Here is a 230,686-nt window from a genome sequence, read left to right as displayed (position 1 = left end):
GCTGTACGCCGGCCTCTCGCAGACCTGTGAAGATATGGTCGTCAGTATCGATGCGGACCTGCAGGATGGGCCGGAAAACATCGCCGTTATGGTGGATGCCTATCGCACCGGCTTTGAAGTTGTTTACGGTGTACGTGAGGAGCGGGAGAGTGATACCCGGTTCAAGCGCATGACCGCGGAAGGGTATTACCGCCTGATGCAGCTTCTCGGTGTGGACTTGGTGTTCAATCACGCGGACTTTCGTCTGATGTCGCGGCGCGCGGTGGATACCCTGCTGCAGTATCCGGAAACCAACCTTTTTCTGCGCGGCATGGTGCGTGAGCTCGGTTTCCGCTCCACCTCTGTGGCCTACGCGCGGAGGCCGCGATTGGCGGGTGAGAGTAAATATCCGTTGCGGCGAATGCTGTCGCTGGCGTGGAAGGGGGTTACCGCATTTTCCATTGCGCCACTCAGAGCCATCACCGTGCTCGGTCTGGTTTCTGGTGGGTTGGCACTGGGGCTGATCGCCTGGGTTTTGTCGGTGAAACTTTTCTCCAACTCCGTGGTGCCGGGCTGGGCATCAATCATGGTTCCGGTGCTGTTTATTGGCAGTGTGCAGCTGTTGTGCCTGGGAGTGATAGGGGAATACCTGGGGAAAATTTACGAAGAAGTGAAGCGCCGACCCCGGTTCCACCTGCGGGAGGTGGTCGGCGCGGAGCCGGTGTTGGCTGCGGATGTCGAGTCCCGGGGGGCGAGTATCCGCAGCCTGAACACTCAGGTGTACGACAACGTATCGGACTGACCGCCGGAGAAACACTTGCGGCCCAGTCTGACCATTGGCGGCAGCACCTCTAGGGCCTGTTTATTCAGACAGTAAGCGCAGGGACAGGTCGGTGGCGCGCAGGTGCTTGGTCAGGCTGCCGGACGAAATGTAATCCACCGCCAGCCCGGACAGCTGCTGCAGACGTGCTGCATTGACGCTCCCGGAAATTTCTATTTTTGCGCGGCCGTGGGCGAGTTGCAGGGCTTGCTCGGTCATCGCATCGGTAAACTCGTCGAGCATGATGACATCGGCACCGGCGTCGAGTGCTTGCTGAAGCTCCTCCAGGCTTTCCACCTCCACTTCCACCAGCGCACCGGGTTTGATCCGGTGTGCCTGCTGAATGGCCTTGTCGATCCCGCCGGCGGCGGCGATGTGGTTTTCCTTGATCAGGAATGCGTCGTAGAGGCCTATGCGGTGATTGTGACAGCCGCCGCAGAGCACGGCGTATTTCTGCGCCGTGCGCAAGCCCGGGATGGTCTTACGGGTATCGAGGATTCGGATTTCGGTTCCGGCGGCGAGTGCCGCATACTCGGCGGCGGTGGTGGCGGTGCCGGAGAGCGTCTGTACAAAGTTGAGCGCACAGCGCTCTCCTGTGAGAATCGAGCGCGCATTGCCGCTTAATTCAAACAGGGTGCTGTTGGCGGCAACTCTGTCTCCATCTTCCACATGCCAGTGCAGTTGGAGGGCTGGATCCAGTTGCTGAAACACCTCTTCCACCCAGGCTTTCCCACAGAACACGCAATCCTCACGGGTGATCACCCGCGCACGGGCCCGGCGATCCGCGGGGATCAGTTGAGCGGTGATGTCACCATCGCCAATATCTTCGGCCAGTGCATGCCTCACGGTGCGTTGAATATCCTGCAGCAGGTGGGGAATGGCGGCGTCGGCGGGAGTCATGGAAACCTCGGTCTATAGAAAGCTTCGCCCCGGCGGGGCGGGTGTCGTGGCTGGCAATACTAGCAAATTCGCGAGGTGGGCCTGAAGATGCGTCTAGTGTTCAATGCTGGGCGTCGCCAGTAGCGGCTTCCGAAAGTTTCCTGCGATCGGGCTGTGACTATCGTCGCAAAAACGCCCGTGCCAATTATGAGATGGTTGTGCTATAAGCGGATGAGTCCGTAGAATCGACAGTCGGTCAGGATAGGCCGCTACGCGCTGTTGTTCCGTTCATGGGGTGGCGCGCGACAAGTAGACACCAGGTTCGCAGATGGTTTCCCAGAACCCCTGCGGTTGCATCACCCGGTTTGCCCGAAGGGCTACCGGCCGAGGCTATGTGGCAATGAAAGATTCCAACAACGTGGTATCCATGCAGGGTTTGCAGCGGGAACAGCGCGAAAGTAAAAAAAGCGCCAGCCTCCCGGCCCCCGTGATGGCCGTGCGGGATAAGGCCCGAACGCTCTTCGCGGAGCAGGCGAAGCAGGTGTTTGCCAAGGTGGATGACTCGCTATTTGCCATGGCGGAGAAAGCCCACGGACAGGAGGAGCAGGACGGCCTGTTCCAGGCGCTGCGACTGCTGCGGGTGGAGCGGCGCAAGGTGGTGGAGCAATTTGCGGACAATGTCGCGGGCGCTTTCCTGGTGCGCGAGGCCTCCGATAACAAATCCGAAGATATTTATTCCGCAGACAACCTGTCGTTAGTGCACAACGATGAACTTGAGCAGCTGGTGGCAGTGGACACCATGGTTGCCAATGCCAAGCGGGACTTCGCTGAACCTCTCACCGAAATTTCTCTGCGCCTCAATACCCTGTTGTCCGTCAAGATCTACGACAAAAATAACCCTGTTGGCCCTGACGCAATCTGCGATGCCTTTGTCGAGGCCTCTCGCCCGTTGAATTTGCACATTCGCGCACGCCTGACGTTGCTGAAAAAGTTTGAGCAGATCGTCATGGTGAACCTGGGTTCCATTTACGACCAGTGTAATGAACTGTTCGTTGAGCTCGGGGTATTGCCCTCGCTCAGGCAGCAACGCCGGGCCGCTCGTCATCAACAGCGCCCGACGGGTCGTGGCCACGCCCCCCAGCCGGGGCAGGATGCGGCGGGCTCTACGTCGATGGGGGCCAATGTCACCGCTGCTGGGTATGGCCTGCTGCCCGTAAACTCGGGTGTCGCACCGATGGCGGCCCAGGATCTGCTCTCTCACCTGGGAGCTCTGCAAAGTCATCTGCCCGTTAGTTACGATGATGGCGGTATTCAGCTGTTGAATATCAACAGCCTGCTGCAGGAGCGCCTGGTCGATGTGCGCCAGTCTGCGGCGCTGACCAAAGTAGACAGCGATATCATCAAGCTGGTGGAGATGCTGTTTTCGTTCATTCTCGAAGACCGCAACCTCGCCGAACCGATCAAGTCCCAGTTGGGGCGTCTGCAGCTGCCATTGCTCAAGGTGGCCATCGCCGATAAGTCATTCTTCAGCAAGGGCGGCCATCCTGCGCGAAAATTGCTCAATGCGCTGGCGGATGCCAGTACTGGCTGGCAGGCAAAAGACAACTATGAATCCGACCCTCTGTACCGGAAGGTCAGTGATGTCGTCGCGCAGGTGCTGTCGGAGTTTGATCAGGATATCAATATCTTCTCGGTACTGCTGGAATCCTTCCAGGAGTTCATAGAGCGTGAGCGCAAGCGCGCGCAGAAGCTGGAACAGCGTATCGTCGATGAGGCCGATGGTCGCGCCAAGACTCAGGCTGCGCGTGCGCGCGTAGCGGCGGTAATGGACGCACTGGTGGCAGAGCGGGATCTGCCGCCGGTGGTGACCGAATGGCTGGAAAAAGTCTGGGCCAATATGTTGTTCCTGAGCTGTATTAAAGAGGGAACGGACAGCGAGAGCTGGAGCCGCGATGTGCGCACGGCAAGGGATCTTGTGTGGAGCGTCCACGCACCGATGCCCGACAGTCGCAAGCAGTTACTGGGCTTGTTGCCGGCGTTGCAGGAGCGTCTGAAGGCCGGAGTGGAAGCGGTTTCACTTAATTCTTTTGATGCGCGCCGTATGTTTGCCGGCCTCAAGGAGGTTTATCGTGAACGCTTTGCGCTTGCCCAGCGTATTGCCGAAGAGCGAAGCCGCCGTGCGCGTGATGAGGTGAGGGAGCAGCTGCGGGATGAGGTGCGTGAAGAAGTGCGTGCCGCCTCTCAGGTTTCCGCGGTGGCGGATGCTGAGGAGAACATCGTCGAGCTGCCACAGATGGAAGAACTCGAGCAGGTGGTCGCCGCGGTCGAACGCCAAGTGCAGCACGTGGACGTTGAGGAACCCTCGGAAAATGACTCCTATTGGCAGCAGACGTTCCGCCTGGCACAGGGCAGTTGGTTTGAGCTGAAGCGCGGAGATGAAGAGCAGTTCCGCTGCCGTCTGGCGGCGGTGATCAAGGATATTGACCAGTTTATTTTCGTCAATCGCAATGGTGCCAAAGTGGCGGAGTTCACTCGCCGGGAACTGGCCCAGGCGCTGCGTGCCGCGCAACTGATGCCGCTGGATGACGGTATGCTGTTTGAGCGTGCGCTGCAGTCGGTCATCGGGACGGTACGTAAGTCCCGTGGAGAAATGCACTGAGCAGGATCTATTCCTGCTCTGTGCCCCCTTTTTTGTCATAAAACTGTCACGTTTTCGCTCTGTACCCTAACTACGTGACGAAACGTGTATTTCGTCGACCTCGTTGTACCTCCCTCGCTGTGACTCTCCTGACTTGTCGTTAATATCCAACTTTATACCGGAAAAATGACGAAAAAAGGCCCTTTTAGGGTCTTGTGTGTCGTTTAGGATTGCTGGATATTGAGAGAAAATTCCGTTTTCTATTGATGGCTCTCATCGGTAACACATGCTGAGTGTGCTGATTTTTTACCGGTTCGCGGGTAGCTGAAAGATAAAGCCGTCGTCATATCTGTGTGATTCGTCCGAATCAGATATAAATCATTGATCTGCTGCAGGGTATGGAGAGATGTCACATAGGTTCCTGCGGTCTGTACACTCAAAACCATTGCCAGGAGGGCAACTGGAATGAGCACGGATGATATGGAAAGAAATAATAAAGAACTGTTTGTCATAACCGGCGGTGTCTTGAGCGGGGGCAAGAGAGAACGCGGTGGTCATAAAAAGGATCGCGCGAGCACCCGAGGTTCCGCACCACAGAAGTTGTCCAGAAATGTGAATCTCGTCAGTCAGAAAGCCACACAGTGGTTGCGGGCCCGGGCGGAGGAAGTACTCGCCCAAGTAGATGATTCACTGTTTGCCATGGCGGAAAAAGCGCATCAGCAAGATGAGCAGGATCGGCTGTTCCATGCCATCCGCGCAATCCGTGTAGCGCACGGCAAGTTGCTGGACGGTTTTTGCGGTGGGGTGGCAGCGTATTTCCACACGCCGCGCGGTGACATTCTTGAGGAGGCCTCCCCCTTCGAGGTATCTCCTGCGCGCGCGAATCTCTCATTGCTCCACAATGATGATCTGGAGCAGCAGGTGCTCATTCGCACCATGGTTTCGAATGTCAAACGGGATTGCGCTGCACCCATCGCTGCACTTTCTCTACGTCTGGACACGCTGCTGTCGAGCAAAATCTACGACGACAATATGCCGCTGGGGCCAGCGGCTATCTGCGCGGCGTTTGCCGGCACGCTGGGTGATGTTGAAATGGCTCTGCGTGCGCGTATGACGGTGCTAAAAAAGTTTGAGTTGCAGCTGATCAATCGCCTGGCGGAATTGTATGACGCCTGTAACCAGTTACTAGTCGAGCAGGGCGTACTACCGGCGATAGAGGACCCTTTACTGCACCGGAATCGTCAACAGGTTCACCCCCCGCGTCGATCCGAGCACCGTTCCGATGCAATACCGAATGCCGATGCAATGCCGAATGTCGGGACGCGGGAAGCAGGAGATGTAGTACTGCAACCGCGTGGCGTAGACAGCGTTGCGCCCACTGGTGCGGTCCCTGGAGTGGGACATGACGGTGGGGGAGCTGGGAGTGCAGGGCATTTTTCCCCGGGGTTGATTCCCCCGGGCTCTGGTGTTGCGCCTATGGCGACACCGACGCTGCTGCAGCATCTGGGGCGATTTCAGATGGCCATGTCTCCGCAGTCTGGCGCTACGGGGCGACTGGTCAATGTCTCCGAGTTATTGCAGCAACAACTCGTTGCCAGCAAGCAGAGCGCATCGCTGCACGAGCTGGATAGCGAAGTGATTCGCCTGGTGGACATGCTGTTTTCTTTCATGCTTGAAGACCGCAATCTTGCCGAGCCCATCAAAGTTCAGTTGATACGGCTGCAGTTGCCCATGCTCAAACTGGCGGTTGCTGACAAAGCGTTTTTCAGTAAGAGCGGACATCCGGCACGTCGCCTTTTGAATGAGCTCGCTGATACAGCGATTGGCTGGCAGCCGGGCGAGAACTATCTGAACGACCCTTTGTATCGTGAAATTTGTGCGATTGTCGACGATGTGCTGAAGGAGTATGACCAGGACGAACAGGTATTCCAGCGTCTGCTGGAGTCCTTCCGGGAATTTTCTCAGCGTGAGCGCAAACGCGCAGCGGTTATGGAACGGCGTACCATTGACGAAGCTCAAGGTACCGCCAGAGTGGAGGCGGCCAAGGCGCGAGTAGCCGCGGTGTTTGATGCGCTCACCGCAGAGCGCAAACTGCCGAACGTTGTACACGAATGGTTGAATCGCGTGTGGAGCAGTGTGCTGTTCCGTACCTGCCTGAAAGAGGGGACTGACAGCGGTTCTTGGCGTCAGCATGTGCTGACCGCCCGTGACCTGATTTGGAGCGTCGTGGCTCCCATGCCGGAAAGCAGTATCAAAATGCGTCAATTGCTGCCGGATTTGAAGAAGCGGCTGGAAGAGGGGGCACAATCCCTCTCTCTGAGTGGTGGGGAGCAGTTGCGTTTGCTGGGCGGTCTCGATGCGTTTTACCGCGAGCGGCAGAAGCTTGGTGAGCGTGTGGAATCCGAACGCGAGCGCCGTATTCGCGAACGCCTGGTGCAGGAGCTACGGCGGGAAGCGGACAGCGTTTTGTCGATCCCTGAGGAGTCTGAAAGTGAGGTACTGGACGATATACGGGAACTTCCATCGACGCATCAGGCCTTGCCTGAAGTGGACGAGCTGCAAAAGGTGGTAACCGAGGCGGCGATCGCTACTCCCTCCGACCTCAAAGCGTTGCCGCAGAATGATGATCATTGGTTGCTTACATATCATCTAAAAGACAGTTGGTTCCTGTTGCGACAGGAGGAAAAATTACCGGCACGCTGCCGTTTGGCCGCCATCATCAGTGATCTGGACCAGTTTATGTTCGTCAATCGGCAGGGGATCAAGGTCGGTGTGTACTCTCGCCTGGAGCTCGCGCATGCGTTGCGCAACGAGGAACTGCTGCCGCTCGAGCAGGGGCCTCTGTTCGAGCGCGCGTTACAGTATGTGGTGGGCAACTGCGGTGAAAGCAAACTACCGATCAGTGTCTGATAGGACGATACTGTCCCAATAGATGTGATATAGAGAGAAAAGGCCGGAGTCACTCCGGCCTTTTCTTTTCCCTCCGTTCATCGATACATGGTCCATGCTTGATGTTCTCGGATGACGTATCGCTATTGGCAGTTGGATCATTGCTTCCATAAAATGTCCTCTGCTCAATTGCCACGGGGGCGTGTTTGTGAAATATGAGGTCCAGTCAGGCTGGCTATCCGGTGCGCGTCGCGTGCCGAGCCCGCATTGCAACAGCCGTCCGGGTGATACAGACGTGGATTTGCTGGTCATCCACAGCATCAGTTTGCCGCCGGGGCAGTATGGTGGGGCTTACATTGACGAGTTCTTTCTCGGCCACCTGGATATCGACGCGCACCCCTACTTCTCCGAAATTGCCAATCTGCAGGTATCGGCCCATTTTCTTATCGATCGAAATGGACGGGTTACCCAGTATGTCCCGCTCTCCGCGCGTGCCTGGCATGCGGGGCAATCGGCATTTTGCGGGCGGGAAAACTGCAATGATTTCTCCATTGGCATTGAGCTCGAGGGGCTTGATACAGACATCTTCACCCTGGCCCAGTACGAGTCCCTGGCGGAGGTGACACTAGCCATCATGCAGGCCTATCCGATGATCGATAAGTCGCGTATTACCGGGCACTCGGATATCGCACCGGGGCGGAAGCTGGACCCCGGCCCGGGATTCGACTGGGTACTCTATTTTGAGAAGCTGGATCAGTTGAGTGGTCAGTGACATGACCTTGAACTGCGGATATGGCGTACATAACGACACGGCCCATGAGTCGGCCACAACGATAAATTAGTGATTGAATTTGGGGGGAGCAATGGCGCTTTTGATCGTGCTGTTGGCATTGGGGCTGGTGCAGATATGGGGCTCCGGCGGACCACTGCACCGGGATGGCTGGTTTTCGGACTGGCGGCAGTTTATATACCGACGTGCCCTGATACGTGGCAGGCCGGGTATTGGATTTGGTTTGCAGGTACTCGCACCTGTGCTGTTGGTAGCCCTGTTGCTGGCACTGGCAGAATCGGCAGCCGGTGGTTTCGGTGTTTTACTGGTAAGTGTACCGGCGCTGCTGTACAGCTTTGGTCGCGGTAACTTCAATGAGGCAATGTCGGGATACCTGCGCGCCTGGTATCAGGGCGACATGAAGGCCGCCATCGCCGCTGCTGAACCATTACTGGACACTGAAGACCGTGCGGCAGCCTCCGCATTGACCGACCCGCAGGCAATACACCAATTGGTGTTTCGCGCGGCCGCGTATCGAGCGTTTGAGCGACTGTTCGCGGTTCTGTTCTGGTTCCTGCTGTTGGGGGTGCCGGGAGCGGTACTTTATCGTCTGAGTCAACTCGCCGCCAAAACCCCGACACAGGGTGAGCACATGGAGGCGGCGGATCGTGATCTCGCCGCACGCTGGCTGTGGCTGGTCGAGTGGCTGCCCGTGCGGGCGGTAGGCTTTACCTTGGCAATCGTTGGTAATTTTGCCGGATGTTACCGGGTCTGGCGGGAGCATCTCACCTGTCGGGAAAGCCGCACGGAAGACATCATGGCGAACAATCTCGAGGGGGCGCTCGGTGGAATCGACAGCAGTGAATGTAGCGCCGGCGCAATGGTGAGCGAGGGGCAGCGCCTGTGTGGCGCGGAGCTGGAAGCCATGCAGGGGGTGCTGTCCCGCGCGCTACTGATGTGGCTGACGGTCATGGCGTTGTATGTATTGTTTGGAAGCTAAGCTCACAAGACCAACAATGTTTTTCTGATTTCCCTGAAAACCGATCACTGAGGAATACGTGACCGACTTGAACATTCAGATTCCGGATTTACCTACGGCTGCGGATGTATTTGCCGCCGCCGAGCGCCTTCATGGCAGGATTCACCGCACACCGCTGATGACATCATCAGGCCTGAATGAGTGGCTGGGGGCTGAGATCTATTTCAAATGTGAACACCTGCAAAAGGTGGGGGCCTTCAAGGCTCGGGGCGCAGCCAACGCGGTGCTGCAACTACCGCCGGGAACTGACATGGTGGCCACTCATTCCTCTGGAAACCATGGTGCGGCGTTGGCGTGGGCCGCGGCAGAACGGGGGCTCCGCTGCACCGTGGTGATGCCGGATAATGCGCCTCTTGCCAAGAAAACTGCGGTGGCCGCCTACGGGGCAGAAATCCGGTATTGCGCGCCCACACTGGCGGCGCGGGAAGCTACCCTGGCCGAGCTCGTGGATCAGACCGGCGCCCATGTGGTGCCCCCGTTTGACGACGCGCGCATCATCGCCGGGCAGGGTACGGTGGCGCAGGAGATCGTCGGTCAGTGCCGTGAGCGGGGATTCAGCCCAGACCTTGTGGTTGCGCCGGTGGGGGGCGGAGGGTTGTTGGCGGGTATTGGCCTGGCCATGTGCGCGTTGGCGCCTGAGGTAACGGTACTCGGTGCCGAACCTGCGGGTGCGGACGATGCTCAGCGGTCGTTCCGCAGCGGTGTGCGGGTAACGGACCAGGTGCCAGATACCATCGCCGATGGCTTGCGCACTACCCTGGGGCTGCGCAACTTCGCTGTAATTCGTGAGCGGGTGAGCGATATCGTCACGGTGTCGGAGGAGGGAATCCTTTTGGCACTGCAGCTGCTCTGGGGCCGAACCAAACAGATGGTGGAGCCCTCGGCTGCCGTAGGACTCGCTGCGGTAATGGAGCATGGCTCGCGCTTTCGCAACAAGCGTGTGGTGGTTGTGCTGAGCGGGGGCAATATGGACTTTGCCGTGGTCGCGGGTTTACTGGCCGAACGGTGACACGGGCGGCCAGTCAGTAGTTGCTCGGAGCGTCGTATGCAATACCCTAACGTGTTTTCAATTGTCTCGCAGACATGGCCTTCCTACACCCTATGGTTGAAGAAGTCTGCTGCTACACTGTTGGCAGTTTCGTCCCGTCGCTTGATATGGCTGTGGTTGCTGTCTCTGATGGCGCTGCCAGCCGGGCTGGCAAATGCGGAAGTATTTACTCTCGCATCCGGTAGCGTCGGCGAAGGCGACAGGATATCGCCAGCGCGGTTGTATAAGGGTTCTGCGTGCAGTGGTGAGAATGTCTCTCCAGAGCTGCACTGGCGGGGTGCTCCTGAGGGGACGCGCAGTTTTGCACTGACAATGATCGAGCCGGATGTGCTTTCCGGAAATAGCCGCTGGCACTGGGTCTTGTTTAATATTCCCTCGGATTTGACTTCGTTGCCGGAGGGCGCGGGAGATCCGAAGTCCGGGTTGATACCTGAAGCGATCCAGAGCCGTACCGATTACCGCGGCCACGGATATACGGGCGCATGTCCCCCGGAAGGGCGCGACGATCAACAGTATCAATTCAGGATATTCGCGCTCAAGGTAGACATGCTGCCGCTGGATGAAAGCAGTCCTGCGGCGAAAGTGCTAGAACAGATCGAAGCCAATACGTTGGCGGAAGCTCAGTTGGATGTTATTTACGGTCGTTGAACCGAGTCCGATAGCCGCCGAATCGGCTCTGGCTGTATGCCATAAACAAGAAGGACGCAGAGCTCGCCCATGCAGCAAAATAAAATGACCTGGGGAGAAGCACTCAAGGTGTACTCACGGCCAAAAGTCCTGGCCATGTTTTTCCTGGGTATATCCGCCGGCCTTCCGCTCCTGCTGGTATTTTCCACTCTTACGGCGTGGCTGAGAGATTACGGCGTCAGCCGCACAACCATTGGCTTTGCGGCCTGGATTGGCATCACGTTTTCCATCAAGTTCGTATGGGCGCCGATTATCGACTCGCTGCGTATCCCGTTCCTGACCAACCTTATGGGCAAACGGCGCAGTTGGATGCTGGTATCACAGATCGGCGTTGCTGCCGGGTTGTTCGCCATGAGCCGAATCAATCCACAATTAGGGCTGCCGGCGATTTTCGGTTTTGGCGTACTGGTGGCCTTCTGCTCGGCGTCGCAGGATGTGGTGATCGATGCATACCGAATCGAGGCGGTAGATACGCAGTATCAGGGCGCCATGGCGGCAATGTACGTATTTGGTTATCGGGTCGCGTTGCTGATCGCCGGCGCGGGCGCACTGTTTATCGCCGAATATACCAGCTGGAGTATCAGCTATATGTCGATGGCGGCACTGATGGTGGTGGGGATCATTACCACGCTGCTGGTCTCTGAGCCTGACCATCAAAAGGCGCGTGCCCAAGGGAACGAGTTCCAGCACGAGTGGGTAGACAGAGTGCTAGGCAGTGGCAGGCACAGCAGGATCAGCGAGTGGTTCGTACGTTCCGTTGCTTGCCCATTTATCGAGTTTTTCGAGCGAAACGGGCGATTTGCTATCGTACTTCTGCTGTTTATCGGTATCTATCGGGTGAGTGACATTGCCATGGGGGTCATGGCCAATCCGTTTTATCTCGACCTGGGTTTCAGCAAAGATGACATCGCTCAGATCGGCAAGCTGTTCGGTTTCGTCTGTACCATGATCGGTGCGTTTCTCGGGGGCGCGATGGTGGTGCGGTTCGGTATACTGCGCCCACTGATTCTCGGTGCGGTGATGGTCGCTTCAACCAATCTGCTGTTTGCGCATCTGGCCACGTTAGGTGCGGATAAAACCTGGCTGGCCATTGCAATCAGCGCGGACAATATCAGTGCTGGAATTTCCAACTCTGTATTTATTGCGTTCCTTTCAAGCCTGGTCAATCAGTCCTATACGGCAACGCAGTATGCTCTGTTCAGTTCTTTGATGACTCTGCCCGGCAAATTCATCAGTGGTTTTTCTGGAATTGTTGTCGATGCCGAAGGGTATCCGTTTTTCTTTATTCTGGTGGCGATCCTCGGAATCCCTGCAGTATTGCTCGCAATTTATATTTGGTACCGCAACAGGGATGAGGAAGCGGCCGGTGTTTCTGAAAAGGGGGAGAGAGTACAGAGTTGATGGTGACCGGAAGACTGGTCTTGACTAGAGTTCCCCGGGTTTGGGCCACAGATAAAGCCCCAAATCCACCTTGCCATTGATCAAGGTAATACCCTCAGCTTCCAGCCGTTTTTTCTGCCTCTGCGCACCGGGCTCCGGCAGCGATATTTTACCTAGAGCATTCAGTACCCGATGCCAAGGCAGCCGTGTGTCTTTTGGTAGTTTGCGCAGCGTTTGCCCGACAAGACGTGCTGCTCTCGGCAATCCAGCCAGTTGTGCCAGACTGCCATAAGTGACTACCCGTCCAAATGGGACTTGCGCAAGTGCAAGGCAGATGCGAGTTGTGGCATCATTGGGCTCATTTTTGATTTTCCGCGTTTCGCTGGTTCCTGAAGTTTTACTATTTTCATTTCCAGATTTATTGCGCACTTTCAGCTAATAACTCCAGGCTATCTAAAGGTTGTTTCGTGCATTCTGCTGTTTCCAGAACTTTACACTTTTTTTCCTCGATTTCCCGCCCATTTTGTACCGGGACAGCCATGACCCTGTCGCTGGTCGCCGCCCCCAGTGTCAGCGCCGGCGTGCTGAGCCTGGCCAATGGAGACCGGATTTATGGCGAACTCGTAGTGGTTGAGCGTGACCATGTGGTGTGGAAATCGGAGACCTTCGGCGACATCACCGTGGAAAAGGAAAAAATCCTGTCACTGGAGACCGACAAGGATCTCAAGATCGCCGGTCGCGATGAACCCTGCGCGCTGGCGGGTCACCGTCGTGAACAGTGGGAGCTGTATTGCGACGAGGGTGATGGTTGGGTGATGGACTTTCCCGCGATCGACCACGCCGAGCCGTATATCAATTTCGTAGGTGATCCGATCATTTTCCGCGGAAACGTGGCGGCATCCGGTGTGTTCGAGGACGGTAACCGCGAGCGCGAGGACTGGGATATCAATGCCAACTTCGATATCCGTAATGGCGACTTCCACCACCTGCTTGGTACCCAGTACCAAAATCAGAACAGCACCGAAGTCGAGAATCTGGAGAAGTACCGTCTCAATTACGACCTGCGTTGGATTTTCTCGGAGAAGTGGTTTGCCGCAGGCAACAGTGCGTTTCTACATGAAGAGGCGCGCAACCTGGATCTCAGCACCACGGTCGGTCTCGGTCTTGGTTACCTGTTTTTTGATACGGACAAGTCTGCGTTTTCCATTCAGGGCGGTATGAGCAGTGTGAGAGACGACTTCATCGATTCCTCGCTGAGCGGAACGGCCGATAAGCGTTATGCGGCGGGTCGTACTGCCTGGGATTTTCGCTACAAATTCGAGCTGGGACCTGAAGTTTATTACAACCAGGAACTACTGCAGTCGCTGGATCGGAGCGAGGATTACCAGAGTAATGCGGAAATCGGCGTGCGCACTCCGCTGGTTAAGGGCATTCTGATGGAACTGAAATACGCCTGGCAGTACGACAACACCCCGTCGCTGGACAGTGCGAAAGAAGACACAAAAATGACCGTTGGTGTTGGGTATTCCTGGTAGCCCATCAAAGGGGAAGCCGGTTATCCACCGAATATTAAATTCAGAGGTACCTATGCAGGTTTCAGAAAGTGTTGTCGCCATTACCGGTGCTGGTCAGGGCCTCGGTCGCTCTATGGCTGTTTATCTCGCGGAGCGAGGCGCGCGACTGGCGTTGTTGGATGTTAACCAGACAGGTCTAGATGAAAGTGTCGCTGCCTGTACGGCATTGGGAGCCGAGGCGCGCAGTTACGTTGTGAACGTGGCCAGTGAGGAGGCTGTAGATAGCACTTTTGCCGCGATTGTTCAGGATTTTGATGGTCTTGATGTGCTGGTAAACAACGCCGGCATTATGCGCGATGGCATGTTGCTCAAGGTCAAGGATGGCAAGGTTGCGGAGAGAATGTCTCTGGCGCAGTGGCAGTCGGTGATCGATGTAAATCTGACGGGAGTTTTTCTCTGTACTCGTGCAGCCGCTGCGAGTATGGCCGAGCGGGGTAAAGGTGGCGTGATCGTCAATATTTCCAGTGTTTCGCGTGCTGGTAATATGGGGCAGACCAATTACTCCGCGTCCAAGGCGGGTGTTGCCACCATGACCGTGACCTGGGCTCGCGAGCTCGCCCGCTACGGCATTCGGGTTGCTGCCATTGCCCCCGGATTTATCGGCACCGATATGGTGGCTCAGATGCGTCCGGAAATTCTCGACAGCCTGGTGAAACAGGTCCCATTGCGCCGCATCGGTGAACCAGCGGAAATCGCAAGCACCCTGGCCTTTATTATCGACAACGATTATGTCAGCGGTCGTGTTATCGAGGTGGACGGCGGCGCGAGAATGTAACACCCGGGAGTTGGAGTCCGCGACAGGCGGGCTTCAACTCACTCTGGTGACGCCCCCGTCGCGAAAGTCAGAAAGTACCCACTGCCATAACTGGATGTGGCGGGCGCGAAAGGCTCCGGCGCAAGAAAGCAAGTAGTAGCGCCACATGCGGTAAAATTCCTGCCCGAAATGGTCGGCAAAGTCTTCCCAGGATTTTTCAAAATTTTCGTGCCAGGCCATCAGCGTCCGATCGTAGTCAGAACCGAAGTTGTGCAGGTCCTCTATCAATAATTGCTTTTCCGCGGCATTGCAGATCTGGCTATTCGAGGGTAGATCTCCGTTGGGAAAAATGTATTTTTCAATCCAGGGATCGGTGGTGGAATGGCGTCGATTTTTGCCAATGGTGTGCAACAGTAGCAGACCATTCGGTTTGAGGCAGCGCTTTGCCACTTGCATGAATGTGCGGTGGTTGCGTCGTCCCACATGTTCGAACATCCCGACGCTGGCGATGCGGTCGAATTTACCTGTGAGCTTGCGATAGTCCATCAGCTCAACCTGAATGGGGCGGGCGGCGTAGTGCTCGTCTACAAACTGTTTCTGCTCGCGGGAGACAGTAACCCCGACACACTCAACACCGTAGTGCTCCGCCGCGTAGCCAACGAGGCTTCCCCAACCGCAACCGATGTCCAGTAGGCGCATGCCTGGCTGCAGTTCGAGCTTGCGGCAGATCAGATCGAGTTTGGCTGCCTGTGCCTGTTCCAGATTATCGGCGTCCTTCCAGTAACCACAGCTGTAGGTCATCCGCCGGTCCAGCATGGCGCGGTAAAAATCGTTGCCGAGATCATAGTGGTGTTCGCCGACCTGGAATGCCCGGCGTGGACTCTGCAGGTTGACCACGAAGCTGCGAGTGATTCGCCAAAGGTCGCGAAATGGCTTTATCTGGTTCTGCAGATTGGCGCGCAACAGCCGGTAGAAAAACTGGTCCAGAGCCATACAGCTCCAGTCACCGCGCATATAGCTTTCACCCAGGCCAAGGCTGTGGCGGGCGACTATTTCATCCAGTGCCTGGGCGCGGTGCAGTTGCATGTCCCATGGTCGGTCGCCATTGATTTGGATATCGGCGGTTCGCAACAGCTCTACCAGCAGGTGGGGAGCGGTGGTTGCTGTATTGGTCTTCCCAGTATTGTTGCTCGGATCGTTGGTAACGGTGTCGCTTTCCATTTTGCCTGGTATTCCTTCGCCGTACGGATCTGTCGTCTGCAGATTCGTGTTGCCATGGAAAAGGGCTCAGTAGCGCGTATTTGCGCGTCACATAGGGGAGTGGCTACACTGCGAACCCGATAAGCTGCGCGCTCCCATTTGGGATTTCTGCGCTGATTCCTGTTAAGCATATTAGATATGCCAGATTCTGTTGGCTTGCAAACTATACACCGGCCCGTATCTCGCGGAACTGTTCCGCCGTGGAGTCCAAAACCATGCGTCCATTCCTGATTCTTTTTATTGTCCTGCCGATTCTCGAGATGTGGCTGCTGATCTCGGTCGGCGAAAAAATCGGCGCACTGCCCACCATTGGCCTGGTGCTGCTCACGGCAATGGTGGGGGTGGCGTTGCTGCGGCACCAGGGTATTTCCACCCTGATGCGTGCCCAGGAAAAAATGCGCGTGGGGGAGGTTCCGGCCCGGGAGATGGCGGAGGGGGTTTTCCTCGCGGTCGGCGGTGCTCTGCTGCTTACTCCGGGATTCATCACTGACACCTTGGGCTTCATCTGCCTGATACCCGGCTTGCGCCAACTGGTGCTCGGCAAGTTCCTGAGCCGCATGGTGATTGTTCAGCCGGGTTATACGCCCGGCGCGGACGGCCAGGAACCCGATGGCGGCCGAATCATTGAGGGAGACTATCAGCGAGAAGGTGAGGATAAAAAGTCGCGTAGTCAACCTCACAACAAGTCTGCGGAAGATAATCCCCATCTCTGAGCTCTGCCTGTTTTTTGACCTTGCACGCTGCTGGCACCACATTTTTTCCCAGTTTTTTTCCTGCCGCTGTTGAAATCCCTCTGCCCGCCCTTAGATAGGCTGCACCTCAAGTTTTTGCTCCGTTGCAGTCTTCGCAGCGGGGCTGGCCCCACGGTCAGAGAGAGCGTGGGTCACTTGGTATTGCAACCCCAAATAACTCAATGGAGAGCCAATCCATGAAAATTCGTCCTTTACACGACCGCGTCGTAGTACGCCGTAAGGAAGAAGAAGCCAAATCCGCCGGTGGTATCGTTCTGCCGGGCGCTGCCAAAGAAAAGCCGAATCAGGGCGAAGTGGTTGCCGTAGGCGAAGGCAAGCTGCTGGACAACGGCGACGTGCGCGCGCTGTCCGTAAAAGTAGGTGACACCGTAGTGTTCGGCCGTTATGCCGACAGCAACACCCTCAAGGTGGATGGCGAAGAGCTGATCATCATGAGCGAAAGCGACATCTACGGCGTTCTGGAAGGGTGATAAGCCCCCCGAACCTCCATCGCACACAGAATTGAGGAAATAAAATCATGGCAGCTAAAGACGTAAAATTTGGTGATGACGCCCGTCAGAAAATGCTGAACGGCGTAAACATTCTGGCCAACGCCGTAAAAACCACTCTGGGCCCGAAAGGCCGCAACGTGGTACTCGACAAATCCTTCGGCGCGCCGACCGTTACCAAAGACGGTGTTTCCGTAGCCAAGGAAATCGAACTGAAAGACAAGTTCGAGAACATGGGCGCACAGATGGTGAAAGAAGTGGCCTCCAAGGCTTCCGACACCGCTGGTGACGGCACCACTACCGCCACCGTACTGGCCCAGGCCATCGTGACCGAAGGTCTCAAGTCCGTAGCCGCAGGCTTCAACCCGATGGATCTGAAGCGCGGTATCGACAAAGCCGTTGCAGCAGCGGTCGAGCATATCGCCAGCCTGGCGACTCCCTGTGAAGACAGCAAATCCATCGCCCAGGTAGGCACCATCTCCGCCAACAGCGACGAGCATGTGGGCACTATCATCGCGGAAGCGATGGAGAAAGTGGGTAAAGAAGGCGTAATCACCGTTGAGGAAGGTTCCGGTCTCGAGAACGAGCTGGACGTGGTTGAAGGTATGCAGTTCGACCGCGGCTACCTGTCCCCGTACTTCATCACCAATCAGGAAAACATGACTGCCGAGCTGGATAATCCGTTCATCCTGCTGGTAGACAAGAAAATCTCCAACATCCGCGATCTGCTGCCACTGCTGGAGCAGGTAGCCAAGGCGTCCAAACCGCTGCTGATCATCGCGGAAGACGTGGAAGGTGAAGCGCTGGCCACCCTGGTTGTGAACAGCATGCGCGGTATCGTGAAAGTGGCTGCCGCCAAAGCACCGGGCTTCGGCGATCGTCGCAAGGCCATGCTGCAGGATATCGCTATCCTGACCGGCGGTACCGTGATCTCCGAAGAAGTTGGTCTGGAGCTGGAAAGCGCTACCCTGGAGCACCTGGGTACCGCCAAGCGCGTAACCCTGTCCAAGGAAAACACCGTGATCGTTGACGGTGCCGGCAATGTCTCTGACATCGAAGCACGCGTTAAGCAGATCCGTGCCCAGATCGAAGAGTCCTCTTCCGACTACGACAAAGAAAAACTGCAAGAGCGCGTAGCCAAACTGGCTGGCGGTGTTGCCGTGATCAAGGTTGGCGCTGCCACCGAAGTCGAAATGAAAGAGAAGAAGGCTCGTGTTGAAGACGCCCTGCACGCAACCCGTGCAGCGGTGGAAGAGGGTGTAGTACCTGGCGGTGGTACCGCGCTGGTTCGCGCAACCCAGGCGATCAAGGTTGTTGGTGACAACGAAGATCAGAACCACGGTATTGCCGCCGCTCTGCGCGCGATGGAAATGCCGCTGCGTCAGATCGTTGCCAACGCCGGTGAAGAAGCTTCCGTTGTTGTAGACAAAGTGAAGCAGGGTGAAGGTAACTTCGGTTACAACGCCGCTACCGGTGTTTACGGCGATATGCTGGAAATGGGTATCCTGGACCCGGCCAAAGTAACCCGCTCCGCATTGCAGGCTGCCGCATCCATCGCCGGCCTGATGATCACCACCGAAGCCATGGTTGCAGACATCCCGGAAGACAAGCCCGCAATGCCTGATATGGGCGGCATGGGTGGAATGGGTGGTATGGGCGGCATGATGTAAGCCGGCTTCCAGCCAAACCCATAAAAAAACCCCGCATTGCGGGGTTTTTTTATTTTCACCATAGGTCGCGATCGTTCTCGACTTAACTTGCCGCGAGATAAAGAATTTCAGGCTCTGAAACCTGAGTATTTGTTATCAACGGCAAGCGATCCATTGGGCTCAATACGCCCTTATCACCACGATTGATCACATGGGTGTAGATCTCGGTGGTGCTGATATCCGAGTGCCCCAACAGCTCTTGGATCGTGCGCAGATCGTACCCGGCTTCCAGCAGATGGGTAGCGAAACTGTGGCGAAAGGCATGGGCTTTGGCTGGCTTGAGCACTCGCGCCTGCTTCACCGCAAGTCGAATCTGGCGGGACAGGGTGGAGGGATGCATATGATGGCGGCGCTCGACACCGGTGCGAGGATCTACCCCGATATTGCTGGATGGAAATAGATACTGCCAGGTAAGCTGGCGTGCCGCATTTGGATACTTTCGCTCGAGCGCGTCTGGCAAATACACCTCACCGAAGCCATCCTCTAAATCGCGCTGGTGCAACCTCGCCACTTTTCGAATCTGTGCTTGTAATTCAACCTTCAGATCCTGCGGCAAAATCGTTGTCCGGTCTTTATTGCCCTTGCCACCACGTACAACGATATTGTTACTACCAAAATCAATGTCCTTAACCCGTAAAGACAGCAGTTCAGCAATTCTCAAACCCGTGCCATACATCAAAGCAACCTGGAGCCGGTAAACCCCATCCAGCTGTGCGAGGATCCTGGCAACTTCTTCGCGGCTGTACACAACAGGTAGCTTGCGCGGTTGCTTGGCAGTCTTGAAGTCGAGATCATCGGTATCCCTGTCGAAAAATCGCTTGTATAAATAAACCAGCGCATTCAATACAACACGTTGCGTATTTATGGCGCAGCGTCGGTTGATCGAAATATGGTTCAGGTACGACTGGATTTCACTGCGGCCCAAATTCTTGGGATGCTTGAGGCCATGAAAGTGGATAAACCTCTTGATCCAATGTATGTAGGTTTGCTCTGTTCGATACGACAGTCCATTTTGGCGCATATGCTGACGAAGTTGATCGATAAAACGAACCGGAGTAGCCGGAATACTGTGGCGAATATCGTCCATTTCACACTCCAGACTGGATTTATGTACAGTATTTTTCCTGGGGTGGCGTGTGTCAATATCCAGATCAGTAGCGGTTGTTCAAAAAGTGGTCAGATTTTCACAAGCTATTGATATTCATGCGTTTTATTTTGGCGTATTTCCAGTCTTTCAGAGATATATTGATCGTGTGCCATATATCAGGTTTACTTCAACTTGTGGGGGCTTTCTGTATCTATTTGATTTGGATAGGAATTTTGTTTCCGGATGGCTTTTAGTGGTCCGCAAATAGCTGGATCAGTGATATAGAGACTGGGCTTTTGAATAAACTGTTATGCATCGGTGTAGTACATGTATCAACCATCAAAACCAGAGAAGATTGCCAGAGGAATTATGCTGGGGTTTGTTCCAGTAACGTTTCTGATTTTTATCTATGTGGTCATCTTCGCATTTGCGGCTAGAGGCTCAAGCCACAAAGAAGAGGTTGGTAATTTTTTCTTTGCCAGCCACGAAACAATATTTTTGTACGTGCTGGTCTTTGTATATATTTTGTCCGCGATCTTTGGCTACTTCAAAGGCTGGGAAGGTTATACCAAAGCATTTTCGTTTCTTGATAAGTGGCTAGATAATACTGGCGGTATAAAAGTAGATCCTGGAGCCAGAGTCCTCACTCCGAAAGATCGCGCTCGGAACATGCATAACAAAGCCAGGCAGTAAAGCTACGGGCCTTTGGCCCTCCGCGGGACAGCTTACCTTGTGCACCTTTTGCGCGGGTCGCTTCGCTCCCATTTTTGCGCAAAATGCGCACAAGGTAAGCTGCCCCTGCTGGCGGCGTTACCTAGCGCTAGATAGAGATTGGCTTTCTTGCCAAGAGGATTTCTGAAAGTTCATCGCATGGCCAGTACTTGGTAATCTGTTTTTGGCGTTGCGAGTCGTGGCTGTTGGAAAGCTAGGGGCATAAAGGGGGTAGCAAGTTCTGTGTCGCGTCAGCAAACCGCTTCGCGGATTGCAGTTTGTGTAAAGTGGTTGTCTGCCCGCCAAGCTTCATTGGCAAAAGGCGCCAATCAACCTTGGCTTATTCCTTCCAAGGAATTAGCGCGAGGCAGTCGGTTAGCAGTATAAAGTACGGAGTTTGGCGCACAACTTGAACGGTTTGTTGCCGCACAGAGCCTGTAGTACTTGGCAGCATTTTTAGAGCGTCATGTTCATTTAGGTAACAAGGCGCTGCAGAGCGACGGCCAACTTTGTGCACTTTATGCGCGGTCGCTTTGCTCCCATTATTGCGCATAAAGCGCACAAACTTGTCCGCGCCTGAGCGCGGCGTTAATGTTCAGGTTCAACATGCCGGCGCCTTCGAGAGTTCGGGGGCAGTTTACTAGCGATTCGGCGGATTCCGGCCTTGTAGAAACGCAATCGCTAGCAGGATTTTACGGTTGGTTTTAATAGGCGGCAGTGGTTTCCATTCTTTTGGTTTGGTGGTGGCGCCGGAAGAAGTGTAGTGGGGGAGTCCCGTTTGGCTTTTTAGCCGCTCCAGGGAAAGCGTGGCACGGTACAGCCAATCGTGCCGCTAGTCGTTTGTTAGTTATTGGTGGCTTCAGGTTTGCTGGTCTTAAACGTACCAAGTAGCTTTTAGTGCCCCAACATTAACAATCACGGGCAGTGATGCTCCGGCCCTTCGGGCCTCCGCGGGACGGCTTACCTTATGCACGTTTCACGCGGGTCGCTTCGCTCCCATTTTCGCGCAAAACGCGCATAAGGTAAGCCGCCCCTGCCGTGGGCGTTATAAACCCAAGTAACGAGAATAAAGTAGCACCCCATGAATATACCTTTGACAGTAATCGGACAGTTCATAATCATCTTTGCAGTAGTTATTGCGACTGTCAGCTATTACCTTGGTAGAAGAAAAACAGAAACGCCTGCATTGGCTGCCGTACTTGGGGCGGTATTTTCTATCGTGCCTATTTTTGGCCTTATTTATGTTGTAGTTTTAATGTTTAAGCGCGATCTGGTAAAAGAGGCTGAGTCCCGAGCGTAATTCGGTTTATAACAAGGCCGGGCAATTCGCTCCAGGCCTTCGGCCCTCCGCGGGACAGCTTACCTTGTGCACCTTTTGCGCAGGTCGCTTCGCTCCCAGTTTTGCGCAAAACGCGCACAAGGTAAGCTGCCCCTGCCGGCGGCGTTAGTGTTTTTGACAGCGGTGGTATTTTGTGGTTTTGGCTTTCGGAAAGTCCGGTACAACAAACGGTGGTTCCGGCACCTGGTGTGGCCAGAATTGGCAACGTGAAATAGTGGTTCCACTATTCAGCATTGGCAATTCGGCTTCAGCACAGTTTCCGGCAACTCTATTTGTGCCGTGCCGCAAAAGGCTAAACGTCGGCTTCGCCCACGATTTTGGTAGAGCCCGAAAGTGTGTGCCAAGTTAGCGGCACCGCACCGGGGTATTTTCAGGTATTGTAGGGGCTAAACCGTTCGTTCTTGTCAGTGGTTGCTTCGAACTAGGGTGCACGAAATATAGTCAGGCAGAGGCCCGAAACACTAACAAGCAGCGGCAGAGCGACAGCCAACACTACGCGCCTTTTGTGTTACTCGCTGTCGCTCAAACATTAACACAAAAGGCGCTCCGCGTTGGCTGCGCCTGCGCTGGGCGTTATGCATAGTTTCTGGTAGATCCACTCTTAATGCTTAAAACATGAATATTTGTATAAAAATTGTGGTTTTCCTACTTTCAGCGATGAGTATTGGTTGCGCTCAAACGCAGAATGAGTCGGAAGCTATCGATTATTCAAAATCTGTACACTCCGACGAGCAAATTAGTAAAAACATTACTGATATAGCTGTTGAGATAAAAAAGAAAATTGAAAGTAACTGGGTGCAGCCTGAATCTGCCACTAATGGCATGGTGGTCAAGATGAACTTAAGGTTTAATTCTGATGGCAGCGTGAGACAATCTAAAGTGACTGAAACAAGTGGACTTGAAGAGCTTGATAACTCCGCATTAGCTGCGGTAAAAATTTCTCAGCCGTTCAAAGAAATTAAAGATCTTTCATCGGAAGATTTTGATAGATACTTCTCAATCATAAGCTTCCATTTCATGGTGGTTGGGAAGCAGTAAGTGCATAACAATCAGCGGCAGAGCGACAGCCAACGCTACGCACCTTTTGCGTTACTCGCTGTCGCTCAAACATTAACACAAAAGGCGCTCCGCGCTGGCTGCGCCTGCGCTGGGCGTTATGCATCAGGAGAGAATTGCATGATTGAAGAGGTTTTTCCTCACGTTGGCGAAATATTACTTGAGAGAATTTTTAACGAAGATAAGTCTCTTCTCGCCAACTTTCTAGAGATTGAAGAGAGCAATATTCAGTCTGTTCACAGACAGTTGCCATTGGAGTTCGTCGGTAGCCCAGTAATTTTTGACGGATTTTCCACTTTGGATCTGGGCGTACTCCTAAAGAATAATAAAGTTCTTCCTATCGAAGTAAAACTAGGTCGTTTTGGACTAGCTAAAGCATCAGTTAATAAAATGCTTAATCCGTGTTCAATTTCAGCACATACGTCTGAATACCGAGTTTCAGGTAAGCTTTTTGCAATTCTCAATCGGAATTACGATTCTGAATTAGCTAAAATTGTCGGCAATACTGAACTTTGCACAAGAATTAATGGAGAAACCCATCCAATATCGGATGTATGGGGCGTTATTGCAAGAGATAGCGTTATTTCATCTTGGAAAAAAATGCCACCAGACTTCAATGGAAAGCAAAAAATAATTAGCATTGAATCGGTTTGCTCAAGCTATGGTGAGCACGAATTTAACAACTTAGTAGGTGGTATTTTTTCCGGGGTAAATTTTTACAACACATGGTTCCCCCAAAATGCATAACAAACTGCGGCAGAGCGACAGTCAACACTACGCGCCTTTTGTGTTACTCGCTGTCGCTCAAACATTAACACAAAAGGCGCTCCGCGTTGGCTGCGCCTGCGCAGGGCGTTATGCGGTGAGATGAATGAGCATCGTAGATAAAATAAAGGAAATTTTAAGGCCAGCTCCTCAAGAGCCGGACTTAGTTCACCCAGTATTTGGTGAAATGGATGCAGAGGTCTGTGGAGATGAAGACGATTTTTGGCAAGCTAATATTATTTTTAAGCCGCTAAATAAAGAAATAGCGGTAAACGTTTTGGCTGGTGCGGAAGGGCCATCTCAAAGTCAGGTGGAATTCTACAAATCCTTTGAATCTAGCTATATCAATGATTTCAATCTTGTAGCTCCAAGCTTAATCAAAGAGGCTGAAAATTGGTCGATAAAAGTCGAGGATTTTCAAAGTAGTTTCTTATTCGTTTCACTCACAATACCAAAACTTGGAAAAAGAGATGGTAAGTGGGAGTTATCATTTGAATGCCTTGAAGATGCCAACCTCCATATGTTTACAGCTGAAATAGAAAATAGCTCTGTAGTAAACGTTAGAATCGACGGGTAGCGCGCATAACAATGCAATGCAGCCGACATCTTACTTTGTGCATTTTTTGCACGGTCGCTACGCTCCCATTTTCGTGCAAAAAGCACACAAAGTAAGCTGCGGCTGATCGCGGCGTTAAATTACGAGTCAGCCATGCGAAAGCTTGTATTCACAACAATTATTTCTTTTTTTTCATCGCTTGGTATTGCGGAGGAGTTTCAACCAAATACAAAGGGAAACAGAGATGTATTAAATTCTTTGCAAAAGGCTGGTTCAAATCTAAGCAAGTTACATCCGGTCGAACATCATTTCTATTGCTATACCTATGATTGTCTGGCCTATATAGCAGGAACAGGTAAAACTCTGGGGTATGAAATTAGAAATGTTGGAAAAGGTGAACATCAAGGAGTCGAGTACTTCTACGGTGATCTCGTTAAAGAAACTCTACTGAGTTTAGAAAAAATTGACCAAGAAAATGTAATCATGCTCAAAATCGCCGAAGATGCCGGAGCAGAGTACGATGGGTGGGGAACCCCAGTAGTCAAATAATTTAACAAAGCCGGGCAATTTGCTCGGAACCTAACCCGCTTTTGCACACACCTCCATCTAACTGAGTTGGAGGTGTCAAATGGCACGCAGAAAGCACTACAACCGCTACGACGATGATTTCAAAGCAACAGCAGTCTCGCTAACCGAGATTCCTGGTGTGCTAGCCAGACATGTGGCTGAAGCGCTCGATATCCATGAAGTGATGCTTTATCGTTGGCGTATGGAGATGCGACGGGGGCAGATCATGGCCAAGAAGAAAAACATACAGATTGATCCTGAGGTGAAATCAGAGCTGAAGCGGCTGAGAAAGCTGGAGCGGGCACATAACCTACTCCAGGAAGAGCATGCCCTTTTAAAAAAAGCCATCCAATTCTCTTTACAGCAAAAAGGGAAATCTTCGAATTCATAGATCAGCACCGGGTAAAGCACAGTATCGCTATGATGTGCAGGCTCTATGGTGTTACCCGGGATGGATATAACTCCTGGCGCCGGCGGGGTACTTCTGACCGTGAGCAGGAAGACAGCGAGCTTTTCGAGCATATTAGATCGATCTTCAATCGGCATGATGGCTGCTATGGCAGCCCGAAAATCACCCAAGAGCTTAAGAAAACAGGTATAAATGTCGGTCAAAAGCGAGTTGCTAGAATCATGCGAAAGCACGGCCTTCTGGCCGTAAAGTCGAAGATCTATACAGCTCGGCCGGGCACGTACAAGCATGTCTACGGGATCAAGTGCAAAATAGAGGGCATCGAACTGACGCGTCCGAATCAGCTTTGGGTGGGTGATGTTACTTATATAAAGCTGAGTGATGGTAGCTGGCAGTATCTATCGGTAGTCATGGATCGCTACAGTAGGAAAGTGGTCTCCTGGTCGCTGAGTGCTCGCAGAGATGTTTCTCTGACTCTGGCCAGCATAGATAGGGCGGTACGCAACCGCGGGCATCACCCGGAGCTGATCTTCCACTCTGACCGTGGTAGCGAGTATCTGTCAGGCCAATATCGTGAGCGACTACGTCGGTATGGGATCAGTCAGAGCATGAATCGGGTGAAGAACATGAATGACAATGCATTCATGGAGTCGTTTTTTCACCAATTTAAAACAGAGCGTATTAAGCGCCAGGTCTTCGATTCTGATAAACAGTTAAGATCGACAGTGACCGAATATATGCGCTACTACAACAATCAGAGATCACATTCGTCTATTGGGTATGTTTCACCTCAAGAATTCGAGTGTAAAATCAGTTGCTAACAACTAGGTGTGTGCAAAAGCGGGTTAAGTTCCCTCCGGCCCATCGGGCCTCCGCGGGACGCCCAACGCTATGCACATTTTGTGCGGGTCGCTGCGCTCCCAGTTTTGCACAAAACGTGCATAGCATTGGTCGCCCCTGTTGCGGGCGTTAGTTGCAACCAGGAATCTAAAGCGTGGTTGAAATCAAAGGAAGTAAAGATTGCGGAAATTCTCCCAAGAATCAGTTTGTTGAGAAGATAGTCATTGCTTTAGAAACTGGCGATTTTGGGTTTCTTGATGAGGTTCTATCTGAAAGCGCTGTCTGGGAGCTCGCGGATAGAAGTGTAACGGAAGGAGATAACCTCCGAGCTCATATTCAAAGTTGTGGAAAGTACGTTACTCTAGTAAAAATTGACCACGTAATTTCACATGGAAAATCTGGCTCAGTAAATGGGTATGTCCAAGATAAGAAAGGCAAAGTATTTCATTTTTGCCACTTCACTGAATTTAGAAGTGCAAAATGTGTAAAAGTCAACAGAGTTTGCAGCTACGGAAAGTCCTAGGCCACGAAGCAACTAACAAGGTGCTGCAGCCGACGTCTTACTTTATGCACCTTTCGCGCGGTCGCTGCGCTCCCATTTTCGCGCAAAAGGCGCATAAAGTAAGCCGTCGCTGAGCACGGCGTTATGCGTAATGTGAGATTCATCGTAATTTTTCTTTTAGCGCTGTTTTTATCTGGCTGCTCAAATAAGCCTGAATTGAGCCAGATACTGGATCAAGCGCTGGGGTATGCCCCGCTAAAGCCATATACGCTTGTCCAGCATAAGCGATCTCCTAAATTCTTGGATATTTGGCAAGGATACAATGAAAGTTTTTTGCTGGAGCTAGATGCGGTGGATTACAAAAACCTTTTAGAGATTGTAAATTCTAAGTGGAAGCTACAGTCTAAGAAAATGGGGAGTGCAGAGAAATGGGAGAGAATCTCGGTAATTCGAAAATTTGGAGTTACCTCAGTTTCGTCTGTCCGTTCAGATGGTAGGTACGTTTTCATACATGTATCGCAGTAAGCGCATAACAATGCGCTGCAAAGGGGCGGCGTTATGTGTAGACCAGTATGAAATTAATCTTTTCCGCCATAGTCTTCGTTTCAATGTAAGGTTTTTTAGTATGCCGTATGTAAACTTACAAATTACAAAAGGTGCAAGCAGGGATCAGAAAAGGAGATTGGTAGAAGATATCACTGCTTCCCTAGTCAGGAATCTTGGTAAAAAGCCCGAGCATATTCATATCGTGCTTCAGGAAATCGCAGAGGAGGATTGGGGCTATGCAGGTATGCTAACTGATGACTGGAAAGAGCAGCAAAATAAGTAGCGCCAGGTATAGCGGTTTTAGTTGTGGCCAAAACACATACAAGGCCAGACAGCCAGGCTACGGGCCATAGGCCCTTCGCGGGGCAGCGGTGTACGCAAATTAAGCTTTGAGAGAGTGGTAGGTACCTGAAAAATGGAAGTTATAAAGAGCAAGAATTTCACCGCGGATCGTGCGTGGGGAGCAAGGCAAATCGCAAACATGCAAGGAATCACCACTAAACTACACTGGACGGATAAGCCATACAAATGGCACATAAACGATGGAGAGGAAGTCTTTGTAGTTTTAGATGGTGTAGTAGATATGCACTATCGCTTAAATGGCGCTGAAGAAGTGGCTGTTCTGGAGGCGGGGGATATATTTTTTGCCTCGGTCGGCACAGAGCATGTGGCTCATCCAAGAGGAGAGGTGCGTGTGCTCGTGGTTGAAAGTGAGGGCAGCGTGTAACAGGGGGGGGCGTAAATCAGAGTGTGATGTTGTAGTCACCTGGGGTGCTCAATGAATGGGTGTGAGGTAGCCCGAGAGATGAGTACTTGTCATCTCTCCGCTGCCGCTCAATCGCGAGGTAAGCCTGGACGTTAGTCACATACCTGTACCCGCATCAGCACAATAGTTGTAAGTGGCCTGCAATCTCTGAAGAGAATTTAACGTATTGCCCGGCAGCAGTCGGTCGCACAGGCGGGGATTGCTGCTCCCATTAACAGGTCTTTGGGGGCGCGACTTGGTTATGGGGAGGCGTTAAAGCAAAAAAGCCCGACTCTTGCGAATCGGGCTTTTTAATTTGGCGCACTCGGGAGGATTCGAACCTCCGACCGCTCGGTTCGTAGCCGAGTACTCTATCCAGCTGAGCTACGAGTGCGTCGTTGTGGTTGCGAACTATAGTGACTTGCCTGGGCTTCGTCAACTGTTTTTTAAAGATTTCTTGGAAAAACTCTTTAAAAATCCGCAGGTTACCGAGCTTTCTGTCAGGCCGGAAAGGTCTGCTTCAGCTCGTTAGGGCGCGCATTCTGCCGTGAGGTTGGCGCCTTTGCAAGCACTTTTTTGAGGTCGCTTCCCTGTCTGTCCAGTTGCGTAACCCTGCATGTTGTCAGGCTGCTGTGGGCTCGTTGTGCAACTGCCGGTTATTGCAATGGGTGACTGCAAAAGGTTTGTGGTCCTGGGTATCGGCGTCATTGGGCTGTAGGTGTTGCATGAAGGCGCTCTCCAGCATTTCCGGCTCCCGATGGCGTTTAATCTGTTCAAAAAACACGTTTGCCTGGGGGTAGCTGAGTTTCAAGTAGGCCAACCATTGCTTGATCCTGTTGCCCAGGTATTTGGCGGGGTACTCGGCCTTGGTGGCACTGTAGTAGCTGTAGAGGTGGGCAACGATCTGGTGCCATTGCAGCGGGCGATACTCCCGCCCTTCGCACAAGGCGCGAATCTGCAGGCCGATATCCGGGCGTGCCAGAAGGCTGCGTCCAAACATGAAGGCGTCACAGCCGGTCACATCACGGCAACGCTGGAACTCGGTCATCGTCCAGAGATCACCGTTGGCGACGACGGGAATACCAATCTGCTGACGGATTTCCCCTATGTATTCCCAGTAAGCGGGCGGGCGATAGCCGTCCACTTTCGAGCGGGCGTGTACGACGAGTTCCGATGCGCCGCCAGCCTCCGCAGCACGGGCATTATCGAGATAGCTGCTGCGATCTTCATAGCCCAGGCGGATTTTTGCGGATACCGGGATTTCTTTGGGCAGGGCTTTTCGCACCGCGGCGATGATGCCCTCCACTCGAGCAGGAGACTGCAGCAGGCAGGCGCCGCCGTCACTGTTGTTTACCGATTTGGCGGGGCAGCCGAAGTTCAGGTCGATGGCGCGGGCCCCGGCTTCCACCGCGCGGGCGGCGTTATATGCCATGGTTTCCGGGTTTCCTCCCAGCAGCTGCAGTTTTACTGGCGTACCGCTCGGAGTTGTCGCTCCCTGTTCCAGTTCCGGGCAAAAGCGGGCGAATACCTTGCGTGGAAGCCTGGTATGGGTAACTCGTACAAACTCGGTCACGCAGACATCAATGCCGCCAATGGCGGAGAGCAGGGCGCGCACGTGGTGGTCGATGACCCCTTCCATCGGTGCCTGATAGATTTTGGGCGCCGGAGAGCGGACGGGCGTCCGATTGGTGGTGGCAGTCGCGGGTTGATGGTGGGGCATGACGGAGTTGCGGCCTGCTATGAAAATGGTGTGGGCGCGTATTGTACGTAATCCGTACTTGGTTTGCGCCATTTGCCGGCAGTTCCTGACGGATAGCGGGCCTTTAGTCACCTGGTCGAAGCTGGTATTGAAAATGAGCGAAAATACCGGCTTTATGCTGAATCTTGGTTGCTTCTGTAACTAATAAGTGTTTGATTTCTAAGGGATCTTGTACCGATAATGTGGCCCGCTTGATTCACCGTATAGCAATAACAAGCCGATTTATAAGCAAAGACGCGAGAGGGGAACGTGCAGCAATCACTGTTACAGCAAGGCCTTGATATCACGCTGTTCGGCATGGGAATCGTTTTCACATTTCTGCTGCTGCTTGTGATTTGTACCTCCATCATGTCCCGCGCAATAACGCGTTTTTTCCCCGAGCCTGAACCTGTGACCACGCCGGTCAGTGGAGCATCCCCCGATGATCCCTCCACGGATAAGCGCCTCAGAAAAATCATTGAAGCGGCGATAGCACAGCACCGCAACAAACGCCGCTGAGAAGCGGGGCTTTGTCGCAGGACGAATACATCATTGATGTCGTGAACGCGCCGCCGTTCAGGTTTCCAATTTGCCAAGATCAATTTTCCGAGAGAGACGACCCATGACTGAGGTTAAAAAGCCACTGGGGATTACCGATGTAGTCCTGCGCGACGCCCACCAGTCGCTATTCGCCACCCGCCTGCGCCTGGATGACATGCTGCCCATCGCGGAGAAGCTGGATAAAGTCGGTTTCTGGTCTCTGGAATCCTGGGGTGGAGCCACGTTTGATGCGTGTATTCGCTATCTGGGGGAAGACCCCTGGGAGCGCATTCGTGAGCTTAAAAAGGCCATGCCGAATACGCCGCAACAGATGCTGTTCCGCGGCCAGAATATTCTCGGCTATCGCCATTACGCGGACGACGTCGTAGAAAAATTTGTGGAGCGTGCCGCTAGCAACGGTGTGGATGTTTTCCGCGTGTTCGATGCCATGAACGATATGCGAAATCTGAAGACGGCACTGGCGGCGGTAAAGAAACAGGGCAAACACGCGCAAGGCACCATTTCCTATACCGTGAGTCCGGTACACACCATGGATATGTGGGTGGACCTCGGGCGCCAGATCGAGGACATGGGGGCGGACTCCATCGCGATCAAGGATATGGCCGGTTTGTTACGCCCCTATGAGGGCTACGAACTGGTGAGCAAACTCAAGGCCGCCGTGGATATCCCCATTCACATGCAATGCCATGCCACCACAGGGCTCTCCACGGCCACTGCGTTGAAGTGTGTGGAGGCGGGCATCGACAATATCGACACCGCGATCTCTTCGATGTCCATGACCTACGGCCACAGCCCCACCGAGGCCGTGGTGGCGATTCTCGAAGGAACCGAGCGCGATACCGGGCTAGACATTCATCTGCTGGAAGAAATTGCCGCGTATTTCCGTGGCGTGCGTAAGAAATACGCGAAGTTTGAAGGTTCGTTGCGGGGGGTGGACTCCCGTATCCTGGTGGCCCAGGTACCGGGCGGCATGCTTACCAATATGGAAAACCAGTTGCGGGAGCAGGGGGCGGGTGATCGTCTCGATGAAGTACTGGAGGAAATCCCCCGCGTGCGCCTGGACCTGGGGTTTATTCCGCTGGTGACCCCCACCTCGCAGATCGTGGGCACGCAGGCGGTACTCAACGTGCTTACCGGGGAGCGCTACAAGTCCATTTCCAAGGAGACCGCGGCGGTGCTCAAGGGGGAGTATGGTGCGACCCCGGCGGAGGTGAATAAAGAACTTCAGGACCGAGTGCTAGAGGGGGCAGACCCCGTGACCTGCCGTCCGGCAGACTTACTGTCTCCAGAGCTGGACAATCTCGCGGCGGAGCTGCAGCAGAGGGCGGCGGAAGATTCTATCGCATTGGCCCGCGGCGAAGGCGAGATCGATGACGTATTAACCTACGCCCTGTTTCCGCAGATCGGTCTCAAATTCCTGAAAAATCGTGGTAATGCGTCGGCATTCGAGCCTGTACCCACAGGCAGAGAAGGCGACGAAGTGAAGAGCGATCAAGGCGAGAGCGTGTACACGGTTTCCGTTGAGGGTGAGAGCTACACCGTTACCGTGAGCGACGGAGGTGATCTCACCGGCATGGTGCGCCTTGATGGTGGTACTGCTGCTGGCGTCAGTGCGCCGGCACCTTCCGCCGCCGGCACCGGTTCTCCGGTCAAGGCTCCACTTGCCGGCAACATTTTCAAGGTTCTGGTAAAACCCGGTGATCGGGTAACGGAAGGGCAGAACATCGTGATTCTGGAAGCCATGAAAATGGAAACCGCAATCAGTGCCCCTCGGACTGGCAGTGTTACCAGTGTCAGCATCAAGGAAGGTGATTCCGTAGCTGTGGGCGATGCCCTCCTGACCATCGCATAACGGGGGCCGAAGTGGATAATCTCGCCAACCTCTGGTTCTCGTCCGGGGCCTATCAGGTGACTTCCGGGCAGTTCATCATGATTCTTGTGTGCCTCGGGCTGCTGTTCCTTGCTATCCGCAAGAATTTCGAGCCACTGCTGCTGGTACCTATCGGTTTTGGTGGCATTCTCGCGAACATTCCCGGTGCCCATTTGGCCGCGCCCGCGGTAGAGGCTGCAATTTATGCGGGCGACGCCGGCGTACTGACGCAACTGGCGCAGGCCGTCGGACTTACCGGGTTCGAATCGATTGAAGGGCTGAAAGCGGCGCTGGATCACGCACCGGCCGCAGCTCATGAACGCGCTGCGCAGGTGGCCGCGGACGCTGGCTTCTCCAATGGCATGCTGTACAACTTTTACAGTGTTGCCATCGCCTCCGGAGTGGCGCCGTTGGTGATTTTTATGGGTGTGGGGGCCATGACGGATTTCGGTCCGCTGCTGGCGAATCCCCGCACTCTGTTTCTGGGCGCCGCGGCCCAGTTCGGTATTTTTGCCACCGTGCTGGGTGCGGTTGGCATGTCTGCTGCTGGCCTTATGGATTTCTCCATCGCCGATGCCGCGGCCATTGGTATCATTGGCGGTGCCGATGGTCCCACCGCCATTTACGTTTCCAGCCTGCTGGCGCCAGACCTGCTCGGAGCCATTGCCGTGGCCGCCTATTCCTACATGGCGCTGGTACCGCTGATCCAGCCGCCGATCATGCGTGCGTTGACCACGGAGCAGGAGCGGCGGATCGAGATGGTGCAGCTGCGCCCTGTGAGCAAGCGCGAGAAGATCGTATTCCCGCTGGTTCTGTTGATCCTGGTGGCACTGTTCCTGCCGGATGCGGCGCCGCTGCTCGGTATGTTCTGCTTCGGTAACCTGATGCGTGAGTGTGGGGTCGTCAATCGCCTGTCGGATACCGCGCAGAATGCGCTGATCAATATCACCACCATTTTCCTGGGGCTCTCCGTGGGCTCGAAGCTCGCAGCGGACAAGTTTCTTGATCCGAAGACGCTGGGCATCCTGGCGCTGGGTATCGCCGCTTTTGCCATTGGCACCGCGGCCGGGGTACTGATGGCAAAACTTCTGAACACCTTCAGCAAGAACAAAATCAACCCGTTGATCGGTTCCGCCGGGGTCTCCGCTGTGCCTATGGCTGCGCGGGTATCCAACAAACTGGGGCTTGAGGCAAACCCGCACAATTTCCTGCTGATGCATGCCATGGGGCCGAATGTCGCAGGGGTTATTGGCTCTGCGGTGGCGGCGGGGGTGATGATCACGATGGTGCGTACCATGACGGGCTGATCACTCTTCGATTCGCGTGGATCACCCCGCTACGGCGGGGTTTTTCATGTCTGGTTATTGCGAAGAGACCGACTGGTCATCAAGGGGGCAGGGCAATTGCAGGAGGCGTGCTAAGATGTCAGCCATTTTTTAGTCCGTTTGATGGCACCAGCTGGGTGTTGGAAGGAGAGGTTATGTCTTGGTTGGGTGCAGGTATCGGCGCCGGTATCGGCATGATGTTTGGTGGCCCCATTGGCGCGGCGTTGGGTGCTTGGGTCGGCAGCTCCTTTGGTTCTGGTCTGAAAAAACTGAGTGAGGCCGGGATAGCGCTTAACCGCGATGGTGCGCAGACGGTCTTTATCGTTGCGCTGTTTTCCATGTTGGCCAAAATGGCCAAGGCGGACGGCCAGGTTTCCAAGGCGGAAATCCAACTGGTCGATGACTTCATCAACAACAATCTGCGTCTCAGCGCGGAAGATCGTCAACAGGCGATCAAGATATTCCGGAATGCCAAAGACGATCAGTTCAGCATTTACGATTACGCCAATCAGTACCGTCAGTTGATCCGCAACCAGGCGATGCGGGAAATGGTGTATCGGCTGTTGTTTGCTGTGGCCTTTGCCGATGGCGAACTGCACCCGGCGGAAGAGCAGATATTGCGGCGAATTCCTGAAACGCTTGGTTTACATGCATCCATTTTTAACGCGATGTTCAATGAGTTTGCACATGGGGGCACTGCTGGTCGCGGGGATTCCTTGCAGGCCCATTACGATGTGTTGGGTTGTAACGCTGATGTCAGCGATCGCGAGCTGAAGCTGGCGTACCGTCGCAAGGCGGCGGAGTTCCACCCGGACAAGATCGCCGCGAAGGGTTTGCCAGAGGAGTTTATGCGTCACGCTGAAGACCAGATGAAGAGTATCACCGTGGCTTACGACACTATTGTTGCTGCGCGCAAGCGTCAGGCGACGGTGGATCAGGTGTAATTGATTCAGGAGACTCGAAATGACACTGACGCAGCAGATTCAGGGAAAACTGAGCGAGGCATTCTCCCCGTCCCATATCGACGTCGAATGCGAAAGCCACATGCACAACGTACCCGCGGGAGCAGAAATGCACTTCCGTGTGGTGCTGGTCAGCGATGCCTTCTCCGGAGTACGCAAGGTACAGCGACATCAGAGGGTATACGCGGTACTGGCAGATGAAATGGCCGGTCCTATCCACGCGCTCGCGCTCCACTTGTACACTGTGGATGAGTGGGCGGGGCAAGCACCAGCCAGCCCGCAGTGCCTGGGCGGCAGCAAAGTCTGATACCACCTTCCGTTGATGGTGTGCGAGCCGGTGCACGGCTCGCGTCTTCTTCCCGGGAAAAAAGCGTTTTCCTGAAAGTAAAAATTTCTGTCTTTTATCCAGAGACAACACTTCTTTACCATTCTTCTCCGGCGGAATTTGCGACCTGAATGTCGTCTGAACGGCTGACGGAAATTTTCCTATTTTTTCCCGCCATGCATTTCTGCATCTCGAGTTCTGGCGCTAAAAACATGTCGACACCATCGATTTGGCGTTTAAGCACTCTTTTTTGGCGCTAATTCTTGCTTCGGATTGTTCTCTGATTCTGTCGACGCTTTTTGCGTCTGGCGTTTACTTCTTTCATTAAAAATAAAATGGCGACGTGATCGCGCAAAAGTTCCACAGAGCAAGATTTTTTTTGGTTGTTTTTTCTACACCCCGTTGGTTCCGTGTCTAGACTGACAAGTGATTGGGTTAATTGCTGTTTAATTTGCCGAATACGATGGAGTTCTCAATGAAAATGACACGCGTTCTGACACCGCTTGCAATCGCCGTAGCTGCAATGGTTAGCGCCCAACAGGCTTCCGCAGATTGGCTGAGTGATGGTGACTTTATTGTCCGTGTTGGCGCCAGCTGGATTGATCCGGATGACAGCCATAACGACCTTCGTTTTAACGAAAACTTCTTCCACGAAGATTTCGATATTGATACCGACGCAACCTGGAATATTTCTGCCGCCTGGCTGCCCGTAGAGCACTGGGGTGTGGAGCTGATGTACATCGGTTCTACCGGCCACGATTTGGATCTGGATCGCGTGGGGTATGACAACTTCTATATCGACGTCGATGGCTATGAAGTCGGTAAGTTTGATGCGAGCTATGCCAATGCGTACCTGAACTGGTATCCGCTGAGCCGTGATTGCATGGTCCAGCCCTATGTCGGCATCGGCGTTAACTACACCGACTTCAGTGACGAGAAGTATTCCCGTCAGTTCCGGGACGATCTGAACTACGGCCTTGACCTCATTGATGTCGACTACAGCCTCGACCATTCCTGGGGATTCACTGGTCAAATTGGTGTGGACTTCAAGTTTGGTCGTGACAGCGCGTTTCTGATAAACGCAGCGGTTCTGTATATTGATGCAGACACTGACTATCGCGTTACCTATACCGACAACCTGTTGCTTCCGCCGGTTCGTTTCACTGATGAAATTACCGATGTGGACTATAGCCCCTGGGTATTCAATCTGGGTGTTGGCTACGCTTTCTGATTCACTGATCTGATTGGTGATGAAAGAGTAGTGTTCATGGAAGAACGAAAAAGGCACCTGCGGGTGCCTTTTTTTATCTGTCGGGAATTTGAGAAAGCGTAACAACTGGGAAGCGGCTGTTTCTGTATGGAATATCGCGATTACTACAAAATCCTCGGAGTAGAGCGCAGTGCTACCCAGGATGACATCAAGCGTTCCTATCGCAAGCTCGCCCGCAAGTATCATCCGGATGTAAGCAAGGAAAATGACGCGGAAGAACGCTTCAAAGAAGTGAATGAAGCGTACGAAGTGTTGAAGGATCCAGAAAAACGCGCGGCGTACGACCAGCTGGGTAAGAGCTGGGACAGCGGGCAGGAATTCAGGCCACCACCGAACTGGGACCAGGGCTTTGAGTTTCACGGCGGTGGCTACACCGAAGCAGACCCGGAAGCCTTCAGTGATTTTTTCGAGAGTCTGTTCGGTCGCGGCGGATTTCGGCGCGGTGGCTTTCACGGCGGCGGACGCCCATTTCGCGCCCGGGGGGATAATACCCACGCCCGTATCGCGATAGATATTGAAGACAGTTACGCTGGAAGCAAGCGCCAGATTACGCTTAAACACTCGGAGCTGGGGGGGGACGGTCGTCCGGTGATAAAGGAGCGCAAGCTGAACGTTACCATCCCAAAAGGTGTGATGGAGGGGCAGCAGATTCGCCTCTCAGGGCAGGGAGAACCGGGGCTGGGCGGCGGTGAGCCGGGTGATTTGTATCTGGAAATTGTTTTCAACCCCCATCCCCGTTTTAACGTTGAAGGGAAAACGGTTTATCTTGATCTGCCGGTTGCACCTTGGGAGGCCGCACTCGGTGGCAAGGTGACGGTCCGTACACCGGATGGCAAGGTAAATCTGACACTACCTCCCAACAGTAAAAATGGCAGCAAGTTGCGTTTGAAGGGTAGAGGATTACCGGCAAAGGAGCCGGGTGATCTCTATGTTGTTCTCGATATCGTAACGCCGCCAGCACACACCGAGGATGAGCTGGCGGCCTATCAGAATTTTCGCGCAGCCTTTCAATTTGATCCACGTGCTGGCGAAAAGTAGAGGACTGTTTCAATGGTCAATCAGTTTGATGCCTCATCGGCAGCCGCGGTAGTTCTCGATGAAGACAGTCGGGTGACCTTGCGTGAACTGTGTAATGCATGTGCGCTGACCGCGGAGCAGGTGATGATGCTTGTGGATGAGGGTGTTATCGATGCTCAGTCGACATCGGGGACACTGGTGTTCAGCGGCATCAGTGTGTGCAGGGTTCGAAAGGTTGTAAGAATGGAGCGGGATCTCGGCGTCAATCACGCGGGAGCGGCACTGGCGCTGGAGCTGCTGGAAGAAATTGAGCAGCTCCGGGCGCGGATTCGGCGCCTGGAGCGTCACTAGGGTAGAGCCGGAGATTGAAATCCGGTGGCCGAACTCACTTCGCCGCTAGGCTTTGCTGGTAATCTCATAGATAAGGTAAGCAGTGTAAGCGATGTAGGCGGCCAGCAACGCGGCCCCCTCAAACCGGTTGATACGTCCCTGGCGGTTGCGAAAACCGTAACCAAAGATAAACAGGGCAACGGTGAGCCCCAATACCATCGGCCAGTCGCGGGTGATTAACTCGTGGGGCACTTCGGGCATGGGGGCAATGGCGCCGGCGATGCCCACCACAGCCAACAGATTAAACATGTTCGAGCCGACCACGTTGCCGATGGCGATATCGTGTTCTCCCTTGCGTGCAGCGACGATGGTGGCTGCGAGTTCGGGAAGGGATGTGCCCAGTGCGACGATGGTCAGGCCGATGATCAGATCACTCACGCCCAGCTGGTGAGCAATTGTCACCGCGCCCCAGACGAGTAAACGAGAGCTGACAATCAACAGCGTGAGTCCGGCGACCACCCAGAACAGGGCCTTGTTGAGTGGCATATCATGCTCTTCAAGATGGTTTTCCAGTTCGCCTTCAATCATGTCTCCCTTGCCACGCAGTGCGGAGAAAATTGACCAGCCTATCAGCGCGAAAAAGCCTGCAATCAGAATGAGTGACTCCGCGCGGCTCAATCCACCGTTCCAGAAAAATGCAGCCGTAACGCAGGTAATCACAAGCAACAGCGGCAGTTCCTTGTGAATGATTTTGCTGTTCACCGACAGCGGGATCACTATGGCGGTCGCGCCGAGAATGAGTCCTGTATTGGCGATGTTGGAACCATAGGCGTTACCGAGGGCGAGCCCAGGGCTGCCGTCCAGCGCGGCCATGGCGGACACCACCATTTCCGGTGCCGATGTACCGAATCCCACGATCACCATCCCGATCAGTAGCGAAGGCATGCCGGCATGTTTGGCGGTGGCAGCGGCACCATCCACAAACCGGTCGGCACTCCACATCAGCAGGGCAAATCCGGCGACGATCGCGAGCAGGGCAAGAATCATGAGGTTCCTTAATCAATCATTGTCTCGGAGCAGAGAACAGGCAGTTCGGTGGGCGATTGTAGCGGCTCCGCCCGAACCTTGCAGTGAAGATTGGCCGATATGTCATTGGTGGCATAGGTCGGCCGACCCTAAAGTTTGCTCTGATCTGATCGTGGCGGAGGGTGTGGTCCATGAACAAAAAGTTGCTTCTGGGTGCGCTGATCGGCGCTGGTATGTCGATGCTGAACAGGAAAATGCGCCAGCAATCGGCACCCGGTGGTGTCAGTGTCGGTCATCCGGAAACCGGCGGCCCCGACTTTAGCAAGGTGCCCCCGCCCACCCAGTCCGGCAATAGCGACATGCCAAGCCTCGACGATATTCTTGCCCGTGTGGGCAAACCGGGCAGCCTCAACTCCGACAGTCCGTCGCCGGGGGGCGATATCTTTGGCGGCGCCATTCCCGCGGGCGCCGGTGCTGGCGGCGCGGCGGTGCTGATGGAAGTCGCGCGCCGGATCTTCGCGCAGATGCAGCAATCCGGTGGTTTGCCGGGGCAGGCTCCCGGGGGCGGTGGCAGTGGGCAGGCAGCCGGTGGCGGTGGTCTTGGGGATATTCTCGGTCAGATCTTCGGTCGCGCCAGTGGCAAATTTGGCCAACAGAGCCCACAGGGACCGCAGACAAGCCCCGGCAACTGGCAGAACATGTCCCCGCGGGGTGAGGGTGGTCTGTTTGGGTTCGTGAATACGGTGGATGCGCCCGATGAGCCTGGTGGCGAGAATCAGGCTGATGCCATGTTGAAGGCGATGGTCGCGGCCGCCCAGGCAGACGGGCGCATCGATGAGGCGGAACAGCACAATATCTTGCAAGCGGTAAATGGGCAGTTGGACTCGTCCGACCTGGATGAATTCCGAGAGTTTCTGACTACGCCAATCAGTATGGATGAAGTGGTGGCTGCGGCCGACAATCCGGCGACGGCATTCAACCTTTACCTTGTGTCGGCGATGACCGCCAACCCGGATAATGCTCAGGAGCGCCAGTACCTTGATGCGTTGGCGGAGAAGCTGGGTATTTCCGAGCAGGCGGCGCGGGTGATTGAGCAGCAGCTACCCCGATAGTTCCATGGGCGGCATGTGCTTGTTACTCAAGCGCATAAATCGCCGGGAATTCTCCGGTAATCCGGTCGAATTTACCGGCGACGTCGCCTAAAATGCGGCGGCAAACATGCCGGAAGCACAGGCCATGCCGCTGATCGACAGCCACTGTCATTTCGACTTCGACGCCTTCGCCGTGGATCGCGAACAGGTGTGGCAGCGTTGTATCGCGCGCGAGATACAGGCTCTGATCATTCCCGGGATCAGTATTCCCCAGTGGCGTCGGCTGTTTGCGCTGGTGAATACGCAACCCGGTTGGTTCGGTGCGGCGGGTGTACACCCCTGGTGGGTAGCGGAGCTTGCTGTTGAGCCCGCGCAGGTGCAGCGGGCTCTTGAGGAACGTGTCACCCGTGAACGCGGCGGTGGCAATCGCTGTGTCGCCGTCGGTGAATGTGGGCTGGATGCAAACATCAGTACGCCGATGGAGGTCCAGCTCGCCGTGTTTGAAGCTCAGCTGCGCGCGGCTCAATCTCTGGACTTACCGCTCATCGTGCACTGCGTGCGTGCCCACAACGAGGTTATCCGCCTGCTGAAAGCCGTGCGTCCGCGGAAAGGCGGTGTGATCCATGCCTTTAGCGGCAGTCGGGAAATCGCCGATGAATATTGGCGGCTGGGATTTTACCTTGGTGCCGGCGGCACCATTACCTATCCTCGGGCCGTCAAAACCCGTGCAACCTTCTCCTCCGTGCCACTTGAATCGGTGCTGTTGGAATCCGACGCTCCAGATATGCCCCATGCGGGCCGGCAGGGTGAGCGCAACAGCCCGGAATATCTGCCGGCAGTGGCGGAAACTCTTGCCGAACTGCGCGGTATCCGTGTTGAAGAGGTCATCGCCCAGACTGGGAAAAATACCCGTGCGCTGTTCAATGTATGAATGCCCAGTTGTGAATATCTAGTTATGCGTTTTACCGCCGAGTCCTTCAAAAGCCAGTTCCCCCTGTTTGCCCAGCCCGGAAACCGAGAACTTGTGTATCTGGATAACGCCGCCACCACGCAAAAGCCAGCGTGTGTGATCGACGCTATCGCCGATTTCTATCGCCACAGCAACGCCAATACACACAGGTCCAGCCACCGTCTCGCGCGCCGTGCGACCGATATGGTGGAGCAGGTGCGCCTGCGCGCGGCGGGATTTCTGGGGGCGGCCAGTGCCAAGGAAATTGTGTTCACTCGCGGAGCCACCGAAGGACTTAACCTGCTGGCCCACAGCCTTTGCTCGCGGTTGCAGCCGGGCGATGAGATTCTCCTTACTACTGCCGAGCACCACGCCAATCTTGTGCCCTGGCAGATGATGGCCGAGCGCTACCGGCTGGCTCTGCGCTATGTGCCGGACGAGATCGGTGTGCCTCAGTTTGATCGCTTGGCGGAAGCGCTCACACCGCGTACCAGAATTGTCTCCCTTACCGCCGGCTCCAATGCTGTCGGCTTTCGCGCTGACCTGGGCCAAGTGCGTGCGGCGCTTGCGGGGAAAAATATTCAGTGGATCGTGGATGGTGCTCAGTTGGTAGCGCACGAACCGGTCGATGTACATTCCATCGGGTGTGATTTTTTTGTGTGCTCCGCGCACAAGTTTTACGGACCCACGGGGGTTGGTTTGCTCTACGGTCGCGAGTCGCTGCTGCGGGCGATGCCGCCCTGGCAGGGTGGCGGAGAGATGATTGCGGATGTGGATCTCTATTCCAGCCGCTACGCGGATCTTCCCCATCGGTTTGAAGCGGGTACTTCATCGCTCGCTGCCATCGCTGGTCTCGGGGCCTGTCTGCAGTTTCTTGATTCGCAGGACCGGTTGGCGATGGCGCGGCATGAGCAACAGCTGATGCATGCTTTGCACGAACGTCTGAGCCAGGTTTCCGAGCTGAATCTGCTTAGTACCGCGACTAATAATCTCGGTATTGTCGCTTTCACCCATCCCCGTTTTGCGGCCATCGACATGATGCAATGGTTGGACGGGCGCGATATCGCCGTACGTGTCGGGCACCATTGTGCCCAGCCTCTGATTCGCGCCACTGGCCACAGTGCCACAGTGCGTATATCGGTAGCGGCGTACAATACGCATGATGACGTGGAGCGACTGATCGCCGCGGTGGAGGAGTTTGTCAGACATGTCGGCGATGACAATGACGTGCAAGTGGGCGTACATTCAGGTGGCGCCGCGGTCGACTGGGTGGCGGACTGTTTGGACGCGGTGGATATCGAGACACTGCGCGCCCAGCGTAGCTGGCAGGACCGCTACCGCATCCTGATGGGTTGGGCAAAATCCATCTCCCGCAAGGAGAGTATTCGGCGCAGCGAGAATCTGGTCCGCGGCTGTGAGTCGAGCGCCTGGTTGGCCCACCATTGCGAGAACGGTGTGCACCGCTTTGCGCTCGACAGTGACAGCCGTATTGTCAAAGGGCTGGGGGCCCTGCTGTTGTCGCAGTTGAATGGGCAGGTGGGTGGCGCGGTGGCGCGTGCGGATCTGGAACAACTGTTTGTGGAACTTGGCCTGGCACAGCAACTGAGTGAGTCGCGAGCCAACGGCTTTCGAGCACTGTTGGATCGCGCTTTTACGTTGATGGAGCGTGGCCCGGGCTAATTCCGGCGGTCTCCGGTCATTTTACCCTTCGCGCTTTCAGTATGCGCTCCACGGTTTTACTGGCGGCCATAAATCCGAAAGTGCCGGTCACCATGGTGGCGGCGCCGAAGCCGCCGCTGCAATCCAGTTTTACACCATTTTGCATGCCGCTTTTCTGTTGGCACACCTGGCCATCCGGCTGTGGATATACCATCGGTTCGGTGGAGTAGATGGCGTCGATACCGAACAGACGCTTGCTGGATTTCTGGAAATTGTGGAAGCGGTACAGGTGCTGGCGTACCTTGGCCAGCATGGGGTCACTCACGGTACGGCCCAGGTCGGCGCAGTCTATGGCTGCTGGATTGGTCTTGCCGCCAGCGGAACCCACGGTAATCAGGCGAAGTTTGCGTGCCTTGCAATAGGCGATCAGTGCGGCCTTGACGCGCGCGTTGTCGAACGCGTCCACGACGACATCAATAGGTGACGTATCGGGATCGAGCAGTTCGGCAAAATTGTCGCTGGCGACAAAGTCCTCGTGGATCTGTACGGATATTTCCGGGTTGATCGCCCTCAATCGCTCCGCCATGACCCCAACCTTGATATCACCAACCGTATCTACCAGTGCGTGAATCTGGCGATTGGTATTCGTGATACAGATATCGTCCAGATCGATCAGGGTAATTGCACCCACACCGCTGCGTGCCAGCGCTTCCGCAGTCCAGCTGCCGACACCACCGATACCGATTACCACTACATGTGCCTCTTGCAGCGCCTGGAGAGCGCTGGTGCCGTAGAGTCGGGCGATACCGCCAAATCGTTGCAGATAGGAGTCGCTTACAGGCATTGGATCATCCGGGCCATCTTTGCGGGAGTGGATGCTTGGGAGCTTACGTCAGCAGGTGGGGAACGAAACATTCATCGGAAGGAACATTGCGGGGCGCCGAATGCGCCCCGCAATCATTGGATCGCTCAGTGCACGTGGCCGTGGTCGATCTCTTCCGGCGTCGCTTCACGCACGGAAACGACTTCGATATCAAAGTGCAGCTCAACACCCGCGAGCGGGTGGTTGCCGTTGATGGTCACCTGGTCGCCATCGATGTCAATGATTTCCACTTCAATCGGGTGGCCCTCGGTGCTCTGTGCGCGGAAGGCCATACCCACCTGCAGCTCCTCAACACCGCCAAAGGCGTCTTTTGGCAGGGTCTGGATCAGCTCCGGGTTCTGCGGACCATAACCATCTTCCGGCGCCACCACCACGGTGAATTTGTCACCGGCACTCTTGTCCAGCATTTCCTTTTCCAGCCCGGAAATGATGTTGCCTACACCCTGCAGGTACTTCAGCGGTTGGCCACCTTCGGAAGTGTCGATCACGGTGCCTTCGGCGTCTTTCAGGGTGTAGTTGATCTCCACAACGCTGTGGTTAGCAATTTTCATGGGCAGTCTCTTGTGTCTTGAGCGTGAGTTGTAGCGCTTACCGCTTACGGGAGGAAAGGCAAACGGGGGTTATAAGGCTGAATGAGCGTGCATTGTATGGGGGGGGCTCGGTACTCGCAACCGAGTGGGGGGCGTGTGATTCTGTAGAACGTGTGAAACCGGGGTAAACGTGGCCCACCGGGTGGAGCCACGTGGATGAAGGTGAGGGGTCAACAGGCGATGGACATGGGGTCGTCGCAGCGATCGAAAAGCGTGCTGACGGTGCGTACCAGTTGGTCACAAATGGTGCTGGAACAACCCAGTTCCAGCAGACGCGCCTCAAGATATTCCAGAAGAGCCTCAAACAGTGCCGGGTTCAAGCCGCGTGCCAGAAAGCTGGCGCGTGCGCTATAAGTGGGCTCGGACTCCTCAGCAAGCGCGTGGTGAAGGAACTGGGCCTGGCGGCTGCGCTGCTTGTCGTGCTCAACACAATCTTCGCTTGCCATGTACTTGCCGACAGCCTGGTAGAACTCGCCGACAGTCTGGCTGAGGAACTGGCGGCCGCCCAGGTGAGAGATGATTCCCTGGGGGCATGCGTTGGAGTCTTCAGTGGACACGGCAGTGGCCGCCGCCATACCGAAGGCGGGTGCGTCTACGGGTGCGAGAGCTGGCGCAACACTTGGCATTGGTGGATTCCCCCAGTGAGATGGTAATCAGTGTGTCGCGACGGTGTCCGGATGGCCTCGATTTGTCGACGATACTCCAAGGAAATGTTACCCGCCATTGGGTGTTTCCTGAGAGGGGCTGGGACTGCCTGTCGCGATATGGGCGGCAAGATTACGGGATGGAAATACCTCTGCCAACGAAACAGCGCGAAATTGTCACGGCCTTCCACGGGTTGTTCGGCACATGTTTAATTTGGTGCAAAATCCCGGCGTGCATTGCCCCCGATGGCTGTTTTTGACGCATTTTGGTGCCTGCGCGGGATGTCGCAGTGGCTCGAAAGGGCTATAAGGCCCTTTCCTGTGGCGCGGGTCAAAGTGGCACTGATAGACTTCCCGGTCTACATCTGCCCTCGGCGTTGGCGGGGTACTGTTTTGTTCGTTTTTTAGTCGCTCTGGGGGCCATGGTGTGGTCTCCGGGGCAAATCAGTGAGGCACGAGATGGCAAGCATTTTCACCCGCATTATCGATGGCGAGCTGCCGGGGCACTTCGTATGGCGCGACGAGGTCGCCGTGGCGATCATGACCATTGCTCCGATCAAGCCCGGCCACTGTTTGGTCATCCCGGTCGAGGAGGTTGATCACTGGGATGATGTGCCTCAGGAAATTACCGCACACCTTCTGGATGTGGCCGCCAAGGTGGCCAAGGCACAGAAGGCGGTCTATTCGCCACAGCGGGTGGGGGTGATGGTGGCGGGCCTCGAAGTGCCACACACGCACTATCACCTGGTGCCGATTGATCAGATCGCGGACCTGAATTTCGCATTGCAGCAGCCTGCAGAGCCGGAAATGCTGGCCGCGGAGGCGGCGAAACTGCGGGCGGCACTGGTCGAGCTCGGATATCGCGACACCGCGGATTGATTCACGGAACGGATTCGGAAAACTTTGGCCGCTGCTGCATCCAAATCGGGGGCGGCTGCGTCTCAGTGACAGTCAACAAAAACAGGTTACCTGCTCATGATGTCCAGAATGTCGATTTTTGCCTCGCTGCTGCTACTGGCCCTGGGTGCCAGCGCGGTACAGGCCCAAGGCTCCAGCAAGTCGTTCCCCCTCGATGGTTTTTCGGCCATTGCGCTGAAGGGAAGCTCCAATCTCAAGGTGGTGCAGGGGAATACGTTCTCCGTGAGTGCGCATGGTGAGGAAAAAGATCTGACCTATGCCCGCGCCGAGGTGGATAATGATGGCACCCTGTCTCTGTGGGTGGAGACCGACAGCAAGAGTCTGTTTGGGGTTGTTACGGTCACAACCGAGCCGGAAATTGAATTCCAGGTCACTTTGCCTGCGATCAATGCCCTCCGTGTGACTGGTTCGGGAGATGCCGTGGCGGACACCCTGGAGAGTGAGAAGCTCGACCTGCGCGTTACTGGTTCCGGCCTGATCAAGGTGGAAAAGGTGGCCGCGGAGGCACTCAATACGGGTGTTACCGGCTCCGGAGACCTGATTCTCGGTACCGTACTGGCGGTGCATGGCTCTGCGGGCATCACCGGCTCCGGCGATATCCGCATGGATAATTTCATTGGTGAGGATTTCACCGCCCAGATCAAGGGGTCTGGTGATATGGCCATTGGCGGTAAGGTGGTGAGCCTGAATGTAACGGTAATGGGTAGCGGCGACTTTATGGGGCGAAGCCTGATTGCCACCAATGCCGGCGGAGCGGTAATGGGCTCCGGTGACATAGTGCTGAAGCGTCCCGTGAACGAATCCTTCTCCGTGATGGGGTCTGGCGACGTCGCTCTGGTGGAGTGATCTGGCTTTTCAGACTCGAACTTCGCAAAGCGCGGCTCAGGCCGTGTTTTTGCTGTGTGCCTGAACATATAGACTTCAGGGGTTGAAACGGTCACGTGGGGCTCCATTGCTGAATCATCGGCGACGCGGCTTTGGTGCCGTTCCTTTCACCCCTCGGCACAGGGGGATAAACGTGCAGACTCGGTGTGCAAAAAGGAGTTGTCCATGAGTTCAGCTGACGATCAATCGGACGCAAAAGGCCGGTTGCGCGCCTTTAAACAACAGTTTCGACGGCTGCGTAAAGAAGCGTTAGAAAAGTCCCATTGGGCTGCCGAGAGACTTTTGGACCGACGGGTCTGTATCGGTATCACGGGGCTTAGCGGCGCTGGCAAATCCACATTGATTACCAGTCTGATCTACCAGCTCAGCCATCCCGATCGCGCGCAATTACCGGGTTTTTCCCCGGCCTTGAACGGACGCCTGCTGGGTGCTGACCTGTACCCGGCACTCGATACCGGATTGCCTCTTTTCGAGTACGAGCGATGCCTCAGTGCCTTAACCGCCAATCCGCCGCGCTGGCCGGAATCCACCCGCGACCTCTCTGCTCTGGAGCTGCACGTGCACCTTCAGGGGCGCCGTCTGGGGCGTAGTTATCGGCAAAAACTGATCCTTGAATTCCGCGACTATCCCGGTGAATGGCTGATGGATCTGCCGCTACTGCGGATGGACTTTGCCACCTGGTGTCGCCAGCAGGCGGACCTGCTGGGCGCGGAACCCCGGGCGGGGTTGGCTCCGGAATTGCTGTCGCACCTGCGAGGACTGACACCGGAGGCTCCGGCCGACCTGCAGCAGATCGACAGTTTGTGGCAGAACTATCGGCAGTTTCTGCGGGATTGCCGCAGCGCGCGCAAACTTAGCTATCTGCAGCCGGGGCGCGCATTGCTCGACAGCGAGGAGTATGGATTTTTTCCGCTGCCGGGAATCGGTCACCGCACGCAGTCCGAGCTGGATGCTCTGGCGGAGGACAGTGTGTACAAAGTATTGGAAGCCCGCTACCGACGGTATGTCGATGAACGGGTGGCGCCCTTTGTGGATAGTCACTTCCGTCACCTGGATCGGCAATTGGTGCTGGTGGATCTGATCAGCACCCTGTTTGCCGGGGAAGAGTCTCTCGAAGATATGCGTTTGGCATTCGGGCACATTGCCGATACCTTTCGCTACGGGAGCAACGGCCTTTTGCGGAAACTCTGGCATCCGCGGATTGATCGGTTGGTGTTTGCCGCCACCAAGGTCGACCAGGTTCTGGCGGCGGATCACGATGCTCTGCGTCAGTTATTGGGGCAGCAGCTACAACAGGTGTTTTCCGGCGCCCGGCATCGCGGGTTACCTCTCTATTGCGAAGCGATTGCCGCCGTACGCTGCTCTAATGAAAGCGTTCGCGATGGCCGTCGGCTACTGGTCGGCCACGCTATGGATGGCAGTTATCTCGGCTTTGAAAATGCCGAAATTCTTGCGCATCTGCCTCAAGAAGGGGAGTGGCAACACTACACTGGCGGCCAGCCTCCGCAATTGCGGCCACCAATGGGAATCGGGCGGGAAGGTTACATGCCGCATATTCGGATGGACGCGCTATTGAATCTGTTGCTGGGAGATAAGGTCTGATGACTGGTTCTGATACCCGTTTCTCGAATGACGAAATACCGCGCAGCAATGACGGTGCGGAGCGCACGCGAGAGGTCCCCCGCCGCCAGACGCGTATCGAAAACCTCGACGCGGAAGAGGGGGCGCCCCGGGCTCGCGCGAGTACCCGTGTTGAGTCTCTCGAGGAAGAGTCTGCGCAGTTGCCTCGCTCCATCACCACCGGAGAGTCGCTGCCGGACAAAATTTCGTTCTCCGAGCTGCGCCTGCCTGTATTCCGGCTTCGCCTGTGGAAGCCGGCGCTGTTGGCGGCACTCGCGCTCACATTTGGCGCCGTGTTCTGGGAGCTGCGGCAGTTTTTTAACTGGGCGGCGGATATGCACTGGACTCTCGGAGTCCTGGCTGGTGTGGTGATCGGTGCGCTCGTGCTCACCATGGCGAGCGCCGTATGGGAGTATTTCCGTGCCGGCCGACCGCTGCGCAAGCTGCAGAAAACTCAGGAGCTGGCGGCTCAGGTTCGCGATAGTCGAGCGACCGATGCGGTGGCGCCGCTGAATCAGCAGCTGAGTGAACTCTTCGCCGGCAAGCCTCAAGGCGCGCTGCTGGCAAGGGTGCAGGATGAGATGCCGGATTACTATGACAACAGTGAATTGTTGCGGCACCTCGAGTTGAATTTCTTCGAGGCGCTGGATCAGGAGGCGTTGAGGCGTATCGTCAGACACGCTACAACCACGGGGGCGCTGGTGGGGCTCAGTCCTTTTACCACCCTGGACGTGCTGGTCGCTCTGCGGCAGTCCATGCGCTTGATCGATGATGTCGCGCAAATCTATGGGGTGCGGCCATCGGTGGTGGTCCGCTGGCGTCTGTTCAAGAAAGTATTGGCATTGATCGCCTATAGCGGCGCCAGTGAATATGCGGTCAGTGAACTTTGGCCCGAGTTGGTAGGGGACAGTATGTTGAGTACCGTTTCTGCGCGTCTGGGGCAGGGTATGGGAGCGAGCTTGTTTATGGCGAGAATCGGGCTTGCCACGGTACACAGTTGCCGTCCGATCCCGTTTTCGGAGAAGCAGCGCCCCCGCCTCGGTACGCTTACCCGGCGGATTGCGGCCAGCCTGAAAGAACGCCTGTTGGGGCGAGATCGTGCCACCTGGCCTGGAGCTGCTTCGGGCAATGACGATGCTGAGAGAGCTATCCGGGATGACATGGTGGAGCGCGAGCAATCGCGTAGACCCTAGTGGCCCATGCGGAAAGCTGTGTAACGGTTCGCTTTGCCAAAGCCTCCAGTTCCGTGTTGGGAACGGTTGGTCTGAATGCGTCGGCGCTGCGCCTTTGTTATCGAACTTTCCTCATAAACCACCGGTGAAAGGCGATTAGTGAAAATCGGCGGGGAGCCCGTGAGAAAATCGGAGTGAGCGACTGGGCGCGGAGGCCGGTATACCCGGCCCCACGGCCAACCACTCTGTTCGTTTGATACCGTTTACCGGAACTGTTTCTTCATCAGAATCCGGGTGTGGTGCTGGTCTACGAGTTTTGCAAGAGTGTCAAAGCGGCTCTTGATGAACGGACGTGGATTGTTGTTACCGGCCGCATCGGGATATTCCACTCCTTCTCTAACCAGTTGCAGTTCTTTGGCCAGTGCGTCCATGGCTTCAAAAATGGCTTTGGTGTTTTTTTCGTCATAAAAGACGCGGCTACTTGCGGTATCGCTCAGATACGCGTCGCACTCACCCAGCCATTCTGCGCGTTGGTTGAGAAAGTTGATGGTGTTGCGAATACCGCCCTTGTACTCGGGCTTAAAGTTTTCGTTGATATATTTCCCCAGGCTGCGCATCCCGGAATCTACGAACTGCTCTACCAGGCTTTCACAATAGGCGTCGTTGAGATAAGCGGGGTGTGAGCTGGTCGCACTGGCATTGCCGGCCGCGAAGACGCAGGTAATTACTGCCGTAATCAACGGTACCAGCTTGCGAGCATGGGAGAACTTGGAAAATGAACGTGTTGCTGAGGCGTCTGGCGTTTTCATCTGTGAATGCCCTACTGTTGTTTTAGCTATCAGGCTTGTTATTGTGATAAGCATCACATGAATATCGAAACGCCAGTCTTATGTCAACGAGTTTTAAGTATGATTTGTCACTTATGTTCCAATTGTGGAGCAGTGCGCGTTTCCATATGCTGACCAGGTGTATTTAACCTGACAATAGTGCGAGTGCGCAGTGCTAATTCCCCCGGCAGCTGATTGCCGGCGCGGAGCGAAGGAGAGAGTTTTGTCAGAATTTGATTTTGATCTGTTTGTAATCGGGGCCGGTTCCGGTGGCGTGCGCGCAGCTCGCATGGCGGCTGCCGACGGCATGCGCGTGGCTGTTGCTGAAGAGCGCTATATGGGCGGAACCTGCGTGAATGTGGGCTGTGTGCCCAAGAAGCTTTTCGTTTACGCCAGTGCTTATCGTGAGTCGTTCGAGGATGCGGAGGCGTATGGCTGGGAAGGGCAGGCGGGTGCGCACTTTGTCTGGCCTACTCTGAGAGACAACAATGCCAAGGAAGTTGCTCGTCTCAACGGGATTTACCGAAACCTGCTTGCCAATTCCGGTGTGCGGATCATTGATGGGCGGGCTCGAATCACCGGTCGCCAGCAGGTGGCTGTCGGCGAAAACCGGTTCACCGCGGAGCGCATTCTGGTGGCCACTGGTGGTTGGCCATATGTGCCGGAATTTCCCGGCAGTGAATATGTCATTACCTCTAACGAAGTGTTTTCGTTGGAGGTATTTCCCCGTCGGGTGCTTGTGGTCGGCGGTGGTTATATTGCAGTGGAGTTCGCGGGTATCTTTGCCGGGTTGGGGGCAGAAACGCACCTGTCATACCGCAGAGATCTGTTTTTGCGAGGATTCGATAAGGATGTACGGACATTCGTCCGTGACGAGGTGGGAAAAAAGGGAGTCCACCTCCACTTCAGCCACCAGGTTAAGTCCATCGAAAAGCTCGAAGGGGGTGAGTTGCGGGTAACCGGGAGTGATGGTGATACTCTGGATGTGGATGCTGTGCTCTATGCGACAGGCCGTAAACCAAACACCCGTGGATTGGGTCTCGACAAGCTAGGTGTCGTCATTCACAAGGATGGCACCATCGGAGTGGATGATAATTTCCGCAGCAGTGTCACATCTATTTATGCGTTAGGGGATGTAACCGGTGGCCCGGAGCTTACGCCGGTTGCCCTGGCCGAGGCAATGGCGCTGGTGAAGCACTGGCGCACAGGAAAAACAGCGGAAATTGATTACAACAACATTCCCACGGCCGTGTTCTGTCAACCGAATATTGGCACCGTGGGACTGAGCGAGGAGGAGGCCCGCCAGGCGGGGGTATCTGTCGCAATTTATCAATCGACGTTCAGGGCTATGCGCCACTCGGTTAGTGGGCGTGATGAGCGGACTCTGATGAAACTCGTTGTCGACAAGGAGAGCGACAAAGTGGTTGGCGTGCATATGGTGGGGCCGGACGCGGGGGAAATCATCCAGGGAATGGCGGTGGCCATGAAGGCGGGTGCTACCAAGGCGATATTTGATCAGACTATCGGTATTCATCCGACAGCCGCCGAGGAATTCGTTACCATGCGTACCGCTGTATCGGAGTGAGTTGGCGCTGATCTCTGTGGTGCGGTGGATTGAATCGTCCGCGCGCTCAGTATTAAAAAGGGGTGCCGAAGATTGCTTCGGCACCCCTTTTTCATGTCGTTTGCTCCTTGCCCAAGCGGGCCAGTGAGTCGATATTAGGCACTTCAATCTTCCTGCCAGACTGGACCATCATAGGCGCAACAATTTAGGGCAGCATGCGCGAAGTGCCATCTGGTAAATTCTGGGGTCCCCCTGAGATTCGGGTTTCGTAAATTACGGGATCACTCCGCGGCGATGTCTGTATCAGACACAGGCAGCTGGTGACGGCGGGTTTTGCGGCGGTCTCCGCGTTCCTTCAGGCAGCGCTCGGCGGAATCAAAGGCACCGTTGACTGCGCGGTGAATGGAGTCGCTTTCATTGGTGATGGTGACCGGGTTACCGCTCAGAGCAAGCTCAACGGAAGCGCGGTATTGCTTGCCTTTGTGTTTGTGATGATGGGGAGCTTCTAGGACCACACGACTACGTATGATGTCGCCACAATAACGTTCCAGCTTGTGCAACTTTTTGGATACGGTGTCTGCCAGGGCGGCGGACTTGTCGATATCGCGGAACACAATGTTATCGTAAGGCGCTGATTTCATGGGCACATACCTCCGGTTATAAAGGACCTATGCAGGCCGCTTGCGCGGTTTGCTGAAAGAAGGTAGGGCGCCCTGTAGGGAGTCTGAACAGTGTGAAAATCGGACGCCGGAGTTCGCAGTTCAGTCGTTGCCTGGTTGGCAATATCAAGGTGTTTTGCGCTCGGGCCGGTTTTCATACCGAATCAGGATTATCTCCCTGTAGGTCATAATGCGATTCTCAAAAAAAAAATCAAGCTCCTGAATCAAGAAAATGTCACAAATATTTGTTAGTCCGAGGGAACTTTTCCAGTCATCAAAAATGTTGCGTTTTTGCGGCACAAGTCACTGCATGTAAAGGAATCCTGTTGGCATGGTCATTGCTGCGTATAACCGTCTGGGGTACATTGTCGGGTCTCGCGAGAGGCACAATTGCACACTAGGCGTTCCGGGGGAGTTATCCGCTTCTCCAGGCGGATCCGGACGCTTCCCGCGAAATACGCAATTTCGCTTCGGCGTATCCTGAAGTAAAAATTCAAACAACGGACTTTTGACTATGGCGGTAAACCGTGGTTGCTCGCTGGTTTTTGCGAGTGTGGTGGGGGTATTGGGTTGGTGCGCGATGGTGCAAGGGGAATCCTCTCTGACTGTCGAGCAGAACAGACTTGCGCGAATGGAGCAGTCTCTGGAAAACCGGTTGGTGGAGCTGGAAGACGTCGAGAATGAAATGCTCGGCTACGAGTACAAGCTGAAGCGCGCACAGGAGTCTCTGAGCCAGGCCCGCACCCATTACGAGCAGAGCCTGAAAGAACTCAAGGCGGCGGAGCGCGAGCATAAGCAGGCGCCCAGCAGTGACACAGAGCGCGCGCTGAACAAAGCCCGTCATGCCTACTCCATGGCTGAACGGGGGGTGGACAGCCGCAATCGCCGGGTTGAGTTCATCCAGTCCACCTTTGGTGACCTCGAGGTGCGCCTGAAATCCTCCCAGGCGTCGGTGGCGGACAGCAAGGCGCGCCTGACCCAGCAACAGTCCCTCGTCGATAGATTGGTGCAGACCATGCTGGTGCAGGCGGAGAACCAGAGCAGGGCGAAGGGGGCTGCCGCGCAGGCTGCTCCGGTCGGTAAACCTGAAATGCCAGAGCCCGGTGTCGCGTCTCTGGTTCCGGCAGAGCCGAATATTGAACCCCCAGTGGCGGCCTCTTCTGAGGAGCCAGAGGTGCCGGCAGCGGAGGCGCGCGAGAGGGATCCGGAGTTGATCGCTTACGTGCGCGGTGAACAGGAGCGTCTCGATAAGCTGCTGAACGGGCTTGAGGACGACGAAGACAGCGATAAGCAGACGTTCCGGAACCTGTCCCTGCGACCATCTGGCGGTGAGGCGTTGGAGTTTGAATTCCTCGGGAGGAATCAGTATCGCCTGGTTGCGCCGGTGAGTGCGGGTCGCCAGACGTACAAGATCAATTCCTGGCGGTTCCGTCGCACCATCCCGGCTGAGGATGAAGGTGTGCGCTATGTCTTTATCTTCGATGCGCGACGTCTTTCGCGTCCGCGACTGGTAATGTACCCGGAGTATGTCCTGTCGCAACTGGACTGACTGGTCGCATTTCTCCCGGCGTATCTGGAAAGAAACAAAAGAGCCCGCAAGATGCGGGCTCTTTTGTTTTTTGAGTCCGCGCAGTCAGTCCAGTGGATGACCTTCGAGCGGGATGGACAATATTCGGTGGTACTGGCTGCCGCCCGGGGCGAGATGGCTTTGGTAGAGAGTAAGGTTGTCCAGCGTACAGGTAAACGCTGTGGCAATCGGGTGCGGGTGCGTAAACCCCTGCCTGCTTCTGGCCAGGGTGAAATGCGGACGGAAAGTTTTCCGCTCGGGTTGTTTGCCGATGTCGCGCATCAATGCGCAGCACTGTTGATGCAGTTTCGCCAGTAGCGGATTGGGTAAGAGTTCCGCCGCCAGCATTTTCGCGTGTACCTTGGGAAAAGGGTGGGTACTCACAATCTCTCCATGACAGAAAGGGAGTGTTGCGGCAATTTTCCTTAGGCCATCTTCAATGGCCTCCAGATGAATCGCGTCCGTTTCACCCAGGAAGGCTAGGGTGAGATGGCGGTTGGGCTGAGTGATCCAGCGGCAATCTCGCGGCAGGCCAAGGCGCTCGAGATGTTGGCATGTGATATCGAGAAAGTGCTGCGTTGCACGATCTGGCGCTACACCGATAAACAGTCTCAAATGTTGCTCTTTCCTGTGGCAGAGTGCATTGGCGGGGGATGTCGATGTGTTTTTTTGCATTTCGTACGTTTGTCCCCTTGAAGCCGTGGTGGAAGACCATATATCTGAAAGCAAGGGTGGCAGGCTCGACAGAGGTGCCTCCCGGGCCCGCAACCTGTCGAATACGTTTCGACATTGCTGAAGGTTGCGGAAATGGCCGCCTGGTACCCATGGTGCGGGCGCTTTCTCTGGAGTTCGCCGCGCTGTTCGCGTTGTGCAGCTCTGAATATTGCTCTGAATTGAGGATATGACAATGCGTAATTTAGATCTTTCCCCTCTGTATCGTTCTGCTATCGGTTTCGATCGCCTGGCTTCATTGCTGGATTCGATGTCGGCCACGGAGCAGAATCAACCGGCTTACCCCCCATACAATATTGAATTGACTGGGGAGAATGCCTATCGAATTTCCATGGCGGTTGCGGGCTTTGATCAGTCCGAGCTGGATATCCAGATGGAGCAGAATCGCCTGACGGTAAGCGGCAAAAAAGCCACTGAAGAGTCCGGTCGCAACTTTCTGCACCGAGGAATTGCAGCGCGCAACTTCGAGCGCCGCTTTCAGCTTGCTGACCATGTACGGGTGACTGGCGCGCAGCTGGCGAACGGACTGTTGCATGTAGATCTGGTGCGGGAAATTCCCGAGGCAATGAAGCCACGCAAGATCGAAATTTCCAGCGGAAATCTACTGCAATCGGAAAAGGCCGCGAACGTGGACGTTTCCGAGCCATCTGTTTCGAGTGACTCACAGGATGAGCAAGCTGCCTGACAGTGATTAATGCCCTTAGCGGTGGCGGCGGGCCAGAGCCCGCCCCATCCTGTCCGCTGTGCCGTCAACCGGCGGCACACCTTTATCATCGCGACAAGTTCCGTGAATATAACCGGTGTGTTGAATGCGCACTGGTTTTCGTTCCGTCACAATATCACCTGTCCAGCGACGCGGAAAAAGCCTACTACGATCTTCACGAAAACGACCTGCATGATGAAGGTTACGAGCGCTTTTTGAGTCGCTGCGCGAAACCTTTGCTGGAGCGGTTGCCCAATACCGCCAGTGGTCTGGATTTCGGTTGCGGCCCGGCGCCACTGCTCGCGCATCTGTTGGGGCGGGCGGGGCACCGGATGGCCACCTATGACCTGTACTACCAGCCGGACTCATCAGTGCTGCACCAGTCATTCGATTTTATTGTCAGCACGGAAGTGGTGGAGCACCTGGCAGATCCCCGGCAGGTGTTGCTGGATTTGTGGCTGAGTATTAGGCCTGGCGGGCTGTTGGCGCTGATGACCAAGCTGGTCGTTGATCGAGAGCGGTTTGCCAGCTGGCATTATATTCGCGACCCCACCCATATTGTGTTTTTCAGCAAGGAAACCTTTAGCTGGCTGGCGCAGTATTTAAACGCTGAGCTGGAGATCTGCGGGTCAGATGTGATTTTCCTGAAAAAGCCTTAATTGTCGGAGCTGGGGTGCAGGTCAGGTATTCACCCGGAACAGTTTCGCGCGCACTGTGGTGCGGTATTCACTCGGCGTCGTGGAAAGAAATTTTTTGAACAGGGCGGTGAAATGGCCCATATCCTGATACCCGACTTTTTCCGCAATTTCATTGACGGACAGATTGGTGGACTGGAGAAGTTCCCGTGCCATGTCCACTCGCACGTTCTGCAAATACTGTAGCGGTGTTTGCCCAGTCGCGAGTTTAAAACGACGGTTGAATGACCTCACGCTCATGTCGAAGGTTTTTGCTACTTCACTCAATTTAACGTCTTCGCTGCAATGCTGTTTCAGCCAGGTCTGTGCCTGCACGATATCTTCATCGGGGTGCAGGTGCACCGCACCTTCCGAGTAGGCGATTTCCTCGAACGGGCGACGGATCTCGTGGGAGAAGTTGCGCTCGACGTGGCTGGCAATGGCGGGCCCATAGAGTTGGCGGATCAGATGCACAGTCACATCGGCCAGTGCGTTGACACTGGCGGCGCAGAAGAGTTTGTCCGCCTGGGTGATGAAGTATTGTCGCTTGAGTTTTACTTCGGGGTAGCTCGCCGCGAACTGTTCGAAGTAATGCCAGTGGGTCGTCGCGGGTTTGCCATCGAGTAACCCGGCTTCGGCAAGAAAGCACACGCCCGTACCCACGGCACTGATTGCGGCGCCGCGTTCGGCCTGCTGTTGCAACCAGGCGATAAGTGGCCCGCTGCGGCGAAGCGCTGGTCGCGGATTTCGCCACAGTGCTGGCAGATAAACGATATCGCTATCCGGGGCGTCGGTGAGTGGGATATCCGGCGCCAACTGAAACCCGGAGCTGGTTTTGACCGGTTTGCCATCGATACTTGCTGTGATCAGTTTCAGGGAATTCTTTTCACCTTCAACTCGCGCGCGACTGTCGGCGCCTCGCAACATCTCCAGAGGCAGCATGGTACCGGTGGAGAGCATCTGGTCGACAAGTATGAAGGTAACGATGGGCATGGGTAACTCTCTACAGCGGGATCATCCGCGGTGCGGTTTCGCGACTGGTATTCGGCGTTTCGTGACGTCCGTGGCTGGTTGGCCAGATGCTCAAAATTGCTGGCCAGTATGCCCATAACGAGGCCGAATCGCCAGCCCCTAAACTGATCCACCATCGAATCTGCTGGGGCAGTTTCGACCCATTTGTTCGATTCAGGCAGGAGGTCAGGATGCAGCGCCTACCCGTAATTACCGCCTTCGGGGGTTTTAACCCCGCTGGTCGCAGTTCGTTCCACCGTGGCTACAAGCGTATGGTGCTGGACCGTCTCGGGGCAGCGGAACGTACGGATATCCTGTCTGATCTCGCCGCGCTCATGGGGCTGCGTACAGGAGACGCCGCCGGCGGTCCACTCGACGCGACGCTGGAGCAGGCGGTGCTTCAGGGAACCCTGGTGCGCGAGCTGGAGTCGCGCTTTTACGATTATCGCCACTGTCATTTTCACCAGCCGGCGGAGTTGCGCAGCGATGGCGGCTTTACTTTTGAGATGTCTGCGCGCCAATTGCCATCACCCCTGCCGGAAGGCTGGCGTGTTGAACCGCTCGACAACGGCAGGGTGCGGATTCGCGCGGCGGAACTTTCCGTCATGCTCGATAGCTACCGCGAAATCGCGGTCGCGTCTGCCGGCCAGTTGCCCACCGGATTTGAGCCGGGAGATCAGTACAATTCCCGTTTCCATCCGCGCGGTCTGCAGCTTGCTATTCTCGGTGCCTCCGATGCGGTCCGGGCGCTGGGTATCGACTGGGATCTGGTGGCTGCGAAAGCGGGTCCGGACAAGGTTTCCGTCTATGCCAGTTCCGCGATGAGTCAACTCGACCCTAACGGTAATGGTGGATTGCTCCAGTCACGCCTGCGCGGCGGGCGCGTCAGTTCCAAGCAGCTGGCCTTGGGGCTCACCAGTATGCCGGCGGATTTCGTCAACGCCTATGTACTTGGCAGTGTCGGTACCACGGGTGCAGTGGCCGGTGCCTGCGCTACCTACCTGTACAACCTGCGTGCCGCAGTAGAGGATATCCGCTGTGGCCGCGCGCGGGTTGCAGTGGTGGGTGCTGCGGAAGCGCCGCTGGTGCCCGAGGTAGTGGACGGTTACGCCACCATGGGGGCATTGGCCAACCTGGATGGCCTGCGCAAGATCTTCGGTGACGATATTGATTTTCGTCGCGCCAGCCGCCCCTTTGGCGACAACTGCGGCTTCACTCTGGGAGAGGGAAGCCAGTGGGCGGTCCTGATGGACGACGAGCTGGCGCTGGAGCTGGGGGCGCCGATTCACGGTGCCGTGGCCAATGTGTTCGTCAATGCGGACGGCCCCAAAAAATCCATTTCCGCTCCTGGCCCGGGCAACTACCTGACCGTGGCGCGAGCCATGTCGGAAGTGCGCGCAATTCTCGGTGAAGAGAGCCTGCGCCACCGCAGTTTTGTACAGGCGCACGGTTCCAGCACGCCTCAAAACCGGGTGACGGAATCCGCAATTTTTGATCGCCTCGCCGGTGCGTTCGGCATTGAGCATTGGCCGGTTTGCGCGGTGAAAGCGTTTGTCGGTCACACCGTTGCCGCCGCCAGCGGCGACCAGTTAATCTCCAGCCTCGGAATTTTCAATCGCGGTATTCTTCCGGGGATTACCACAATTGACCGTGTGGCGGATGACGTGTACCACGAGCATCTCTCCCTTTCTCTGACCCATGTCGAGCGCGATCCCATGTCGCTCGACGTAGCGTTTCTCAACTCCAAAGGGTTTGGTGGTAATAACGCCACGGCCAGTGTACTGGCGCCGCACATTGTTGAGAAAATGCTGGGTAAGCGATACGGCGAGCACACCCTCACCGACTACCGGAAGCGCAACGAAGCCGTTGCCGAGCGCGCCGCCGCTTACGACGCGCGCGCCAGTCGTGGCGACCTGGATGCGATTTACCGGTTTGGTGAAGGGCTGATTGACGAGGAAGGCATTTCCCTGGAAGGTAGTTCACTGAAATTGCCCGGTATCGCGGGTGAAGTAATTCTTCCGGTAGAGAATCCCTTCTCTGATATGGTTTGATGCCACCTGTCGTATTCAACCGGAGCCCGCTGCACGGTGGGCTCAAGGTTTTCCCGCAGGGCTCACCTGCACTCCCTCCGAGTTTCTACACTTGTCCGGCCAGCGGCGATTGTTGGCCTTTCTTGCGACGGTTTGGTCGGATTTTGATCGAAAGTGACCGTTGCCGGTGGTTCTCGCATTAATCAGGCCAGTGGATATGGCGGAAATGGTATTCAAACGGACGTTTGAATCTGGCTATACTTGGTCGCGTCGACTGATATAGAGACTAGCGTCATCGGTTGGTTATGGTGATGCCGTATTCTCGACGGACGGCAAGTCCGGAATCAGTCTTGCACAACCCCGACCCCCGGACCGGCTCATCCAACCGGGTGAAAATTCGGTCACCAATCAATGAGGTCAATAATGTTATTTAGTGGCAAAGCGCTATCCGTGCAGATGTTGGACAACGGCATCGCGGAACTGAAGTTCGATCTGGAAGGCGAATCCGTCAACAAGTTCAATCGTCTCACCGTGGCGGAGTTTTCCGACGCGCTGGACGCGATTGAAAAGGCGGGCGATATCAAAGGTCTGTTGCTGACCAGCGGCAAGGGTGTATTTATCGTCGGTGCAGATATTACCGAGTTTGGTGGTGCATTCTCCGCTGGCGCGGAAGGTATCGCCGATCTGATGAACAAGAACAACGACAACATCAACCGCCTGGAAGATCTGCCATTCCCCACTGCCGTCGCGATCAACGGCTTCGCGCTGGGTGGTGGCTTCGAGGTTTGCCTGGGTTGCGATTTCCGGGTAATGGGTGAGCAGGCAAAAGTCGGTCTGCCGGAAGTGAAGCTGGGTCTGATCCCCGGCTGGGGCGGTACCGTACGTCTGCCGCGAGTTGTTGGCGTGGATGTGGCTGCAGAGTGGATCGCTGCCGGCAAAGAGCAGCGCCCGGACGCGGCACTGGCCGCTCACGCGGTAGACGCTGTGGTTCCGACCGAGAAGCTGAAGGATGCGGCATTGAAGCTGCTGGCGCGCGCCATTGCCGGCGAACTCGATTACACAGCGCGTCGCGAAATCAAGAAATCCCCGATCCCTCTGAACGACACCGAAGCGTTGATGGCCTTCTTTACCACCAAGGCATTCGTGGGCCAGCAGGCGGGGCGCAACTACCCCTCACCGGTCAATGCGGTGACTTCTATTGAGCAGGGCTACAAGTTGGGGCGCGACGAAGCGCTCAAGATTGAGCAGCAGCAGTTCATTGCCAGTGCGCAAACCGAAACCGCCAAATCGCTGGTTGGTCTTTTCCTGAAAGATCAGCTGGTCGGCAAGGTCGCCAAGGGTTGGGAAAAGAAAGCCGACAAGAAAATCGAGCGTGCCGCCGTGTTGGGTGCGGGTATCATGGGTGGCGGTATCGCCTACCAGTCCGCCTATAAAGGCACCGCCATCAAGATGAAGGATATCAATCAGGCCGGTATCGACCTGGGTCTGAAGGAGGCCAACAAGCTTCTGTCCAAAATGGTTGAGCGCGGTCGCATGAGTGCGAGCGAAATGGGTGAAGTGCTCAATCGCATCGAGCCGACGCTGAGCTACGACGGTTTCGGCAATGTCGACGTGGTGGTCGAAGCCGTGGTGGAAAATCCCAAGGTAAAACATGCGGTCTTGAAAGAGGTGGAAGGTAAGGTATCCGAGGACACTGTCATCGCCTCCAATACCTCCACCATTTCCATCGACAGCCTGGCGGAGCCGCTGTCGCGCCCGGAAAACTTCCTTGGTATGCACTTCTTCAACCCTGTGCACAAAATGCCGCTGGTGGAAGTGATTCGCGGTGAGAAGACCTCGGAGAAAGCGGTTGCGCGCGTCGTGGCCTATGCGAACAAGATGGGCAAAAAGGCCATCGTGGTGCGCGATTGCCCAGGGTTCCTGGTGAACCGTGTGCTGTTCCCGTATTTTGCCGGTTTCGCCATGCTGGTGCGCGACGGCGCTGACTTCCAGCAGGTCGATAAGGTGATGGAGCGCTGGGGTTGGCCCATGGGCCCGGCTTACCTGATGGATGTGGTTGGTATCGATACCGGCGTTCATGCGGAAAAAGTCATGGCGGAGGGTTTCCCTGAGCGCATGGGTAAAACCTTTACCGCTGCCTCCGATGTTATGTATGAAGCCGGACGCTATGGCCAGAAAAATGGCAAGGGTTTCTACGTTTACGAGGAAGACAAGAAGGGCCGCCCGAAGAAAGTCGCTACTGAGGAGGCTTACGAACTGCTCAAGCCGCACGTAGCTGATCGTCGTGAATTTGAAAACGATGAGATTATTGCGCGGATGATGGTGCCGATGGCCACCGAGCTGGCGCGCTGTCTGGAAGAGGGTATTGTCGATTCCCCGGCCGAAGCGGATATGGCGCTGATCTACGGTATTGGCTTCCCGCCCTTCCGCGGCGGCATTTTTGCCTGGCTGGACAGTATCGGTCTGGATAACTTTGTGAAGATGGCCGAGAAATACAGCGACCTGGGTGAGCTGTACAAGCCTACCGAAGGTATGCGTGAAATGGCCGCAAACGGCAAAACCTACTACGGCGACAAGTAAGGAGAGTTTCCATGAGTCTGAATCCTAGAGATGCCGTAATTGTCGACTATGCGCGTACTGCCATGGGCCGATCCAAAAACGGTGTGTACCGCAACGTGCGCGCCGACGATATGTCGGCCGAGCTGCTGAGAAAGTTTCTGCAGCGTAACGACAAGCTCGATCCGAAAGAAATTGACGATGTGATTTGGGGCTGCGTCATGCAGCGCGATGAGCAGGGCTTTAACGTGGCGCGTATGATCGTGCTGCGTGCAGGTCTTCCGCACACCGTGCCGGCACAAACGGTCAACCGCCTGTGCGGCTCCTCGATGTCCTCTCTGCACACTGCGGCCGCCAACATCCAGGCTGGTGTTGGTGACGTGTATGTTGTGGGTGGCGTCGAGCACATGGGTCACCTGAATATGATGGAGCATGTGAGTCCCAACCCGATGCTGGGTCGGTATATGGCGAAGGCCGCCGGTTCAATGGGGATGACCGCCGAGTATCTGGCCATGATGCACGGCATCCAGCGCCAGCAGATGGATGAATTCGGTGCGCGCTCGCATCAGCGTGCCGCGAAGGCGACGGAGGAGGGCAAGTTCGCCCGCGAAATCATTGCCATCGAAGGTCATGATGACGATGGCGTGCCTGTGCTGGTGGACAAAGACCAGACTATTCGACCGGAAACCACTGTTGAAGCGCTCGCGCAGCTGAGGCCGGCGTTTGATCCCAAGCACGGCCAGGTTACTGCGGGCACATCTTCGCAGATCACAGACGGTGCCTCCGTAATGCTGGTAATGTCCGCTGAGCGCGCCCAGGTGCTGGGGCTGACTCCGATCGCCAAAGTACGTGAGATGGCGCTTGCTGGTGTCGATCCATCCATCATGGGTTATGGTCCGGTGCCTTCCACCCAGAAAGCGCTCGCGCGCGCGGGTCTCACCATCGAAGACATCGACAAGGTGGAGTTGAATGAAGCCTTCGCGGCGCAGGCGCTTCCGGTACTGAAGGATCTCAAGCTGCTGGATGCCATGGATGAGAAGGTAAATCTGTATGGTGGTGCCATCGCTCTGGGGCATCCCTTTGGCTGTTCCGGTGTGCGCATCACTGGCACACTGCTGACGGTCATGCAGAACGAGGGCGGCAGTCTCGGCGTTTCGACCATGTGTATCGGTCTCGGGCAGGGGATAACCACTATTGTGGAAAGGGTCTGATTCCCTCCCGGCAAGCAAAATAAACGGGGCGCCAGTTGGCGCCCCGTTTAATTGAACGAAGATAAAGTGTCGCAGGTGGCAGTCTGCCCCGCGCATTTTGCCAGTTCGCCCCGGTCAGGTCGCAAATACGACTGAAACGGTGACTTGTAACGGGCATCTGTTGAAGCCCTGTGTCCGCTGTGGCACAATCTGCTCCCCTTGTCGCGAGCCAGTTGGGTTTTTTGCCAAAAACTCATGTAAATCAAGCGGTTAGCGGCGGGGTAAAGTTGGGGACGTGGTGGAATTGGTAGACACGCCAGGTTTAGGTTCTGGTGCCGCAAGGTGTGGGAGTTCAAGTCTCCCCGTCCCCACCAACAGGATTAATACAGTCCGTGCCGAAAACGCTGCTCTCCCTCTCCAGGGGAACGTAGTGATGGCGCGGGCTGCTTGTATTTGGCGGCCGGATTATCGGCGCTGCGCTAATCGCTGGTGCTGGGAAAAGCTCCCTTTGGCCCGGCATCTGTGAAGAGAAGAGTCTCACGAGGAATAACATGCAGGTTTCCATCGAAACAACTTCCGGCCTGGAACGTCGCTTAACGGTCAACTTGCCGGCAGAGGTCGTTGATAAGGAAGTGGACAAGCGCCTTCAGCAGGCCGCCAAAACCGTTCGGATTAACGGTTTCCGCAAGGGTAAAGTACCGCTGAATGTTGTGCGTCAGCGTTTTGGTGACGGTGTTCGCCAGGAAGTCCTGGGTGAGGTTATGAGCCGCTCCTTCTACGAGGCGGTACAGAAAGAGCAGGTTAAACCCGCTGGCCAGCCGAGCATTGAAGCCAAGAACATCGCGCCCGGTGAGAACCTTGAGTACATTGCAACTTTTGAGGTTTACCCGGAAGTAGCGCTGGCGGACCTGTCTGAGGTATCTGTAGAGCGTCCGGTTGCTGAAGTGACCGACGCTGACGTAGACAACATGATCGACGTCCTGCGCAAGCAGCAGTCCAGCTGGAAAGAAACCAAGCGCAAAGCCCAGAAGGGTGATCGTGTCACCATCGACTTCGTTGGCCGCAAAGACGGTGAAGAGTTCGAAGGTGGCAAGGCTGAAGGTCAGCGCCTGGTTCTCGGTTCCGGCAATATGATTCCGGGCTTTGAAGACGGCATCATCGGTATGAAGCCCGGCGAAGAGAAAGACGTAGAAGTGACCTTCCCGGAAGATTATCAGGCGGAAAATCTGCGCGGCGCCAAAGCGGTATTTACCATCAAGGTAACCAACTCCGAGAAGCCGGAGCTGCCAGAGCTGAATGATGAATTCTTTGCCGCGTACGGTGTGGATGCCGGTGGTGAAGAAAAATTCCGTGAAGAAGTGCGTAGCAACATGCAGCGCGAACTGAAAAATGCGGCGCTAAACAAGGTCAAGACCCAGGTCATGGACCAGTTGTTCGCCAAGCATCAGGTGGAAATCCCCGCGGCCCTGGTCAAGAGTGAGGTCAACACTCTGCGCGGGCAGATGATCCAGCAGTTCGGTGGTCAAATCAAACCGCAAGACGCGGCGAGAATGTTGCCGGACACCATGTTTGAAGATCAGGCCAAGCGCCGTGTGGTTCTGGGGCTGGTGGTTGGTGAAATCGTCAAGCAGAACAAAATCTCTGTAGACGGCGATCGCGTAAAAGCAAAGGTCGAAGAGCTGGCCTCCACCTATCAGCAACCGGAAGAGGTGGTGGATTACTACTTCAATAACCGAGAGCTGCTCGCCGGTGTGGAATCTGTGGTGCTGGAAGATCAAGTTGTTGATTTTGTGCTGGATAAAGCCAAGGTCAGCGAAGTGAAGAGCACCTACGATGACGTGATCAAGCCGCAGAAGCAGGCATAAGTTTGCTGAAAACGGCCACCAATCGGTGGCCGTTTTTTCTTCTGAGGCTTTTTGTTGCGAGGCGGCTGCTCAGTAATCGTCTTTCGGTATTTCAATTCTGCATCCGCCGCTACATCTTGTACCTCGGGAAGGCGCTGATTTTGCCCTTCACCTCAACTGGCTTTATCCCCTCCGAGCAGTTAAGCTCAGTTTGATCTGTTTTCCTGAAGGTTGTGCCTTTATTGAGCAGGCACACTTTCGGTCCGCCTAATACGCCCAAAAAGGAAGCATCGTATCCATGGCCTATTTTGATTACCCCACGAAATCCAATGACATTATGGCTGCCAGCGGCCTCGTACCAATTGTTGTGGAGCAGACTGCGCGAGGTGAACGTTCGTTCGATATTTATTCCCGTCTGCTGAAGGAGCGGGTGATTTTCCTGGTGGGGCCAGTCGAGGACCATATGGCCAACCTGGTGGTGGCGCAGCTGTTGTTCCTGGAGGCGGAAAACCCCGACAAGGACATCCATCTGTATATCAACTCCCCCGGCGGATCAGTAACCGCGGGTATGTCCATTTACGACACTATGCAGTTCATCAAGCCGGATGTAAGCACCATGTGTATCGGCCAGGCCTGCAGTATGGGAGCTTTTCTGCTTACCGCCGGAGCGCAAGGCAAACGCTTCGCTACCCCTAACTCCCGCGTCATGATTCACCAGCCCAGTGGTGGTGCCCAGGGGCAGGCTTCGGATATCCACATCCATGCTCAGGAAATCCTCAAAATCCGTAAGCGTCTGAACGAGCTGATGGCGCACCATGCAGATCGCAGTGTGGCGGATATCGAGCGGGATACGGAACGTGACCATTTCATGAGTGCAGACGAGGCCAAAGAGTACGGTTTGGTAGACGAGGTGCTTTCTCGTCGTCAGATGCCTCTGAAGTAGCGCCACCACCCACTTTAGCGGATCTTAGATACCTGAAAACCGCTGGGGCGGCGCAGTGTCGTCCTACCGGTATTGTCTGCTTTAGAACATTCTCCGCGTCCAACGGTCGGGCGTTCAGGAGAGGATAAAAAGCTTGAAAATCCTGCCAAAAGGCCGCATCTTGGTTACGAACCCTACTTGCCACCGCATTTCGGCTGGCTGCCCTGACCACGGAGTACATAGATGACTGAAAAGAACAGCGGAGACGAAAACGGCAAACTCCTTTACTGTTCCTTCTGTGGCAAAAGCCAGCAGGAAGTACGCAAGCTTATCGCGGGTCCTTCTGTTTATATTTGCGATGAGTGTGTCGAACTTTGCACGGATATCATTCGTGAAGAAGTGCAGGAGGCCGTGGATGGCGACGATTCCCGTCTGCCTACGCCTCAGGAAATTACCGAAATTCTCGATCAGTATGTGATCGGGCAAGTCCGCGCCAAAAAGGTGCTGGCCGTTGCCGTCTACAACCACTACAAGCGTCTGCGCACTACCAAGAGTGTGAAGGGCAAGGAAGAGGTTGAGCTGGGCAAGTCCAATATCCTGTTGGTGGGCCCTACCGGAAGCGGTAAAACCCTGCTCGCAGAGACCTTGGCTCGCCTGCTGAATGTGCCGTTCACCATCGCCGATGCTACCACTCTGACGGAAGCAGGCTATGTGGGTGAAGACGTTGAGAATATCATCCAGAAACTGCTGCAGAAGTGTGACTACGATGTGGAGAAAGCCCAGCAAGGTATTGTCTACATCGACGAAATCGACAAGATTTCACGCAAGTCCGACAACCCCTCCATCACCCGGGATGTTTCCGGTGAGGGGGTCCAGCAGGCGTTGCTTAAACTGATCGAAGGTACGGTTGCATCCGTTCCCCCACAAGGTGGACGCAAGCATCCGCAACAGGAATTCCTGCAGGTAGATACGTCCAATATTTTGTTTATCTGTGGCGGTGCCTTTGCCGGTCTCGATAAAGTGATTCGCGATCGTTCTGAAAAGGGCGGCATCGGTTTCTCTGCGGAAGTGAAATCCAAAGACAGCAAAAGCAACTTTGGCCAGGTGTTGTTGGATCTGGAGCCGGAAGATTTGGTGCGTTACGGTCTGATCCCCGAGTTTGTCGGCCGTCTGCCGGTGACGGCTACCCTGGAGGAGCTGGATCGCGCAGCACTGGTCCAGATTTTAACGGAACCTCGCAATGCACTGACCAAGCAGTATGCCAAGCTGTTTGAGATGGAGGGGGTGGAGCTCGATTTCCGCGCCGACGCTCTGGATGCCGTGGCATCTAAGGCGATGGAGCGAAAAACTGGCGCCCGCGGGCTGCGCTCCATTATGGAATCCGTTCTGCTGGAAACCATGTATGACATTCCGTCCATGGACAACGTGGCCAAGGTGGTGATCGACGAAGCCGTGATCAAGGGGGAATCTACACCGCTGCTGGTTTATCAGCAGGCCGAAGCGCAGAAGGCCGCACCGGAAGACTGAGTTCCGGTCGGTTCGCCTATTCAGACACAAAAAAGCCCCGAGTCGGGGCTTTTTTGTGTCTGAAATTTGCTGCTCGTGCATGCAGATACGTTTCGTGCCAGCGTTTTTCTGTGCTATGAAAGGAGAGGTAGAGGAATTTCTGGTCTCCACCAACTGCCAGGAACTGCTGTGAATTAAACTTATTTTGCTGCGCCGGTGGGGTTGGCCTTGTTATTCTGAGGGCCGCCCCCAATTTAGGTTGCAGACTGGCGCGCAACCGGGACCCTTGTTCATATGCCCGGTGATGGATAAGTCGCCAAGATGGGGTGGCAAGCCGCCATCCCCAGGCCGAGAGGAGTTATATGGACCAGCCATCCGAGAACGTGAACGAATACCCCCTGCTGCCGCTCCGCGACGTAGTGGTTTATCCCCATATGGTGATCCCGCTGTTCGTGGGACGCGAAAAGTCCATTGATGCGCTGGAACAGGCCATGCGCAGCGATAAGCAGGTATTGCTGGTGGCGCAACGGCAGGCGTCGGAGGATGATCCCGGTGCCGATGACGTCTATCGGGTGGGTACCGTCGCCAGTGTACTGCAATTGCTGAAGCTCCCGGACGGCACCGTTAAGGTTCTGGTCGAAGGCGGGCATCGCGTTAAAGTGGAAGAGATCACGGAAGGCGATGGTCACTATCGTGCCACCGTGTCTACACTGGAATCCGAAGAGCTGCCGGAAGCGGAGGCAGAGGCATTGGTGCGCTCCGCCATGTCTCAATTCGAACAGTATGTCACTGTCAGCAAGAAGGTTCCCAATGAGGTAATGACTTCCCTGTCTGGCATTGATGAGCCTGGACGTCTGGCGGATACCATTGCCGCGCATATGTCACTGGATCTGCCGCAGAAGCAGGAGCTGCTGGAGACCATCAGCGTTAAAGAGCGTCTGGAGCATCTGCTTGGATTGATGGATTCGGAAATTGACCTTATCCAGGTAGAGAAGCGTATTCGCGGGCGCGTGAAGAAGCAAATGGAGAAGAGCCAGCGCGAGTACTACCTGAACGAGCAGATGAAGGCCATTCAGAAGGAGTTGGGCGAAATCACCGAAGAGCCCAATGAAGTTGAAGAGCTGGAAAGAAAAATTGCCGATTCCGGAATGTCCGCGGAAGCGGAAAAAAAGACGCGTGCAGAACTCGGCAAACTGAAAATGATGTCGCCGATGTCCGCCGAGGCTTCGGTGCTGCGGAGCTATATTGACTGGATGCTCAGTGTGCCCTGGAAGAAAGCGAGCCGGGTACGTCATGATCTGGTAAAGGCGGAAGAGATTCTGAACAAGGATCACTATGGCCTGGAAGAAGTCAAAGAGCGGATTCTTGAATACCTCGCGGTGCAAAAGCGGGTTAAAAAAGTCAAAGGACCTATTCTGTGTCTGGTTGGCCCTCCCGGTGTGGGCAAGACTTCCCTGGGGGAGTCCATTGCGCGTGCAACCAATCGTAAATATGTCCGTATGGCTTTGGGCGGCGTACGCGATGAAGCGGAAATTCGCGGGCATCGTCGTACATATATCGGTTCGTTGCCCGGTAAGTTAGTGCAAAAAATTGCCAAGGTGGGAGTCAAGAACCCTCTCTTCCTGCTCGATGAAGTGGACAAAATGGGGATGGATCATCGCGGTGATCCTGCATCGGCACTGCTGGAAGTCCTTGATCCGGAGCAGAACAAGTCGTTTAACGACCACTACTTGGAAGTAGATTACGATCTGTCCGACGTAATGTTCGTTTGCACATCCAATTCCATGAATATTCCCGGGCCTCTGCTGGATCGGATGGAAGTCATCCGTATTCCCGGTTATACCGAGGATGAAAAGCTGAACATCGCCCAGCGCTACCTGATACCGAAGCAGCGCAACGCAGCGGGACTGAAGGCCGAAGAGCTTGATATAACCGATGAAGCCGTACGCGATGTGGTGCGCTACTACACTCGTGAAGCCGGAGTGCGCGGGCTCGATCGGGAGATGGCCAAAATCTGCCGCAAGGTGGTTACCGAACATGTGCGCAAGGGTACAACCAGTAAGGTGGTGGTCAAGTCGGAACAACTGGAAGAGTTGCTCGGTGTTCGCAAGTTCGATTACGGGCGTGCGGAAGAGGAAAACAAGATCGGACAGGTGACCGGGCTTGCCTGGACCGAAGTTGGGGGCGAACTGCTCACCATTGAAGCGTCCGCTGTCGCAGGCAAGGGGCGTGTCATCAAGACCGGCTCACTCGGTGATGTGATGCAGGAGTCCATTCAGGCGGCGTTGACGGTGGTCCGTGCCCGTGCCCAGGCTCTGGGTGTTGCACCGGACTTTCATGAGACGCGGGATATTCATATCCACGTACCGGAAGGGGCGACACCAAAAGATGGTCCGTCTGCGGGTATCGCCATGTGTACCGTGTTGGCCTCTGTGCTGACGAACATTCCTGTGCGCGCAGATGTTGCCATGACCGGTGAAATTACTTTGCGCGGTGAGGTATTGCGTATCGGTGGTCTCAAGGAGAAGTTACTAGCGGCTCATCGCGGTGGTATCAAGACGGTTCTGATTCCGGCGGACAACGAGCGGGATTTGAAAGATATTCCTGACAATATCCAGCAGGATCTGGTGATCAAGCCAGTGAAGTGGATTGATCAAGTCTTCGAGTACGCACTGGAAAAAATGCCGAGCCCCTTGAGTGATGAAGAGTATTCCGCCTTGCAGAAACAGGCTGAGGAGCGTTCTCAGCGTTCAATACAGACGCATTGATACGAAACTGCTGATGCAATTTTGAGCAGTTTGGGGTGTAGCTAGAGGGCTTGCGAGCCCTCTTTTTTGTGGGTGTTTTTTGAGCGTCAGTGCACCACTGGTAGCTGGAAAAATACGGTTGGGGCAGGGATTTTTATCAATTCTGTGCCTGTTCGTATGGCGTAAACCTTTTATTTGTGCCTTGGATAAAAAACCGTTGAACAGGAAGATAGAAGTCGCGTAGAGTACGCAGCCTGCGCAAGTGCAGGTTAAAAAATGAACTCGACGGGCATAGCCTGAACAGGTGTGATTTAAAAATGCCCAACTCCCCGCAAAGCCGCGTGGTTCCTTGACCCACTAACAGGCAGTTGGTATAAAACGTGGCTTGTTGCGCTGCGGGGGAGCCGCGGGCTAATAAAATTCGACTGCAAATTGCATGAATGCGCCTCGCTATAAAGGGGCTGCAACAGAACCAAATACACACCTAGAAACCTAAACCTAGACCTAGAAAAGAACAGAGGGATATAGCGTGAATAAGTCCGAACTGATTGAAGCCATTGCCGCATCTGCCGACATTCCCAAGGCAGCTGCCGGCCGTGCTCTGGACGCCATGGTAGAAAGCATTACCGACGCACTGAAGAAGGGTGATCAGGTTGCCTTGGTTGGCTTTGGCACCTTTGCTGTTAAAGAGCGTGCAGCACGCACTGGCCGCAATCCGCGCACTGGCGACCCTATTGAAATCGCTGCGGCAAAAATTCCGAATTTCAAAGCCGGTAAAGCTTTGAAAGACGCGGTTCAGTAAGAAGCCTTGTAATACACAATGCTTCAAAGAGGCGTATCAGTTGGATGCGCCTTTTTTGTTTCTGAGTCACTGAGTTTTTCATTTGGATCTGTGGGCCAAGGCCCAATTCGGCGAGTACCATATTCTACTTGAGCGCAGTCACTTAGTTGCCACTGTTCATGAGGATGACTCGTTGGAATAACAATAAACATTGATCCGATTGTGTACAGATAAGAGTTAATTTCGGAGCTGAATATGCTTCAGTCCATGCGCGACAACCTGAAAGGAACTGCTGCGATCATTGTTGCAGCGTTTTTCGGATTTATCATGGTGATCGGTGGTATAGATTTTTTCACCGGTGCCAGTGGGGATTCAGCCAATAAAGCGGCTGAAGTAAACGGTGAAAAAATTTCCAATCTGGATTTGCAGAGGGCGATTCAGAATCGCCGCAGCATGATCGAAAGCCAGTATGGAGAAAATGTGCCTGCGGACTTGCTGACCGACGAGCAGCTTCGTGGCCCTGTCCTTCAACAGTTGGTCAACGCGGCGGTGATGCGCCAGGCTGCTCAGGAGAGCGGTATGGTGATGAGTACCGCGGCAGTGGATAAAGAAATTGTGCAGATGCCTGGCTTCCAGGTTAATGGGCAGTTTGATCAACAGATGTTCCGGGATGGGCTTCGTCGAATGGGCTACAGCCCGGCCGCTTTCCGCCAGCTGCTGGAGCAGGAAATGGTCATGCAGCAGTTTGCTGGAGGTGTTGCTGACAGTGCCTTCGTGACTAAAAGCGGTGCAGAGAACGTGGTTGCCGTTTCAATGGAAGAGCGGGACTTTGATTACATCACTCTTTCGGCAGCGCCTTTGCTGGAAAATATTCAGGTTGCCGATGAAGAGGTTCAATCCTACTACGATCGTCACCAGCAAGAGTTCCAGCGCCCTGAGCAGGTGGCTATTGAGTACATCGAGCTGACTCCCGAACAGTTTGCCGGCAATATCGATATTTCCGAGGATGACGTGCGGGCTCAGTACGACCAGGAAGTAAAGAGTTTCCAGGCAAGCGTGCGCCGTCACGCCGCGCATATCCTGATCGAAGGCGATGACGAAGCCGCGCAAAATAAAGTGGCAGAAGTCCAGGGTAAACTGGATAGCAACGGCGATTTCGCCGCATTGGCAAAAGAGTATTCCGACGACATCATTTCCCGCGAAGAGGGCGGTGATGTTGGCTTTACCAGCGGCGATGTCTTTCCTGAGCCATTTGAAGATGCGTTGGCAAAATTGGAAGTGGGGCAAGTTTCTGGTCCGGTCAAGACCGATGACGGTACCCACTTTATCAAGTTGATTGAGGTGGCTGACGCTGAACCGCCAACGTTTGAAGAGCGCAAGGCGGCCATTTCGGCTCGCCTGCGCAATGCGGAAGCCGAGCGCGAGTTTCTCGATGCGGTAAGCCGCCTCGGCGATCTCGCCTACAACGCCGCATCTCTGGCGGAACCGGCGGAGGAGTTGGGCGTTTCCGTGCAGAAGTCTCCGTTGTTCTCCCGCCAGGGGGGACCGGGTATCGCTGCGGATGGCAAAGTAATTGAGGCCGCGTTTTCTCCTGAAGTGATGGAGGATGGCAATACCTCGGACGTGCTCAATCTGAGTGACAACCACTCTGTAGTATTGAAGGTTGTGGAGCACAAGTCGGCTGGCGTGAAGCCCCTGGACGAAGTTAAGGTCCAGATCGTGGATTTGCTGAAGCGTGAAAAGGCGAGTGAGCAGTTGGCGGCTAATGCTGACGCCCTCCAGCAGAAGGTACAGTCTGGTGAATCGCTGGCGGACGTCGCCGCTGCCGAAGGGCTGACGCTGGAAACCAGCGACAAAACCCGTCGTGGCGGTTTCGGAGTCCGTGGCGAAGTAACTGACCATGTATTCGGCATGGCGGCGCCAAAGCCCGGGGCCGAAAACCTGGCGCATTTCAGGCTCGCTACCGGTGACGTAGTTGTGGCCCAGTTACGTGCAGTGCGTCCGGGCGATCTGGCCCGTCAAAGTAAGGAGCAGCGGGATGCCCTCATGCAGCAACTGGCTTCGATGCAGGGCACGTCCGAGTTGACGGCAGTACAGCAATTCCTTGCGAGCAAGGCAAAAATTGACATCGCTGGCGGTGAATAGTGGTATCAGGGGGTGAACTCCCTGAAATCCAGGTATAAAAAAACCGGCGAATGTCGCCGGTTTTTTTATACCTGATGGTCAGCTGCTGGTTGCGCTGTCGACAAAAAGCGTGAGGCGTTGCCCGGGTTGCAGGTAACCGTTCTTGCTCAATTTGTTCCAGCGAACGATATCGCTGATATCAATGCTGAATTTTCGTGCGATACGGTAGAGTGAGTCGCCACTGCGTACCCGGTAGGACAGCTTGCGGGTCGTGCGGCTCTGGTTATCGCTGTTGCTATTCCCGCTGTAGGCCACGAGGGTCTGTCCTGGGCGCAGGGTGTCTCCAGGAGCCATATTGTTCCAGCTTGCCAGCTCTCTCACTTTGACGTTCATGGAGCGGGCAATGCCCCAAAGGGTATCGCCGGGGCGTACGGTGTAACTGGATTTCTGCCCTTTGCCGGAGGCCTGGCGGCGCTGAACCCGCTGATCAATGGAGTAGGCATACTGGGCATTAGGGCCGGAAGCGCTGGGAATCAGGAGGGTCTGACCTGCGCGGATTCCGCTGTTGCGCAGCTTGTTGGTCTGCTGTATCGCGGCCACGGTCGTTTCATAACGACGGGCAATCACGGAGAGGGTGTCTCCACGGCTGACTTTGTAGCGTTGCCATGTCACCCGCTGGTCCGTCGGGAGTTTGTCCAGAGCGTCGAGGAAGCGTGCGCTTTTGTCTGTGGGGATCAGAAGTCGGTGATCGCCTTCCGGATCCGTAGCCCAGCGATTGTAGCCGGGATTCAACAGATAGAGCTCTTCGATTTCCACATCAGCCAATTCTGCGGCTTGTGCCAGGTCGATCTGGCTGCCGACATTGACGGCGGTGTAATAAGGCTTGTTGCCTACATCGTGCAGTGGAACCTGGTAGCGCTCCGGGTAGGCGACAATTTCGGCGAGAGCGAGGAGCTGGGGAACATAGCTGCGAGTTTCACGTGGCAGCTTCAGGTCCCAGAAACTGGTGCCTTTACCGCTGCTCTGGTTGCGTTCGATGGCCCGTCTGACAGTACCCTCGCCAGCGTTATAGGCCGCGAGCACCAGCAGCCAGTCGCCATCGAACTTGGCAGCCAGATAATTGAAATATTCAGAAGCGGCGCGAGTGGATTCAACGATATCCCGGCGTCCGTCGTACCACCAGTTCTGATGCAGCCCAAATGATCGGCCAGTTGCCGGAATAAACTGCCACATGCCGGAGGCCTGGGCATGGGAGTAGGCGAAGGGGTCGTAGGCGCTCTCCACAATAGGCAGCAGGGCAAATTCCATCGGGATGTTGGACTGCTCCAGTTGCTCTGCTACGTGAAAGATGTAACGGCGGGAGCGCTCCGTAACACGGGCCATGTAGCCCTGATTGGTGGAAAAGTAGTTGACATATTCCCGAACTTTGGGACGCTGCAGGTCTCGATTCAGGGTAAATCCCTGACGCAATCGCTGCCATATATCTCGGGGGGGGAGCGCAGCTTCCGATGTATCCAGTATGTTCTGGCTGATGCTGGTCATTTTCGCGGCTTTGACGCTGCCGCTGCCCGAGTCGATCTGTGGTGAGTTTTCTGCGAATTGCTGCGCGGAATCAATTTGCGCGCAGGCCCCCACAGTCGCCGCGAGTATCGCAGCAGCCAGTTTCTTATAAACCATTCTGGTGTCCGCAGTTTGTCGTTATCTTGTAGCTCTGCGTCTGGCGGTGCCCAGTGCGGACGCCTGTTGCCTCTTTATTGGGTAATACGCTTGAGCTTTGCTTTGTAATTGTCTGATTCTAAAGAGAGACGTTGGTTCCGGTCAATGCAACTTGCTCAAAAAGTGTCCTTCCAGCGACGCAAAACGGTGAAAATTTCAACAGGCGATGCGTCTGCGGGGGCGCCCCGCTCGCACGCCAGGGCGCGAATGGTCGGGGACTGGGTGCGAAGGAAGGGGTTGGTGGCGCATTCCAGCCCGATGGTCGATGGAAGTGTCGGGCGATTCTCAGCACGAACCTGCTTTACCGATACCAGACGGGACGCGATCGCCGAATTCCCGGGCTCGGCCGCCCGGGCGAATTTCAGATTGGCTTCGGTGTACTCATGGGCACAGTAAACCCGGGTGTCGGCGGGCAGGCGGGCGAGCCGGGAGAGAGAGTCAAACATCTGCTCCGGGCTGCCTTCGAACAGACGGCCACAGCCTGCGGCAAACAGTGTATCGCCGCAGAACAGATGTAATTCTTCACCGGCATGTAACACCAGGGCGATGTGGTCCAGTGTGTGACCGGGCACGGCCAGCACATCCCAGTGGCAGCCGATCAGCGTGGGGTGGTCTCCGTCGACCAGCGGATGGGTCACCTGCGCTATGGTTGCGGGCCCGTAAACCGGGCATTGATAGGCGTTCATCAGGGCTTCAACACCCCCGGTGTGATCAGGATGATGGTGAGTCAGCAGAATGCCTGACAGCCGGTTGTCGCCCAGGGCGTCGAAGACCGGGTTGGCATCCCCCGGATCCACAACCCAGTGTTCATCCCCCTGTCGCAGATGCCAGATATAGTTGTCATTGAAGGCTGGAATAGGGTGGATTGTGATCATCGGCAGTCCCCGCTAACCTAGTTGTATTTCTTGAGTTCATGCTAAAGCGCAGTTGTTGCAACGTTAACACAGGCGGTGGAGTGAGCCGACCGCGGGGTTTTGCGGGCTTGCCTCGCAAATTGCGGTGGCTGTTCGGAACTGAAGAGTCAAAGTGGCGGTTGCAACAGGTGACGCGATTACAACAGGTGAAAGGAGCGGCAGATGGGGTGGCGATTGGATAAAAAATCCCTGTTCTCTCGAGAGGGCAGTGAGCTGCCGCCATTGGCGGAGTCCAGCGCCGACTTGAGCGCCTGGTTCCAGTCCGGTCTGGGGCGGGAAATCCTGACGCAGCAATTGGCGTTGGCACAGCCGCTGGTGGAGGGGCTGTTTGGGTATCATTTGATGCAGGCAAGCGTCGCCGCGCAAGTAGATTTTGCGGCCTGCAGTCGGATCAATCACCGGTTCCGTTTGAGTCCCTGCGTGGATGCTGGTGGTGCTGCGCTGGTGGAGTTCGAGCAGTTGCCGCTGCCATCAGAGTCCATTGATGTCGTGGTCCTGCACCACCTGCTGGATTTCTCACCGCATCCCCACCAGGTGTTAAGAGAGGCGGCAAGGGTGATGATACCCGGTGGTCATATGGTGTTGATCGGGTTCAACCCTTTCTCGTTACTGGGTCTGTCTCGAATTTTTCGCTCGTCCAGTCCCTACCAGGGCGGCAATCAATTGCGTGCGGCGAGGGTCGAGGATTGGATGAATTTGTTGGATCTTCAGGCCGGGCCCGTAGAGCGCGGTTTTTTTCGTCTGCCTCTGCAGCAGCCTGATTTGCTGGCGAGAACGGTGTGGATGGAGCGGATGGGGAGCCGCTGCCACTTGCCCTGGGGTGGGTTTTACATCATAGTCGCGCGCAAAGAAGTCGCTCGAATGCGCACTATCAAAATCGACTGGCGAGGGGAGAAAAAGCCTGCTCTGCGGGCAGTGCCCAGCAGTCCACGGGTTGCCGCCAGAGATCGTCATCAGAAGCGCTAGTCGGCTTTCCGACAGCGCAGCTGCTACCTAGCGTTTCAATTCGATCCTCCGTCGCATACTCAATATCGAATTTCGAATCAAACAATAAGAGCCCGGTTTGAAACAAGTCACTATTTATACCGATGGCGCCTGCCGAGGGAATCCCGGCCCGGGAGGGTGGGGAGCTCTGCTGATGAGCGGTGGTGCGGAAAAGGAACTGTATGGGGGAGAGCCCCTGACCACCAATAATCGTATGGAGCTGATGGCAGCCATCAAGGCGTTGTCCGTATTAAATCAGCGTTGTGAGGTGGATTTACACACCGACTCCCAGTACGTGCGCCAGGGGATTACCGGGTGGATCAACAACTGGAAGCGCAACGGTTGGAAAACCGCGAACAAAAAGCCGGTTAAAAATGCAGATCTCTGGCAGGCCCTGGATACCGCGATTGCACACCACGAGGTGCGGTGGCATTGGGTAAAAGGTCACGCCGGAAATCCGGGAAATGAACGTGCGGATGCTCTCGCGAACCGCGGAATTGATCAGCTGAGGGGGTGAGCCCATGCGCCAGGTTGTGCTGGACACGGAAACTACAGGCCTGGATCCTAAATCCGGCCACAGAATTATCGAAATTGGTTGTGTAGAGCTGGTTAACCGCAAGCTAACGGGCCGCCACTATCATCAGTACATCAATCCAGAGCGCGAAGTGGATGATGGCGCGATCGAGGTGCACGGTATTACCAACGAGTTCCTCGTGGATAAACCTGTATTTGCACAAATTGCCGATGAGTTTATGACTTTCTGTGATGGAGCGGAGCTCGTCATTCACAATGCGCCCTTCGACGTAGGGTTTATTAACGCCGAATTAAAGCGCCTGGCTAATCCACGTTGGCAGAGTGTTGCTGCCCACTGCGGTGTGCTGGATACCCTGGCACTGGCGCGTGAGAAACACCCTGGCCAGAAAAACAATCTGGATGCCCTTTGCAAGCGTTATTTTGTCGATAATTCTCAGCGGGATCTGCACGGGGCTCTGCTCGATGCGGAAATTCTGGCTGACGTTTATCTGATCATGACCGGTGGGCAGACGGACCTTGCGCTCGCCGGATCGGAAAATAACGGTGAGCAGAGCGAGGATAAACCGGAGCAGCAATTGGAGGTGGGTGCCATTCGTCGCCTGAGCGCGGATCGGATTCCGCTTGCTGTGGTGCGTGCGAGTGTGGAAGAGCAGGAGGCGCATGAGCAATTCCTCGGGCTCCTGGAAAAGTCCTCCGGCAAGCATTTCTGGTAGTTCATCAATAAGGGCGGCCAAAAACAAAAAAAGGGGCTTTCACAGCCCCTTTTTGATTTTATGTGTCCGCGTTGCAGCTCAGATGACGTAAACCACGCATGCCAACGCCACTACAGTGAGGACCACGGTGTAGGGTAGAGCCATCATTACCATGCGGCCATAGGATAAACGGATCAGGGGGGCCAATGCGGAGGTCAACAGGAAGAGGAATGCTGCCTGTCCGTTCGGCGTGGCCACGCTCGGCAGGTTGGTGCCGGTATTGATGGCGACAGCGAGCTTGTCGAAGTGCTCGCGGGTAATATCTCCTGCGGTCAGTGCCGATTTCACTTCGTTGATATATACCGTTGCAACGAACACATTGTCACTGATCATGGAGAGGATGCCGTTCGCGAGAAACAGCATTCCCGGCTGTCGGTCCGGCTCCAGGCTCAGTACAAAATGGGTGACCGGCTCAAACAGATGCTGTTCGTGAATAACTGCCACGATGGCAAAAAATACTATCAACAGGGCAGTAAAGGGCAATGCTTCCTCAAAGGCATGGCCAATACGCGCCTCCTGAATGACACCATTGAAGGCTGTCAGTAGCACAATGATCATCAGGCCGATAATGCCCACCTCCGCCACATGGAAGGCCAGTGACAATACCAGGATCACGGCGACGATACCCTGAATCCAGAGTTCAACCACATCGCGCTGGGTACGTTTCTGCTCCTGCTCTCTGGCAAAGCTTGCCAGTACTTCACGCACGGTATCGGGGAGCCGCGCGCCGTACCCGAAGGCTTTGGTCTTTTCCAGTAGAACACAGGTAATCAGCCCTGCGGCAAACGCGGGCATGGTCACGGGAGCCATGTAGATAAAAAAGTGGGCGAAGTCCCAACCGGCCTTTTCCGCGATCAGCAGGTTTTGTGGTTCGCCCACCAATGTGCATACGCCCCCGAGTGCGGTTCCTACAGCACCATGCATGATAAGACTGCGCAAAAAAGCGCGAAACTGGTCGAGGTCAGAGCGATGGTATTCAACAACCTCATCATCCCGGGAGTGATCGTGATCCGGTTGCGCCTGCCGGTTGGACGCGACCTTGTGATACACCGCGTAAAATCCAATGGCGACACTTATCAGGACGGCGGTAACCGTGAGAGCGTCGAGGAAGGCGGAAAGTATCGCGGATACGCCACAGAACAGAAGGGAAAGCGCGGTTTTGGAGCGCACGCTGATCAGCAACTTGGTGAACACATACAGCAGCAGACTCTTCATAAAGTAGATGCCTGCCACCATGAACATCAGTAGCAAGATGACTTGAATATTATCGGTAACTTCTCGAAACACCGAATCACTGCTGGTCATTCCGAGCAGAACTGCTTCAATGGCGAGTAGACCACCTGGCTGTAGCGGGTAGCACTTCAGGGCCATGGCCAGGGTAAAAATGAACTCACCGATCAGTACCCAGCCGGTGATAAACGGTGATGTCAGATGCAGGAGGATCGGATTGATAATAAGGAACAGGGCAATGGTCAGCTTGTACCAGTCGGGTGCTTCGCCGAGAAAATTTTCACCGAAGGCACGGCCCAGACCGTTGCCAGCTCTGGGTATCGAGTCATTGAGAACGTTCATTTTTTGACTACTTCCTTGGATCTCTGTGAGCCGGTCCCAATACCGCTGGGAGGTCGCTCGGGAAACCTACCCACTTCCGACGGAAAATTCAATTGGTTTTACCAGTTCGCGGATTCTGGTGGATGTTTTGTCGATTGTTCGGTAGAAATTGAAGGTTTAAAGGTGGACTCTTGTACGGTTTGGTATAAATTGCTCTGATGCATTGGCCATATTGCCGATATGGTCAGTTTCGGACATTCGAATTGCGAAAATTGAGTCGTGGCGGGTTAAGCGGGGCGTATCCTGCGGCCGGGTCCGATAAAACTATAAAGACAATTGCAGTGGTGTAGGCAATGAGTGAATTGCGCGAAATCAACCTGACATCTGTCAGTCTGGTCAAGGAAGAACTGATCGCGAGTATCGAGGGGGCTACCGCCTACCTGGATCAGTTTGCTGCTGATCATCGCAACAAGCAGTCTCTGGAGTTATGCATTCAGGCTTTGCGGCAGGTCGCTGGCGTACTGCAGATGGTTCAGCTGAATGCGGCTGAGCTGCTGGCTCAGGAAATGCTGACGGCCATGACGGATCTGTTGCAGGACCGTCAGCAATCCCCCATGGATTTGCTCGAGGGCGTAGGTACAGCGTTTTATGTATTGACCCGCTATCTGGATTTCGTCCAGAACCGGGGCACTGCCCGTCCCGAGCTGCTGGTGCCCTACATCAACAATCTCCGGCTCGCCCGCGCCCAGGCTCCGGTACCTGAAAGTCACTTTCTACGCTGCAGGCTCGATGCCAGCGTACCCGGCGCTGTGTCGTCTGCCGTCATGTCCGAGGACCTCAAGAGCTTCGTACGCCGCTTTCGCCATATGTATCAGGTAGGTCTGTTGGCACTGCTGAAGGGTAAGCCACGGGGGCCGGCATACACCATGATGGCCCGGGCGCTACAGCGTATCGCCAGTGTATGTGCGGGCCGCCCGAATGGAAAACTGTGGGCAGTCGCCGGCGCCGCGATTGGCGCTATGGCGAGCCGTGAAATGCTGGTCAATCGCCAGCGGGTGATGGTGTTCAGTATGTTGGACCGTCGCCTGCGGAACATTTGCCGTGATGGCGATACCGCACTGGATCAGCCCGCGCCGCCAGTGCTGGTAAAAGAATGCCTCTATTGGCTGGCTCTGGCGGGACCCTCAGGGCATGGCGAAAAATTGCTACAGGTATTTGGTGTGCGTCCGCTATCGTATCGGGAACCTGAACTGGAGCGTGACCGCTCCAGTCTGGGGGGGCCTGGTGCCACTGCCATTGCGGCCGTCGCCAATGCGCTGGATGAGGAACTCTCCGGTGTGCGCCGTATGCTCGATGATGCAGAAGTGATCGGTGTCAGCGGGCTTGACGAAGAGGGTGGTCTGGTCGAAACCCTTCGCCGTATTGCCAACACTCTGATCCTGCTCAATTTTCGCCGCATCGGAGAGAACCTGAACGGCTCTCTTTCTGCCTATCAGAGCTGTGCGGCGGCGGGTGGTCGGGCGGCCGATAATGCGCTACAGCAGCTCACCAACCAGATTCTCGCTGTCGATAGCACCATCCGTTCGTTGCGCCAGAGCTCTACCATTGAGCTGGATGAATCCGGTCATGCGGACATCGTAGTGGAACGCAGCCAGTTGGCGGAGGCGGAACTGGCGGTGTTGAAAGAAGCGGAAGCGGGGCTTGCGCTGATCAAGCGCGCGTTGGGCGCGTACGCGGATTCCGGTTTCGATCACGGTCATATCCGCAATGTTTCCACAACACTCAACAGTGTGCGCGGTGGTCTGATTGTGCTGAGTCTCAGTCGCGCGGCGGCGGTAATGGAGCGCTTGGTGGACTTTGTCGATGCCGTGATCGACCAGAAGTCCGTGGCACCGGCGGTGGAGCAATCACTGGAGATTTTCGCCGATGCGATCATCAGCCTTGAATATTATCTGGGTGAAGTAAAGTTGCATCGCCAGGCGGATATGAAATCGCTGGATCTCGCGGTAGAGAGCCTGGAGGCCCTCGGCTATCCGGTTGAGGTTGCCTGATGCCCCGGCTTGGTGCAGTCTTGGCGCACCTGTCCGGGAGCCTGGGTGCCGTTCAATGGGCACCGCGCTGGAGCAGTATTTCAGGGTACTTGATTAACGTCCTATGACAGATTTCTTTCCCGCCGGGCGGGTACTCCCGCACCCGGTATTTCACTGGCACATCGTTGTATCCCAGGGTGAGATACTTTGTGTTGGCGGAAGGCCACTGCTCAATGAGCTTCCCGTTTCGTTGGTGGAGGCGGTAGATACTCAGTCTGTGAGCCATTATCTCGGTGAGTGGCGGGGGCAGGCTTGCGGCGTACACTATTTATCCAGTCAGGTAGACCTTCCCGGATTCGAGTGGCGTGGCCTGCGCAGCCTGCTCGGTGTGGTCGACGAGCCCGTGTTCTTTCTCGCTGGCCGCGCCATGCAGGTGGTCGATTGGGATCTCGATCACCAGTTTTGTGGCCGCTGCGGATTGAAAACCGAGCTGCACCTTCAGGACCGCGCGCGGGTCTGTTCTCAGTGTCATCTCGCCGTGTATCCCCGTATTTCCCCCTGTGTGATTATGCTGCTTACTCGTGGTGATGAGTGTCTGCTGGCGCGCCACTCCCATCACCGCCATTCGCTCTACACGGCCCTGGCGGGGTTCATCGAACCCGGGGAAAATGCCGAACAGGCCGTCGCCAGAGAGGCATATGAAGAAGTCGGGCTCAAAATAGGGAGTACCCGTTATCTGGGTACTCAGTCCTGGCCATTTCCCGGTCAGTTGATGATCGGGTATCTGGCAGAAGTTTGCGGCGGCACACTGACTCCGGATCAGGATGAAATCATGGAGGCGCGCTGGTTTCACCGCAACCGGGTTCCCGACATTATTCCGCCCGCGGAAACACTGTCTGGTCAATTAATAAGAACATTCATCGGGATGGGGTGAGCGCAGACGGGGATTTCGCCCCCCAAATCTGAGGCCATAAAAATGTATATCGCCATTACGTTTGTTATTGCATTTCTCGCGCTGCTACTGGTGTTCTGGGGCGGCAAGGTTCTACTTAAGGGCAACTGGCTGCTGGGGTTTCTCCGCGGCACAGTAGGACTTTTATTTCTCGGTGGGGCTTTGCTGATCGTGCTCGTGGCACTGGATGTCTACAGTTATCGGAATCTTGCCGATGAACACAGTGTGGGAACCGTGTCTTTTGAGCGCCTCGGCGAGCAGCACTACATGGTGAAATTTGCGGATGAGGATGGCATTTCCCAGGAGTTCCAGCTCTACGGCGACCAGTGGCAGCTGGATGCGCGAATGCTGAAGTGGAAAGGCGCGTTGTCACGCTGGGGTATCGAGCCGGCCTATCGACTGGACCGCCTCAGTGGTCGTTATCTGACGCTGCAGGACGAGCGTAACAAAGAGCGTTCGGTACATGCGCTGGCGGAAAGTGAGCATGGTGTCGACGTGTGGAACTTGCTCCGGAATATGGACAACAGTCTGCCTGTGGTCGATGCGGTTTACGGCAGTGCAACGTTCCTGCCAATGCAGGATGGCGCCGTGTATGAGGTGCGTATCAGTCACACGGGATTGCTTGCGCGCCCGCTGAATCAGCAGGCGCAAACCGCTCTGAATGAATGGCGATAAGCGTTAAAAAAATCAATCGGGATTTGGGGGTTGAGTGGAATTTCTTAGTGAGTACGGATTGTTTCTGGCTAAGGTTGTCACAATTGTGGTGGCTTTTCTGGTGTTGCTCGGTGTCATCGTGGCCAATCGCGCACATAACCGGGATCGTCGGCCCGGACATATTGCGGTCAACCGTCTGAATGATCGCTACGATGACATGAAAGAAACGCTGCTCGAAGCGGTGATGGACGAGGCCGACTACAACGAGCGTCGCAAACAACAGGAAAGAGACAAAAAAGCGGAAGCCAAGGCACAAGCCAAAAAGCGCAAGGCAGAATTGAAAGCCGAGGCCAAGGCACATAAAAGGAAGCGCAAGGATACCGCGGATAACGGCGCGCATGAGGTCAAGGTGCCGGAGCAGGCGGAAGCGGATGCCGAAGCCGGCGGTGAAACAGTATCCATAGATTCTGTTTCTGCGGGTGAGAGCGGCGCGCGTAAAAGGCTGTTCGTGGTGCATTTCGATGGCGATATTAAAGCCAGTGCACTGTCCAACTTGCGCGAGGAAATCACAGCGATTCTTCAGGTGGCGCAGCCTGAAGACGAAGTGGTGGTGTGTCTTGAAAGCCCGGGTGGCATGGTGGCGAACTATGGTCTCGCGGCGAGCCAGCTGGCGAGGGTGCGTACTGCCGGGGTGAGGTTGACCATCGTGGTTGACAAGGTGGCCGCCAGTGGCGGTTACATGATGGCCTGTGTGGCGGATAGGATACTCGCCGCGCCCTTTGCCATGCTTGGCTCTATTGGTGTGGTGGCGCAACTGCCGAATTTCCACCGTTTGCTGCAGCGGAACGATGTGGACTTTGAGCTGTTTACCGCAGGGGAGTATAAACGCACGGTCACCATGTTCGGAGAAAACACGCCGGAAGGAAAAGAAAAATTCCAGAGCGATCTCGATGAGATTCACACGCTGTTCCAGCATTTTGTTTCGGAGTATCGCCCGCAATTGGACGTGACCAAAGTGGCTACTGGCGAGGTCTGGTTTGGTCAGCGTGCGCTGGATCTCGCGCTGGTGGATGAGCTGAAAACCTCCGACGAGTATCTTACGTCCCGTGCGCGCGACGCGGACCTGTATCAGGTGGAATACAAAGAACGGCAGAATATTGCAAAAAAAATCGGTTTCGCCGCGCAGTCCGGAGTCGAGAGCGCTGTGGTGCGACTGTTTTCCCGCCTTGCAGCCTGGCGTCACCAGGCGCAGTAATACGGGATTAGCAACGAGGCTAAGGCAACGATGGCAAAGGGTATCTCCATAGCTGACGGTGGTTTTCGTGCGATGATTGTGCAGGAGGTGGCCGCGGGCAAATATGATCAGTCGATTGTTACGCGCTCGCTGTGCGATTTACCCGCACATCCGGTCACAATTGCCGTTTCCCACTCTTCGCTGAACTACAAAGACGCGCTGTCGGCGTTTGGCAATCGCGCCATCACCCGTGAGTATCCACATACGCCAGGCATCGATGCTGCGGGAACTGTTGTCGCCGACAGCGGCGGGACCTTCAGCCCTGGTCAGCAGGTACTGGTGACCGGTTACGATCTGGGCATGAATACCGCCGGCGGCCTGGCGGAGCGCATTGCTGTGCCGGCGGAATGGGTGGCGCCTCTACCCGAGGGCCTTACGCTTCGGGAGGCGATGGTACTCGGTACGGCTGGCTTGACTGCGGCGCTGTGCCTGGAAAAGCTGCTGGAGGCTGGCGCCAAGCCGGAAGACGGGGAGGTGCTGGTCACAGGTGCCACCGGTGGAGTGGGTTCGATCGCGGTTGCATTGTTAGCCAAACTTGGGTTCCGGGTGGCGGCGGTGACAGGGAAGCTCGAGTCCGCGGAATTTCTTACTGGTCTTGGGGCGTGGAAAGTGCTGGACCGGGAGACGCTTGCGCCGTTCGCGAACAAGGCCATCGCCAAACCGCTGTGGGCCTGGGCGGTGGACACCGTAGGTGGCGAAACTCTGTTCAATGTCATCAAGTGTCTGAAGTACGGCGGTGGCGTGGCCGCCTGCGGTATGGCTTCCGGCGCGCAATTTCAGGCCAATGTATTTCCGTTCATCCTGCGTGGTATCAGTCTGCTGGGGGTTGACAGTGTCGAACTGCCGCTGCGTAAAAAGGTTGATGTCTGGAAAAAACTTGCTGGCCCCTGGTATATCGGCGAACAGTTGCAGAAGATCGCGGAAGACATCTCGTTGGAACAGGCGCCGGAATTTCTGGCGCGTCTGCACCGTGGGCACGGTATCGGCCGCTATGTGGTGGATATGGCCAGGTGAAGCATCGCCGGTCGGGATGGTGAGGCGGCGCATAAGTGATCGCTATGGCGACGGTGTGGTGCGCTCGGACGCCAATCCAGCTGCTATGCTGAGTGTGAGAATAAATTTCAGATGGGACGGATTGACCTGAAACGGTATAACGCGGAAATAATGTCCCTTATTTTGTCGATCTGGTAGCAAGCTTTGTCGGTGAATATCCCGCCACCCTCGCAGGGTCAACATAGTCACAGCGCTGGCGCACTGGTACTTTCCGGTGGTGGCGCTCGTGCGGCCTATCAGGTGGGGGTGCTGAAGGCGCTGGCCGAGCTGACACCGGACTCTGAGCCGCACCCATTCAAAATCATCTGTGGCACTTCTGCCGGCGCGGTAAATTCCCTGTTACTTGCTAGCCATCCCGGTACATTCAAGGAGGCGGTGGCGCGCCTCTGTGACCTGTGGAGCGGTTTGACCGTTGACCGGATCTACCGGAGTAATTGGGCCAGCCTCGCGGGTAATATCCTCACCATCACCCGTTCCCTGTTCACTCATGGTGTGGCGCGCCACAAGCCTCTGGCGCTGTTGGACAACAGGCCGTTGCGGGATCTGGTAGAGGAGGTGATTCCATTCGCCAATATTCAACGCAACATCGACGAAGGGCGCCTGCGGGCGGTCAGTGTCAATGCCATGTCGTATCACCAGGGGGAGTCCGTCAGTTTTTTCCAGGGCTGTGATGAATTGCAGGAGTGGCGGCGATTTCGGCGGTGTGGGGAGCGGACCCGTCTTACGGCCGATCACCTGATGGCCTCGGCGGCCATTCCCTCGCTGTTTCCTGCGGTGAAGCTGGGTGATGAATACTTTGGTGATGGTGCCGTACGCCAGCTGGCACCTATAAGCCCTGCGTTGCACTTGGGGGCGAGTCGCGTATTTGTGGTAGGTGTGTCTGACAACCGCTCCCCGGTTCACTGGGGCAAGCGGCGCAAGGTGGCAAAGCACCCGCCTTCGCTGGCGCAGATCGGCGGTCAGCTATTTAATGCTGCGTTCATCGACAGTCTCGAAGGGGATCTGGAGCATCTGGAAAGGGTCAACCTGCTACTGGACTCTGTGGATCAGAAAGCACTTGAAGAGTTGGCGCCCCTGCGTGCGGTCGAATCAGCCGTAATTGAACCAAGCCAGAGCCTGGACCGAATTGCCGGACGCAAGGTGCGTTTCCTGCCACCGGCACTGCGCTGGCTATTTCGCTCCACTGGTGCCACGACATCCGGTGGTGGCGCATCCGCTGCAAGTTACCTGCTGTTCGAGAAGCCTTATCTCGGTGAATTGATGGAGCTTGGCTACCAGGATGCCATGTGGGAGCGGGACAAACTGAGCGAATTTCTGCGTCCGCGCACGCAGCTGGTGGAAGTCCAGTCAAAAAGTCTTTTTGGAATACGGGTCAAGCCCGCGACGGAAGCAAGCAATGGCAATTCTCCCTCCTGAAATCAAGTGTTTTTTTCGACTGTTTTCCGCACGTTGTTTTTTATCGGGGCTGTCGTTGACCCTGGTGGCTTGTGGTGCGCAGGGGACGCGGGAAAACAGTGCAGCGCTGCGGCAGCAGAATCAGAGTGAATACCGGCAGCTGCTGGAAGAAGCTTTCCAGTTGAGTTTCACCCTGGACTTCGATCGGCTGCGCAGAGCCTATGTCGCGTCACCAGAATACAACCCATACGGCGGTGTGAAACTGAAGGGCTTGCCGGAGGCATACAGTGCCGTGGAACAGGCGGAGTTTGACACCTGCCTGCGCAGCGTTGATCAGGTTCTGGAATACAACTACATGAGCCTGGAAGCGCACATGATCGGTGTGGTGTGCAGTGGCCAGGCGGGGGATTTTGATCGCGAAGATCTGCACCGCTACATGGTCGAGGGACTGATGACCTCCATCGAAAACAGTGGCGATGGCAGAACTCAGGCGAGTGCGTTCCAGACCATCAGCACGTCTGAACTGCGTGGCTTTGTTCGCCTGAAAGGCTTGCAGGTGCTTGACCAGTCCATTGTGTACGACAAGCAGGGTATCTATGACAAGATGCAGGTCCGCGATCCGGAATCCGGAGAGGAATATCCGCTGTTTTTCAATGTGAGTGAGCAGTTTGCGAGTGGCGGGGCAGAGGAGGAGTAATACTCCTCCTGTGGCGGTCTGAAACTTCTTTACATCAGGTACTGGGCGAGTTTTTCCCATTCAAAACGCCGTGTCTGGCGGTCGCTGAACAGTATTTCCACTCTTGAGTCTTCCCATTTGATCACGCGGCCGTAGCCCAGTTTCTGATGGCGCACACTTTCCCCCAGTTGCGGTTTCCGCTGTGTGGCGCGCGGGGCGTTGATGTCGGGGTTGTAGTCGCAGGCGGCCAGGTAACGCAGCGCCAGTCGGGTAATGGGTACCTGGGTGGTGATACTGCCCGGTTTTTTTTCGAGAGCTTCTGCAAGTAGGCTGCAGAGTGGCAGGTGCATTTCATCGACAAACAGGGACGGCCTCTGCTCCTGGTTCGAGCCTGTCGTTTTCTTTTGCCCGCTGTCGCTACTGGTTTCCGGTGTCAGCAGGTAGAGCTGTTTTCTCGCTCTCGTCATCGCCACATACATCAGGCGCCGCTCGCTCTCGGTGGATGCCGGTGTGGAGAAGTCTCGCTGTGGCTGATACGGCATATTGTGTGCAGTGAGTGAAGGGATGATGACCTGGTCCCACTCCAGGCCCTTGGCCTGATGCATGGTAGTGATCTGAATGGCATCGGCAGAGTTTTCATTGACCGCGCTGTCAGTACTCTGATGCTGTTGTTGCAGTTGCTGCAGATGTTCCAGGGTTTCCCTTGGCGACAGGCGCAGCTGATCCAGGTATTGGCAGAAGGCCAGTATCGTCTGCTGCTTTTCTTCCGCCTGCTGGCGATTGAAGGCGTCTTCACTGATACCGCTCAGGTAATCCAGTTCACCCAGTTGCCGGCGTATCAACTCGCCGCCCAAGCCGCGCCATTTTTCCATTTGCTGCAGCAGCTCCGCACGTTGCCGTAACCGTTTGCTCTGCGGCTGACTGAGAGATTCCGGAATCAGCCTGAGCAGTTTTTTACCCCAGTCTTTTTCGTACTGTGCGAGCTGGTTACACAGGGGCTCCAGCGTCGCACGGGGAATGCGGATATGCGGTGTGGTGAGCCATTCATAGAGTCCCTGGCTGCGCCGTTTTGCTGACTGTTCAGTAAAGCGCCCGGCGGCGATATTGAGACTCCAGAATAGTGGGCGCAGTTCTTTTCTCGAAAGTACGGTGTTGCGGTTGCCGGAGCGGTACGGAATGTTGTTGGCGAGCAGTGCCAGCTCAAGTGGCGCAGCCAGTGACCATAGCCGCACCAGTACGGCAATTTCACGCAGGGGGGCTCCCTGTTGGCGGCAGCGGCGGATATGCTCCACCAGCCATTTACTTTCGTTACTGGTAGCTACATGGTGCAACTGGGTTTCTGCCTGCGGATTACCGGAAACACAGAAAATGTCGGCGCGCTCGCGGTTGTTGTGAATGAAGTGGTTGGCGGCAAGCGACAGACTGTGACCGTAACGAAACGTGTGGCTCAGTTGGTAGATGTTGGATGGTGGAAAATCGCCATCAAAATAGCGCAGCAGGTACTCGGGGCGGGAGCCGCGCCATTCGTAGATGGTCTGGTCCGGGTCGCCGATGGCGATTACATTGCCGGATTTTCCATAGATCGTGCGCAACAGGAAGTGCTGGATTTCGTTAATATCCTGATATTCATCAACCAGAATGTCCCGATAATAACTCCCGTACTCTTCGGCAATATCCGGCTGCAGGCTGAAAAGGATGGCTGGGTCGTAAATCAGGTCGGCGTAGGTCACTGCATTCTGTGCCCGACGCCAATCTTCAAAATGGCGAAACACCTTCAGGAAATACATGTGTTCGTCGCCGAGTTTCAGCTTCTGGAACGCACTCAGGTCACCAGAGAGTATGGTCTTGGTGTAGTCGATAAAAAATTCCGCGGCTTCGGTCTCGGACTGTTTGCGCGCGCGAATATCCTCAATCTCACCTGGTGGCGCACAGGCTTCGATGGATTTCCAGATCTGCAACTGGATTACTGACTGCGGTAATGGAGTGAGATTGGCGGGCGACAGGTGGCGGCGGGCGATCATCCGCTGGTAGATCCGATAACCAAGGCTATGGAACGTATTGACAGGCGGTACGGCATCACCGCAAAGAGCGCCGAGACGCTGGGTGAAATCCTCCCGGGCGCTTCGGTTGTACATCAGTACCAGCATCCGTCGTGGGTCCGCACCGGCATCCAGACGGTTCTTTATGTAATGAAGCAGGGCGGTAGTCTTACCTGAACCTGCGACGGCGATGATCTTGGCGTGACCTCCGGGGTGATTGGCGATGGCTTTTTGCTCATTCGTAAGTTGAGCCGGTTGCTCTGCACTTGCTGTCATGAAAACCCTGTTTCGCCGGTATCGGGAATACTGGATATATTGCCAGTGTCGGCCGCGTGGGTACAGTTTTCATTATGCGCGGGGCGCTAGGATGCGCCGGTTTCCATCTCGTCCCCATCGACGGCGTCATTCTGGTTTCCCTGCAGTGCCAGCTCGGCGATGTAGGAGGAGAGGAAGACCCGGCCGCTGAGTTGCTCCAGCAATCGGGAACGACTGAGTCGATCGAGTACCGGTCCTTTTACTTCCGACAGATGCAGGCGGATGTCGCGGTCGCGGAGGTCTTTATTGACGTGTTGCAGTCGTTCAAGCGCCGTGCCGTCGATACGGCTGACGGAAGACAGGATGAGGACCAGTTCGCGAGTATCCGGGTGTCGTTTCAGTTCACTCAGCAGGCGACTTTCCACCGCGCTGATATTGCTGAAAAACAGGCTTTCGTCGATACGCAGAAACAGAATCTCTTTCCGGGTTTCCACATCGTGGCGCAGCACGTTGCGAAAGTGTTCAGTGCCCGGCACGCGGCCCACCACCGCAATATGCGGGCGGCTGCTGCGCCAGATCAGGGTGGCGAAAGAAAGGCCGATACCCAGTGCAATCCCCACTTCCACGCCAAACAGCAACACACCGAGGAAGGTGAACAGCATGGCCAAGCCGTCGGTGCGATCGTAGCGCCAGTTGTGGATGAAACCACCGAAGTCGAAGAGTCCGGCAGCGGCGACGATGATGATGGCCGCGAGAACCGTCAGGGGCAGCTCGCTGAACATCCCGGTGAGGTACAGCAGAATGGGGACCATAAGCAGACCGGCGAGGACTCCTGCCAGCGGAGACATGGCACCGGCCTCCGCGTTCACCGCGGTGCGGGAGAAGCTGCCGGCAACCGGGAGTCCACCGGAAAAAGCGCTGGCGATATTCGCGGCCCCGAGCCCCAGCAGCTCGCCATCGGCATCCAGTCTCTCGCCTCTGCGGGTCGCCAGTGCCTGTGCAATGGAGAGACTTTCGACGAATCCCAGCAGCGAGATAATCAGTGCGGGAAGCAGCAGGCGATATATCAGGCTCCAATTGAGGTCGGGAATTGTGAGCTCCGGCAGGCCGGTGGGTATGTCGCCCACGATATCCAGTTTGTCTGTCAGAGACCACTGATGGACCAGGGCAATGGCACACAACACCAGTATCATCGGCATCAGTTTCGCCGCCAACCGGGCAATCTGCTTTGGGGCGCCGAGACGGAACAGCAACATGGGCAGCCAGATCCGGCTGATCACGAGTAACACGGCAGTAACGACACCAAACAGCAGTGTGGGCAGGTGTGCCTGGGGCAGGTGCTGGATGACATGCAGAAGCTTGATAGAGGCCGTATCGCCCTCTGCCTCGATACCCAGTAGAGCCGGTAGCTGGCCAACGATGATCAGGGCGGCGGCGCCGGATACGAAACCGCTGACGACCGGGTGACTCAGAAGATTGGACAGTGTGCCCAGCTTGAGCAGTCCCATGGCGAATAGAAATACGCCGCTCAACATAGTGAGCATGATGGCGGCAGAAATATACTCCGGGCTTCCCACCGGCGCGATCGAGGAAAGGGCGGACAGTGTCATCAACGACAGTACCGCGGCGGGGCCGACGGACATGGCGCTGCTGCTGCCAAAAATGGCGTAGACCACCAGGGGAAGGAGGCTGGCATAAAGCCCGATATGTGGCGGCAGACCCGCGAGCAACGCGTAGGCGAGCCCCTGGGGAACCAGCAGCATGCCGGAAACCAGGGCGGCGGTCAGATCGGCGGGCAGATTCTGGCGTTGATAGTTCTTCAGCCAGTTGGGGATGAAGTTGTTTACCCGCATCGGAGTGTCAGGGGGTCCGCAAATACGTTGGCCTCAAAAGGATAGCCGCTGACGCCGGCAAAGCGCCAGCGCCGCGGCAACCACAGTCGCAGGGCGTGCTAGAGAATTATGTGTTGCGGCGTTCTCGCCAGTGAAACACCCACATGCCGAAAATCATGCACAGAGTGAACAGAATGGCGCCGGGTTTCAGTGCACCCGTCGCCACGATTCCCGGGCCAGGACAGAATCCAGCGAGCCCCCAACCTATACCGAATATCAGGCTGCCGAGGATCAGGCGGCGGTCGATTTCGCGTTTGCCTGGGAGTTGTATCGGTGCGCCGAGAATTGAGCTGGAGCGTTTTTTGGCGAGCGCGAACAGCGGCAACCCCACAGCGATGGCGCCCCCCATTACCAGTGCCAGTGACGGATCCCAGGCCCCAAATATGTCGAGAAATCCCAAAACTTTTTCCGGGTTGGCCATCCCAGAAAGCAGCAGCCCGAAACTGAACAGCAGCCCGGCAATAAACGCGGAAATGGAAAACTTATTCATGGCTCAGGCTCCGAGCAGGTGACGAATGACATACACGGTGGCGAAGCCCCCCCCCATGAAGGTGAGTGTGGCGGCGAAGGAGCGCGGTGACAGTCGCGACAACCCACAGACGCCGTGCCCACTGGTGCAGCCTGCTGCGTAGCGAGTGCCAATGCCTACCAGCAAGCCGGCAGCGACAAGCATTGTTGCACTGGCGTGGATCTCGATGTCGGGCAGGGCATGGAACAGCCCCCAGATGGCGGGGCCGGCCAGCAGACCGAGTACAAACGCCAGTCGCCAGCCGCGATCCCCGCGGGGCCAGTCGAGCAGGCCCCCGAGTATCCCGGATATCCCCGCGATTCGGCCATTCATAAGAATCAGCCAGGCACTCGCCAGGCCGATGAGCACGCCTCCTGCGAGGGCAGTGAGGGGCGTGAAGGCATTCCAGTCGATCGTCATGGTGATGATTTACTCTGCGCAATAAAGTTGATAGAGCGTTTGTAACAGTGTGAGAACCCTTGGGTCGGAAACCCGATAGTAGACCCGTTTGCCCTCCTTGCGGGTGGCGACCAATCCCTCCCGACGGAGTATCCCCAGTTGCTGTGAAAGGCTGGGTTGGCGAATCTCCAGTCGCTCCTCCAGATCGCTGACACACAGCTCCTCCTGGCTTAACAGGCACAACAGCAGCAGTCGGTCCTGGTTGCCCAGCGAGCGCAACATAAGCGAGGCATCGGCGGCTGCGGCACGCATCCTGTCGAGACTGATATCGGTTGTGTTGGGCATGGGCTGGTCCGGGCAAACACTTTGCTTGAAAATAATATATTTAAAAATATAATGTTTGCAAGTATATTGAACGACGAACTGATACAGGCGGAAGGTTGTTATGAGTCACACCCCAGATTCTCCTCGCGTACAGCCCTTTCTCGACGAGATGACCGAAACCTGGAGTTATGTTGTGTACGACCGCGAGGGTGGCTGTGCTGCGGTCATAGATCCGGTGCTGGATTTTGATCAGGCCTCGGGTCATACCGCCACCGCTGGAGCGGAAAAGATCGTCACTTTCGTTCACGAGAAAGGTCTGACGGTGGAGTGGGTGCTGGAGACGCATGCCCATGCCGATCATCTGTCGGCGGCCCCCTTTATCCGCGAGCGTCTGGGCGGGAAGATTGCGATCGGCGACCACATCACCCAGGTGCAGGGCATCTTCCGCAGCGTATTCAACCTGGAAAAAGAATTTCTGGTAGATGGCTCCCAGTTTGATCATCTGTTTGCGGAAAACGAGACCTTTCGTATCGGTGATCTTGAGGGGAGGGTGATGTATGTGCCCGGTCATACACCCGCGGATATGGCGTGGCTGATCGGCGACGCGCTGTTTGTGGGCGATACCCTGTTCCTGCCCGATGTCGGTAGCGCCCGCTGCGATTTTCCCGGTGGTGATGCGCGCTCGCTGTATCGCTCTGTGCGTAAGTTACTGGGGTTGCCGGAACATACCCGTATGTTCATGTGCCACGACTACCCACCAAACGGTAGCCGCCCGCACCAGTGTGAAACAACCGTGGGTGAGCAGAAACGCAACAACATTCATCTGAAAGAGGGCATCAGCGAAGAGCAGTTTGTGAAAATGCGCACCGAACGCGATGCAACCCTGGGGATGCCGCGACTGATCATTCCCTCCATTCAGGTCAATATCCGTGCGGGTCAGATGCCGCCCGCGGAAGACAACGGCACCGTGTATTTGAAAGTGCCGGTCAACAAATTATGACTATTGAACCGGCAAGGAGTAACAACATCGTGGATTTAAAAACACTGGATCAGCAGGTAAGTGTTTCTGAAGAGTTGTCTCTGGAATCTATACCGGTGCTCGCCGATGCCGGTGTAGAAATTCTGGTATGTAATCGCCCAGAGCTGGAGGGGGAAGACCTCTCGAGCTTTGCGGAACTTGAACAGGCCGCTAAGAACGCCGGTATGATGTTTATTGCGATACCGTTTTCCCGAGGGCAGATGCAGCCTGCGCACAGTGAGGCATTTGTCGAGGTGCTGAATAGTGGTAAGCGCGTGCACGCCTTTTGTCGCACCGGTAATCGCTCCTGTAGTCTTTGGGCCGCGGCTCGCTGTATCCAGGGGGCGGACAAACGCGCACTGCAGGTGGCGGCACAACAGGCGGGATATGACATTTCCGGTGTGCTGGTGACCTATTGAATGGGCCCGTGGGTGTGCAAGTGACGTGGTTGCGCGGCAGCAGATGAATACTGGCGATATTGGAAATCCGGTTCCAAGGCTGATTCGTCGCTATGTGCCAATCACCGTTTGGCTTCCGAATTACTCCGGCGGAAAGTTGCGACGCGACCTGGTGGCCGCTGCCGTAGTCACCGTAATGTTGATTCCGCAGTCACTGGCTTACGCGTTACTGGCCGGCTTGCCGGCGGAAGTCGGCCTCTACGCGAGCATCATTCCCCTGGTCGCCTATGCCGTGTTTGGCAGCAGCTGCACACTGTCGGTGGGGCCGGTGGCGGTCGCATCGCTGATGAGTGCGGTAGCGCTTGGACAGGTTGCGGCACAGAGCACGGCGGACTACCTGGTGGCCGCAGCTGTGCTGGCCCTGTTGTCCGGCGGCTTTTTGATGCTGCTGGGGGTTTTGCGTCTGGGATTCCTCGCCAATTTTCTGTCGCACCCGGTTATATCCGGGTTTATCACTGCATCCGGGATTCTCATCGCCTTCAGCCAGCTCAAGCATTTGTTGGGTATCTCTGCCAGCGGTGGGAGCCTGCCGGAGCTCATTCACGGAATAATACAGAACCTGGTGCACTGGAACCCCATCACGTTGCTGCTTGGCATGGCGGTAGTGTTGTTCCTGATATGGGCACGTTCGGGGATGGTGGTATTGTTGCAGCGCCTTTCCCTATCGAAAGACGCGGCATCCCTGATGGTAAAGGCCGCGCCGGTGCTGGGGGTGCTGGCAACTATTGGCGTGGCCTCCGGTTTCAATCTGGAAGACAAAGGTGTTCAGCTGGTGGGTGCCATTCCCGGCGGGCTTCCAACGTTGCAGTGGCCGCATGTAAGTCGAACCCTGTTTGAGCAACTGGCGCTGCCAGCAGTGATGATATCCGTCATTGGCTATGTCGAATCGGTTTCCGTCGGTAAGACCCTGGCGGCCAAGCGGCGCCAGAAAATTGATATGAATCAGGAGCTGATCGGTCTCGGCAGTGCCAATTTTGTCGCGGGTATTTCTGGTGGCTTTCCGGTGACCGGCGGATTTTCCCGCTCGGTGGTCAATTTTGATGCGGGGGCGGAGACACAGCTCGCCAGTGTTTTCACTGCCATCGGTATTGCACTCGCCGCGATGTTCCTGACGCCCTTCCTGTATTACCTGCCGAAGGCAACACTGGCGGCGACGATCATCGTTGCCGTGCTGTCGCTGGTGGACTTTTCCATCCTGAAAAAGACCTGGCGTTACTCGCCGAGTGATTTCTTTGCCGTACTGGTCACCATCGTGGTTACTCTGCTGTTCGGAGTGGAAACCGGTGTTTCCTGTGGGGTGCTGGCGTCGATCGTATTGTTTTTGTACCGCACGTCCAAACCGCACATTGCAGAAGTGGGGCTGGTGGAAGGGACCGAGCACTTCCGTAACGTCGAGCGCCATCAGGTATTGACCGTGCCGCAGATACTGAGCATTCGGGTAGATGAAAGCCTGATGTTTTCCAATGCGGCTTTTCTTGAAGAGCGGATATATCGCGACGTGGCGGCAACGCCGGAGCTGTGTCACGTTATTCTGATGTGCAGCGCCATCAATGAAATTGACTGGAGTGCACTGGAGACGCTCGAGTCCATCAACGAACAGCTGAAGCAGGCGGGTATCTGTCTCCATCTTTCCGAAGTGAAAGGGCCGGTGATGGACGCGTTGCAACGCTGCGGCTTCCTCAAGGACATTTCCGGTAAGATTTTCTTCACTCAATATCAGGCATTCACGGATTTGCGGGGGAATTTTTCCGGGTGCGCCGAGCTTTGAGGGCATTTTTAAGGCGTTTTCCGTATGCTTGGAATACAAACGTTCAGGAAAAAAGGTAGGGAAACAGTGCTTTTTTTTCTGCGTCGGTCAGTGACTCCACCCGTACGATATTGTTGTGCGGGATATTCTCAGGGTCCGGATAATTCCTGAGTCCACGCTCCAAACTCGCCTCGCGCAGAATGTGCAGAATCGGGTAGGGGGCGCGATTGGTCAGGTTTTCCGCGTCCTCGGGTTCCGTGTCAGCAAATTGATAGTGAGGATGGAAGCTGGCGATCTGGTAAATGCCCTCGTAGCCGTGCCGTTTTAGCAGCCACTCGGCATCGTCGAGAAAAAAGTTGTAATCCTGAAAATCCCGCAGTTGCGTGGGTAAAATCAACAGGGTGGTTTCGACCTCCTGTTCGTTGCAGCGATCCAGTACCTGGAATTCCTGCAGCAGTTCTTCCAGAAGTACCTCGGTGCATTTTTCACCCGCAGCATCGCTCACCACATAGCGGATTTGCCCGGCGCGTAGTGGCTTGCGGGCGAAGGGGCATAGATTCAGGCCCACTACCACGTCCTTCAGCCACTGCTCTATCTGCGCGATAACCGGATCACTGTCTGCCATAGCGGTCGCGTCCGGTTTACCACATCAGATCGTCGGGAATTTCATAGCCCGCATAGGGATCGTCTGCTTCGACCACCGTGGTCTGCTCTGGCGGTTGCACCACCATACTGGGGTTGCGCTCGGCAATCTTGTCGGCAATGACCCTCGGTACCAGCTCGAAACTCTCGCCTTCGCCGACAATCATCAGGCGACCGGCGATCAGATGGTCCTGCACGGCGGTTGAGACGTAGATTTTTTTCACTTTTTTATCGAAAGTGAAATGGTAGGCAACGTCGTTCTGACCGTTGGCCCCTTTGGGCTGTTTGTTGTGTTCGATCAGTTGCTTGATCTGCGCGGCGATGGCCTTCTGCTGTGCCGCGGCCTCACGCTGGGCGTTCAGCTCGCGATCGCGGGCCACCTTGGCAGTGCGGGCCTGTTCAACCGCCAGTTTGGCGTCGTCCACTGGCGTGTCGCCAGACTTTTTGGCCACTTTGTTCTGCTTGCGCTTTTCTTTACTGATTTGCTTGGCTTTCTTGCCATCCACCAGACCTGCCTTGAGCAATTGGTCCTGAAGTGATGCCATTGGTAAGTACCTGATCGGGAAGTTCTGGCGGGAATTCTAGCGGATTGGAGACGGGATCGCAGCAGGGGCGCGGCCATCGGACTTCGCAGGCTCTCTGAGGGCGGGCCACAGCACCCGCATCGTGAGCGGGGGCTGTGGCTGCGGTATTCGGCGAATTATTTCGCCAGTTCAAACACCAGTTCCAGGTTTACCGAAACGGAAGTCTCCCCTACCGCAATCGGCGTACTGGCGCTGTCTTTGGCGGTCGCCATTTCCGCGCGCATCATCGGGCGGGGCATACCGCCGTGACTGCCTTCGGAAATACTCACGATTCTGCGTACTTTGGTGCCGAGCGCCTCCGCATAGGACTCGGCACGGGCCTGGGCCTGTTTCAGGGCTTTCTCACGGGCCTCGGCCAGCAGGGGCTCCGGCTCACCGATGGAGAAGCTGGGGCCGTGAATCTGATTGGCACCTTCCGCAGCGAGAAGGTCGATGACTTTGCTCAACTCATCCAGTTTGCGCACAGTGATATTCACGTTGTTGTGGGCCTGGTATCCCAAAAGCTGGCGTTCGCGGTTGGGTTGGTAGTCGTAGCGGGGCATCAGATTGATACCGCTGGTCTGTACGTCCTTATCGTCGATGCCGGCCTTTTTGATCGCCTGCATCAGCTTATCCATCTGTTCTGCGTTGGCTCGCATAGCCGCATCGCTTTCGCTGGCTTCGGTGACAACGCCCGCGGAAATATTGGCAATATCCGGGGCGCGGCTGGCTTCGCCCTGAGCGGAAATGGAAATCAGTGTGCCGGATGGGTGTTTGCCAGTACCGCCGCCACAACCAGAAGCGAGTACAGCGAGACTTGCCAGTAGGCCGGCGGAAAACAGTTTGAGGGTCTTTTGCATGGCGAATCCTTAATTTGCCAGTGATACGTCAGTTTCTATTATTGGCGTTCAAACATGAACTTCAGGTGAACAGCCGTTCGAAGGTTTCATCCTGCGGGTGGTAGAGCGCAAAACCCAACCGCAATAACTGCTGGCGGCGATCGCACAGCACATTTTTCTGCCGTAGTTCCAGCTGAAGTTTTTCCGCATTTGTCGCGCTGCCACAGCGGAAGGTAAAGAAATGGCCGTGACCGTTTTCCAGGTCGTGGGCAATGAGATTGTCGCGGTTCAGCAGTGGGTGCCGGGCGGCATCCATGGCTGCGAGAAAGCGCCGCTGATTCCCCTGTACATAGCCGTGGATGCCCTCCACGGTGATGCCTTCGCGTTCGTACAGATCCAGTACTGCCAGCGCTTTGTACAGTGGTGAGTAGTCCATGGTGGCGCCGGCAAAGCGCAGCCAGTCAGATCCGAAACCCACACCTTCCGCGCGGTTCTCCAATTCTGCCATTTCCGCAAACCAGCCGGTATTGAGTGGACGCAGCTGGCAATCCCGGGGGATAGTCATAAAGCACATCCCTTCGCCGGCACCCAGATATTTGTAGGAGCCTGCGGTATAGAACACCTTGTCGGCGATGGCGGAGAGGTCCGTCGGGCGAGCGAAAAATGCGTGGTAACCATCAATCACCATCTGCACGGTTGCGGGCTTGCGTGCGGCCAGTTCCAGCAACCCGGGGAAGGCGACACCGGAATCAAAAAACACTTGGCTGGCGTAGGCGAGCTGATAGTTGCCACTGTGCAATTCCCGCTCGAAGCGCTGGGGCAGGGTGGCAAAGGGTTGTGTGGCCACTCGTACAACTTCTACATTGGTGAGTTCTTCAAGGCGCTGCAGCTGGCGGGCGAAGCTGTAGAATTCCCCATCCGTGGTAAGTATGCGCAGCGGCCGGGTCAAATCGAAGGCGCTGATCAGTCGATATACCAGCTCGTGGGTGTTGGGCGCGAGCGCAATCTGCTGCGGTGCGGGGTGGTTAAGTGCCTTGGCAATGCCGCGTTGGAAGGCTGGTATCTTCTCGCCGAAGATGATCTCCCACTTGCTGTCGGCCATCTGTGCCGCGTCCTGCCAGTAGGCATTGACGGCGTCCAGGGTGACGTCTGGCCAGAAGTGGTGGGAGTGGCATGCCATATGCAGCACCGGCAGGTCGCACGTTGTGGAGGCCGTTTTTTGAGCAGCCTGTAAAAAGTGTCGATAGTATTTTTGGTACATTTCGCGCTGGTAACTTTTTGTCTGGTGACTAAAGTAGTCACCTTGTTGATGTAGCGGGATTGTAATCCCACAAAGGAGGCGTTGCAGTGGAATATTTGCACACAATGGTGCGAGTCACCGACCTGGAAAAATCTCTGGAATTTTATTGCGACAAACTGGGCCTGTATGAGGTTTCGCGCAATGATTATGAGAAAGGCCGCTTTACTCTGGTGTTTTTGGCTGCACCGGGCGATGCCGAATCCGCGAGCAGCGAAAAACGCCCCTGCCTGGAACTGACTTACAATTGGGACCCGGAGACCTATAGCGGTGGCCGCAACTTCGGCCATCTGGCATATCGCGTGGACAATATCTACGAAACCTGCCAGCGCCTGATGGATAAGGGAGTGACCATCAACCGCCCGCCGCGGGATGGCCATATGGCGTTTGTGCGTTCGCCGGACAATATTTCCATTGAACTGCTGCAGAAAGGGGATGCCCTGGAGCCGCAGGAGCCCTGGGCGTCCATGGAAAATACCGGGACCTGGTAACCAAATCTTGCAGATAAGTCGTAGGTAAAGTGGTAACAGTGAAGAAGCAGAGAAGCTGTGTGATCCTGGCGGGTGCGAATGCGACACGCCAGATAAAAGATGAGGGTTTGCGCCCGGAAATGATCTCCACGCTGGTGGGGGCGTCCGGTGGTCCCAAGTGGCTGGCGATCAGCCAGCTGGACCGGGTGTTGATCGGTGAGTTCTTTCGCGATCGCCGTTTGCCGATCGCCACACTCGGCTCCTCCATCGGCAGCTTTCGCAATATGTGTTATGCCACATCCGACCCTATGGCGGCCCTGGAAACGCTGGAACACGGATACGTAAACCAGACCTACGACAGTGCGCGTCCGACCCCGACGGAGATCACCGCTGCCGGCGAGCGGATATTGCGTGAAGTGCTCGGCAGCAGCGGAGCGGAAGAGGTGGCAAGCAATCCGGTGTGGCACAGCCACTTTGTGACCGTGCGTGGCCGCGGGCCTCTTGCCAGTGAAAAGCGGGCTGTCCTGGCGCCTGCGCTATTGGCGTCGGCGCTGGCCAATGCGTTTAGCCGCCGCAGTCTGCGCGCTTTCTGGGATCGGGTGGTATTCCACTCAGGTGCCAGCCCCAGCGTGGATTTTCGCAACCTCTACACGGTGAATACCTCACTCAACCCGGAAAACGTATGCCCCGCGGTGTTGGCATCCGGTTCCATTCCCCTGGTTATGGCCGGTGTGCCGACCCCTGCGGGGGCGCCGGCCGGTAACTACCGGGATGGGGGCATCACCGATTACCATTTTGACCTGGGTTTTGAGCATCCGGAGGGGCTGGTGCTCTACCCGCATTTCTTTCCGTATCTGGTACCCGGCTGGTTCGACAAGAGTTTCCGCTGGCGCTGGGTGCGCGGCGGCGCCATGCAAAATGTCATTCTGGTGGCGCCGTCACCGTCCTGGGTGGCGACATTGCCCTTCGGCAAGATTCCGGACCGGGACGATTTCGTAAAGCTTTCTACCGAGGAGCGCCTGCGCTACTGGAACGCGGTGACGGATGCCGGCAAACAGGTAGCAGAGGATTTTTACGAATTGTGGCAAACTGGCGCCATTGCCGACGAACTGATCGAAGTCGGCGGAGATCAGGCGCCGCACAAACTGGCGCTGTCCGCCTGACTGGCCGAGCGGTCGTGGGTGGATACATCGCCCTTAACCGAATCGCGACGGACGGGACCGCAAGTGATAGATGCCGAATTTACCGAGCCGCAGGAAGAGTTCCGTACCACCCAGGAGCGGGTGTATTACCAGGTGCGTGATGCCATCCTGCGGGGCCAGTTTCTTCCGGGGAAGGCGATCACCATTCGCGGACTGGCCGAGCAGCTGAATTGCAGCCCAATGCCCGTGCGCGAGGCGCTGCGCCGCCTGACCTCTGAGCGCGCTCTTGAACTCTCCGACACTCGTCGGGTAACCGTGCCAACCCTGACCCGGGAAAAACTGGATGAAATCTGTGCTGCCCGTGTGGCGCTGGAATGCCAGGCGGCGGCCCAGGCTCTGCCATTTGTCGGGGATACAGAGGTGGCGGCCCTGCGCGCACTGGATGACCGGGTGACGGCAGCACTGGATAAAAATGACATCCAGGAATACGTCACGGGCAATCTCGAGTTTCACTTCACCCTCTATCGCCTTGGGCGTCCTCACATCATTCTCTCGCTGATCGAAAGCCTGTGGTTACAGACTGCGCCGCTGCAGCACCTGGTATTCCAGCGCTTCGGTGTACAGGAGTTGCCGGACCGCCATCAGGATCTGATTGTGGCCATTGCACAGAGAGATGAGCAGCGCGTGCGCACCGCCATTCGCCAGGACATTGAAGAGGGCCTGGGTTCCATTTCCGCCGAAGAGTTAATGCCGACCTGATGTTCAGTTACCTCCATATCGTTTTACATGCGCTCATTCCGCTGGCGATTGCCTGGTTTTTCTTTCGTGACGAATGGAAGAAGGCCGCAGTATTCATGCTGGCCGCGAACCTGGTGGACCTGGACCATTTGCTGGCATCCCCGGTATACGATCCCGATCGCTGCAGTATCAACTTCCACCCGTTGCATACGATGTTCCCCATCTCTTTTTACGGCGCCATGATGTTCCTGCCCTGGAAGCCGGTGCGCTGGCTGGGTATTGGTCTGATTGTCCACATGCTGCTGGATGCGATTGATTGCGGCCTGTGATCTCTCCATTGTCTGTTCTTTCCCTCTGACCGCTCCCTATTTCAACTTCGGGCGCCAATCGACATTTGCTGACTATAGTGTTTCAGGACTCCCGGCACGGAAGGGCCGGGGTGTGACTTGTCGCTAATTGTTGGCCACCGTATAGGGCCGGCGCGTGCATCTGTTGAAGTGGTTGCGCTTTCATGTCGGGTCACACTAGAATGTGATCACATTTTGCGGCGCCAACCTTTTGCCCATACTTTAAAGCGCGCCAGGAAACGGGAGTGAGTTCATGAACAAGCAACAGTTACAACAACATGACCGCGAGCACCTGCTGCACCCTTTTACGGATTTTCACGACTTGGGCCAGCAGGGCACCCGAGTGATCACCCGTGCCGAAGGTGTGTATATCGAGGACATCGATGGCCACAAAATGCTCGATGGTATGTCTGGCCTCTGGTGCTGCAACCTGGGCTACAGTCGCCGGGAAATTACCGAGGCTATCTACGAACAGCTGAATCGGTTGCCGTTCTATAACAGCTTTTTCCAGTGCACCACCGTACCGTCGATTGAGTTGGCGGATTTGCTGGCGGAAGTGACTCCGGCGCATATGAACAATGTGTTCTTCACCGGCTCTGGCAGTGAGGCCAACGATACCAATCTGCGTATTATCCGCCGTTACTGGGACCTGCAAGATCGGCCCGAGAAGCGCATCATCATCTCGCGCAACAATGCATACCATGGTTCTACCATCGGTGGTGCCAGTCTCGGCGGCATGAGCGGCATGCACAAGCAGTTCCAGTCCCTCGACTACATCGAGCACATTCAGCAGCCCTACTGGTTCGGTGAGGGCGGTGACATGTCACCGGATGAATTCGGCGTGTATGCGGCGCGCTGCCTGGACGAAAAAATTCAGGAGCTGGGGCCGGAAAAGGTAGCGGCATTCATTGCCGAGCCGATTCAGGGTGCCGGTGGTGTGATCATTCCACCGGAAACCTACTGGCCGGAAGTGAAAAAGGTACTGGATCAGTACGATATTCTGCTGGTCATGGACGAGGTAATCTTCGGCTTCGGCCGCACCGGTGCCTGGTTCGGATCGGATTACTACGGACTGAAGCCGGATCTGATGACCTTCGCCAAGGCAGTTACCAACGGCTACTTCCCTCTCGGCGGTACCATGGTGAGTGATCGGGTGGCCGAAGTCATCAAATCCAAAGGCGGCGAGTTTACCCACGGTTATACCTATTCGGCGCACCCGGCAGCCTGTATGGCGGGGCTGGCGACACTCAATATCCTGCGGGATGAAAAAATCATCGAAAACGTGCGTGACAACACGGCGCCGTATCTCGCCAAGCGCTGGGCGGAGCTGGCGGACCACCCTATTGTTGGGGAGGCGCGTTCCCTCGGACTCGTCGGTGCGCTGGAGTTGGTCAATGACAAAGCCGGTCGCACGCGCTTTGATGACAAATGCACGGCCGGCGCCGTCTGTCGTGGAATGAGTATCAAGAATGGTCTGGTCATGCGTGCAACCGGCGATACCATGATCATTGCACCACCTTTGATTCTGTCCACCGCGCAAATTGATGAGCTTGTTGAAAAAGCCCGTCGCGCGCTGGATGAAACCGCCAAAGCCATGGCGTAAACTGCGTGATAAAGAACCTGTCTGCGTGTGTTTTCCGCGGACAGGGGAAATGAAATACCTCCATAAGTGAATTGGTTATGGCAGCACAAGAACAATACGAGCCGTCCCAGGAATTGCTTGCAGCGTCTGAAGCCTTTCTTGAAGCGCACCCGAAACTGAAATGGATTGAGGGCTTTGCTTTCGACATCAATGGCATACCCCGGGGCAAATGGCTGCCAGCGGACTCCGCGCACAAACTGCTTGGGGGTGGTTTACAGATGCCGCGTAGTGCCGTCAGCCTGGATATCTGGGGGCGGGATATAGAAGACAGCCCGCTGGTATTCGCCAGCGGCGACAGCGACGGCATTTGCATGCCGGTGTCACCGATTACCATGGCACCCTGGCATCGGGAGCAGACGGCACAACTGCATATGCAGCTGTTTGAAGCGGATGGAACGGTGCTGTTTGCCGACCCTCGCTCCCAGTTGCAGAAAGTGGTCGCACGGTTGGAGCGTCTCGGCTACAAGGCCGTATGTGCTACCGAACTCGAATTTTATCTGCTGAAAGAGGGGGCCGATGAGCTCGGGCACCCACGCCCGGTCAGCGATAACGACTCCGATCTGGTGCCGTCCACCGACGTGTACGATCTTTCCGAACTGGATTCCCAGCGCCACTTCTTCGCCGACGTACGCGCCGCCTGTGAAGCCCAGGATATCCCCGCTGATTCGATTATTTCCGAGTACTCTCCCGGCCAATTCGAAATCAACCTGCTGCACTGCAATGATCCGGTGAAAGTGGCGGATCAGACGCTGTTGTTCAAGCGCCTGCTGAAAGGTGTTGCCCGCAGCCACGGTTTGCGCGTGAGTACCATGGCCAAGCTGTTTGGTGATCTCGCCGGCAACGGCATGCACGTGCACCTGAGCCTGGAAGACAAAGACGGCAATAACGTATTTGACGATGGCAGTGAGGAGGGCACCGATCTGCTGCGCCAGGCCGTGGCCGGCATGATGGCAACAGCCAATGATTCCATGGCCATCTTTGCGCCGCACAGCAACTCCTATCGGCGGTTCCAGGAGAGCAGTCACGCGCCGCTGAATCTGTGCTGGGGATATGACAATCGCACGGTCACCTTCCGTATTCCGGCGGGTGATTCCAATGCCCGGCGGATTGAACACCGTATAGCCGGGGCTGATGTGAATGCCTATCTGGTCCTGGCGGCGATTCTCGCGGGCGTCTGTCACGGCCTTGAAAACCGTCTGCAGCCACCGGAGCCGGTGGAGGGCGACGCTTATCAAATGGAAAGTGAGCATCAATTGATCAACACCTGGAGCGGTGCGCTCGACCAGTTTGAAGAAAGCAAGCTGTGGAAGGAATATTTCGACCCGGAGTTTGTTGATCTGTTTGTGATGTTGAAGCGTCAGGAACAGGCGGAGATCGCCTCGCGGGTGACGGACGTGGAATACGAGAGTTACCTGCAGCGCGTCTGAGGTGCTGCCAGTGAATATTCAGGCGTGGATTGCGACCCGTAATCAACGGCTTTGATGTCAGGGCGACAGGTAGCGGAAAATGCTCTGCTATACCTAAGTACAGACAGCTGTGTGCTCGCGTACACAGTGCGTCGCAAACTCTCCTCCTGAAAGTGTGTTCGAGAAAACTGGCCCGCCTTATGGCGGGCATTTTTTTGGTGCATACGGAATAACGGAAATTTCTTCCCATTTGTCGGGGAATGCTTAGCAAGTACTTGCTGTTTTCCCGAAAACTCCACCTATACTGAAACTAACCGTACGCGCGGGTCACCTTTTGTGCAGTGGCCCCGACGGCCATGGAGCATTTCAGAGTTAAAAGGAGTTACCCATGCGAACCAAGTCCCTTCTTCTTCCGCTGGTGATCGCCGCCGCGGGTGCAGCCTCGCCGGCATTTGCCGATTTCAAAGGCGGAGATTTTATCGTCCGTGTCGGTGCCGCCTATATGGACCCTGATAATGATACAGTCAATAGCGTCCAGGTTGTCGGTATCGAGGACCCTGATGATCCCGATGCACCCGCTATCCCAGTAACTGTTGAGAACTATCTGGACCTGGATGACGACACCACCTGGTTCATTAACGGTACCTACTTCATTGTTGATCACTGGGCGGTACAGCTCGGATACATGGATGGCGCGGATCTGGAAAGCAATCTGGCAACGAGAATTTCCTCTCCCGGTTACGGTGAGTGGACAGCGGCCGGTAGTGTCGGGGATTTTGAAGCCAATATTTCTACCTTCTTCGTCAACTGGTATCCGGTGTGTGTCGAATCCTGGATACAACCGTACATCGGTATTGGCGTTAACTACACCGATCTTGATCAGGAGTTCCTCAGAAAAGCTGCCGATATCGAATATGTCGGACCGGATATGGAGGTGGTCAGAGAGTCCACCGGCCTGATCAATTTGGGAAGCTCCTTCGGTTGGGCCGCCCAGATTGGTGTGGATATGGCGTTTGGACGCAATTCCAGCTGGTTGTTTAATGCATCGGCCATGTATGTTGATGCCGACCCGCGCGTTGAAATCGGTTTTGATGGTTATGAGCCCGTGACAGTGGACAGATTCAGTGTGCGTGTCAATGAAGATGTCGAGTTCGACTCCTGGATTTTCAATTTGGGCGTGGGTTACAAGTTCAGCTTCTGATCTTTGACGATTGCTCCAGATATTTTTGCCCCGGGACAGCCGTCCCGGGGCCTTTGTCTTGGGATTGTTGATCGCAGAGCACTCAGCCATTCAGACTGAACGGTCTCGTCTCTGGTGTGGACGGATTCAGTCTGGCAGTCATTTCCTTGCCGGTGTATTCTTCGCCCTTTTACGGCGCCCGAGCTATTTGCGTTCGCCAAAACAATAATTCTGGGGAATCTATGACCGCCTTGGGCAATCATACAGACGGTCCGACGGCCAGTAACCGGCCATTGAATATCTGCTTACTCGGCTATCGAAGCCATCCCCACTGTGGTGGTCAGGGCATTTACCTGCATTATCTGAGCAAGGCGCTGGTGGAGGCGGGCCACAAGGTCGATGTCATTTCCGGCCAGCCTTATCCGGAGTTGGATCCGCGGGTCCGCCTGATCAAAATACCGGGCCTCAACCTGTACGAACACGAAAATCCCACCCGCGCACTCAAACTCCATCACTTGCTCAGCTGGGCGGATTTCTATGAGTGGTTCGGAAAACTGACTGGGGCATTTGCCGAGCCATATACGTTCGGGCGCAGGGTTGCCCGCTACCTGCGTCGCCACGGTCAAGACTACGACGTGGTGCACGATAATCAGTCACTCTGTTATGGATTGCTGGATATTGAAAAGTCTGGGCTGCCCGTGGTGGCGACTATCCACCATCCGATCACCCGTGACCGCCAGTTAGCTCTGGATGCGGCACCGGACTGGTTTTACCGCTTGTTGGTGCGCCGTTGGCACAGTTTTCTGAATATGCAGATCAAGGTGTCCCGTCGCCTCAAACATATCGTCACCGTATCTTCACAATCGCTGAATGACATCGTCGAGCAATTTGGTGTCGCGCCGTCGCAACTGAAGTTGATTTACAACGGAATCGATACCGGCATTTTTTCTCCCCAGCCGCAGATAGCCGTCAACCCGTTCCAGATCATGACCACCGCTTCCGCGGATCAGCCGCTGAAAGGCTTGCGTTTTCTTCTTCAGGCGATGGCGCTGCTGCGTGGACGCTTTCCCCGGTTGCAACTGCTGGTGGTGGGAAAACTGAAGCAGGGCGGGGGCACTGAACAGCTGCTGCGGGAATTGAAACTGGAAAACGGCGTGCGTTTTGTATCTGGTATTTCCAGCCGTGAAATGGTTGAACACTACGCGTCATCAGCAATGGTTGTGTGCCCCTCTTTATATGAAGGGTTTGGCCTGCCGGCCGGTGAGGCCATGGCGTGTGGTGTACCGCTGATTTCCAGTGATGGTGGCGCGCTGCCGGAAGTGGTTGGTGACGCGGGTATTGTGGTACCTGCGGGAGACAGCGGTGCACTTGCTCGTGCCATCGAGCAACTGTTGTCTGATCCTGCGCTGCGTGCGGAACTGGGAATGGCCGGTCGGCGGAGAATTGAAGAACAGTTTTCATGGCGGGTGGCCGCGGAAAAACTGGTGGCGTATTACCGCGGGATTATTGCCGGTTCGTCCGAACACGGGATCAAACCTGCGGCTGTGGGGAAACATGATTCATTGCCGGCCCGCGATCCCTCCGACAATGCACATATTGCCCGTGATGTGTTTCCCGGCGATGAGCGTGATCGGGGGGAAGCGGCCTGATGATTACCATCAAACCCGAATTGTTGAACCTGAGGGCTGGGCAGCGAGTTCTGGACCTCGGGTGTGGCGAGGGTCGTCACGCCATTCACCTGATGATTACCGATGCGGTGGATGTATTCGCGGTGGATTTGAGTCTGCGGGATATTGCCGTTGCACGCGAGCGCGCGGAATCTTTTTTAACCTCGGGAGAATCTTGCGGTCGCGTGCAGTTCAGCGTAAGTGACGCTTTACAGCTGCCATTCAGCGATGATTTTTTTGATGTGGTTGTCTGTTCAGAGGTGCTTGAACATATTCCGGATTATGAGCGTGTACTGGCGGAGATAACCCGCGTGCTCAAACCCGGCGGGGTTTTCGTGGCTACGGTACCTGCCTATTTCCCCGAGTGGGTGTGCTGGAAGTTATCCGAGGCTTATCACCAGGTTGAGGGTGGGCACATCCGGATTTTCCGCGAGAAACAGTTGCGCCACAGCATTGAACAGCATGGGCATCAGTTTTTTTCCCGACATAAAGCCCATGCATTGCATGCGCCTTACTGGTGGTTGAAGTGCTTTTTTTGGGGGCGCGACGATCAGCCTCTGGTGTCCGCCTACCACCGCATGCTGGTTTGGGATCTGATGCAAAAACCGAAATTGACGCGCTGGGTGGAAAAACTCCTCAATCCCGTATTGGGTAAAAGCATCGCGCTGTACTTCGTGAAACCGAATGTGAAACAGAAGGTAAAACGGGTTGAAAAAGCGGAGAAACCGGAACCCCTTGAGAACACGGTAACGTCGCACGCGCGTTGCCAGCCCGAATCGGAAACCGGGCGTGAGGTGACGGCATGAGTTCGACCACTGCCGCAGCCATCCCCAAACGTATCGAGCAGCCATTGCTTGCCGTGGACTTTGTTCGTCGGAGTGCGGACTACATCCTCTCCCAGCAGCTAGAGAGTGGCTGCATCCCGTGGTTTTCCGGCCATCATGCAGACCCATGGGATCATGTGGAAGCGGCGATGGGGCTCAGTATTGCGGGAGAGTATAGCGCGGCCGAAAAGGCCTACACCTGGCTTGCTTCCGAGCAGCTTGAGGATGGTAGCTGGTGGGCTGCGTATAAGAATGGGGTGGTGGATAACCGCGAGCGTCGCGAAAGTAATTTCGTCGCTTATGTGGCGACGGGGGTCTGGCATCACTTTTTGATCACCGGCGACCGTGTATTTCTTAACGGTTTCTGGCCAATGGTGGAAAAAGCACTGGATTTTGTCGAGGCGTTACAATCTGAATATGGCGATGTTCAGTGGGCGGTGGATGGGCAGGGGGCGCCCATGAGTGATGCGCTGATCACTGGCTGTTCCTCGATCTATAAAAGTTTCGAGTGCGGCATCCTGATGGCGAGAGCCCTGAATAAACCGAAACCCCGTTGGAATATCGCCCGATCAAAATTGGGCCGTGCGCTCAGGGAGATGCCGGAGCGATTTGATCGCACTTGGGAGAGTAAGGCACGCTTTTCCATGGATTGGTTCTATCCGGTACTCACCGGTGTGTTTAAGGGCGCAGATGCAAAGGCGCGTCTACTGGGGAAGTGGGATGAATTTGTGGTGGCCGGACTCGGCTGCCGCTGTGTGAATGATGAACCCTGGGTGACGGTAGCGGAATCCTGTGAGCTGGTCATGGCATTGACGGCGGTGGGCGAGATGGCTAAGGCTGAAGAGCTGTATCGCGGTTTGCACCGCTGGCAAGACGAAGATGGTGGTTATTGGACTGGCTATGTCTATCGTGATGACGCCATCTGGCCAGAGGAAAAAACCACTTGGACCGTTGGCGCCATGCTGCTGGCTGCGGATGCGCTGGCGGGCCTCACGCCCGCGAGCAGCCTGTTTACTCGGGTGGCGCTACTGGATGCGACGCAGGATACCGAGAGTCTTGACCATTTCCACGAGCTCGAATTGAGCGGAAGCCAGCGCTAGCTTATAGATCTCATAAGGCGCCTGACCTCCGTCAGCCGGGTCGGGAAAAATATCGTGAATGGCAAGGTAACCGCCGGGCACGATATGCCGGGTCCAGCAACGGTAATCGGTCATCGCCGCCTGCAGGGAATGGCCGCCGTCAATGAACACCAGGCTCAGTGGAGTGTTCCAGTGCCGCGCCGCCACCGCGGACGATGCCACAACCGGTACAACGAATTCTTCCAGGTCCGCCGCGCGCATGGTGCTGCGGAAGTTGCGGAAACTGTCCATCAGCTGACTGCGTTCGTCAAACAGATCGCGATCGTGATACTCCTCACCGGGCTGGTGTTCCTCGGAGCCCCGGTGATGGTCTACCGCAAACAGTGTGTTGCGCATCAACTTGCAGGCGCTGCCCAGGTAAACGGTGGATTTGCCACAGTAGCTGCCCACTTCCAGGCAGGGCCCGAGATCGCTGGCTTCCGCGGCGAGTCGGTGGAGGGCGGCACCTTCCTGTGGGTCGAGAAAGCCTTTAACACTGTCGATGTCCAGGGGCAGGTCAAGTGAACGTGGTATTTCCATAAGAATTCTTCGGCTGTATTGATCGCATGGGACAGTAGCGGCGGATTGCCGTCATTGCAATGTGCGCCGGGGGCAAATCTGCTGACTAATATTACCCATTTTGAAATCGATAATAATCCGGGCGGCGGTTTCCGCTGCGATGCCAAATAACAACGTAATACTATGTAAAACTACGTGAAACAATGCGAAAAGATCATAGACCATACTGGCTGAAGCGCCTGATGCTGCAATTCCGCAACTGGCGCAGCCGGCATTTCCTGTTCCCCCAGTTCGATGCCATCGGGCGTGAACCGGAAGTGATGCATCCCGCGTCGGTGAAAGTGTTCGGCCGCAATATTCGTCTGGGCAACTTCCCCCACCTGATCTCCACGCCGGACAATTGCATCCGCTTCACCGCCATGGGGCACCGCGGGGGGGATGCAGAAATAACTATCGGGCATTATGTGCTGATTTCCCCCGGGGTGCGTATTTCCGCGGGACAATCCATCAGCATCGGTGACTCCTGCATGCTTGCCGCCAACGTATACATTTCCGATTCCGACTGGCACGGCCTCTACAATCGCACCCGTCCGTTCCGTTGTACGGCGCCGGTAGCGATCGGCAACAATGTCTGGATTGGCGATAGTGCGATTATCTGTAAAGGAGTCACCATCGGTGACAATGCGGTGGTGGGTGCGGGAAGTATCGTGACCCGGAGCGTTCCTGCCAATACCGTGGTCGCCGGCAATCCGGCGCGGGAGATCAAGCAGATCAATCCCCGCCGCCGAATGATTACCCGGGAGGCGCTGTTCGCCGACAGTTTCCGCCAGGCGCACAATCTGGATGAATTGGATAAAATGCTGCTTGCCGGCAATAGCCTGTTGGGGTGGCTGCGGTCTGTGGTGTTGCCGCGGCGTGGGGATTGATTGCCCGGGTGTTTGTCTGGTAGTCAATTTGGATGTCTGATAGCAGGAAGTTTAATAAAAATGAGTAAACAGGGCAGTGTGGTACTGATCGGGATGCCGGGTGCGGGAAAAAGTACGCTTGGAGTATTACTGGCAAAGGAGCTGGCGAAGGATTTTGTGGATACGGATGTACTGATCCAGTTGCGGGAAGACAAAACCCTGCAGGAGATCATGAATGAGAGCGACTACCTGAATCTGCGCCGTATCGAGGGGGAGGTCATTGCCGAGGCGGTACTTCCCAATCATGTCATCGCCACTGGTGGCAGCGCGGTGTACAGCGAAGAGGGCATGCACAATCTGCTGAAATTTGGTCCTGCAGTTTTTCTGAACTGCTCCGCAGATGAATTGCGCCGGCGAATCCACAATTACGAAAGTCGCGGTATCGCCAAGGCGCCGGGCCAGAGTTTTGAGGAATTGTTTGAGGAACGCCAGGCACTGTATCGCCGGTATGCGGATATTGTGGTGAACTGTGATGGGAGGGGGCTTGAGCAGGTATTGGCGAAGGTAGTTCGCGAGTTATCCAGCCACTGAGGTTTTTTCTTCGATTTCACCGGTGGTTTCTTGGTGGTGCCGCCACCGGTATCGACACCTTCGTGAATGGAGCGTGTCTTGCGCGAAGTCTGAAACGCTTATGAAGGTACGAAATTTGAATTGAAGGTTGTGTGCCGGGGATTTGTTTTTGAAAGCGTCGGAAACAGGGATGTTTCCGACGCAGCCTACAGGGATGTATTCATGGCGGTTTCAAAAACAAATCCCCGGAGCTCAACCGCCACAGGACCCAGAACAGAGCTCCCAGAAAACGGAGCTCGGAGTAATAAATCAAAGAGGAAGCTGGGTAGTGTACTTGACCTGCTTCAACGCAAAAGTAGAGTTCACCGAAGCCACATTCGGCAGATGAACCAGCGAGCGCTTCAGCAGTTGCTCATAGTGCTCAACGCTGTCGACCACCACACGCAGAACATAGTCTTTGTCCCCACTGGTGGAGTAACATTCCACAACCTCCTGCACATCCTGAACCGCGGATTCAAAGTTGTTCAGAGAGTCTTCATCGTGGTTGTGAATCGTCACGTAGCAGTATACTGTGACCCCTAAGTCAAGTTTGCGCGGATCAAGGAGAGTCACGCGACCACGAATGATGCCCTCCGCCTCAAGACGCTTGATGCGTCGCCAGCAGGGGGTGTGGGAAAGGCCAACTTTGTCTCCAAGCTCAGCCATGGAATAATCGGCGTTTTCCTGCAGCGCCCGCAGAATCTTGCGGTCGAAATCATCCAGGTCTGTTGAGCGCTTCATATAAACTCCTATCCTACAGTCTTAGTCTTGTTCGAGATGGCTGTCATAATTTTACGTGCAAACCCGTAAATAAAGCAATGTTTCCATGTGCTGAAGGCACTAGTATGGCTCGACCATGCCGTCGTAACTTTCGGTTGCCGCACCATAAGTCGTCTAAACAGGCGCCGAAACCTGCGACGAGTGCCTCGAATCACAATAATTACCGGATGCCGACCGCTGTAGCGGGCGTCCAGCAGAGGAAAGATGTAGGCGTATGAGTGAGCACAACGTGAACACCGAGTCCCAGGCTCCGGCCACCCGAGCGGTTTCTCTCGATGACCGGTATACCATCCGCAAGGGGCGTGTACTGCTCTCCGGCATTCAGGCTCTGGTGCGGCTTCCCATCGACAAAATGCGCATCGACCGTGCCCGCGGTCTCAATACCGCCACCTTTATCTCCGGTTATCGCGGTTCTCCCCTCGGCGGCTACGACCAGCAGCTGAGTCGCGCGAAAAAACTGCTGAGTGAATTCAACATCCGTTTCGTGCCTGGTGTGAACGAAGAACTCGCCGCTACCTCCGTTTGGGGGTCTCAGCAGGTGGGATTGTTCGATGGTGCCCAGGTCGATGGGGTATGTGGAATCTGGTACGGCAAGACGCCGGGCGTAGACCGTTCCTGTGACGCCTTCCGTCACGCCAATGCCGCCGGCTCCTCGCCCAAGGGCGGAGCGCTGATTATCGCTGGTGACGACCACGGTTGTAAGTCTTCCTCCTACCCCGGGCAGTCTGAATTTGCCTTTGTCGACATGCATATCCCGGTGCTGAATCCGGCCACCGTGCAGGAAGTGCTGGACTATGGCCTTTACGGCCTGGAGCTCTCCCGTTTCAGCGGCTGCTGGGTGGCGATGATTACCCTGGCCGAGAATATGGATAGTGCATCGACGGTCGAGGTGGACCCCGATGGCGTTTCGTTTGTCTATCCCGAGATTGAGCGCCCGGAAGGGGGGCTCAATATCCGCAAACAGGACAATCCCCTCGAACAGGAAGAGCGCTTGTGGCGCTACAAGCGCCCGGCGGCGCTGGCGTTTGCCCGCGCCAACCAGCTCAACCGCCTGGTACTCGATAACCCCGATGCCACCCTCGGTATCGTCACTGCCGGCAAGGCCCATCTGGATCTGATGCAGGCGTTCGAGGACATGGGTATTGATGAAGAGCGTGCCCGTGCACTGGGCATCCGCATCCTCAAAGTGGGTATGACCTATCCACTGGACGTACCCGGAATTCAGGAGTTTGCCCGCGGGCTCGACAGCCTGCTGGTGCTCGAAGAAAAACGCAGCCTGATGGAAGTGCAGCTGAAAGAAGAGCTGTATAACGTACATGTGCGTGACCCACATTTCCCGCGCATTCTTGGCAAGGTAGACGAGCACGACAATCCGCTGCTGCCCATGTACGGCGAACTCTCTCCCGCCGTTGTCGCTCAGGTACTGGGTTATCTGCTGGGTGAAGAGCGGCTGCACGAGCGCGCCCGGCACCGCCTGATGCGACTCGACGCACTGGCGGAGCGGATCTCCGCCCAAGCGGGCTCCAGCGTCGCGCGTCTGCCCATGTTCTGTGCCGGCTGTCCTCACAACCGCTCGACCCGCGTGCCGGAAGGTAGCCGTGCGCTGGCGGGTATCGGCTGTCACTACATGGCGCAGTGGCTGGACCGCGAGACCTTCACCTTTACCCAGATGGGAGCCGAGGGCGTCAACTGGATTGGTCAGGCGGCCTTTACCAGCGAACCTCATGTGTTCGTCAATCTCGGTGATGGAACCTACTTCCACTCCGGTATTCTTGCCATTCGCGCCTCAGTGGCCGCGAAGGTGAATATCACCTACAAAATTCTGTACAACGATGCCGTTGCCATGACCGGCGGCCAGCCCCATGACGGCGAACTGCGCCCGGATATGATCTGCCGTCAGGTGCTGGCGGAAGGGGTGAAGAAGGTCGTGCTGGTAATGGATGACACGGAAAAGTACAACCGCGGCACATTCAAGGGTGCATTGAATTTCCCCAGCGAAGTGGAAGTCCGTCACCGCGATCATATGCCTTCCGTGATGAAGGAATTGCGGGATGAACCGGGCTGTACCGTCATCGTCTACGACCAGACCTGTGCCACCGAACTGCGCCGCAAGCGCAAGCGTGGCCTGCTGCCAAAGGCGGAAGGACGCCCGTTTATCAATGAGCTGGTATGTGAGGGCTGTGGCGACTGTGTTACCCAGTCCAGCTGTATCGCGGTGGAGAAAGTGGACACCGCGTTTGGCGACAAGCGCCGGATCAACCAGACCTCGTGTAACCAGGATATGTCCTGTGTGAGCGGTTTCTGTCCGTCTTTCGTCACCGTAAAAGGTGGCAAATTGAACAAGCGCGCCGGTGTCGGCGATGCCCTGTGCCAGGCGGCGGACAAACTCGCGACACCGGAGATGCCGGATCTCTCCGAACCCTTTAATCTGCTGGTAACCGGTGTTGGCGGTACCGGCGTGGTGACCATCGGCGCACTGCTGGCAATGGCGGCGCACATTGAGGGCCGCGCCTGCAGCACCCTGGATCAGACCGGCCTTGCGCAGAAGGGCGGAGCGGTTTACTCCCACGTACGTTTTGCCGAGCGCCCAGAGGCTCTGCAGGCGGTGCGCATTTCCGATGGCCGCGCAAATGCGCTGATGGCCTGTGACCTGATTGCCGCCGGCAATCTGTCGGCGAGTCTTGCCAAACTTGATGAAACCCTGAGTCGAGCGGTGGTGAATACCCACCTGAGCCCGACCGCAGCCTCGGTACTGGGTCGAGAAGATATTCATTCGCCTCAGGCGGTACTCGATACCATCAAAGACGCGGTGCTCGAACTGGATGTGGTCGAGGGGCACACCCTCACCAAAGCGGCTCTCGGCGATACCCTGGCGGCAAATATTTTTATGCTCGGCTTTGCCTGGCAGAAAGGCCTGATTCCCCTCGGCCTCTCCTCCATTCAGCAGGCCATTGAACTGAATGGCGTGGCCGTGGAAGGAAACCTGCAGGGGTTTGCCGCAGGTCGTCTCGCGGCCGCCGACAGGCCGGCGCTGGATCACCTTTTGGCCAAGCGCGAAGAAAAATCGCTGCCCCAGGGACTTGAAGATATTGTGGCGCACCGGATGGCGCATCTCACCGGTTATCAGAATGTCGCGTTGGCGCGCTGTTACCGCACCCTGGTCGACCGGGTGAAAGCGGCGGAAATCCTGAAAGTGCCGGGCAGTGAAGCACTGGCGGAAGTGGTGGCGAGAAACTATGCCAAACTGCTTGCTTACAAGGATGAGTACGAGGTGGCCCGTTTATACAGCGATGGGCGCTTTGTGGAATCGCTGCGGGAGAATTTTGCTGGAGACTTCGAGCTGGAATTCAACCTTGCACCGCCGCTATTGAGTCGCTTTGATAAGAACCTCGGGCGTCCGCGTAAGATGAAGTTTGGTGGCTGGATGCACCGCGCATTTGGTGTGTTGGCAAAGTTCCGCTTTCTGCGCGGTTCCGCGCTGGATATTTTCGGGTATACCGCTGAGCGCAAAATGGAGCGCGCCCTGATCGCCGAATACGAAAAACTGACCAACGAAGTGATTGGCAAACTCAATGCGGAAAACCACGCTGCCGCGCTGGAGCTACTTTCCTATCCCGACATGATTCGCGGCTACGGGCTGATCAAGGAAGCGAACGTTGAGAAAGCAAATCAGCTGAAACTGCTGTCGCTGCAGCGTTTCTATAACCCCATGGCGGGTGTGAAGGATGCGACGACCCCGGTGGAAGTGTTTGATCCAGCCAAAGCGCAACAAGTGGGGTAGGGTGCCGACATTCTGTGGGTAATACAGCGGCTCAACGCTACTGTTTCCCTCGGCAAATAAAAATGGCGAGCTCAGCTCGCCATTTTTATTTGCGCTTGCTGTGGCTTTACCAGCCGATCTGTGCCCGCAGCCCCAATTGGTCGGTGCCATCTCCGGTGAAATCATCGTCACCCATGGTGTAGTTCAGCATAAAGCGGACATTGCGGTTGGCATAGAAATTCAGGCCGATGATCGTACTGCTGGCCTGCAGGTGTTCGAAATCCCGGTTTTCCATGGTGTCGTAACGGAAGGTCAACTCCCAGGCGCCTCCCCACAGCCCATCTCCACTGGGTTTAGCAGAGCTGAAGGCACCGCGTTTTTTGCTGTAGGTCTTGTGTTCACCGGTCAACATCCAGCTGCCCTGTATGTACCAGGTGTGGATGGTCTGGTCCCCAATGAAGCAGCCAAATTGCGGATCGCAGAAGAAGGGGGCCGGCGCACCGAATTCATCCTCAAACCCTGCTTCCGACAGGTAATAGTCTCCCTCGAAGCTGCCAATCGCATACTCTCCCTGTAGATACAGTGGGCCGTAACTGCCGGCGAGCTCCAGCGCTGCGGTAGCAACGTCCCCCCCCAGATCACCGGGCGTGAGAGCCATCAGCTGAGATGGGCCGCGGCGACCGGCATAGTCGGCTTCCGCAAGCAGGTCGCTGGAATTCTGGTTGGCGTTTTCATAACTGATCGAGGTGCCCAGGTGCAGGGTCTCGTGATCGGTGTTGATCGGGGCCCATGACAGGCGACCCGCGGCGCCCACACCTTCATTGCGGGGTGTAGCCGCGTCGCGCAGGTTGAATGCCATCATCCCCAGGGTGAAGCAGTCCAGCACGCCGGTCCAGCCAATACCCTGCTGGAACTGATTGCCGTCGTACAGGCCTGTGGCGCTGGAGAAGGGGCGTTCCAGCATGGTGAGTTCATTGGAGCTGGTCATCTCCGCCATGGAGCGAAACGGTTTGAACTGGCCAATACGCACTTCGCCATTGAGGAACGTGTGGGCGAGGTATACGTCGCGGAAGCCATTCAGGGTGCTGCCGCCGGCGAAGTCCTGTTCGAGTACATAGCTCCAATCGTAAATATTGCCCTTAAGGGTGATGCGCGCGCGACGGAATTCCGTGGTGCTGATGGCGTCTTCAAGATCGTTGTCGAAAAGATAGGTATCGAAATGGATCCTGCCGCCGAGGGATGCGGAAAAGTTTCCGTCTTCTGAGGTGATTTCCAGATTGCCCTTGGTTTCTGCCTGGTCGGCTGCGGCGGTCCCTGTCAGTAGACCGGTTATGGCTGCGGCCATCAGGCTTTTGTAAAGACAGTGCATATGCTAGATCCTGTATCCGGGGGTGTTTCATTGGCGGCGAATACTAGCAGTTCCAATCCTTCGTCAAAAATCAGAAGCATATTTGCAATATTTCGTTGTCAAAAAATGACATGTCTCTGATTACCCACGGTTGTAACAGTGTGAGATAAGCGGTATGGCGTGATTGGTGTTACCAGTGTATCTGGGCACGCATGGCGAGTTGGATGGTGTCGTCTCCGGTAAATGCATCTTCACCAAACGTCAGATTCAGCATAAAACGCACATTGGAATTTGCGTAATAGTTGAGGCCGAAAATGGCACTGCTGGCTTCAAGTCCTGCAATTTCCTTATTTTTGGCGGTGTCATAGCGCAACACCAGTTCCCAGGCGCCGTCCAGCCAACCGTTCCCGTTGGGTATAGACTCTTTGAATCCCCCTTTTTTTGATCACAGGGTTTGTGTTCGCCGCTCAGTATCCAGCTTCCCTGGATGTACCAGGTGTGCGGATTCTGGTCGTCGGTATGGTGGCAATTCCCGCACAGACCGTGGTGAGGCTGATGCGCACCGCGATAGGCGCTACCTTCGCGAAGCGGTCTTCCCTGACCATGCTGATTCTCCAGCCTGACCAATGGTCATCTGTGTATGGCCACGATCCGGTGGCGTGCCCCGTCAGTTTAGTTCCTGCGGTGGAGGAGGGGTCAGATCCGCCGAATGGTGAATCCGGCTGAGTTCAGGTGGGTGATGACGGATTTTTCACCTACCAGATGGCCCGCGCCAACGACGACAAACAATGTTTTGTGCTGCTGGCTGAAGGACTGGACTTTTTTTGCCATCTCGCGGTTGCGTTGATAGAACAGCCGCTCGTGCAGTTGTTCCAGCTCCGGGTGCTCGTCGATACCCTCGCGAAATACCAGGTCGTAGAGTGCCTGTTCATCGCCGTCTTTCCAGGCGGACGTCATGCGCGGTACAAACCGGTCCATTTCCTCCAGCTGGTCCAAAGTCTGTTGCAGATACAGTTCCGGTTTTTCCAGACTGTTCAGCAGCTGAAGCTGCTGCATGACACTTTCCAATTCCAGGATGGGTTTACTGCGCTGGTGCGCCTGAAGCAGAAAGTGACGGTCGATACCGGCGTTAGGGTCGAGACCGCGAGCCTGCATTTCCACCAGGCTCAGTGTGATCATGGCGATGGCTGGACGCATCCGGTTGAAATGGGGTTCCGGAATCTGGCGCTTCTGAAGCCATGTGCGCAGGGCACTATACACGGCGGGAGATATATGATTTTTCAATTGGTCGCCTGGCGGGTAAAAAGATTCCTGCATTATTTGTTGTTGCAGCCGGGGGTCGGATTCCATGGCGACTACGTCCGCCTCGATTACCAGTGCATCGCTGTCCGCATAGGCATCGCGGATACTCTCCCGGAGCGGGTAGAAGCTCTGGTCGGCGAGATGGATTGAACCCAGAAGATAAACCGTTCTTTCCCCCTTTGTGGCGAGAAACATGAGGCCCCGGTCGTCGGCTGCAGAGACGTGGGAGGCTATCAGGACCAAAAACAGCGAGAGCAGCCATAGATGGCGGCTGAAGATTTTGGGATGGCGGGGCAGGAAAGCGGACTTGCGGGCTTTACTGAAGAGTTCCATATGGCGTTCCTCGGGTTTCCGGTGGGAAAATTCTACCGGATTCCGCGCGGCTTGTGATTTATGTCGCCGTTACGAAAATTGTGCGCCGTGGCGTAGATTTCAGCGGTACAATCATGGCACCGCTACGCGCCGGAATACCGGTGTTCGGGAGGACGTCTTCTCGATGGTTTCCGGTGCCTGCTCCACAGTAAAAATGACCTTGTGTGGAACGACGGGCGGGTGGTATGAGTGGTTGTTAAATTGTGGAATGGAGTTTGCTCGGCTATGCGCATTGTACAACTGGTGCCCTCTCTGGAAGGCGGGGAGCTGGCGCAAGAAGCGCTGGAGTTCGCCCAGGAGCTCGCCAGACAGGGGCATGAATCCATCGTGATTTCCGCGGGTGGGTCCCTGGTGTCTCGCCTGACATTGCACAACTGCCAGCACCACGAGCTACCCGTCGACCACAAGCGTTTTTTTAATGCCCGTCTCCACGGCAAGTTGCGCCGGTTGCTGGAAACCTTGCACGTGGACATCCTGTTGGCCCGCGACGCGCTGTGCAGTTGGCATGGCTGGAAGGTCTGGCAGTCCATGCCGGAGGTGACGCGTCCACGTTTTGTTACCGTATTGCATACCCTGCCAGCAGGTGGTCTCCTTCGCGGGCGAACGAGCACTGCACTGGTACGCGGTGAGCTGGTATTGGCTTCTTCTCAGGCTCTGGCGCGAGACCTACGGCAGCGCCACGGGGCGGTCTTTGATACGTTGCACACAACTTCTGTGGGCGATGGGGCAGCGGAAAACCCGGGGCTGCGGGTGCATTATCGCGGGGTGAACATCCGCGAGCTGGATCGGCGTGCGCCGGTATCCGGCCACTGGCACCAGAAGTTGCTCAATCAGTTTCCACAACTGGAAGGGCGCAACTGGTTGCTGTTACCTGCGCCGATCGCGCCGGGGAATGGCCAGGAGCGCTTTCTGGAATTGTTAGCGGCACTGAAACAGGTGCGCCCGGATGCCTTTGGACTGATCGTTGGCGAGGTCGCGGCGGGGCACGAAAAGTTTGCCCGCAATCTCGAGCATCGTGCGGAGGCGATGGGGCTTGCTGAACACGTGCTGTTTCTTGGCGCCCGCCGGGATATGCGCGAACTCTATGCGAGTGCTCGGGTAACTCTGGATCTGGCGGACAACCCGGCAGCCACGGGCCGTATCGTGACCGAATCGCTGGCGATGGGCTGCCCGGCGGTGGCGCTCGCGGGTACCGGTGTTGAGTTGTTGCAGCAATGTTTCCCGCAGGGGGTATTACCGGATTGTGGGAGTAAGAATGGCGCCGCACAGTTGGCCCAGCTTACCGACACCTGTATGTCCATCCTGGACAATCCACTCAATGTAAATTTCACCGGCTTCAGCCTGGCGGAAACCACGGCACAGGCCGTGAGCTGGTTCCGATTGCTGCGTGAAGAGCGCGTAGCCAACGATGGGCCAGATGTCGTTGAGACGGCTTGATTCACCTCTGTGTCGTCAGGCAATCAAATCGCTGTAAACCTGCCATGTGGCCTGCGCCATGGAATCCAGCGTGAATTCCTCCTGCGCGCGGGCAAACAGTGGAGCGAAATCCGCGTTCAGTGTCGTGCTCTTTAATGCTTCGTGTATTTTTTCTGCGATAGGGGTGGGTTCGATCTCGTGCAGCAGGTATTCCTTCGGCAAGTAGTCGATCACATTTCCGCTCGCGCCGGCGATCACCGGGGTGCCGTGCAGTAGGGCTTCCAGCAGTGTGTAGGGGGTGCCCTCGGCCGCCGCCGGGATAATCACCAGATCCGCGGCCTGGATGAAATTTGCCACTGCATTGTTCCCCGCAAAAAAGACCACCCGCGCTTCCAGTTGCAGACTGTTGACCTGCTGTTGCAGAGCTTCTTTCTCCGGTCCATCACCCAGTACCATCAAGCGGACACCCGGCAACAGGGGCAGGGCCGCAATCAGTTTATCTACGCAGCGCGCCTTGATCAGGCGACTCGCCACCAGCAGGGTTGGTTCATCGCACGGGGGTAGTCCCAGCAGAGGGGCATTGGCCGCGGGCGCCGACCATTCAACTCCGTTGGGAATAATGGTCCACTCCAGTTTGGAATTTGCGACGGTATTGTGGCTGATGGCGATACGCGCATCGAATGCGCTGGCGAGCTTGTCCCGCGGGTGTCGCACGTTGTGTCGGGTGATGACCTGGCGGGTCTCCGTGTAGGGTTGAACGGCGGCCATCAGCTGTGCGGATTTTGAACCGTGCCCGTGCACGATCTGGTAGCCGCCCTTGCGGATCAGGCTGGCAAGGCGCCATACCAGATTGGGATGATGGCGGCTGCGGTCGGTGTTGAGTGGAATGAACTGAATACGTTCATCCAGCGTCGGTAGATATCTGGGGTGGGCGATAACGGCGACGTGGGCATCGGTATTACGTGCCTGCCAGCGCGACAGATCGGCAACGTGTTTTTCCAGGCCTCCGTGCTCGCGGCTGGCGATCAGGTGGCAGATGGTGTGAATCATGCGGCTACAGGTCCGGTATCTTCCACGCGCCGCGATGTTGCTTACCGCGGTGATTGTTATTGCGGTTGGGCAGGTTACCGGGATTGGCCGGTACAGCTACGGCGTCATACAGTCAGCCAAGTCTGGCTGTTCAAGGAGGACGCTATTGTCATCGTTCTGTATGACAGGAATCTTATTGAAACATGACTGTTTTATTGCGCGGAACGTCGAGTACGCGCATCAAAATTTCTTGTGCCAGTTCAGGGATGCGAAATCGAATCCGGGGTTGGGGGTGTTGGTGTAGCCATTGGAAAAGTGGCTGTAGCGCAAAGACAGGGAGTCGCCGTTTTGCAGGGTGTAGCCAGCGGCGAAATGGAGCGAGAAATTCAGATTGGTAGAGAGGTCGATCTGACCAAAGCTGCGCTCGTCGAGGTAGGCCGCACCAACGCCCGCTTCGCCGAAAAATCCCTCGGCCTCCGGGCGGGGATACCAGCGCACCACGGGTTTCAATTCCCAGATCTGTTGCTTCTGGTCCTTGCCGCGGTAGTCGTGCCACATATAGCTGTAGCTCACCTGGGCCCACCACTGGAAGTGGTGATTGCCCGGATAGTCGTAAAACATGTAGGACCAGTTGGCGCCCACCATGTTGGAGCCGGCAATGGATTTTTGCTGGATCAGCGCATCCCCGAGCCCTTTGCCGCCGCTCAGGATGAGCTCCTGGGAACCCTCCATCCCGCCCCCTTTTGACGGTGTCTGCGCATGCACATGGACAGCGGTCAGCACGGGGACACAAAGAACACATATCCAGAGGAATCGAAGTCGTGTGAGTACGCCTGATGGGGAGCGGGACATGGTGCTGTTGCCAGTTGATTCGCCAGTTATTGCTTTTAAACACCGGGCCTCACGAAGAGACCGGTCTCTGCAAGGTTAGCCGTTATCGGGGTGATCGCAAGCGGCACACCCTGAGGGTGTGCCGTGATTGTGGGAGTGAATGAGTGTCAACGCCACTGCCGCTTCAGTTGACGCAGGGCGTCCGAATGCAGTTGGCGTGCCCGCTCCTGGCTGAGACCGAGCTGCTCGCCGATCACCCGGAAAGAGCAGTCCCGATCCGAGATCAGACCGTAGCGCAGGCTCAGGACCGTTCGCTGGCGCGGCGGTAACTTGGCCACGGCATCCCGCAGTCGCTGCGCCAGCTCCTGGCTGGAGACGAGCTCGTCGGTGTTGAACATTTCGTTGGCCGGTGCATAGTCGATCCGCGTGCTGTTCTGGTCATCGGAGATGGGGTCGTCCAGAGAGCTGGTCGGGCCGGGAAGTTTCAGGAGACTTTGCACCCGCTCCAGTTCAAGGCCACTCTGTTTGGCGATGTTCTCGTCCGAGGCCGGTAAGCCTTCCGAGCGCACCTGATTGATGGCCCGATAGATATTGCGCAAATCATCCTGCACATTGGCGGGCTGACGCACCAGGTCGTCGTTGCGCCGCAGGGTTAGTTGGATTTCCTGCTGGATCCACCAGTAGGCATAGGTGGAGAAGCGATAGCCCATCTGTGGCTTGAAGCGTTCAATGGCCTTCATCAGCCCCACGTTACCTTCCTGAATTAGGTCGATGAATGGCACAGAGGGGTTGCGGAAACGCTTGGCAATGGCGATGACCAGGCGAAGATTGCACTGAATCAGCTTTTTACGCTGTTCCCTGAAGCGCTTCATCAGGTTTTGCAGGTTACTGCGGTCGCGCTGGGAGATTTTTTCACCACCGAGCAGTGCTTCCGCCCTGGCGATGATCAGCCCGTGATCGTAGGCGCCGGTACTGCCTCGCTGCTCCACACCTTCACTGCGCAGTTCCACCAGGTCGGTACCGCGTTTTTGCAGCAGGGCGATGATTTTGTCTTCCAGCTCCCGCAGCAGGCAGGTTGTCGTGTGCTCCTCTTCCGGGGTCAGTAGATCCAGGCGATACAGATGCTTGAGGTAGTTCTGCATCGGCGTGCCGACACTGTCCCCCAGAGAGTCATCGGATGTGGAATCCTCTTCGATTGCGTCCTGGGACGTTTGCATGGATTGTTCAGGGTCTTCCTGATGGAAGTCATCCCCGGTGAGGTTGTTGCTATTTTCCTTCAGCCATTCATCATCCCTTGAGTCGATGTTTACTCGGGACAAAAGTCTGAACCTTATGCTGGGGCAGCGCGGAGCAACCTTCTCGACCATTCTGCCTGCCGTAAAATCACCGGCGTCATCCTTTCGCAGGATTGCGGTATGGCGCATAAATCGCCATGCGAACAAATTGACTATAGATGATGCCTGAACGGTGTACCGAAGAAAGACCGACTCGCGGGTCTTGGTGGCGGAAAACGCAGGAATAAGGCGGTGTGAAGAACAGAAAGGCGTAAACAGCCTGTGCCGTTATTGCTGTGGGGAATGAGCAATAACGGCGCCGCTACTTACTGAATTCGTTTGACGCGAAGGGAGCGCCCGCCGGTTACCTTGCGCATAAAAAAGGAGCCGAACACGCCGCGTTCGACGGCGACCTGTTCCCCCCCCCGCCAGATGGCTCGGCTACTGCTCTCCACCTGCTGCCATACCTGGCCATTATCCAGAGTGAAGGTGTATTTCCCGAATGCACCTTGCTCGGCACTGGCAATAGTGGCGGTGATGGATTCCGGTGCGTCTTCGACCACCTGTCTCTGTTCCTGGCCGAACTGCTGCTCCGCGTGCTGTCGCAGATTGCCGGTTATCTGGTCATAGCAGGCGAGGCGCTTGCCGTCGTCGCTGAACTGGCCGCACTGCTGCAACTGCGTTTGCAGGGATTCCGCGGCCGTGCCGGGAAGGGCCAGCAGCAGTGTGGTGCACAGGGAAATGAAGAGAGCGGCAAATCGGGTGTGGATTATTTTTTCCATATTGTCAGTTCCGATCGTTGAGTGCGGGACATTCTGCCCCACCGCGGGGTGATGGACAATTCAAACTGAGCCACCTGTCACGTTTCCGCTGCGGAGGCCGTGGAACAATGGTGCCACAGGCAAGAATAACCATAAGTCAACATACTCAGGGGTTGGAAATGAAAAAACTGGTACTTCCCGCGCTCGTTATCGCCGCCATCGGCGGCTATTTCTACTACACCAATCTGGATGTTCCCGCGCAAGCGGTTACGGCGGAAGAGGTCATGGTTGAAGACGTGAAAGCGGCCATGGCTGAGGCGAAGGCCTCTGGCGCCGACATCAAGCCCGCAGGTGAGGATGTGCTCGCTGCCGCGGACGGCGATGTCTTCGCGGATGTGCCGGAGGCCATGGATCATGTGCTGGACGAATCATCAGAATCCGTTGAAGGTGGTATGGAGACGATGGCGGATACCGCGGAGGATGTCGATCACGCGCACGAGTGATACCTCCCGTTTACCGGCTCATTTTCAGGCAAAAAAACACCCGGGCTTCCCGGGTGTTTTTTTGTATGGACGGAGGTGGCGTAGCGACTGGTATCAATTGAATTTTTCAGCCGGGTTATTTCTCTTGCTCGAGGTTTTGAAGTGCCAGTCGCAGAAAACCGTCGGCATTGTTCAGCGCCGCTTCCGCCTCGCCGCGATCGAGGCCACTCAGAATCATCATGATCGCGAGCTTGGCATTGTGGCCGCATTGATTGAGTATTCGCTCCGCTTCATCCGGCGGTGCTCCGGTGGCTTCCATCACGATGCGTCGGGTTCGGTCCACCAGCTTCTGATTTGTTGCTTTCACGTCCACCATCAGGTTGTAGAAGCTTTTGCCGCTGCGGATCATGCTGGCCGTTGTGATCATGTTCAGTACCAGCTTCTGTGCGGTGCCGGCCTTCATGCGGGTGGAACCGGTAAGCACTTCCGGACCGACTTCCGGGAGAATGGCAATATCCGCTTCTTTCGCAATTGTCGCTGATTTGTTGCAGGCCAGGGCGACAGTGGTGCAGCCGGTTTCACGGGCGTAGCGCAGCCCCCCGGTCACATAGGGTGTGCGACCACTGGCGGCGATGCCGACCACCACGTCTTTGGGGTTGAGGTTGATATTCCGAAGATCCTGCGCGCCCAGTTCCGGGTTGTCTTCCGCACCTTCCTGCGCCCGGTGTATCGCATCTTCGCCGCCTGCCATCAGGGGGACAACCATGCCTTCCGGTACGCCGTAGGTCGGCGGGCACTCCACCGCATCCAGCAGGCCAATACGCCCGCTGGTACCCGCACCCATATAGACCAGGCGCCCGCCGGAGCGGAATGCTTCCACAACCGCATCGACCGCCAGGGCCACTTCCGGCAGAACCTGGCGAACCACGCCGGGCACCGTGCTGTCGGCGTTGTTGATTTTTTCCAGTATTCCGAGAGTGGGTAGAAGATCGATATCCAGCGTGTCCGGATTGCGCGACTCGCTGGCAAGAGATCCAAGTTCGCTTGCAAGTGTTCTTTTCATATCCCCCTCAGTTCGGCGCACTTTTATTTTCACGGGTACAACGGGTCTGTGTGGCCGTTTGGGACCATGTTCATGGCGGTGTGAATCTGGTGGGCGATGTCTGTGCATGGCTGAAGTGTAATCAGGCCAGTTGACGGGCACCAGCGGGACGTCGAGAAATGAGTGGGTGACGGTCAATTTGGAGAGAGGTTATGCTCTCGGGGAATTAAAAAAAGTTGGGTTGTAATCAATGAATCTGAATCAGATCACCTTGCCGGTGCGGGATATACCTGCCGCTGCGGAATTTTATCGCCGCCTGGGGTTTTTACAGATTGTGGATACACCGCACTATGCGCGTTTCGAGTGTCCGCAGGGAAGTAGCAGTTTTTCGCTGTCGCTGGAAGAAGGGGCGTATTGCAACGGTGCGGTGATCTATTTCGAATGCGAGGATCTGGATGGCCGGGTAGAAAGACTGCGGGAAAAGGGCGTTGAGTTTGCGCAGTTGCCACAGGATATGCGTTGGCTGTGGCGCGAAGCCGTGTTGTACGACCCCAGCGGTAACAAAATCAAACTGTATCGGGCGGGAGAAAACCGGCTCAACCCGCCGTGGCGGGTCGAGATTTCAGATACGGCGGATTAGCTCTGCGCGTTGAATTGTTTGCCGTTGACGCCGATGCTGTCGTCACCCATCAGGTACAGGTAGGTGGGCATGATGTCTTCCGGTGTGGTAACGGACTGAGGGTCTTCCGCCGGGTAGGCGGCCGCACGCATATTGGTGCGGGTGGCACCGGGATTGATACTGTTGACGCGAATGTTCGATACGCCGTCCACTTCATCCGCCAGCACCTGCATCATGCCTTCGGTGGCAAATTTTGATACGGAATAGGCGCCCCAGTAGGCGCGGCCTTTGAGGCCGACACCGGAGCCGGTAAATATCACGGATGCTGCTTTCGATTCTTCCAGCAGCGGCAACATGGCCCTGGTGAGACCGAAGGCCGCATTCACATTCACCTGCATGACCTGTTGCCACACCGAATAGTGGTAGTTGGCCATGGGGGTGCGTTGACCGAGCAGGCTCGCGTTGTGCAGCAGTCCGTCGAGACGACCGAACTCCTGCTCCACCCCCTGAGCGAGAAATTCCAGCTCTTCCCACTTCACCCCGGACAGATCCACCGGCAGTATCGCCGGCTTTGCGCCGCCGGCGGCTTCGATTTCGTCATACACCGCTTCTAGTTTCGGTATCGTCCGGCCCAGCAGAATCACCGTGGCGCCATGGGCGGCATAGGTTTTTGCGGCAACGCGGCCAATGCCATCGCCGGCACCGGTAACGAGGATGATTTTGTCGTTCAGCAGGTCCGCTCGGGCCTGGTAATTAGTGACGATTTCTGACATCGGGAATCCGGCTCGTAAATTGGTTTCAATCGCACGCAGCAATCATTTGTTGAGGTAGTGCTGTTGCAGCAGTGGCCAGATTTCGCTGGCGTCGTGAATCAGGTGGTCCGCGTTCCAGTTTTCCGGATCGTCGTCGCTGTCGATGTAGCCGTAGCTGCAGGCAATGGTGGGCATACCGGCGGCGCGCCCGGCCGCGATATCGCGCTCGTGATCTCCGACGTATATGGCTTCCGCGGGTTGGCAGCCAATGCGGCTGCAGGCGAGCAGGATCGGCTCCGGGTCCGGTTTGCGGTTGGTGACGTCGTCCGGGCAGATCACCGCACCGGGTGTAGGCAGATGCGCGAAGGCCTGCAGCAGTGGAATGGTGTAGGCCGAGGGTTTGTTGGTAACCACGCCCCAGGCGATGTCATTTTCCGCCAGCTGGTTTAGCAGTCGCTCGATACCCGGAAAGGGCACGGTGTGCTTTGCCAGGTGCATCAGGTACAGGTCCAGCAGGCGCTGGCGCAGGTCGCTGAACCCGGTTTCGCCCTCGTCGACACCGAAGCCGAGGCGCACCATGGCGCGCGCGCCGTTGGAGACCACTTCGCGGATGGTGGCGTCGGCCAGTGGTGGCAAGTGTTCCTGTTGGCGCAGCTGGTTGAGAACCACCACAAAGTCCGGGGCGGTGTCGAACAGGGTGCCGTCAAGGTCGAAGAGTACAGCTTTCATTTCCGGGTACTTCTGCTTTTATTCTGCGGGGCGGATGGTGTGCATCAGATAGTTGACGTCTACGTCCCTCGGGTTGAGTTTGTATTGCTTGGTGAGGGGATTGTAGGTCATACCGCTGATGTCGCGGGTTTGCAGGCCGGCCTCCCGCACCCAGCGCCCGAGTTCTGACGGGCGGATGAATTTGCCGTACTCGTGGGTGCCTTTGGGCAGCATACGCAGGACATACTCGGCGCCGACGACGGCGAAGAGCCAGCCTTTGGGCGTGCGGTTGATGGTGGAGAAGAAAATGTGGCCGCCGGGTTTGACCAGCCTGGCGCAGGCGCGAATCACGGAAGCTGGATCGGGTACATGTTCGAGCATTTCCAGGCAGGTGACGATGTCGTAGCTGGCCGGTGCCGCCTCGGCGAGTTCTTCCACGGGGATGCGCTGATAGTCGATCTGCACGCCGGACTCCAGCGCGTGCAGTCTGGCCACATTCAGCGGCGCTTCCCCCATGTCGATACCGGTGACATCAGCGCCGCGCTGGGCCATGGCTTCGGTGAGGATGCCGCCGCCACAGCCGACGTCGAGGAGCTTTTTGCCGGCGACGGGGGCGCGCTGGTCGATGTAGTTGGCGCGCAGGGGGTTGATCTGGTGCAGGGGTTTGAATTCCCCATGCTGGTCCCACCAGCGGCTGGCCAGCTGTTCAAATTTGGCGATTTCCGCCGGATCTACGTTGATCATCAGTAATCGACTGCCTGGTTCATGCGACCCGCGATTCTATCACGCCAACTCCGGGCCCGTTGTTTCAGTTCTTCTTGGTTGAGTGTGGTCAGTTTCCGATCTTTCAGTAGCTGCTTGCCGGCTACCCACACATTGCGCACATGGTGGCCGTTGGCGGTGTAGATCAGCTGTGAAAGCGGGTCGTGCAGGGGTTGTTGCTCCAGTTCACTCAGATCAATAGCGCACAGATCCGCGGCCTTGCCCACTTCGATACTGCCGGTGATCTCGTCGATGCCGAGCGCCCGGGCGCCGTGAATGGTGGCCATGGCGAGGGCTTGGTGGGCCGGTACCGCGTTGGCATTGCCGGAGATCGCTTTGGCGAGCAGGGCAGCGGTGTTGGTTTCCAGCAGCATGTCGAGGCAGTTATTGCTGGCGGCGCCGTCGGTACCAAGGGCGACGTTGACGCCCGCCTCCAGCAGTCTCGCAACTGGACTGAAGCCGGAGGCGAGCTTCAGGTTGGAACGGGGGCAGTGAGCGATATGGGCGCCGGTGTTCCGGATCAGGGCAATGTCGCTGTCGTCGAGTGCGGTCATATGAACGCAGAGCATTTGTGGCGATAGCAGGCCGAGCTGGTGCAGGCGCTGGGTAGGCCGCAGGCCGGTGTCCTTGATGGCTTTTTCCACTTCACCCGCGGTTTCGTGCAGGTGCATTTGTACTTGCATCTGCAGTTCGTTGGCGTAGATGGCGATTTTCTTCAGGGTTTCGTCACCCACGGTATAGGGCGCGTGGGGGGCGAAGGCGAGGCCGATACGGCTGTGGGAGCGGTAGTCATCTCTGAGCGCGAGGCCTTTTTCGATGGCTTCATCGCTGTTTCTGGACCAGGCGTTGGGGAAGTCGATGACCGGGAAGGCGATCTGGGCGCGTATGCCCGCTTCGCGCGCGGCCGCGGCGGTGGCTTCGGGGAAGAAGTACTGGTCGGAGAAGGTGGTGGTGCCGCTTCGCAGCATTTCGGCAATGGCAAGGCGGGTGCCATCGGCAACGAACTCCGGGCTTACCCACTGTTGTTCCGCGGGCCAGATATGTTTTTCCAGCCAGGTGATCAGCGGGTAGTCATCGGCAAAGCCCCGCAGCAGGCTCATGGCGGCGTGATTGTGGGTGTTGATCAAGCCTGGGATCAGAACCTGGTTTTGGAGCAGGTGCTCCTCCCGGGCATCGAAGCGATTGCGCGCTTCCGCGCTGGGAAGTATGGCTGTAATTGCGCCATCGGTAATGGCCAGCGAGCAGTCTTCATATACGCGCTTCTCCGGTACCACCGGAATGATCCAGCGGGCGTGGATCAGCGTATCAACTGCCTGTTTTTTGTTCATCTTTTCCGTTTGTTTGCGATTGCTTGGCGTAGCCATTGTGTGTTTTTTGTTCCGGGGCAAAGCCGCAAACTTTAGCGGCGCAGGCGAGCATGAACAAGTGTGTGAGAGTCGTCCTACATGGAGTCAGTTGTGGTAGAATCGCCCGCTTGATCGGGGTCCGTGACCAGCTGGCCCCACCAGTTTCCCAGCCTGTTGCTGTATTCGCCCAGAGAAAGGTGCGGGTGACAGGCGGAGTGGGGGCCTGCCCCGCGGGCGGCGTTAACGATAAGGAATGCCTGAAAATATGGGCGAATTAGCCAAAGAAATTTCTCCGATCAATATCGAAGAAGAGCTGAAGCAGTCCTACCTCGACTATGCGATGAGCGTGATTGTGGGTCGTGCGTTGCCAGATGTGCGCGACGGCCTGAAGCCGGTCCACCGGCGCGTGCTCTTCGCCATGAACGAACTCAAGAACGACTGGAACAAGCCCTACAAAAAGTCTGCCCGTGTGGTGGGTGACGTAATCGGTAAATACCACCCGCATGGCGACAGCGCGGTGTACGACACCATCGTGCGTATGGCGCAGCCGTTCTCCCTGCGTTACATGCTGGTCGACGGACAGGGTAACTTTGGTTCCATCGACGGTGACAGTGCAGCGGCCATGCGTTACACCGAGATCCGTATGGACAAGCTCGCCCACGAGCTGCTGTCGGATCTGGATAAAGAGACCGTCAATTTCATCGACAACTACGATGGCTCCGAGCAGATGCCGGAAGTGTTGCCGTCGCGGGTGCCGAATCTGCTGGTGAACGGCTCTTCCGGTATTGCGGTGGGCATGGCCACCAATATTCCGCCGCACAACCTGAGTGAAGTGGTACGCGGCTGTCTGGCGTTGATCGACAATAGTGAGCTCACGGTCGACGACCTGATGGAGTATATTCCGGGCCCGGACTTCCCCACTGGCGCCACGATCAATGGCCGTGCCGGTATTCTTCTCGCCTATCGCACCGGCCGCGGCCGTATCTACGTGCGTGCCAAGGCAGAGGTGGTGCGCGACGAAAAAACCAGTCGCGAAACCATCATCATTCACGAGATTCCGTACCAGCTGAACAAGGCGCGCCTGATCGAGCGTATCGCGGAGCTGGTAAAAGAGAAGAAGATCGAAGGCATTTCCGAGCTGCGCGACGAGTCCGACAAGGACGGCCTGCGCGTGGTGATCGAACTCAAGCGCGGCGAGCTTGGGGATGTGGTTCTGAATAACCTCTATTCCCAGACCCAGCTGGAAAGCGTGTTCGGTATCAATATGGTGGCGCTGGTGGACGGCCAGCCCAAACTGTTGAATCTGAAAGAGCTGCTGGAGTACTTCATTCGCCACCGCCAGGAAGTGGTCACCCGCCGTACCGTATATCTGCTGCGCAAGGCGCGCGAGCGCGGGCACATCCTCGAAGGTCTGGCAATCGCCATTTCCAATATCGATCCCGTGATCGAGCTGATCAAAGCCTCTGCCACGCCCGCGGACGCTCGCGAGGCGCTGCTGGCCAAGGGTTGGCCGGTGGGCGATGTACAGCAGTTCCTAGAGCGCGCCGGTGCCGACGCCTGCCGTCCGGATGAACTGCCGAAAGAATTTGGTATGCGCGACGGTGCCTATTACCTGTCACCGGCTCAGGCCCAGGCCATTCTCGAACTGCGTCTGCACCGCCTTACCGGTATGGAGCATGACAAGCTGCTGGCGGAATACAGCGAGCGCCTGGAGCAGATCGCGGAATACCTGGAGATTCTCGGCAGTCCCGAGCGCCTGATGCAGGTAATCCGCGAAGAGCTTGAAGTGCTGGAGAAAGAATACGGTGATGCCCGTCGCACGGAGATTGTCGCGTCCCGTCAGGATCTGTCGGTTGAGGACCTGATCACTCCGGAAGACAAGGTGGTGACCATCTCCCATGGCGGTTACGCCAAGAGCCAGCCACTGGCGGACTATCAGGCTCAGCGCCGTGGCGGCATGGGCAAGTCGGCTACCCAGGTAAAAGACGAAGACTTTGTCGAGCACCTGCTGATTGCCAACTCCCACGACACCATTCTGTGTTTCTCCAACCACGGCAAAGTGTACTGGCTGAAGGTCTACGAAGTGCCCACCGCCGGCCGTGCCTCCCGCGGTCGCCCGATGGTGAATATGCTGCCGCTGGAAGAGGGTGAGCGCATCAGTAGTCTGATGCCGGTGTCCGAGTACGATGAAAATCACTTTATCTTCTTCGCCACCGCCAACGGCACGGTGAAGAAAACCCCGCTGACGGCCTTCTCGCGTCCGCGCAGCGTGGGCCTGCGTGCGATCGACCTGGATGAGGGGGATCGTCTGGTGGCAACGGCGATTACCGATGGTGGCCGCGATGTGCTGCTGCTGACCAGTGCCGGCAAGGCGGCGCGTTTCGCCGAGGAAAACGTACGTTCCATGGGGCGTGTGTCCCGGGGGGTCCGCGGCATTCGCATGGCGGGCGGTGTCTCTGTCATTGCCATGGTGATCCCCGAAGAGGGTGGTTCGGTGATGATGGTGACCGAAAATGGGTACGGAAAGCGCACCGCGACATCCGACTTCCCCACCAAGGGGCGAGGTACTCAGGGTGTGATTGCCATCGCCGAAAGCGAGCGCAACGGCGCCTTGATCGGCGCCTGTCAGGTGCATCCCGGTGAGGAAATTATGCTGATTTCCGATCAGGGCACCATGGTGCGCACGCGGGTGGATGAAGTCTCCGTGCTCGGACGCAACACCCAGGGTGTGCGGGTGATCCGCCTGAAAGAAGGCGAGCAGCTGGTGGGTTTGGCGCGTATTCAGGAAACGGAAGATGCCAACGGCGAAGAGGGCGGTGCCACTGATGATGGCGCTGTCGACGAGTAATGGCTGCTCCCCGTGAATCCCGAGAAAGGCTGCGATAATTCGCGGCCTTTTTTGACTTTAGCGGCTCGGGCTTGGCGGGTGGCGAAAGCCCTGTAACCGAGGCGGCCGAAATCCGTGATTGCCAGTTTAGCGATGACCGGAATTGGCAAAAATTTAATTCGGAATATGTTTTTCGTTCTTCTGGGAAGTGGAATCAATGAGGAAGTTTAATTTCTGTGCGGGTCCTGCGGCGCTGCCGGAACCGGTGTTGCGTCAGGCGCAGGAAGAATTGTTGGACTGGCAGGGTGTTGGCTGCTCGGTAATGGAGATCAGCCACCGCTCCCCCGAGTTTGTCGCTGTGGCTGAGCAGGCTGAACAGGATCTGCGCGACCTGCTGCATATCCCCGACAACTACCGGGTCCTGTTTTTACAGGGCGGTGCCACGGCTCAGTTCAGCGCCATTCCCTGGAACCTGTTCGGCGCCGGCAGCAGAAGCGCGGATTACATTCATACGGGCCAGTGGGCGGAAAAGGCCATCAAGGAAGCGGAGCGTTACGGCAAGGTCAACATCGTGGCTTCGGCGGAGGACCGCAATTTCTCTTACGCGCCCTCGGCGGACAGTTGGCAGGAAAGCGCGAATACGGCTTATTTTCACTACACCCCGAATGAAACCATCGGCGGGGTGGAGTTTCCGTATATCCCGGAGGTGGCGAGCCCGCTGGTTGCGGATATGTCGTCTACGATTCTGTCTCAGCCGATTCCGGTGGAGAAGTTCGGTTTCATCTATGCGGGCGCGCAGAAAAACATCGGTCCGTCCGGCATTGCCGTGGGTATTGTGCGGGATGACCTGCTGGACCGAGCGCTGCCGGAAATCCCGCGCAGCCTGAGCTGGAAGATCGCGGCCGAAGGCCAGTCCATGGATAACACGCCACCAACCTTTGCCTGGTATCTGTCCGGGCTGGTGTTCAAGTGGCTCAAGGCCCAGGGCGGCGTCGATGCGATGGCGGAGCTCAGTATGAAGAAGTCCGGGCTGTTGTACGACTTTCTCGACCGCAGTGCGTTTTTCTCAAGTCCGGTGGCGAAAGACAGTCGCTCGCGCATGAATGTGCCGTTCGTACTGGCGGATGAAAAACTGGACAAGTTGTTCCTGAAAGAGTCGGAAGAGGCCGGATTGCTGAATCTGAAGGGCCACCGCTCGGTGGGAGGCATGCGCGCGTCTCTGTACAACGCGGTTCCGCTGGAAGCGGTGCAGGCGCTGGTGGGTTTTATGGCCGATTTCGAGCAGCGTCACGGTTGATGCAGCGTTTGATATTAATTTAAGGATTTGGACGAGAGTTATGTCTGAAGATAAGCCGAAGCAGGACGAGCGCCTGCTCGAACTGCGCGATCGTATCGACGGCATCGACAGCGAGATTGCGCGGCTGATTTCCGAGCGTGCCAACTGTGCGCTGGAAGTGGCGGAAGTGAAAAAACGCAACGGCGAAGATGCACTCTACTATCGCCCCGAGCGCGAGGCGCAGGTGTTGCGCCGGGCGATGGAGCGCAATCCGGGCCCGCTTACCAATGAGGAAATGGCGCGCCTGTTCCGCGAGATCATGTCCGCCTGTCTGGCGCTTGAGGAGCCGGTCAAGGTGGCTTACCTCGGGCCGGAGGGTACCTTTACACAGCAGGCGGCGTTGAAGCATTTCGGCCACTCGGCCGTGTCCAAACCGCTGGCGGCCATTGATGAGGTGTTCCGCGAGGTGGAGGCGGGCGCCGTCAATTACGGTGTGGTGCCGGTGGAGAATTCCACCGAGGGTGTGGTGAATCACACCCTGGACAACTTTATGACGTCCAACCTGAAAATCTGCGGCGAAGTGGAGCTGCGGATTCACCAGCACCTGATGATCTCCGACATTACCCGCAAGGAGTCCATCACTCGCATTTACTCTCATGCCCAAAGTCTGGCGCAGTGTCGCAAGTGGCTGGACTCCTACTACCCCAATGTGGAGCGGGTGGCGGTGGCGAGCAATGCGGAGGCGGCCAAACGGGTGAAAGGCGAGTGGAACGCGGCGGCCATTGCCGGCGATATGGCAGCGGAGCTGTATGGCCTCAAAATCCTCAATGAAAAAATTGAGGATCGCCCGGACAATTCCACCCGTTTTCTGATCATCGGTACCCAGGCGGTACCGCCGAGCGGCGACGACAAGACCTCGCTGATGGTGTCCATGCGCAACGCGCCCGGTGCACTGCACGACCTGTTGGCGCCGTTCCAGGCCCACAAAATCGATCTGACCCGGGTGGAGACCCGCCCGGCGCAGAGCGGCAACTGGACCTATGTGTTCTTTATCGACTTCGTTGGTCACCGCGAGCGCGAGAATGTAGCGGCGGCACTGAAGGCTGTGGGTGCCTGTGCTTCGGATATGAAGGTGCTGGGTTCATACCCCCGCGGAGTGCTGTAAATGTCCTCGGAAGAGCATAGCGGGCGGGACGCCAGTGAGGGGGTTGTCGGCCGCCTGGTGGTGGTGGGCATCGGTCTGATTGGCGGCAGTTTGGCACTGGGTCTGAAAGCAGCCAGTGGCTGCCGGGAAGTTATCGGCGTGGCGCGCCGTGCACAGACCTGTGAGCAGGCGGTGGCGCTCGGTGTGGTGGATCGTGCGGTCACTGATCTCGATGAAATTCTGCCGGAGCTGGAGGCGGGCGATGTTGTGTTTGTCGCTGTGCCGACACTTGCGGTAGAGGCGGTGTTTGCGCAGCTGAAAGACCGCCTGCCCGCGGGGGTCACCGTTACCGACGGTGCCAGCGTCAAGGGCAGCGTGATTGCCGCAGCGAAAAATGTCTGGGGACAGGTACCGGATTTTCTGGTGCCTGGTCACCCGATTGCCGGTTCCGAGCAGAGCGGTGTGACAGCCGCGCGCGATGACCTGTATATCGCCCATCGCATCATTCTCACCCCCCTGGAAAACACTGCCGCGGAACATGTACGGCGCATTCACGCCATGTGGGAAGCGGTGGGGGCGGAAGTGCTCTCCATGCCGGTCGGTGAGCACGACGAAGTACTTGCGGCTACCAGTCATCTGCCTCACGTGATTGCCTTCGGGCTGGTGGATACCCTGGCCCACGACGCGGAAAATGAAAATATATTCCGCTATGCCGCCGGCGGCTTTCGCGATTTCACCCGCATCGCTTCCAGCGATCCGGTGATGTGGCGGGACATCATGCTCGCCAACCGCGATGCGATTCTCAAGGCGATCGATCTCTACACCTCCAATCTGGAATCCCTGCGCAGTGCCATTGCCAGCGGCGACAGCGAACATCTGATGGGGGTCTTTACCCGGGCCAAGGCGGCGCGGGATCACTTCACTAAAATGCTGGCCAAAAAAGCGTACACGGAAACTATGGAAGCGAAGGAAGTAACGTTTGTCGCCCGTCCGGGCGGCGCAGTGAATGGCGATCTGCGGGTACCGGGCGACAAGTCCATGTCACACCGTTCCATCATGCTGGGCTCTCTGGCGGAAGGCGTCACCGAAGTGGAGGGATTTCTGGAGGGGGAGGACGCCCTGGCGACCCTGCAGGCATTCCGCGATATGGGCGTGGTGATCGAGGGGCCGGTCAATGGTCGTGTCACCATTCACGGCGTGGGCATGCATGGTCTGCAGGCGCCACCCGGCCCGCTGTATGTGGGTAATTCCGGCACTTCCATGCGTCTGCTGGCGGGGCTGTTGGCGGGGCAGAAGTTTGATTCGGTGTTGACCGGTGACGAATCCCTGTCAAAGCGTCCGATGAACCGTGTGGCAAATCCGCTGCGGGAGATGGGTGCCGCGGTGGAGACCGGTGCAGATGGCCGTCCTCCGGTCAAAATCACTGGCGGCCAGTCCCTGAAGGCCATTGACTACACCCTGCCCATGGCCAGCGCCCAGGTGAAATCCTGTGTGTTGTTGGCGGGGCTGTATGCGGAAGGCGAAACCAGTACCACCGAACCCGCGCCGACCCGTGACCACACCGAGCGGATGTTGGCGGGCTTTGGCTATGACGTTCGCCGCGATGGCCCTCGTGCCAGCGTGACGGGCGGCGGTAAGCTGGCGGCCTGCCACATCGATGTGCCGGCCGACATTTCCTCCGCCACCTTCTTTATGGTGGCGGCGTCCATTGCTCCGGGTTCCGATGTGCTGCTGCGGCATGTGGGCATTAACCCCACCCGCGACGGGGCCATCAATATCCTGCGAGCCATGGGGGCGGACATTACCCTTGAAAACCGCCGTGAGGTGGGGGGGGAACCGGTGGCTGATATCCGCGTGCGCTACGCGCCTCTCACCGGTATCAAAATCCCCGAAGATCAGGTGCCGCTGGCCATTGACGAGTTCCCGGCCATCTTTGTCGCCGCCTCCTGTGCGGAAGGTGAAACCGTGCTCACCGGTGCGGAGGAGTTGCGGGTCAAAGAGAGTGACCGTATCCAGGCAATGGCGGATGGCCTGAAGATTCTCGGTATCAATGCCGAGCCCACGCCAGATGGTATTGTCATCGAGGGCAAGGGCGGCAACGGTGAAGTTGCGGTGTTTGGTGGCGGTGTGGTGGACAGTCTAGGCGACCACCGTATTGCTATGTCCTTCGCGGTGGCGGCGCTGCGCGCGAGCGCGGATATCCGTATCCAGCACTGCGCCAACGTGGCTACTTCCTTCCCGAACTTCGCCGAGTTGGCACAGGGTGCGGGTATGAACCTGAACGTGCATAGCTAATGTGCGCTGAATGGGGGCGCGTTTCATATGTGCCCGAACTTATAAACTAACTCAGGCAGTACCGAATTAGTTATGACTGAAGCGATCTCAAAAGTACCGGTAATCACCATTGACGGGCCGAGTGGCTCCGGCAAGGGCACAATCGCCAAACTGCTGGCAGACAAGCTCGGTTACGCCCTGCTGGATTCCGGTGCGCTCTACCGCCTGACGGCACTCGCGGCGCTGAATGCGAAGGTGGACCTGGATGATGGGGGCAGGCTGGCGGAAGTCGCCGGCAATCTGGATATCCAATTCGCCGTGGCGAATAACGAGGTGAGTGCGCTTTTGGAGGGCAGGGATGTCAGCCGTGATATCCGTATGGAACAGGTGAGTATGGCGGCCTCCAAAGTCGCGGCCATTCCCGCGGTGCGAGATGCCCTGTTGCAGCGTCAGCGGGACTTTCGCGCGCCGCCTGGCCTGGTGGCGGATGGTCGCGATATGGGTACCACGGTCTTTCCCGACGCCCCGGTCAAAATCTTTCTAACCGCCAGCGCAGAAGAGCGCGCCCAGCGGCGCTTCGCTCAGTTGCAGGGGCGAGGGGTTTCTGTTAGCCTCCGCGACCTGCTGGAGGACATCCGCGCCCGGGACGACCGGGATATGCACCGCGCAGCCTCTCCCCTGGCGCCGGCGGAAGACGCGCTGGTGCTGGACAGCACCGACATCGACATTAACGGTGTTCTGCAGAAGGTGCTTGAATTGGTACAGCAGCGCATCGGTTGATGCCTTCTGGGAACCGGTTCCTACAATTTGATTTTTAAACAACAGCGGCCGGGATCAGCCAGAATTGCCCGGCCGCTGTTGTAATCCGACCCGCGTACTGGCAGCGCGGTGGGACTCTGACTGGCGGTTGACTACTATCTACAGTTGCCATCGGTGGAGTCCATTTATATAGGTAATGTAATGAGCGAGAGCTTTGCTGAACTATTTGAAGAGAGCCTGAAAAGCGTCGAGATGGCACCGGGTGCAATCGTTACCGGTGTTGTAATCGACGTCGATAAAGACTGGGTTACCGTACATGCGGGCCTGAAGTCTGAAGGTGTTATCCCCGCTGAGCAGTTCAAGAATGAGAAAGGCGAACTGCTGCTGCAGGTGGGCGACGAAGTACAGGTTGCCCTGGAAGCGGTTGAGGACGGTTTCGGTGAAACCCGTCTGTCCCGTGAAAAAGCCAAGCGCGCTGAAGCCTGGAAAATCCTCGACGCTGCACACGCTGCAGACGAAGTGGTTAAAGGCGTTATCAGCGGCAAGGTTAAAGGCGGCTTTACTGTTGACGTTGCCAACATCCGCGCGTTCCTGCCGGGTTCTCTGGTAGACGTTCGTCCGGTTCGCGATACCGCGCACCTGGAAGGCAAAGAGCTCGACTTCAAAGTCATCAAGCTGGACGCCAAGCGCAACAACGTTGTGGTTTCCCGTCGCGCTGTGATGGAAGCAGCCAACAGCGAAGAGCGCGAAGCTCTGCTGGCCAGCCTGCAAGAAGGTATGGCAGTTAAGGGTATCGTGAAGAACCTGACCGACTACGGCGCGTTCGTAGATCTGGGCGGTATCGACGGCCTGCTGCACATCACCGACATGGCGTGGAAGCGTATCAAGCACCCGAGCGAGATCGTGAACGTTGGCGACGAAATCGAAGTCAAAGTTCTGAAGTTCGACCGCGATCGCAGCCGTGTATCCCTGGGCCTGAAGCAGCTGGGCGAAGATCCGTGGGTATCCATCAAGCAGCGTTACCCGGAAAACAGCCGCGTGAAGGCGGTTGTCACCAACCTGACCGACTACGGCTGCTTCGCCGAGCTGGAAGAAGGTGTGGAAGGTCTGGTACACGTATCCGAAATGGATTGGACCAACAAGAACATTCACCCGTCCAAAGTTGTCAATGTTGGCGACGAGGTCGAGGTAATGATTCTGGATATCGACGAAGAGCGTCGTCGTATCTCCCTGGGTATCAAGCAGTGCCAGGAAAACCCGTGGGATGCCTTCGCGCGTAAGTTCGCGAAAGGCGACAAGATCTCCGGTAAGATCAAGTCCATCACCGACTTCGGTATCTTCATTGGTCTGGACGGCAGCATCGACGGTCTGGTTCACCTGTCCGACATCTCCTGGAACGAAGCTGGCGAAGAAGCCGTGCGCAAGTTCAAGAAAGGCGACGAGCTGGAAACCGTTATCCTGGGCATCGACTCCGACCGCGAGCGTATCTCCCTGGGTATCAAGCAGCTGGAATCCGATCCGTTCTCTGATTACGTAGCCACCAACGATCGCGGCAGCATCGTTACCGGTGTAATCAAAGAAGTTGACGCCAAGCAAGCCATCATCACCCTGGCGGATGAAGTGGAAGGCGTACTGCGCGCTTCCGAAATCAGCCGCGACAAGGTTGAAGATGCGCGCAACGCCCTGAAAGAAGGCGAAGAAGTAGAGACCAAGATCACCAGTGTGGATCGCAAGAACCGCGTGATCAGCCTCTCCATCAAAGCCAAAGATCAGGACGATGAGAAGCAAGCCATCAAGGATCACAGCAAGAAGCAGGCCGAACAGGTTCAGCCGGCGACTATCGGTGACCTGATCAAGGCACAAATGAATAACAAAGACTGATAGGTCTCTGCTATTCAAAGGCTTCGGTTTCATGAGCTGAAGTATCCGGAAGCCGGACTGGGGTTGCCCAGTCCGGCTTTCTATTAGATGATTGCCGCTATTCCAGAATAATCAATGACTTAGAAAGGATTGCGGACTGCATGACCAAGTCTGAACTGATCGAGAAGATTGCTCTGAGGTTGGATCAGCTGCCGGTAAAGGATGTAGAACTGGCGGTTAAAGTCATGCTGGACACCATGTCGGGTGTTCTGGCGGAGGGGGAACGGATAGAAATCCGTGGATTCGGCAGTTTTTCTCTGCACTATCGGGCGCCGCGTACCGGGCGCAACCCCAAAACCGGTGACTCCGTCGAGCTGGCAGGCAAATACGTGCCGCATTTCAAGCCGGGGAAAGAGCTCAGGGATAGAGTAAATCAGCAATTGCAGCGCGACGCTTACGAGAGCGCGTGATTGCCGGGCTGATCGCAGTGAGCTAACACTGTAACGGACTTATCGTTTTTCACTCCCTCGGGAGCCGGAGGTTCTCTTGTCATTTCTGCGCTGGATATCGCGTCTGCTGTTTGGAGTGCTGGCCCTGGCCTGCATTGCCCTCGGTGTGTATTTCGCCGTCGACAATCCGGAGAATATTACCCCGCGATTTGCGGGTTACCCGTTGTTTGCAGGGAGCGTCGGATTCTGGCTTATCGGTTTCCTGCTGATTGGCGCCTTGCTGGGGTTTCTCGCCAGTCTTTTGCCATACTGGACTGAACGGCGCCGGGTAAAAGGATTGGAACGCCAGTTGCTGCGCACTGAGCGTGAGTTGCAGACTGTGCGTCGACAGGTTGCCGGAGAGTGAGTTGAGCGACCTGACGTTTTTTATCTTCATTTTTGCGGCCATCGCCATAGGGTGGTATCTCGGTCGCAAGAGTGGCAAAAAGAAAGGTGCAAAGAACAATCAGCACCACGCGCTGGCGCAATCCTACGCCCAGGGCCTCAACTATCTGCTCAGCGAGCGTCACAACGACGCCATTGAAAAGTTCATCGATGCGCTCGAAGTGAGCAGCGCCACCTTTGAAACCCATCTCGCCCTCGGTAATCTGTTGCGCAAACGTGGCGAACACGACCAGGCCATTCGCGTACATCAGAACCTGCTGGCACGTCCAAGCCTGAACCGGATCAGTCAGCAGAAGGCACAACTGGAACTGGCGAGGGATTATATCGCCGCCGGCTGGCTCGACCGGGCCGAGCGATTACTACAGGAGCTGGTGGAAACGTCCTCGGAGCTGCGTAATACCAGTCTCGAATATCTGGTTGAGGTCTATCGCGACGAGCGCGAGTGGGCAAAGGCGATCCACGCGGTCAATCTACTGCATGGGCGCCGCTTCAAACGCTTGCCTGGCGAGTGGGCGCCGGTACAGGCGCACTTTTGCTGCGAGTTGGCGGAAGAGGCCATTAACGGCAAGGATTACCTGAGCGCACGTAAGCATATCGATGCGGCGCTCAATTACGATCGTCACTCTGTGCGCGCCAATTTGCTGCTGGGGCGATTGGAATATCTGCTCGGGCGTCCCCAGGAAGCCATCAGGGTGCTTGAGCGAGTGCCGAAGCAGAATCCGGACTATATTCCGGAAATCCTCGACCTGTTAATTACCTGCTATGAGGCGGTGGGTGACGAGCAGGGATTGGAGCAGTATCTTGGGGCTCTGTTGAGAGAGCATCCATCGAACAGTGTGCTGATTGCGCTTACGGAGCGAATTCACCAGCAACAGAGTGAAGCGGAAGCGGCCGCCTTTATGGGTAAGCAGTTGGCTCTGCGACCTTCGCTGCGTGGTCTGGGGCACTTCCTGAATCTACATATTGACAGTGCCGAGGGGCGCTCCCAGGAAAATCTGTTCCTGCTCAAAAATCTGATCGATCAGCTGATTGCCAGTCGCCCGCACTATCGCTGTAGCAACTGCGGTTTTTCCGGTAATCAGCTGCACTGGCTGTGCCCGAGCTGTAAACACTGGGGCAGTGTGCGCTCGGTTAAAGGCATTGAGGGCGAATAGTGCCCTCGTCGACGCTAAATGGCCGCAAATGTTTTCGAAATTTAGAGGTGTACATTGACTGATTCTGTTGCATCCCCGGTAATCGTTGCGCTGGATTACGATAATGCGCAGGCGGCATTGGATATGGCCGCACAGCTGGATCCGACGGTATGTCGTGTGAAGGTCGGCAAAGAGTTGTTCACCATCGCCGGTCCGGAACTGGTGCGGGAGTTGGTGGATAAGGGATTCGACGTGTTTCTCGATCTGAAATTCCACGACATTCCCAACACTGTGGCTGCAGCCGTGCGCGCTGCGGCCAATCTTGGGGTCTGGATGGTCAATGTTCACGCCAGCGGCGGTGAGCGGATGATGTGCGCTGCGGTGGATGCGCTGGCTCCGCTGGGGAATAAGCGTCCGCTATTGATTGGCGTTACGGTGCTGACGAGTACCGCAGAAGAGGAGCTGGAACCGGTTGGTGTCAATCGACCGCTGAAACAGCAGGTGCTGACGTTGGCTCAGCTGGCAAAAAATAGCGGGCTCGACGGGGTTGTGTGCTCCGCGCAGGAAGCGGAATCGCTCAAACAGCTGTGTGGTGATGCCTTCTCTCTCGTGACTCCCGGTATCCGTCCTGCCGGTTCTGCCGCGGACGACCAGCGCCGAATTGTTACGCCGGTGGATGCCTTGAAAAATGGGGCGGATTATCTCGTGATCGGACGGCCGATCACTGGCGCTGCCAATCCCGCGGCCGCACTGCTTGCGATCGTGGATGATATTCGCAATAGCAACGCCTGATGGGAAGAAAATAGGACCCAGGTTTGTACCTTGGTCCCATGTTGTGCTCTGCTGTATTCGTGTGTAATGGCGTGTAATCGCCAAAAGGTCAAAATGCGGAAGATTTATTGGTAAAGTCGCTCCTGCTTGGGGGTGTATGTGGTCCCATGGAAAGAAGATCCACAAACAGACTAGAAGGAATTTACCATGAAGCTTTTCCGTATCCCGCTGGCGCTGCTCTTCGCTCTGTCAATGATGTTGATGAATGTGCAGTCGGTCAGCGCTGAAGAACCGGTTGTTCAGGAGCAGATGTCGGTCAACCTGAACACTGCGACCGCCGAAGAGTTGTCTTCAGCGCTGGAGGGCGTGGGGCCAGCAAAAGCACAGCTGATTATCCAGTACCGGGATCAGATTGGGCAGTTTTCGAGCATAGAGCAGTTGCTCGAAGTAAAAGGGATTGGTGTAGCAACCCTGGAGAAAAACAAAGAACGGATTCAGTTGTGACCGGAACGTTCCCGAAAACAGCGCCAAAAGGCGCTGTTTTTCTTCATGTAGATTGTGTATCAGGTTTGAATATTCGCGAATAGGTGGCGATCCAATATATGCGGTGGGTGATTATAGGCAGTTCAGGATATATAGGCTCCGCCTTGTGTCGTTACCTGATTGACCGGGGGTTGCCGGTGCTTTCGCTCTCTCGTCGTAATGTGGGGCCTGCAGGTAGCGAGCATCATCAGATTGCTGAGTATACGGAGTCGGGATTCCGCGGACTTTTCGCGCCTGGTGACAAGATCGTATATGCGGCTGGCCTGGCGAGTATTTCTGAGTGCCGGCGGAAGCCTGACTTGGCAGATTGGCTCAACTGTCAATTACCAGCAGCGCTTCTCAAGTTGGCGAATGGGGCCGGAGCCGACAGTTTTTTGTATTTTTCCAGCGTCAAGGCGAGGAAAGCACCGTGCGGAAAGGTGGCGGGAGAAGAGGCGGGTGAGCCAGCCGCGGACCCCTATGGGCTCAGCAAATGGCGAGCAGAGCAGTTGTTGCTGTCATGTTCGGGGAGGGTGCGTGTCAACGTCCTGCGGCCTGCCGCCGTTTATGGAGAATACAGGCGTGGTGTGGATGAGAATGAAGGCAGGGGGCGATCCAGCCATGCTTCTGGTTGGGGAGGACGAATAAAGCGGCTGATTGGTTTCCTTCCGATTGTGCCCGCTACCGGGTATCGCAGTGTTGTGGCTCTGGAGGAGCTGTTGACGGCGGTTTTCTTGTTGGAGGAGCGCTTGTGTAACCGGGAGGTCTTTATCGTATCCGAGCCTGCTTACTATGATTTGGCTGCGATCAGTTCTGCGGTGAGTGGGCGGCGTATAAAAAGTAGCCACATTGGCGGAGCTCTTCTGATGCTCCCCTTTTACATATTGTCAGCATTTGGCATTAAGGCAGCTTTTCTTGATGTGCTGAGAAGTGAGCTTTATAGTGCGGAGCGGCTTAAAGCGTGCCTTTCCTGGCGGCCACGGGCGCGATACGGCGAATTTTTGAGGGGGGAGTGATGGGGGCTCTTATGCAATCGTGGTGGGGGCCGCTAGTAATATCCGCAGGTGTCACCACTTCGGTAATGTGGCTGCTGCTTACCCGCTTGCGGCAATTTGCGCTGGACACCCCTAACCATCGCTCACTTCACGAGGTGCCTGTCCCCCGCACTGGCGGCTGGGCAATTCTGGCCGGAGTTGCCGCGGGGGTTCTTGCCGCCGGAGTCGATTTATCCGCCGGTGTCGTCGTGGCATTTCTCTTGTTGTTGTCCGTGTCTGTGGTGGACGACCTGTGCTCTCTGAGTGCTCGGCTTCGCTTTGTGGCACAACTGGTGTCCGTTTCTTTGCTGGCGATCTCACAGGTTCCGGAGTTGGCGCATTGGCTGCTGTGGGTGCCTGTTGTAATTACCGGTGTCTGGATCGTCAATCTGTACAACTTTATGGATGGAATGGACGGATTTGCCGGAGGTATGACCAGTATCGGGTTCGTCGCCCTGGGGGGGATTTGCTCGTTGCGAGGCGCTGGGGAGTTGGCGGGAATCTGCTTTTTGCTTGCGCTAAGTAGCGCCATATTCCTGTATTACAATTGGCCGCGGGCGCGGATTTTCATGGGGGATGCCGGCTCGACGGTGATCGGGCTGGCGGTATTCAGCGTCGGTATTGCCGGGTGGCAGCAGGGCGTTTTCAGCCTGGCGGTTCCACTTCTGATTTTTCTGCCTTTCTGGTTCGATGCCACTCTGACGTTGATGATCCGTATGGTCAGGAGGGAGCGCTGGTGGGAAGCACATCGACAGCACTTATACCAGCGTGCAGCCTTGAAGTTCGGTGTGAAATCCGTCTTGTATTTGGAATTGTCTGTGATGCTGTGCACGTCCGCCGCGGCGGTTTTGTTGATAGTATCCGGCGTAATTTAGGTATATTCCTGGCGCGATTCCAGCGGAAGGTCCGGTAGTACTTGTGTGGGGGCGGATCATGAAGATCCGACAGGGGAATACATTGGGGGAACGGTGAAGCGCTTTTACAAGGCCGCTCAAAAAAACTACAAGCCAGTGCTGATGTTGTTTTACGACCTGTTGATGCTGACAGCAGCATTTCTGTTGGCAATGACAATCAGATTCAATGGGGCGGGGCTCATCACAGAGCAGACTATGGCGTTGTGCCTTGGCCTGACGTTGATATCCAGCAGCTTTATCTTCCTTCGCCTGGGACTTTACCGCACGGTAATCCGTTATATGGGGCAGCAGGCCATTGTGGCTGTGCTTCAGGGGGTAACCGCATCCGCGGTCGTTCTTGCCGTGGCCTCTTATCTTACCTATGCCGGTGTGCCCCGTTCAGTGCCTGTCATTTACTGGTGTTTTGCCCTGATTGCGGTTGGTGGCTCGCGCTGGCTGGTGCGCATCTACTATCAGATGGCGCTGGAGATACACAAAACCCGTGTTGCGATCTATGGTGCCGGAACTGCGGGATTACAGCTGTATAAAGGATTGATTCACGGCGAGATGTATAAAACCGTCGCTTTTTTTGACGATAACGCCTCCAAGCAGAATACGTTGATTGACGGTGTGCTGGTCTATAGCCCTGCGAATATCCTTGACGTCATTGCAGAGCGGGATATTTCGGAAGTTTTGCTGGCGATGCCCGGTGTTCCCAAGCGTCGTCGGAGAGAGATTACCCGCAGCCTGCGGGAGCGCGGTGTTGTTGTTAAGGTGATTCCCGGTATGGAGGAGTTGGTGGATAGTGCCGGCCGGGTTTCTGATGTTTCCCAGATTTATGAAAATATTCTCGGGCGTGCACCGGTAGAACCTCAGAAGGAACTGATTTCGGCTTCCATCGCTGGCAAGGTGGTTCTGGTTACCGGTGCTGGTGGTTCCATCGGCTCTGAACTCTGTCGCCAGATTTTGCAATGGGAGCCAGCCAAGCTGATTATGGTTGAAAGCTCTGAGTTTTCCCTTTACCAGATTGAACGTGAGTTACGACAGCAGCAGCAGGACGAAAATCTTCGAGTCGAAGTGACGGCATTGCTGGGGGATGTACGCAATCGCACCCGTATGGCTGAGATTATCCAGTCCTTCAATGTGCACACCATATACCACGCCGCAGCATACAAGCATGTTCCTCTGGTTGAGCACAATGTGGTCGTGGGTGCTGAGAACAATGTTCTCGGTACCCTGTCGGTGTTGGAGGCGGCGGAAGCCTTCGGTGTTGAGCAGTTTGTACTGGTTTCTACCGACAAAGCAGTACGCCCGACCAATGTGATGGGGGCGACCAAGCGGCTGGCTGAGCTGATTTGTCAGGATTTCGGACGGCGTTTTGGCCGCACCCGGGTTTGTATGGTGCGCTTTGGGAATGTGCTTGGTTCCTCTGGCTCGGTTATTCCGTTATTCACTGATCAGATCAATGCCGGCGGTCCGGTTACGGTTACTCATCCCAAGGTGACTCGCTACTTTATGACCATTCCCGAAGCCGCACAGCTGGTATTGCAGGCCGGCAGTATGGGGCGTAAGGGAGAGGTTTTTGTGTTGGATATGGGGGAGCCTGTGCGCATCCTCGATATTGCCCGACGTTTGATTCAGATCATGGGGCACACCGTACGCGATGACGCCAACCCCGACGGAGATATTGAAATACAGATCACCGGGCTGCGCCCCGGAGAAAAGCTCTATGAAGAGCTGCTATTGGGAGACAAGGTGGCGGGCACCGATCATCCCATGATCATGCGCGCGGAGGAGGAGCGGTTGCCCAGTGAGCGGCTGCAGTTGTTTATTGGTGAATTGAAAGAAGCCTGCATTCGCCAGGACGCAGTGGCTGTTCATCGTTTGCTGATAGAGTCGGTAAAAGATTACACGCCGAAGCAGCAGTTGATTGATACGGTGTGGGCTCAAGCTTCAGAGCAGGGCGGTGACGTTTCGGTGCCCACTGGGAATGCTGAAGTCAAACGCTTGCCGATTGCTGCGCAGAGACGCGGGCAGCGGATTACCGGGGAAGTCCCGGAGGTGTGATTCTTTAATATCGTTGATCCCTGTAGATTGTAGACTGCAGGGATTTTGCTGCAGCTGCTTATTCCTGATGATTTATCTGCGGAATAAAAAAGCCCCGCACCTTTTCAGGTGCGGGGCTTTTTGTTTGGCTCCGCCTGCTGGGCTCGAACCAGCGACCCAATGATTAACAGTCATTTGCTCTACCAACTGAGCTAAGGCGGAATAGTTTTTTAAGTGGTTATTCTGTCCACTCTAAAGAAAAACCTCGCACCCTTAACCGGCTGCGAGGTTTCTTTGTTTGGCTCCGCCTGCTGGGCTCGAACCAGCGACCCAATGATTAACAGTCATTTGCTCTACCAACTGAGCTAAGGCGGAATGGTGTCTGACCGGTCTCTATTTGAGGTCTCGTTCAGATGGCGCGTATCTTATAGAGCCCCTCAGGGGAGGTCAACCCTCTTTATACAAAAATAACTCATTGATTTTACAGTGTTTATATTCTGTTCTCTGCGCCGCCACGAATGGCGGTTTGTCCCGCCGGGGACTTAGCGCCTACAATTTCCCGTTCGCGTGTGCCCGTTATCGGGCGTGGACAGTTCAGGTGAATATGATGGAATCCAGACCGTTTGAAGTTGCCAGCAAATACGCCCCCGCGGGTGATCAACCGGCTGCCATTGAGGCGCTGGTGGAAGGCATCCATGATGGCCTGGCGCATCAGACCCTGCTCGGGGTGACCGGCTCAGGTAAAACTTTCACCATGGCCAATGTGATAGAGCGGTTGCAGCGGCCGGCTATCGTAATGGCACACAACAAAACGCTGGCGGCACAGTTGTATGGGGAGTTGAAGGAGTTTTTTCCGCGCAATGCGGTGGAATATTTTGTTTCCTATTACGACTACTACCAGCCGGAGGCCTATGTGCCTTCATCCGATACCTTCATTGAGAAGGACGCGTCGGTCAACGAGCACATTGAGCAGATGCGGCTGTCTGCGACCAAAGCGCTGATCGAGCGCAAGGATGTCATCGTCGTCGCGACGGTCTCCGCCATCTATGGTCTGGGTGATCCCGACAAGTATCTGAAGATGGTGCTGCATCTGGACCGTGGGGATATCGTCGATCAGCGCACCATTCTGCGCCGCCTCGCCGAGCTTCAGTACACCCGCAACGATGCCGACTTCCGCCGCGCGACCTACAGGGTACGCGGGGACATCATCGATATTTATCCGGCGGACTCGGATCTGGAAGCGGTGCGCCTGTCGCTGTTCGACGAGGAGATTGAAGAGATCACGCTGTTCGACCCGCTGACCGGCGAAGTGCTGCAGAAGGTGCCACGTATCACCATTTTCCCGAAGTCCCACTATGTGACGCCAAGGGAGACGATTCTCGAAGCTATCGACAGGATCAAAGAGGAACTGAAGGAGCGCCTGGAGCAGTTGCGGGAAAACAGCAAGCTGCTGGAGGCCCAGCGCCTGGAGCAGCGTACCCGCTACGACCTGGAAATGATGCAGGAGCTGGGTTATTGCAATGGGGTAGAAAACTATTCCCGCTATCTATCCGGACGTGACGCCGGCCAGCCGCCCCCCACCCTGTTCGACTACCTGCCACACGACGCACTCCTGTTTATTGACGAGAGCCACGTCACCGTGCCGCAGATTGGCGGCATGTACCGCGGTGACCGCTCGCGCAAGGAGACGCTGGTGGAGTACGGTTTCCGCCTGCCATCGGCACTGGATAACCGGCCGCTGAAATTTGAAGAGTGGGAGCAACTGTCACCGCAGACCATTTTCGTGTCTGCCACACCGGGCAAGTACGAAGGCGAGCACGCCGGTGCGGTAGTGGAGCAGGTGGTGCGCCCCACCGGTCTTGTAGATCCGCTGGTGGAAGTGCGCCCCGCGGCCACCCAGGTGGATGACACGCTGTCGGAAATTCGCCGCTGTGTCGCCGCCGATCAGCGTGTACTGATTACCGTTCTGACCAAACGTATGGCGGAAGATCTGACCGAATATCTGCGGGAAAATAACGTGCGGGTGCGCTACCTGCACTCGGATATCGACACCGTGGAACGGGTGGAGATCATTCGCGACCTGCGTATCGGTGAATTCGATGTGCTGGTGGGAATCAACCTGCTGCGGGAGGGGCTGGATATGCCGGAAGTTTCCCTGGTGGCCATTTTCGATGCCGACAAAGAGGGTTTCCTGCGCTCCGACCGCTCCCTTATCCAGACCATCGGGCGTGCTGCGCGAAACCTTGAGGGCAGGGCGATCCTGTATGCGGACAAGATTACCGATTCCATGCAGCGGGCGCTGGAGGAAACCGAGCGCCGCCGGGAAAAACAGCTGGCCCACAACGCCGAACACGGCATCACCCCGAAAGGTATTCGCAAAAGTGTTGCGGATATTCTCGAGGGCGCGATCGCGCCCGGAGTGCCCGCACGCGGGCGACGCAAGGTGGCGGAGAAAGGCGCTGACTATAAAGCGGATAAAAAACCGCTTACGGAGCAGCAGCGCTGGGCGCGCATCGAGGAGTTGGAAGAGCAGATGTACAACCATGCCAAAAATCTCGAATTTGAGGCAGCGGCGCGGTTGCGCGACGAGATCGCCAGGCTCAAGGAGCCCGGCGATCTGTCATAACAGGGTTGCCGTCATGTTTTTGCCGGTGGTGCCGGCGATACAGGTGCCGAATCGCTCTGTTTCGCCGGGGCCTTTTTCAACAGCAGCAGGCTGCCGATAATGATACCCATGCCCACCAGGTGCATGATGCCAAAGGGCTCTCCAAGCACCCAGGCAGCGGTAAGCAGGGTCACTATCGGCCCTGTGGTGCCAATCGCACCGGTCGTTGCCGCGCCGACGCTCTGAATCGCGGCGCTCATCATCAGTGATGGGATGACCGTACATACAAAAGCGACAGTGAGGGCGTAACCATAGACCGGCCACGGTTGCAGCAGTCGCTCCCAATCTCCCTTGAGCAGAAAGTGCAGGCAAATGGCGGCGCTCGCCGCAATCATCGCAAGTGCCGTGAACTGCCGGCTGCCGAGCGCCTTGATCAGGTTTTCGCTGAATGCCACGTAGATGGAAAAGGCGAGGGCGCTGCCGAAGGTCAGCAGGGCTCCCCAGCTGGCGGGGCGCAGTGCAATCCAGTCGGGCGCGGCGACGCCAGTATCAAAGTGCTGGTCCTGCCAGAAGATCAGCAGAATGCCCGCATAAGCGCAAAGGATGCAGATCAGTTGCCGCAGTGAGATTCTTCTGCCGAGAAAAACCCAGCCGAGACACAGTACCAGCGTCGGGTACAGGTAAATAATCAGGCGCTCGAAATTGGCACTGATATAGCGCAACCCCTGCAAATCCAGAAAACTCGCCACATAGTAGGCGCAGATCCCCAGTGTCGCCGCCAGCAGTCCGTTGCGGGTGGAAACGGGACGCCATTCATATCCGCGTTTGAGTTGCGCCACGATCAGCAGATAGAAGGGTAGTGCCATCAGCATGCGCAGCAGAATAAATGTGTCGACATCCACCTGATACTGGTAGGCGAGCTTGATAAAAATGGCCTTGATGGAAAACAGCGCTGCTGCGATCAGCGCCAGCAAGTAGCCGTTGTCCAGAAAGCGGTGAAAGAGGGTGCTCAAGCGCGAATCGCCTGTCTCGCTCCTCCGTTTGCGTAACATCCTTTTTGTACTTCCTGTGTGCGGGTGCGGCCTGACTGCCGGTATTGACGGTCAGGATTTTATTGGCCCGGCTCGATAATGGGGTGTTAGGGTAACAGGTTTGCCGGGGGAGGAGCTTCTCTCAATGTGCCAGTGCCTGATGGGAGGAAGGCATTGCATTGCGTGAACTCAGTTCCATGCCAGTGGCGAGCAAAAAATCCCTCCTAAGTTGTTGATTTGCCTAAAACCCGGTGCTAAAGTTCGCGTCCTCTGCAGCGGGGGGGCTCCCTCAGTCTGCTACTCTCCAGACCCATAGCTCAGTTGGTTAGAGCGCTGCCTTGACATGGCAGAGGTCAGCAGTTCGAGTCTGCTTGGGTCTACCATTTTCCTGTGAGCTTTTTCGGCAAGTTTGATCTGGCTCGCTTTGGGCTTCATGCCCACATATCACCACTGTGAATCACGCGGTCTTTCGTAGGGATCGCCACTGATAGAAAAGGACGTGCAATGCCTGTTGTCACCCTCCCAGACGGTTCCCGTCGCGAATTCTCCGCTCCTGTCTCCGTATACGACGTTGCCAATGATATTGGTCCCGGCCTGGCGAAAGCCGCGCTCGCTGGCGTGGTTGACGGCAGGGATGTGGATACCAGTTTTGTGATCGATCACGACGTGAATCTCGCGATCGTGACCGATCGCCAGCCAGAGGGGCTGGAAGTCATCCGTCACTCCACCGCGCACCTGCTGGCCCAGGCGGTCAAGCAGCTGTATCCGAGTGCTCAGGTCACCATCGGACCGGTCATTGAAGACGGTTTCTATTACGATTTTGCCTACGAGCGCCAATTTACCCCGGAAGATCTCGAGAAGATCGAAGCGCGTATGGAAGAGCTGGCCAAGGAAGATATTCCGGTCAGTCGTCGCCTGCTGCCACGGGATGAGGCCGTCAAGTATTTCCGTGAGTTGGGGGAAGAGTACAAGGCGGAAATCATCGCCAGTATTCCCTCCAATGAGGACATCTCCCTGTATCGCCAGGGCGACTTCGAGGACCTGTGTCGTGGTCCGCACGTACCGTCTACCGGTAAATTGAAGGCGTTCAAGCTCACCAAGGTGGCGGGTGCCTACTGGCGCGGCGATGCCAAAAACGAAATGCTGACCCGTGTGTACGGTACCGCGTGGGCCAGCAAGAAAGATCTGAATGCCTACCTGCACCGCATTGCGGAAGCGGAAAAGCGCGACCACCGCAAGTTGGCGAAGAAGTTCGACCTGTTCCATATCCAGGAAGAGGCGCCGGGTATGGTGTTCTGGCACCCGAATGGCTGGACCGTGTACAGCACCATTGAGCAGTACATGCGCAACCGCCAGCGCGAGCGCGGCTATAAAGAGATCAAGACCCCGCAGCTGGTGGACATTTCCCTGTGGCAGAAGTCCGGCCACGCGGAAAAATTCGCCGATGGCATGTTCACTCTGACCAGTGAAGAGCGTCAGTTTGCGATCAAGCCCATGAACTGCCCCTGCCACGTGCAGGTGTTCAACCAGGGCCTGCGCAGCTACCGCGACCTGCCGCTTCGCCTGGCAGAATTTGGTTCCTGTCACCGTGCCGAGCCCTCCGGCTCCCTGCATGGCCTGATGCGTGTGCGCGGCTTTGTGCAGGACGACGGCCACATCTTCTGTAGCGAAGACCAGATTCAGTCCGAAGTGTCCGAGTTCATGGACCTGCTGCACGCAGTGTACAAAGACTTCGGTTTCGAGGAAGTGATCTATCGTTTATCTACCCGTCCGGAACAGCGCGTCGGCTCCGACGAAAGCTGGGACAAGGCGGAGAAGGCGCTGGCGGATGCGCTGGATGCGGCGGGTCTTCCGTGGGAAGAGCTGCCGGGCGAGGGTGCCTTCTACGGACCCAAGATCGAGTTCTCCCTCAAGGATTGCCTCGGTCGTGTATGGCAGTGCGGCACCATCCAGGTGGATTTTTCCATGCCGGGCCGTCTCGGTGCTCAGTATGTCGCGGAAGATGGCTCGCGTCAGGCGCCGGTCATGCTGCACCGCGCGACTCTCGGGTCGTTCGAGCGCTTTATCGGCATTCTGATCGAAAACTACGAGGGCGCCTTCCCGACTTGGCTGGCTCCCCAGCAGGTGGCGGTGCTGAATATCACCGATCGCCAATCCGAATACTGCCGTGGACTCGAGTCCAAGTTGGGTGCAGAAGGTTTCCGCGCCGCCGCTGACTTGAGAAACGAGAAGATCGGCTTTAAAATCCGCGAGCACACGCTCCAGCGTGTCCCTTATCTGCTGGTCATCGGCGATAAGGAAGTAGAAAACCAGACGGTCGCCGTGCGCACCCGCAGCGGAGAAGACCTCGGAACCATGACTTACGAGTCGTTCCTTGAGCTCCTTCGCGAGGATGTCGCTCGCCGCGGCCGTTCGTCTATTGCGGGCGCGCAAGAATAAGCGCCCCAGAGACATTTTTTTTGGGTAACCGGAGACGAGAGTTATTAACCGAGAAATGAAAGGACGGTCCAAGAAGGCCCGTATCAATGATCAGATCGAAGCAGCCGAAGTACGTCTGATCGGTGCGGATGGTGAACAGGTAGGTGTTGTTTCTCTGGATGAGGCGCTGGAAGCAGCGCAGAAAGCCAGCCTGGATCTCGTGGAAATCGCTCCGGACTCAGATCCCATCGTCTGTAAAATCATGGACTACGGGAAGCATGTATTCGAGGCCAAGAAAGCCAAGAATGCGGCCAAGAAGAAACAAAAGCAGCAGCAGATCAAGGAAATGAAATTCCGCCCCGGTACTGATATCGGGGACTACAACATCAAGCTGCGCGCCCTGACCCGCTTCCTGGAAGACGGCGACAAGGCGAAAGTATCCCTGCGCTTCCGTGGCCGTGAAATGGCCCACCAGGAGCTGGGAATGGAAATGATGCAGCGCATCGAGAAAGATCTCGAGGAGCTGGGTACCGTGGAGCAGCGGCCGAAACTGGAAGGCCGCCAGATGATCATGGTCATCGCTCCCGGTAAAAAGAAAAAGTAAGCTCCAGGGGTAACTCTGGGTCTTCTTTTCGGGATGTGATCGGGCGACGGCTGCCTTCTCACTCCTGTTCAGTCGCAGGCTCCGGCCTGCGGCCAGTTAACAAAACCCATTTGTGGGTCAATATTCAATTTGGAGTACAAAATGCCGAAAGCAAAAGTACACAGTGGCGCTGCCAAGCGCTTCAAAAAGACGGCTGCGGGCTACAAGCACAAGCACGCGAACAAGAGCCACATCCTCACCAAGATGACCACCAAGCGTAAGCGTCAGCTGCGCGGCACCTCGACTCTGAACAAGTCTGATGCCACCCTGGTCGATCGTATGATGCGCGCCAGATAACACTGGCACCATTCGCAAAGGTTTAAGAGGATAGAAGTATGGCCCGTGTTAAACGTGGTGTAGTGGCGCGTCGCAGTCACAAGAAAATTCTGAAGCAGGCTAAAGGTTACTACGGTGCACGTTCACGTGTATTCCGCGTAGCCAAGCAGGCAGTCATCAAAGCTGGTCAGTACGCTTACCGCGACCGTCGCGTTAAGAAGCGTAACTTCCGCGCTCTGTGGATCACGCGTATCAACGCCCAGTCCCGTGCTGAAGGCCTGAGCTACAGCCGACTGATTGCCGGCCTGAAGAAGGCGGATATCGCTCTGGATCGCCGTGTTCTGGCTGATCTGGCGGTATACGACAAAGCCGCTTTTGCTGCCGTAGTTGAAAAAGCCAAGGCAGCCCTGGCAGCTTAATTAGCGCCTGCAGAATAAATCCGCCCCGCAAGGGCAGATTTGTGCTTTAAGAATAGGGAAGGGCTGTTCGGCCCTTCCCTATTTTTTTATGTGCGCTTTTTGACGAGCGCCACAAGAATTCCAAACGCGTCGGTGAGTATCATCGGTAGCGGATAAACAGACCTTGTCACTCATTGATCACAACGAGAAGATTTCAATGCAAGAATTGCAGTCCCTCACCGAGCAGGCGCTGGCACTGGTAGAAGAGGCCGGAGACCTGGCGGCCCTGGATCAGGTGCGGGTAGATTACCTGGGTAAGAAAGGCTCGATCACCGAGCTGCTGAAGGGCCTCGGCAAACTGTCCGCCGAAGAGCGCCCGGCGGCGGGCGCCAAAATTAACGAAGCCAAGCAGCAGGTGCAGGACGCCATCAATGCACGCCGCGAGGGGATGGAAAAGGCGGCCATCGAAGAAAAACTGGCCAAGGAGACCATCGACGTCACCCTGCCGGGCCGCGGTGAACACCAGGGCAGCATGCACCCCATTACCCGCACCCTGCGCCGCATCGAAGAAATTTTCCAGCGCCTCGGCTTCTCCGTAGAGCAGGGCCCCGAAGTGGAAGGGGACTATTACAACTTTGAAGCCCTGAATATTCCGGCGCACCACCCGGCGCGCGCGATGCACGATACCTTCTACATCGACCCCACCACGGTCCTGCGTACGCACACCTCATCCGTGCAGATCCGTACCATGGAGAAAACGAACCCGCCGCTGCGCATCATTTGCCCGGGCCGCGTGTATCGCTGTGATTCCGACGTCACCCACTCGCCCATGTTCCATCAGGTGGAAGGCCTGGTAGTGGATGAGGGTGTGAGTTTCGCGCACCTGAAAGGCTGTATCGACCAGTTCCTGAAGGCCTTCTTCGAAGCCGATGTACCGGTGCGGTTCCGCCCGTCCTACTTCCCGTTCACCGAGCCCTCTGCCGAGGCGGATATCCAGTGCACCAACTGTGGTGGTGAAGGCTGTCGCGTGTGCTCCGGTACCGGCTGGCTGGAAATTCTCGGCTGCGGCATGGTGCACCCGAATGTATTGGCCTCCTGCGATATCGACAGCGAAAAATACTCCGGTTTTGCCTTCGGTCTCGGCGTAGAGCGCATGGCAATGCTGCGCTATGGCGTAAACGACCTGCGCCTGTTCTTCGACAACGACCTGCGCTTCCTGAAGCAGTTCTGACCGAATCCACCATGTAGGAGCCTGCCGAGCAGGTGAACCGCGCAAAGCGCAAAACAGAATTCAGAATTAGAGAACGATTATGAAATTCAGCAATGCATGGTTACGGGAGTGGGTAAACCCGGACCTGACCGCACAACAGCTGGCCGACCAGATCACCATGGCGGGTCTGGAAGTGGACGCCGTGGAACCGGTCGCCGGCGATTTTTCCGGTGTGGTGGTGGGTGAAATCGTCGCCTGTGAACAGCACCCGGATGCCGACAAGCTGCGTGTTTGCAAGGTAAAAGGCCACCCCGAAGGGGAAATGCAGGTGGTGTGCGGCGCCCCCAATGCGCGTGTCGGCATCAAGATCCCGTTCGCCCTGGTGGGCGCGGCGCTGCCCGGCGATTTCAAAATCAAAAAAGCCAAACTGCGCGGCGTCGAGAGCTTCGGCATGCTGTGTGCGCAGACCGAGCTGGAACTGGGCACCGACAACGACGGTATCTGGGAGCTGCCGGCCGATGCGCCCACTGGCGCCGACCTGCGCGAATACCTGCTGCTGGATGACAGCGCCATCGAAGTGGACCTGACCCCCAACCGCTCCGACTGCCTCGGTGTTGCCGGCATCGCCCGCGAAGTAGGCGTGCTGAACCGCTGCGCCGTCACCGAGCCAGCCATCGAGCCGGTGGCCCCCACCATCGACGACAGTTTCCCGGTCTCGCTGATGGCAGAAGATGCCTGCCCGCGCTATGTAGGCCGTATCATCCGCAATATCGATATCACTGCCGCCACCCCGCTGTGGATGCAGGAACGCCTGCGCCGCAGCGGCCTGCGCTCCATCGACCCGGTGGTGGATGTCACCAACTATGTACTGCTGGAACTCGGCCAGCCCATGCATGCCTTCGACCTCGCCAAACTGAGTGGCGGCATCCGGGTGCGTATGGCAGAGCAGGGCGAGAAGCTTACTCTGCTGGACGAGCAGGAAGTAGAGCTGAAAGCCGACACCCTGCTGATCGCCGACGAAAATGGTCCGCTGGCCATCGCCGGCATCATGGGTGGCCTCGATTCCTCCGTGACCGAAAGCACCAAGGATATCTTCCTCGAGAGCGCCTTCTTCAGCCCGCTGGCGATCGCCGGCAAGGCCCGCTCCTATGGCCTGCACACGGATTCCTCCCACCGCTTCGAGCGCGGCGTGGACTACCGTCTGCAGGAGAAAGCCATCGAGCGCGCTACCCAGCTGCTGCTGGATATCGTCGGCGGTGAGCCGGGCCCGGTTCACCTGCGTGAAGCGACTGAAGCCATGCCCGCCGAGCGCCGCATTACCCTGCGCCGCGCACGGGTGAAAACCGGCCTCGGTATCGACCTGGCAGACAGCGAGATCGTCGAGATCCTCACCCGTCTGGGCCTTGAAAAGCTTTCCGAGAGCGAAGAGGGCTGGAGCTTCCTGGTGCCGAGCTTCCGCTTCGATATCTCCATCGAGGCAGACCTGTTGGAAGAGCTGGCGCGGGTGTACGGCTACAACCGCATTCCCAGCGTGAGCTTCAATGCGGCCCTGGATATCGTGCCGCGCGCGGAAGCCGCGGTGGCCCAGTCCCGCCTTGAGCAGACCCTGCTTGCGCGTGGCTATCAAGAGGCCATCACCTTCAGTTTCATCGACCGCGACACCGCTGCGCGCTTCGACCCGGAAGTGACCCCGGTGGCCCTGCAGAACCCCATCAGCGCCGAGCTCTCCGTCATGCGCTCGACACTGATGGCGGGCCTGGTCAAAGCCCTGCAATACAACCTCAACCGCCAGCAGGACCGCCTGCGCCTGTTTGAAGCCGGCCTGCGTTTCGTACCCGGTCAGTCGCTGGCCGAGCTCAAGCAGGAGCGCATGATCGCCGGCCTGATCTACGGCACTCGCCAGCCGGAAGGCTGGGCAGGTACCAGGGATCTGGTGGACTTCTTCGACATCAAGGCCGACGTGGAAGCTCTGCTGGCGCACTACGATGCCGGTGCCGAGTTCAGCTTCGTCCCGGCCAGGCACTCTGCGCTGCACCCTGGGCAGTGCGCCCAGGTCCTGCGCAAGGGCGTGGCGGTGGGTTACATCGGCGCGCTGCACCCGCAGCTGCAACAGGCCTACGACCTGCCCAAGTCCACCTACCTGTTCGAGCTCAGCCTGGACGGTCTGGGGCAGGCGGTGATTCCGTCATTCTCGCCGTTGTCCAGGTTCCCTGAAGTGCGCCGTGACCTGGCGGTACTGGCGGACGCGGAAACCCCGGTCGGGGAACTTGCTCAGACCGCCGTTGAAGCCGCTGGCGAATTTTTGACAGACTTCAACATTTTTGACGTCTACCAGGGCAAAGGCATTGATTTTAATAGAAAAAGTGTCGCGATGGGCTTGACCTTTCAGCATCCCTCGCGCACCCTTACTGACGAAGAAATCAATGCCGCTGTAGAAGCGGTCGTCCGTCAACTGGAACAAAAATACAACGCCAGTCTGCGCTAACCGGTCAATGCTCCGGGGTACGCACACTGACGAGCGTATCCCGAGAGCGTATGCCTCCGGGTTACAAGCCAACGCGGTACCAGGCTTAAAAACCGGGAGTCGACGTCTCTGAATCTGTTGGGCAGGAACCAATGACAGAGGCACTGACCAAGGCCGGGCTCGCCGAGAAGTTGTACGAAGAGCTGGGTTTCAACAAACGCGAAGCCAAGGAAATCGTCGAATTTTTTTTCGAGGAAATCCGCAACGCGCTAGAAAATAACGAGCAGGTCAAACTGTCGGGGTTTGGCAATTTCGATCTGCGTGACAAAAGCCAGCGCCCGGGAAGGAATCCCAAAACTGGCGAAGAAATCCCCATATCCGCAAGAAGGGTGGTTACCTTCAAGCCAGGGCAAAAACTCAAGGCACGAGTAGAAGAAGATGCTGGAAGCGAGTCATAACAGCGAACTCCCCGTAATCCCGGGGAAACGCTATTTCACCATCGGTGAGGTCAGCGAGCTGTGTGCGGTAAAACCACACGTATTACGCTACTGGGAGCAGGAGTTTCCGCAGCTCAGCCCGGTAAAACGTCGCGGCAACCGACGCTATTACCAGCACCAGGATGTCATCCTGATCCGTCAGATCCGCGCGCTCCTGTACGAGGAGGGCTACACCATCGGCGGCGCCCGCCTGCAGATGGAAACCGGAAATTCTGACAAAGTGCAAACCGTGCACATGCAGCAGGTGATCCCGCAAATGATCGCCGAGTTGGAAGGTGTGCTTGAATTATTGGCGGCTGACGCCTGATTCAAAAAAGGCAAAAATCGGACTTGCAATCCCCCGGTACTTCGGTATGATTTGCGCCTCATCGCCAAGCGATGCCCCTTATAAATCAAGCACTTAGGTGATTTTCACCGGCCTGATTTCAAAATTGTCGGAGTATAGCGCAGCCTGGTAGCGCACCACACTGGGGGTGTGGGGGTCGTCAGTTCAAATCTGGCTACTCCGACCATATTTACGTTGTATATCAACGGCTCAAAAGCCCGCATTTACGCGGGCTTTTTTGTCTCTCAAATTTGAGTCCATTCCTCTCTTTTTTCATCATGCGCGTAAAGCATTTGCTTAGCGTTGTGTTGCGATATTTTTGCGCCCAATCCTATGATTCAACTATTGGTTTATATTTACCAAAATATGAACTATATTGGCTATATTTTGGTATGGTTGGAGGTTCCATGTTCATACTCAAAGGTTTGCTAAGGGCGGAAACGCAGGAAAAGGCGTTGCTTTATCTCTTATTGAGGGAGAGTGGCTATAGCAAGGAAATAGCTGATTTCTATGCAATTCCCACCAATCCAGTCCAGAAGCAGCTGGCACGCCTGGAGGAGGATGGCGTGGTTATTAGCCAATTAATCGGTAAGGTTCGCAGTTACCAATTAAATCCGCGCTATCCATTTCTCGAACCGCTCAAGGCTTTGCTAAAAGCAGCGGTAGCAGCATACCCGGTACAAGTGCGTAATCAGTTGCTGATTCAGCGCACTCGTCCCCGCCAAGCCGGGAAATCGCTGGAAATTGTTCGGACCACTAAACCGGGCGCAGAAGATTGAGCGCGTCAAATCAGATGCAAGATTTCAGTCGGGTGAGTATCACTGAACTTGCCGTAATCATTGCCCGGCATCTGTCGGGGCATGGTGTTGAGGTTGTATTGGTGGGAGGGTTAGCCGTGGAGATTTATACCGAAAACCTTTATCTCACCAAAGATATCGACATGGTCGACATCAGCTATCAGCCGCCGGCAGCGTTGTGCAAAGCAATGGAAGAGCTGGGATTCCACAAAAAGGGCAGAGTGTTCGCGAACCCCACTACCGACATTACCGTGGAATTTCCCTCAGCACCGCTTTCGATCGGTGATGAATTGGTGCAGCAGACCACTACAGTTGATCTTCCGACTGGCCAAATCCCGATTCTGCTCGTAGAAGACGTGGTGAAAGACCGCCTGTCGGCATTTGTCCATTGGCGGGATACTCAGTCTCTGGTGCAGGCCACCGCCATACTGCTAAAGCACGGGCTCAAACCGGAATCTTTTAAAGTCTATTTTGAGTGTGAAAACTCCACTGATCAATTCCATCTGTTGCAGCTGCTTTATCGGCGCGGGAAGGAATACCGCAATTTTACTATGATTAAGTTGGAGAATGACCTCGCACAGATACTTCTGAAAAATCTGTAGAGTCGTTACAGAGGCCTGTGTATTCAGGTCCTTCACGTAAAACTGGAGAAAATCATCCTTGTTGCCGCGGTGGGAAAAGATCAGTCGATTCTCTGCTGGGTTGTAGTCGGGGCTTACCTCCGAGCCTCTCATCCGGGTAAGAAGCTCGATTTGTCCAATCGGTTCATCCTGGCTACTCAAAGACGGGAACAGCCCGACGATAGCGGCGAGGAGTCCCACGGCCAAAAGTCCCACAGAAATAGGAAACCAGTGTTGTCGGCGGAGAGGTTTACTCTGGGGATTCGCGGGGGAAACTGGGGTTACCTCGGTGATCAGTGCATAGCCTTTCATGGGGGCGGTGCGGATATGGTGGGGACTTCTGGCGCTGTGACTGAGGGCCTCTCGGAGCTTGCGGATCATTGCCCGCAATGCATCGTCACTGACCACGCGCTCGGACCAGATCGGAAGACCACTACACTTCCGCTATTGGTATCCGACACTGAGCGTTTTCAACGGTCGAGGGGCAGCGTCGTCAGGTTTTTAAGGCATTTGTGGCACTGAATATTTCGTATCACATTTCATCCGGCTTATTTTCGGGACCGGTAGCTTTTAGCCATTCCCGAGGCGTACAGCCTTCGCTGGTCTTGAATGCGCGTGACAGGGCCGCTTCACTTCCGTAGCCGACGTCACCGGCAATCAGCTTTAACGGCAGCCCTTGTTTTAACGCTTGCTTGGCGACGGCGATGCGCCACCTCTGTAGATAACTGCCCGGCGTTTCGCCGATGGTCTCCTTGAAGGTACTGGCAAACAAGCTGCGCGACATGCCGGCGCGATCGGCGAGCTCGGCGAGCGACCAGTTGTGCTCGGGGTTCTCGTGCATGGCCACGAGTGCGCCGCGAAGCCGGGTGTGGGCCAGACCGGCGAGTAAGCCGAGTTTGGTTTCGCCTTCTTCCATCAAATAGCGCACGACCTGGATCAAGACCACTTCGAATAACCGGTTAAGGACTGTCTGGCGCCCGCAGTTTTGGCTGAACGCTTCCTCAAACAGAAGATCGAGTACGGGGCCTGAACCTGGAAGTGCAGAGAGTGGCAGGCACACGAACGGGGGAAGGGCGTTGGCCAGTGGATTGTTCAGACCGCCATCAAAGCTGAGATTGGCGCATGCGAAGTCCGCACCGCGCTCGGGGTCGGTAATGAAGCGATGGGCCAGCGGGCGTGGATAGAACAAGAGGCTGGGTTCTGTGATCCGGGTTGTGCGCCCGTGATGGCGAACTTCCACCGCACCTTCCCGGATCAGATGGATCTGTCCATATCCGGCATCACCGTCCAGATCATTGATTCCACAGAGCGCGCCGGTATGGAATACCTGCGCGGTTATCGAGAAGTGGTCCAGCAGGGCGGCCAAGCGATCGACCATTTTAGTACTCCTGGTTAACTTTTCAGGACTAATTGTGATACTGCGTCCAGTATATGGACGTAAAGTGCATCCCGGTAGCGGTTGAGCCAAAAGCCGCGCAACTAAACCGAGGAGTCACAAAATGTCTATCGAAAAAATCCTGTACACCGCTGAAGCAACCTCAACCGGAGGTCGTGAAGGCCGCTCTGTATCCTCTGACAATGCGCTCGACGTGCAACTGTCGACCCCGCGAGCACTGGGCGGCGCCGGTGGTCCCGGTACTAATCCGGAGCAGCTGTTTGCCGCGGGCTATTCGGCCTGTTTCCTGGGAGCGCTGAAACATGTGGCGGCAATGGAAAAAACACCTCTCCCAGCGTCAACGAAAATCACCGGAAGAGTGGGCATCGGCCAGATTCCGACGGGCTTCGGGATCGAAGTCGAGCTGAAGATTTCACTGCCCGGCCTGGCCCGTGAAGAAGCGCAGGCGCTCGTGAATAAGGCACACATTGTCTGTCCTTACTCCAACGCCACACGCGGCAATATCGACGTAACGCTCACCCTGGTTGATTAATCGGAGAGCCTCACCTGTCTTTCACTGGAGAAGTACCATGAAACGCAATTCCCCCAAACTTGCCGCCGCCGCGTTGGCGTTCGTAACCGCATTCAGCGCTGCCCCTTCATTGGCAAATCCGAGTGTGGATGCCGTTCGTGAGCCCGCAGTGGCTATTGATAAGACCGCGGATACCATCACAACCCGGGATAACGTCAAGATCTACTACAAGGACTGGGGTCCCAAAAATGGGCCCGTTGTCGTGTTCAGCCACGGATGGCCGCTCAGCTCAGACAGCTGGGAGTCTCAGATGCTGTTCCTGGCGGCCAGAGGCTACCGGGTAGTAGCGCACGATCGCCGCGGCCACGGCCGGTCTAGCCAGCCCTGGGAAGGTAACGACATGGATCACTATGCAGACGATCTGTCGGCGGTGATCGAAGCGTTGGACCTTGAAGAGGTAACCCTGGTTGGGTTCTCGACCGGTGGTGGTGAGGTGGCGCGCTACATAGGCCGGTATGGTACCGGACGAGTGAAAAAAGCCGCACTTATCGCGGCGGTTACACCGTTGATGCTCAAAACGGCTAGCAATCCGAACGGGCTGCCGCTGGAGGTATTTGATGGGCTGCGCAAGTCTTCACTGGAGAATCGTTCACAGCTCTATATGGATATCGCTTCAGGCCCATTCTTCGGCTTCAACCGCCCGGGCGCAAAAGTTTCTGAGGGCCTGGTCCAGTCCTTCTGGGTACAGGGAATGCAGGGTGGGCACAAGAACACCTATGACTCCATTGCGGCCTTCTCTGCCACAGACTTCCGCGAGGACCTGAAAAAGTTCGATGTCCCTACGTTGATCGTTCACGGTGACGATGACCAAATAGTTCCGATCGATACCTCTGCACGCGCAGCTGCGAAACTGGTCAAGGATGCAAAATTGATTGTTTACGCCGGTGCTCCCCACGGGCTCGCCGAGACACACAAGGACAGGCTCAACCAGGATCTGCTGACATTTCTGCAGAAGTAAGCTCCCGCAGATACTGGCCGGCGCTCGATTCGGTAAACGCTCATTGAACGCGAAAATATCGCCCGGTTTACCGAGTCGAGTCGTCGACTAAGTGGCGTAGGAGCGAAAACGTATAACCAAATGCTCCAAAGTTCGTTCTATTTTTTGGTGGGAAAGCGTCAAATTTTCTCAATTTAATTTGATTTCAGCGATGGATAAGATGCGCTCATCCATTGAGGTTTGAAATTGGCCGGCCATTTTATGGCTAATTTGCAGATGTATATTCGGGAGAGCGTCCCCCACGAATCAAACTTTTGCCTGCGGTCAGTCATCAGAGCCGGCTGTTGCCTGCCAGCGCTTGATCACACCACTTTCGTTCGCAGGAATTATTGGCGTGGTGGCGTTAAGTCTCGCGAGCGGCCTGCCGACCTGGGTCGCGCTGGCAGGTTGGCTGTCGTACCACACGCGCGGTACTTCCCTGCGTGACGGGTTCTACAACCTGGCTTGCCTGGTAACCGGGTTGGGCATCGGAATCGTTGCAGAGTCTCTGATGTTCAAGTGGCAGGCCGACCTTCGATTCTGGGCATTGCCGGTGGCCTTGGTGCTGGCGACCTGTGGGATCTGGCTGATGAATTTTGTCACCGGTATCCGTAACTGGCCCAGTTACCTGATCGGTGTAGCCATTGTGTTTATTGCGGCTATGGAAGCATCGATAAGCAGTTATTTAACCTTGACTGCCGTCGTTGCGATGGGGGCAGCGGTTGGGGCGCTGTTAGATCTTACGCGCAGATCCATCAGCGTGAGGTTTAGAGATGAATCGGGCACGGAGTATCGTTGAGGTCAGGCCAGGCAGCGTATTGCCTTCGGGAGGTTTTGAACATGTTTAGGCGTGTATTACTGCTCATATCATTATTGTTCGTAACCGCGCTGGCGTTTACGCGGCCTGCAGTTGCCGAGAAGGATCCTCTTACCGAAATCCATAGTAACCATCAGCCAGCGGCCAGCGACTATCTCAATCACTCCCGGTGAGCCTCAGAAGATTACTTGCAATATTTCCGCGAAAGAGCAGCGCACACCGGGCAATCCGGTGGCGTAGAACCCGCTGTTGCGCAAAGGCGGCGCCCACGTCCGGGAAAAGTCCGTTGAGCGCTTTGAGTGCAAACAACAACCAGAAAGGCAGCGTGGGAATGGGACGGCTCCGGCGGCCGGAGCTTCGGTTGTTGATTTACGCAATCGTTAAATTTTTCATTTTGTTGAATGTGAAATAACTTGCTCAGACCCCAACAATCCGCGCGCGAAAATTCTTTCCTTTGATCTTCCCTTTGCCGAGCTTGTCCAGCGCTTTTTTGGCGACACTCCTCTCTACCGCTACGAACGTGGAAAAATCGAATAACTGGATTTTTCCGATCTGCGTACCATCAATACCGCCTTCACTGGTCAGAGCGCCCACTACATCGCCGGCGCGGACTTTTTGTTTTTTTCCACCGTCGATCTGTAGGGTGGACATGCGCGGGCGGGACGGCGCGAAGCCTTTGGGGAGTGGAGGGACTTCCAGCAGGGTGATGGGTTGCTGCAGCAGTTCTTCCAGGCGCTCTACCTTGTAGATTTCCTTTTTACTGACAAGCGTCAGCGCGATGCCTTTCTGGCCGGCGCGGCCGGTGCGGCCGACGCGGTGCACGTGTACTTCCGGATCCCGGGAGAGGTGGTAGTTCACCACCATGGGTAATTCTTCAATGTCCAGACCGCGCGCGGCCACGTCGGTGGCCACGAGAATCGAGGCGCTGCCGTTGGCGAACAGGGTGAGTGTACGGTCGCGGTCTTTCTGTTCCATATCGCCGTGCAGAGCGAGGGCGGCGAAACCGGCGTTTTTCAGGGTTTGGGCGGCTTCGTCGGTTTCTTTTTTGGTGTTGCAGAAAACAACGGCGGAAGATGGGGAATGACTGGCGAGCAACTGGTGTAGTGCCTCGGGTCGCTGTTCGTTGTTTTCTACCCGGTAATATTTCTGTTCGATTGTACTCTCGCTGTGGGTTGCCGCGACTTCCACTTTCACCGGATCGCGCAGCACCCTTGTGGCCAGGGCGTCGATGGTTTTCGGATAGGTGGCGGAGAACAGCAGTGTCTGGCGCTGCGTTGGCAGCTCGGCGAGGATCTGATCCAGTACTGCCTGGAAGCCCATATCCAGCATCCGGTCGGCTTCGTCGAGCACCAGGGTATGTACTTCGCCAAGCTCGAGATTGCCCTTGCGGAGGTGATCCTCAATGCGGCCGGGCGTGCCGACAACGATGTGTGCGCCGTGCTTGAGAGAGCCGATCTGCGGCCCAAACGGCATGCCGCCGCACAGGGTCAGGATCTTGATGTTGTGGATGGCCCGCGCCAGCTTGCGCAGTTCCCGCGCCACCTGATCCGCCAGCTCGCGGGTGGGGCACAGTACCAGTGCCTGTACGCGGAAGCGCTCAGGCTGCAGCTTGTGCAATACCCCGAGGCCAAATGCCACCGTCTTGCCGGAGCCGGTTTTCGCCTGCCCGATGACATCGCGCCCATCCACGATGGCGGGCAGTGCCGCGGCCTGGATCTCCGTGAGTTGTTTGAAACCGAGATCCTGCAGGTTTTGGAGTATGGGCGGCGCCAGGGGCAGGGACTGGAAATCGCGCAGAGCGCTGGTGCGGGCATTGTTGTCGGGCATGGTGTAAATGAGCTTGGTTGGCGAGAAAACGGGGCATTGTAGGTAAGTGGGGAGGGATTTCCCACTGTCTCGGCCTTGACCAATCCATAACTCACTGGTTATGCTTTATTCCATAACCAGATAGTTATGAGTAAGCAATGGCCGATCCCCGTGATGCACTGTTCAAGTCCCTTTCTGATCCTACCCGGCGCGCCCTGTTTGAGCAGCTGTGCCGCGGTGGAGAGCAGACGGTGGGGGAGCTCACGGTGTTCGCCGGGGTCTCTCAACCGGCGGTGTCCAAGCATCTCGGCGTACTCAAGCTGGCGGGCCTGGTGCGCGATCGTCGTGAAGGGCGCGAGACGCACTACCGTCCTCAGCCGGGAGCGCTCACACCACTGCTCGACTGGACCAGCGAAATGACCGCGTTCTGGGAGCAGCGCTTTGACGATCTGGAAGATCTCCTGAAACGAATGGATCAGTAACGGAAGCTGGGTAAAGTAATGAGTGAAGCAATGAATATATCGCTAAGTAGACCTGTCAGTGATAAGCGCTCTGTGATTGTCGAGCGGGAGTTTCCCTATCCGCCGGAAAAACTGTGGCGCGCGCTGACTCAGCCGCATCTTATCGAAGCGTGGCTGATGAAAAATGATTTTCAGCCGGTGCAGGGGCATCACTTCAATCTTCATGGCGAGTGGGGGGGAGTGCTGAACTGTGAGGTGCTGGTGGTGGAAGTGAACGAACGTCTTTCCTACACCTGGAACTTTCCTCACGAGAATCCGGATTTCAACCTGGAGAGTGTGGTGACGTTTACGCTCACGCCCACCAACACCGGCACACGGTTGCGCATGGAACAGTGTGGATTCCGGCCAGATCAAAAACAGGCCTATCAGGGAGCGAAGATCGGCTGGAGGAACTTCTTCTCTGCACTGGATGGAATTCTGGAGCGTCTGTGATCGACGTTATAGGTCGGTCGGTGATTTTGGTGAATATTTAAACATAAATGGAGAGAAAATGAATATTTTCCTGTGGGTTCTTCAGGTGCTTCTCGCGCTGCACACGGCGACCGGTGCGGTATGGAAATTTTCCAATGCGGAGCAAAGTGTGCCGTCCCTCAGTGCGATTCCTCACGGGATGTGGGTGGCGCTGGGGGTTGTGGAGCTGGTCCTGAGTTTATGCCTGATACTCCCGGCATTTTATAAACCCCTGACAGTCCTCGTGCCGATCGCCGCGGTGCTGATTGCCTTGGAGATGTTGCTGTTCTGTGCGCTGCACTTTGCTTCGGGGGAGGCTGGTTACAGTTCGGTAGTTTACTGGCTGGTTGTCGCCGCGGTTTGTGCGTTTATCGCTTATGGACGGTTGGTGCTCAAACCACACTAAGTGTTGAGCGGATGAGGGCGGAGAGGGCAGTGGGAGGATGGACTCAAAAAAACGCTAAGGTGTTTTTTGACCCTGCGGGCTCGCTCGCGCTCGGTCTCAACTCGCTGCGCGAGTTGATCGAACCGGGAGGTTCGTCCACCGCCCGAATTTGCCATACAAAAAAGCCCGATCCTTTCGGATCGGGCTTTTTTGTATGGCGCACTCGGGAGGATTCGAACCTCCGACCGCTCGGTTCGTAGCCGAGTACTCTATCCAGCTGAGCTACGAGTGCGTTGGGGTGCGAACAATATGGATTGCGGGCGGGTGAGTCAAGCGATTTCTGAATTTTTTCTCAAATCCATCCATTCCCGCATGCAAAATGCTGATCAGTATTGCATCAACACCGGATACTTCAGGTACTGCTGGTCGTAGTAGGGGCTGCGCAGGTAGAAAAAATTCAGGCGTGCGGCGGGGTCATCGGCGAAGGCTTTGTCCTGCAGCCGCTTTTCAAATTCGCCTTTCACTTTGGCGTCAAAGGCCAGCACCTTTTCTGCCAGCGGCACCAGGGCGTAGGCCTCAGCATATTCTGTACGCTGGAAGATCTGGTTGAAGAATCCCCACTGAAAAAAGGAATCCGGGCCGCGCGGGTCGAGGAGTGCGGTGGCCAGTAGTCCGAGGGGCTGATCCGTGCTGACTTTGACGTAATTGTTCAGGTCGACCTGCACGGGTTTTTCGGTGAACTGTCCTTCCACTCGGAAGTGGCCTTCAAATGGCACCTTGGCAAACTCGTGTGCCTGCACGGTGAACTGGGTGAGCGGTGTGCTGTGGTTTTGTGTCTTGCCGAGTTCCGCTGCGCTGATTGCTATGCCGTGGGCTTTGAGTCTGGAAATCACCAGGTCTTCGTGGCGCGGGATATAGAACGCCTTGGGTACTTGCACTTCGATAGCTTTTATTTCATCCCGGTACACCGGCAGGTTCAGATAGTCCTTGGCCTTGCCGAGCCACACCACCTCTTCGGTGCCGCTGATGCGGTTGGGGCGCTTCTCGTAGTCGATACCTTTGAAGGGTTTTTCGGCATAGACCGTAAGGTCCGGGGTTTCGCTGGCGCGCCAGGCCAGCACCTGGTTTTGTGGACGGCGCTTTTGGTCGCTTTGGATCGCGGTGGTGAGGGCATCGCCTTTTTCCGCGAGGGTATTGAGCGCGGCCTTGATGAATACGTAAGTGCCAAGCACCCGCTGGCGGAAGGGTTTTAGGGAGTGGTTTTCAATCAGTACCGTCGGGGTATGGCGCAAGTCACCGAGGCCATTGGAGAAACGCGGGCTTGCGGTCCAGTGGCTGACACCATCGGAGAATTCTTTGCTGTTGACGCCAAATACCAGCGGGCCGGGGATATGTCCGGCGGCGCTCAGCGCGGCGTCCACGTCACCCTGGAAATGTTGTTCCAGCCATTGGGCGATCGCCGGTGAATCACTGGCAAATGCGCCGTTGTAGCCGTAGGTGATGTCGTACTGATAGTCCTCGCCGTCGGTGACGTGGATATCCAGATACAGCTCCGGTTGATAGTCGTTGATGATGTCCATCACCGCGCGCAGTTCCGGGGTGTCCAGCTTGGTGTAGTCGCGGTTCAGGTTGAGATTGTTGCCGTTGGTGCGCCAGCCCGCGTTGTTGGGACCGCGCTGGTTCATGCGGGAATAGAGTCCGGCACGCTCGTGCCCGTCCACGTTGAGGATAGGAATAACCAGAAGATTGACCTTCTCGATGAGTGCGCGCAGTTCGGCGTTGCCGGTAACGTAATCGCGCAGCAGCATGAAGCTCGCATCTTTGCCGTCAATCTCACCGGAATGAATACCGGCCTGGGCCAACAGTGTGGGCTTGCCATTGGTGCGTGGGTCGCTGCCGCCGGCGCTCAGAGTAATGAGCTGGATGGCACGACCGCTGGCGGCGTTGCCGATATCCTGTACCTGGATGTCCGGACTCGCGGCGGCGAGCTTTTGCGCAAAGACGCGGGTGGTTTCGTAATCCGGGGTGGTGGCGAAGTTTGTGGCCTCGGCGGGGGTTATCCAGTCGCCTCGGGTGACAATGAGGGACTCCGATTGACCCTTCCATGGCAATAAGGGTGGCAGCGGTGCTGTGAGTCCGGCTTCTCTATCGGCAGCGGTTGCAGAGAGTGCGAACGCACTCAGCCCGGCGAACACGGCCGCACGCAATCGCACGCTGGCGGGCTTTCGGCGGTGGGAGTAATTGGCGTGGGCGGATCTGGTAGCTGTCATGCCGTAACGATTCCGTTGCTGTGCCGTATTTGCGGCTGTGGTTGTCAGTGATTGGGCGATCAGGGCCGGTGTTGTGCGGGGGCGGGCGCCTCGGGCAGCGCCCATCCGAACTGTTGCATCAGTGCAACAAAGCAACCCCGTGGGTTGGCCCGCAATTCGAGCGGTACCTCGGTGACCGGGTGCTGCAGGTGCAACCGGTATGCGTGAAGCAGCAGTCTCGCACACTGCAGCTGTTCCGCGAAGAAGCGATTGTGGGTGGACTTGCCGTATTTGGGGCAGCCGATCAGCGGGTGATGGATGTGCTTGAAGTGCCGCCGGATCTGGTGGCGGCGACCGGTGACCAGTTCCACTTCCACCAGTGAGTAACGGCTGCTTGGATAGCGGTCGACTTCGAAAGGCAGTTCCACGGTGGCGAGGCGGCGGTAACGGGTGATGGCCTCCTGGCGGGGGAGGTCGCTCTTGGGGCGCTTGCGCTGGTGCTTGAAGTCCGCCACCGGGGGAAGTGGATAATCGATAACAGCCTGTTCCGGGCAATATCCGCGGCATACCGCGAGGTATTGCTTGATGGCGGAATCGCTGTCGAGTTGCGCCTGCAAGCGCGCGGCCACGTCACTGCTTTTCGCAAATATGATGACACCGGAGGTGGGTTTGTCCAGGCGGTGAACGGGAAAGAGGTGGCAACCGGTGAGATCCCGCAGCGTCTGCAACAGGATACGTGTTTCGTGGCGGTCTATGTCCGAGCGGTGCACCAGCCAGCCTTCGGGTTTGTAGGCGGCGACGAGGTATTCGTCTTCAAAAATCAGCTCCGGCATTTCTTTCGGAACGGCATTGTCAGGGCCAGTCACTGAGGGGCTCCACATATACCCAGCGCTTCTTGTACTGCTTGAACAGGGAAATTTCGTGCAGTGCCGACTCACTATTGCCCGCACCGTCGCGGTACCAGGCTCTGAACTCGACGATGGACGTTTTCAGTCCCTGTTTGCTTTTAATGATCTCCAGCCGGCACCAGTCGGTGGTGAGGTCGTCGGCGCGCAGATCCGGGCAGGTGTCCGGGTGCCAGCTCTTGCGCAGGTAAGCCAGGTTGCCGGTTGCGTAGGCGGTAAAGCGGCTGCGCATCAGGTTCTCGGCGGTGCTGGGGTAGGTCTGGCCGGAGAGGTACAGGCCGCAGCATTGGGTGAAGGGCTTATGGGAGCAGCAGGGGCAGAGTTGGAGCATGGATCTGTCTGTTCGGAGCCGTCGGTAGAAAGTGGGTAAGGTAAACAACGGAAACGGGGGCGCATGATAGCAGCGGCGCGCGAGACTGGCAGGTCAATTATAGCGGGGAAAGAGGCGCCACAGCTGCTAGGCTTTTAGGTAGTGGTAATGATTGCGCGAGTACAGGTGATATGAAGCGTTGGACCTTCTGCTCCGGATCAACTTTCCTTGTTGCGATCACCTTTGCGGTGATCGGCTGCGCGATCTCTGGTGCCGCGGTGTCGCAGACGGTGGAAAGTGGTCAGCAACAGCAGGCGGGCCAGAGTCCGAGCCTGGCATTTTGTCAGGAACGTTTCCTGGAAAAGGACGATGGGTTGCTTCGCTGTAACTGGGCGGTGAACTTCAACTTCGCCTGTTTTGTATCCTACCCGTCCAACAAGGTGGTACAGGTGGGGTCGTTACTCTCTGAGCCGGAGGTGGTGGGGGAGTGCGACAGCGGCGAACGTATTATCAAAATCCTGCACTACTGAATCCGCAGCCGGGTATGGTCGCGGCCGATATTTACCAGACTTCCCTCGTTTCCCCCTCCAGCGTGAGGTCGCCATTGGCGAGCATTACTGAAATTTTCCGCTGTAGTTGGTCGTAGGTGAACGGCTTTCTGATGCAGTCGAGAATCCCGTCCGCCAGAATGTCCTGCACCTTGCTTTCCACACTGTAGCCCGTTGCCAGCAAGGCTTTGATCCCTGGATTAATTCTTTTCAGTTCCGCGAACAGTTGTTGTCCATCCATTTGCGGCATGATCATGTCCAGCAATACAAGATCAATTTCCGGAAAGTTATCAGCATAAAATTCGATGGCTTCCGCCGCGGTGCCGAAGGTTTCCACCTTGTGGCCGTGCATTTCAAACAGGGCTTTGGAATAACTGCGCACAATCGCCTCGTCGTCCACCACCATCATGCGGATGCTGCGTTCTTGCACGGTGGTCTTCTGCGGTTTGCTTTTCAGATGCTTGCTGCAGTCGAGAGTGATCGGCAGATACAGGTCAAAACAACTGCCTTTGCCGGCGGCCGAGCGGCATTGGATTGCGCCTTTGTGTAGGTGCGTGGTGCCGTAGACAGCCGCCAGCCCGAGGCCGGCGCCGCGGCCACTGACTTTGGTGGTGAAGAAGGGCTCGAAGATTCGCCGGCGCACCTCTTCGGTCATACCCATGCCGCTGTCGCTGACGGTAATGCGCAGATACTGCCCCGGTTCCAGTTGGAAATCGCAAATGGAGGTCGCGGTCTCAATGATTTCATTGCACGTGCTGAACACCAGCTCACCACCTGCGGGCATTGCGTCTTTGGCATTGATACCGAGATTCAGCAGTGCGCTTTTCAATTGCGCGGAGTCGCCTTTGACGTGTGGCCGCCCGGCGTTCAGTTGTTGCCTGATGATAATGCGGCGGTCGATGGTGCGCGCGAGCATGGCGCAGACGTCGCGCACGATGTCGTGTGTGTTGCAGTCACGGAGTTGGTAGGAGCCTTTGCGGGCGAAGGTGAGCAGTTGTTTGGTCAGTTCCGCGGCGTGGTGCGCGGTAGTGAGAATCTGACTGGCGTACTCTGCGATCCTGGTATCAAAGGTGGTCTGGTGGATGACCTCCGCAAACCCGGCGATACCGTGAATCATATTGTTAAAATCGTGGGCGATGCCTCCGGCCAACTCACCGATGGCCTGCATCTTCTGGGCCTGACGGAGCTCTTCTTCCAGTAGCCGCTGCTTGGTGATATCACTGCCGATGCTCAGTACACCGATGGTTTCACCACGATCATCGGTCAGCACCTTATTGGTCCAGGCTATCCAGACCCGCGTGCCGTTCTTGGTAATGTTTTCGTTGACGTTGTAGCGATGTTCTTCCGGATAGTTGCTGATGTGCTCCATCAGTGGGCGGAGATCGCGGCCGGTGCTTTCATTTTCCGGCACAATGGTGCCGATGACATGTCGGCCGATAATCTCGTCTTCGGCAAACCCGAAGAAATTCTGCGCATATTCATTGAAGAAGGTGACTACGCCACTTTTGTCCCAGCGCAGGATGATGGAATTGGCGTGCTCCACCAGCTCCCGATACCGCTCTTCGCTTTTGCGGAGCGCCTCATACACCTCGAGAGAGCCCTGATCGCTGGGTGGCGGACGGCTTTGCTGTGCAGGCTCTTTTACGTCTGCATTTATTGGTTTTTCCATTGGTCCATCCTGGAGCCCGGGAAAGAACAGGGATTGCAACATGGCTTTTGGTGATTGTCTAGCCAATCACCCAGACCGGAGGGGTCGTCATTTGCATTTGGCGAATTGTGTCAAAATTTGCATGGTTGGTCGGTAATTGCCGTAGCTGGCGCAATGGCCAATTGCTGCTAGCATGGGCGGAGTTTTCACTGGGGCTTACTGACAAGAGCAATAGAAAGGAGGGGGGATGCAGTTCACTCTGAACTCAAACACCATCGCGCGGCGCGCGATGGGGGCGGCCGGTGGCGCACTGCTGGTAGCAGCATTGGTGTCCTGCGGCGGCGACAAACAGAAGGAAAACGACGGGCCTGATTTTTCCCGGCAGAGTGCCTTTCCGTCCACCTACAAGGCCGAAGAGGCGGCACCGGTTCTGATTCGCGGCGCGACGGTACTGACCGGCACGGGGGAGCAATTGACCAATGCCGACATCCTGTTGCGGGATGGCAAGATTGCAGCCATCGGCGAAAGATTGAAGGCGCCGAAAAAAGGCATAGTGGTCGAGGGAGCCGGCAAATGGGTGACCCCGGGCATCATCGATGTGCACTCCCATCTCGGTGATTATCCCGCACCCTCCATCGAGTCGTCTCAGGACGGCAACGAGATGACCTCGCCCAACACGGCGCAGGTCTGGGCGGAACATTCTGTGTGGACCCAGGATCCTCAGTTTGCGTTGGCGCTGGCCGGTGGCGTTACCACTCTGCAGATTCTTCCGGGGTCCGCCAACCTGTTTGGCGGCCGTGGCGTAACCCTGAAAAACGTACCCGGTCGCAGTGTGCAGGATATGAAATTCCCCGGTGCGCCCTACGGTTTGAAAATGGCCTGCGGAGAAAACCCCAAGCGGGTATACGGCGACAAGGGAACCCTGCCTTCCACCCGGATGGGCAATGTGGCCGGATACCGCCAGGCCTGGATCGACGCGGCGGCCTACCGCCACAAGTGGGACGAATACAAGAAAAATGGCGGCGAAGCGCCGGACCGCGACCTGCAGCTGGAAACTCTGGCGGGGGTACTGAATGGCGAAATTCTGGTGCACAACCACTGCTATCGCGGTGAAGAAATGGCCATCATGATGGATGTGGCGAAGGAGTTTGGCTTCCAGATCACTGCCTTTCACCACGCGGTAGAGGCCTACAAGGTGGCGGATCTGCTGGCGGAAAACAACGTGTGCGCGGCGGTCTGGGCCGACTGGTGGGGCTTCAAGCACGAGGCGTTCGATATGACCGAGGCCAACCTCGCCATCATCGACCAGGCCAAGGCCTGCGGCATGATTCATTCGGATTCGGAAATCGGCATCCAACACCTGAACGAGGAGACCGCCAAGGCCATGGTGGCCGGCCAGCGCGCCGGCTTCGCGATTGAACCCCGTCATGCGGTGGCCTGGATGACGCTCAATCCCGCGAAAGCGCTGGGTATCGATGAGGTCACCGGCAGCCTGGAGAAGGGCAAGATGGCGGATCTGGTGGTGTGGTCTGGCAATCCGTTCAGCGTTTACAGCAAGGCCGAAAAGGTCTTTATCGACGGCAACCTGATGTACGACCGCAGTAATCCCGAGCGTCAGCCTTACAGCGATTTTGAGTTGGGCATTATGGACGCCGAAGGTGAGCGCTTGTCCGAGAGTCGTGTTAAAGGGCAGGGAGGTGCACAATGAATCGCACGAATATTCGTTCCCGCGGAATTGCGCGGATGGCACTGGCACTACTTTCCGGATTGGCATTGAGTGCCCAGGCACAGACCGTGCTGATCAAGGACGCGAAGATCGTCACCCTGACCGATCAGGGGACGCTGGAATCTGCCGATCTGCTGGTGCGCAACGGGCGCATCGAACAGATCGCAGACCGCCTTGGAGACCTGAGCGCGGATCTGATAATCGACGGACGCGGCAAGGTGGTGACCCCCGGTCTGATCGCACCCAGTAGCGAACTGGGCCTGACCGAGATCAGCGCCGCCGCTTCCACCAACGACGGAGCAGTACAGGATACCTCCATCGGCGCAGGCTTTGATCCCTCGGTGGCGTACAACCCGCGCTCCACTCTGATCCCCTTCAACCGCGCTGGCGGTCTCACTCAGGCGGTAGTCGTACCGGGCAGCGAGGAAAAAATCTTCGCGGGGCAGGGGTTCGCCATCCGTCTCACTGGAGACTTCGACAGTATCATCGGCACTGGGCTGGTGCAGAAGGTGTACTTCGGTGAGTACGGTGCGCAACTGGCCGGTGGTAGCCGGGCGCGAGCGTATGAGCAGATCGAAAGTGCACTGGAGGATGCGGTGGAATACGCCGGTAACCGCGAGGCCATCCGCAAGGGGGAGTGGCGGGATCTGGATTTTTCCATCGCGGACCTCGAAGCGTTGCAGCCGCTGATCAGGGGTGAGCAACCATTGCTGATCAGTGCCAATCGCGCCAGCGACATTCTGCAGGTGCTGGCGCTGGGCAAAAAATACAACCTGAAGCTGATCGTGCAAGGGGCTGCGGAAGGCTGGATGGTGGCGGATCAGCTTGCGGCCGCGCGGGTGCCCGTGGTGATCGATGCACTGGGCAATTCTCCCGATGCGTTCGAGAAGTTGGGCGCGCGACTGGACAATGCGGCACTGATGCAGAAAGCCGGCGTCATCGTGGCGATCAGCGGACCGGGCTATGCCGGTTCCCACAATAGCTATCTCTCCCGTCAGGGCGCCGGTAATGCGGTGGCCTACGGCCTTCCGTATGAGGAAGGGGTTAAAGCCATCAGTGCCAATGTCGCCACCATTTTCGGTCTGGAAGGCGGTGTGCTTGCGCCCGGCAGCCGGGCGGACCTGGTGCTGTGGAGTGGTGATCCGCTGGAAGTCACCAGCTTCGCCGAGCTGGTACTGATTGATGGCAAGCCCCAGTCTCTGGTGAACCGCTCGACCCGCCTGCGCGACCGCTACCTGCACCCGCAGGCGGGAACTGGCCACGGCTACAAATTGAAGTGAGGAAATAAAATGCAGAATGTAGAAATTACCGCGCTCTACGCGGGCCTGTGTGCACTGCTGGTGATTGCGCTGGCGTTCAAGGTGGTGGGGTTCCGTCGCAGTAAGAAAGTGGGGCTTGGTACTGGCGGCGACAAGGAGGGATCGGTGCTGGTGCGAGCCCACGCCAACGCCGTGGAATATATCCCGCTGGCATTGATCCTGATGCTGATCGCGGAATTGAACGGGCTGGCCCCCCTGTGGCTGCACTGTCTCGGTGGGGCACTGGTATTTGCACGTCTGCTGCACGCCATCGGCCTGATCGGCGGCAGAGGCGGCTATCATCCCGGGCGCTTTGTGGGCACCGCGCTCACCTGGCTGGTAATCATCATCCTGGCACTGATTGATATCGCATCTGTGCTGTGACCGAGCTGTTGGCAACCCGACAAGCCCCCCGGTGGGTAAAAAAGACCTCCCAGGGGGCATAAAAAAAGCCCGGCGGGGGCCGGGCAGAGTACAGGGATGGAAAAAGGGGGCTACCGTTGTGCCGGGAGCCGGGTGCGAATCACTGGTTGGCTGCGAGCGGGGTTACGTTCTCGCTGTGGGTATCGGATTCGGTGAAATTTTCGTCTTCGGTAAGCAGGTCTTCCGGCTTGCCTTTACAGGCGCGGGCCAGGACTTCGCGGCGCTTCGCCAGCATCAGGCCGATCTCTTCGCTCGCTTCTTCGGAAACACCCGCAACATGACGCTCGATCAGCGCGGTGATGTTTGCGGCCAGTTCCAGCATCTTGTCGTGTTCTTCGGCGTCTTTCTTGTTGTCGAACATGGCTCCGTCTCTATCACATTTCCAAACCGCTACTACCGCCATATGGGCCTCCTGTTGTTCTGGAAAAAAATGTACTGGGAAAATGGTCCTGGCTAACGTTGGCGCAGTCGTTGACAGTATTCCGGGCAACTGTCTCTACATGCAGCTCGCCGGGCTGTTATTGACTTGGATGACGGCAAGTTAACTGTATGGGTATCCAGTGTCAACCGGATTTTGCGCAGTTCCGGACGGATTGGCGAAATCCGTCACAGAAGAAATTTAGTGGTCGTTGCATCCAAACCAGAGGCCTCACGCGTCCATCTGCTGAACGGGTAAGAGGGTTCTGAACCCAACAGCCAGCGGGACAGATCGGGAATCGAGGTTTGCCCCCTGCAACGATCTGGTTAAAAAAGGTACAATCTGGCGCCAGTACAGCAACGGCCGGAGGCTCCCCTCCGGGACTGGCCCCAGCGCCAATTTGAGCAAGAGTGAGATAACACCAATGAGAGCGAGCAATTCACACGTACAGCGCCGGTCGCCTGTCTGGGCCTTCGCGGTGGCGGCGTCCCTGGCGATGGGAATGTCCGGGGGCCTGATGGCCCAGGAGAGCGGGGAGGTGGTGGCACCGGTTCCCCCGGTACCGCCGGTACCCAAGGTGGCGCCGGTTGCGCCAGAAGACAAGTCCACCAAGCAGGTGCGGATCCTGCGCCAGGAAGATGGCAGCCTGCGAATCCACACTCGCGATGAAAATGGCGAGAGTGCCAATGTGGAAATCAATCTGGGTGAGGAGTTCGGTGGTGCGGTAACCCGTCGAATCTACGAGAAGCTGGCGGAAAAGGGCATTCTCGATGAAAAGGGCCTGGTGGTGGATGAGGCTCTGGATTCCGTGCCGCGCAACATCGAAATCGGTATCAAGGCCGAAATGGAGCGCGCAGAGCGTGCGCGGGAGCGGGCCGAGCGCGCCCGTGAGCGTGCGGAAAGAGACATGCACCACGCGCACGAAATCGAGCAATATCGCCCCCGGGACATGGAGTGGCTGATCGGTATCATCGCCATCCTCGCGGTATTTGGCACGCCGATCCTGATCGTGTGGCTGGTGACCCGCAACAGCTACCGCAAGAAGCAACTGTTGATGGAGAACATCAACCGCATGGTGTCTGAAGGCCGCGATATTCCGCCGGAGCTGCTGGATGCAATGGAGGGTGAGCGTAGCACCAATGCCAAGGATCGGGGCTTTACGCTGATCGCCGTGGGTGCCGCCATCTTCATCTGGCTGACCGCGGCCGGTGGCCTGGGGGCAGGCAGTCTGGGACTGATCCCGCTGTTCATCGGTGTAGCCCGCTATATCAACTGGAAACTCGATCAACAGCAGCAAGTAGGTTAAGGGCGGCCATCCATGAGCCTCAATGATGAGGATCTGATCCGGCGCGTCGTCGAAGACGGGGACCAGCGGGCGTACGCCCAGCTGGTTCGTCGCTATCAGTCACAGCTGCGTTTCTCGCTCCGTCAGCTGTGCGATGGCGACCAGGCCCTGGCCGACGACATGGCGCAGGAGGCCTTTATCAAGGCTTACAAGGCATTGCCTGCTTTCCGGGGGGATGCGCGATTCAGCACCTGGCTGTACCGCATCGCCTACAATCTGGTCATGAGTCACAAGCGCAAGAACGCGCCGGACGTGGATCAGGATGCGGTTGATCGTGCCCAGGCGAATGAGAGCGTCGAAGAAGCGCTGCAACTGGGTATGGCCCGAGACCTGAATTCGGCTATGGGGGAGTTGAGTGACGTCCAGCGGCAGGCGGTGCACCTGTGCATGCAGCGCGGTTTTTCACATGAAGAGGCCGCCAGCATTATGAAGTTGCCGCTGGGCACGGTAAAATCCCACGTCAATCGCGCGCGGGCCAAGCTGCAGACCCTGCTGCAGGCCTGGCGAGAGGAGGTAGTCAGTGGCTGATTTCAAACAGCATTCTGCCGGGTCCAGTCAAAAGGAACCCGGGAATACGACGGATGGTTCTACAAGTATGGTGATTAAAGACGGTGTGGTTCATTCCGCTGCGTTTGCGCAAGGCAACGAGCCGGATTTCGACACCTGGCTGTCGCAGCAGCTGCAGTTCAACGAACCCCACCTGGATGACGACGGCTTTTGCGAACGCGTGATGGCGGATCTGCCTCCGGTGCCGGCGAAGCGCGCCGAGCGCCGCGCCACCCGCTATCAGTACGCTGCCGTCGTGGCGGCTTCCGCCATCGTCTGCTGGCAGTTTCCCCTGGAGCAGGTACTGGCGGCCATGGCGGAGCAGAGCATCAGCCTGTACAGCCTTGTAGGTCTCGGCGTCCTGAGCTCCATGGCGGCGATGACTGGCGGTATCCTTGCGGCGCGGCGCTGATACGGCGCCGCGTTGTCCTCTCCTTGCCGGAATCTCCGGCATTACCCTCCACTTATGTCCTGTCTTCCTTGGTTTCCATGCCCGGCCCAGGGGATCAGCGCTGGTATTGCCCCAACGGGATTTCCCCGCGCTTGGTAACGCGTATGGCCGGCAATAAGGAGCGCTGGAGCCCGAGTTTGGCTTCCAGTTCATAGGGCACCGTTTGGCCCTGCATCTGGATCAGTTCTGCGGCGGCCATAAATGACCCCATCAGGTTGGCGGAGGCATCCACGACAATCGTGTCCTGTCCGTAGGCCGGTATCACCGGCAGGTTGCTAGAGGTGCCGGTAATCAGCTTGTGTCCTGCCAGCTTGAGGGTGTAGTACAGGCCGGACAGCGCCAGCTCTGAGTCGTTGGGGTTGAATACCCGCAGGTGAATACGAAACCTCAGATCACCACTGTGGCCGCTCGGCATCGGCTCCAGTGATACGACCTGGACGTCCGGTGTTTCAAAATCCGGCGATAGCGTGGCGCAACCCTGAATAACGAGCAGGGGGAGCGCCAGCGCCAGCACCGCCAGCCTGATCACGTCTTTGCGCCATTTTGTGAGCATTGGGTTGTGACTTTTCATGATTTCCTTGCGGTATGTCTGTTGATCGCACTTGTGTCGGTTCGGCGTAGGACATCCTGAATGACGCGAAGTTCTGAGTCGCGGCGCTTGCTCTGTATATCCGGCCGTCCGGGTTTCGCTCTGCGTCAATGGCGGGACTATACTCTGTGACGCAATGTGGCGCGAAAGGTGGATGGCGCCGCGAGGTCGGAAGACAAAGGAGTGTCTCGTGGAGTTTGCGGAACTTCAGCCGGATCTGCAGAAATGGATTCGCGACGCGGTCAGAAATGGACAGCAACTGACGGTAATGGTTGATGCGCTGCTTAAGGCTGGGTATCAACCCTCCATAGAGCACGCCGTCAGGCAGTATATTTCCGATCCTGAGATCAACCTCCGAGAGGGGCAGGGCGCGTCCCTGCGTAAAGACGCCTTTGACGGTGTGCAAGGTGTTCAAGGGGATGGACTCTGTGATGACGGCTCGCGATTCCGCCTGTTCGAACCCGTTTCCAATCGAATCAAGCTCGGGGATCGGCAGGTTGATATCCTGCTTTCCATGCGCCAACCCAATGTCATTCTGTTCGGCAATCTGCTCGCTGACTGGGAGTGTGACGCCCTCATTGAGATGTCTCGGCCGCAAATGGCGCCGTCCCGCGTCGTCAACTCCGAAAATGGTGCCTATGATCTGAGAGATGTACGCACCAGTTTTGGAACGTATTTCAAAACGCGTGAGACACCATTGGTTGCGGCCATTGAGGCCCGGATATCCCACCTGTTGGGGGTGCCGGAAAGCAGAGGTGAGCCGCTCCAGATTCTCCACTACCAGCCCGGGGCTGAGTATCGTCCCCACTACGATTTCTTCAATCCAGAGCATCCGGGGAACAGTCGAGTGCTGTCCATGGGCGGACAGCGGATGGGTACCGTCATCATGTACCTGAACGACGTGGTATCAGGCGGCTCTACGGTGTTTCCCAGGTTGAATCTGGATATCTTGCCGCGCAAAGGGTGTGGACTGTTTTTTTCCTACGCGAATGATCAGGGTGACCTTGATTATCAAACGCTCCACGGCGGCAGCCCGGTATTGGAAGGCGAAAAGTGGATTGCCACCAAGTGGCTGCGGCTTGGGGACTTTGTCGGTCGGAGTGAGTGACGATGCTGGTACAAGCCCAGCCTCCGGACAGCGACAAAACGGACCAGCTTGCCGATGCGCTCGAGCTTGCCGAAGTCGCACCATCGTCCTTTCCGGAAATTCTCGATGCGGTGACCGCCTCCATTCTGAATATCTGGACGGGGTTCCTCGGCCATACCCCATTTATGATTGCCAGCCTGTTGATGCTGCTGTTGACCTGGGTGTTGGCCACCCTGGTCGGGCGCTTTACATTTCGTTTTGCCAGGAAAACAACCCAGCGACTGTCGTTTCAGCACCTTATCAAGCGCCTGGCCAAAATTGCGGTCTGGGTGGTTGGTTTGTTGTTTACCGCTATGGTGCTGTTTCCCGGGCTCACGCCGGCGAAGGCCCTCGGGGGGCTGGGCTTGCTGTCGGTGGCAATCGGCCTGGCATTCAAGGATATCTTTGAGAATTTTTTCGCCGGTATTTTGATACTGTGGCGCTTTCCGTTTGAAGCCGGGGATGTCATCAAGTGTGAGAATGTCTGCGGGCGGGTGGAACAGGTGGATGTACGCAACGCCGCGATTCGCCGTGCCACCGGTGAGCTGGTAATCGTTCCCAATCTGTTCCTGTTCAAGAACCCCGTAGAAATTCTCACCAACCGCAATAAACGGCGATTTACCGTGATCGTCGGGGTGGGTTACGGCGTAGACCTCGCCGAAGCGGTGAAAACCATCGAGCAGGCAGTGCAATCCTGCAAGTCCGTGCGTGACGACGAGCCGATCCAGATTTTTCCACACGCCTTCGGTGACAGCAGTATGGAAATCGAAATCACCTGGTGGAGCGGTTCGACGCCGCTGGAGGAGCGCAAATCCCAGGGGGAGGTGGTAGCAGCGGTCAAGCGGGCACTGGATGAGGCGGGAATGGAAATTCCTTTCCCCCAATGCACACTTGCCTTCAGTCAGCCTCTGGTACTGGAGCGCGGGAAGAACAGCTCTTCCTAGGATTCCGGGTTTATCGAGGCTGTATCGCTGTTACAGGGTGCTGTCTGGCTGGTTTTCCGGTCTGGCCCTCTCAAAGGCGGGCAGTGTGGCGCAGTTGCCGGCAATCCGCGCGAGGTGGGGATAGCGCTCCATGTCCATACCGAAACGTTCCGCATTATAGATCTGAGGCATCAGGCAGCACTCGAACATTCCCGGCGTGTCGCCGCCGGCAAAGGGGGCTGGACCCTGTTTGAGTTGGACTTCCAGCGCCTGGAATCCTCCGTCGATCCAGTGGCGGATCCAGTCAATCTTCTGTTCCTCACTCGCAGCCAGTTCGGATTGAAGGTACTTGAGCACCCTCAGGTTTTGCAACGGCTGAATATCGCAGGCGATGTTGTATGAGAGTGCGCGTACATGGGCGCGGGTGAGAGGGTCCCGGGGCAGCAGCGCCGGTTCTGGGTGCTGTTCCTCCAGCCACTCGAGAATGGCGAGAGACTGGGTAAATACGTGACCGGCCTCGATCACGGCCGGTACCAGGCCCTGCGGATTGAGGCTGCGGTACGCGGGCTCCCGCTGTTCGCTCTTGAGCAGATTGACCGGATGGTAGTCATAGTGAAGCCCCTTCAGATTGAGGGCAATGCGCACGCGGTAGCTGGCGGAGGAGCGGAAGTAGCCGTGCAGTTCCATTTTCTGATTTCCTGTTGCTTGTCGACGGATGGTCGTGAGACTGGAGGGGAAGTTGGCGCTTTCCCTGCGGCATGTCTCTGAGTTAAGTCTGCGCAAATAATTTGCGCGAATCATCGGGTTGGCTGACAAAAATGGCGTCAAACCCCGTATAATACGCGGCCGATTTCTTGAAGTGCTGTGCTTTTTCCTGTCGGCGGCTGCCGGGAGTCTGAACTGCCAAAAAATTCCTGCGGCAGTGGTTACAATTGAAACCAATCTTAGTTACATTTGAAACCTGGTACAACCCGTTCCTCAGCAGGTAAATGAACCGCAATGACGACTGATAACCCTCGAAGCGAAACCACTGAGCTGGCGAATCCAATCGACGCTGTGCGACCGGACGATCTGCGACTGGAGAAGTTTCTGCCGTACCGGCTTTCCGTGCTCTCCAACCGTGTCAGCAACGCCATCGCGGATGCCTACAGCGCACGCTTTGATCTCACCATTCCAGCGTGGCGGGTCATGGCGATTCTCGGGCGCTTCCCGAACCTCTCCGCGGCGGACCTGGTGGAGCAGACGGCGATGGACAAGGTAGCCATAAGCCGTGCGGTGTCGATTCTGATCAAGAACGACTACATCACCCGCAGCGAGGATCTTGCCGATCGTCGCCGTCAGGTACTGAATCTGTCGGCGCTGGGGCGTGACGTGTACGAACGCATAGTGCCATTGGCACAGCAATACGAGAATGACTTGATGGGCTCGCTCTCCACAGAAGAGCGTCGCCAGCTCGACAGCATTATCGAAAAACTGATGGCGCGCGCGCAGGACTGGGCCAATCGCGGTCTCATCGACTGACTCGCAGTTTGCCGTCATTGATCAATCGTTTTCCCATCCAGATTACCGAGTGGCGTGCCGCTATGGGTACGCCAGTGTGAACCATCAGGAGTTACCATGTTCGACCACCTGAAAAGCCTGCCCGCCGACCCGATTCTCGGCCTGCTGGCCGCTTACCGCGCCGATGAAAATCCCAGCAAGATCGACCTGGGGGTAGGTGTCTATAAAGACGAGGCTGGCCACACTCCGGTTCTGCAGGCGGTGAAAGAGGCGGAGACCCGCCTGCTGCAGAGTGAAGAAACCAAGTCTTACATCGGCCCGGCGGGTACCCCCGGATTCAACATCGCCATGCAGGAACTGGTGTTGGGCGCGGGGCACCCGGCGCTGGTCGGCAATCGCGTGCGCTCCGCGCAAACCCCGGGCGGATGCGGCGCGTTGCGTGTGCTCGCCGAGTTCGCGAATCGGGCCAAGGCTGGTGCCACTATCTGGGTGAGTGATCCCACATGGGCCAATCATGTTCCGCTGCTCGGTAACGCCGGCCTGCAGATTAAAAGTTATCCCTACTACGACCGCGCCACCAGCACACTGCAGTTCGATGTCATGGTGGAAACGCTCAAGAATGTGGGGGAGGGTGATCTGGTGTTGTTTCACGCCTGCTGTCATAACCCCTGCGGTGCGGATCTTTCCCGCGAGCAGTGGAAGGTACTGGCGGAGATGGCGCAGAAGCAAGGCTTTACGCCATTTGTGGATATGGCCTACCAGGGTTTTGGTGAAAGCCTCGACGCCGATGCCTACGGCCTGCGTCTGATGGCGGAATCCGTCCCCGAGATGATTGTGGCCGCGTCCTGCTCGAAGAACTTTGGCCTCTACCGCGAACGTGTCGGCCTGGCAATGGTGATTTACAGCGATTCGGCGGCGGCCGATCGTGGGCAGAGCCAACTGCTCAACGTAGTGCGCGGGAATTACTCCATGCCGCCCAACCATGGGGGTGCCATTGTGGAATCCATTCTGACCGACGCTGGCCTGCGGGCAAACTGGGAAGCCGAGCTTGCCGAAATGCGTGAGCGTATCAACGGACTGCGCTCCGGATTGGTAGAAAGTCTGCGGACGTCTGGGGCTGCCGGCGATTTCAGTTTTATCCAAAGGCAGAAGGGAATGTTTTCCTTCCTGGGTATTACCCCGGAGCAAGTGCAGAAACTGCAGCAGAATTACTCCATTTATATGGTAGATTCCAGCCGTATCAGCATCGCCGGCCTGAGCCAGAACAACATGGCCTATTTCTGTCAGTCCGTTGCTGAAGTTCTCGAATCCTGATATCTGAATTATGGCCGCGCGTATTGGGCGCGGCCTGATTGTTTTTCCCGTCATTGAACAGGCTGCATGGTGACATCGCTGTGCAGCAGGCCGATCATCCGGTGCCTGTCATCCGAAGTACAACCGAAAATGGAAGTTGAGGTAGAAATCCCTGTGTCCGAGTCTTTAGTCAACCCCTGGGACCCGGCGAGCTGGCGCAAGCTCACGGCCCACCAGCAACCGAAATACCAGTCCACTATCGAGGTCGAATCCGTTGAGCGGGAGCTCGCCAGCTACCCGCCTCTGGTATTTGCCGCCGAGGCGCGCGAACTGCGCCGGCAATTGGCGGATGTGGCCCAGGGCAAGGCATTTTTACTGCAGGGTGGCGATTGCGCAGAGTCCTTCACCGATTTCAATGCCAACCGCATTCGCGACACCTTCAAGGTACTGTTGCAGATGGCGGTGGTGCTCACCTTCGCCGGCAATCTGCCGGTAGTGAAGGTGGCGCGTATGGCGGGGCAGTACGCCAAACCTCGCTCCGCCGACACGGAAGCGATCAACGGCGTGGAGCTGCCCAGTTACCGCGGCGATATCATAAACGGTATCGACTTTACCGCGGAGGCGCGGGTACCGGATCCGCGACGGATGCTGACGGCCTACAATCAGTCCGCCGCCACATTGAATCTGCTGCGCGCGTTCGCCCAGGGTGGCCTCGCGGATCTGCATCAGGTGCACGCCTGGAACCTGAGTTATCTTGAGAGCAACCCACAGCGCGATCGCTATTTGCAACTGGCGGAGCGGTTGCAGGATGCGCTGGAATTTATGGCGGTGTGCGGCATCAATTCGACCAACACGCCGGCTATTCGTGAGACCACTCTGTACACATCGCATGAGGCGCTGCTGCTGAATTACGAGCAGGCATTGACCCGTACCGACAGTCTTACTGGCAAATGGTACGACTGCTCAGCACACATGCTGTGGATTGGTGAGCGCACCCGCCAGTTGGATGCAGCACATGTGGAATTTCTTGCGGGAGTGTGGAATCCCATCGGTGTGAAAGTCGGGCCGGGTATGGCCACGGATGAGTTGATCCGTCTGATTGATCGCCTGAACCCCAACAATGAGCCGGGGCGGCTGACACTGATTACCCGAATGGGTGCGGATACCCTGGGTGAAAAATTGCCTGCGTTGGTGCGTGTGGTGGAGAGGGAAGGGCGCTCAGTGGTGTGGAGTACCGATCCTATGCACGGCAACACCGAGAAGGCGTCCAGCGGATTCAAGACGCGAAACTTCGATAATATCCTGCGGGAAATTCGCGATTTCTTTGCGGTACACCGTGCCGAGGGTAGTCACCCAGGTGGTATCCACCTGGAAATGACCGGGCAGCACGTTACTGAGTGCACTGGCGGCGCCTGGAAAATTTCCGATGCGGATCTCGCCAGCTGCTATCGCACTCAATGCGATCCGCGTTTGAATGCGGATCAGGTTTTGGAACTGGCGTTCTGTATTTCCGAATTGTTGCGCGAGGGGCGCAATGGCAGTGCCTGATCTGCTACAGGTCGGGCGCTGAAACAACCGGATCATTTGTAAGGGAGTGTGGGATGTACCAATTATTTATCGGCAATAAAAACTATTCCTCTTGGTCGCTGCGCCCCTGGCTGCTGGCGACCCAGCTGGATATTCCCTTTGAAGAGGAGCTGGTGCCGTTTGATGAGGGCGGCAGTTGGGAAAAATTCCGCAAGTTTTCCCCCACCGGCCTGGTGCCCTGTCTGGTAGATGGAGATATCACGGTGTGGGACTCCCTCGCCATTGCGGAGTACCTCTACGAATCCTTTCCCCAGGTGTGGCCACAAGACCGGCAGGCGCGGGCGTGGGCACGCAGTGCCGCGGCGGAAATGCACTCCGGATTTTCCGCACTGCGTAACCAGTGCAGTATGAATTGTGGTGTGACTGTCGCGTTGCGGGAAGTGGATGCCGCGCTGCAGAAGAATCTCGACCGAGTAGAGGAGTTGTGGTTGCAGGGGCTGACGCGTTTTGGGGGGCCGTATCTCGCAGGTGCGTCGTTCACTGCGGTGGATGCATTCTTTGCCCCGGTAGCCATTCGCCTGCGCGGGTACCAGCTCTCACTGGGTGAAGAGGCGATGGCCTACTGCGAGCGACTACTGGCGCTGCCAGGCATGCAGTCCTGGGTGGCTGACGCGCTTCGTGAGACCTGGCGCGAGAGCGTGCACGACGCTGAGCTCGAGATGTTTGGCACCATCGTGGAAGACCGTCGCGCCTGATTCCGCCGTCGAACAGACAATGCCGGGGTATCCCGGCATTTTTTGCAGGTTATAAAACAATACACTTAACAAGCCGTTATCAATGGTCGGTATGTTAGAAAAGCACAGACTTTCCTCCGCAAAGTTGATCAGAGACAGGGGGTTATTCGGCGCGAAAAGCGCTTCGCCGTATAAAAATGTGGGCTGGTCGGGGTGTCGTAGCGGCATCTGCTCCCCCGGGGTACACTCCGGGCGGTCAGTCATTTAACAGTTACATAAACAATTACAGCAAACAAAGAGAGGATCGAGTCGATGCGTCAAACATTGATTGCAGTGTCCATTGCCGCCGCCCTCGCAGCCCTGAGCGGCTGTGGTAAAGATTCCGAACAGGCGCAGGTTTCCAAACCCGCTGAACAGGTAGTTGCCTCTGCCGCCGCAGTGGCGGATGTGGCCGGCAATCCGCTGCTGGCTGAGTGGGCTGGCCCCTACGGCGGGGTACCCGCGTTTGACAAAATGAAGGTGGAAGACCTCAAGCCGGCGCTTGAGTACGGTATGGCGCAGAACCTGGCGGAAATTGACCGCATCGCCAATAATCCGGCTGCGCCGACCTTCGCCAATACCATTGAAGAAATGGAGCGCAGCGGCAAGGCACTGAGCCAGGTATTTACCTACTGGGGTATCTGGAGCGGCAATATGTCCTCTCCTGAGTTCCGCGCGGTGCAAACGGAAATGGCTCCCCAGCTCGCCGCTTTCAACTCGAAAATCATCCAGAACGACAAGCTGTTCCAGCGTGTGAAAGCCGTTTTCGATACACGCAATGATTCAGGTCTGACGCCGGAACAGAAGCGTGTAGTTGAGCTGGTATACGATGAATTCGCCACCAATGGTGCCACGCTGAGCGGTGATGCCAAGGCGCGCTACGCCGAGATCAATGAGCGTCTCGCCGAGCTGCACACCAAATTCGCGAACAACGTACTGGCGGACGAGGAGGGCTACGATCTTTTTCTGCGTAGCGATCAGTTGAGAGGTCTGCCGGAGTCGTTTGTGAAGGCTGCGGCCGCGCTGGCGGAAGAAAAAGGCCAGAAGGGTAACTACGCGATTACCAACACCCGCTCCTCCATGGACCCGCTTCTCACCTATTCAGAGGATCGTGCGCTGCGGGAGCAGGTGTGGCGTAATTACTACAGTCGTGGTGACAACGGCGGCGAACACGATAACAACGCAATCATTGCCGAAATCCTGCAACTGCGTGATGAGCGTGTAGGTCTGCTGGGCTTTGACAACTACGCCGAGTGGCGCGTGCAGAATCGTATGGCGAAAACCCCGGAAAACGCCATTAAACTGATGGAGGCCGTGTGGCCGGCATCGGTCGCCCGTGTACATGAGGAAGTGGCGGATATGCAGGCCGTTGCCGATGCGGAAAAGGCGGGCATCAAGATCGAGCCGTGGGATTATCGCTTCTATGCGGAAAAAGTCCGCAAGGCGAAGTACGATCTGAATTCCGACGAGGTGAAGCAGTATCTGCAGCTGGACAAACTGCGCGAAGGTATGTTCTTCGTGGCCGGTGAGCTGTTCAATTTCAACTTCACTCCGGTAAAAGCGGGTACCGTTCCGGTCTATCACGAAGACGTAAAAGTCTGGGAGGTTACGGACAAGACCTCCGGCGAGCATATCGGTCTCTGGTACCTGGATCCGTTTGCCCGCGCCGGTAAGCGCTCCGGTGCCTGGGCCAGCATGTACCGTGATCACAGCACGTTTGATGGCAAGGAAACCGTACTGGCTTCCAACAATTCCAACTTCATCAAGGGCGCCCCTGGTGAGCCGGTTTTGGTGAGCTGGGACGACGCCACAACGTTCTTCCATGAGTTTGGTCATGCGCTGCACTTCCTGGCATCCAACGTCGCTTACCCGACGCTGAACAGCGGTGTACGTGATTACACTGAGTTTCAATCTCAGCTGCTGGAGCGTTGGTTGAGCACCGACCCGGTAATCGAGAACTATCTGGTGCACTACAAAACCGGCAAGCCGATGCCGGCCGAGCTGGTCGCCAAGATCAAGAAAGCTGCGAATTTCAATCAGGGGTTCAGTACTACCGAGTATCTGGCATCGGCGCTGGTGGATATGAAACTGCACACCACCGATCCGAAAGGTATCGATCCGGACAAGTTCGAGCGTGAAACCCTCGATGCACTGGGTATGCCGAGCGAACTGGTGATGCGCCACCGCACGCCGCAGTTCGGTCATATCTTCTCCGGTGAAGGTTACTCCGCGGGTTACTACGGCTACATGTGGGCGGATGTCTTGACCGCCGACGCCTCCGAGGCCTTCGCCGAGGCTAAGGGTGGTTTCTACGATAAGGAAGTGGCGGGCAAGCTGGTCAAATACCTGTTCGCCCCGCGCAACGCCATTGACCCGGCGGAAGCCTATCGTCTGTTCCGCGGGCGCGATGCGGGCATTGAGCCGTTGATGCGTGATCGCGGATTTCCTGTTCCCGGCGAAAAGGCGGAAGCCACCGCTGCCGCGGGAGAATAATCTGCACGGCTGAACCGGTAACAAAAAGGCCGCGATGTTTACGCATCGCGGCCTTTTTGTTTTTTGCCCGGCTACAAGTCAGGAACTTCTACACTTAAACGAGACGTTGATGGAGGCGAAGCAGTGCCGAAGTGGCTTATTGTTCTGGGCTGTGTGCTGGTATTGATCGGCGTACTGCTGCATTTTTTTCCGAACCTGTTCAGTTGGTTCGGGCGATTGCCCGGCGACATCCGTATCGAATCCGAGCGCAGCCGGGTTTACTTCCCGATTGTGTCGATGATCATCATCAGTGTGGTGCTGAGTCTTATCCTGAGCCTGTTTCGCCGCTGAATCATTTTTCCATCAGCTGATCGAGCGGCAGTTCGGTACGGTAGCGCACCTGCTTCAGTGAAAAGCTGCTTTTGATATGGTCGATCCCCGGCAGCTCTGTGAGTTTTTTGTCGAGAAACTCCTGATACGCGTGCAGGTTCGGCACCACCACCCGTAACAGATAATCGAAATCCCCAGTCATCAGGTAGCACTCCATCACCTCGGGCCACTGGGCGATGGTGGACTCGAAGTGCTGCAGCTCCTTCTTGACCTGATGGTTCAACGTCACCTGAATAAACACACTTACCGGCAGCCCCACCATGTCCGGCTCCAGCAGAGTAACGGCGCGCTTGATAAAGCCCTGTTCGTGCAGGTTTTTGACCCGGCGTGAGCACGGGGAGGGCGACAGGCAGACCTTCTCCGCCAGCTCGATATTGGGGATGGTCGCGTCCTGCTGAAGAATTTCCAGAATGTGCTTGTCGATGGCGTCCAGCATATAGGCCATAAGGGTTCCCGGTGTTTCTATGTGTTCTGATCTGGTTGTCAAAATGGGGTGGCGACCGCGGTGAATCCACTGGCCAGCGCCCGAGTCACTGCCTTGAAAAGCATACATCGCGTGACCGGATTATCGCATCTGTTCTATCCGGAATCCGCACTCGAGCACGTTGGAGCAGGTGCATCACCAGCCGTGACGGACAACTTGATAAAGATTCTCAATAGTCCGGCCGATATCGTTGATTATTGCAGAAATGTGCCTTCAAGTGGTTAATTCTTTCCGTGTATCTCGCGTTTTTTGGTGATTTTGGTATGACCTGCTTGTCTTCTCGGTGATAGTTTACGGAAAACAACAACATATCACCGGATTGCGCCGGAACCCCTGTTATCGGGTACCTGGCGCCGGATATAGAGCGAGAAGGTCTTTACCATGGCGATGGTCGAAACGGATCAGGAACTGGGCTTTGACCGGGAGTACTCCCTCAAGGCGGCGTTTACCCGGGATTCCGGTCGTGTATTTCTCACCGGTATCGACGCCCTGGTGCGTCTGCCGCTCATGCAGAAACAGCTGGATGAACAGGCGGGCCTGAACACGGCCGGTTTTATCTCCGGGTATCGCGGCTCCCCCCTGGGTGGATACGACCAGGCGCTGTGGCGTCACAAAAAATTGCTGGCCGAGCGCGATGTTCACTTCGAGCCGGGTATCAATGAGGACCTCGGGGCGACCAACATCTGGGGTACCCAGCTGTTGGATCACTACCGAAAGCAAGCCACTCGCGACGGGGTATTCTCCATCTGGTACGGCAAGGGCCACGGTGTGGACCGTAGCGCGGACGTATTCCGCCAGGCCAACATCCAGGGAACCTCCAAGCTCGGCGGTGTGCTGGCCCTGTGTGGCGACGACCACACGGCGGAATCCTCCATGTTTTCTCACAACACCGACCAGATTTTCGAGTCGGTAATGATGCCGCTGCTGTTCCCGGCCACCATCGATGAGTACCTTACGCTCGGGCTCGCGGGTATCGCGCTCTCCCGTTTCTCCGGCCTGTGGGTCGGTTTCAAAACCATTACCGAAACCGTGGAATCCGGTGCATCTATTTTGGTGCCTGATCTGCCGCGTTTTGTACTGCCGGAGTCCTTCCCGATTCCGCCCCATGGCCTTAACTATGATCCGCACCTGAACTGGCCCGCCGAGCGCCTTGAGTACGAACGGCGCATGCTGGAGGAGCGGCTGCCCGCCGCACGCGCTTTTGCCTACAGCAACAAACTTGATCGCACGGTGGTGGATGCGCCGATAAAACGTTTTGGTATTGTCACCGTAGGCAAGGCGCATGGCGATTTGCTGGAGGCGCTCAAGCTGCTGGAGCTGACGGAGCAGGATCTTCTGGACGCGGGTATCTCCATTCACAAAGTTGCCATGAGCTGGCCGCTGGAGCCACGCGGTATGACGGAATTTGCCCGCGGTATGGAGCGGATTCTGGTTGTGGAAGAGAAGCGCCCGCTGGTGGAAGACCAGATGAAAAATCTTTTCTACGGCTGGCCGGATCAGCAGCGTCCGAAAGTGGTGGGTAAAAAAGATCTGGATGGTAATGACCTGTTGCCGGCCATTTGGGGCTTTGGCCCGGATCAGGTGGCGAAGGCCATTGCACGCTGGCTGGCGGATACCGAGTATTCGGCAAAACTCCTGCCATTGGCGGAAAAACTCGGCCGGGACGTGGTGCAGAAATCCAGCGGCCTGTTGGCGCGCGAGCCGATATTTTGTGCCGGTTGTCCCCATAACAGTTCCACCAAACTGCCGGAAGGCAGTACCGGCAGCGCCGGTATCGGCTGCCATATCATGGCGCTGGGTAAAGGCTTGCGCACGGATACCTATTCACACATGGGGGGCGAGGGTGCGCATTGGGTGGGGCTGCATCGCTTCTCCAGCGACAAGCATATTTTCCAGAATATGGGCGATGGTACCTACAACCACTCCGGTCTGCTGGCCATCCGCCAGGCAGTGGCGAGCCAGATCAATATCACCTACAAAATTCTGTTGAACGACGCGGTCGCGATGACCGGTGGCCAACCCGCGGATGGCGAGGTAACGGTACCGACTCTCTCTCGGCAGTTGTTGGCGGAAGGCGTCGGGCAGGTGTGCCTGGTCAGCGAGAACCCCGATCACTGGCGGCAACATCGCAATCTGTTGCCCGACGAACTTCAGATATTCCACCGAGATGAACTGGATCAGGTACAGCGCCAGTTGCGTGATACCGCCGGTGTTACCGCGATTATTTATGAGCAGGTGTGTGCGGCGGAGAAACGCCGCCGCCGCAAGAAAGGGCAGATGCCCGATCCGGCAAGGCGCCTGTTGATCAACCATCGGGTGTGCGAAGGTTGTGGCGATTGCAGTGTACAGTCGAGCTGTATCGCCGTAGAGCCCCTGGAAACCGCCTTTGGTCGCAAGCGGCAGGTCAACCAGTCGAGCTGCAACAAGGACATGCGCTGCGCCGATGGCTTCTGCCCGAGTTTTGTCAGTGTGGAGGGCGGTGAACTGAAGAAACCGGCGCTGGAGACCCTGGCCGAGGCCATTGATCGCGCGAGCAGAAATCTGCCGGATGCCCCCAAGCCAAAACTGGATCAGCCCCTGAATATTCTGGTTGCCGGTATTGGCGGTAGTGGTGTGCTCACGGTGGCGGCGTTGTTGGGGATGGCGGCACACCTGGAGGAGAAGGGTAGTACCACGCTGTATTTCACGGGGCTCTCACAAAAAAATGGCGCGGTTGTGGCCCATGTGAAAGTGGGTCAGGCACCGCAAGACATCACCACGGCGCGTATTCGCGATGGCGCCGCTGAGCTGCTGCTTGCCTGTGACATGGTGACCGCGGCTGGTCAGCGCCAAAAATTTGCCCGTGGTCGCATGAAGGCGTTGGTGAATACCGCGGAAGTTCCTGTAGCCGCATTTGTGCGCGATAACGAGCTTGCGTTTCCGGCGGAAGCTACCGCGGAGAGCATCCGTTCAGTGGCGGGAGAGTATTTCAGTTTTGATGCCAATCGCTATGCCGAAGCACTGTTCGGAGACTCGGTAGCCGCGAACCTGATGATGCTCGGCTACGCGTGCCAGCGCGGTCTCCTTCCGGTTTCGCAAAGTGCCGTTGAACGTGCGGTGGAGTTGAATGGTGTTGCGGTTGAGAACAACCTGCGCGCATTCCGTGCCGGTCGCCTGCTGGCAGATAGCCCTGCGGTAATTGAGCAGCTGGTGACGCCAGCGCAAGTGGTCAACATCGTCGAACCTTTGGAGACGAATGAGCAAATGGTGGCCCGCCTGGGAGGCGAACTGAGCAAATACCAGAGTGCTTCCTATGCGCGCAAGTTCACCGCTGTTATTGAAAAACTTCAGCGTGCGGAAAGTCGCCTGGCCGATGGCAATGGCGAGTTGAGTCGTGTGGCGGCGAAAAGTCTGTTCAAGGCGATGGCCTACAAGGACGAGTACGAAGTGGCGCGTCTCTTCAGCGGCGAAGAATTCCGGCGTCAACTTCAGGAAACGTTCAGTGGCGACTACACCCTCAAGTTCCTGATGGCCCCACCGTTGCTCGCGCGCCCTGATGCCGGCGGCAAAGTACGCAAAATAGTGCTCGGCGCCTGGGTGGCGAAGGTGATGCCACTGCTGGCACGGGGGAAAATCCTGCGAGGAACGCCGCTGGATATTTTCGGCTATACCGCCGAGCGCAAAGAGGAGCGGCGTTGGGCACGTGAAGTGTATCGCGCGGTTTCCCTGGTGGCGGATCGGCTCAGCAATGAAAATCGGTCCGCAGCGAGTCAATTGCTGGCATTGCCGCAACAGGTGCGAGGCTATGGCCATGTGCGCGCGGCGAAGTTTGATGCCGTGCGTGGTGACTGGCGTCGTCTGCTGAGCCAGTTCTCTGATGATCATTCCGCGCTTATCCCCGCAGACGCGGTCACCAGTCTGCGCTGATCACAGGTGGTTCGGGCCCGATGGATGATCGGGCCTGATTCCCCGGTTCCCTGTGAGACTTCCCTTACATGCGGGGGAAATGCCATTTCCCAACGTCATATTCCAGTGCCGAACTCCATGGTCAACGACAACAGATTTCGGACTGTCTGGTTCCCGGATTTTTTCGTTAATTCCTTCCCTTCACTGGCGCATCTCTCAACCTCCGTCTAAACCTAAGAGGACACAGGCGACAAAATGTGAAGAGGGGCGCCAATGAGATTTGTGGTATTGGCCGGTATGGCTCTGAGCGCAGCCGTCCTTCTTGGATGTGCGCACCAGCAGGAGCAGGTGCCCGGCGCGGGCAACATCGTGATCGATACCTATGGTGTCAACATGCGCCAGTATCAGCTGGATCTGGCAGATTGCAGAGGCCTGTCAATGGCGGCGCGTAACGATGCCGGCCGTCGCGGTGTCACAAGAGCCGCTGGCGGCGCCCTGCTGGGTGGGGCGCTCGGCGCAATCATTGGCGATACCAGCAGTGCCGCCGCAGCCGGCGCCGGAGCTGGTGCGCTACTCGGCGGCATCAGCGGTGTGGGCAGCTCCAATGCGGAAGCGAATTACATCACCCGTAATTGCCTGCGTGGACGTGGATACCGTGTACTGAATTAACACCAAGTGCTATTCGGCAATACTCACAGGACTTGGCTTGGCCGGAGGGACCCTCCGGCCTTTTTTTTGCGGGCAGAAACCACGACGGCATGTAACCGTATTGTCATCAAAAATTCATTTTTCTGACGCCAACCAAAAAAATATGCCGATAGAATCCCCGGATCAATAAAAGGGGGTTCCATGCGGTTATTTTTCAATCTGGCCTTTTCCTTGATCCTGCTCTGTTTGAGCAGTATCGCGGCGGCCGGTGATTCCGGCTCTGTTCATAGAGATCTCGAAAACAGGGTTTCCGAGATCATCGACAGGATGTCCCAGGAGCTGTCTCCCGCGCAGCGAATCTCGCTGACTGCGGAATCCGCGGCTGAGTTTCTCTCCGCGGATGAGCGGGCGTATCTTGCGAGCAGTTTTGTGCGTTTTCGGGTAGACCGCGCAGCGATCATTTTTGTCGCCTTCGAGGCCTCCCATGGCGAAACACCATTCTGGCTTGTGGACCTCGGATTTTCGCGGAGAGCTGAACTTGACTTCGTCGTGGACCAAGAAGATCCCTACCACGTCTGGTCGAAGCCCGTGGACGCGGGGCAGGTGAATCTGGGCGTACCCAGTCTGTCCGGTGAATTGAAGCCCTATCTGGTCTTCGCCGGTGCCGTAGATGGAGAAGCGCCGGTGGCGATGACGCCTCTGGTCGAGGGGGTAGACGTGCAGATCGCGAAGGTCGGGGGTCTGCCATTTGTCGATGACAATGACTATTTCAACACCTTGCCCGAGGCGCTGGTGGGGCTGCCGTTCTTGCGCACGTATGAAAGTTGGGAGCTGGTGTCGCGTTTCGTCGGCTATTTCCGTGAAACCCGTTATCCGTCTTCTCCACGACCCGATCATCTGCAGTTGACCTGGCAGGGTGATCCCGCGACGTCCGCCACCGTACAGTGGCGTACCGATGCCAGTGTGAGCAACGGCCAGTTATGGGTGGCTCCGAAGGACCGCCTTCTGGCGCGCGGTGGCAGTGCAGTGCAGCGCAAAAGTGCCAGCTACACAGAATTGCACAGCCGCCAGGTGGTGAACGACCCGGTGGTGCGTTTGCACCGCGTTGTGCTCGAAGACCTGAAACCGGCGACGGACTACCTCTACGCTGTCAGTACCGATAACGGCAGGAGCTGGACCACACCGCGGGAATTCCGCACGGCAGCCCGCGCGCCGGTGGAGCCATTTTCCTTCGTCTATCTGGGGGACCCCCAGAATGGTCTGGACCGGTGGGGTCAGCTGATCCGGCAGGCGGATTTCGAATTCCCGGATGCGCGCTTTTACATGATCGCCGGCGACCTGATCGACCACGGTCAGGAGCAGGACAACTGGGACCAGTTTTTCCACGAGGGCAGTTCCGTATTCGACCGTTCCATGGTGGTGCCGGCGCTCGGCAATCACGACAGCCACGGCGGGCACCCGACGCTGTATCTCAAACAGTTCGCGCTGCCGGATAACGGCAGTGACAAGCTGGACGCCGGTCGCACCTATCACGTGACGTATCAGGATCTGCTGGTGGTGGTGATGGATTCCAACTACCACCTGGTGGAGCCGGCGTTGCAGGCGGAGTGGTTGGATCGTGTATTGGGTCAGAGCGATGCGCGCTGGAAGGTGGTGATCTATCACCATCCGTTCTACGCCTCCCGCGAAGGCCGCGACAACAAACCGATCCGCGATGCGTGGGGGCCGATTTTCGACAAGCATCACGTGGATATCGCGTTTCAGGGGCATGACCACGCCTATATGCGCACAGTGCCCATGCGCGGCAATGAGCCGGTGGCAGCGGGTGAGCAGGGGACGGTCTATCTGGTTGCGGTGTCCGGGACCAAACTGTACGAGCAGGAACTGCCAGCGTTCGCCGCGTTCGGTGCGGTGAATACGCGCACGTATCAGGTGATTGATGTGGACCCGGCTTCGGGTGCGTTGAAGTACCGCGCCATTGACGACAAGGGCAATGTGATCGACCAGTTTTCCCTTAACAAACCTGTGATCGGCATACAGGCGGGGCGGTAGTACGTTGAGTCTTCTGTTGAAAAACTATTTGCCGAGAAACAAAAAAGCCCGGGATATCCCGGGCTTTTTCTTTTGCGGCAATTACTGCCCCAGGGTAAACAGCTGTGTGTTGCCACCGGTGGCCACGGTGTTGACCGTCTTGGTTTTCTCGTTGGCGAAACGGAACAGATAGTGTGGACCGCCTGCCTTGGGGCCAGTGCCGGAAAGGCCCATGCCGCCGAACGGGTTTACACCCACTACGGCGCCTACCATGTCGCGGTTGATATAGCAGTTGCCCGCATCGATACGCTTGAAGATGGCCCCGGCGCGACCTTCGATGCGAGAGTGCAAACCAAAGGTGAGGCCGTATCCGGTCGCGTTGATGCGGCGGATTACGTCTTCCAGTTCTTCCGCCTTGAAGCGCACCACGTGCAGGAAGGGACCGAACACCTCGCGCTTCAGCAGATTGATATCGGTAATCTCCACCACCTGCGGGCCAAAGAAGGTGCCGCGCTGCGGGCGTTTGCTCTCGTCGAACGCAAACAGCGTTTTCGCTTCCGCGCTCATACGTTCACGGTGCTTTTCCAGCAGGCCGAGGGCCTTCTCGTCGATCACCGGGCCGATATCGGTTTCCAGTTGCGACGGGTCGCCCAGCACCAGCTCTTCACAGGCGCCTTTCAGCATGTTCAGCAGGTTGTCCGCGATCACGTCCTGTACACACAGGATACGCAGCGCGGAACAGCGCTGGCCGGCGCTCAGGAACGCAGAGTTGATCACGTCGTCCACTACCTGCTCGGGCAGGGCGGTGGAGTCCACGATCATTACGTTCTGCCCGCCAGTTTCGGCGATCAGCGGTACGATGGGGCCGTCTTTTGCCGCCAGCTGCATATTGATGTGCTTGGCGGTTTCTGTGGAGCCGGTAAAGGCCACGCCGGCAACCCGCGGGTGATCCAGCAGCGGTTTGCCAATGGCAGCGCCGGTGCCGGTGATCAGATGCAGTACCTTCTGCGGAACGCCTGCCTCGTGCATCAGCTGGACCGCGCGCGCCGCGATCAGTGGGGTCTGCTCCGCGGGCTTGGCGAGTACCGCGTTGCCCGCGGCGAGCGCGGCAACCACCTGACCGGTGAAAATGGCCAGCGGGAAGTTCCAGGGGCTGATGCACACGAACACGCCGCGTCCGCACAGGCTGAGCTCGTTGCTCTCGCCAGTCGGTCCCGGGAGCAGTGTGGGCTTGCTGAAATGCTGGCGTGCACCATTGGCGTAGTAGCGGCAGAAGTCCACAGCCTCGCGCACTTCGCTGATCCCGTCGTTCAGGGTGCGGCCGGCCTCGCGGCAGATCATCGCCACCAGTTCATTCATATGCTGCTCGTACAGGTCCGCTACCTGATCAAGGATTTTTGCGCGGGCTTCACCGCCTAGGCGGTTCCAGGCGCGCTGATGTTCGGCGGCGGAGGTAAACGCCTTGTCGATCAGCGCGGCGTCGGTGTTGGCCGTGTGGCCCACCACCTCGCCGGTGGCCGGGTTGACTACCGCCAGATCCGCCTTGCCGGCAATACCATCCACGATCGGACCGCCAGTCCAGGTTTTGCCTGCGGACGCTTCCACCATCTGCTTGAGCGGGGCGAAGGCGATTGGATCGGTGAGCTCGAAACCGTGGGAATTTTTCCGCGGCAGCGCCTCATGGCCGATGTAGATATCCGCAGGCACCGGGATTTCCGGGTGGCGGTAGGGGTTGCAGGCCTCGCTCAGTTTCAGGGTGTCCTGCACTAGTACGTTGACCGGTGTCTTCTCGTCCATAAAGCGGTTGACGAAGGAACTGTTGGCTCCGTTCTCCAGCAGACGGCGCACCAGGTAGGGCAGCAGATCGCGGTGGGCGCCGACGGGAGCGTACACACGCACCGGTGCGCGTTTGCCATGAACGGCTTCAATCTGATCGTAGAGCAGGTGACCCATACCGTGCAGACGCTGGAATTCATAGTCGGTGCGGTTGCCGGCCATTTCCAGAATCAGGCCCACGGTGTAGGCGTTGTGGGTGGCGAACTGCGGGTAAATCGCGTCGTTCGCGTCCAGCAGCTTGCGCGCACAGACCTGATAGGAGAGGTCGGTGTGGCATTTGCGGGTGTAAACCGGGTAGTCGGAGAGGCCCATCTGCTGGGCGTGCTTGATCTCGCTGTCCCAGTAGGCGCCTTTCACCAGGCGCACCATCAGCTTGCGCCCGGTGTCGCGGCCGAGCGCGATAAGCCAGTCCGCCACGTGCGGGGCGCGTTTCTGGTACGCCTGCAGTACGAAGCCGAGGCCTTGCCAGTCGCGCAGTTCCGGCGCGCGCGCCAGGGCCTCGAAGATATCCAGGGAGATATCGAGACGCTCCGCTTCTTCGGCGTCGATGTTGAGGCCCATCTGGTATTTGGCGGCGGCGGCGCACAGCTCGATCACTTTCGGCAGCAGCTCGCTCATCACGCGCTCGCGCTGCAGCTCGCTGTAGCGCGGGTGCAGGGCGGAGAGCTTGATGGAAATGCCGTTCGCCTCCACCACGTTGCGCTGGTCTTCGCTCTTCTTGAGGTTGTCGGCGCCGATGGCTTCGATGGCCATCATGTAGGAGTCGAAGTAGCGCTGGGCATCCGCCATGGTGCGGGCGCCTTCGCCGAGCATGTCGAAGGAGAAGCGGGTGCCGGGTTTATTTTCCGCAGGGCCGCGCTTCAGGGCTTCCTTGATGGTGCGGCCGAGGACATACTGCCCGCCCATGATCTTCATGGCCTGCATCATGGAGGTGCGCACCATGGGCTCACCCATACGGCTCACCAGTCGCTTCATCAGGCTGGACGGCTTTTCGGTAATGTCCGGGTCCAGCTCGACGATACTGCCGGTCAGCATCAGGCCCCAGGTGGACGCATTCACGAACAGGGAGTCTGACTGGCCGCGGTGACTCGACCAATCGCCGGAGTGCACCTTTTCCGCGATCAGCTTGTCAGCGGTGTCGGCATCCGGTACCCGCAGCAGGGACTCCGCCAGGCACATCAGGGCCACGCCCTCCTTATTGGAGAGGCCGAACTGCTGCAGGAAGGCGTCCAGGGTGCCGCGCTTGCTGCGCTGCTCGCGGGACTTAACCACCAGCTGGCTGGCGGTGGCGAGGATCTTCTCGCGCAGGGCCTCGCCCGGGCGCGGGGCGGCCAGCAGTTCGCTGACGCACTGGTTTTCGTCGGCATGCAGGTATTGGCGGGCCTTCTGGCGCGCGTTCTTCAACTCTACGGTCAATGGGCCGGCGAAGTTAGTTGGCATAGATTTTCCCTCGAAACTCCCTGATGCAAATGGGTGCAGGATAAAAAACCGGATTATGTGGGAATAGTCCCAGAATTAATCGCCATTTTAGAAAAGAGTGTGGTTAAATATAGGGCGTATTTGCTTGATCACCAGTAGGGTATTTTGTCATGTCTCGTAAATTGGAAGATCTGGACCGTATCGACCGTCAGATCCTGCGGATTCTGCAGCGCGCAGGCCGCCTTCCCAATGTGGAGCTGGCCCGTCGCGTCAATCTCAGTCCCACACCCTGCCTTGAGCGGGTGAAGCGGCTCGAGCGCGAGGGCTTCATCAAAGACTATGTGGCACTGCTCGATCCGCTGAAAGTACACGCGGGCCTGGTGGTGTACATACAGGTCTCTCTTACCGATACCGCGACCGAATCGCTGGAAGCGTTCAACAAGCATGTGTCCGGCCTCGAAGAGGTGCAGGAATGCCACATGGTGGCCGGTGGTTTCGACTACCTGGTAAAAATCCGCATCAAGGATATGCTCGGTTACCGTCAATTCCTTGGTGAAAAGCTGGCTTCCGTACCCGGCGTGCGCGAAACCCATACCTATGTGGTGATGGAAGAAGTGAAAACCGACACCTCGGTGGCGGTTCCCGACCCGGAGCCCAAAAGCGGCAAGCGCTGATGGCAGTGTCTGGGAAGGAATAGACTCTCAGGAAAAACGTCCGTAAGAGATGGCAGGCGCCTGGCGCCTGCCATCGTTGTTTATAGCCGAAAAGCGTGTTAATCAAACAACAACCCAAGCCGTATGACTCAGCGGTTCCGTCTGTCGGTGTCGAAAATGACCGAGCAATCAGCCTCAGTAATACAGGGTAATCGCCGGGCGACGGTGCTGGCGCTGGCCGCCGTGCTCTGCTGGTCCACCGTGGCCAGCGCCTTCAAGTTGTCACTGCAATACCTCTCCCCGCTGCAGCTGGTGACTATTGCCTCCGTGGTTTCCTCCCTGTTTATGTTTGGCGTGATCTGCTGGCAGCGCCGTTTGCCGGAATTGCGTACCAGCTGGCGGGCAAACTACATATGGTACCTGGCCCTTGGTTTCTGCAATCCGTTCCTCTACTACCTGGTGCTGTTCAATGCCTACGCGCTTCTGCCCGCGCAGCAGGCGCAGCCGCTGAATTACACCTGGGGTGTGGTGTTGGCACTGTTGTCCGTTCCGTTACTGAAACAGAAGTTGCGTCGACAAGATCTATTGGCGGGGCTCGTGTGCTATACCGGCGTGCTGGTGATTGCGACGAAAGGTGAACTTTTTTCTTTGCAGTTTGACCAGCCGCTGGGTGTTGCACTGGCGCTGTTCAGTACCGTGATCTGGTCCTGCTACTGGCTGTTGAATACCCGTATCGGTGGCAATGCCGCGGTAAACCTGTTACTTACTTTCTGCTGCGGTCTGCCGTGGCTGTTTGCGGCGGTGCTATGGCAGGGTGTCGGGCAGGGCGGTTGGCAGTGGCCACCGATCGAGGGCTGGATGGGCGCACTGTACGTGGGTATGTTTGAAATGGGTATCGCCTTTTTGCTGTGGCAGGGCGCACTGCTCAGTTGTGACAACACCGCGCGCATCAGCAATCTTATTTATTTATCACCACCGCTGTCGCTACTGCTGATTGCACTGCTGGTGGGGGAAAACATTCATGTGGCCACGGTGGCCGGGCTTGGGCTTATTCTGCTGGGCGTGGCGATCCAGCAGGGTGCGCTGAAGCGCTTTCTTTTTCGATAAACACCATGTCGGCAACCAGCCGTACGAAGAGCGTTTTACTTAAACAACAATAAGCAGCCTTTGCCACAATGTATCGAAGGCGAGAATGAGCGAGAAAACACCATGAATTTTGCACTGACCGATGAACAGCAGATGATCCAGGAGGCCGCGCGCCAGTTTGCCGACAGCGAACTGAAGCCGATCGCCGCCGAGCTGGACAAGACCGGCAACCGCGCGTTGTTTCTGCAAAAGCTCAAAGAGCTGGCGGAACTCGGGTTTATGGGAATCAACATCGACCCCGAATACGGCGGTACCGGTGCCGGTACCATTGCCTTCAGTCTTGCGATCACCGAAATTGCCCGCGGCTGTGCGTCCACCGCCACCACAACATCGGTTACCAATATGGTGGCGGAAGTGATCCAGGCGATGGGGACCGACGAGCAGAAAAATTATTTCCTGCCGAAAATTTGTAGCGGTGAATATGCCGCGGGTTCTTTCTGCCTTACCGAACCCAGCTCCGGTTCCGACGCCGCCGCCATGCGCACCCGTGCGGTCAAGGATGGCGACGACTACGTGCTGAACGGCAGCAAGCTGTTTATCAGCAGCGCTGAATTTGCCGGTGTGTTTGTGGTGTGGGCGGTTACCGATGCGTCGGCGCCGAAAGGTAAAGGCATTTCCTGTTTCCTGGTGGAGGCCGGTACGCCGGGGCTGGTGATCGGCAAAGCTGAAGAAAAAATGGGGCAGAAGGCCTCGGTCACCAACGAAGTGGCGTTCGAGGATTGCCGTATTCCCGCGCGCAATATGCTGGGGGACGAAAACCGCGGTTTCCGCATCGCCGCCGGCGAGCTGGCGGGCGGTCGTATCGGTATCGGTTCCCTGGCACTGGGTATCGGTCTCGAAGCACTGGATTGTGCCCGCGCTTATCTGCAGGAGCGCGAACAGTTTGGCAAGCCGCTGGCCCAGTTCCAGGGGTTGCAATGGCAGCTCGCGGATAAGTACACCGAAATGGAAGCGGCGCGTCTGCTGCTGCTACAGGCCGCTTGGCAAAAAGACGCAGGCCAACACTTCGGTCCCGCAGCCTCCATGGCAAAACTCTACGCCTCCGAGAAAGCCAACGAGGCCTGTTATGTCGCGCTACAGATGCATGGTGGTGTGGGTTATACCAAAGAGTTTCCACTGGAGCGCATGGCGCGGGATGTGCGCATCACCACTATTTACGAAGGTACTAGCGAAATACAGCGTCTGATTATCGCGCGTCACCTGTTGGACGGCGTGAGATAACTCATTTCAATCCCGGGAGGCGAGACAGGCCCTTCCGCGTGACGCGAAACCACCCTGCCGAAAAGCGTTGTGGTTTCGCTTGCTTCCTATGTCGATCATTCCTGACGGGCGCACCCTTGGACTAGACTGATTTCCATCAACTAGTTGTGCTTAGTTCAGATTCCCGAAATGACGCGTTCCCTCACCTTTGTTGTTTCCGTATTTTGGTTTTTCCTGCTGATTCCACTCGGAGCCCTCGCGACCGAGGGCGCGCTCGGGCGTGCAATTACCGGTGCGCAGGTGGTGTCGTTCGCCGGCATGGTACCGCCGGAGCCGGGGCTCAATATGCAGCTTGCTTACCTTGGCTACCGTGGAGAAATTAGCGGCGATATTGATGTCCCAATCGCGGGTCTTACCGCTCTCGATCTCGAGGCCACTTTTGACCTGATGTCGTTGTCCGGTATGTATGTGTGGGATACCGGGGCGGGAAAATGGAATTTCGCGTCTCTTGTTACTGTGCCCGTGGTGCACGTTACCGCGCATGCGAACCTTCAACTGGAGCCCATCGGTCTGGAGAACGATGATCGCAAGGGCGGTCTATTTGATGCCTTTTTTGCGCCAGTAATCGCCGGTCGGCATTTTGACGAAACGAGACACTTGTCACTCGCACTCTATATTTATGCGCCGTAAAGAAGATGCCCGCAGTCAAGTGGTATACGAAGTGGTGGTGCCGCCGGGCTGAGAGGAGGGCAGGTAAGCAGAGCTAAGGTTCTGTGAATGCCTGTCCAAGTTTAATTGGAGGTATACGTATGTATCGTTCCAGTACCCTAATTTTTCTTGTTATCGCCCTCTTTGCACTTACCGCTTACGCGTCCAAGCCTATCCATACACCAGAGCAGCTTGAACAACTAAGACTCCGAAACCGTGCAGTGGAAGCGGTGAACTGGGGTATGCCGGCGGTGAACTTCGAACGCATGCGTCAGGCTTTCGAACAGATTGGTGGTGAGCCCAACCAAGTGGCCTACTGGTCGCGTCCCTTTGGCTGGAAGAACCAGACGCTGACGCCCAATCCCGATACCATTTACTTCATGCCCTTCTACGACACGCGTGAGGGACCGGTGGTGCTGGAAATACCGCCCGCCGACGGCGGCGTGATCGTAGGCTCGGTGGACGACGCCTGGCAGACGGCGATTGCTGACGTGGGGCCTGCGGGGCTGGACAAGGGCAGGGGTGGCAAGTACCTGATACTGCCGCCTGGTTACGAGGACAAGGTGCCTGCAGGCTATCTGCCTCTACCGTCTTCCACCTATGCGGGTTTCGCGATACTGCGTTCAGACATCGGCAGTGGCAGTGAGGCGGATATCGCCAAAGCGGTGCAATACGCCAAGCGCATTAAGCTCTATCCGTTGGCGCAGGCCGCGAATCCGCCGCCGACAAAATTCGTCGATGCGCTAGACCAGATGTTCGACGCCACCATTCCCTATGATCTGCGCTTCTACCAGTCGCTGAACGATTTCGTGCAGCGCGAGCCTTGGCTCGAGCGGGACAGGGCGATGATCGATATGTTGAAGACCATCGGTATCGAGAAGGGCAAGCCGTTCCAGTCCGACGAAAAGACACAAGCGGATCTCGAAGACGCCGCGCGTGAGGCGCACGCGTGGATGGACAGCATCTACGAAGAATTTTTCCCGCCGTTCGACAAGGATGCGCGCTGGGCACTGCCCGCTTCACCGGAAGTGGTGGAGGGCATGTCCACGAATTTTGCGAAGCCGGACAGCTATCCCATAGACGGGCGCGGCCGCACCTACAGCTACGCCTATTTCAGCACCAAGCAGCTGGGCGCCGGCCAATACTACCTGATGACGATCAAGGACAATGCCGGTAACGATCTTGATGGCGGCTCGACTTATCGTCTGCGCGTGCCCGCCGATGCGCCGGTGAGGCAGTACTGGTCCGCTACTGTCTACGACCGCACCAGCCACGCGCTGATCCGTGACACACCGCGATCCAGCCGGGGTTCAAATTCACAGGGGCTACACAAGAATACGGACGGTTCGGTGGATATCTGGTTCGGGCCGCGAGCGCCCGAGGGCAGAGAATCCAACTGGGTGCCCACCAAGGCCGGCGGCCAGTTCGAAGTGATGTTCCGCCTTTACGGCCCGGAGCAGAGCTTCTTTGAAAAACGCTGGGTGCTGCCAGACCTGGAGAAAATACCCTGACGAAGGATAGAGGTAACTTGTGATCGGAATTCTGAAAAAATTGAAACTGCTGACCGCCGCGTTGCTGCTTTTCGTTCCACTGCTGGTCGCCGTACCGCCAGCCATTGCACAGCCGTCATTACCGGTGACTGCGGACAACTTTCCCCGCGCCGAGACGGACCTGTACTTCGGTAACGTGGTCAAGACCGCCGGCGGAATCGGCAAATTTTTCCATTACCGCGAACCCACCCCGCTGGACCACCAGGATGTGATCCGCATGAACCGCGACACCCTGTATTCGGGCGCGGTCTTTGATCTGGACGCCGGCCCGGTGACCATCACCCTGCCGGATGCGGGCAAGCGCTTTCTGTCCATGCAGGTGATCGACGAGGATCAGTACACCCACGATGTCATCTACAAGCCTGGACGCTACACCTTTTCCAAAGACAAGATTGGTACCCGCTATTTGCTGATGGCGGTGCGCATACTCGCAAACCCGGAGGACCAGCGAGATATGCAGCAGGTGCGCGCGCTGCAGGACGCAATCAAAATGGAGCAGCCGGGTGGACCCGGAAAATTTGCCGTGCCTAATTGGGACAGGGAGAGCCAGGATAAGGTGCGCACGGCGCTGCTCGCATTGGCCTCGACCCTGCCTGACACCAAGGGTATGTTCGGTAAAAAGGGCCAGGTGGACCCTGTGCGCCACCTGATCGGTTCCGCTTCTGCGTGGGGCGGCAATCCGGAGAAGGAAGCCCTGTACCTGAACGTCACCCCGGCGCGCAACGATGGTAAGACAACGTACAAACTCCACGTGGGCAAGGTGCCGGTCGACGGCTTTTGGTCCATTAGCCTGTACAATGCCGAAGGTTATTTTGAGAAAAACCGGTACGACGCCTACACACTCAACAATGTTACCGCCCAGAAGAGCGCTGACGGCTCGGTGAGTGTACAGTTCGGCAGTTGTGATGGCCGTGTTCCCAACTGTCTGCCAATCATGCCCGGCTGGAATTACCTGGTGCGCCTCTACCGTCCGCGCGCGGAAATTCTAAGTGGTGAATGGCAATTCCCCGAAGCGCAAGCTGTGGATTGACGGCCGCGAAAACCTCGATGAGGGGCGGTTAATCCTTCGGGATAGCGCAGTCTGTCAGCCGTGATGTTCGCTAAACTGGCTTTTGCTCCTCATCGGAAATTTCTGCGTATTCAATCTCGCTGATGTAATAGGTCACCCACTTTTCCATCTGTTGGATTTCCACCTCATCGTCGAGACGCTTGCCGAGCAGGGCGCGGGCGACGGGGGAGTCCATGGAAATCAGGCCTTCCTTCACATTGAACTCGTCCGGGCCGACGATACGGTATTTCACTATTCGGCCGTCCTCGTCTTCCAGTGTCACCCAGGCACCAAAGAAGATTTTTTCCCGGTCGTCGGGGATGCGGTCAACCACGGTGACTTCTTCAAGGCGCTTGGTGAGAAAGCGTACCCGGCTGTCGATTTCCCTCAGCCTTTTCTTGCCATAGATGTAGTCGGCGTTCTCGCTGCGATCACCAAGTTTGGCGGCATCACTCACTGCCTGCGTAACCCGCGGGCGTTCCACTTCCCACAGTTGCTTTACTTCCGCGCGCATACGGCGCGCGCCTTCCGGCGTGATATAGCGCGAACCCCGTGGGCGAGGTGGCCTCCAACGTCCCATGCATTAACTTCCTTCGTGCCGATAGTTGCGGAAACGCATCATATATGGAAACGAATTTTCCAGAAACAGGGGCATCTTCTGTATGTCCCGGTGTTTCGCTACCTCACGCGGACCCCGAATTCACTCTTTGGGAGGCCAAAGATTTGTCAAATTACCTTGCTAGTCATGTGGGGAGCACCGTAAATTTCACTTTCAAACAGCAGAAGGCGGAGTGTGCTCATGCGGATACTGGTGGTGGAGGACAACGTCGATATCCTCGCCAATGTGCTGGATTATCTGGAATTGCAGGGTTTCAGTGTCGACTGTGCGCAAGACGGCCTCAGTGGGCTGCATCTCGCTGCGACCCATTATTACGACCTGATTGTGCTCGACATCATGCTTCCAGGTGTCGACGGCTACCAGTTTTGCCAGCGATTGCGTGAGGATGCACGCAGAGACACGCCGATCCTCATGTTGACCGCCCGCGATGGGCTGGAGGACCGCCTGAGAGGTCTGCGCTCCGGTGCTGACGACTATCTGATCAAGCCGTTTTCACTGGCTGAACTGGTTGCCAGAATCGAAGCCATTACACGGCGCAGCAGGGGTATGGGGATGGCAGAGCTGCGTGTGGCGGACTTGGTATTTGATCCATCTACACATCAGGCGAGTAGGGCCGGGCAACCCCTGAAGCTGAACCCCATGGGCGTTAAACTGCTGGTATTGCTTATGCGCAGGAGTCCGGCGGTTGTCAAACGTGAGGTAATGGAAATGGAAATCTGGGGTGAGGATATACCGGACCGCGACAGTTTGCGGAGTCATATCCATCAGTTGAGGCAGGTCGTCGACAAGCCCTTCGACAAGCCATTGATCCATACGGTGCACGGTATCGGGTACCGCCTTGCGGAGACTGTGTCTTGAGTACTCGGCAGCCGCTCAAGCAGCGGATCGTTCTGGCATTTGTTCTGATGACGCTGTTGACCAGTGGTGCCTTTTCATTCGGGATTGTGGAGATTGTGCACCACGTAGAAGAGCGCCTCGTTTCCAAAGACATGCAGTCGGATCTCGAGCTGGCAATGGACGCGCTGGGGACCGGGCAGCCGGTTCAGTTGGACAAGAGCGAGAAGCTATACACTACCGCGGCAGATCAGTTCTATCCTCTATCTGATTTTCTCGCGCTGAAACCGGGGTTTTCAGAGGTCGTATCCGACGCGCAGGCGTATTACGCCTTTAAATTGATACGCGACGAAGAGATGTACATCCTGATACAGGATCAGCGGGAATTTGAAGCGCGTGAGCAGCTGATCTATCAGGCGGTATTGGCCTGTTTCCTTGTCAGCCTGTTGATCGCTTGGGGAGTGGGTTCGCTGCTGGCGAATCGCGTATTACAGCCAGTGGCGCAACTCGCCAGTGATGTTCGCTCCGGTGCACGCTTCAAGGGGCTGGAACTATTGGCAAAAAACTACGCGGACGATGAAGTGGGGCGGTTGGCGGAGGTGTTTGATAAAACCTTCGAACAACTGCGGCGGTCTCTCGAACGGGAAAAGCTCTTTACCAGCGACGTCAGCCATGAGCTGCGCACTCCTCTGATGGTGATCGGCACCTCGTGCGAATTGCTGTCCCAATCAACCGGGCTCTCTGAGAAGCAGATGCAGCAGGTGGAGCGCATCCATCGCGCCAGCGCGGAAATGCTGGAGCTGGTGGAGACGTTCCTGCTTCTTGCCCGGGAGAGGGGGGCGATGGCCGCGGGTACAAGACAGGCTTCCCTGAGTGAGGTGGCGAAGGAGCAGGACAAGATCTGGCGTGCGCAATTCGCCGCGCGTGGAATCGACTATCGCTGTACTCTCGAGGGAGAGGACCACAACCGATACCAGGCCACGTTTCTCCGAACCGTCATGTCCAATCTGTTGCGCAATGCCCTCCACTACACGGAGCAGGGCAGAGTGGAGCTGCAACTGTTCAATGGTGGGTTCCGGGTGGAGGATACCGGGCCCGGCATCGCGCCAGAACAGCAATCCCGTCTGTTTGAACCATTTCAACGCGGCGCCCATGCCAGGGGAGAGGGCCTTGGTCTCGGCCTTTCGCTGGTTAAGCGCATCTGTGAGTACCAGGGGTGGAGTGTCAGCGTGCGTCAGCTTCAGCCTCAGGGGTGTGTCTTCTGCGTGAAGTTGGCAGCTGACTAGTGGTCCCACCCTTGGAATCCACCCGTTCTGTTTTTTGCGGCGTTGACAGAATTTTGACATCTCTTTGACGCGCTCTTGACCCTCTCAGACCTAGTCTGCCGGTGAGTCTACTTGCCAAAGGCCAGGTTTGAGATGCCCGCGCTGAAACTACGTGAATACCCCGCAGTTCAACTTGTTGTTGCCGTGTCGGTCTGGATCACACTTACCGGCAATTATTCGTTCTTTTCCCATTTGTACGATGCATATCCTTTCTCCTGGAAATATTCCGGATTTGTCATATCCCTGACGCTTTTGCTGGTAGCGCTGAGCAGTATTCTGATGACGATCCTGGCTGTAGGACGGGTGTTCAAACCTGTACTTGCCACGGCGCTGATAATTGCTTCGGCATCGGCGTACTTCATGGACACATACAATGTCATTATCAGTCGCGAGGTGATCCAGAGCGCGTTGCAGACGGATACGTCTGAGTCCCTGGGATTGCTCAATTCCCGACTTTTTCTTTATCTGATATTTTTGGGTGTTCTTCCCGCTTTGTTTGTCTGGATGTTACCGATCCGTCGCCAGGAGCTGTATCAAAGCCTGATATCCAAGGCAAAGCTGATTGCGTTCTCCGCACTCACTATCATTTTGATGCTGTTAATGTTCAGTAGCAGTTACGCTTCATTTTTCCGGGAGCATAAAGCCATCCGTTTTTATACCAACCCGGAGACACCACTGTACACCGCCATTTCCTATGCTGTGGATAAAATTGATGATGGCCGCGGAATTCCCTACCGGGAGATCGGGGGGGACGCCAGGCAGGTTGCCAGAAATGGCAAGAGGCGCCTGATGGTCCTGGTTGTGGGTGAAACTGCGCGCTGGGATCACTTCTCATTGAACGGGTATGGGAGACGTACGAACCCGATGCTGGCCGAGCAGGGGGTGCTCAGCTTCGAGCATGTGTCTTCATGCGGCACAGCGACGGCGATTTCCGTGCCCTGCATGTTCTCCATTCTGGATCGGGATCACTATAGCGAGAAAGTGGCAAAGGCCACCGATAATGTGCTGGACATCATTCAGCGTGCGGGGGTTACTGTGGCATGGCTGGACAATAACTCGGATTCGAAAGGCGTTGCGCTGAGAGTTCCTTATATCAACTATCGCGATCCGGAGATTAATCCGTCTTGCGATGTTGAGTGTCGGGATATCGGAATGATCGATGGTATCCGGAATCTGGTTGCCAATACACCGTCTGGTGATCTTCTGGTGGTCTTGCATCAGATGGGCAGCCACGGCCCTGAATACTCCAGACGGTATCCGGAGTCCTTTGCGAAGTTCACACCGAGTTGTTCAAGCAACCTGCTGGAGGAGTGCACCCGGGAGGAAATTGACAATGCCTACGACAATTCCATTCTGTATACGGACTATTTTCTGGGGCAGGTAATCGAGTACCTGCGTTCAGAATCGTCAACGTTTTCGCCAGCACTGCTGTATATCAGTGATCATGGAGAATCCCTTGGGGAGAACGGGATTTTTCTGCATGGGTTTCCCTATGCGTTGGCTCCCGAGTCTCAGAAACATGTACCGATGATTTTCTGGGCGGGGCCGGAGTTTTTGCGGGCGCGGGGCATATTGAGGGAACCGGGTTTCACGCAGCGAGAGTACAGTCAGGACAACCTGTTTCATACACTGCTCGGGCTTTTGGAGGTGAAGACCAGTGTATATCAAGCGGGTATGGATATCTTTTCTTCATGAATTATCGCAACCTGTTCGTCCAGCTGGCTGCGGGTGTATCCCTGCTGGGGTTAACGATTTTACTGTGCGAACTGACCAGCATCGATTTGTGGATACAGGACAGGTTCTATCTGTCTGAAGCCGCGCGCTGGGTCATTGATAAGCACGATACGTTTCTGCGACTGCTCTTCTATACCGGCCCCAAACGTGTGCTTTCAGTCCTGGTCGTGCTGTCCCTGGTAGCTGTGATGTCGTCCGGGAAAATCCCCTTGGCTCATAAGCATAAAGCAGGAATATGGATCGTTCTGATTTCCACGGTACTGACGGTGGCGCTGGTTGGATTCCTGAAGGGGATCACGCATGTCCCGTGCCCGAGTCAGCTGACCCTCTATGGGGGGAGCTATCCCTATAGCACCTTTTGGATGCCCACCCTGTCTTCCGGGCAGGCGGCACACGCACGCTGCTTTCCTGCGGGGCATGCAAGCGGAGGGTTTGCGTTGCTGTCCCTGGCCTTTCTGTTTCAACGCCGCGCTTACCGCTGGATCGGCTTTGGGGTGGGTATGGGTCTTGGGTGGGCCCTTGGCGTATACAAAATGGCCATTGGCGACCACTTTTTGAGCCACACCCTGGTGACCATGTGCCTGTCATGGATCATATCGGTCGTGGTCGCCATGACTGTTTATCGCGTGTCCCGAGGTCGCTCTCCTGGAGCGGTTGCGCAAATCTCCCGCTCACCCTGAGTGAGCCCGACTTTCCGTTGACAATTTTTTGACAGTTGAACTGTTAGGTTTCTGGCCTGAAGTCAAATTATCAACGGCGAAGCTTTCTCTATGTATCGTCACCGAGCCCTTGTGGTGGTTGCCAAATTCATTGCCAGTACGCTTCTTGTTCTAACGGCATCCCGGTTGTATCTCTGTACTGCATATTTTGAACGGGTTGGTTCATTTTCTTCGGCCCTTGATATCGCCATCAACGGCTTTCGGGTCGACCTGGTGTTGATTGGTTATCTGTATACCGTACCGCTGTTGTTGGGAATATGGATATCTGAAGGATCGCTATCCAGAGTTTTCGGTCGGATATTGATGTTCTGGCTGGTGCTGGCATTGGTTCTGGTGATCTATATGGAGGTGGTCACTCCGCCGTTCATTCTGGAGTACGACACACGCCCCAACCGCCTGTTCATTGATTACCTGGCCTACCCCCAGGAAGTCTCCAGCATGTTATGGCAAGGCTACAAACCCGCTATTTTGTGGGCAGTGTGTGGCATTGTCCTGGCCACATATTGGGGCAGGAAGTTACTGTCCGGCGGGGTGTTGTCGGTTAACTCCGGCGCAATGACAAGAAAGCTCCGGATGTCGATTTTAATGGTACTGGTCTGCACTCTGGCGATCAGATCGAGTTTCCAGCACCGCCCGTTTAATCCATCAATGGTGTATTTCAGTAATGACAACCTGGTCAACGCCATCGTCCTGAATTCAGGATATTCAGTGTTGTATGCCCTGTACAACACGTCTTCGGAAGCTCAGGCGTCGGAATTGTATGGCAGCATGCGCGATGCTGACGTGATTGCCAGTGTCCGCGATGGAGCAGATCAGTCCGGTGTGCGTTTTGAGTCCGATGATATTCCGACCTTGCGTTTGCATCAGGCGTCATATCAGGGGCGGGCAAAAAATATCGTCATATTGCTGCAGGAGAGTCTTGGGGCCCGCTATGTCGGCAGTTTGGGTGGAGAAAATCTGACCCCAAATCTGGATGCTCTTATGGAAAACGGGTGGCGGTTTACCAATGCCTATGCGACAGGAACACGGTCAGTGCGTGGTATCGAGGCCATATTCACCGGGTTCTCCCCGGGTCCGTCGCGCTCCGTGGTAAAACTGGACAAAAGTCAGTCAGACTTTTTCACTCTCGCCGCGTTCCTGAAAAAGCAGGACTACTTCACGCAGTTTATTTACGGTGGAGAAAGTCATTTCGATAACATGAAGAGTTTTTTCCTCGGCAATGGCGTGGAGGATATCCGGGATCTCTCCAAGTTCTCCAACCCCAGGTTTGTCGGCTCCTGGGGGGCGTCGGACCAGGATCTGTATGAGGAAGCGCATCAGCAGTTTCAGCGGCTCAACAGGCGTTCGCAGCCTTTCTTCAGCCTGGTATTTTCTACCTCCAATCACAGCCCCTGGGAATTTCCTGATAGCTGCCCGGCAAATTACACCGCTGAACGGGCGAGCCGCGAAAACGCCGTGCGCTATGCGGACTGTGCTCTGGGGGAGTTTATCCGCAGGGCGGAGAAATCTGACTATTGGGAAAACACGGTATTCCTGATTATTGCGGATCACGATTCTCGTGTTTCTGGATCAAACCTGGTGCCGATTGATCGCTTCAGGATTCCCGCGTTGATTCTCGGCGGAGGTATTGCGCCGAAAACTGATTCTCGTCTGGTCTCACAGATTGATTTCCCTACCACTCTGTTGTCGCTCGCCGGAGTCAGTGGCCGTCATCCGCTGATCGGATTTGACCTGACCAGAGATGTTCCAGTGGCCAAGCAGCGGGCCATGTTGCAGTACGGTGATCACTTTTCCTGGCTGGGCGTGGATCGCGCCGTCATTTTGCGGCCCAGGCTGGCACCCAGGGTTTACACCCACGATGGCCGGCATCTGCTCGAAGAGCTGGATTCGGACAGGTATATCGACGACATAGTCCACGCTCGCGGGAACGCCCTCTGGAGTAATCTGGCCTACGCCAGAGGACTGTATCGTTTACCGGATTGATCTGGTGGGTCGGGCACCGGCGATGGCAACCTCATGGGGAGCGCAAATTGTCGATGGAAATACCCGGGCCCGGCTCGGGCAGTGTGAAACCGAAAATACGGCTGTAAAACTCCAGCTCTCCCTCCAGTGCCATGCGAATACTGCTGGCGGCGCGGAATCCGTGCCCCTCGTCTGCAAAGGTGATATAGGCCACGGGAATTCCCCGCTCGCGCAGGGCGGCGACCATGGACTCCGCCTGGTTGGGAGGCACCACCTTGTCCTCAAGACCCTGAAAGAAAATCACCGGGCATTCGAGTTGCTCGATGTGATTGATGGGCGAGCGGGCGCGGTACACCGCTTCTGCCTGCGGCCAGGGGCCAACCAGCGTGTCGAGATAACGCGACTCGAATTTGTGGGTATCGCGAGCGAGTGTGGTGAGATCGCCAATACCGTAGTGGCTGGCGCCCGCGGAAAACGTATCGTGAAAGGTCAGCGCGGCGAGCACGGTGTAACCTCCCGCGCTGCCACCTTTGATCAGCAGGCGTTCGGGATCGGCCAGACCCTGCTGTACCAGATATTCCGCGCCCGCACAGACATCTTCCACATCCAGAATTCCCCAGTTGTCCCGCAGTCGGTCGCGGTATTCGCGGCCGTAACCGGTACTGCCGGAGTAATTCACATCGAGAATGGCGAAACCGCGGCTGGTCCAGTACTGCACCTTGAGGTTGAGACCGGAGGACGTAGCACCGGTCGGGCCGCCGTGGCCGAAAACGATCAGTGGCGGCTTTTCACCGTCCGGTGCCACAAACAGCGGATTGCGCGGTGGATAGTAAAATGCGTGTACTTCGCGTCCCCGGTGCTGGAAGGAAACAGGTTCCGCGTGGGAGAAACTTTTCGTATCTACCGGCGCGGCGCTACTGCTGGCAACTGTGGAAAAACGATTGGTGTCGGACCGGTACAGCGCGATGGAGGGAAAGTCCGTTGCGCCACTGGTAATAAACAGGGCCTGGCCTTCTGCACAGCTGATACTTTCAAAATCGCTGCCGCTGTGTTCGAGCAATTGTGATCTGCCGGAATTCAGGTCGAGCAGTGCGAGCTGCCAGCGGCCATTCCGGGTGAAGGTGCAAAACATTCGCGCGGGGTCGACAAAACCATAGGTAGACATGCCGAATACCCACTGCGGCGTGGCGAATTCCGCCTCCATTGGCCACAGCGGCTGGTCGCTGCCGGCGAGATAGATATTCCACCAGTTGCTTTTATCGGACACATAATACAGTTGTCCTGCGGGCGACCACTGGGGTTGGAATATGGACTCATGCTTTCCGCCGGCAATCTGTCGGGTTTTGGCGACTGCGCCGGTTTCGTCCAGCTCCGCCAGCATCAGCTCAGTGGCATCCCACGGCATATTGGGGTGATGCCACTGCAGAAAACTCAACTGCATGCCATCCGGACTGAGCGCGGGATTGGAATAGAAGTCTGCGCCTTCGGCGAGCACACTGGTTCTGCCGAAATCATTTCCCGCTAACAGGTCGATCGCGATGATGCGGGCGATGGCTTCGCGGCCGGTTTCACTTTCGTCTTCCTGCACGCAGATCAGACGGTTGCGGTGAGGGTCCAGTTGCAGGTCGGCGTAGTGCCAGGGGCCCTCCGGGGTGACGGGCTCGGGTATATCACCGCCGGGGGCGATACGGTAAATGCGCTGGTCGGCGGCAAGTACGAAATAAATATGGCCATTGCCTACGGTATAGGTACCTCCACCGTATTCGTGGGCTTTGCTGCGCGCGCTCAGTGGCGCGGGGATCAGGTCGTGCGGTTTTTGTGTGTCGTCGCTCAAGTCGCGCTCCACCAGCACGGAGCGGCCTTTTTCCGCTGGGCGGGATTCCAGCCAGTAGGCCTTGCCATTAAACAGCCTCGCTTCACTCAGGCGCACGTTACCGGCGGTGAGCAGTTCTGCGCTGATTGGTGAGGCCCAGCTGCCGTAGGGGGCGACCGTCTTTGACAAGGTGGCTTCTGACATGGGGGTAGACTTCTCCTGATATCCGGCCTCAGAACATTAGCCGGGCATTGTACGTTGCTGTTGATCTGGTACAAGCGGCGGCATCATTGCGCATTTTTTATCGATGGGGCTGTCGGGAAATTGCATTTTCCTCGCCGAGGCCATAGGCTCGGAGGGTCAACTGGAACCAAGCGCGCGCTTGGTTTCGTGTGTGTGGACGAAGTGTAATCGCTTCAGCCTTAACAATTAAAAATAGCTATAAAAATTAACATTCGCCGGGAGAGCCCTGTGTCTGCAAATGTTCCTGTTTCCGATGAAGTTGTGATCACCTGTGCCCTTACCGGGGTATTGACCAATCCTCTCCAGCATCCGGTGCCGGTCACGCCGGAGCAGATGGCGATGTCTGCAAGAGAAGCATATGACGCCGGTGCATCGGTAATGCACGTGCACTTTCGCTCTCAGGATGAGGGCAGGGGGCATTTGCCAAGTTGGGAGCCGCAAGTGGCGCTGTCCATCGCGGAAGCGATTCGCCAGGCGTGTCCCGGCGTCATTCTCAACTTCACCACCGGTACCATCGGGCGCGATCAACAAGGCGCACTGGATTGTCTGCGCGCCGGTCGGCCGGAGATCGCCGCGTGCAATGCGGGCAGCCTGAACTACCTCAAAGTGCGTGCAAATGGCCAGTGGGCCTGGCCGCCGATGCTGTTCGAAAATACTGTGGACAAGGTAGAGGAGCTGCTGGTTACCTGCCGGGAACTGCATATCCGCCCCGAGTTTGAATGCTTTGATGTGGGCATCTTGCGTTCCGTTGGTATGTTTGCGGACGTGGGCATGGTGGCCGAGCCCAATTACAACCTGGTAATGGGTGTGGCATCCGGTATGCCCGCGGACTGCGATCTGCTTGAGATTCTACCGCGTTATATGAAGCCTGGCGCGCTGTGGCAGACGACGCTGATTGGTCGTGAGGAAATCTGGCCGGTTCACAGAAAAACGGCCGAGCTGGGCGGTCACTTGCGTACGGGGATGGAAGATACTTTTTATCTCCCCGACGGCTCCCGGACCTCCGGGAACGGGCAACTGATCGAGGCGCTGGTGCGCGTTGCCGAGGAGGCCGGGCGTCGGGTCGTGTCGCCACAACGCGCCCGGGAGATTTTTCTTTAACTGACCGGGTGGTTTCCTGATCTTGTCTCCATACCTTCAATAGCCTGCTAGTCTTGGACTATGTGTCTATTGACGCGCCAGATTTAAGAATCTTGTTTCCGGATCTCGCTATTGGAGTTGCCCATGGATGCTTTCCTGAATGCCCTGGGGGCGGTGATCGACGGGGGAAACAGCCTCACCTGGGGCGGTATTGGTGGTGTCTGGTGGTTGGGTATTCTGATTGCCGCATTATTGCCTGCCGGTATCTACTTCACCGTACGTACCCGCTTCGTGCAGATTCGGGGTTTTTGTCAGATGCTGCGGGTCATGTTCCGCAGCTTTCACAAAGAGCACGATGACTCGATCTCTTCATTCCAGGCGTTTGCCACCAGTGCCGCTGCCCGGGTAGGGACGGGCAATATTGCCGGCGTTGCGGTGGCCATCACCGCTGGCGGCCCCGGTGCGGTGTTCTGGATGTGGGTGGTGGCGATCGTAGGTATGGCCACCAGCCTGATTGAAAATACACTGGCGCAGGTATTCAAAGAGCAGGGGGAAGCGCCGGGAACCTTTCGCGGCGGGCCGGCTTACTATATCGACAAGGGTTTGGGAAAACGCTGGAAGTGGCTCTCCGTGCTCTTTTCCATATTCCTGATTATCTGTTTCGGATTCTTCTTTAACGCCGTCCAGGCCAATGCGATGGCGGAAGCCATCAGCGCGGCCTGGGGATTCAACCCGCTATTGATCGGTGTACTCATTGCCGTGCTGGCCGGGGTAATTGTTTTCGGCGGGATCAAATCTATCGGCAGATTCGCCGGTATCGTTGTTCCGGTGATGGCACTTGGCTATCTCGCTATTGCGTTGTTTGTAATCCTCGCAAATATGGCGAAGATTCCAGAGGTTTTCGGATTGATTTTCAGCAGCGCATTTGGCGTGCAGGAGGCGGGTGCGGGCGCCTTTGGGGCCGTGGTTGCCAACGGGATCAAACGCGGACTGTTTTCCAACGAGGCCGGTATGGGGTCCTCTCCCAATGTCGGCGCCGCCGCAGACGTAAAACATCCGGTCGTTCAGGGCTATGTACAGATGGCCTCGGTATTTCTGGATACCATGATGATCTGCACAGCCACTGCAGCGATCATTTTACTGAGCGACGTGGAGTTGAGTGGCATGGTGGAAGGCGTGACGCTGACCCAATCGGCTCTGTCCAGTGAGGTGGGTAGCTGGGGCAACAGTTTCGTAGCGCTCGCGTTGTTGTTCTTCGCCTTTACCTCGATCATTGCCAATTACTACTACGCAGAGACGAATATCTTTTATTTGTGGCATACCCGGTTTTCCATTTTCTGCTATCGCGTTTTGTACATTGCTTTCATCCTGTTTGGCGCCTGGGTGGCCTGGAGCGGTAGCGAGGGCAATTTCAAATTGCTCTGGAATATGGCCGATATGTCCATGGGCTTTATGGCGTCGGCGAACCTGCTCGCAATCCTGTTGCTCTCCGGCGTGGCATTCCGGGTATTTGCGGACTATGAAGAGCAGCTCCGTCAGGGAATCCGGGAGCCGGTTTTTGATTCCCGTCGACACCACATTCCGGGTATCGAGCAGGAAGTCTGGAGCGGTGGTCCTCACACTCCCGGAGTACACGATGAACCGACAGCGCGGGAAAAAGGGCGCTGAGCCCCTCAGACGGCGTGCTCGATTTCGATTACCAGTTGCCCGCTGTGTACCTGATCACCGGCATGGGCATTGACCTTGGTGACGGTGCCTTCGCCATCCGCGCGCAGCGTGTGTTCCATTTTCATAGCTTCCATCGTCGCCAGTAGCGAGCCGCGTTCCACCCACGCACCGGGTTCAATGCAGATCTGGGTAATACATCCATCCATGGGTGCCAGGATCAGGCCATTTCCCGATTGTCCCTCGCGTTGAGCCGGTGCATAGGTCATATCCTCATATGTCCAGGCTCTCTGCTCGAACAGCATCGATAGCTGCCCCTCGGAAATATGGACGAGCACCGGTGAGACGACACCGTCAATGTCGATGTTGAGCTTGCGGGGCAAGGTATTGGCAAGTCCGCTGGAGGCCACGGAAATACGGTGGCAGTCGCCCGATTCCAATGTAGCTTCATACTGGCCGACCGGATTCGCACGGAGGCGGATTACATGAACGTCCTCCCCATCTCTCAACCGGTATTCTCTGCCAAGTGGTATTGGCCCTGAGTGCCAGTTGGCTGTGGCACGGGTAACGTTCTCCTGGGCTATTCCCAGATGGTGGAACAGCGCACAGGCGAGGGCGCGGGCCCTGTTTACCGATGTACCGTCGCTGAAAGCGGTTGAAAACTGCTGTTCCAGAAAGCCAGTGTGGGCTTGGCCGGTTGCGAAGATCGGGTGCTCAATGATCTGCCGCAAAAAGGATCTGTTGTTCTGCGGGCCCAGCAACGTCAACGCCTGCAGGGCTTGTGAAAGGCAACGCCGCGCCTCGTCGCGGTCTCTTCCCCACGCCATCAGCTTTCCCAGCATCGGGTCGTAGTAGGGGGGAATCGTAACTCCGGTTGCCAGGGCGTGGTCAAAGCGAACCAACGGCGCTGCGCGCGCGTTTACCTGGCTTTCGGCGAAGGAATTTTCCCAGAAGAGTATTTTTCCGCTCTGGGGGAGAAAGCTCCGTTCCGGATCTTCGGCGTACAGGCGCACTTCGATGGCGTGTCCATGAAGCGCAATCTCCTCCTGGTGCTGCGGTAGCGACTCGCCCCGCGCCACCGCGAGCTGCCAGGCCACCAGGTCGGTACCGCTGATGAGCTCTGTTACCCCGTGCTCAACCTGAAGCCGCGTGTTCATTTCCAGAAAATAAAACTGCCCGTCGCCATCTACAAGAAATTCCACAGTACCTGCGTTGGTATAACCACAGGCCTTTGCGAGCGCGACGGCGGATGCGCCCATTCTGCTCCGAAGTGTGGAAGTCAGAATCGGGGAGGGTGCTTCTTCGACAACTTTCTGGTGCCTGCGCTGAACGGAGCAGTCTCTTTCACCGAGGTGGATACAGTTCCCCTGCGCGTCGGCAAATATCTGGATTTCGATATGGTGAACTTCCGTCAGCGCCTTTTCCAGAATGATCTCGTCGTTGCCGAACGCAGATTTTGCCTCCTGTCGCGCGGATTTCAGCTGAGCCTGGAAATCCTGCTCACGCTGCACCACGCGCATTCCGCGCCCACCGCCACCGGCGGCGGCCTTGAGCATGACCGGGTACCCGATATGTCCAGCCTGCTTTTGCAGCTCGTCGGAATCCTGTGAGCTCTCGTAGCCGGGGATACAGGGGACGCCTGCGGACAGCGCAAATACTTTTGCCTGACGTTTATTTCCCATCAGTTCGATTACATCCGCTGAAGGGCCGATAAAACACAGTCCGGCTTGCTCGCATTTTCGCGCAAACAGTGCGTTCTCTGACAGAAATCCGTAGCCCGGATGGACACAGTCGGCTCCACTGCGTCTGGCAGCATCCAGAATTTTGCCCATGTCCAGATAGGATTCCTGAGGCGAATTACCACCAATCGGCACGGCGAGATCCGCGGCGTGTACATGGGGTGCATCCCGGTCGGCATCGCTGTAGATGGCTACCGTGCGGTATCCCTCTTTTCTGGCAGTGCGGATGATTCGCAGGGCAATTTCGCCACGGTTGGCGATCAGCAGCGTAGGCATGAAGTTTTCCTTGTCTCGAAATACTTATTGTTTTTTTCTCGAAGGTAGTATGCCCATCAATTTGCAGATGATGCCGAGCATCACTTCATCGGCACCACCGCCGATAGCGGTCAGGCGCAGATCACGGTAGGCGCGGTTGATGGATGTCTCTTCCATATAGCCCATTCCTCCCCAGTATTGCAGGCACTGATCGGGAATGGTGCGGGTCAGACGACCGGACTTTAGCTTGGCCATGGAGGCGAGGGTGGTGACATCTTCGCCATTGACGTAGGCCTCGACAGCGCGATACGTCAGGGAGCGCAGACATTCCACTTCCGTCTGCATTTCCGCCAGAGAAAAGTGCACACTCTGGTTGTTGAGCAACGGCGCCCCGAATGCCTGCCGCTCGCGCACATAGTCGATGGTAGTGGCAACGCAGTTCTCAAGGCCTTTCAGCGTGAGCGCGGCGCCAGCCAATCGCTCTTCCTGAAATTGCAGCATCTGCAACAGGAACCCACTGCCTTCGTCACTGATTCGGTAGCGTTTCGGAACACGCACGTTGTCGAAGAAAACCGGTGCAGTTTCCGACGCGCGCATCCCCATTTTGTGCAGGGCGCCGCCAACCCGGACGCCGGGTAACTTGGATGGAATGATCAACAGGGATTTGTTGCTGTGCGCTTTCTCGCCACCGGTGTTGACCAGGGTGCAGAAAAAGTCAGCGCTGGGGGCATTGGTGATCCACATCTTGCTGCCGTTGACGATGTAGTCGTCACCGTCGGCGACGGCGGTGGTGGTGATGGCGGAAACATCGGAACCGGCCCCCGGCTCAGAAACGGCGATAGAAGCAATGGCTTCACCGCGGATGGCCGCACTGAGAAACTCCTCCTGTAACGCTTTATCGGCAAAGCGGGTCAGGGCCGGCGTTGCCATGGATGTCTGTACGGAGATCGAGAGTGGTACGCCGCCGCAGTGTGCAGCTCCCAGCTCCTCCAGAAAAACGGCTTCGTAACTGAAGTCCAGCCCCATGCCTCCCAGTGATTCCGGCTTGCTGATTCCCAGCAGCCCCAGTTCGCCCAGGCGCCCGAACACTTCCCGGATAGGGAAACTTCCGGCCGCTTCCCATTCGTCCACGTGAGGGTTGAGTTCCTGCTCGACGAAATTGCGCACAGTGCGCTGCAGTTCGCGGTGTTGGTCAGTCAGTATCATGACGGTTTTCCTGGGAGTTAGGGTTTAGAACCTGGCGACACCGAAGGTGTTGCGTCGCAACGCTGTCTGATCTGCTTCGGAGCAGATGTCGAGCAGCAAACCGAGAAGGGTACGGGTATCCCGTGGGTCGATGATCCCGTCGTCCCACAGGCGTGCGGTGCACGACAGGGCATCGGATCCCGCCTCCATAAACTGAGCGGTATCCCGTTCGATTTTATCCAGCGTGGTTTCATCCATCTGGTTGGTCTGGCGCATTTTCTGTTCGCTGACGATACGCATTACCTTGCCAGCCTGGGCGGCACCCATGACGGCGGTGCGGGAGTTTGGCCAGGCGAAAATAAAGCGTGGGTCGAAGCCCCGTCCGCACATGGCGTAATTGCCGGCACCATAAGAACCGCCCACCACGATACTCAGCTTGGGTACTAGGGCGTTGGCCACAGCCTGAATCATTTTGGCACCGTGCTTGATGATGCCGTTCTGCTCCACGCGGGTGCCGACCATAAAACCCGTGGTGTTGTGTAAAAAGAGCAGTGGAGTACCGCTCTGTTCGCACAGCTGGATAAACTGCGCGGCTTTATTGGCGCCATTTGGGGTAATGGGACCGTTGTTGCCGATGACCCCGACGGCGTGGCCCTGTATACGAATATGGCCACAGAAGGTCTGCTGATCAAACTCCGGTTTGAATGCCAGGGTGGCGGAATCGTCCGCGATTCGCGCGAGGATTTCTTCCACCCGATAGGGCTTGCGACTGTCGGCCGGTACCACGCCCAACAGCTCTTCCGCGCTGTAGCGGGGCTCGCGCCAATCAAAGGACGGTTGCGTTTGCACAGGCTGCGGTAATGCGGCCACGATTTCCCGCGCGATACGAATACCGTCGCGATCATCTTCCGCCAGGTAATCCCCGGTGCCCGCCAGATTACAGTGCAGTTCTGCGCCGCCCAGCTCCTCCTCGGTTGCGATCTCTCCGGTTGCCGCCTTGAGCAGCGGTGGTCCGGCCAGAAACATGCCGGATTGTTTGCGTACCATGATGACGTAATCGGAAAGACCTGGCTGGTAAGCGCCTCCCGCGGTGGCGTTGCCGTGAACGACGGTAATTTGGGGGATGCCCGCGGCGGAAAGGCGTGCCTGATTGGCAAAGCCGCGTCCGCCGGGGGCGAAGGTTTCGTTGGCGTACATCAGATTGGCACCACCACTTTGCGCCAGGGTAATGAGCGGCAGTCGATTTTCCAGCGCGATCTGCTGTATGCGCAGTGCTTTTTCCATGCCGGCGGGAGAAATCGTGCCGCCTTTGACCGCGTAGTTGTCCACGCGCACCAGGCAGCGTCGTCCACCGACCGTGCCAATGCCACAGATAGCCCCGCCACCGGCGCCGGTCCCGTCGCTGTCGTCGTAGAGCTTGTAGCCGGCCATGGCGCACAGCTCGATGAATGGCGCCCCCGGATCCAGCAGGTGGCTGAGGCGCTCACGGGGCATGAGTAAGCCCCGCCGGTGATAGCGCTCCGCTTTTTGATCTTCGGTGTCCGCGATACGTTGTTCCGCCGCGCGATATACCGAAAGTGCATGTTCCATCGCTGCCCGGTTATTTGCGAATTCTTCCGTTCTTACGTTGATCTCTGAAGTGATGGGTTGCACGGACCGGGCCTCGAATCTGGAGTTGCCAATGCGGATGCGAACGGGGTGGCAGGCGACAGCTACACGCGATGCAAACGCCGAGTTTTTGTCACGTTACCAAGCAAGCGCTTGGTTATCAATGGGGTGGCGCGAAGTCGTCGGACCGTGGCACTATCCTGCCTCTTATTTATACATTCCACAGCGCCCCCATGAGGGTACCTGCAGGTGGGGCCCGGAGGCGCTTGGGGCGGTGTTCTTTTGATGAATTATGGAAGCAATCGATGTGAAAAAGACCGGTGTGAGCAGCGGTAGAGCCCAGCGCAAAGCAAAAGTGGCCGGGAGTGTGAGCAATGCCGGGCGGCTAAAACCTGCGGATGAGGTGCGACTGGTCCAGGAGCTGGTGTCCTCCGGATGCATCAGTGATCCCGCGGGGCCCCGTGGACGGTTGATCAGTGCCGCCGCCAGACTGTTTCAGGACAAGGGGTTTGCTCTTACCACCGTGCGCGATATTGCCGCCGAGGTGGGCATTTTGTCCGGCAGTATTTTTCATCATGTCAAAAACAAGGAAGAACTGCTGTGCGCCATCATGCTGGAAGTCACGCGTCTGGCGAGGGCGCGGATGGCCGCGGCGGTGGATCAGCAGGTGCACCCGCGGGACAGGCTGCTCGCGTGCATTATTTGTGAGCTGGAGGCTATCCACGGTCTGGCCGTACCGGGCTTCCCGCTGTTGGTGACGGAGTGGCGATGTCTTTCATCGGAGAACCAGGTCAGGGTATTGGCGGAGCGGGAGCAATATGAAGCCCTCTGGGTTGAGGTGTTGCAGCAGCGACCGCCCGGTGGTGGCGTTGCGGATGCCCAGCTGGCTCGCAGGCTGTTGCTTGGGGCCCTTTCCCATACGCACAGCTGGTTTAAGCCCCGCGGTCGAGGTCTGACCATGAATACGCTTGCCGAGCAGGCATTATTGACTGTGTGGCCGAACTTTCATCACTGAACATTTGCGATGTTTTAGTGGCCGGCGGTGTGAATCGGCTCGCGTTTGCAGAAGGCGCCATTCTCCGCACGATCGCCTGAGAACTGGTACGCAATTAATCAGCAACGTTTCTTTTACTCTCTCGCAAATTCTTTGTACTCCCTCGCGCATTGAGTCCTGGTCTTGAGCCTTGAGCCCACGCACCTCACCTGCGCTGTCCGATTGGCGGGCCGTAAGTCAGTCATTCGCGGTGGGGAGGCAGCTTGGTCCGGGCCGGTATTGCGCCGGGGTTTATTCTGGAGAGGGAAGACGTGGTGGGGCAGGATAAGTTTCAGATTGTGTCGGCTGGCAAGGTCCTCCAGGCGAAAAAGCCGGATGACGTTCTTGCCGGTATCGCCAGCGCGTTTTCCGTTTCCGCCGAGCAGGCGCGAAAGCTGTTCGTGAAAGGTTGGGTAATCAAGGATCAATTGACGCCTGGGCAGGTGGTTCAGTACCGCACCCAGCTGCAGCAGATCGGCCTCAAGGTAGAGGTCCACCCCGCCGGAAAGTTCGACAACCGGGCCATCCTTGCACGGCTTCAATTTGCCCGTCAGCGCAAGGCCAAGACGACTCCGGTTCTGGTGGAGGCCGCACCGCAAACGGTTGCGGCAGAGCGTCAGGCCGCAAAAGCAGAGGTCACGACAACAGACAGCGGCAAAGCGAAAGCCCGTTTCCCGGTGCAGGATCTTCCTGCCCACGGGCGTCAGGGCAAGTCTTCTCCGTCACGTGGCGAGTCTACGCGCTCCGGCGACGCCGGAGTAAGTTCCACTGCGCGTGCTCAATTGGAAGCACTGTTTCACGCTGAAGACGAGCGAGCGTCCCGGGGGGGAGCCAAATGGCTGTCCCTGCTTCCGGGCATGTGCAGCGCCGCCCTGGTACCGGCGCTGTTCTGGGCACTGCTGGGCCTGTGTCTGTATCAGGCCGGGTTGACACTGTGGACGTTGCCTTCCTCCATTCTCGATGGCTCCTCGGGTGTCGGCACGATCGCGGGGGTGGTGGTGAAGCTTTTGCTGCTGGGCGTTTTCGCGGTGCTGCTGCTCATTCCCTATTTTTTCCCGTCGAGATCTCCGGGAATAAGCGGAATACGGTTGCGCAAGCAGGATGCCCCCGGGTTGTTTCTGTTGCTTGAGATTCTCACGCAGAAATCCGGGCTGGGGATTGCCGCCAGGATGGAGGGGCCTCGCAACCTGTCCGCGGCCAGTGCCACCACCGGCACACTGGTCGAAGTGCTCCCGGGTGCGGAGGTTCTGATACAGAAAAATGACGCAGGACAACTGAAACTGTCGCTGGGGTTAGCTGCGGTCGCGAGTCTGAATGGTGGCGAGGTGCTGGCGTTGACCGCCAGAGCCATGTCTGGGGTTCAAGGGCGATGGTTGCGATTTGCCCGCGAACTGGCTTTGACTCCCGCGTATCGATTGCAGCAGATGCAGGAGAGGATGGAGCAGGAAACGACGCTGTTCGGTGTCGCGGGTGAGGCGGCAAGGGTCATTCAGCCTCTGCACCGGCTGTTGGCCGCTGGCGGCTTGGCACTGGCGCCTTTGGTCGAGCGCCTGCTCAGATTGCATCGCGCGGCAAGTGGGATGCTGGCCCGGCAGATGGAAGCCCATGCAGACCGAGCCGCTGCGCAGATCATCGGCAGCGAGGCATTCTCCACCTTTGCCGAACGCTGGAACCAACTGGTTCACGCGGATCTGGTATGCGGTGAAATCAACCGCGAAGCGCAGCTGGTGGGCAAACGCCTGGTCAATGTACCGCAGGCGGTGCGCTGGTTGCGCGACAATCTGGATGAGCAGACCCGGGCCAGTATCGACATGGCCATGGGGGAGTCGACGGACTGCTGGAATCCGGCGGAGCCTGCCGGACATGAGCGTGTCGCCGCGGTCGAGGAGCGTCATTTCAGTCCGCTGCTACAGCGTATGGACTTTTCTCTGCAGAAGCTGTTCACGGATTTTGACGACCTGTGTACCAAGGTCAGCCGTTTGGGTATGGATGACAGTTGCCGCGCGGTGGATAACCATCTCCTGCTGACCGCCAGTCGCGAAACGGAAGAGGCTCAGCAACTTCTGGCGGAATATTTCAACCGGGTGATTCCGAGGGAGTTTTTGCCGAATAGCGGGCCATCCAACGAAGAATTGGCCGAGCTGGATTTGCAGCAGACCATCGACTGGCTGCGCACCCGCCTGGTTGACCTGCAGGATCTGGAGCAGCGCCTCGCGCAACTGCAGCTGAGGGGAGCCCGGATTCAGCTCGGGACCTCACTGGTGCGCGCGAACGTGCGTATTGATCCGCGCAAGTATCACCTCTCGGGCACCACGCCAGCGGCAGCGGACGAATCCCACAAGGACAACCGCGCGCGCATTCGCGAGTACCAGCTGCAGCGCCAGCAGATACAGGCGATGTTTCTTCAGCGGATTCGCAAGGCCGTTGTGGCGATGGAACTGTCTGAGCGAAATTCCGCCGGCGCGCTGCTGGCAAAGCTTGCGGCATTTGAACAGCTGCGGGAACCGTTGGCAGGGCTGGAGCGCTTGGGCGATCTGATTTGTGAAATGATCGAGCAGGCCTCCGCGGGCGAGTTGCCGGCGGCGGTGCAGCAGAAATATTCGCAGCTGGCCGTACAGCAGATTCGCCAGATGCATCGGGCCGCTACCGGTAACGAAGGGCTGATGCCGGCGGGTTTGCTGGAAAAACTGGCCGCCTGTGGAGAAGGGGAGGTCAGTGCCACCGGAAGTGCTCGTTCCAGTGAGCTCATCAGTCAGCTACAGGCTCTGGAATTGCGTTGCAAGCACGCGAGCGCCGTTGTGCACGAGGGGTATCAGCTACTGCTCGCACGCCTGTTGGCGCTGTGCCTGGCGGAGGAAAAGCGCCAGAAGGTCAAGCCGCTGCGACTCGCCGCGGTGATCTGATGTGGTCGCGGGACTCAGCCCCCGGCCAGCTTGACCTTGTAGTTTTTGGATTCCAGCAGAGCCCTGATCTCTTCGCGTTTGTCGCCCTGAATTTCAATCACGCCGTCTTTCAGGGCGCCGCCGCACCCGCAGCGCTTTTTCAGTTCCGCCAGCAATAGCTTGAGTTCGCCATCGGTACCTTCCACTCCCCGCACACAGGTTACCCCTTTGCCCTTGCGTCCCTTGGTCTCCCGCTGGATCCGCACGATACCGTCACCCTGATGGCGTTTCTCGGCTGTAGGCTCGTCTTTGATACGTCCGCGGTCGGTGGAATAGACAAGTCGGTTTTTGTCGCTCATGGGCTGCCCGTACTTCGGTGATGGGGGGGCAAGGATAGCGAAGCGCCGCGGCCGGATAAAGCGTGCGATTGTTTACGGGGTTGAGAGTGTAGGGGCAGGTTCGGCTAGAATGTCATCGTTTGCATCCGCCAATAAGGAATAGAGGGAATGGCGCTGACTGGAGCCCGCAAATGGCTGAACGAAGTCATCTTTGGTACCGATACCCCCGCGGGTAAGTATTTTGACGTTGTATTGATCTGGGCCATCCTGCTGAGTGTGGGGCTGGTATTACTGGCATCGGTCGAGAGCTGGTGGGCGCGCTACGGTGAAATCTTCTTCGCGCTGGAGTGGTTTTTTACCGCGTTGTTTACCGTGGAATATCTGACCCGAATCTACTGCGCACGGGATCGGCGCTCCTATATTTTCAGTTTTTACGGCGTGGTCGATTTGCTGGCAATTTTGCCGAGCTATCTCGCGCTGATCTTCACCGGCGCCACTTACCTGATGGTAATCCGTCTGCTGCGTGTGTTACGGATTTTCCGGATTCTGAAACTGGTGCGGTATCTGAGCGATGCGAATCTTCTGGTGCGCTCCCTGTGGTTGGCGCGGCGGAAGATTCTTGTGTTCTACGCCAGCGTGCTGGTGTTGTGCATTATCTTTGGCAGCATAATGTTTATCGTGGAGGGGCCCCAAAACGGCTTCACGAGTATTCCCAAAAGCATCTACTGGACCATTGTTACCATCACCACCGTGGGTTTTGGTGATATCACACCGCACACACCCCTGGGGCAGACCATCGCTTCCATGACCATGCTGATCGGTTACTCCATCATTGCCGTGCCTACCGGGATTGTCACCGCGGAGCTCGCCCATGAGCTGGGCCGGGACAAGCAGTTGGCCCGCTGTCATAACTGCGGCCGTGCCGGGCACGATGCAGATTCCGAGTTCTGTAAACACTGCGGTTATAAGCTTGAGGACTTTGAGCCCGCCCATGGCGACTGATGCCGGCGGTGGCTCTCCTTAACAGCTTCATTGCTATCCGCTATCCTTGCGCCCCCGTTTTGACCGGCTGCGCCCCGATTGCCGCAGCCAGCTGTTATCACTCAGTCAGATACCGGATCTCACCTTATGGATATTGAGGGATATTGCGCACCGGGCTTTGAGGCCCTGTACGACGCATTCGCCAGTAACTTTCGCGACCACGGTGACGTGGGGGCGTCATTCTGTGTAGTACAGCGGGGCGAGACTATTGCATCCCTGTGGGCCGGCAGTGCCGATCGCGACGGTACACGGGCGTTCCAGGAGGATACTCTGGCGAACGTGTTTTCCTCCTCCAAAGGCGTACTTGCACTGATTGCCCTGCAGCAGGTGGCCGCGGGCAAACTGGATCTGGACCTTCCTGTGGCCCACTACTGGCCGGAATTCGGCGCCGCGGGCAAGCGTGATATCACCGGCCGGCAGCTTTTGTGCCATCGCTCCGGCGTGATTGCGTTTCGGGAGAAGGTGGCCGACAACCTGATCTATGACTGGGATGACGCGCTGGAAAAAGTGGCCTCTACCGAACCCTGGTGGACTCCTGGATCACGTCAGGGCTATGCGCCATTCCTGTATGGTTGGACCCTGGGGGGCCTGATCGAGAAGGCCAGTGGTCAGTCTTTGATGTCGCTTTATCGTACAGACGTGGCAGCCCCGCTCGAGTTGGATGGCGGTTTCGGTGCCGTGGGGCATCGTTCGTCGAACATTGCGGATGTCGGTCCACTGAAGAAACCGTTGCCCGAACTGCGTGACAACGCCATCGGCCGCTCCATCAAGGAGGACCGCCAGGGCCCGGTGGCCACCGCGTTTACCAATCCCGTTACTCTCATGATGGGAACCAATGGGGAACTGTGGCGGAATGCGTTGATCCCCGCGGCGAATGGCCATTTCAGTGCACGGGATCTGGCGGCCATTTATGCCGATCTGGCGAGCGAAGAGCCCAGATTACTGCCTGCCGATCTGGTGGGAGCCTCGACGGAGGAGCAAAGTCGCGCTCAGGACACGATTCTCCAGGCCGAAGTCGCATTCGCCTGTGGCTTTATCAAATCTGCCGAGGCTCAGGATCTGTACTTCGGCAGTCCCAAAGGGTTCGGCCATCCCGGTGCCGGGGGCAGTATCGGTTTTGCCGATCCGCAAGCGGAACTGGGGTTTGGTTATGTGACATCGCGAATGGGGCAGAGCCTGTTCATGGATCAGCGTGCAGTGGGGCTGATGACGTGCCTCTACCGTTTGCTGTAATTACCGATCGAGAAAGGGGAAGAGCACCGTGAATGAAGAAATCGCGCGCCTCAATGTACGGGTGGACGAACTGGAAACCCGGCTGGCATTCCAGGAGGATACCCTGACCCAGTTGAACGATGTGATCGCGGCGCAGGACGCGCAGCTTCGCTTACTGGTGAGCCGTCTGACGGACATGGTGGAAAAGTATCAGGACCTCAGTTACGAGATGCAGAAGGGACTGAAACCGGGAGAGGAAAAACCACCACACTATTGAGCTGTTCCCGCATACCCTCGTCTCCGACCCGGCGGGCCAATGTCAGTAGATAGCTTCCAGGTGGCCTGCTGGCCACTTGAGCGTCATCACCAAATTGTCACCCCCTGTGGGTACACTCTTCACGCAGCGCGTATTTCCACGCGAATTTCTGGAAATTTTTAAAATTCCCGCTCTTATCCCTCCGTCAAGCCTTGACAAGTTTTTTTCCACATGTCGGCCCCGCCTGTGGGTATAGGTGTGAATGGCCGCCAAGTTGGTACGAAAAGCATTCTGGTGATCGTAAGGTACTGATTTTAAAGGACTAAAATATCGGGGACAAAAAGTGCGCAAATCGCTGGGGGCGAGAGGTGGCGCCGGCTGGGACCGGCTTTTGCTGTTTCATGCACAAAGTTATCCACAGATCTTGTGGAAGAACCCATCGCAGCCAATGACATAAAAACTGCCCACTAGCGGAGTTAACTATCGCCGCCGGTTTCCAGAGGAAACGAAATGGAGGTTTACGTAAGAGGGAACAGAATGGAATGCCGAAGGCGTCAAATTTGGGATCTGTGCAGTAGACCTTGGAAGACTTTGCGCATAGTCTTCGTGCCCAAGGCGAAGGTGGTTCAGCTTCCAGTCAGATAACGGAAGTGATACTGCATTCAACAGCCGTATTCTCACCCGTCATCTGTAAAAGCGTTAGGAGAAGCTTAAATGAAAAAATGGGTAGCAATTCTTGC

Annotated in this window: 205 protein-coding genes, 7 tRNA genes and 1 pseudogene (2 of these 213 cut by a window edge); 152 read left to right on the top strand and 61 right to left on the bottom strand. The window is 56.6% G+C overall.

Features of this window, described 5'->3' with window-relative positions; translation table 11 throughout:
• Positions 1–781, top strand: partial view of a glycosyltransferase family 2 protein gene (locus C3938_RS17410; RefSeq protein WP_105104457.1) — the 3' portion only. 281 nt of this gene lie to the left of the window's left edge; 781 of the gene's 1,062 nt are visible here — the last part of the coding sequence; its start codon lies off the left edge, out of view; its stop codon occupies positions 779–781.
• A gap of 60 nt (positions 782–841) precedes the next feature.
• Here the strand turns inward: C3938_RS17410 and nadC are convergent, their stop codons facing one another.
• Positions 842–1,699: a carboxylating nicotinate-nucleotide diphosphorylase gene (nadC, locus tag C3938_RS17405; protein ID WP_105104456.1), complete on the bottom strand. Its 858-nt coding sequence runs from the start codon at positions 1,697–1,699 to the stop codon at positions 842–844.
• 379 nt (positions 1,700–2,078) lie between these two features.
• Between nadC and C3938_RS17400 the strand changes: the two genes are divergently transcribed.
• The 7 genes from C3938_RS17400 (at position 2,079) to C3938_RS17370 (ending at position 12,149) form a co-directional block, all read left to right on the top strand.
• Positions 2,079–4,337 carry a DUF1631 domain-containing protein gene (locus C3938_RS17400; RefSeq protein WP_105104455.1) on the top strand — a complete coding sequence of 753 codons (2,259 nt, stop codon included), beginning with the start codon at positions 2,079–2,081 and terminating at the stop codon, positions 4,335–4,337.
• A 444-nt stretch (positions 4,338–4,781) separates the two neighbouring features.
• Positions 4,782–7,226, top strand: coding sequence for a DUF1631 domain-containing protein (locus C3938_RS17395; protein WP_105104454.1), 2,445 nt, complete (start codon positions 4,782–4,784; stop codon positions 7,224–7,226).
• 187 nt (positions 7,227–7,413) lie between these two features.
• Positions 7,414–7,977 carry a 1,6-anhydro-N-acetylmuramyl-L-alanine amidase AmpD gene (gene ampD / locus C3938_RS17390; RefSeq protein WP_105104601.1) on the top strand — a complete coding sequence of 188 codons (564 nt, stop codon included), beginning with the start codon at positions 7,414–7,416 and terminating at the stop codon, positions 7,975–7,977.
• Between the two features lie 91 nt (positions 7,978–8,068).
• A complete protein-coding gene (ampE, locus tag C3938_RS17385; RefSeq protein WP_105104453.1) occupies positions 8,069–8,974 on the top strand; it encodes a regulatory signaling modulator protein AmpE in 906 nt (301 codons plus the stop codon).
• A gap of 67 nt (positions 8,975–9,041) precedes the next feature.
• A complete protein-coding gene (locus tag C3938_RS17380; RefSeq protein ID WP_418903584.1) occupies positions 9,042–10,022 on the top strand; it encodes a threonine ammonia-lyase in 981 nt (326 codons plus the stop codon).
• Between the two features lie 36 nt (positions 10,023–10,058).
• Positions 10,059–10,709, top strand: coding sequence for a YbhB/YbcL family Raf kinase inhibitor-like protein (locus C3938_RS17375; RefSeq protein ID WP_233998970.1), 651 nt, complete (start codon positions 10,059–10,061; stop codon positions 10,707–10,709).
• A 69-nt stretch (positions 10,710–10,778) separates the two neighbouring features.
• On the top strand, positions 10,779–12,149 hold the full coding sequence (locus C3938_RS17370; protein ID WP_105104452.1) for an AmpG family muropeptide MFS transporter: 1,371 nt from the start codon (positions 10,779–10,781) through the stop codon (positions 12,147–12,149).
• A gap of 24 nt (positions 12,150–12,173) precedes the next feature.
• On the opposite strand, the gene C3938_RS17365 is transcribed toward C3938_RS17370, so the two are convergent.
• Entirely contained in the window at positions 12,174–12,557 is a 384-nt protein-coding gene (locus C3938_RS17365) for an MGMT family protein (protein WP_325027407.1), read from the bottom strand.
• 110 nt (positions 12,558–12,667) lie between these two features.
• Here C3938_RS17365 and C3938_RS17360 point away from each other — a divergent pair, with 110 nt between their 5' ends.
• A complete protein-coding gene (locus C3938_RS17360) occupies positions 12,668–13,663 on the top strand; it encodes a DUF481 domain-containing protein (RefSeq protein ID WP_105104451.1) in 996 nt (331 codons plus the stop codon).
• 52 nt (positions 13,664–13,715) lie between these two features.
• The gene (locus tag C3938_RS17355) at positions 13,716–14,477 is read left to right on the top strand and encodes an SDR family oxidoreductase (RefSeq protein WP_105104450.1); all 762 of its coding nucleotides are present in this window, start codon (positions 13,716–13,718) and stop codon (positions 14,475–14,477) included.
• Between the two features lie 33 nt (positions 14,478–14,510).
• Here the strand turns inward: C3938_RS17355 and cfa are convergent, their stop codons facing one another.
• Entirely contained in the window at positions 14,511–15,677 is a 1,167-nt protein-coding gene (cfa, locus tag C3938_RS17350; RefSeq protein ID WP_105104449.1) for a cyclopropane fatty acyl phospholipid synthase, read from the bottom strand.
• A gap of 254 nt (positions 15,678–15,931) precedes the next feature.
• Between cfa and C3938_RS17345 the strand changes: the two genes are divergently transcribed.
• From C3938_RS17345 to groL, 3 genes are all read left to right on the top strand, one after another.
• On the top strand, positions 15,932–16,429 hold the full coding sequence (locus C3938_RS17345; RefSeq protein ID WP_105104597.1) for an FxsA family protein: 498 nt from the start codon (positions 15,932–15,934) through the stop codon (positions 16,427–16,429).
• Between the two features lie 215 nt (positions 16,430–16,644).
• Positions 16,645–16,938 carry a co-chaperone GroES gene (locus tag C3938_RS17340; protein ID WP_105104448.1) on the top strand — a complete coding sequence of 98 codons (294 nt, stop codon included), beginning with the start codon at positions 16,645–16,647 and terminating at the stop codon, positions 16,936–16,938.
• Between the two features lie 47 nt (positions 16,939–16,985).
• A complete protein-coding gene (gene groL / locus C3938_RS17335; RefSeq protein WP_105104447.1) occupies positions 16,986–18,626 on the top strand; it encodes a chaperonin GroEL in 1,641 nt (546 codons plus the stop codon).
• An 82-nt stretch (positions 18,627–18,708) separates the two neighbouring features.
• Here groL and C3938_RS17330 read toward each other — a convergent pair whose 3' ends face one another.
• Positions 18,709–19,752, bottom strand: coding sequence for an integron integrase (locus C3938_RS17330; protein ID WP_105104446.1), 1,044 nt, complete (start codon positions 19,750–19,752; stop codon positions 18,709–18,711).
• A 327-nt stretch (positions 19,753–20,079) separates the two neighbouring features.
• On the opposite strand from C3938_RS17330, the gene C3938_RS17325 reads away from it, so the two are divergent.
• The 11 genes from C3938_RS17325 to C3938_RS17275 all read left to right on the top strand — a co-directional run bounded on the left by C3938_RS17325 (position 20,080) and on the right by C3938_RS17275 (position 27,770).
• A complete protein-coding gene (locus tag C3938_RS17325; protein ID WP_158681758.1) occupies positions 20,080–20,445 on the top strand; it encodes a hypothetical protein in 366 nt (121 codons plus the stop codon).
• A 1,099-nt stretch (positions 20,446–21,544) separates the two neighbouring features.
• Positions 21,545–21,763, top strand: coding sequence for a hypothetical protein (locus C3938_RS17320; protein WP_105104444.1), 219 nt, complete (start codon positions 21,545–21,547; stop codon positions 21,761–21,763).
• A 654-nt stretch (positions 21,764–22,417) separates the two neighbouring features.
• Positions 22,418–22,840 (top strand): TonB family protein, encoded by a 423-nt coding sequence (locus C3938_RS17315; protein WP_105104443.1) that lies wholly within the window; start codon positions 22,418–22,420, stop codon positions 22,838–22,840.
• Complete coding sequence (locus C3938_RS17310) at positions 22,841–23,605, top strand: hypothetical protein (protein ID WP_158681757.1); 765 nt, start codon at positions 22,841–22,843, stop codon at positions 23,603–23,605. It abuts the gene before it with no gap.
• A gap of 124 nt (positions 23,606–23,729) precedes the next feature.
• A complete protein-coding gene (locus C3938_RS17305) occupies positions 23,730–24,200 on the top strand; it encodes a hypothetical protein (protein WP_105104441.1) in 471 nt (156 codons plus the stop codon).
• 132 nt (positions 24,201–24,332) lie between these two features.
• Positions 24,333–24,728: a ribonuclease E inhibitor RraB gene (locus C3938_RS17300; protein ID WP_105104440.1), complete on the top strand. Its 396-nt coding sequence runs from the start codon at positions 24,333–24,335 to the stop codon at positions 24,726–24,728.
• 79 nt (positions 24,729–24,807) lie between these two features.
• Positions 24,808–25,137, top strand: coding sequence for a transposase (locus C3938_RS17295; protein ID WP_233998893.1), 330 nt, complete (start codon positions 24,808–24,810; stop codon positions 25,135–25,137).
• Entirely contained in the window at positions 25,098–25,976 is an 879-nt protein-coding gene (locus C3938_RS17290; protein ID WP_105103723.1) for an IS3 family transposase, read from the top strand. The genes C3938_RS17295 and C3938_RS17290 overlap by 40 nt, the downstream gene beginning before the upstream one ends.
• A gap of 173 nt (positions 25,977–26,149) precedes the next feature.
• Positions 26,150–26,518, top strand: a complete 369-nt coding sequence (locus C3938_RS17980; protein WP_158681756.1) for a nuclear transport factor 2 family protein — start codon at positions 26,150–26,152, stop codon at positions 26,516–26,518.
• Between the two features lie 490 nt (positions 26,519–27,008).
• Entirely contained in the window at positions 27,009–27,326 is a 318-nt protein-coding gene (locus C3938_RS18120; protein WP_199775642.1) for a tautomerase family protein, read from the top strand.
• 132 nt (positions 27,327–27,458) lie between these two features.
• Complete coding sequence (locus C3938_RS17275; RefSeq protein WP_105104437.1) at positions 27,459–27,770, top strand: cupin domain-containing protein; 312 nt, start codon at positions 27,459–27,461, stop codon at positions 27,768–27,770.
• Between the two features lie 335 nt (positions 27,771–28,105).
• Here the strand turns inward: C3938_RS17275 and C3938_RS17270 are convergent.
• A tRNA-Arg gene (locus tag C3938_RS17270) sits at positions 28,106–28,182 on the bottom strand.
• 228 nt (positions 28,183–28,410) lie between these two features.
• The gene (locus C3938_RS17265) at positions 28,411–29,427 is read right to left on the bottom strand and encodes a tRNA dihydrouridine synthase (RefSeq protein ID WP_105104596.1); all 1,017 of its coding nucleotides are present in this window, start codon (positions 29,425–29,427) and stop codon (positions 28,411–28,413) included.
• 369 nt (positions 29,428–29,796) lie between these two features.
• On the opposite strand from C3938_RS17265, the gene C3938_RS17260 reads away from it, so the two are divergent.
• From C3938_RS17260 to C3938_RS17225, 8 genes are all read left to right on the top strand, one after another.
• Positions 29,797–30,045 carry an OadG family protein gene (locus C3938_RS17260; protein WP_105104436.1) on the top strand — a complete coding sequence of 83 codons (249 nt, stop codon included), beginning with the start codon at positions 29,797–29,799 and terminating at the stop codon, positions 30,043–30,045.
• Positions 30,046–30,148: 103 nt separating this feature from the next.
• Positions 30,149–31,939, top strand: a complete 1,791-nt coding sequence (gene oadA, locus C3938_RS17255) for a sodium-extruding oxaloacetate decarboxylase subunit alpha (RefSeq protein ID WP_105104435.1) — start codon at positions 30,149–30,151, stop codon at positions 31,937–31,939.
• An 11-nt stretch (positions 31,940–31,950) separates the two neighbouring features.
• Positions 31,951–33,264 (top strand): sodium ion-translocating decarboxylase subunit beta, encoded by a 1,314-nt coding sequence (locus tag C3938_RS17250; RefSeq protein WP_105104434.1) that lies wholly within the window; start codon positions 31,951–31,953, stop codon positions 33,262–33,264.
• A 173-nt stretch (positions 33,265–33,437) separates the two neighbouring features.
• Positions 33,438–34,226, top strand: a complete 789-nt coding sequence (gene djlA, locus C3938_RS17245; RefSeq protein WP_105104433.1) for a co-chaperone DjlA — start codon at positions 33,438–33,440, stop codon at positions 34,224–34,226.
• 19 nt (positions 34,227–34,245) lie between these two features.
• Positions 34,246–34,551 (top strand): BolA family protein, encoded by a 306-nt coding sequence (locus tag C3938_RS17240; RefSeq protein ID WP_105104432.1) that lies wholly within the window; start codon positions 34,246–34,248, stop codon positions 34,549–34,551.
• Positions 34,552–35,044: 493 nt separating this feature from the next.
• Positions 35,045–35,800 carry an OmpW/AlkL family protein gene (locus tag C3938_RS17235; protein ID WP_158681755.1) on the top strand — a complete coding sequence of 252 codons (756 nt, stop codon included), beginning with the start codon at positions 35,045–35,047 and terminating at the stop codon, positions 35,798–35,800.
• A 126-nt stretch (positions 35,801–35,926) separates the two neighbouring features.
• The gene (locus C3938_RS17230) at positions 35,927–36,877 is read left to right on the top strand and encodes a DnaJ C-terminal domain-containing protein (protein WP_105104430.1); all 951 of its coding nucleotides are present in this window, start codon (positions 35,927–35,929) and stop codon (positions 36,875–36,877) included.
• A gap of 12 nt (positions 36,878–36,889) precedes the next feature.
• A complete protein-coding gene (locus C3938_RS17225) occupies positions 36,890–37,207 on the top strand; it encodes a chaperone modulator CbpM (protein WP_105104429.1) in 318 nt (105 codons plus the stop codon).
• Between the two features lie 45 nt (positions 37,208–37,252).
• Here C3938_RS17225 and C3938_RS17220 read toward each other — a convergent pair whose 3' ends face one another.
• A complete protein-coding gene (locus C3938_RS17220; protein WP_105104428.1) occupies positions 37,253–38,233 on the bottom strand; it encodes a calcium/sodium antiporter in 981 nt (326 codons plus the stop codon).
• Between the two features lie 170 nt (positions 38,234–38,403).
• Here C3938_RS17220 and C3938_RS17215 point away from each other — a divergent pair, with 170 nt between their 5' ends.
• The 3 genes from C3938_RS17215 to C3938_RS17205 all read left to right on the top strand — a co-directional run bounded on the left by C3938_RS17215 (position 38,404) and on the right by C3938_RS17205 (position 41,932).
• Positions 38,404–39,324 (top strand): DUF533 domain-containing protein, encoded by a 921-nt coding sequence (locus tag C3938_RS17215; protein ID WP_105104427.1) that lies wholly within the window; start codon positions 38,404–38,406, stop codon positions 39,322–39,324.
• Positions 39,325–39,430: 106 nt separating this feature from the next.
• Complete coding sequence (locus C3938_RS17210; RefSeq protein WP_233998969.1) at positions 39,431–40,234, top strand: TatD family hydrolase; 804 nt, start codon at positions 39,431–39,433, stop codon at positions 40,232–40,234.
• Between the two features lie 24 nt (positions 40,235–40,258).
• Positions 40,259–41,932 (top strand): aminotransferase class V-fold PLP-dependent enzyme, encoded by a 1,674-nt coding sequence (locus C3938_RS17205; protein WP_105104426.1) that lies wholly within the window; start codon positions 40,259–40,261, stop codon positions 41,930–41,932.
• Between the two features lie 16 nt (positions 41,933–41,948).
• Here C3938_RS17205 and tcdA read toward each other — a convergent pair whose 3' ends face one another.
• The 3 genes from tcdA to C3938_RS17190 all read right to left on the bottom strand — a co-directional run bounded on the left by tcdA (position 41,949) and on the right by C3938_RS17190 (position 44,010).
• Positions 41,949–42,755, bottom strand: a complete 807-nt coding sequence (tcdA, locus tag C3938_RS17200) for a tRNA cyclic N6-threonylcarbamoyladenosine(37) synthase TcdA (protein WP_105104425.1) — start codon at positions 42,753–42,755, stop codon at positions 41,949–41,951.
• Between the two features lie 125 nt (positions 42,756–42,880).
• Positions 42,881–43,345 carry an FKBP-type peptidyl-prolyl cis-trans isomerase gene (locus C3938_RS17195; RefSeq protein ID WP_105104424.1) on the bottom strand — a complete coding sequence of 155 codons (465 nt, stop codon included), beginning with the start codon at positions 43,343–43,345 and terminating at the stop codon, positions 42,881–42,883.
• 209 nt (positions 43,346–43,554) lie between these two features.
• On the bottom strand, positions 43,555–44,010 hold the full coding sequence (locus tag C3938_RS17190) for a hypothetical protein (RefSeq protein WP_233998968.1): 456 nt from the start codon (positions 44,008–44,010) through the stop codon (positions 43,555–43,557).
• A gap of 477 nt (positions 44,011–44,487) precedes the next feature.
• On the opposite strand from C3938_RS17190, the gene C3938_RS17185 reads away from it, so the two are divergent.
• The 4 genes from C3938_RS17185 to C3938_RS17170 all read left to right on the top strand — a co-directional run bounded on the left by C3938_RS17185 (position 44,488) and on the right by C3938_RS17170 (position 48,644).
• Positions 44,488–44,907 carry an HIT family protein gene (locus C3938_RS17185; protein ID WP_105104423.1) on the top strand — a complete coding sequence of 140 codons (420 nt, stop codon included), beginning with the start codon at positions 44,488–44,490 and terminating at the stop codon, positions 44,905–44,907.
• Positions 44,908–45,003: 96 nt separating this feature from the next.
• Positions 45,004–45,792, top strand: coding sequence for a GIN domain-containing protein (locus tag C3938_RS17180; RefSeq protein WP_105104422.1), 789 nt, complete (start codon positions 45,004–45,006; stop codon positions 45,790–45,792).
• Between the two features lie 204 nt (positions 45,793–45,996).
• Positions 45,997–47,433, top strand: a complete 1,437-nt coding sequence (locus tag C3938_RS17175) for a YcjX family protein (RefSeq protein WP_105104421.1) — start codon at positions 45,997–45,999, stop codon at positions 47,431–47,433.
• Positions 47,433–48,644 (top strand): TIGR01620 family protein, encoded by a 1,212-nt coding sequence (locus C3938_RS17170; protein ID WP_105104420.1) that lies wholly within the window; start codon positions 47,433–47,435, stop codon positions 48,642–48,644. Before C3938_RS17175 ends, C3938_RS17170 begins: the two co-directional genes overlap by 1 nt.
• A gap of 242 nt (positions 48,645–48,886) precedes the next feature.
• Here C3938_RS17170 and C3938_RS17165 read toward each other — a convergent pair whose 3' ends face one another.
• Positions 48,887–49,432, bottom strand: coding sequence for a hypothetical protein (locus tag C3938_RS17165; protein ID WP_105104419.1), 546 nt, complete (start codon positions 49,430–49,432; stop codon positions 48,887–48,889).
• A 241-nt stretch (positions 49,433–49,673) separates the two neighbouring features.
• Between C3938_RS17165 and gorA the strand changes: the two genes are divergently transcribed.
• Entirely contained in the window at positions 49,674–51,035 is a 1,362-nt protein-coding gene (gene gorA / locus C3938_RS17160; RefSeq protein ID WP_105104418.1) for a glutathione-disulfide reductase, read from the top strand.
• Between the two features lie 260 nt (positions 51,036–51,295).
• Here the strand turns inward: gorA and C3938_RS17155 are convergent, their stop codons facing one another.
• Positions 51,296–51,655 carry an HPF/RaiA family ribosome-associated protein gene (locus C3938_RS17155; protein ID WP_105104417.1) on the bottom strand — a complete coding sequence of 120 codons (360 nt, stop codon included), beginning with the start codon at positions 51,653–51,655 and terminating at the stop codon, positions 51,296–51,298.
• Between the two features lie 532 nt (positions 51,656–52,187).
• Here C3938_RS17155 and C3938_RS17150 point away from each other — a divergent pair.
• Positions 52,188–53,222, top strand: coding sequence for a hypothetical protein (locus C3938_RS17150; RefSeq protein ID WP_158681754.1), 1,035 nt, complete (start codon positions 52,188–52,190; stop codon positions 53,220–53,222).
• Between the two features lie 84 nt (positions 53,223–53,306).
• On the opposite strand, the gene thpR is transcribed toward C3938_RS17150, so the two are convergent.
• Positions 53,307–53,855 carry an RNA 2',3'-cyclic phosphodiesterase gene (gene thpR, locus C3938_RS17145; RefSeq protein ID WP_158681753.1) on the bottom strand — a complete coding sequence of 183 codons (549 nt, stop codon included), beginning with the start codon at positions 53,853–53,855 and terminating at the stop codon, positions 53,307–53,309.
• A 292-nt stretch (positions 53,856–54,147) separates the two neighbouring features.
• Here thpR and C3938_RS17140 point away from each other — a divergent pair, with 292 nt between their 5' ends.
• Together C3938_RS17140 and C3938_RS17135 are read left to right on the top strand one after the other, a co-directional pair.
• Positions 54,148–54,657 carry an Hsp20 family protein gene (locus tag C3938_RS17140; protein WP_105104414.1) on the top strand — a complete coding sequence of 170 codons (510 nt, stop codon included), beginning with the start codon at positions 54,148–54,150 and terminating at the stop codon, positions 54,655–54,657.
• A gap of 2 nt (positions 54,658–54,659) precedes the next feature.
• Positions 54,660–55,334 (top strand): class I SAM-dependent methyltransferase, encoded by a 675-nt coding sequence (locus C3938_RS17135; RefSeq protein WP_199775641.1) that lies wholly within the window; start codon positions 54,660–54,662, stop codon positions 55,332–55,334.
• 21 nt (positions 55,335–55,355) lie between these two features.
• Here C3938_RS17135 and C3938_RS17130 read toward each other — a convergent pair whose 3' ends face one another.
• Complete coding sequence (locus C3938_RS17130) at positions 55,356–56,342, bottom strand: GlxA family transcriptional regulator (RefSeq protein WP_105104413.1); 987 nt, start codon at positions 56,340–56,342, stop codon at positions 55,356–55,358.
• Positions 56,343–56,551: 209 nt separating this feature from the next.
• On the opposite strand from C3938_RS17130, the gene C3938_RS17125 reads away from it, so the two are divergent.
• The 10 genes from C3938_RS17125 (at position 56,552) to C3938_RS17075 (ending at position 72,081) form a co-directional block, all read left to right on the top strand.
• Positions 56,552–58,411, top strand: coding sequence for a beta-ketoacyl synthase (locus tag C3938_RS17125; protein ID WP_105104412.1), 1,860 nt, complete (start codon positions 56,552–56,554; stop codon positions 58,409–58,411).
• A 402-nt stretch (positions 58,412–58,813) separates the two neighbouring features.
• A complete protein-coding gene (fadB, locus tag C3938_RS17120; RefSeq protein ID WP_105104411.1) occupies positions 58,814–60,970 on the top strand; it encodes a fatty acid oxidation complex subunit alpha FadB in 2,157 nt (718 codons plus the stop codon).
• Between the two features lie 11 nt (positions 60,971–60,981).
• Positions 60,982–62,157 carry an acetyl-CoA C-acyltransferase FadA gene (gene fadA / locus C3938_RS17115; protein ID WP_105104410.1) on the top strand — a complete coding sequence of 392 codons (1,176 nt, stop codon included), beginning with the start codon at positions 60,982–60,984 and terminating at the stop codon, positions 62,155–62,157.
• Positions 62,158–62,425: 268 nt separating this feature from the next.
• A tRNA-Leu gene (locus C3938_RS17110) sits at positions 62,426–62,510 on the top strand.
• A gap of 177 nt (positions 62,511–62,687) precedes the next feature.
• A complete protein-coding gene (tig, locus tag C3938_RS17105; RefSeq protein ID WP_105104409.1) occupies positions 62,688–64,001 on the top strand; it encodes a trigger factor in 1,314 nt (437 codons plus the stop codon).
• A gap of 277 nt (positions 64,002–64,278) precedes the next feature.
• Positions 64,279–64,923 carry an ATP-dependent Clp endopeptidase proteolytic subunit ClpP gene (gene clpP / locus C3938_RS17095; protein ID WP_105104407.1) on the top strand — a complete coding sequence of 215 codons (645 nt, stop codon included), beginning with the start codon at positions 64,279–64,281 and terminating at the stop codon, positions 64,921–64,923.
• Between the two features lie 222 nt (positions 64,924–65,145).
• Entirely contained in the window at positions 65,146–66,429 is a 1,284-nt protein-coding gene (gene clpX / locus C3938_RS17090) for an ATP-dependent Clp protease ATP-binding subunit ClpX (protein ID WP_105104406.1), read from the top strand.
• Positions 66,430–66,770: 341 nt separating this feature from the next.
• Positions 66,771–69,176 carry an endopeptidase La gene (gene lon, locus C3938_RS17085; RefSeq protein WP_105104405.1) on the top strand — a complete coding sequence of 802 codons (2,406 nt, stop codon included), beginning with the start codon at positions 66,771–66,773 and terminating at the stop codon, positions 69,174–69,176.
• Between the two features lie 508 nt (positions 69,177–69,684).
• Complete coding sequence (locus tag C3938_RS17080; RefSeq protein ID WP_105104404.1) at positions 69,685–69,957, top strand: HU family DNA-binding protein; 273 nt, start codon at positions 69,685–69,687, stop codon at positions 69,955–69,957.
• A 234-nt stretch (positions 69,958–70,191) separates the two neighbouring features.
• Positions 70,192–72,081 (top strand): SurA N-terminal domain-containing protein, encoded by a 1,890-nt coding sequence (locus C3938_RS17075; RefSeq protein WP_105104403.1) that lies wholly within the window; start codon positions 70,192–70,194, stop codon positions 72,079–72,081.
• A gap of 78 nt (positions 72,082–72,159) precedes the next feature.
• Here the strand turns inward: C3938_RS17075 and C3938_RS17070 are convergent, their stop codons facing one another.
• Positions 72,160–73,737, bottom strand: a complete 1,578-nt coding sequence (locus tag C3938_RS17070) for a LysM peptidoglycan-binding domain-containing protein (RefSeq protein ID WP_105104402.1) — start codon at positions 73,735–73,737, stop codon at positions 72,160–72,162.
• 155 nt (positions 73,738–73,892) lie between these two features.
• On the bottom strand, positions 73,893–74,651 hold the full coding sequence (gene gloB, locus C3938_RS17065; protein ID WP_199775640.1) for a hydroxyacylglutathione hydrolase: 759 nt from the start codon (positions 74,649–74,651) through the stop codon (positions 73,893–73,895).
• Between the two features lie 201 nt (positions 74,652–74,852).
• Between gloB and C3938_RS17060 the strand changes: the two genes are divergently transcribed.
• The 3 genes from C3938_RS17060 (at position 74,853) to dnaQ (ending at position 76,921) form a co-directional block, all read left to right on the top strand.
• On the top strand, positions 74,853–75,656 hold the full coding sequence (locus tag C3938_RS17060) for a class I SAM-dependent methyltransferase (RefSeq protein ID WP_105104401.1): 804 nt from the start codon (positions 74,853–74,855) through the stop codon (positions 75,654–75,656).
• Between the two features lie 97 nt (positions 75,657–75,753).
• Positions 75,754–76,191, top strand: a complete 438-nt coding sequence (gene rnhA, locus C3938_RS17055) for a ribonuclease HI (RefSeq protein WP_105104400.1) — start codon at positions 75,754–75,756, stop codon at positions 76,189–76,191.
• A 4-nt stretch (positions 76,192–76,195) separates the two neighbouring features.
• A complete protein-coding gene (gene dnaQ, locus C3938_RS17050; protein WP_105104399.1) occupies positions 76,196–76,921 on the top strand; it encodes a DNA polymerase III subunit epsilon in 726 nt (241 codons plus the stop codon).
• 78 nt (positions 76,922–76,999) lie between these two features.
• Here the strand turns inward: dnaQ and nhaB are convergent, their stop codons facing one another.
• The gene (gene nhaB, locus C3938_RS17045) at positions 77,000–78,532 is read right to left on the bottom strand and encodes a sodium/proton antiporter NhaB (RefSeq protein ID WP_105104398.1); all 1,533 of its coding nucleotides are present in this window, start codon (positions 78,530–78,532) and stop codon (positions 77,000–77,002) included.
• A 332-nt stretch (positions 78,533–78,864) separates the two neighbouring features.
• Here nhaB and C3938_RS17040 point away from each other — a divergent pair, with 332 nt between their 5' ends.
• The 7 genes from C3938_RS17040 (at position 78,865) to C3938_RS17010 (ending at position 86,586) form a co-directional block, all read left to right on the top strand.
• Positions 78,865–80,562, top strand: coding sequence for a hypothetical protein (locus C3938_RS17040; RefSeq protein WP_105104397.1), 1,698 nt, complete (start codon positions 78,865–78,867; stop codon positions 80,560–80,562).
• A gap of 103 nt (positions 80,563–80,665) precedes the next feature.
• Positions 80,666–81,475 carry an NAD(+) diphosphatase gene (gene nudC, locus C3938_RS17035; RefSeq protein ID WP_105104396.1) on the top strand — a complete coding sequence of 270 codons (810 nt, stop codon included), beginning with the start codon at positions 80,666–80,668 and terminating at the stop codon, positions 81,473–81,475.
• Positions 81,476–81,517: 42 nt separating this feature from the next.
• Positions 81,518–82,168, top strand: a complete 651-nt coding sequence (locus tag C3938_RS17030; protein ID WP_105104395.1) for a cation/multidrug efflux pump — start codon at positions 81,518–81,520, stop codon at positions 82,166–82,168.
• A gap of 34 nt (positions 82,169–82,202) precedes the next feature.
• Entirely contained in the window at positions 82,203–83,402 is a 1,200-nt protein-coding gene (sohB, locus tag C3938_RS17025; RefSeq protein WP_105104394.1) for a protease SohB, read from the top strand.
• Between the two features lie 30 nt (positions 83,403–83,432).
• Positions 83,433–84,455 (top strand): YhdH/YhfP family quinone oxidoreductase, encoded by a 1,023-nt coding sequence (locus C3938_RS17020; RefSeq protein WP_105104393.1) that lies wholly within the window; start codon positions 83,433–83,435, stop codon positions 84,453–84,455.
• Positions 84,456–84,638: 183 nt separating this feature from the next.
• Positions 84,639–85,910 carry a patatin-like phospholipase family protein gene (locus C3938_RS17015; protein WP_233998967.1) on the top strand — a complete coding sequence of 424 codons (1,272 nt, stop codon included), beginning with the start codon at positions 84,639–84,641 and terminating at the stop codon, positions 85,908–85,910.
• A 64-nt stretch (positions 85,911–85,974) separates the two neighbouring features.
• On the top strand, positions 85,975–86,586 hold the full coding sequence (locus tag C3938_RS17010) for a DUF4919 domain-containing protein (RefSeq protein ID WP_233998986.1): 612 nt from the start codon (positions 85,975–85,977) through the stop codon (positions 86,584–86,586).
• A 29-nt stretch (positions 86,587–86,615) separates the two neighbouring features.
• On the opposite strand, the gene C3938_RS17005 is transcribed toward C3938_RS17010, so the two are convergent.
• The 5 genes from C3938_RS17005 to C3938_RS16985 form a co-directional block, all read right to left on the bottom strand.
• Positions 86,616–88,880, bottom strand: a complete 2,265-nt coding sequence (locus tag C3938_RS17005; protein WP_105104391.1) for an ATP-dependent helicase — start codon at positions 88,878–88,880, stop codon at positions 86,616–86,618.
• Between the two features lie 86 nt (positions 88,881–88,966).
• A complete protein-coding gene (locus C3938_RS17000; RefSeq protein ID WP_105104390.1) occupies positions 88,967–90,712 on the bottom strand; it encodes a SulP family inorganic anion transporter in 1,746 nt (581 codons plus the stop codon).
• Positions 90,713–90,818: 106 nt separating this feature from the next.
• Positions 90,819–91,241 (bottom strand): DUF6691 family protein, encoded by a 423-nt coding sequence (locus C3938_RS16995; RefSeq protein WP_105104389.1) that lies wholly within the window; start codon positions 91,239–91,241, stop codon positions 90,819–90,821.
• Between the two features lie 3 nt (positions 91,242–91,244).
• Positions 91,245–91,679, bottom strand: a complete 435-nt coding sequence (locus tag C3938_RS16990) for a YeeE/YedE family protein (protein WP_105104388.1) — start codon at positions 91,677–91,679, stop codon at positions 91,245–91,247.
• Positions 91,680–91,688: 9 nt separating this feature from the next.
• Positions 91,689–92,003, bottom strand: coding sequence for an ArsR/SmtB family transcription factor (locus C3938_RS16985; RefSeq protein WP_105104387.1), 315 nt, complete (start codon positions 92,001–92,003; stop codon positions 91,689–91,691).
• 100 nt (positions 92,004–92,103) lie between these two features.
• Between C3938_RS16985 and C3938_RS16980 the strand changes: the two genes are divergently transcribed.
• The 3 genes from C3938_RS16980 to C3938_RS16970 are packed head-to-tail and all read left to right on the top strand — an operon-like array spanning position 92,104 to position 95,226.
• Entirely contained in the window at positions 92,104–92,982 is an 879-nt protein-coding gene (locus C3938_RS16980) for an MBL fold metallo-hydrolase (protein ID WP_105104386.1), read from the top strand.
• A 29-nt stretch (positions 92,983–93,011) separates the two neighbouring features.
• On the top strand, positions 93,012–93,419 hold the full coding sequence (locus tag C3938_RS16975; protein ID WP_105104590.1) for a TIGR01244 family sulfur transferase: 408 nt from the start codon (positions 93,012–93,014) through the stop codon (positions 93,417–93,419).
• Between the two features lie 43 nt (positions 93,420–93,462).
• Entirely contained in the window at positions 93,463–95,226 is a 1,764-nt protein-coding gene (locus tag C3938_RS16970; RefSeq protein WP_105104385.1) for a SulP family inorganic anion transporter, read from the top strand.
• A gap of 43 nt (positions 95,227–95,269) precedes the next feature.
• Here the strand turns inward: C3938_RS16970 and C3938_RS16965 are convergent, their stop codons facing one another.
• The 4 genes from C3938_RS16965 to C3938_RS16950 form a co-directional block, all read right to left on the bottom strand.
• A complete protein-coding gene (locus C3938_RS16965) occupies positions 95,270–95,830 on the bottom strand; it encodes a DUF1415 domain-containing protein (protein WP_105104384.1) in 561 nt (186 codons plus the stop codon).
• A 16-nt stretch (positions 95,831–95,846) separates the two neighbouring features.
• The gene (locus C3938_RS16960) at positions 95,847–96,392 is read right to left on the bottom strand and encodes a DUF2058 domain-containing protein (protein ID WP_105104383.1); all 546 of its coding nucleotides are present in this window, start codon (positions 96,390–96,392) and stop codon (positions 95,847–95,849) included.
• Positions 96,393–96,547: 155 nt separating this feature from the next.
• On the bottom strand, positions 96,548–97,270 hold the full coding sequence (locus C3938_RS16955) for an SIMPL domain-containing protein (protein ID WP_105104382.1): 723 nt from the start codon (positions 97,268–97,270) through the stop codon (positions 96,548–96,550).
• A gap of 61 nt (positions 97,271–97,331) precedes the next feature.
• Entirely contained in the window at positions 97,332–98,429 is a 1,098-nt protein-coding gene (locus C3938_RS16950) for a hypothetical protein (RefSeq protein WP_233998965.1), read from the bottom strand.
• Between the two features lie 167 nt (positions 98,430–98,596).
• Between C3938_RS16950 and C3938_RS16945 the strand changes: the two genes are divergently transcribed.
• The 10 genes from C3938_RS16945 (at position 98,597) to C3938_RS16900 (ending at position 109,062) form a co-directional block, all read left to right on the top strand.
• A complete protein-coding gene (locus C3938_RS16945) occupies positions 98,597–99,037 on the top strand; it encodes a VOC family protein (protein WP_105104380.1) in 441 nt (146 codons plus the stop codon).
• A 38-nt stretch (positions 99,038–99,075) separates the two neighbouring features.
• Positions 99,076–100,179, top strand: a complete 1,104-nt coding sequence (locus C3938_RS16940; RefSeq protein ID WP_233998964.1) for a hypothetical protein — start codon at positions 99,076–99,078, stop codon at positions 100,177–100,179.
• Positions 100,180–100,242: 63 nt separating this feature from the next.
• Positions 100,243–100,917, top strand: a complete 675-nt coding sequence (locus C3938_RS16935) for a GntR family transcriptional regulator (protein ID WP_105104378.1) — start codon at positions 100,243–100,245, stop codon at positions 100,915–100,917.
• Positions 100,917–101,225, top strand: coding sequence for a DUF6122 family protein (locus C3938_RS16930; RefSeq protein WP_105104377.1), 309 nt, complete (start codon positions 100,917–100,919; stop codon positions 101,223–101,225). The genes C3938_RS16935 and C3938_RS16930 overlap by 1 nt, the downstream gene beginning before the upstream one ends.
• A 271-nt stretch (positions 101,226–101,496) precedes the next feature.
• The gene (locus C3938_RS16925) at positions 101,497–102,846 is read left to right on the top strand and encodes an aspartate aminotransferase family protein (RefSeq protein ID WP_105104376.1); all 1,350 of its coding nucleotides are present in this window, start codon (positions 101,497–101,499) and stop codon (positions 102,844–102,846) included.
• 77 nt (positions 102,847–102,923) lie between these two features.
• The gene (locus C3938_RS16920) at positions 102,924–104,312 is read left to right on the top strand and encodes a glutamine synthetase family protein (protein ID WP_105104375.1); all 1,389 of its coding nucleotides are present in this window, start codon (positions 102,924–102,926) and stop codon (positions 104,310–104,312) included.
• A 367-nt stretch (positions 104,313–104,679) separates the two neighbouring features.
• Positions 104,680–105,492: an OmpW/AlkL family protein gene (locus tag C3938_RS16915; RefSeq protein ID WP_105104374.1), complete on the top strand. Its 813-nt coding sequence runs from the start codon at positions 104,680–104,682 to the stop codon at positions 105,490–105,492.
• A gap of 221 nt (positions 105,493–105,713) precedes the next feature.
• A complete protein-coding gene (locus C3938_RS16910) occupies positions 105,714–107,120 on the top strand; it encodes a glycosyltransferase family 4 protein (RefSeq protein WP_105104373.1) in 1,407 nt (468 codons plus the stop codon).
• The gene (locus C3938_RS16905; protein ID WP_105104372.1) at positions 107,120–107,944 is read left to right on the top strand and encodes a class I SAM-dependent methyltransferase; all 825 of its coding nucleotides are present in this window, start codon (positions 107,120–107,122) and stop codon (positions 107,942–107,944) included. Before C3938_RS16910 ends, C3938_RS16905 begins: the two co-directional genes overlap by 1 nt.
• On the top strand, positions 107,941–109,062 hold the full coding sequence (locus tag C3938_RS16900; RefSeq protein ID WP_105104371.1) for a prenyltransferase/squalene oxidase repeat-containing protein: 1,122 nt from the start codon (positions 107,941–107,943) through the stop codon (positions 109,060–109,062). Before C3938_RS16905 ends, C3938_RS16900 begins: the two co-directional genes overlap by 4 nt.
• On the opposite strand, the gene C3938_RS16895 is transcribed toward C3938_RS16900, so the two are convergent.
• Positions 108,988–109,620 (bottom strand): class I SAM-dependent methyltransferase, encoded by a 633-nt coding sequence (locus C3938_RS16895; protein ID WP_105104370.1) that lies wholly within the window; start codon positions 109,618–109,620, stop codon positions 108,988–108,990. The two genes, C3938_RS16900 and C3938_RS16895, sit on opposite strands and share 75 nt — an antisense overlap.
• Positions 109,621–109,802: 182 nt before the next feature.
• Here C3938_RS16895 and C3938_RS16890 point away from each other — a divergent pair, with 182 nt between their 5' ends.
• Both C3938_RS16890 and C3938_RS16885 read left to right on the top strand, forming a co-directional pair.
• Complete coding sequence (locus C3938_RS16890) at positions 109,803–110,525, top strand: acyltransferase (protein ID WP_105104369.1); 723 nt, start codon at positions 109,803–109,805, stop codon at positions 110,523–110,525.
• 60 nt (positions 110,526–110,585) lie between these two features.
• On the top strand, positions 110,586–111,095 hold the full coding sequence (locus tag C3938_RS16885; RefSeq protein ID WP_105104368.1) for a shikimate kinase: 510 nt from the start codon (positions 110,586–110,588) through the stop codon (positions 111,093–111,095).
• A gap of 288 nt (positions 111,096–111,383) precedes the next feature.
• On the opposite strand, the gene C3938_RS16880 is transcribed toward C3938_RS16885, so the two are convergent.
• Complete coding sequence (locus tag C3938_RS16880) at positions 111,384–111,854, bottom strand: Lrp/AsnC family transcriptional regulator (protein WP_010131435.1); 471 nt, start codon at positions 111,852–111,854, stop codon at positions 111,384–111,386.
• A gap of 253 nt (positions 111,855–112,107) precedes the next feature.
• Here C3938_RS16880 and C3938_RS16875 point away from each other — a divergent pair, with 253 nt between their 5' ends.
• Positions 112,108–115,674, top strand: coding sequence for an indolepyruvate ferredoxin oxidoreductase family protein (locus tag C3938_RS16875; protein ID WP_105104367.1), 3,567 nt, complete (start codon positions 112,108–112,110; stop codon positions 115,672–115,674).
• Between the two features lie 106 nt (positions 115,675–115,780).
• On the opposite strand, the gene C3938_RS16870 is transcribed toward C3938_RS16875, so the two are convergent.
• From C3938_RS16870 to C3938_RS16860, 3 genes and pseudogenes are all read right to left on the bottom strand, one after another.
• Positions 115,781–117,022, bottom strand: a complete 1,242-nt coding sequence (locus C3938_RS16870) for an OprO/OprP family phosphate-selective porin (protein ID WP_105104366.1) — start codon at positions 117,020–117,022, stop codon at positions 115,781–115,783.
• A gap of 169 nt (positions 117,023–117,191) precedes the next feature.
• A pseudogene (locus C3938_RS16865) lies at positions 117,192–117,425 on the bottom strand (porin); the annotation flags it as partial.
• A gap of 272 nt (positions 117,426–117,697) precedes the next feature.
• Positions 117,698–118,636: a TraB/GumN family protein gene (locus tag C3938_RS16860; protein WP_105104364.1), complete on the bottom strand. Its 939-nt coding sequence runs from the start codon at positions 118,634–118,636 to the stop codon at positions 117,698–117,700.
• A 264-nt stretch (positions 118,637–118,900) separates the two neighbouring features.
• Here C3938_RS16860 and C3938_RS16855 point away from each other — a divergent pair, with 264 nt between their 5' ends.
• Positions 118,901–120,112, top strand: a complete 1,212-nt coding sequence (locus C3938_RS16855) for a glycosyltransferase (RefSeq protein ID WP_105104363.1) — start codon at positions 118,901–118,903, stop codon at positions 120,110–120,112.
• Between the two features lie 15 nt (positions 120,113–120,127).
• Here the strand turns inward: C3938_RS16855 and C3938_RS16850 are convergent, their stop codons facing one another.
• The 4 genes from C3938_RS16850 to C3938_RS16835 form a co-directional block, all read right to left on the bottom strand.
• Positions 120,128–121,141: a glycosyltransferase family 4 protein gene (locus tag C3938_RS16850; protein WP_105104362.1), complete on the bottom strand. Its 1,014-nt coding sequence runs from the start codon at positions 121,139–121,141 to the stop codon at positions 120,128–120,130.
• 219 nt (positions 121,142–121,360) lie between these two features.
• On the bottom strand, positions 121,361–121,852 hold the full coding sequence (locus tag C3938_RS16845) for an acyloxyacyl hydrolase (RefSeq protein WP_233998963.1): 492 nt from the start codon (positions 121,850–121,852) through the stop codon (positions 121,361–121,363).
• A 266-nt stretch (positions 121,853–122,118) separates the two neighbouring features.
• Positions 122,119–123,270: a sigma-70 family RNA polymerase sigma factor gene (locus C3938_RS16840; RefSeq protein WP_105104589.1), complete on the bottom strand. Its 1,152-nt coding sequence runs from the start codon at positions 123,268–123,270 to the stop codon at positions 122,119–122,121.
• Between the two features lie 281 nt (positions 123,271–123,551).
• Positions 123,552–124,007, bottom strand: a complete 456-nt coding sequence (locus C3938_RS16835) for a hypothetical protein (RefSeq protein ID WP_105104360.1) — start codon at positions 124,005–124,007, stop codon at positions 123,552–123,554.
• Positions 124,008–124,165: 158 nt separating this feature from the next.
• Here C3938_RS16835 and C3938_RS16830 point away from each other — a divergent pair, with 158 nt between their 5' ends.
• Positions 124,166–124,489 carry a hypothetical protein gene (locus tag C3938_RS16830; RefSeq protein WP_105104359.1) on the top strand — a complete coding sequence of 108 codons (324 nt, stop codon included), beginning with the start codon at positions 124,166–124,168 and terminating at the stop codon, positions 124,487–124,489.
• Between the two features lie 115 nt (positions 124,490–124,604).
• Here the strand turns inward: C3938_RS16830 and murQ are convergent, their stop codons facing one another.
• The gene (gene murQ / locus C3938_RS16825; protein ID WP_105104358.1) at positions 124,605–125,531 is read right to left on the bottom strand and encodes an N-acetylmuramic acid 6-phosphate etherase; all 927 of its coding nucleotides are present in this window, start codon (positions 125,529–125,531) and stop codon (positions 124,605–124,607) included.
• Positions 125,532–125,760: 229 nt separating this feature from the next.
• Here murQ and C3938_RS16820 point away from each other — a divergent pair, with 229 nt between their 5' ends.
• Positions 125,761–126,150 (top strand): VOC family protein, encoded by a 390-nt coding sequence (locus C3938_RS16820; RefSeq protein WP_105104357.1) that lies wholly within the window; start codon positions 125,761–125,763, stop codon positions 126,148–126,150.
• On the opposite strand, the gene C3938_RS16815 is transcribed toward C3938_RS16820, so the two are convergent.
• From C3938_RS16815 to C3938_RS16800, 4 genes are read right to left on the bottom strand one after another with little or no spacing between them, the layout of a single operon-like run.
• A complete protein-coding gene (locus C3938_RS16815) occupies positions 126,147–126,902 on the bottom strand; it encodes a YciK family oxidoreductase (RefSeq protein ID WP_105104356.1) in 756 nt (251 codons plus the stop codon). The two genes, C3938_RS16820 and C3938_RS16815, sit on opposite strands and share 4 nt — an antisense overlap.
• 42 nt (positions 126,903–126,944) lie before the next feature.
• Positions 126,945–127,610, bottom strand: a complete 666-nt coding sequence (locus C3938_RS16810; RefSeq protein WP_105104355.1) for an HAD family hydrolase — start codon at positions 127,608–127,610, stop codon at positions 126,945–126,947.
• Positions 127,611–127,628: 18 nt separating this feature from the next.
• Positions 127,629–128,333 carry a bifunctional 2-polyprenyl-6-hydroxyphenol methylase/3-demethylubiquinol 3-O-methyltransferase UbiG gene (ubiG, locus tag C3938_RS16805; protein ID WP_105104354.1) on the bottom strand — a complete coding sequence of 235 codons (705 nt, stop codon included), beginning with the start codon at positions 128,331–128,333 and terminating at the stop codon, positions 127,629–127,631.
• Positions 128,333–129,679, bottom strand: a complete 1,347-nt coding sequence (locus C3938_RS16800) for a TRZ/ATZ family hydrolase (RefSeq protein ID WP_105104588.1) — start codon at positions 129,677–129,679, stop codon at positions 128,333–128,335. The genes ubiG and C3938_RS16800 overlap by 1 nt, the downstream gene beginning before the upstream one ends.
• A 283-nt stretch (positions 129,680–129,962) precedes the next feature.
• Between C3938_RS16800 and gyrA the strand changes: the two genes are divergently transcribed.
• From gyrA to C3938_RS16730, 14 genes are all read left to right on the top strand, one after another.
• Positions 129,963–132,545 (top strand): DNA gyrase subunit A, encoded by a 2,583-nt coding sequence (gene gyrA / locus C3938_RS16795; protein ID WP_105104353.1) that lies wholly within the window; start codon positions 129,963–129,965, stop codon positions 132,543–132,545.
• 196 nt (positions 132,546–132,741) lie between these two features.
• Positions 132,742–133,821: a 3-phosphoserine/phosphohydroxythreonine transaminase gene (serC, locus tag C3938_RS16790; protein ID WP_105104352.1), complete on the top strand. Its 1,080-nt coding sequence runs from the start codon at positions 132,742–132,744 to the stop codon at positions 133,819–133,821.
• Between the two features lie 40 nt (positions 133,822–133,861).
• Positions 133,862–134,965 (top strand): prephenate dehydratase, encoded by a 1,104-nt coding sequence (pheA, locus tag C3938_RS16785; protein ID WP_105104351.1) that lies wholly within the window; start codon positions 133,862–133,864, stop codon positions 134,963–134,965.
• Positions 134,966–137,239: a bifunctional prephenate dehydrogenase/3-phosphoshikimate 1-carboxyvinyltransferase gene (locus C3938_RS16780; RefSeq protein WP_105104350.1), complete on the top strand. Its 2,274-nt coding sequence runs from the start codon at positions 134,966–134,968 to the stop codon at positions 137,237–137,239.
• Between the two features lie 72 nt (positions 137,240–137,311).
• The gene (cmk, locus tag C3938_RS16775; protein ID WP_105104349.1) at positions 137,312–137,998 is read left to right on the top strand and encodes a (d)CMP kinase; all 687 of its coding nucleotides are present in this window, start codon (positions 137,312–137,314) and stop codon (positions 137,996–137,998) included.
• A gap of 180 nt (positions 137,999–138,178) precedes the next feature.
• A complete protein-coding gene (gene rpsA, locus C3938_RS16770; RefSeq protein WP_105104348.1) occupies positions 138,179–139,858 on the top strand; it encodes a 30S ribosomal protein S1 in 1,680 nt (559 codons plus the stop codon).
• A 140-nt stretch (positions 139,859–139,998) separates the two neighbouring features.
• Positions 139,999–140,307 carry an integration host factor subunit beta gene (gene ihfB / locus C3938_RS16765; protein ID WP_105104347.1) on the top strand — a complete coding sequence of 103 codons (309 nt, stop codon included), beginning with the start codon at positions 139,999–140,001 and terminating at the stop codon, positions 140,305–140,307.
• Between the two features lie 76 nt (positions 140,308–140,383).
• Positions 140,384–140,692 carry a lipopolysaccharide assembly protein LapA domain-containing protein gene (locus tag C3938_RS16760; protein ID WP_233998962.1) on the top strand — a complete coding sequence of 103 codons (309 nt, stop codon included), beginning with the start codon at positions 140,384–140,386 and terminating at the stop codon, positions 140,690–140,692.
• Position 140,693: 1 nt separating this feature from the next.
• Positions 140,694–141,884, top strand: coding sequence for a lipopolysaccharide assembly protein LapB (lapB, locus tag C3938_RS16755; RefSeq protein ID WP_105104346.1), 1,191 nt, complete (start codon positions 140,694–140,696; stop codon positions 141,882–141,884).
• A 54-nt stretch (positions 141,885–141,938) separates the two neighbouring features.
• On the top strand, positions 141,939–142,655 hold the full coding sequence (pyrF, locus tag C3938_RS16750) for an orotidine-5'-phosphate decarboxylase (RefSeq protein ID WP_105104345.1): 717 nt from the start codon (positions 141,939–141,941) through the stop codon (positions 142,653–142,655).
• A gap of 186 nt (positions 142,656–142,841) precedes the next feature.
• Positions 142,842–143,138, top strand: a complete 297-nt coding sequence (locus C3938_RS16745; protein WP_105104344.1) for a ComEA family DNA-binding protein — start codon at positions 142,842–142,844, stop codon at positions 143,136–143,138.
• A gap of 98 nt (positions 143,139–143,236) precedes the next feature.
• Positions 143,237–144,172, top strand: coding sequence for an NAD-dependent epimerase/dehydratase family protein (locus C3938_RS16740; RefSeq protein ID WP_105104343.1), 936 nt, complete (start codon positions 143,237–143,239; stop codon positions 144,170–144,172).
• A complete protein-coding gene (locus tag C3938_RS16735) occupies positions 144,118–145,065 on the top strand; it encodes an MraY family glycosyltransferase (protein WP_158681750.1) in 948 nt (315 codons plus the stop codon). The genes C3938_RS16740 and C3938_RS16735 overlap by 55 nt, the downstream gene beginning before the upstream one ends.
• 93 nt (positions 145,066–145,158) lie before the next feature.
• Positions 145,159–147,150, top strand: coding sequence for a polysaccharide biosynthesis protein (locus C3938_RS16730; protein WP_105104341.1), 1,992 nt, complete (start codon positions 145,159–145,161; stop codon positions 147,148–147,150).
• A gap of 125 nt (positions 147,151–147,275) precedes the next feature.
• Here C3938_RS16730 and C3938_RS16725 read toward each other — a convergent pair.
• Both C3938_RS16725 and C3938_RS16720 read right to left on the bottom strand, forming a co-directional pair.
• Positions 147,276–147,351: transfer RNA gene (locus C3938_RS16725), tRNA-Asn, on the bottom strand.
• 77 nt (positions 147,352–147,428) lie between these two features.
• Positions 147,429–147,504 (bottom strand) — tRNA-Asn (locus C3938_RS16720).
• A 232-nt stretch (positions 147,505–147,736) separates the two neighbouring features.
• Here C3938_RS16720 and uvrB point away from each other — a divergent pair.
• Positions 147,737–149,755, top strand: coding sequence for an excinuclease ABC subunit UvrB (gene uvrB / locus C3938_RS16715; protein WP_199775639.1), 2,019 nt, complete (start codon positions 147,737–147,739; stop codon positions 149,753–149,755).
• Between the two features lie 11 nt (positions 149,756–149,766).
• On the opposite strand, the gene C3938_RS16710 is transcribed toward uvrB, so the two are convergent.
• Complete coding sequence (locus C3938_RS16710; protein ID WP_158681749.1) at positions 149,767–150,747, bottom strand: DMT family transporter; 981 nt, start codon at positions 150,745–150,747, stop codon at positions 149,767–149,769.
• Positions 150,748–151,071: 324 nt separating this feature from the next.
• On the opposite strand from C3938_RS16710, the gene C3938_RS16705 reads away from it, so the two are divergent.
• The 12 genes from C3938_RS16705 (at position 151,072) to C3938_RS16650 (ending at position 160,395) form a co-directional block, all read left to right on the top strand.
• Positions 151,072–151,148 (top strand) — tRNA-Val (locus C3938_RS16705).
• 121 nt (positions 151,149–151,269) lie between these two features.
• On the top strand, positions 151,270–153,204 hold the full coding sequence (thrS, locus tag C3938_RS16700; protein WP_105104338.1) for a threonine--tRNA ligase: 1,935 nt from the start codon (positions 151,270–151,272) through the stop codon (positions 153,202–153,204).
• A 55-nt stretch (positions 153,205–153,259) separates the two neighbouring features.
• Positions 153,260–153,787, top strand: a complete 528-nt coding sequence (gene infC, locus C3938_RS16695; protein ID WP_105104337.1) for a translation initiation factor IF-3 — start codon at positions 153,260–153,262, stop codon at positions 153,785–153,787.
• A 141-nt stretch (positions 153,788–153,928) separates the two neighbouring features.
• Entirely contained in the window at positions 153,929–154,123 is a 195-nt protein-coding gene (gene rpmI / locus C3938_RS16690; RefSeq protein ID WP_105104586.1) for a 50S ribosomal protein L35, read from the top strand.
• A 38-nt stretch (positions 154,124–154,161) separates the two neighbouring features.
• On the top strand, positions 154,162–154,521 hold the full coding sequence (rplT, locus tag C3938_RS16685; RefSeq protein ID WP_010131381.1) for a 50S ribosomal protein L20: 360 nt from the start codon (positions 154,162–154,164) through the stop codon (positions 154,519–154,521).
• A gap of 196 nt (positions 154,522–154,717) precedes the next feature.
• Positions 154,718–155,731, top strand: coding sequence for a phenylalanine--tRNA ligase subunit alpha (gene pheS, locus C3938_RS16680; protein WP_105104336.1), 1,014 nt, complete (start codon positions 154,718–154,720; stop codon positions 155,729–155,731).
• Between the two features lie 79 nt (positions 155,732–155,810).
• On the top strand, positions 155,811–158,195 hold the full coding sequence (gene pheT / locus C3938_RS16675; RefSeq protein ID WP_105104335.1) for a phenylalanine--tRNA ligase subunit beta: 2,385 nt from the start codon (positions 155,811–155,813) through the stop codon (positions 158,193–158,195).
• 131 nt (positions 158,196–158,326) lie between these two features.
• Entirely contained in the window at positions 158,327–158,632 is a 306-nt protein-coding gene (ihfA, locus tag C3938_RS16670; protein ID WP_010131375.1) for an integration host factor subunit alpha, read from the top strand.
• Entirely contained in the window at positions 158,613–158,978 is a 366-nt protein-coding gene (locus tag C3938_RS16665; protein ID WP_105104334.1) for a MerR family transcriptional regulator, read from the top strand. Before ihfA ends, C3938_RS16665 begins: the two co-directional genes overlap by 20 nt.
• 128 nt (positions 158,979–159,106) lie before the next feature.
• A tRNA-Pro gene (locus C3938_RS16660) sits at positions 159,107–159,183 on the top strand.
• Between the two features lie 220 nt (positions 159,184–159,403).
• Complete coding sequence (locus C3938_RS16655) at positions 159,404–159,775, top strand: winged helix-turn-helix domain-containing protein (RefSeq protein ID WP_158681748.1); 372 nt, start codon at positions 159,404–159,406, stop codon at positions 159,773–159,775.
• A gap of 32 nt (positions 159,776–159,807) precedes the next feature.
• A complete protein-coding gene (locus C3938_RS16650; RefSeq protein WP_158681747.1) occupies positions 159,808–160,395 on the top strand; it encodes a hypothetical protein in 588 nt (195 codons plus the stop codon).
• A gap of 550 nt (positions 160,396–160,945) precedes the next feature.
• Here the strand turns inward: C3938_RS16650 and C3938_RS16640 are convergent.
• Positions 160,946–161,791, bottom strand: a complete 846-nt coding sequence (locus C3938_RS16640) for an AraC family transcriptional regulator (protein WP_105104330.1) — start codon at positions 161,789–161,791, stop codon at positions 160,946–160,948.
• A 121-nt stretch (positions 161,792–161,912) separates the two neighbouring features.
• Between C3938_RS16640 and C3938_RS16635 the strand changes: the two genes are divergently transcribed.
• The 3 genes from C3938_RS16635 (at position 161,913) to C3938_RS16625 (ending at position 164,155) form a co-directional block, all read left to right on the top strand.
• A complete protein-coding gene (locus tag C3938_RS16635; RefSeq protein ID WP_105104329.1) occupies positions 161,913–162,341 on the top strand; it encodes an organic hydroperoxide resistance protein in 429 nt (142 codons plus the stop codon).
• A gap of 37 nt (positions 162,342–162,378) precedes the next feature.
• A complete protein-coding gene (locus tag C3938_RS16630) occupies positions 162,379–163,338 on the top strand; it encodes an alpha/beta fold hydrolase (protein WP_105104328.1) in 960 nt (319 codons plus the stop codon).
• A gap of 337 nt (positions 163,339–163,675) precedes the next feature.
• Entirely contained in the window at positions 163,676–164,155 is a 480-nt protein-coding gene (locus tag C3938_RS16625; RefSeq protein ID WP_158681746.1) for a DUF1097 family protein, read from the top strand.
• A gap of 435 nt (positions 164,156–164,590) precedes the next feature.
• Here C3938_RS16625 and dbpA read toward each other — a convergent pair whose 3' ends face one another.
• Complete coding sequence (dbpA, locus tag C3938_RS16620; protein WP_105104326.1) at positions 164,591–166,000, bottom strand: ATP-dependent RNA helicase DbpA; 1,410 nt, start codon at positions 165,998–166,000, stop codon at positions 164,591–164,593.
• A 137-nt stretch (positions 166,001–166,137) separates the two neighbouring features.
• Between dbpA and C3938_RS16615 the strand changes: the two genes are divergently transcribed.
• From C3938_RS16615 to C3938_RS16605, 3 genes are read left to right on the top strand one after another with little or no spacing between them, the layout of a single operon-like run.
• Positions 166,138–166,461, top strand: coding sequence for an ArsR/SmtB family transcription factor (locus tag C3938_RS16615; protein WP_105104325.1), 324 nt, complete (start codon positions 166,138–166,140; stop codon positions 166,459–166,461).
• 18 nt (positions 166,462–166,479) lie between these two features.
• Complete coding sequence (locus tag C3938_RS16610) at positions 166,480–166,932, top strand: SRPBCC family protein (protein WP_199775638.1); 453 nt, start codon at positions 166,480–166,482, stop codon at positions 166,930–166,932.
• A 58-nt stretch (positions 166,933–166,990) separates the two neighbouring features.
• Positions 166,991–167,356, top strand: coding sequence for a DoxX family protein (locus C3938_RS16605; RefSeq protein WP_105104324.1), 366 nt, complete (start codon positions 166,991–166,993; stop codon positions 167,354–167,356).
• 194 nt (positions 167,357–167,550) lie between these two features.
• Here the strand turns inward: C3938_RS16605 and C3938_RS16600 are convergent.
• From C3938_RS16600 to C3938_RS16585, 4 genes are all read right to left on the bottom strand, one after another.
• Positions 167,551–167,627, bottom strand: a tRNA-Arg gene (locus C3938_RS16600).
• 94 nt (positions 167,628–167,721) lie between these two features.
• On the bottom strand, positions 167,722–169,605 hold the full coding sequence (locus C3938_RS16595; protein ID WP_105104323.1) for a M14 family metallopeptidase: 1,884 nt from the start codon (positions 169,603–169,605) through the stop codon (positions 167,722–167,724).
• A 59-nt stretch (positions 169,606–169,664) separates the two neighbouring features.
• Positions 169,665–170,450 carry a pseudouridine synthase gene (locus C3938_RS16590; RefSeq protein WP_233998961.1) on the bottom strand — a complete coding sequence of 262 codons (786 nt, stop codon included), beginning with the start codon at positions 170,448–170,450 and terminating at the stop codon, positions 169,665–169,667.
• On the bottom strand, positions 170,437–170,820 hold the full coding sequence (locus tag C3938_RS16585; protein WP_105104321.1) for a YchJ family protein: 384 nt from the start codon (positions 170,818–170,820) through the stop codon (positions 170,437–170,439). Before C3938_RS16585 ends, C3938_RS16590 begins: the two co-directional genes overlap by 14 nt.
• Positions 170,821–170,990: 170 nt before the next feature.
• Here C3938_RS16585 and C3938_RS16580 point away from each other — a divergent pair, with 170 nt between their 5' ends.
• A complete protein-coding gene (locus C3938_RS16580) occupies positions 170,991–171,329 on the top strand; it encodes a hypothetical protein (RefSeq protein WP_105104320.1) in 339 nt (112 codons plus the stop codon).
• Positions 171,330–171,360: 31 nt separating this feature from the next.
• Here C3938_RS16580 and C3938_RS16575 read toward each other — a convergent pair whose 3' ends face one another.
• A complete protein-coding gene (locus C3938_RS16575) occupies positions 171,361–173,016 on the bottom strand; it encodes a hybrid sensor histidine kinase/response regulator (RefSeq protein ID WP_105104319.1) in 1,656 nt (551 codons plus the stop codon).
• Positions 173,017–173,242: 226 nt separating this feature from the next.
• Between C3938_RS16575 and C3938_RS16570 the strand changes: the two genes are divergently transcribed.
• The 3 genes from C3938_RS16570 to C3938_RS16560 are packed head-to-tail and all read left to right on the top strand — an operon-like array spanning position 173,243 to position 176,403.
• Complete coding sequence (locus tag C3938_RS16570; protein ID WP_233998960.1) at positions 173,243–174,703, top strand: amidohydrolase; 1,461 nt, start codon at positions 173,243–173,245, stop codon at positions 174,701–174,703.
• Positions 174,700–176,001, top strand: a complete 1,302-nt coding sequence (locus C3938_RS16565) for an amidohydrolase family protein (protein WP_233998959.1) — start codon at positions 174,700–174,702, stop codon at positions 175,999–176,001. The genes C3938_RS16570 and C3938_RS16565 overlap by 4 nt, the downstream gene beginning before the upstream one ends.
• Before the next feature lie 9 nt (positions 176,002–176,010).
• Entirely contained in the window at positions 176,011–176,403 is a 393-nt protein-coding gene (locus tag C3938_RS16560; RefSeq protein ID WP_105104318.1) for an MAPEG family protein, read from the top strand.
• Positions 176,404–176,542: 139 nt separating this feature from the next.
• Here C3938_RS16560 and C3938_RS16555 read toward each other — a convergent pair whose 3' ends face one another.
• Positions 176,543–176,845 (bottom strand): YebG family protein, encoded by a 303-nt coding sequence (locus C3938_RS16555; protein ID WP_105104317.1) that lies wholly within the window; start codon positions 176,843–176,845, stop codon positions 176,543–176,545.
• A gap of 439 nt (positions 176,846–177,284) precedes the next feature.
• Between C3938_RS16555 and C3938_RS16550 the strand changes: the two genes are divergently transcribed.
• From C3938_RS16550 to C3938_RS16540, 3 genes are all read left to right on the top strand, one after another.
• Complete coding sequence (locus C3938_RS16550; RefSeq protein ID WP_105104316.1) at positions 177,285–178,166, top strand: DUF6249 domain-containing protein; 882 nt, start codon at positions 177,285–177,287, stop codon at positions 178,164–178,166.
• 12 nt (positions 178,167–178,178) lie between these two features.
• On the top strand, positions 178,179–178,733 hold the full coding sequence (locus C3938_RS16545; RefSeq protein WP_105104315.1) for an RNA polymerase sigma factor: 555 nt from the start codon (positions 178,179–178,181) through the stop codon (positions 178,731–178,733).
• Positions 178,734–178,800: 67 nt separating this feature from the next.
• Positions 178,801–179,163: a hypothetical protein gene (locus C3938_RS16540; RefSeq protein ID WP_233998958.1), complete on the top strand. Its 363-nt coding sequence runs from the start codon at positions 178,801–178,803 to the stop codon at positions 179,161–179,163.
• Between the two features lie 94 nt (positions 179,164–179,257).
• Here the strand turns inward: C3938_RS16540 and C3938_RS16535 are convergent, their stop codons facing one another.
• The gene (locus C3938_RS16535; RefSeq protein WP_105104313.1) at positions 179,258–179,773 is read right to left on the bottom strand and encodes an LEA type 2 family protein; all 516 of its coding nucleotides are present in this window, start codon (positions 179,771–179,773) and stop codon (positions 179,258–179,260) included.
• A 208-nt stretch (positions 179,774–179,981) separates the two neighbouring features.
• On the opposite strand from C3938_RS16535, the gene C3938_RS16530 reads away from it, so the two are divergent.
• On the top strand, positions 179,982–180,899 hold the full coding sequence (locus C3938_RS16530; RefSeq protein ID WP_158681745.1) for a 2OG-Fe(II) oxygenase: 918 nt from the start codon (positions 179,982–179,984) through the stop codon (positions 180,897–180,899).
• A gap of 2 nt (positions 180,900–180,901) precedes the next feature.
• Positions 180,902–181,861, top strand: coding sequence for a mechanosensitive ion channel family protein (locus tag C3938_RS16525; protein ID WP_105104311.1), 960 nt, complete (start codon positions 180,902–180,904; stop codon positions 181,859–181,861).
• Between the two features lie 30 nt (positions 181,862–181,891).
• Here C3938_RS16525 and maiA read toward each other — a convergent pair whose 3' ends face one another.
• Positions 181,892–182,527 carry a maleylacetoacetate isomerase gene (gene maiA, locus C3938_RS16520; protein ID WP_105104310.1) on the bottom strand — a complete coding sequence of 212 codons (636 nt, stop codon included), beginning with the start codon at positions 182,525–182,527 and terminating at the stop codon, positions 181,892–181,894.
• Positions 182,528–182,839: 312 nt separating this feature from the next.
• On the opposite strand from maiA, the gene C3938_RS16515 reads away from it, so the two are divergent.
• The 6 genes from C3938_RS16515 to C3938_RS16490 all read left to right on the top strand — a co-directional run bounded on the left by C3938_RS16515 (position 182,840) and on the right by C3938_RS16490 (position 189,756).
• A complete protein-coding gene (locus C3938_RS16515; protein ID WP_105104309.1) occupies positions 182,840–183,361 on the top strand; it encodes a MarR family winged helix-turn-helix transcriptional regulator in 522 nt (173 codons plus the stop codon).
• Between the two features lie 96 nt (positions 183,362–183,457).
• Positions 183,458–184,654, top strand: coding sequence for an aromatic amino acid transaminase (locus tag C3938_RS16510; protein ID WP_105104308.1), 1,197 nt, complete (start codon positions 183,458–183,460; stop codon positions 184,652–184,654).
• A gap of 129 nt (positions 184,655–184,783) precedes the next feature.
• The gene (locus C3938_RS16505) at positions 184,784–186,181 is read left to right on the top strand and encodes a class II 3-deoxy-7-phosphoheptulonate synthase (RefSeq protein WP_105104307.1); all 1,398 of its coding nucleotides are present in this window, start codon (positions 184,784–184,786) and stop codon (positions 186,179–186,181) included.
• Between the two features lie 53 nt (positions 186,182–186,234).
• Positions 186,235–186,915 (top strand): glutathione S-transferase family protein, encoded by a 681-nt coding sequence (locus C3938_RS16500; protein ID WP_105104306.1) that lies wholly within the window; start codon positions 186,235–186,237, stop codon positions 186,913–186,915.
• A 291-nt stretch (positions 186,916–187,206) separates the two neighbouring features.
• Complete coding sequence (locus tag C3938_RS16495; protein ID WP_199775637.1) at positions 187,207–189,426, top strand: M3 family metallopeptidase; 2,220 nt, start codon at positions 187,207–187,209, stop codon at positions 189,424–189,426.
• Between the two features lie 123 nt (positions 189,427–189,549).
• Positions 189,550–189,756: a DUF2905 domain-containing protein gene (locus C3938_RS16490; RefSeq protein WP_105104304.1), complete on the top strand. Its 207-nt coding sequence runs from the start codon at positions 189,550–189,552 to the stop codon at positions 189,754–189,756.
• Between the two features lies 1 nt (position 189,757).
• Here C3938_RS16490 and C3938_RS16485 read toward each other — a convergent pair whose 3' ends face one another.
• Positions 189,758–190,240: an Lrp/AsnC family transcriptional regulator gene (locus C3938_RS16485; RefSeq protein ID WP_105104303.1), complete on the bottom strand. Its 483-nt coding sequence runs from the start codon at positions 190,238–190,240 to the stop codon at positions 189,758–189,760.
• Positions 190,241–190,660: 420 nt separating this feature from the next.
• On the opposite strand from C3938_RS16485, the gene C3938_RS16480 reads away from it, so the two are divergent.
• From C3938_RS16480 to C3938_RS16470, 3 genes are all read left to right on the top strand, one after another.
• Complete coding sequence (locus C3938_RS16480; RefSeq protein ID WP_105104302.1) at positions 190,661–194,185, top strand: indolepyruvate ferredoxin oxidoreductase family protein; 3,525 nt, start codon at positions 190,661–190,663, stop codon at positions 194,183–194,185.
• 252 nt (positions 194,186–194,437) lie between these two features.
• Positions 194,438–194,833, top strand: a complete 396-nt coding sequence (locus tag C3938_RS16475; RefSeq protein WP_105104301.1) for a glycine zipper family protein — start codon at positions 194,438–194,440, stop codon at positions 194,831–194,833.
• 180 nt (positions 194,834–195,013) lie between these two features.
• Positions 195,014–196,864 carry a purple acid phosphatase family protein gene (locus tag C3938_RS16470; protein ID WP_105104300.1) on the top strand — a complete coding sequence of 617 codons (1,851 nt, stop codon included), beginning with the start codon at positions 195,014–195,016 and terminating at the stop codon, positions 196,862–196,864.
• Positions 196,865–196,945: 81 nt separating this feature from the next.
• Here C3938_RS16470 and putA read toward each other — a convergent pair whose 3' ends face one another.
• The gene (putA, locus tag C3938_RS16465) at positions 196,946–200,119 is read right to left on the bottom strand and encodes a bifunctional proline dehydrogenase/L-glutamate gamma-semialdehyde dehydrogenase PutA (protein ID WP_105104299.1); all 3,174 of its coding nucleotides are present in this window, start codon (positions 200,117–200,119) and stop codon (positions 196,946–196,948) included.
• 149 nt (positions 200,120–200,268) lie between these two features.
• Here putA and C3938_RS16460 point away from each other — a divergent pair, with 149 nt between their 5' ends.
• The 6 genes from C3938_RS16460 to C3938_RS16435 all read left to right on the top strand — a co-directional run bounded on the left by C3938_RS16460 (position 200,269) and on the right by C3938_RS16435 (position 206,385).
• The gene (locus tag C3938_RS16460) at positions 200,269–200,772 is read left to right on the top strand and encodes an Lrp/AsnC ligand binding domain-containing protein (RefSeq protein WP_105104298.1); all 504 of its coding nucleotides are present in this window, start codon (positions 200,269–200,271) and stop codon (positions 200,770–200,772) included.
• 156 nt (positions 200,773–200,928) lie between these two features.
• Entirely contained in the window at positions 200,929–201,858 is a 930-nt protein-coding gene (locus C3938_RS16455) for a DMT family transporter (RefSeq protein ID WP_105104582.1), read from the top strand.
• A 102-nt stretch (positions 201,859–201,960) separates the two neighbouring features.
• Complete coding sequence (locus C3938_RS16450; RefSeq protein WP_105104297.1) at positions 201,961–203,118, top strand: acyl-CoA dehydrogenase family protein; 1,158 nt, start codon at positions 201,961–201,963, stop codon at positions 203,116–203,118.
• Between the two features lie 168 nt (positions 203,119–203,286).
• Positions 203,287–203,787, top strand: coding sequence for a transporter (locus tag C3938_RS16445; protein WP_105104296.1), 501 nt, complete (start codon positions 203,287–203,289; stop codon positions 203,785–203,787).
• Positions 203,788–204,026: 239 nt separating this feature from the next.
• Complete coding sequence (locus C3938_RS16440) at positions 204,027–205,316, top strand: DUF1254 domain-containing protein (RefSeq protein WP_199775636.1); 1,290 nt, start codon at positions 204,027–204,029, stop codon at positions 205,314–205,316.
• Positions 205,317–205,335: 19 nt separating this feature from the next.
• Positions 205,336–206,385 carry a DUF1254 domain-containing protein gene (locus C3938_RS16435; protein ID WP_199775635.1) on the top strand — a complete coding sequence of 350 codons (1,050 nt, stop codon included), beginning with the start codon at positions 205,336–205,338 and terminating at the stop codon, positions 206,383–206,385.
• Positions 206,386–206,455: 70 nt separating this feature from the next.
• Here C3938_RS16435 and greB read toward each other — a convergent pair whose 3' ends face one another.
• Positions 206,456–206,983, bottom strand: coding sequence for a transcription elongation factor GreB (gene greB, locus C3938_RS16430; RefSeq protein WP_105104294.1), 528 nt, complete (start codon positions 206,981–206,983; stop codon positions 206,456–206,458).
• A 219-nt stretch (positions 206,984–207,202) separates the two neighbouring features.
• Between greB and C3938_RS16425 the strand changes: the two genes are divergently transcribed.
• The 5 genes from C3938_RS16425 to C3938_RS16405 all read left to right on the top strand — a co-directional run bounded on the left by C3938_RS16425 (position 207,203) and on the right by C3938_RS16405 (position 213,617).
• Positions 207,203–207,880 carry a response regulator transcription factor gene (locus tag C3938_RS16425; RefSeq protein WP_105104293.1) on the top strand — a complete coding sequence of 226 codons (678 nt, stop codon included), beginning with the start codon at positions 207,203–207,205 and terminating at the stop codon, positions 207,878–207,880.
• Complete coding sequence (locus tag C3938_RS16420) at positions 207,877–209,142, top strand: sensor histidine kinase (RefSeq protein ID WP_105104292.1); 1,266 nt, start codon at positions 207,877–207,879, stop codon at positions 209,140–209,142. Before C3938_RS16425 ends, C3938_RS16420 begins: the two co-directional genes overlap by 4 nt.
• A 132-nt stretch (positions 209,143–209,274) precedes the next feature.
• Positions 209,275–210,876: a phosphoethanolamine transferase gene (locus C3938_RS16415; protein WP_158681744.1), complete on the top strand. Its 1,602-nt coding sequence runs from the start codon at positions 209,275–209,277 to the stop codon at positions 210,874–210,876.
• Positions 210,873–211,595, top strand: a complete 723-nt coding sequence (locus C3938_RS16410) for a phosphatase PAP2 family protein (RefSeq protein ID WP_105104290.1) — start codon at positions 210,873–210,875, stop codon at positions 211,593–211,595. Before C3938_RS16415 ends, C3938_RS16410 begins: the two co-directional genes overlap by 4 nt.
• Before the next feature lie 90 nt (positions 211,596–211,685).
• A complete protein-coding gene (locus C3938_RS16405) occupies positions 211,686–213,617 on the top strand; it encodes an LTA synthase family protein (protein WP_105104289.1) in 1,932 nt (643 codons plus the stop codon).
• Positions 213,618–213,648: 31 nt separating this feature from the next.
• On the opposite strand, the gene C3938_RS16400 is transcribed toward C3938_RS16405, so the two are convergent.
• Positions 213,649–215,613 carry a S9 family peptidase gene (locus tag C3938_RS16400; protein ID WP_199775634.1) on the bottom strand — a complete coding sequence of 655 codons (1,965 nt, stop codon included), beginning with the start codon at positions 215,611–215,613 and terminating at the stop codon, positions 213,649–213,651.
• Positions 215,614–215,880: 267 nt separating this feature from the next.
• On the opposite strand from C3938_RS16400, the gene C3938_RS16395 reads away from it, so the two are divergent.
• Together C3938_RS16395 and C3938_RS16390 are read left to right on the top strand one after the other, a co-directional pair.
• On the top strand, positions 215,881–216,753 hold the full coding sequence (locus tag C3938_RS16395) for a 3-keto-5-aminohexanoate cleavage protein (protein WP_105104288.1): 873 nt from the start codon (positions 215,881–215,883) through the stop codon (positions 216,751–216,753).
• A 123-nt stretch (positions 216,754–216,876) separates the two neighbouring features.
• Entirely contained in the window at positions 216,877–218,400 is a 1,524-nt protein-coding gene (locus C3938_RS16390; RefSeq protein WP_105104287.1) for an alanine/glycine:cation symporter family protein, read from the top strand.
• 5 nt (positions 218,401–218,405) lie between these two features.
• Here C3938_RS16390 and C3938_RS16385 read toward each other — a convergent pair whose 3' ends face one another.
• Genes C3938_RS16385 through C3938_RS16375 form a run of 3 tightly spaced genes read right to left on the bottom strand, consistent with a single transcriptional unit; the run spans position 218,406 to position 223,166 of the window.
• Positions 218,406–220,412: a biotin carboxylase N-terminal domain-containing protein gene (locus C3938_RS16385; protein ID WP_105104286.1), complete on the bottom strand. Its 2,007-nt coding sequence runs from the start codon at positions 220,410–220,412 to the stop codon at positions 218,406–218,408.
• Positions 220,413–220,436: 24 nt separating this feature from the next.
• Positions 220,437–221,597, bottom strand: coding sequence for an acyl-CoA dehydrogenase family protein (locus C3938_RS16380; RefSeq protein ID WP_105104285.1), 1,161 nt, complete (start codon positions 221,595–221,597; stop codon positions 220,437–220,439).
• 24 nt (positions 221,598–221,621) lie between these two features.
• Positions 221,622–223,166, bottom strand: a complete 1,545-nt coding sequence (locus tag C3938_RS16375; protein ID WP_325027401.1) for an acyl-CoA carboxylase subunit beta — start codon at positions 223,164–223,166, stop codon at positions 221,622–221,624.
• A 310-nt stretch (positions 223,167–223,476) separates the two neighbouring features.
• Here C3938_RS16375 and C3938_RS16370 point away from each other — a divergent pair, with 310 nt between their 5' ends.
• On the top strand, positions 223,477–224,199 hold the full coding sequence (locus C3938_RS16370; RefSeq protein WP_105104283.1) for a TetR/AcrR family transcriptional regulator: 723 nt from the start codon (positions 223,477–223,479) through the stop codon (positions 224,197–224,199).
• 242 nt (positions 224,200–224,441) lie between these two features.
• Positions 224,442–227,120 carry a hypothetical protein gene (locus C3938_RS16365; protein ID WP_105104282.1) on the top strand — a complete coding sequence of 893 codons (2,679 nt, stop codon included), beginning with the start codon at positions 224,442–224,444 and terminating at the stop codon, positions 227,118–227,120.
• A gap of 14 nt (positions 227,121–227,134) precedes the next feature.
• Here the strand turns inward: C3938_RS16365 and yciH are convergent, their stop codons facing one another.
• On the bottom strand, positions 227,135–227,458 hold the full coding sequence (gene yciH, locus C3938_RS16360; protein WP_105104281.1) for a stress response translation initiation inhibitor YciH: 324 nt from the start codon (positions 227,456–227,458) through the stop codon (positions 227,135–227,137).
• Positions 227,459–227,605: 147 nt separating this feature from the next.
• Between yciH and C3938_RS16355 the strand changes: the two genes are divergently transcribed.
• The 4 genes from C3938_RS16355 to C3938_RS16340 all read left to right on the top strand — a co-directional run.
• A complete protein-coding gene (locus C3938_RS16355) occupies positions 227,606–228,439 on the top strand; it encodes an ion transporter (protein ID WP_105104280.1) in 834 nt (277 codons plus the stop codon).
• A 126-nt stretch (positions 228,440–228,565) separates the two neighbouring features.
• Entirely contained in the window at positions 228,566–229,711 is a 1,146-nt protein-coding gene (locus C3938_RS16350; RefSeq protein ID WP_105104279.1) for a serine hydrolase domain-containing protein, read from the top strand.
• A 28-nt stretch (positions 229,712–229,739) separates the two neighbouring features.
• On the top strand, positions 229,740–229,967 hold the full coding sequence (locus C3938_RS16345; RefSeq protein ID WP_105104278.1) for a SlyX family protein: 228 nt from the start codon (positions 229,740–229,742) through the stop codon (positions 229,965–229,967).
• 693 nt (positions 229,968–230,660) lie between these two features.
• Positions 230,661–230,686: the 5' end (the start) of an OmpA family protein gene (locus tag C3938_RS16340; RefSeq protein ID WP_105104277.1), read on the top strand. It continues 625 nt past the right edge of the window; the window shows 26 of its 651 coding nt (coding positions 1–26); the start codon lies at positions 230,661–230,663; its stop codon lies beyond the right edge, outside the window.

The sequence above is a fragment of the Microbulbifer pacificus genome, assembly GCF_002959965.1.
GTDB lineage: Bacteria > Pseudomonadota > Gammaproteobacteria > Pseudomonadales > Cellvibrionaceae > Microbulbifer > Microbulbifer pacificus_A.
This window is presented reverse-complemented; position numbering and strand designations above follow the sequence as displayed.

Coding starts and splice junctions, on each gene's coding strand:
- C3938_RS16580 (WP_105104320.1), top strand. CDS start 170,991: ATGAAGCGTTGGACCTTCTGCTCCGGATCAACTTTCCTTGTTGCGATC.
- C3938_RS17205 (WP_105104426.1), top strand. CDS start 40,259: ATGCGTTTTACCGCCGAGTCCTTCAAAAGCCAGTTCCCCCTGTTTGCC.
- C3938_RS16860 (WP_105104364.1), bottom strand. CDS start 118,636: ATGGAACTCTTCAGTAAAGCCCGCAAGTCCGCTTTCCTGCCCCGCCAT.
- C3938_RS17375 (WP_233998970.1), top strand. CDS start 10,059: ATGCAATACCCTAACGTGTTTTCAATTGTCTCGCAGACATGGCCTTCC.
- tcdA (WP_105104425.1), bottom strand. CDS start 42,755: ATGCCTGTAAGCGACTCCTATCTGCAACGATTTGGCGGTATCGCCCGA.
- C3938_RS16970 (WP_105104385.1), top strand. CDS start 93,463: ATGAATACTGGCGATATTGGAAATCCGGTTCCAAGGCTGATTCGTCGC.
- yciH (WP_105104281.1), bottom strand. CDS start 227,458: ATGAGCGACAAAAACCGACTTGTCTATTCCACCGACCGCGGACGTATC.
- pheT (WP_105104335.1), top strand. CDS start 155,811: ATGAAATTCAGCAATGCATGGTTACGGGAGTGGGTAAACCCGGACCTG.
- ubiG (WP_105104354.1), bottom strand. CDS start 128,333: ATGATCAACGTAGATCCGGCGGAAATCGCCAAATTTGAACAGCTGGCC.
- C3938_RS17370 (WP_105104452.1), top strand. CDS start 10,779: ATGCAGCAAAATAAAATGACCTGGGGAGAAGCACTCAAGGTGTACTCA.
- C3938_RS17185 (WP_105104423.1), top strand. CDS start 44,488: ATGGCAAGCATTTTCACCCGCATTATCGATGGCGAGCTGCCGGGGCAC.
- nudC (WP_105104396.1), top strand. CDS start 80,666: ATGACAGATTTCTTTCCCGCCGGGCGGGTACTCCCGCACCCGGTATTT.
- C3938_RS18120 (WP_199775642.1), top strand. CDS start 27,009: ATGTATCGCAGTAAGCGCATAACAATGCGCTGCAAAGGGGCGGCGTTA.
- gloB (WP_199775640.1), bottom strand. CDS start 74,651: ATGATCACAATCCACCCTATTCCAGCCTTCAATGACAACTATATCTGG.
- C3938_RS17265 (WP_105104596.1), bottom strand. CDS start 29,427: ATGGAAGGGGTCATCGACCACCACGTGCGCGCCCTGCTCTCCGCCATT.
- C3938_RS16890 (WP_105104369.1), top strand. CDS start 109,803: ATGCGAAAAGATCATAGACCATACTGGCTGAAGCGCCTGATGCTGCAA.
- C3938_RS17170 (WP_105104420.1), top strand. CDS start 47,433: ATGACTGGTTCTGATACCCGTTTCTCGAATGACGAAATACCGCGCAGC.
- C3938_RS16405 (WP_105104289.1), top strand. CDS start 211,686: ATGTATCGTCACCGAGCCCTTGTGGTGGTTGCCAAATTCATTGCCAGT.
- C3938_RS17130 (WP_105104413.1), bottom strand. CDS start 56,342: ATGCCCATCGTTACCTTCATACTTGTCGACCAGATGCTCTCCACCGGT.
- ihfB (WP_105104347.1), top strand. CDS start 139,999: ATGACCAAGTCTGAACTGATCGAGAAGATTGCTCTGAGGTTGGATCAG.
- C3938_RS17020 (WP_105104393.1), top strand. CDS start 83,433: ATGGCAAAGGGTATCTCCATAGCTGACGGTGGTTTTCGTGCGATGATT.
- C3938_RS16565 (WP_233998959.1), top strand. CDS start 174,700: ATGAATCGCACGAATATTCGTTCCCGCGGAATTGCGCGGATGGCACTG.
- C3938_RS16535 (WP_105104313.1), bottom strand. CDS start 179,773: ATGAAAAGTCACAACCCAATGCTCACAAAATGGCGCAAAGACGTGATC.
- C3938_RS17395 (WP_105104454.1), top strand. CDS start 4,782: ATGAGCACGGATGATATGGAAAGAAATAATAAAGAACTGTTTGTCATA.
- maiA (WP_105104310.1), bottom strand. CDS start 182,527: ATGGAACTGCACGGCTACTTCCGCTCCTCCGCCAGCTACCGCGTGCGC.
- C3938_RS16485 (WP_105104303.1), bottom strand. CDS start 190,240: ATGGCCTATATGCTGGACGCCATCGACAAGCACATTCTGGAAATTCTT.
- C3938_RS17305 (WP_105104441.1), top strand. CDS start 23,730: ATGAGCATCGTAGATAAAATAAAGGAAATTTTAAGGCCAGCTCCTCAA.
- C3938_RS16930 (WP_105104377.1), top strand. CDS start 100,917: ATGTTCAGTTACCTCCATATCGTTTTACATGCGCTCATTCCGCTGGCG.
- C3938_RS16410 (WP_105104290.1), top strand. CDS start 210,873: ATGAATTATCGCAACCTGTTCGTCCAGCTGGCTGCGGGTGTATCCCTG.
- C3938_RS16350 (WP_105104279.1), top strand. CDS start 228,566: ATGGATATTGAGGGATATTGCGCACCGGGCTTTGAGGCCCTGTACGAC.
- C3938_RS17150 (WP_158681754.1), top strand. CDS start 52,188: ATGGCGGTAAACCGTGGTTGCTCGCTGGTTTTTGCGAGTGTGGTGGGG.
- C3938_RS16595 (WP_105104323.1), bottom strand. CDS start 169,605: ATGACAGCTACCAGATCCGCCCACGCCAATTACTCCCACCGCCGAAAG.
- C3938_RS16965 (WP_105104384.1), bottom strand. CDS start 95,830: ATGGCAGACAGTGATCCGGTTATCGCGCAGATAGAGCAGTGGCTGAAG.
- C3938_RS16985 (WP_105104387.1), bottom strand. CDS start 92,003: ATGCCCAACACAACCGATATCAGTCTCGACAGGATGCGTGCCGCAGCC.
- C3938_RS17315 (WP_105104443.1), top strand. CDS start 22,418: ATGAATATTTGTATAAAAATTGTGGTTTTCCTACTTTCAGCGATGAGT.
- C3938_RS16665 (WP_105104334.1), top strand. CDS start 158,613: ATGCTGGAAGCGAGTCATAACAGCGAACTCCCCGTAATCCCGGGGAAA.
- C3938_RS16925 (WP_105104376.1), top strand. CDS start 101,497: ATGAACAAGCAACAGTTACAACAACATGACCGCGAGCACCTGCTGCAC.
- C3938_RS16425 (WP_105104293.1), top strand. CDS start 207,203: ATGCGGATACTGGTGGTGGAGGACAACGTCGATATCCTCGCCAATGTG.
- C3938_RS17325 (WP_158681758.1), top strand. CDS start 20,080: ATGTATCAACCATCAAAACCAGAGAAGATTGCCAGAGGAATTATGCTG.
- C3938_RS16500 (WP_105104306.1), top strand. CDS start 186,235: ATGTACCAATTATTTATCGGCAATAAAAACTATTCCTCTTGGTCGCTG.
- C3938_RS16470 (WP_105104300.1), top strand. CDS start 195,014: ATGCGGTTATTTTTCAATCTGGCCTTTTCCTTGATCCTGCTCTGTTTG.
- C3938_RS17125 (WP_105104412.1), top strand. CDS start 56,552: ATGCAGCGCCTACCCGTAATTACCGCCTTCGGGGGTTTTAACCCCGCT.
- C3938_RS16550 (WP_105104316.1), top strand. CDS start 177,285: ATGAGAGCGAGCAATTCACACGTACAGCGCCGGTCGCCTGTCTGGGCC.
- nhaB (WP_105104398.1), bottom strand. CDS start 78,532: ATGAACGTTCTCAATGACTCGATACCCAGAGCTGGCAACGGTCTGGGC.
- C3938_RS16815 (WP_105104356.1), bottom strand. CDS start 126,902: ATGTCAGAAATCGTCACTAATTACCAGGCCCGAGCGGACCTGCTGAAC.
- C3938_RS16880 (WP_010131435.1), bottom strand. CDS start 111,854: ATGAAGCGCTCAACAGACCTGGATGATTTCGACCGCAAGATTCTGCGG.
- C3938_RS16875 (WP_105104367.1), top strand. CDS start 112,108: ATGAGTGAGCACAACGTGAACACCGAGTCCCAGGCTCCGGCCACCCGA.
- C3938_RS16780 (WP_105104350.1), top strand. CDS start 134,966: ATGTCCTCGGAAGAGCATAGCGGGCGGGACGCCAGTGAGGGGGTTGTC.
- C3938_RS17155 (WP_105104417.1), bottom strand. CDS start 51,655: ATGAAATCAGCGCCTTACGATAACATTGTGTTCCGCGATATCGACAAG.
- C3938_RS16610 (WP_199775638.1), top strand. CDS start 166,480: ATGAGTGAAGCAATGAATATATCGCTAAGTAGACCTGTCAGTGATAAG.
- ampE (WP_105104453.1), top strand. CDS start 8,069: ATGGCGCTTTTGATCGTGCTGTTGGCATTGGGGCTGGTGCAGATATGG.
- C3938_RS17180 (WP_105104422.1), top strand. CDS start 45,004: ATGATGTCCAGAATGTCGATTTTTGCCTCGCTGCTGCTACTGGCCCTG.
- C3938_RS17175 (WP_105104421.1), top strand. CDS start 45,997: ATGAGTTCAGCTGACGATCAATCGGACGCAAAAGGCCGGTTGCGCGCC.
- C3938_RS16375 (WP_325027401.1), bottom strand. CDS start 223,166: ATGGAACATGCACTTTCGGTATATCGCGCGGCGGAACAACGTATCGCG.
- C3938_RS16955 (WP_105104382.1), bottom strand. CDS start 97,270: ATGCAAAAGACCCTCAAACTGTTTTCCGCCGGCCTACTGGCAAGTCTC.
- putA (WP_105104299.1), bottom strand. CDS start 200,119: ATGCCAACTAACTTCGCCGGCCCATTGACCGTAGAGTTGAAGAACGCG.
- C3938_RS16505 (WP_105104307.1), top strand. CDS start 184,784: ATGGAAGTTGAGGTAGAAATCCCTGTGTCCGAGTCTTTAGTCAACCCC.
- C3938_RS16510 (WP_105104308.1), top strand. CDS start 183,458: ATGTTCGACCACCTGAAAAGCCTGCCCGCCGACCCGATTCTCGGCCTG.
- pheA (WP_105104351.1), top strand. CDS start 133,862: ATGTCTGAAGATAAGCCGAAGCAGGACGAGCGCCTGCTCGAACTGCGC.
- C3938_RS16835 (WP_105104360.1), bottom strand. CDS start 124,007: ATGGAAAAAATAATCCACACCCGATTTGCCGCTCTCTTCATTTCCCTG.
- C3938_RS16515 (WP_105104309.1), top strand. CDS start 182,840: ATGACGACTGATAACCCTCGAAGCGAAACCACTGAGCTGGCGAATCCA.
- C3938_RS17295 (WP_233998893.1), top strand. CDS start 24,808: ATGGCACGCAGAAAGCACTACAACCGCTACGACGATGATTTCAAAGCA.
- C3938_RS16450 (WP_105104297.1), top strand. CDS start 201,961: ATGAATTTTGCACTGACCGATGAACAGCAGATGATCCAGGAGGCCGCG.
- rpmI (WP_105104586.1), top strand. CDS start 153,929: ATGCCGAAAGCAAAAGTACACAGTGGCGCTGCCAAGCGCTTCAAAAAG.
- C3938_RS17140 (WP_105104414.1), top strand. CDS start 54,148: ATGCGTAATTTAGATCTTTCCCCTCTGTATCGTTCTGCTATCGGTTTC.
- C3938_RS16740 (WP_105104343.1), top strand. CDS start 143,237: ATGCGGTGGGTGATTATAGGCAGTTCAGGATATATAGGCTCCGCCTTG.
- C3938_RS17070 (WP_105104402.1), bottom strand. CDS start 73,737: ATGGTTTATAAGAAACTGGCTGCTGCGATACTCGCGGCGACTGTGGGG.
- C3938_RS16915 (WP_105104374.1), top strand. CDS start 104,680: ATGCGAACCAAGTCCCTTCTTCTTCCGCTGGTGATCGCCGCCGCGGGT.
- C3938_RS16900 (WP_105104371.1), top strand. CDS start 107,941: ATGAGTTCGACCACTGCCGCAGCCATCCCCAAACGTATCGAGCAGCCA.
- C3938_RS17345 (WP_105104597.1), top strand. CDS start 15,932: ATGCGTCCATTCCTGATTCTTTTTATTGTCCTGCCGATTCTCGAGATG.
- C3938_RS16850 (WP_105104362.1), bottom strand. CDS start 121,141: ATGATTCACACCATCTGCCACCTGATCGCCAGCCGCGAGCACGGAGGC.
- C3938_RS16495 (WP_199775637.1), top strand. CDS start 187,207: ATGCGTCAAACATTGATTGCAGTGTCCATTGCCGCCGCCCTCGCAGCC.
- C3938_RS16475 (WP_105104301.1), top strand. CDS start 194,438: ATGAGATTTGTGGTATTGGCCGGTATGGCTCTGAGCGCAGCCGTCCTT.
- C3938_RS16415 (WP_158681744.1), top strand. CDS start 209,275: ATGCCCGCGCTGAAACTACGTGAATACCCCGCAGTTCAACTTGTTGTT.
- C3938_RS16895 (WP_105104370.1), bottom strand. CDS start 109,620: ATGGAAATACCACGTTCACTTGACCTGCCCCTGGACATCGACAGTGTT.
- rpsA (WP_105104348.1), top strand. CDS start 138,179: ATGAGCGAGAGCTTTGCTGAACTATTTGAAGAGAGCCTGAAAAGCGTC.
- C3938_RS16845 (WP_233998963.1), bottom strand. CDS start 121,852: ATGGAGGGTTCCCAGGAGCTCATCCTGAGCGGCGGCAAAGGGCTCGGG.
- C3938_RS16585 (WP_105104321.1), bottom strand. CDS start 170,820: ATGCTCCAACTCTGCCCCTGCTGCTCCCATAAGCCCTTCACCCAATGC.
- C3938_RS17300 (WP_105104440.1), top strand. CDS start 24,333: ATGCGAAAGCTTGTATTCACAACAATTATTTCTTTTTTTTCATCGCTT.
- C3938_RS16455 (WP_105104582.1), top strand. CDS start 200,929: ATGACCGAGCAATCAGCCTCAGTAATACAGGGTAATCGCCGGGCGACG.
- C3938_RS16995 (WP_105104389.1), bottom strand. CDS start 91,241: ATGAATAAGTTTTCCATTTCCGCGTTTATTGCCGGGCTGCTGTTCAGT.
- C3938_RS17355 (WP_105104450.1), top strand. CDS start 13,716: ATGCAGGTTTCAGAAAGTGTTGTCGCCATTACCGGTGCTGGTCAGGGC.
- C3938_RS17000 (WP_105104390.1), bottom strand. CDS start 90,712: ATGCGGGTAAACAACTTCATCCCCAACTGGCTGAAGAACTATCAACGC.
- C3938_RS16390 (WP_105104287.1), top strand. CDS start 216,877: ATGGATGCTTTCCTGAATGCCCTGGGGGCGGTGATCGACGGGGGAAAC.
- murQ (WP_105104358.1), bottom strand. CDS start 125,531: ATGAAAAGAACACTTGCAAGCGAACTTGGATCTCTTGCCAGCGAGTCG.
- C3938_RS16555 (WP_105104317.1), bottom strand. CDS start 176,845: ATGGCGGTAGTAGCGGTTTGGAAATGTGATAGAGACGGAGCCATGTTC.
- C3938_RS17240 (WP_105104432.1), top strand. CDS start 34,246: ATGACACTGACGCAGCAGATTCAGGGAAAACTGAGCGAGGCATTCTCC.
- C3938_RS17400 (WP_105104455.1), top strand. CDS start 2,079: ATGAAAGATTCCAACAACGTGGTATCCATGCAGGGTTTGCAGCGGGAA.
- C3938_RS16385 (WP_105104286.1), bottom strand. CDS start 220,412: ATGCCTACGCTGCTGATCGCCAACCGTGGCGAAATTGCCCTGCGAATC.
- cfa (WP_105104449.1), bottom strand. CDS start 15,677: ATGGAAAGCGACACCGTTACCAACGATCCGAGCAACAATACTGGGAAG.
- C3938_RS16855 (WP_105104363.1), top strand. CDS start 118,901: ATGCGCATTGTACAACTGGTGCCCTCTCTGGAAGGCGGGGAGCTGGCG.
- tig (WP_105104409.1), top strand. CDS start 62,688: ATGCAGGTTTCCATCGAAACAACTTCCGGCCTGGAACGTCGCTTAACG.
- cmk (WP_105104349.1), top strand. CDS start 137,312: ATGACTGAAGCGATCTCAAAAGTACCGGTAATCACCATTGACGGGCCG.
- pheS (WP_105104336.1), top strand. CDS start 154,718: ATGCAAGAATTGCAGTCCCTCACCGAGCAGGCGCTGGCACTGGTAGAA.
- C3938_RS16810 (WP_105104355.1), bottom strand. CDS start 127,610: ATGAAAGCTGTACTCTTCGACCTTGACGGCACCCTGTTCGACACCGCC.
- thrS (WP_105104338.1), top strand. CDS start 151,270: ATGCCTGTTGTCACCCTCCCAGACGGTTCCCGTCGCGAATTCTCCGCT.
- C3938_RS16640 (WP_105104330.1), bottom strand. CDS start 161,791: ATGGTCGATCGCTTGGCCGCCCTGCTGGACCACTTCTCGATAACCGCG.
- C3938_RS17340 (WP_105104448.1), top strand. CDS start 16,645: ATGAAAATTCGTCCTTTACACGACCGCGTCGTAGTACGCCGTAAGGAA.
- C3938_RS17075 (WP_105104403.1), top strand. CDS start 70,192: ATGCTTCAGTCCATGCGCGACAACCTGAAAGGAACTGCTGCGATCATT.
- C3938_RS17320 (WP_105104444.1), top strand. CDS start 21,545: ATGAATATACCTTTGACAGTAATCGGACAGTTCATAATCATCTTTGCA.
- fadB (WP_105104411.1), top strand. CDS start 58,814: ATGTTATTTAGTGGCAAAGCGCTATCCGTGCAGATGTTGGACAACGGC.
- C3938_RS17225 (WP_105104429.1), top strand. CDS start 36,890: ATGGTCAATCAGTTTGATGCCTCATCGGCAGCCGCGGTAGTTCTCGAT.
- C3938_RS16400 (WP_199775634.1), bottom strand. CDS start 215,613: ATGTCAGAAGCCACCTTGTCAAAGACGGTCGCCCCCTACGGCAGCTGG.
- C3938_RS16920 (WP_105104375.1), top strand. CDS start 102,924: ATGGCAGCACAAGAACAATACGAGCCGTCCCAGGAATTGCTTGCAGCG.
- djlA (WP_105104433.1), top strand. CDS start 33,438: ATGTCTTGGTTGGGTGCAGGTATCGGCGCCGGTATCGGCATGATGTTT.
- C3938_RS17060 (WP_105104401.1), top strand. CDS start 74,853: ATGGGGTGGCGATTGGATAAAAAATCCCTGTTCTCTCGAGAGGGCAGT.
- C3938_RS16370 (WP_105104283.1), top strand. CDS start 223,477: ATGGAAGCAATCGATGTGAAAAAGACCGGTGTGAGCAGCGGTAGAGCC.
- C3938_RS16990 (WP_105104388.1), bottom strand. CDS start 91,679: ATGACGATCGACTGGAATGCCTTCACGCCCCTCACTGCCCTCGCAGGA.
- C3938_RS16540 (WP_233998958.1), top strand. CDS start 178,801: ATGGTGATTAAAGACGGTGTGGTTCATTCCGCTGCGTTTGCGCAAGGC.
- infC (WP_105104337.1), top strand. CDS start 153,260: ATGAAAGGACGGTCCAAGAAGGCCCGTATCAATGATCAGATCGAAGCA.
- C3938_RS17210 (WP_233998969.1), top strand. CDS start 39,431: ATGCCGGAAGCACAGGCCATGCCGCTGATCGACAGCCACTGTCATTTC.
- C3938_RS16635 (WP_105104329.1), top strand. CDS start 161,913: ATGTCTATCGAAAAAATCCTGTACACCGCTGAAGCAACCTCAACCGGA.
- C3938_RS17230 (WP_105104430.1), top strand. CDS start 35,927: ATGGAATATCGCGATTACTACAAAATCCTCGGAGTAGAGCGCAGTGCT.
- C3938_RS16560 (WP_105104318.1), top strand. CDS start 176,011: ATGCAGAATGTAGAAATTACCGCGCTCTACGCGGGCCTGTGTGCACTG.
- oadA (WP_105104435.1), top strand. CDS start 30,149: ATGACTGAGGTTAAAAAGCCACTGGGGATTACCGATGTAGTCCTGCGC.
- nadC (WP_105104456.1), bottom strand. CDS start 1,699: ATGACTCCCGCCGACGCCGCCATTCCCCACCTGCTGCAGGATATTCAA.
- C3938_RS16380 (WP_105104285.1), bottom strand. CDS start 221,597: ATGATACTGACTGACCAACACCGCGAACTGCAGCGCACTGTGCGCAAT.
- fadA (WP_105104410.1), top strand. CDS start 60,982: ATGAGTCTGAATCCTAGAGATGCCGTAATTGTCGACTATGCGCGTACT.
- dbpA (WP_105104326.1), bottom strand. CDS start 166,000: ATGCCCGACAACAATGCCCGCACCAGCGCTCTGCGCGATTTCCAGTCC.
- C3938_RS16960 (WP_105104383.1), bottom strand. CDS start 96,392: ATGGCATCACTTCAGGACCAATTGCTCAAGGCAGGTCTGGTGGATGGC.
- gyrA (WP_105104353.1), top strand. CDS start 129,963: ATGGGCGAATTAGCCAAAGAAATTTCTCCGATCAATATCGAAGAAGAG.
- C3938_RS16745 (WP_105104344.1), top strand. CDS start 142,842: ATGAAGCTTTTCCGTATCCCGCTGGCGCTGCTCTTCGCTCTGTCAATG.
- C3938_RS17215 (WP_105104427.1), top strand. CDS start 38,404: ATGAACAAAAAGTTGCTTCTGGGTGCGCTGATCGGCGCTGGTATGTCG.
- C3938_RS16630 (WP_105104328.1), top strand. CDS start 162,379: ATGAAACGCAATTCCCCCAAACTTGCCGCCGCCGCGTTGGCGTTCGTA.
- C3938_RS16905 (WP_105104372.1), top strand. CDS start 107,120: ATGATTACCATCAAACCCGAATTGTTGAACCTGAGGGCTGGGCAGCGA.
- C3938_RS17275 (WP_105104437.1), top strand. CDS start 27,459: ATGGAAGTTATAAAGAGCAAGAATTTCACCGCGGATCGTGCGTGGGGA.
- greB (WP_105104294.1), bottom strand. CDS start 206,983: ATGGGACGTTGGAGGCCACCTCGCCCACGGGGTTCGCGCTATATCACG.
- C3938_RS16800 (WP_105104588.1), bottom strand. CDS start 129,679: ATGAACAAAAAACAGGCAGTTGATACGCTGATCCACGCCCGCTGGATC.
- lon (WP_105104405.1), top strand. CDS start 66,771: ATGGACCAGCCATCCGAGAACGTGAACGAATACCCCCTGCTGCCGCTC.
- C3938_RS16910 (WP_105104373.1), top strand. CDS start 105,714: ATGACCGCCTTGGGCAATCATACAGACGGTCCGACGGCCAGTAACCGG.
- C3938_RS16655 (WP_158681748.1), top strand. CDS start 159,404: ATGTTCATACTCAAAGGTTTGCTAAGGGCGGAAACGCAGGAAAAGGCG.
- C3938_RS16830 (WP_105104359.1), top strand. CDS start 124,166: ATGAAAAAACTGGTACTTCCCGCGCTCGTTATCGCCGCCATCGGCGGC.
- C3938_RS17195 (WP_105104424.1), bottom strand. CDS start 43,345: ATGAAAATTGCTAACCACAGCGTTGTGGAGATCAACTACACCCTGAAA.
- C3938_RS17005 (WP_105104391.1), bottom strand. CDS start 88,880: ATGACAGCAAGTGCAGAGCAACCGGCTCAACTTACGAATGAGCAAAAA.
- groL (WP_105104447.1), top strand. CDS start 16,986: ATGGCAGCTAAAGACGTAAAATTTGGTGATGACGCCCGTCAGAAAATG.
- C3938_RS16445 (WP_105104296.1), top strand. CDS start 203,287: ATGACGCGTTCCCTCACCTTTGTTGTTTCCGTATTTTGGTTTTTCCTG.
- C3938_RS16355 (WP_105104280.1), top strand. CDS start 227,606: ATGGCGCTGACTGGAGCCCGCAAATGGCTGAACGAAGTCATCTTTGGT.
- C3938_RS16820 (WP_105104357.1), top strand. CDS start 125,761: ATGAATCTGAATCAGATCACCTTGCCGGTGCGGGATATACCTGCCGCT.
- C3938_RS16605 (WP_105104324.1), top strand. CDS start 166,991: ATGAATATTTTCCTGTGGGTTCTTCAGGTGCTTCTCGCGCTGCACACG.
- C3938_RS16460 (WP_105104298.1), top strand. CDS start 200,269: ATGTCTCGTAAATTGGAAGATCTGGACCGTATCGACCGTCAGATCCTG.
- C3938_RS17190 (WP_233998968.1), bottom strand. CDS start 44,010: ATGCCAAGTGTTGCGCCAGCTCTCGCACCCGTAGACGCACCCGCCTTC.
- C3938_RS17360 (WP_105104451.1), top strand. CDS start 12,668: ATGACCCTGTCGCTGGTCGCCGCCCCCAGTGTCAGCGCCGGCGTGCTG.
- C3938_RS16545 (WP_105104315.1), top strand. CDS start 178,179: ATGAGCCTCAATGATGAGGATCTGATCCGGCGCGTCGTCGAAGACGGG.
- C3938_RS16885 (WP_105104368.1), top strand. CDS start 110,586: ATGAGTAAACAGGGCAGTGTGGTACTGATCGGGATGCCGGGTGCGGGA.
- C3938_RS16575 (WP_105104319.1), bottom strand. CDS start 173,016: ATGGAAAAACCAATAAATGCAGACGTAAAAGAGCCTGCACAGCAAAGC.
- C3938_RS16980 (WP_105104386.1), top strand. CDS start 92,104: ATGAGTCACACCCCAGATTCTCCTCGCGTACAGCCCTTTCTCGACGAG.
- C3938_RS16480 (WP_105104302.1), top strand. CDS start 190,661: ATGGCGATGGTCGAAACGGATCAGGAACTGGGCTTTGACCGGGAGTAC.
- uvrB (WP_199775639.1), top strand. CDS start 147,737: ATGGAATCCAGACCGTTTGAAGTTGCCAGCAAATACGCCCCCGCGGGT.
- C3938_RS16525 (WP_105104311.1), top strand. CDS start 180,902: ATGCTGGTACAAGCCCAGCCTCCGGACAGCGACAAAACGGACCAGCTT.
- serC (WP_105104352.1), top strand. CDS start 132,742: ATGAGGAAGTTTAATTTCTGTGCGGGTCCTGCGGCGCTGCCGGAACCG.
- C3938_RS17030 (WP_105104395.1), top strand. CDS start 81,518: ATGTATATCGCCATTACGTTTGTTATTGCATTTCTCGCGCTGCTACTG.
- C3938_RS16615 (WP_105104325.1), top strand. CDS start 166,138: ATGGCCGATCCCCGTGATGCACTGTTCAAGTCCCTTTCTGATCCTACC.
- C3938_RS16570 (WP_233998960.1), top strand. CDS start 173,243: ATGCAGTTCACTCTGAACTCAAACACCATCGCGCGGCGCGCGATGGGG.
- clpP (WP_105104407.1), top strand. CDS start 64,279: ATGGCCTATTTTGATTACCCCACGAAATCCAATGACATTATGGCTGCC.
- clpX (WP_105104406.1), top strand. CDS start 65,146: ATGACTGAAAAGAACAGCGGAGACGAAAACGGCAAACTCCTTTACTGT.
- C3938_RS17165 (WP_105104419.1), bottom strand. CDS start 49,432: ATGAAAACGCCAGACGCCTCAGCAACACGTTCATTTTCCAAGTTCTCC.
- C3938_RS17235 (WP_158681755.1), top strand. CDS start 35,045: ATGAAAATGACACGCGTTCTGACACCGCTTGCAATCGCCGTAGCTGCA.
- C3938_RS17220 (WP_105104428.1), bottom strand. CDS start 38,233: ATGATTCTTGCCCTGCTCGCGATCGTCGCCGGATTTGCCCTGCTGATG.
- C3938_RS16870 (WP_105104366.1), bottom strand. CDS start 117,022: ATGCACTGTCTTTACAAAAGCCTGATGGCCGCAGCCATAACCGGTCTA.
- dnaQ (WP_105104399.1), top strand. CDS start 76,196: ATGCGCCAGGTTGTGCTGGACACGGAAACTACAGGCCTGGATCCTAAA.
- ihfA (WP_010131375.1), top strand. CDS start 158,327: ATGACAGAGGCACTGACCAAGGCCGGGCTCGCCGAGAAGTTGTACGAA.
- C3938_RS17330 (WP_105104446.1), bottom strand. CDS start 19,752: ATGGACGATATTCGCCACAGTATTCCGGCTACTCCGGTTCGTTTTATC.
- rplT (WP_010131381.1), top strand. CDS start 154,162: ATGGCCCGTGTTAAACGTGGTGTAGTGGCGCGTCGCAGTCACAAGAAA.
- C3938_RS17040 (WP_105104397.1), top strand. CDS start 78,865: ATGAGTGAATTGCGCGAAATCAACCTGACATCTGTCAGTCTGGTCAAG.
- C3938_RS16950 (WP_233998965.1), bottom strand. CDS start 98,429: ATGGCATGCCACTCCCACCACTTCTGGCCAGACGTCACCCTGGACGCC.